Source organism: Paenibacillus castaneae, from assembly GCF_002884445.1.
Classification (GTDB): Bacteria; Bacillota; Bacilli; order Paenibacillales; family Paenibacillaceae; genus Pristimantibacillus; species Pristimantibacillus castaneae.
In genome coordinates this window covers 2,327,003-2,557,688 of record NZ_KZ614144.1, presented here as the reverse complement: position 1 = coordinate 2,557,688, position 230,686 = coordinate 2,327,003, and the positions used below count along the sequence as shown (strand labels likewise).

The window sequence follows — 230,686 nt, the reverse complement described above, 5'->3', positions numbered from 1 at the left end:
GCGACTCTCCGCCAGCTCTTACACCGATTGGCACACTCATTCCCATAAAGGTTTTGTTTTTGACCCAATTAAAGAGCAAATCAACATCTGCTGCCGTCTCTGCATGAAGCATATCCATTAACGTGATCGAGGCAGGGAGCGCGAAATTCACACTAGCATTTCTAATGCGCAGCGGTGCGAGCATTCTTGCCGCTTGATCCAAGTCCTTCAAGTCTGCCTGGTCGGGCGTGAAGGCTATCTTCTCCCCCGATATACGGTCGGCCATTTCTCCGCTTTTTCCCTGCAGATTTATAACCGTTTTGCAGTTCATCGGGAGATAGGCCGGATTTGGCGCTATAAACAGAGTGGACACGCCAAGCTTTGCGCTGCCATTATACAAATATTTACTTATTTGCTCGTTTTCGAGCAAGGATACATCTTCAACAATAAAGAGGTAATGAGGCAGCGCACTCCCGCCAACACTCTTCATTTCTCTTTCCTTTATTGCCGAATATAGCTCTGATAACATTTGATGTGCCATGGCTTTGCCACATAATAAAAACCTGACATGGAATCCATCATCCCATATATGAGGCAAATATTTCAGCCAGCTCCATCTCTCCAGCCCAGCTTCGGACGCCAGCAATATGACTCTTACATCGTCATAGCCATGGTGGGTAACAATCTGCAGCAGCATAAGCCTGATGAGCTCGGATGTTTTTACCGCCTCTCCGGCAATGCCGCATATGTCAGAAGCCATCAAATCAATCGTGATTGGGACTTGAGGAATCTTCTCAAATTCTAAAGCAAGCTTCTGCGGTTCCATCAGCAGCGGATCTGTTTCAAGTACAATAGCTTGCTTGGTGTACTTGATTTTCAATTCAAGCGGAGCACTCCCAACCCCTATCCGCAACGAAAGAAAATCATTATAGGAAGGCGTTTTTTCCCAAAGCTTGTTATCTGTACGCATAATTCGTTGAACACATTCTGCCGGCTCGGGGTTCATCTCGTTCATGGCCTTTACTTGCTGCTCTCTTGCTAGAGTAAGCTCACTTCGTGTATCCGCAATGAATTGGAGATACTTCTCTTCTCGTTCCTTCTTCTTCCGCTTATATTTCCTAATCTGAGTTGTAGCTCCTGTAAGGGAAGCGATGAGGGTCATAATAGTCGTTGCAATGGAAATCAGCATGAACATAGACTGAGAAGTCATTGCGATCAATATCGTAATGACTAGCATGACCGCAGGAGGCAGCAACAGCCCAAACCAAGAAATATCCGGCTTCTCATTGATCATCGGCGGGTTTGGCACTTCAACCTCTCCCCGAGGCATATCAGGAAGAAACCTCGGTTGGCGACTGAATTCATTGTTCATCTATATATCCACCTCATACAAGTATTCTGCTTGCTTCTCCGCCCGATAAGGAGAGCCTATGCCAATCGCGTTTGTTGCAAAAATAAAGTTCGTCATCAGCAACATGCAAATAATCGGCACTCTCTCCGCAAATTCTTATACTGCTGCCTGTCTCTGGATCCATTCTGTAAATGCTATTGCCGTTCAAGCGATTTGCGCAGTATAAATAGCTGCCATCTGTGTTCATGCTGACTGCTTCTATGCGATCATAGACAGCGCTTAGGCCTGTTTTCAAATCAAACAGCGTCAGTTGATTTGAATTGCTTTTGTCAGCGAAAGCAAGCTTGTCGCCTATACGCAATATACTTGTCGCTACCGCATCACATATGGTTTCCTTCTCAGCACCTGTTTCATTGCACATTCTAATTCCTTGAGGAGATGCATAGTAGATGAGTCCATCCTCAATCAAGAAGCAGTCTACATGCTCGTCAATCCATTTCATTTCATGCTTTCCATCCGTCCTGCAGCGATACAATCGTTGATCATCCTCATTTATGTAGTAAATCCATTCATCGCTATATAGCAGCATATAACAAGGCTTATCTAATATCAGCTCTTCGTTCCGACTATCAATCTCCATCCTGCAAAGGGCATGGCCTCGCTTTTGATCACTGTAGTACAGATCATTTCCAACCTTGTTCATAAACCAAAATACGCCTTTTGTTAACGCAGCATGATGATTTGCGAGGTTAGTCTGAATCTCATTCGTACCGCTAAAGCTTTTGACGTCGCTAAGATAGAGCTTTTTGTCTGTTAATAATATCAACCCGCCATTTTGGATATTCGCATTCATTTAATCGCTCCTTCTCAAATGAGGGTGAGCAGCGCACCATGTGCAACGCCTTCTTCTTCCAACGTTTTGCTATTATTTAATATGCGTCCTAACGGCTCGGCTTGCAGTTTAACCTCTCGCCTTCTCGTAAGATTGAGCGCTTCTGAGAGCATCACTAGCAGCTCTTCAATATTCACGAACACCGGTACTCGCAAATCAATATTCTCCTTACTTTCTGTCTGGAAGGTTACCATAATATAGTCCATTTGGTCGTTTCCTTTCATCAATGCTTCACGGAAAGTATGAGCTTTCTTTCGCCAATGATCTGGTAATCCACATCTTTGCTTGCCTTCTCGGCAAGCTTCAAATATTTGGTTTTAAATTTGTATAAGGATTCGGCCTTGACTGCTACTTCAGAAACAAGCTGATTGGATTCAAAGTCCTTTCTCTCGCTGAACGCCAATGTCACTGTAAATGTATTATATTTGCCATCATTGGAAGTAAAGGTCATAGCATTGTCCACGCCTGATTGTCTCGTTACGTTCAATGTATCTTCAAACGCATCAGCAAAATAGTGTTTGAACTTGTCTTCGTCTATTTTCGCATCCAGCCCGCGCAGCATCTCATACTCGAGGCTTCTATCCTTGGCAGCACGGCATGCGTTAAAGAGCGCAGTACTGACAATGATCTTTTCCCTAAATACATTTGCCATTTCCGTCATGGGCTCAATCAGTATCGAAATGAGAATGACAACAAGCAGTCCAATCGCAATATTTTTCACAGTCTTTCCTTTCTTTCAATCCAAATAATAGTCTAGATCCTTATAATGCTTTAATCCGGTTGTGGACATCGAGAAGGATACAGGAACCTCCCGCTCCAGCTTCTTTCCCCATATCGTGATCGTTAACGGGTAAACCGCACTTATTTCTACTTGCAGCGGCTTGCCTCTTTGCCTGTAAGGTTTATCCGAATCCATCCAATTCGTATAAGCAGTATCATCATCTCTTCCGATTGCGTCCCTTGAATCCTCGTTGGTTACCTTTATTTCAATATCATGCGGCTTATCACGAAAAATAGGCCGTTCCTGCATCCTATCGAGTGCATCGTCATAATACGATTCCTTTAAGTAATTATCACTTGCCACAATCTGTGTGACATTATAGGTTTCTGTCACCAGCGTCAAATACCACGGAAAGAAAAAAGCCAAATTGATGAGCATCAAAATGCAAACGGATGAGAGTATTGTAATCAACACTGCTTTTGCTATAGCTTGCATTCCGTTACCCCCGGTTAATTAATCAGGTTGTTAATCATTCCTATCAATAGATCCCATACCTGTTTAATCCATGTTTCAAGAAAAGAACCCTTTAGAGTCGTTACAATAAATCCAATGATGACAATAACAGCTACCGTAACTGCAAGCTGTTTGATTCCAATTTCACCTGATTCATTGGAAATGAATGCTTTTATCTTTTTCATATGATATCCTCCTATTATTTCGTGGAATTACTGAAACATCTTCATTGAACTCAAAATAGTAAATAAGTAGTAGATCGCAATATAAATAATGAGAACAACGATAAGCACCAGCTGGATTCGAGCATTGCTTCGTTCTCTGACTTCCAGTTCATCTTCCAACGCTCTAATTCTGAAGCCGTCCAGCTCGTTTTTGAGATAGGCCATTTGTGATACATTGTCATAGCCCTTAAGCCTTGTTTCCATAATGTCGCAAAATTTAATTACGAAATGCAAAGGTACGCGCTTCTTCAGCTGCTTTAACGCGTATTCCTCTCCGTAATCAATATTATCCAGCATTACTCCAAGCTCCTCGGCTATATCGGTATTAGCGTTTGGAATATAATCCTTGATAACATCTGCAAAGTGGATATTGACCGATTTGGCATACTGGTAATAGACCATGCTATAAAATGCAGGAAAATCTAATGATATATTTTTGTTTTTCTTATCAATCAGCTTTTCTAATTCCACTACGGGATACAGCCAGCCGAGCAAGATGAAAATGGCAGATGTACATCCGAGCAGGATGTTTGCTTTCATTAGAAAGGCCGTTATCAACAATGCAGCAGTTGTATAAATGAGCTGATCGGTTCGGATTTCCTCGGGCATAATGGTGAGATCCAGCCGATCGATCATTTTTTTGAATCGAAGCCTTTCTGAGCTGCCCAGCACATATTTGACATAATTTCTTGCCAAATGCTTTTTCTGATTAGAAAATTTCTGTTTTACCAATGCGTTTTTTCTTTGTTTTATGTACATGCGAGCCCGTTTTTTTTGATTTCTGCTTACTGGCTTAAAGAGAGGGAAAAGGAGAACCTTCACTAAATAAAAGATGGAAAGCATGGCGAATAATTTCGCAAGGAGGATCATGATGTCCCACCTCCCGTACCTAAGTTGCCTTGAAGCACCTGGCACCTAGCAAAGCTTAGGCATATGACACTGATCAACACGGTATTGATCAACTTCCCCATATTGTTATACAACATAAACTCTCTGAAATCCTGAACCGATAAAGCGTAAAGAAAAAACAGAACAATAATGCCCGTCTTGAGCATAAAATCGCGGTTCATTTTCCGGAAAATACGATCTTTTTTATTATTAATTTCGCGAAGCACCGCATTCTCGTCCACGATGTCCAGAAAAATATCAGCCATGCCCTTTCTTTCGTTATATTCAAAAATAATCGCTTTTTTCGTAAAATTATCGAATTTGGGCCCGAGCTGCCTGTTGAGCAGCGTGATCGCTTGTTTGAAGGAATAGCCGTTATTGTCACAGTTGTCGATGAACTGCCGGAAATAAGGACGAATATTCACATGAATGTATTCATCGCTTTCCATTACTTTTTTGATGGCAACTAATACGCCTTCGCGGGCTAGAGGACAAATAATATCTTCAGCATCCATAATGTTATCCAGCCTTTCGGCCTTAATCGTTCTGGATTGCATGACAAAGAAGGTAAGAAGCCCGATAAAAATTGAAATCGTAACCACTACCGAGAGCGTTACATTCTGCATGAAAAAGACGATAAGCATCACCGTAATCGCGAAGCAGATGCATAACAAAGAGGTAAAGCTTTCAAGTGTAAAAGGCATATTGAAGTCTAGGATTAGCCCCTCTACCAACCGATTATACTTGGCATAAATATTTTCCTTCTGTCTCACTATTCGCTCTTTCTTTATTCGATCAACATAACGTTTCGTATTATAACGACCCAAATACTCTGCCAGCGTGTCGGCCATATCTAGAATGACTCTTAATGTGCCCTGAAAAAATTTCACATCGAACATGACATTGAAGAGAATGAAAGCAGCGGCGCCGAGCAGAAGGCTAATGATTAAAGCGGTAGTCATCGAATTCGTACACCTCTATTTCATCCTCTGTAGGATCTTTCGTGAAAAATTCAAAGCGGCTTCTTCTTATGCCTGCCTTTAGCATCATCTGCTGCACCTTCTCCGAAAGCTTCCCTACCCTCTTATGTGCTCCAACGATTTTTATTGTTTTTTTCGATCCATCGTTCTCTTCCAGCACATCCTCGCAGTCAAATCTGTAGATTTGATTAATAAGGGGATTTAAGCCGTCAGTCCCCAAAATTTCACTAATCGAGGTTACTTTCCTTGTTCCATCAGCCAGCTTTTCTTGGAAAATAACAAATTTAACTGCACTGCATATATTTCTAAGAGCTAACTCTGCAGGTTCATTCGATACCATGAGATATGCAGTCAAAAATCGGTATATCGCCTCTTTATCGCCCTCCGCATGCAAGGTAGTGAAGAAATAGTGACCTGTCTGCGCTGCTCGGAGTGCGGTCGCGAATTCACCTGGTGTTCGCAGCTCTCCTGGCCCTATCCAATGCGGAGATTGTCTCATCGCATTAATAAGAAGATTTTCCATTGTAGCAGGGCTAGAATCATCATCATCCGGCACCGATTCATACTGTAGAACGTCATTCATTATTCTACCGTGCTCACTGTCTTCCTCTCTTTGGATGAGTCTCATTTCTGATGGGTTCTCGATCGTAATAATTCTAGACAGCGGACTAATCTCTTTTACTAAAATCTCATTTAACGTCGTCTTTCCGCTTCCAGTCGGCCCTACTGTAATCCAAGATAGATCGGATTTAGGGATTAGGGAAAGCAGCTCATACATATTGGATGAGAAGGACTCATTCTCAATTAGCATTTTTGGGGAAATGCTCTTCTTGCTAAATTTCCGAATAACAAATGCAGGCATATCATAAGGAGAGATTTCCGCATGGGTGGCATTTACCCGAAAGCCCTCAATCGTTCTGGCATTCACCATAGGGATCTTAGGAGTGAGCCGTACCTTGGATACACCTAGAAGCTTGGAAATAATTCTTTCCATATGCTCTCGATCCGTAAAATGCTGGTCCCACTTGATCGATCTTCCGCCGCTTTCCACAAAAATCTGATCTGGACCATTTGCCCTTATTTCATCGATTGCAGGATCTTCCATAGCTTTAGTGATAGGCCCATAATGGGTAATCTCATCAGTAAGCGCGCTCTTAAGCAGAACGAGATCATAATGCCCTTCGACTGATGGCTTCTGCGAATCGACAAACTCATTTATATAGGACTTTGTCATTTCTCGCTTTCTAGCAGGATCGTTTTCTCGTCGATATGCATGTGTCGTAATTTTAGTTATGTATTTCTGGCATAATTCCAGTGCTTCTTCAAAAGTGATTGTCGTATATTTCGTATTCAGGTCCTCCATGCTTTCTTTCTTCTGGACCTGATGCATAACTTTCTGCTGCATGTCGCTAACTTTTCCACGTGTCAGCAATTTATGATCTCCCCTTTACTGGTCGGCCAGATGATCGGCCAGCTTTTGAATCTCTTTCCGAAAATGCTTATTTACAAGGGGATCGTCCTTTATGTAAAGCTTTCCTTCATGCGCGCGGGCCACTGCATCCTTCACGAGTGGCAATGCGGTTACGATATTAAAACCAGTTTCTTTCATCACCTTGTAATCAAACTCCAAGTTTTGCAAATTCATAAGTATGACACTCGTAAATTTCGCTGTGCTGATTCCTACCGACTTGGCATAGTCAAGCAATTTAACCATATTGCTAGCTGCCTCCATACGTTCTGTCGCCGTAAAAAATCCGATATGGGAATATTTCATAGCGCCAAGACAAAACTCAAGTGGCGGATTGTTCGGAATGTCAATGAGCACAATATCAAACATTTGCTTAAGCGTCGTAATGACACGTTCCACATTCTCAAACTCGAAATCGAAATATTCCTCGATCAAATCCTGCGGGCTGGGAGAAAGCAGGTAGAGCCGTTCATACTTTGTCAGTTGCAGTTCATCTCTGAAATCCACCTTATCGCTCTTGAGAACCTTGATTAGGCCATTTCCTTTCTTGTGGGGCAGCACATCTAAATACGAATACAAATTGGGATAGAAAACCTTTAAATCCACTACACATGTATTTAGACCCTTCTGAGATAGAAGATAGCCTAAATTACTAATGAGCATGGCATTATCAACAAAATCACAGGCCGGTATAAATCCCACTACACTATAAACAAGGTTGCTATCCTGCAGCTCTGCACCAACCAGATCTTTCGAGGATATTTTTTGCAATATGCTGTCTAAGCCTAGTCTCCTTTTTTTATCCACGATTCCACCTCTTTTTCCAATGTTGGCAGTTGATCTATAATGACATCGCTGTTTTTCCTGCTCAAAATGGTAATCAGAAATGACTTGCCGTCCAGTCCCTTATACTTCGCATAATTGTTAACCTGCTGACTGGTGCCTTCTAGGAGTAGAGCCCTCGGTTGAATATTTTGCAGAAATTCTCTGCTCTTCATGACCTCTTGCTTCTTATCCTCGTTCAGCTTCTGAACTTCTTTGTACACCTCATATATGGAATGGCTGTTCGAATTAAGCATATCCTTGACGATGATGCTATCAAACAGAACTTCTGTCTTCGTGATCGATGAAGCTGATTGTGAATAAATCGCATTTGGATTACCTCCCGCAGCTCCCGTATCCTCGACATCGAAGGATACCCGAATTCTCACACGGTCTCCAGGCATGAGGATGTCACCGCCCACCTCCAAGAAGTTATATGGAAGAGTCAGCACTTCGTTCTCTTCGTCCACAGAGTATAACCATTCATTTTTTTGCGGTCTTTCATTCACTAATTGATCCTTGTACAGAACGCTGTTTTGTCTGAGATAATATTTGGTCAATTTCTCTAATACTGAAGCCTTATCCTCCGCCAGCACCATATCTTCTGTATATTCCTTTTTAATAATTTTGTATTTCTCAATATTGTTCTCCGTCAATCCAACGAATGCGGGAATGCCGTCCTTCGGCTTTACTCGCAGCACCTCGACCACATCATTCGCATCCTTGCTTGCATTCGTGATGATTATATAAGAGCCGGCTATTACCAAAATACTAAATAATAGTGCTGCAATCCGTTTGAACATATGTCTGTTCGGGGATGCATTCTTCAAGGTGCTTAAATCCATTTAGCCTGCTCCCTCCATCAGTCTTAAGAGAATGTTTCCATAAGCGCGCTCATATTCTGTGCTCGTATGTACTAGCGGTAAATCCGATTCGATTTGCGAGTCAAAATCATGGCTGTAAGGCACATAACCTGCCACCTTCATTTCATAAGATAGGCTGTCAAGCAGTCCGGAAGACATAACCGTGCTCACTCGTTCAGGTGTAAAAATATCGTTTTGAAATCTTGAACGGTCATTGTACTTCGTAACGATAACTCTTGATTTCGCATTTAGGTACGAAATACTTTCATCATCAAGAACAGCCTCCATATTTCTCAAGCTGCTTAACACAGAATACAAATTATTTGGTACACAAAGGCCGAATACGTCTACATGAATCAGCGTCTCTTTGAAAGCTTTTAATAGATCAAAGGGCATATCTAGTACAACTAAATTGAATTTATTTCTTAGCATCGATATTAGACCAACCAGCTTCCCGCTGTTATAGAACTGATCAACGAGCTTGCCGTCAGCAAACTCGTATCCGAGTGCAGTAATCCACATATTCTCCTTCAAATAGAAGGCTGTAGTCATATAATCCTGCGGCCTGGCAAGTGTGCGGATAAGAGAGGCATTCATCGCCTCATCCCGCTTCGTACGTTCATGAAAGCTATTCAGATACATGTTCGTGCTTCTATAATCAATATCCATATCTACGATCATGACACTTAATCCGCGCTTGCTCGCTTCAGTCGCTACATTAATGACCGTGCTAGTCAAACCGCTTCCTCTATGACCAGTAACAGCTACAACACGGCTAATGCCACGGCTTATTTTTTCCAATTCCTTCGACAGACTGTCGGTTGCCGTTAATTCTGGCTGAAGCTTCGGCTTCGGCTTAAATCGATCTAAGAAAGATCCTTTCGTCTCGCCGCTGCTCTTCGTGTTTTTTTCCTTTTCTTTTTTCTGATTACCAGAACCATTTTCTTTCATTTGATCGATTGTCTGTTTGAATAATAGAGCAGGTATTCTTACGTAATCATATGTATTCATTTTGAAATTTCGATAAGTATGAATGAGATCGGCAAGCTCAGCTTCTTTCGATATGTCCTTCGTTACATAGATGACCTGTATTTGTGATCCATGATTGCTTCTCAGCCATTCCAGCAATGCGAGCAGGTCTTTCCTATCCTGCTCCGGCTGCTGGTTAAAGGCTTCATCTGTGATCAATATGCCTTCCAGCTTGGGATCTATGCTCTGGAGAAAATGCTGCGCATCTGCTAAACTAAGTCCGTTTTTATTGACTATGTCTAACTTTCCTAAACGATAATTGGTTATAATATCATGCATACCGTCAGACACTAGGACGATTTTCATTTGAATTGACACACTCTGACACACTCGCTTCATTTGAATAGTTTTATTGTTCTAAAATCTCATTAATTACGGTTTTCACTTTATCATCCACCTTTATCCAATTCAAAAATATCATACAAAAGTAATTACCAAATTACAACACATAAAACTGTAAATTAACATTTTTGATTGCGTAATACAGAATTAACTTTCCTTTTTTCACTAAAATAATTGTAAGTACTACGTATTTCTTAGTTTTTTTCTGATACTTTAGAACTAAATTCATAATTAATTATTACAAAGGAAATACAATTTGATTGATTGGACCTATTTCTACGGAACCACTTTGTCAAAATATGTTTCAATCTATTTGTTACATGATTAATACCCAAATATATGTATCTGAAACAACATATATTAGAAAAAATATATTTTTTCTTTAAGCTAACTATCAATACGAAAAAAAAGACGAGCAACACAAAGTGTATTTATCACTTTGCAATACTCGTCTAATTGAACGTTAGAAACTTGTTTTATATGATATATGGATTAGCTTCAATCGTTTCCGCTTTGGCGACTGCATCTTCTAATGTCATGCCAACAAAATTTTGTGCATGAAGGAAGCGTCCACTTTTCTTATCATCAACAAAGGCACCAACTGCTATTCCAGGAATAACTGTTGCAACATCGCTAGGTGCGTTCGGGCCTCCTAAATCGGTTCTGCACCAGCCTGGATCTGTAATATTAATCATTACGTTGGTTCCTTCCAGCCTTGACGCCAAATCCTTGGTGAATTTATCAAGAGCCGCTTTACTTGCTGCGTAACCGGATTGCTCAGGTTCATTCTTAATGCCGCTAGTCGTATTAATAACACGACCAAAGCCTCTTTCAATCATTTTAGGAATTAAACGATAGCAAATAGTTGCCATTGCAATAAAATTAATACGGAAGCTCATATCATAATCTTCAATCGGTGTTTTCCAATAATCCGTTCTATAAGCAATTTGTACGGCAGCATTATTGAATACGATGTCAACCGTTGTTCCTTTTGCTTCGATTCCATCAAGCATGGCAACTACTTCATCGTTATTGGCAAGCTCCGCTTGCACGCAATAAGCTTCGACACCGAGTGCTTTTACTTCTTCCTCCACTTTCTTCGTATGTTCCATATTTCTGCTGTGCAAGATCAGATTGCAGCCCTGCTTTGCCATAAAAATAGCGGTCTGATAGCCTACACCTCTGCTTGCTCCTGTAATTAGCGCCCATCTTCCTTTTACGTTTACCATTATAATCTCTCCCGAAAAGAATGATTTTTTTAGATCTATAATTTATAGCTGACAAACGCTAATTGACGATTATCAGGCGACCAGGAATTTACGTTGATCGTGCCCTGACCACCAAATAGCTTGACCAATGTCCGATATTCGCCGCCTTTGCTAGCCATTAGACGAATCTCTACGTTCTTATTCGCAGGATGGTCATTTGGTGCCACATCGTCTTTTTGGTAAGTGATATATGCAACGGATTCGCCATCTGGTGATACATGAGGAAACCAGTTATTGCTTTCATCGAAAGTCATTTGCGTCTGTTCACTACCGTCTGTGTTCATCCGCCAAACCTGCATTAAGCCCGTTCTCGTTGAATTGAACCAAATATGCTGGCCGTTCGGGGCATACTCCGGTCCATCGTCCAGACCCTCCGCATCCGTTAACTGTGTTTCCACCCCGCCAGTAACTGGAATCGTATAAATATTATAATTGCCGTTCCGCTCCGCACAATAAGCTAATGTGTCACCATCTGGAGACCACCCGTGTAAATAGCTGGGAGCCATCGCTGTAATGAGGACTGGATGAACGGGTTGTTCGCCTGTAAGTGGAAATACATAGATGCGTGACTGGCCATCCTCCTTCGTGTGATGGCTCACAGCGATGTGCGTATTATCAGGAGACAGCACATGATCGTTATTGCATTGATTCGCATACCCCGAGCTAATGAGAGTGCTTTCATTTGAATCAAGATCAAAAGAAAATAGCTGACCTTTGCTATTGTAAATAAGACGTTTACCGTCTTTCGTCCAGTTTGGAGCTTCGATCAAATAATTAAACTCAGCCAAAACTTTTCTTTCCCCGGTATGTACATCTACTGTTTCAAGAAAACTGGTAATGATATGCTCTTCGATCTTACGAGGTTGTTGTAAAGTTTTCATTTATCCACCATCCTTATTTGTTTTTTTACTTTGAGGTAAGTCTGGAATGGTCCCAATGCGTGAGCTCATTCATGAACACGTGTTTATATTTCTGCAAAAAAACTCACACTCTTTTGCATGAGTTTCGGATAACAAGACTGCAATCAAGCGTGATTTGTCTAATATCATCCGTGGGTTGCTCGATCTTGGCAATGAGTATAGAAGTCAGCTGCTTGAGCATATCGCTGAATTCGACTCGAACCGTTGTTAGAGCTGGATGGTGCTTCTCGCTAAGCGCATGATCATCAAAACCGATAATAGACATATCATCTGGAACCTGCAATCCATTTTCCTTCAAAGCACGAATCGCACCAAATGCTACGCTGTCATTCGCAGCAATAATTGCCGTTGGCCTTTCCACTTCAGTACGGAGAAAAGCATGGATTGACTCATATCCGCTTTGTTCATGAAAGCTGCCCGCCAGCACCCAATCTGGATTAACCTCCAGCCCGCATAACTTCATAGCCTTCAAAAAGCCCTCATATTTCGTCGGACCCGATAAACGGTTCATATCCCCGTTAATTACACCAATCTTCGTATGACCAAGACCGGTAAGATAAGCTACAGCCTGTTTCATACCAGATTCATTGTTGAAATTAGTGACAATGCGATTGGATTGTGTTGCTTCTGGATGCACTTGATCCACAACGCCGACAATGAAGCCTTCGTCAATAAGCTCCTCAATAAATGGTTCATGAGTAGCCGCTCCAATAAAGATTCCTCCATCAATACGACGCTGGAAAAAAATCTCTTTTACGTTTTTGATCGTTTCGGCATCCTTAGCATCTCGTATGATATGTGTAAGCACATAATAGCCATAAGCGGACGCATCTTCAATTACACTTACAATCATCATATTGGTAAGAATATCGCTGGACACATGTCCAGGCGCAACTAGGAATAATCCGATTGTTCGCGCACGTTTGCCAGCAAGCACCTGAGCAGATACATTTGGAAAATAATTATACTGCTTGATGACTTTCATAACCTTGTCACGTGTCTTCTCTGGAACGTTCGTGTAGTTGTTGATGACTCTGCTTACCGTGCTTCTGGATACGCCAGCAAGACGGGCGATCTCCACACTATTCATATCTGCCTTCTTCAATTATCGCTCAGCCTCTTTCGTAAACGCGCGTTTATTCGTTCATCATACACAATGTACAAAATCACTGTCAATCTTTTTTAGAAAATGTGTGAAAAATTTGTTTTAAACTCTAGGCTTTTTTGATTATGGTATCCACTATCCGCTAGAGAAATTCCATTTGCAGGAATTTGATACCTAAAAGGTTTAGCAAAGCTTTTCTTGACTTAAACTAATAAAATGTACAGTATCTAAACCTAATCAACGTTCGTAAGTTTATTAATATTTTACATAATTACGCATAAAGGAGATTGAAAAACCGTGCAAACTGCCAAGGACTTTTTGGTTAAAAAAACATCTATCAGCCCTAGTGTACGACACAATATTATGAATACGGGTATGGTCTTCCTATATTGTGATTATGCTGGTTTCGCTTCTCAAAATAATTATGGTGTTGCTTGCTCCATAGTCTACAACCGTACTATACATGTAACTGCTAAGAAACTAATAATAGAGCATGATGAAGGTTCAAATTACGGGGAATTACTTGCTATCGTGTACAGTCTTGAACAACTCACTACAGTATTGAAGATATATCAAGCGAAAGCCGCTATCATATACACCGATTGTAGTAGTATATCACGGATTTTATCAGAACATTACGTTCGGCATCCGTATTATGAAAATGCACGAGATAAAGTAATAGCTTCTTTAAATCATTTAAACAATATGTTCCCAAATGTGAAAATAAATATTAACTACATTCGAAAACATAAGAACAATAACCCCTTACATCGGATGGCCCATAATGCAGCTAGAAAAGCGGCTCATAATTGAAAACGGTAATGCAAAACGTTTAACAATAATCAAAATACCGTTATTTATTGAGCTTTTAAAAGCCCAATAAATAACGGGTATACGTTCGTTATTTATTTCGGAATAATCGCATTGTTCCGTATGAATGAACAAGCTTGCTTATTCATACTCCAATTATTTCAATAATTGCAATACTGCCTGTGGTTGTTGATTGGCTTGAGCAAGCATCGCTTGCGCTGCTTGGGTTAGAATGTTCGATTTAGTAAATTCCATCATTTCTTTAGCAATATCTGAATCTCTTATTCTGGATTCCGCCGAAGTTAAATTTTCAACTGCGTTTTCAAGATTATTTGCTGTATGCTGTAATCTATTTTGGAAGGCTCCTAATTTTGATCTCTCCGATGATATTTTCCCAATAGCTTTATCTATCTTCGTAATTGCTTCTTCTGCTTTATCTCTTGGGTCAATAACAATACTATCTATTTGTAAGTTTTCAGCAGTATATCCTCCAATTGTTATCATTAAAGTTTGACCTGCATTAGCGCCAATTTGCAGCGTTAAAGTTTCAGCATTGCTTAAAACTTCCTCATTACCATCGCTTTTAGCAAGCATTAATGAAGTAACTGCATTGCCTGAAAAGCCATTAATGGTGCGCAATCCGCTTGTATTATGACATAATATTAATTTCCCGCTTGCTAAGGATGCTGTGACGCCTACTCCTTCAGTTACTAACTTCCCGTTAATTTCAGTTAGCAAATCTGAAGATGAATAAGTACCAGCGGAAAGAATTATTGATTTAGGAACTCCATCAACTTTAAAATTGAATGTGTCATTTTTACCGGAAATGATATCAAGTCCATTTGAAAGGTCTACGCTCCCAAGCACTTTCGTTGGAGTGCCTGGTGTAGGTACACTATGCCAAATGTTGTCCAATAATGTGGTTAGTGCATTCCCACCAAAGTTATTCATCAAATTCACATTAGATGCTGTTAATGTTAAAGTGCTGGTTGGAATCCACGATATACCGCCATAGGTCGCTTTAACAGGTGCCCCCGCTAGTGCAAGCTTATTATTTATATCCATTGCCAATGGTGAAGTAGCAGGATCTGCACCGTATGGAATATTATATGTATTCGCTGCTAGCGTTATAGAATAATTCACACCATCCAAATCAAATGTTAAATTATCATTAACACCAGCAGTAATTGTGATGGAAGGTGTCAAAGGTGCCTCGCCTGATATGGTATAGCGATCAACAGTTCCTGACTGGGAAGAGATTAATAATGAAGTAATCGCATTCCCAGCAAAGTTATCAATGGTATGTATTCCGTTCGAATTATGGCTTAATTCTAGCTTGCCATTTGATAGTGCGGCTGTGACACCCGATCCTGTTAATTGCAAATTAATAGCTGTCAGTAAAGCAGAAGAAGTATATGTTCCAGTAGCGAGTGTCACTGATGTCGCGATCCCATCAACATCAAAATTTAATGTATCATTGCTACCTGCTGTAACAGTCAAACCGCCACTTAGATTTATATCTCCTGAAATTTTTGTTTTAGATCCTTCTATCAGAACAGTTGATTGACCAGAGTAAGTACCATTTATCAATGGTTTAGTATTAAACTCTGTCTTATTCGCAATATCGTTTATCCCTTTTTTAATTTGTTCTATTTCGTCTTGCAGCATTTGTCTGTCTTTGTCCGTTAGAGTATCGTTTGCAGCTTGTACAGCCAGCTCCCTCATTCTTTGTAAATTAGGATTTTGTATTTGTCCCAAAGCATCTTCTGCTGTTTGAATCAGGGAAATCCCATCGTACGCATTACGAACTGATTGATTTAAACCTCGTATTTGTGCTTTCATTTTTTCAGATATGGCTAATCCAGCTGCATCATCAGCAGCCTTATTTATCCGAAGACCAGAAGATAATTTTTCTAATGAATTAGATGTTGCCTTATTATTTTTATTTAGTTTATTGAGTGTATTCAATGCCGAAATATTATGTAATATTCTCACTCGTATTTTCACCCCTATATTTACTATCGGTAATCTCAGAAAGAGAATTTAGTTATAATTACCCATCTACTAAATTCATGAGTAAAACCCTATAAAACCATATTTTTCTTCGTTAAAATACCACTTCTTTATCGTGTATTCGAATACTTTTTAACGCTCTAATTCTTACCTTCAATAAAATAATACTCCACGTAATTAAAGTTGGTAATTCTAAATATAATAATCAATATCAGAACTATTTTTTTCGCTTGTGTTTTCTTTCCTTTGTACTTTTGTTGTAATTATCGATTTACAAAAATAATATAAAGTTAAACTAGCAACAATAATATAACTTAACTTAAACATCAGATTCTCATACCTTAATTTCCAACCAACAAGATTATCATTTTCAGTAAAAAATTCAGCTAATAGGAACGCATATGTATATAAAGCCAAACACCACAACAATATAGTAACTATCATTTTTCTTTTAAAAATATCTTTTATTGTAAAAATAAGTTGGTATAACGATAATAAGATCGCCACTATAGAAATTGTCCTTTCATCAGCAATTCTCTGGTTTTTGTAAAATAATATCAGAATAATAAACGTTATCAACAATGTTATTGCTATTGAGTAAAACACCCTCTTCGAAATAATACCCAATTCTATTGACTTTGTTTCATCATTACTTAATGATAAAAATACTGTTAGCAAATAACTAAATATAATAATATATAAAATGAGTCCAAACCATGAATTCAAAACTATATTAACCTCCTTTAGCTACTGTTAAATGCTTGATGTCAAAAGAACAAAATTTCAAAAATAACTCCAAGGAATTAAGTGTTTTATCACTGCTATTTGATTTACTACATCCTTTCTACAAAGAAAGTACATCTCCTGGTAATGTAAAATGACACTATAAAAATTAGTTTTTCTGTAAACAAAAAAATCCACTCCTTTGATGGGGACGAATACCCAATAAAGCAGTGGATTTATCATTTACTTAGAGGATGTTAGTTGGTTAAACAATTAGTTGTTTGGATATCAAATTGTTCTACCTACATTTCCACGAATTTAACATATCTACTCTCAGCTAACCTTATGCTCAATCCGCAGCTTATCTGCAACCATCGCAATGAATTCGCTATTAGTTGGTTTAGACTTGCTAATATTGATCGTGTAGCCGAACAGATGGCTGATGCTGTCGATATTGCCGCGTGTCCAAGCGACTTCAATCGCGTGGCGGATAGCGCGTTCGACGCGGGATGGTGTTGTTTTGAATTTTTCCGCGATTGCTGGATAAAGCGTTTTAGTAATCGCGCCTAAAATTTCGATGTTATTGTATACAATTGTAATCGCTTCACGCAAGTATTGGTAGCCCTTGATATGAGCCGGCACACCAATTTCATGTATGATGCTTGTAATATTCGCATCCAAATTTTTCCCTTTGGCAATAGGCACAACATTAGATTTGAGTGTCGATGAGCTTGTCGTGAAGCTGCCCGAAGATGAATATGTAGGACTACCCACAAGCTGCCTAATCCGATTTGCAAGAATATCCATATCAAATGGTTTTAGAATATAGTAGGAAGCGCCAAGCTGAACTGCTTTTTGTGTAATATTTTCTTGACCAAATGCAGTTAACATAATGATCTTCGGCATCGGCGACAGGTTCATTTCTTTCAAGCGTTCAAGAACTCCAAGACCATCCAAATGCGGCATAATAATATCAAGGATAAGTACATCTGGTACCTTTCTTGCTTCCTCCAGATGTCTTAGAACCTCTTCCCCGTTATACGCGACTCCACTTACACTCATATCACTTTGTTCGGATATGTATTCCGATAACAGGTTAGTAAATTCTCGGTTGTCATCTGCTAACAATACTTCGATCATATGCAAGTTGTGGTCCTCCTCATATTGATATTCATGATTTCGCTCATTAGTTGTCTGTGTTAAAGTTTTCGACATGGGAACTTGAATTCCTTCTGTCGAAAATTATTTTTCTTTATTTTTTCTCAGCATTTCGTTATAATTAATAATTTGTTACAGATGTTGCTATCGTTCGTTAAGGTTCGACAAAATTCACATGTTCAGCTGTTCCTTCGAACTTATTAATTAGCTTCTTATAAAAAAGGTCTGCCTCGGCATTTTAGGCCAGGGCAGACCTTTTATCATTAAGCTGTTTCACCTAAAGTACCGTTCGTTGACTTCAGAAGCACTCCCGCGTCTTGCAACATCCACTCAATAAAACAACCGTAGCCTGATGAAGGGTCATTAACAAATACATGAGTTACTGCTCCCACCAGTTTCCCATCTTGAATAATGGGGCTTCCGGACATCCCCTGAACAATGCCGCCTGTCTTACTCAATAATTGCTTATCTGTGATCTTTATAACCATTCCCTTTGTTGCAGGTCCTGTTTGTTTAGATACATGCGCGATTTCAATGTTGAAGCGTTCCACCTTCTGTCCGTTTACAACAGTCAATATTTGTGCGGGTCCTTCTTTGACATCCTCGGCAAAGGCTACAGGCAGCGACTGATCACTATAGCTATGAGTAGGAACCTCGTTCATCTTGCCGAAAATGCCAAATGGTGTGTTTCGCTCAACATTCCCTAAAACCTTGCTCTCTTTCACGAAATGGGCTCTTTTTTCTCCCGGTTCCCCGCTTTGGCTTTTATTTATGGAAGTCACGCTAGATTGTAATATTTGGCCCTCACCAACTTCAATGGGCGTTTGTGTATCCATATCTGTGATAACATGGCCTAATGCTCCATAAACGCCCTGATCCGGTGCATAGAAGGTTAATGTACCCACGCCTGCTGCTGAATCACGTATATAGAGACCCAGTCTCCATGCTTTATCCTCTGCGTCAAACACAGGAGTTAATTTCGTTTGACTGAGACGACCATCCCGTTTATAGGTAACATCGAGCGGTTGCTTATTAATGCCTGCTTGCTCACTAAGCTTCGCAATTTTTTGAACTTCATTAATATTTGATCCGTTGATCTTTACAATTAGATCACCAAGCTGCAGGCCAGCAGCTTCACCTGGTGATTTCTTCATTCCATCACTGCCCGTTACTTGATGATGACCAACAACTAAAATGCCTGATGATTTAACTTTTACTCCGATCGTCTGACCGCCTGGAATTACACGCAAATCTGGGACAACGTTAACTTTCACCGTCTTGAATGGAATTTTACCAAATAATTTCACTTTCATTTTCGTATGACCGCTTTGATTCGATTGCAATGACAAAGGCTCATTCAAATTGACCGACAGAGAATTGCTGCTTGATCCGTTAATTTGAAGCATTTGTGGGTCGACCGTTACTTTTGCATGAACTGGCACTCCATAATGCAATCGTTTCAGCTGCCCGGAGAATAAACGAAGTTCATTCGGGATAGAGGCAAAATGTTGAAACGGAGTAGAGGCCCCGATCATGCAAATGAATATAACGAGAACTAGGCCAAACCATCGCTTCCTTTGACTGGAGTTCAATGATTTCACGCTCCCTGTAATTCCATCGCATGACGTTAAAGGTTAAAGCGCCAGTGGCGTACCTTTAAGTTACCCTCACCCGTTTGTTTTATGTCCACAAAATCATTCCCTGAATGGGTTCCATTACGCTCCCTTTTGTCTATGTGCCAAATCAAGCATTTCCTGAGCATGATGTCTTGTTTTTTCCGTTACTTCCACACCGCCAAGCATCCGGGCAAGCTCCTCTATTCGTACGGAATCAATTAATTCAGCTACAGACGTAGACGTACGAGCGCCTATAACCCGCTTGCTTATTTCATAATGGTGATCCGCCATACATGCTACCTGCGGCAAATGTGTAATGGAGAATACTTGGCATTTCTGGGCAAGCTGTGACATCTTCTCAGCGATTGCTTGGGCTGCCCTGCCGCTAACCCCAGTATCTACTTCATCAAAAATTAAGACAGGAACCTGATCAATTTCAGCAAATATACTCTTTAATGCAAGCATAATACGCGACATTTCACCACCGGATGCAATTTTATTAAGCGGCTTTAAAGGCTCGCCTGGATTGGTTGACAGCATAAAAATCGCTTCATCCATTCCATTAGCGTGCAATCGTATATGCTGTTCTTCGCCAGAGCTCGTAACCGTTGTATCCAATTGAACTTTAAACTTAGCTGCTGGCATTAATAATTGGCCAAGCTGCTTCTCAATCGCTTCTGAGAGCCTCGCTGCCGCATGCTCGCGCAGCTGTGACAGCTCCCTCGCTAATTCAAGTGCTTGATTATAAAGCCGCTTCTCTTCGGCGCTAAGCTCTTCAAGCAGCTGATCACGATTCTCGATCTTGCCGTTTTCTATAGTAGTGCGCTCTAAATAAGTCAATATGTCAGGAATGGTCTCTCCATATTTACGCTTCAAGCCATTTATTAAATCGAGTCTGTCCTCCACCTGGGAGAGCTGCTCTGGATCTGATTCTATGCCATCGCGATAATCGCGTAATTGAAAAGCCGCATCCTCTGCTTGATAAAATGCAGATTGAAGCTGTTCTAATAAAGGGCTTAATTTAGCTGCATCATACGTTTGAATATCAATGAGCTTGGCTACAGCTTTGCTCATGGCATCTAATCCTTTGCCGCCGTAAAGCAAAGAATATGCCTCAGATACAGCGTCCATTCTTTTTCCTGCATACATTAGCTTGCGCCGCTGTTCAACAAGTAATTCATCCTCACCCGGCTTAAGCTTCGCATTGGATATTTCTTCGATCTGAAAACGATATAGATCGAGCATTTGCACATTGTGTCTTGCCGAATTCTCAAGCTCGCGCAATGATGCTCGTGCCTGTTGAAGCTGACCAAAAATAGAAAGGTACTGCTGCTTGCGCTCAATTAATAAATCGCCGGCAAATAGATCGAGCCATTCTAAATGCTGCTCCGTGCGAAGCAAAGATTGGTGCTCGTGCTGGCCATGAATATTAACGAGGAACTCGCCAACCTCACGTAGCATAGTCATCGTTACGAGCTGTCCATTGACACGGCTGCTGCTCTTGCCATGTGAGGACAACTCACGCCTAATTACAAGCATCTCTTCCGAGGAGGCTCGTACACCAAGCTTGTTCAATACATTCCACACAGGATGGCTGTGCGGCAGATCAAACATCGCTTCCATCTCTGCCTTGTCGCAGCCGTACCTCACCATGTCTGCGGAGCCACGTCCGCCAACAACTAAGCTCAAGGCGTCAATTAAAATTGACTTTCCCGCTCCTGTTTCCCCTGTCAACACATGAAATCCATTATGAAAAGTAACATTCACTTCTTCAATTACCGCTAAATTCCGTATCGATAGCTCACGCAGCATGGTTTAATAACCCCCCTAATTTAGTAGCTCAAGTAATCGTTCGACAACTTCTCCGCTTTGTGTTTTGGTCCGACAAATGATTAAGATCGTATCATCGCCGCAAATCGTCCCCATCACTTCTGTCCATTCGATATTATCAATTAAAGCTCCGATTGTATTAGCCGTTCCCGGAGAACATTTCATGACTACTAAATTATCTGTGTAATCAATATGCTCGAAATGATCCAACAGCGCTCTCTTCAGCTTATGTATAGGGTTGGGGCGCTGATTATCTTGAGGAATAGAATACTTGTACTTACCTTCAGATGCAGGAACCTTGATTAGCATTAATTCCTTCATATCGCGGGATACGGTCGCTTGTGTAACCTGCATGCCTGACTCGCGCAATGCTTCAACAAGCTCCTCCTGTGTTTCAATCACTTGCTTCGTAATGATTTCCTTTATTCTAAATTGTCTAATCCCTTTCATACAAAAACCTCCATGAGTCATTCTGCGATATCAAACGTTATTTTTCTTATTACTTTATCCTTAGCGTCAACAAACAATATACCCGCACATTCAGGCAAGAGTAAAGCGTATACGAGAAGCCGATCACGTACGCCGCTTGCCGTCCAATCCATTGGCATACGATCTCGAGCTGTCTTCACGATATACATACTATTATCCATTTCCGCAATATAATCAATATATAACCGGCTTCCCTTTCCGAGCGGTACGCCGTCCAGTTCAATATAAATGGGAACTAAATGCTTAGAAGATTTGACCTCATATCCAGCCTGTTCCAGAATGATAATATTCTCGTCATTTGCCATGAGCTCTGCGCCCTTGCCCAGCTTTAAACGATTCACACTAGCCGGCTCATGCAGCCAACGATAAAAGGCTCTTAATAGCCATATAACGAGTATGCCACCTGCAAGAAACATGATAAGCCAATCTCCATAAGCTCCCACGAGCATCCCCCATTCGCGAATGGTATCTTAATATTAATTGTTCGCGAAGATGGAGGCATTTTCCTGTTTCTTTCATAAGCCGAACGTTTGTTTGCTTTTCTACAGTTTAACAAAAAATCTATGTCTCTGTAAAGAAAAAAGATGCCCATGCAGTTAAATTAACTGCTTGGCATCCTTCCTGGTGCACTTTTTTATTTATTCGTCGTAAAAGTCTCACTGGCCTGCTTGACCAGTTCACTTATAGCGTTATCATCTGGAATTAGCAAATTCGGCTCTGCCGTCCATTTCCAATAAGCTAAAAACTCTATATTGCCCTCGCCGCCTGTAATAGGAGAGAACGTTACATCCTGCAATGAATATCCTAATTCTGCTGCAGCAGTCAGAACAGTTCGCAATACATCTCTGTGTACAGCTGAATCACGGACGACCCCTGATTTGCCAACCTTCTCACGCCCAGCTTCAAATTGAGGCTTAATGAGCGCTACGATGCCAGAACCAACGGAAAGCAATGTGGACAAAGCTGGCAATATAAGCTTTAAGGAAATGAAAGAAACATCAATTGAAGCAAAGGTAGGTGGTGGACCGGTTAAATCTCCTGGCTGCGTATAGCGGAAGTTGGTGCGTTCCATAACTTGAACACGCTCATCTTGTCTTAATGACCAGTCCAGCTGATTATAACCAACATCAATCGCATACACATAGGCTGCCCCGTTTTGCAATGCGCAATCCGTAAAGCCGCCCGTCGAAGCACCAATATCCAGCATCACGCGATCCTTCAAATCAATATCAAATTTCCGTATCGCCTTCTCAAGCTTTAATCCGCCGCGGCTAACATAAGGGTGCAGGGCGCCTTTCACCTTAATGTCCGCTGTACGGGGAACCTTCATTCCGCTTTTATCGACGGGCTCATCATTTACGAGCACAAGCCCAGCCATTAAGGCAGCCTTTGCCTTTACCCTGCTATCGTAAAAACCGCGCTCTACGAGGAGCACATCAATTCGTTCTTTAGCTGTCGTTGTCATCTTTCTCCTTCGACTGTTACTGCTGCCCAGTAACTCGTTTGATACGGCGTGGCAGCATGTTCTTAAGCTCTGCAGCTACCCTCTCGGCTGTTAGACCCACTTCTTGCCTTTGCTCCTTGATAGACCCATGCTCGATAAATTGATCAGGAACTCCGATAATGCGAACTGGAACTCCATAAATTCCTCTAAGTGAATAAAATTCAAGTACTGAGCTGCCAAAACCGCCTAGCTCTGAGCCTTCCTCAAGCACGATCATGTTCTTGCCTTCGGAAGCGAGCGTTAAGAGCATCTTCTCGTCCAACGGCTTAATGAACCTTGCGTTGACAATTCTCACATTCATTCCTTCGCGCTTCAGAAGCTCAGCTGCTTCCTCAGCAACTTGAAGCATAGGTCCGATGGCCAAAATAACGCCTGAATCGCCTTCACGAACCGTCTCCCAAGAACCGATTGGAAGAGCTTGCGGATTCACTTCCATTTCAACACCTAATCCCGCGATACGCGGATAGCGAACAGCAATCGGACCATCGTCATAATCAACCGCAGTTTTGAGCATTTGTCTAAGCTCATTCTCATCCTTAGGCATCATAATAACTAAATTCGGTATATGTCTGAGGAATGCTATATCATATACGCCATGATGGGTCTCGCCGTCTGGCCCTACAAAGCCGGCGCGGTCAATTGCAAAAATAACGTTTAAGTTTTGACGGCAAATATCATGTACAACTTGGTCGTATGCACGCTGCAGGAAAGTGGAATAAACAGCAAATACCGGCTTCATGCCTTCAATGGCTAAAGCAGCCGACATCGTGGCAGCATGCTGTTCAGCAATACCAACATCAATCATACGGTCAGGAAACTTATCTGCAAATTTGAGCAATCCAGATCCACCCGGCATTGCTGGCGTAACCGCAATAATTCGTTCATCCTTCTCAGCCAATTCAATTAACATTTCACTGAATACATCAGTATATACGGGAGGCCCAACTGCTTTCAGAACTTGGCCGGACTCAATTTTGTATGGCGTAATGCCATGCCACTTGAAGGAATCCGCTTCAGCAGGAGAGTAGCCTTTCCCTTTGACTGTCAATACATGAACGAGAACAGGGCCCGGCATGGAATCCGCCTGCTTCATGATATCAATTACTTGCTCTACATCATGACCGTCAACGGGACCTAAATACGTAAATCCAAATTGCTCGAACAATATGCCGCTTACGAGCAAATATTTCAAACTGTCCTTGAAACGCTCTGCAGTCTTGGCAAGCTTACCGCCAATCGCAGGTATTTTGTTCAATAATTGCTGCAGCTCGTCTTTAGCTTTATGATAATGACGGTCTGTACGAATCTTGCCTAAATAGTGATGCAAAGCACCAACATTGGGAGCGATCGACATTTCATTGTCATTCAATACGACAATTAGGTTCTTCTTCTCATGTCCAATATGATTAAGTGCCTCTAATGCCATGCCGCCTGTCAACGCACCATCACCGATAACAGCTACCACACGGTTTTTCTGGCCTTTGAGGTCGCGAGCGAGCGCCATACCCATTGCAGCGGACAACGAAGTGCTGCTATGACCGGCTTCCCATACATCATGCTCGCTTTCATTACGCTTAACGAAGCCGCATAAGCCTTTATATTGACGCAATGTATCAAACCGATCCATACGACCGGTTAAAATTTTGTGAACATAGGATTGGTGCCCTACATCAAAAATAAACTTATCATCAGGACTATTAAATAAATAATGCATGGCTAGGGTCAGTTCTACAACTCCCAGGTTGGGAGCAAGGTGACCACCCGTAACGGAAAGCTTCTCAATAAGGAATTGACGAATTTCATCTGCCAGTGCTTCTAGCTGTGTAATTGTCAAAGCTTTCAAATCTTGAGGTCCGTTAATCTGTTCAAGCAGCACGTTACTTTCCTCGCTTTCGTGGACAGCTCATAATTGCTGGCTGGCCCATGGGCATCTACATTTTTCCTATTATAGCATAGCGATGTCTATTTCCCAACAACTAATAAGAAATGATTACGCTCTAATGATCACGTTTGACAAGATAATCAGCAATTTCAAGCAATCGCTCAGGCGCTTGAAATTGTGCTTCAAGCACAGCAGACTTCGCTTCTTGGGTCAGTCTTTCAACCTGTGCTTTGCTTTCTTCAAGCCCGATAAGGAATGGATAGGTAACCTTATTCTGCTCTACATCGCTATTTGTTTTCTTGCCGAGTTTCTGCTCATCTCCGATCAAATCCAATATATCATCTTGAATTTGAAAGGCTAACCCAATATTGCGTCCGTAGCGAGACAGCAGCTCTAGCTGCTTATCAGTCGCTCCACCAATACGGCCGCCTGCGGTAACCGAAAATACGATGAGATCGCTTGTTTTATGAAGATGAATATATTCAAGCTCATCAATGGATGTGATGCCTTGTTCACCTAACATATCGGCGACCTGACCACCGACCATTCCAGGTGCTCCCGCAAGTTTAGCTAAATCTTCAACAATCGCAAGAGCCGTATCCGCAGGAATAGCGCCTTGACGCGCTGCTTGCGGTATTAAATGAAAGGCATGCGTTAGAAGAGCATCTCCAGCCAATATCGCCATGGCTTCACCGAATATTTTGTGATTAGTTGGCTTGCCTCTACGGAAATCATCATTATCCATAGCTGGCAAATCATCATGAATCAAAGAATAGGTGTGAATAAACTCTACAGCGCAAGCAATCGGGATAGCGGAATTTCTTGCTTCTGGTTTTCCGTGAACAGCTTCGGCAGCCGAAAGCACAAGTGCCGGACGAAGCCGTTTGCCGCCTGCTTCAAGTGAATAAAGCATCGCTTCCCTTAGACGCATTGGTACATCCCAAGCGCTTGGCAGCGAAATTCTAAGCGAAGCTTCTATAAGCTTCGCGTTTTCCGATAAATATGCTGATATTGCGGTCCTCTCGCTCAAGCTTATTCCCCTTTATCATCGTTTACAGCCGCAAACGGTTTTTTCTGGAACCCTTGCTCAGTTTCTATAAGTAATTCTATCTTGCGCTCTACTTGCTCCAGCTTGCTTCCGCATAGCTGTGACAGCTTCATTCCTTCTTGGAACAAATCAATTGCCGTCTCCAGAGGAACATCGCCGTTCTCAAGCTTTGTGACGATTTGATCCAATCGTTCCATTGCTTGCTCAAAAGTAAGCTCGCTATTATTCGTTGCTTCCATTGAATTGATCTCCTCTCAATGACCATACGTGACAATCTAGCTGACCGTCCGCTACCTTTACTTTCACAACATCCCCGAGCTGAACTTCACTAATCGATTTAATTAACCGCTGCTCATTCTCGTCATAAATAAGTCCGTAGCCGCGACTCATGACCTTAAGCGGACTAAGTGCATCCAATTGCCTGATCGCACTTTGCAATCTTAATTTCTTTTCCTTGACGGTCGCATACATCGCCTGCTCCAGAAGCTTGGATGAGCCTTTCCAGCGTTTTGCTGCAAAAGCTATTCGTTCTTCCGGATTGTGGCCTGCCAGTAAGGTTTGAAGCCGTGCGAGCTTGGAATAGCCACGCTCGGCAGCACGCTTGGCGCGCTGCTCAAGCTGCTCCTTCAAACGATCGAGCTGCTGCGCTTGATCCAATAAATATTTGCGCGGATATAAGAAAAAAGGTGAGCGCCTTATACGCTGCAGCTGCTCCTTATCATCCTGCACGCGATACCGCACTGCTTGTACCAGCCGCTGCTGCTGGCGTCTCAATTGCTGCTCCAGCTCATTAATATGAGGGACAGCAAGCTCGGCTGCGGCTGTTGGTGAAGGTGCTCTTAAATCCGCTACAAAATCAGAAATAGTAAAGTCAGTCTCATGTCCTACCGCACTTATTATCGGAATAGCAGAACTTGCAATGCTGCGGGCAACCGACTCTTCATTAAATGCCCAAAGCTCTTCCAATGAACCGCCGCCGCGTCCTACAATTAATACGTCGGCCTCGCCAAATCGGTTCATAGCCTCAACTGCTTTAACAATAGCAGGTGCTGCTTGAGAACCTTGTACAAGCACGGGATACACATAAATTGGAATCAATGGATAACGGCGGCTCAAAGTAATAATAATATCACGAACTGCAGCTCCGGTAGGCGATGTGATTACTCCAATCGCACGTGGAAAACGTGGAATGGATCGCTTGCGCGATTCAGCAAATAGTCCCTCGGTATCCAATTTACTTTTTAATTGCTCGAACGCTAAATAGAGGCTTCCAATTCCGTCGGGTTGCATACCATTTACGTAGAACTGATAATTGCCATCTCGTTCATAGACAGATATGCTGCCTCTAGCAATGACCTTTGTGCCTTCTTTCGGAATAAAAGGAAGCCGCTGATTATGTGAGGCAAACATAATGCACTTTAATCGGCTGTCCTTATCCTTCAGCGTAAAGTACATATGGCCGCTGGAATGGTGAGTGAAATTTGATATTTCGCCGCGAAGCCATACATCGCCTAACAGCAAGTCAGATTCCATCTTCATTTTGATATACCGATTTAATTCTTTAATGGAATAAATACGCGGCTGATCCGCCATGCCAAACGTCACTCCTTGATTCCGTTTGCCCGTTTTGCAGCTGTTATCGTATTTTTCATCAGTAATGTGATTGTCATCGGTCCAACTCCGCCAGGCACGGGTGTAATAAAGCCTGCCGTATCTAAACAATCATTAAAATCGACATCGCCAGCAAGCTTCCCATCAGGCAGACGGTTAATACCGACGTCAATGACGATAGCTCCCGGCTTGATGAATCTATGATCAATCGCTTTCGCTTTCCCAATAGCTACAACAAGGATATCCGCTTGCTTCGCCAGCTCTTCCATATTAGCAGTACGCGAATGACAGATCGTAACAGTCGCGTTCTCGCGAAGAAGGAGCATAGCAACCGGCTTGCCGACAATATTGCTTCTGCCAATGACTACAGCATGCTTGCCGGCAATATCAACACCGCTGCGCTTGATAAGCTCTATGACGCCAGCAGGTGTGCACGGCAACAGGCTGTCGTCTCCAATTACCAGATTGCCGACGCTCTCTGGGTGGAAGCCGTCTACATCTTTATCCACTCGAATAGCATCAATGACAGCTTTTTCGTTAATATGCTTCGGAAGAGGCAGCTGTACAAGAATTCCGTTAATTGTCTCTTGATTATTCAATTGGTCAATGACAGCAAGCAGCTGCTCCTCGCTTGTATCAGCTGGCAGGCGATGCACCTCTGAATAGAATCCGAGCTGCAAGCAAGCTTTCTCCTTTGAACCAACATAAACCTTTGAAGCAGGATCCTCACCAACAAGAACAACTGCAAGACCAGGAGTGATCCCTTTTTCTTTCAAAGCAGCAGTTTCCGTAATCATTTCCTCACGAATGAGGTCAGAGATTTTCTTACCTTCAATGATTTGTGCAGACATTACGCAATTCTCCTTTTGCATCGATGTATGAACTCGTTTTCGTATCTCGTTAAGACTTTAGCTCTTCTATTTCTTCCATTAATTTACCTAGAACCCCGTTAACAAACTTCCCGGATTCCTCCGTGCCAAAATGCTTAGCCAGCTCAATAGCTTCATTGATAGCAGCTTTTGGAGGAACATCGTCACGGAAAACCATTTCATAACAAGCTAGACGCAACACTTGACGGTCTACTCGCGACAACCGATCTACCTGCCAGCCCGTCAGAAACTGTTGAAGCATTCCATCAATGGCTTGCTTATGCTCCATCACGCCAAGTACGATCTCGCGCGCGAATTCATCTGTTCCGCCAACCTCTGATGGGTCAGCGCCAATTTCATTTTCTTGACGAAGCTCGTCCATCAGCATATCAACAGCATCTGATGCAGAAACCTCGTTCATTTCCATTTGGTATAGGCTTGATACTGCTATTTCTCTCGCTAATCTTCGTTTCATGTGACCTCCGCGGCAACTTTATAGCCGAATATATTGATATCTTCTTGCTCTATGCTGTATCCAAAAAAACCTATGATCTCCTCCCTGCCCCGAATAAGCGGCTATCCGGCTTCCGGAGTACGGAGGAGACCACAGGATCATTTAAAGGGTCTAAATCTGTCTAACAACGAATACCAGAGCCGCTGCCAAGGAAAAACAGGTTCATTGTGCAATTCTTTTTGTTTGCCGATCCAATAGCCAATAAAAACGAGCAGCCCTACAAAAAGCATGTCCCAAAAGCCGACAAACAAATATAAAAATCCAAAAAACAACCCCGTCGCGGCGCCAACAGCACGCTTGCCATAGATTGCCCAGAACTCCCTCCACATCAACAAACTCACCTCTATTCCACGCGACTCTTGAACGCGCCCGTTTGAATGATGTTTGCAACATAAACAGCAACATTCGTAACAGGAATTCCAGCAATATCCTCAACATGCTCTTTCACAGCTCGTTGAATCTCTTCCGTCAGTACAGGAATGGAGCTTTCCCCATCCACTACCGCACGAATGACGATTTCCAGACCAGCATCAGTAGCTCGAATGCGCACCCGCAAATCTTTGACACCACGCTGGCGTGAAGCAGCCTTGAGAGCCAAGTTCTCGATGGTTTCCAAAGAAATTCGAATATCACCGAAATCTGTTCTTTGATCAATGGAAGGAGCTGACGCTGATCCCCGTTGAAGCGATACAATGAAAAACCGCAAGCTAATAATAAAGAGGATGACACCTACAACTGCAAACGTAATCTGAATGGAATCGAGACGATATAACTCACGCACTACATCGTCCATCATACTTTTATTTATCCAACCAAAGCCGATGCTAAGCATACATACAGATAAACATAAGATTACGATGCTGTACAAAAACAAAAGCAGCTTGTCCACGACCTTAATCAACGTAGCGTCTCCTCCTGTCTAGCCGAATGAAAACCCCCTTGCGCCGAGCGGCATGCCCATTCACGAGGGGGTTGTACGGAATTAAATTAATCATTCATTATCTATTTGACTCTTAGGTTCTGCTCTTCTTCTTCCGGCTTATCTGGCGTCTTGAACTGCACATCGTGAATATGTACGTTCACTTCAACTACGTGGAGTCCCGTCATCATCTCGATAGAGCGTTTCACATTGCGTTGAATTTCCGAAGCGATTTCCGGTATACGGTTTCCGTACTCAACGATAATGGAAACATCAACCGCAGCTTCACGCTGGCCTACTTCAACCTTAACGCCTTTAGATAAGTTTTTGCGTCCAAGAAGCTCAACAATGCCCCCGGCGAATCCGCCGCTCATTCCGGCAACGCCATCCACTTCAATCGTTGCTAATCCAGCAATGACTTCGATAACTTCCGGTGCAATTTGAATCGTACCAATGTCCGTTTTCTCAAACTCCGCAGCGATCGTACTCATGATGGTTGTACACCTCCTTAAAGTTGCGCGTACCTTGGCTTGAAGGCCTAATTATAAACTGCATCTTGTTAATATACTATAACATTCGGCTTGAAATATGACAAACTATACTAGTTGTTCATATCTTTATTGTTCATTCATTCTGGAGAGTTAATATCGTACTCCTCAAGGAACTTGATGTCGAAGTTTCCTTCAACGAACTTGGAGTGGTTCAGAAGCTTTAAATGGAACGGTATGGTTGTCCGAATGCCTTCAATAGAAAACTCAGACAACGCACGCTTCATCCTTGCAATGGCTTCATCACGAGTTGCGCCCCAAACAATAAGCTTCGCGATCATGGAATCATAATGCGGTGAGATTGTATAGCCGGGATAAGCCGCGCTGTCTACGCGCACGCCTGCACCGCCGGGTGGCAAATAAAACTGAATCATTCCCGCAGAAGGCATGAAATTCCGTTCGGAATCCTCAGCATTAATTCGGCACTCAATGGACCATCCGTTTATTTTCAAGTCGCTTTGTGAGAAAGAAAGCGGATTGCCTTCAGCAACTGATATCATTTCCTTGATTAAATCCACATTCGTAATCATCTCAGTCACGGGATGCTCGACTTGAATACGCGTATTCATCTCCATGAAGTAAAAGTTGCCATCCGGTCCTAGCAAGAACTCCAATGTACCTGCTCCTGAATAATTTACAGCCAATGCAGCACGTACAGCAGCTTGACCCATTCGCTCGCGAAGCTCTGGAGTTAAGATTGAACAAGGTGCTTCTTCCACAAGCTTCTGACGACGGCGTTGAACTGAACAATCACGCTCGAAAAGATGAACAGCATTGCCATGCTTGTCCGCAATGATCTGAATTTCAACGTGCTTCATACCCGTCAAATATTTTTCTAAATATACGCCTGCGTTGCCAAATGCTTTCTGAGCTTCCTGCTGTGCAGCCGTAATTTGCTGAACAAGCGTTGTTTCATCTTCAGCAATACGAATGCCTTTGCCGCCGCCGCCTGCCGTGGCCTTAATAATAACAGGGTATCCAATTTCTTGGGCAATGATAATAGCCTCATCCATGCTTTCAACAAGACCGTCTGAACCCGGAATAATCGGTACATCAGCGGATTTCATTGTAAGCTTGGCTATCGCTTTGTCGCCCATTCTATTTATCGCATCCGGAGATGGCCCGATAAACGTTATGTTGCAGGACTCGCAAATTTCTGCAAAGTCAGCATTCTCAGCAAGAAAGCCATAACCGGGATGGATTGCATCACATTCGGTTATTGTAGCAACACTCATTATATTTGTTAAATTCAAATAGCTGTCTTTAGATGCTGTCGGTCCGATGCAATAAGCCTCATCAGCTAACCGAACATGCAAGGAATCGCGATCAGCTTCGGAATAAACAGCAACGCTGCTAATTCCAAGCTCGCGACAAGCGCGGATTATTCTAACCGCGATTTCACCACGATTTGCAATTAGTATTTTGTGAAATTTCACGTAGGAACCCCTTTCAAACGAATGTTTCCCTGTTCGGACGTTCATTCACTTCTTTATTCTGGCTTAACAAGAAACAAAGGCTGTCCATATTCGACGAGCTGTCCGTTTGTAACAAGTATTTCAACAATTTCCCCGTTTACTTCTGCTTCTAGCTCATTCATTAGTTTCATCGCTTCCAGAATGCAAACGACGCTCTTCTCATGAACACGGTCGCCAATTTTCACGAATGAACCAGCTTCTGGTGTCGGCGAGCTGTAGAATGTGCCAACCATCGGAGAAACGATCTGATGCAAATGATCAGTCGAAGGGCGAGCGGTCGGCTCCTGCGCTGCTTGTTGCTGTTCTGCTTGCGCAGAAGGCTGAGCCACCATAGGTGCAGGGGCGTATGTATGCGTAATTGGGGCCGCTTGCACATTCACCACTTCTGTTTTGCCAGGCTTACGTATGAGCAGGCGTGTCCCTTCGTTTTCGATTTCCAGCTCATGAACGGAAGTTTGATCAACCAATTTGATCAACTCTTTGATCTCGCTCAACTTGAACATGAATATTTTCACTCCTTAAATTTGCGATTGCAATATGACTTGCTTGGCATTTAACATTATTTTGTATCGATGCCAACAATCTATCCAAAACCTTCACATAACGTTTAACATTATATCATAAACAAGCGTGAACACGAATCATTTTTTACATATCCATGTATGATCACAAAAAAAGCCCTGCCTCTGACAGCGTTCAGCTGGCAGAGACAGGAACTTTAAAGCAAGCAAGCTTGAGCAGACTATTCGTTAATATAGCGGACGGATACTTGATCCGCGCCCACTTCCATTGTGCTCATCACGAGTTTAATGATTTCAGCAGCCTGTTTCTTCTCCAGCTTCGCGCTAGAGACGACTACCTTGAAGTTATCGCTTTCCTCGTCAACAATCGCAATCTCATATTGCTTCATTAGTTCCGTTTCTAATCCGGTTATTTTCGAGTTTTTCTCCTCCAGCTGATTAAGCTCTGCCGCTGCGGCAACTGAATCCTCCGGCTTATTTTTCACTTCAGCAATCGTCGCCATGATCCGGTTCTCGGCTTCAGCATTTTTCAATTCCCGCTTCGCCAGCAGCTCGCCGAAGTATCCGCCAGTTGTGTGGCCTTGCGCCTCCCATTGCTTTAAGGCTTCCTTATCTGCATCGCTGAGCAATGAGTCATTATCAGCTGGCTGCATTTCATTTATAACGAGTCCATTGCCGCCTGCTGCCGCTTCAGTAGCATTCTGAGCTGCCTTATCTGTTTGAGAATTGTCTGTAAGCACATCTGGTGTGCTCGTATCCTGCGTGAATAAGTAATACGCTGACAGCACCACCATTAAGCTAAGCATTGATACGAGCCATACCGTTTGTCTTTTCGTGTTCATGTGAACACCCTCCCCAACTTTTCATTTTTTATTGTTTGCTTGGTACAACTGAAATGCGGTTTATTGGAACATTTACGCCCTTCTCGACAGCGCTGATTATGAGGCGTCTGACTGTTATATTTTCCGCTCCCTTTGCGACAATCAGAATACCGCGAATATGAGGGCTGATCGTTTTGGTTACAATTGGCTTCTTTTCCCCCGATACCTCATACATGACGACTTGGCCATCTTTTGTAATCGAGGTAATATGTCTGCGGCCTCCGTTACGATCATTTTCATCCGTTATGGATTCTGTTTCCTTCACATCTTGCTTAACAATGATTTCTTCCGTTGAATCAACCGTTACAAGCACATTAACTGTTCCCACGCCTACGATTTTCTCCAAAATCTCCTTTAATCTGGTCTCAAGCGGATGCTCAATTGCTTCAAAGAGAGATCCTGATGATGAGTTTCCACTATTCCAAGCAGCTTGTGTCTGAGGGGGCGGATTAGGATCCTGTACTGACGGTTCAACTTCATTAAAGGTGAGAAAAGAATTCATAATCATCAGCGCCGCGCCAATTCCGCCAACGATCAGCAGAATTCGCAGCGTCCTTATACGCTTCGGGCCGCCGGGTCCGCCGCCAATCGCTGATTCTATGCTATCCAGCCATTTGGCCACCGCGCCGTACCTCCTCTCTAATTAAACATTTCAACGGGAAGTTTTTTGCTCCAAGGGCTGCCGTACTACAATTTGGTTAGCATCCACGCCCCAGCCTTGTACAATTAGACTGCTGATTGCAGCAGTCAACGCTCCATCCGCTCCAGTCCAGTTGCCGTCGAGACGTTCTTCTCGGGAACTGTCCATTTCCGACCCACTAGACTGCTGCATTCCTTCATTACCGCCGATTTGACCCATCTCCACCTCAACGATGACCGGCAGCACATCATCCACCGTTTTTCCCTCTTTGCTTAACTCGCCTTTTTGCTCAGCCGCTTTCAAATTTACCGTCACATTGCCGATGTATGGCGTTTGCTTACCGGACAGCATCACCCACTTTAATCCAACGTCTACCGAATCTACAGTCGCCTTCGTTCGCTCTATCAACTCGCTGCGGATCGAGGCTTCCAATGTTCGTTGCATAAGTTTTGCAGCTTCCAGACTTCGCTTCTCACTCATCTGCTCTGCGTTTTGTTGTATTTCGGCTAGACTGGCCATTCCCGTTTTGCTTGTCATTTGCGACTCGCTCCACTGCTGCATTCCCGCATCCAGCTTAGAGCTGACATCACTTTGAAGCAGCTTCAAAATCGGAGATAATATAGTCAATAGAATGAATAGCCCGACCACCAGACGCGCATAGCGCTGCATCGATTTGTTAGGAAGCAGAAGCTCGACAAGCACCGCGAGCAAGATTACCGCGATGATGTCTCTCAGCCAGTCGCTTAACCAAGCAACCACAGCATCACCCCCTCCTTCATCGCACCATCAGCGAAGCATTTCCCGCTGTCAGAATAATCGTAACCGCAAGGAAGAACATGAGGCTGACAGCAGCGAGCGCTGCAAATACAAAAATCATAGTTTTCCCTATCGTCTGCAGACAAGTTACGATCGGCGATTCACCTAGTGGCTGCATTACCGCAGCAGAAATATTATAAATAAGAGCTAATGTTAATATTTTGATAGCAGGAAATACACTTATGAATAATAAAATGATGACGCCTGCTAGTCCTATTGCATTCTTTGCAAGCATGGAAGCTGAGATTACGGTATCCGCTGCATCAGAAAACATTCGTCCAACGACGGGCACGAAGTTCCCGGTAACAAACTTTGCTGTACGCAGTGTAACCCCATCCGTTACTGCACCTGTAACCCCTTGTACAGAAACAACGCCGAGAAATATCGTAATTAGTCCACCCAGCACATAAACACCTATCGACCGCAGCAGGTTCGCCAGCTGTGTCACTTTGAATTTATCAGATAAAGCACTAGCAATATGAAGAACGGCAGAGAAGAACAAGAGTGGAAAAACGATCGTGTAGACAAGTGTTCCGATTGCATGAATCATGAAAACAATGAGCGGATGCAGTACGGATACCGTTACGACATTTCCCATCGATGCGAGCAGCGTGAGCAGGAGCGGCACCATTGCAAGCATGAATTGAACCATGCCCTCAATCGCCCCTTTGGCATAGTCGATGGCGACATGAAAGCTATTGACTGCAATAATAATCAGCACCATATAGGTAATCGAGTAGGCTACTTTGCTGACCGTATTTCGTTCAAAAGCATTTTGCAGCGTTTCAAGCACCATACTGAAAACTGTCAGCATCACGATTGTAACGAGCAGCTTGCCGTTATACAGCACTTCATGCAAGAAGTATTTGAGCAGCCCCTTCAGCATGTCGGTAAGCTTTAGTCCTTTGCCTCCTGGAATGACCATTTCCATGAAGGTCGGAACACGCTGTTCTGGAAAATATCCGCCGTATTCGCTGCGAAGCTTATTCCAATACGATTCGACTGCATCCGTTTCTAATCCCGTTAGCTGCTCCGTTGTTAGCTCTTTGGAGATTTGCTCACTTTGGAGCTGCTGATCTGCGGCTGGAGCAGCTGCATTCCCAGAAGCAGCTCCCGCGAAGCCGTAGCTCACATTCGGAACAAATGAGAAGAGAATGACAGCAGCAAGGATGAAGAGCATGAGCTTGGCCCGTTCTTTTGCGGAAGTGGGATTTATCATGCTCTCAGCTCCCATTCGGCAATAAACCAATCACCGTCTCGACGATCACGCTAATTATAGGGACGGCCATGACGAGAATGAATATTTTGCCGGCGAATTCTATTTTTGAAGCGATACTCTCTTGTCCAGCATCTCTCACGATTTGCGCTCCGAACTCCGCAATATACGCGATTCCGATGATTTTTAATATGGTTTTTAAATAGATGGACGGGATGCCCGATCGAACCGCCAAATCCTCCAGCACCGTAATGACGATCTCGATTTTTCCAATCAGATACAGGAAGATGAATATGCCTGTAAAAGCAGCGAGTAAGAAAGCGAACATCGGCTTCTGCTCTCGAACGACAAGAATGAGTACAGTTGCCAATAAGCCCAGCCCGACAATTTGAATCATTTCCACTACGCTCACCTGCTTGCCAGCACGTCCTAATGAAGACGGCTACTGGAACAAAAATATCGTTTTGATCTCCTGAAACAGTTCATTGAGAAGCCGAATAACCATAAACAGCACCACAACGAAACCAATTAGTGTAACCCAATGCGCCATATCTTCCTTCCCCATCTGCTTGAGAATCGAGTGTATCATTGCGATTACAATTCCGATTCCAGCAATTTGGAATATGGCGCTCACATCCATGTTCATCTCTGGAGCACCCCATTACACCATCAAAATGACGATCAGCACAGCGATCAAAATCCCGAGACTTTTCCACATTTTCTCGTAACGTCCTTGATCGTCTCTCGCCGCGTCCTCCTCTGCTTTCAGCTGCAGTAATGCTAAACGAATATGCTTCATTTGGTCTTCCTTGTCGCTTATCCCAAGCGTAGAGCCTAATCGTATGAGTGCTGCCTTCTCATTGCCGCGCATAGATGTTGCATCCCAATGCAGATTAATTGCTTGTTCCCAGCTTTCGCGAAAGGTAAAACTTTCCGTCTCTAGAATGCCGCTCGCCGCTTTGCGAAATAAGGAAGCCAGCGGTTCAGGCGTTGCGACGGCTGTTCTTTCCAGCGCCTCCGGCAATGGGGTGTGCCCATAGCCGATTTCCGTGTCCAGCCGCTGCAGTGCATGCGCTAGCTGACGCAATTGACGGGGACGCTCGGCAAACCTTGCCGCCTGCTGGAAACCAATCATCGTGCCCGCGAACAATATGAGTATCGCGCCAAGCAGCTTAATCACGGATCATCAGCTCTAAGCCTTCCAGACAAAGCATGCACGTTATCTGCAGCCGTTCGGCTAGAGGGCTGTACGGCCCGTCCTATTGCATCTGCCGGCACAACCCGATGCATGATTCCCTGATCTGTCCGTTTAAGCTCTACCACATAAGTAAAAGCGCCCTCGTCAAGCAGCTTGCGTAGAACAGGTCTCCCTCTTGCTTCTTGCAAATCAAATGCATGGGCTGTTGCAACTACGCTGATCCCTGCATGGCTTGCTTCTCGAATAGCTTCCCCGTCTTCCGGTCTGCCGATCTCGTCCGCAATCAGTACCTCTGGAGACATCGAACGCAGCAGCATCATCATCCCTTCGGCTTTCGGACAAGCATCCATGACGTCTGTTCGCGGGCCGACATCGAAGGTAGGAATGCCGCGGACGCAGGCTGCAATTTCCGAACGCTCATCGACTATTCCAACCTTCCTGCCCTGCCAATTGCCCGCTTCAGCGCTCGGCCATAGGCCGTAGCTTACAGATCTAGCAATATCGCGTACAAGCGTCGTCTTTCCTTGCTGCGGGGGAGCCAATATGAGCGTAGAGTGTAATGTTTTCCTCTCGCGGTCAATTAGCTTAGGCAGTAAATGCGAACTAGCTCCTATTACCTCTCTAGCAACCCGAATATTGAATGCTCCGATATCGCGAATGCCCCTGACTACACCGCTGTCCAGAATGGTTCTGCCGGCAAGTCCAATCCGATGCCCTCCAGATACGGTAATGAAGCCTCTTCGAAGTTCTTCCTCCATTGCATATAATGAGTAATTTGTAATACGCTCCAGCAGCTTGCGACAAGTATCAGAAGAAGGCTTGTATGCCCCATCCGCAGACTGTCTCAGTGTGCCGTCCTGCATCATAAATCGAGATTGTCCCCGAAATCCGATCTCAAGCGGCCTTCCTTCTCGAATTCGAATTTCCTCTAGCTGTTCTTGCATTTGTTCAGAGAGGCGTTCGAGCAATGTCTTAAGTTCCGAGGGCAATAAATGCACGACACGTGCCAGCATAGTATCCTCACTCCCAGATGTTTGTCCTTCGTAGTTCCTATTTGTATGCATGCGCACCAAAAATATGACTTCATACTCGACTTAGTTACTAGATTGACAGACTATTATTTTTTCAAAATGCCGATCATCAAGCAGATAACACCTGCCCCAACCCACAGAAACTTAGCAGGAGACAGCTTGTCAGATAAACTGACTAATCCAACCGTAGTCGTTGCTATTAAGATGAGCGGACCTACTAACGCCAGAGAAGAATTAACAATTAATGCTTTGTCGATTTGATTCAAACGGAGCATAAGCAGTGCAGCGCAAATTTCAATGGTTCCCGACGTGAGACGGAGCGATGCCATAGTCAATACAACTTTATTAAGCATGTTCGCAAGACCTCCCTTCAGTAAAAGGTTTATGGCTTATTCATATGCGTGCTTGTCTCTATTTCATACCGATTCATACCGGACACCTGCCCAGCAAACGCAGCATATAGTAAAGCACGCAGACGAAGATTAGAAAGGCGGTACCGATTATATGCAAGCTCAGGTTATATCAAGCGTTAATGAAGCAAGCTCGGTTAGGTTTCACCATAAGACGGCCATTATAGTAGATGTGCTGCGCGCAACGAGCACGATCGTAACGGCCATCGCTTCCGGCGCCTCATGCGTCATTCCAGCAGAAACGGTAATGGAAGCTCGAGCTTTGCAGCGTGAGGGAGATTTACTTGGAGGCGAGCGGTTTTGCAAAAAAATTGCCGGCTTTGATCTGGGCAATTCACCTGAAGAATACACAGAGCAAGTCGTAGGCGGCAAGCGTATTATACTAACTACTACAAATGGAACAAGAGCTATTCATAAATCAATGCGAGCGGATCATATATTAATTGCTTCGCTGTTAAATGCGGAGGCTTGTGCAAGATCAGCTATTGAGCTAAGAAGGGATATCGTTATTTTGTGTGCAGGCAGCCATGATGAATTCGCTATTGAGGATGGTTTATGTGCGGGGCTTGTTTTAGACAGGCTTCACGATTTAAGCTCTTTCCCGATAGAAATGGATGATTTCGGCACAGCCATGCTAGCTCTTTATCGCAATCGCGCTCACCAGCTGAAGGATACGATCCAGAGCGGATTAGGCGGAAAACGATTAATTAAGCTTGGCATGAAGCGTGATATCGAGGCTTGCTCCTTCGTAGATATTTATACGGATGCGCCTAGATTAAATGGGGATCAACTAACGCGGGCTTAGGTTTCTTCGATAAAAGGGCTTTAACGTAAAAAAGAAACCTCACCCTTGTTTCAATTGAATGCTTGAGGCATCCATTTAACAAGGGTTGGTTTCTTTTGGTTACATACGACTAGAAGAACTAACGGCGATCTTGCGGGCCGCCTACAAATACTTGCTCAGCCGTATCAAGGCCATATGCGGTATGAAGTGCGCGTACAACGTCATTCAACGGCTCCGCTGCAATGACGCATGAACATTTAATTTCCGATGTGCTTACCATTTTAATGCTTACTCCCAGCGAAGAGATTGCTGCGAACATTCTCGCTGCAACACCTGGATTGCTGACCATGCCAGCGCCTACGATTGATACTTTAACCAAATTTCCTTCAGAAGTCGTTTCACGGAAAGGAACCGCTTGGCGATTACCTTCGATGACTTCAATCGCTTTATCCTTGTCGTTGCCGGACACTGTAAAGGAGAAATCGGCTTTGCCATCCTGTACACCGCTCTGCACGATAATATCAACATCGATTCCGTTGTCCGCTAAAGCGCCAAATACGTTAGCCAGAACACCCGGAACATCCTCAACGCCCATAATACTAATTCGAGCTACATTCTTGTCAAACGCGATACCGCGAACGACCACGCCTTGCTCCATGACCGCTTCCTCCTTCACACTTGTACCTTCATTATGGGTAAAGCTTGAGCGTACTACAAGCTTCACATTATTATGCTTAGCGTATTCTACTGCACGCGGATGAAGTACGGCCGCACCCAGATTAGCTAGCTCCAGCATTTCATCGTAAGAAATTTCACTTAGCTTTCTTGCATTTTTCACTACGCGCGGATCTGTCGAATAAATTCCATCCACATCCGTATAAATTTCACATACATCTGCTTCCATTGCAGCTGCCATTGCCACAGCCGTCGTATCTGAGCCGCCGCGGCCTAGCGTCGTAATTTCGCCATCCTCGGACATACCCTGGAAGCCGGCAATAATCGCTACATTTCCCTGCTCCAATGCTTGAAAAACACGGGTTGGTTCAATATTAGTCATTTTCGCCTTCCCATGCACCGCTTCTGTCCGAATTCCCGCTTGCCAGCCTGTAAATGAAACAGCTTTAGCTCCAAGCTGATGAATGGTCATCGATAGCAAAGCAACCGATATTTGCTCACCTACTGTAAGAAGCATATCCATTTCGCGCGCCGGCGGATTTGGATTAAGCTGCTTCGACTGATCGATTAAATCGTCTGTTGTATCTCCCATTGCAGAAACGACGACAACGATATCATTGCCCTCTTGCTGCCTCTCAATTATACGCTTCGCGACACGCTGCATCCGTTCCGGCGTTCCAACGGAGCTGCCGCCAAACTTCATCACTATCAACGACAAAGCTGATTCACTCCTAACCTGACATATACATACAAGACAATATTATACCACAACAATTAGAATCGTGGATATGTATGCGTACAAAAAAACCGTCCGTTAACAACGGACGGTTTCTGCAATTGGTATACTATGCGCGCGAGATGTATTTGCCTTCGCGTGTGTCAACCAAGAGAACGTCGCCTTCGTTAATGAACAATGGCACTTGAACACTTAGTCCTGTTTCTAGCTTAGCTGATTTTGTAGCACCTTGAGCCGTGTTGCCCTTCACGCCTGGCTCGGTTTCCACTACTTTCAGGTCTACGCTGTTTTGCATTTGAATACCAAGAATTTCGCCTTGGTAGCTTGAAATATTAACGTTCATGTTTTCTTTCAGGAAGTTCAGCTCCCACTCAAGCTGTTTCTTATCCAGATTGAACTGGTCGAAAGTTTCATTATCCATGAATGTGTATTCTGAACCGGAATTGTACAAGTATTGCACTTCACGGTTTTCAATGATGGCACGGCCAATGCTCTCGCCCGCACGGAATGTTTTCTCAGTAACGTTGCCATTGCGAAGATTTTTCAGCTTGGAGCGTACAAAAGCCGCTCCCTTGCCTGGTTTAACATGTTGAAAGTCAAGAACGGTAAAAATGTCATTGTCTACTTGTACGGTTAAGCCTGTCTTAAAATCGTTTACTGAAATCATTGCTGATTCCTCCTGAATGAATAGAGTCCTTATCCCAGAGTGATTAACTCCTTCGGAGATGAGGTTAATATTTTAATTCCGGTTTCCGTAATAACGATGTCATCTTCAATACGCACGCCGCCAAAGCCAGGTACGTATATGCCAGGTTCCACCGTTACAGTCATGCCGGGGGTTAAAATCGTTTCGCTTTGTTTGGACAGCCTAGGCGCTTCATGAATTTCCATTCCAATGCCATGTCCTGTTCCGTGGCCAAATAAGTCGCCATAACCATATTTCGTTATGATATCCCGGGTTAGCGCATCTGCTTCCCGTCCGCTCATGCCTGGCTTAATATGCGCTAGAGCATGCAGCTGAGCCTCAAGCACGATATTATAAATTTCCAGATGTTTGTCTGTCGGCGTTCCGACAATGACTGTCCGTGTAATATCGGAACAGTAGCCCTTGTAATAAGCACCAAAGTCAAGCTTCACGAATTCATTCGTGCCGATAATCCGCTCGCTTGCAACACCATGCGGCAGAGCAGAACGTTCACCGGATGCTACAATCGTTTCGAAGGATGATGAAGCTGCGCCGTTGCTGCGCATATACATCTCCATTTCAAGCGCAATATCCGATTCCCGAACGCCTGTGCGGATAATCTTCAGAATATGAGCGAATGTATGGTCCGCAAGATCGGCAGCCTCCTGTAGAATTTGAATCTCAGCTTCATCTTTAATAATACGAAGATGTTCCACAAGTCCCGAGGATGGCTCCAAAGTAATGCCTGACAATATTTTTGTCCAAGCCGTATATTCACTGAATACGACATGATCCTGTTCGAAAGCCAGCTTCGCCAGATGATCCTGGACAAGAAGCTCCCGTACATTTTCTAACGGACTAGGTCCATGTTCCACGATTTGAAATCCTATCGCTTGCTCAGGCGCTTGTGTGCGATAACGGAAATCTGTTAGCAGATAGGCGGAGGTAAGCGTAATTAGCACCATGCCTGAGGAGCCTGTGAAGCCGCTTAAATAGCGACGGTTATGTTCGCTTCCTATTAAGATTGCTTCAAAACGGTTTTCCTCCATCAATTGACGGAGTCGTTTTACTCTTTCGTTTGGCATAGCCGTCTCACCCTTTCTTACCCATTTTTACGATTTTTGCAAATGGCTCACGAGCGCAGTAAGTCCCAGCTCATAGCTTTGAGAACCAAAGCCGGCAATTTGACCGACAGCAATAGCCGCGATTACAGATACGTGACGAAATGGCTCTCTCTTGTGAATATTGGACATATGAACCTCAATGACAGGTAATCCAACCGTGCTTAGAGCATCTCGCAGCGCATAACTGTAATGCGTCCATGCCCCGGGGTTGATGACGATACCGTCTACTTTTCCATATGCACTATGTATCCGATCAATCATTTCACCCTCATGATTCGATTGAAAAAATTCCACCTCGACACCAAGTGCCTCAGCTTTGTCCTTCAACATCGATTCAATGAATGCAAGTGTTTCTGTTCCGTACACACCCGGCTCACGAATACCTAGCATATTCAGATTAGGGCCGTTCAAAATCATGATTCTGTGCATAAATGCACCTCCCAAGCAACCGAATCCATCTCCGCTTCAAAGATCATTAGCCATTTTACCACAAATGCCCGTTGCTTGAGAAGTAGAACTCATGATGGAACTTTTATCGGTTCTCGAGAAGACTCATCTGTAAACTCAAAAGAGATCGAATAGCCGATAAATACACCCCATAATAGTGATACACATAGCTCCGTAAAAAAGGTATTCCAGCCCACCTGCCAGATCGGTTTCATAATCTTGAGCATAGGCCCTGCAATAATGAATAGTACTGCCCACCACACTAAACCGTAGCAAATACCCGGCCATGGACCACCCAAGCGTCGCAGCAGCATGGTATAGAGAAAGGCGGCTATGATGGATAGCAAAATATAGCTGCCTAAACTAACGAGAATGCCCCACCCACTTTTCAGAAATGAAGCCCGAAAAAAAGGATCGGCCGCAAAACCGGTCATGATGGTTGTGAACTTCATCTGATAGAGCAACCAGCGCACCAATCCCCAAATAACACCTGCGTAAAATCCGATACTGATGGAATAAAGCCAAGGATTAGTATGGTGCCGTCCAACCTCTTCTCCTTGTGTTCGATCCTGCTCCGCCATTGAACTAAGCCTCCATTCTGCTTTCAATCTAATCTGGCTTAGTATGTGAAAAAAAACCGTTCCATAACCGCAGCTTTCCATCAGATTCATATTTTTCTGTGTTAGATTCGGACGTTGGCAATTCGACGATAGATCAAGTACAATAGATTTACAAAGCAATCGTTATATTCATCGCGATTTGACGCGATAACCCATCCAAGGAAGGTGACATGCACTTGCCGCAAGACTCCCGAAGTATATATGGCGGACAAGCGGTTATCGAAGGCGTAATGTTTGCAGGCAAACACGTTAACGTAACAGCTGTTCGGCTCAAAAATGATGAAATTATTTATTACGAGGTTCCCCGTACATCCAAAACCTGGGTGCAGCGCCTCAAGAAAATCCCGCTCGTTCGCGGAGTGGTCGGCATTCTAGAATCAAGCGCCAAAGGCTCTCAGCATTTAAACTTCTCCATGGAAGCTTATGCTGATGATGAAGCGGCTAAAGAACTGGAAGGCAACGTGGAACAACCGGTTGCCCCAGCCAAAGAAGAGAAGAAAAGCGGCTGGAGTCTCAGCATGATTGTCGGCGTCGCAGTTGCTGGCGTCATTTCATTTATTTTCGGAAAGCTCATCTTTACCGCAGCACCTGCGGCTTTAGAAGAATTGATATTCTCAGGAGTATTTGATAATAAAGTCGGTCATAACTTATTAGAGGGACTTATCAAAATTATACTGCTGCTCGGTTATTTGTACTTTATTTCCATGACTCCGCTCATTAAGCGTCTCTTTCAATATCACGGTGCTGAGCATAAGGTGATCAGCGCTTATGAAGCTGGAGAAGATCTAACGATTAAGAATGTACAGAAATACAGCCGCCTTCACTATCGCTGCGGTTCAAGCTTCATCATCTTTACCGTAATTGTTGGCGTTATTGTGTACTCGCTTCCCTTCTTCACATGGGATTCGATCTGGGAGCGCATCTATATTCGTATTCTGCTGTTGCCTTTAGTGCTCGGCTTATCGTATGAAGTATTGCGTTGGACCAATGCCCTAAGAGAAGTACCTGTTCTTCGCTATCTTGGATATCCAGGATTATGGCTACAGCTTCTAACTACTAAAGAACCTCGTGATGAACAAGTCGCTGTATCCATTGCATCATTCAACCGGATGCTTGAGCTTGATAAACAAGTGAAATAACTTTACACATGAAGAAAGGCGGTCTTTCAAATGAGCAGGATGCCGAGCAGGTGGAATGTATGGACAATTGCATTTATGGTATTGCTCGTAATAGGTGTAGTATACAGCATTATTCAAACGCCAATCGCCTATACAATCATTCCAATTGTCGTATTAGGCGGTATTTTCCTGCTGTATAAATATCCGCCTTCTTTTCTTAAAGGCTACGGCTCACAAGGGCGTCCGCAGGTGAAGCAAAGCCGAGCTACCGCTGCTAAGACAAGATCCAAAACAAATAAGCCAAGATCCAAAACAGTTCCTTTCCGTGTCATTGAAGGCGGCAAGGATGACGATGATTTACCTAAATACCATTAGAAAAGATTAGAAAAAGACCAGCAGAGATTCTCTGCTGGTCTTTTTTAATATATAACCATTTATAAATCTGCACTTATAAATATGCTTATATATCCGTGAAACAACTGCTAATGCCGCAGTAAAGGTTGGCAGCCGTTCACGCTTAGTCCAAATAATCGCTATGTATTATTCGCTTTCCATTTCCGAGCGAATGGCACGAAGCTCGTCCAATCGTTGTGAATCACGACGGAAATATTCAACTAAAGTTTCAATACAAGTAATGGAATCCCAGCTTAAATGATGCTCGATGCCTTCCACATCCTGATAAATATTCTCATCTTGTACCCCTATCGTCGTCAAGAACGATTCCAGTAGCTGATGGCGATCAACAAGCCGCTTTCCCATCTTCTTGCCTTTATTGGTCAGGACAAGCCCGCGGTACTTTTCATAGATCAAATAATTATCCTTGTCGAGCTTCTGAATCATCTTCGTTACGGAGGAAGGATGCACCTCAAGCCCTTCTGCAATATCCGAAACGCGTGCATATCCTTTTTCATCGATAAGCTTATAAATTCTTTCCAAGTAGTCTTCCATGCTCGGTGTCGGCACTGAAGAACCCCCTAACCATACTTCTTCACCTTGTTTCCTCGGCGTTACTCTATGTATCATACACTTTTCGTTATGTGCACCGCAACCCGCTGCCTTAATTGCCGATGTTTTTCACCCATAAACTAACCAGTTTGAGCATAAGGCTGCCTCCACACACTATGCTTGTTTCATTTGTTATTACGAAGCTGGAGGAATGACCGATGAGTACAGCAATTATTGATCGTCCGAAAACCGATCGTTCCGCTTTATCCTTTGTCCCCGAACTTGTTTATTTCGAACCGTCGGCTCTTGATTACCCAAAAGGACAACGAATATTCGAATGGGTCAAGCAGGAAGGCATTCCCTACAGAATGACCACCTCCCATAATCGGATCACTGATTTGCCAGGTGATTCCGAGCTGGAGAAATACAGGATTGCAAAACGGACGCTAGTGGTTGGCCTTCGGAAAACGTTGAAATTCGATACATCCAAGCCTTCTGCTGAATATGCCATTCCGATTGCGACAGGCTGTATGGCACACTGTCATTATTGTTACTTACAAACCACGCTAGGAGCCAAGCCATATATTCGTATTTACGTTAATATCGATGAAATACTAGATGCAGCAAAGGGCTATATCGACGAAAGAAAGCCAGAAATTACCCGCTTTGAGGCTGCGTGTACTTCGGATCCTGTTGGTCTTGAGCCGATATCCGGCAGCTTGCGCGAGTTAATCGAGTTTATGGGCAAACAGGAGTACGGCAGGCTGCGTTTTGTTACCAAATTCCATCACGTGGATTCCTTGCTTGACGTGAACCATAATAATCATACACGCATTCGCTTTAGTGTGAATGATAAGTATGTCATCAAAAACTTCGAGCCGGCCACCTCGCGCTTCGAACAGCGTATTGAAGCAGCTGCTAAGGTGGCTAGAGCGGGCTATCCCATCGGCTTCATCATCGCTCCGATTATATGGCATGACGGATGGGAGGAAGGCTATGGCGAGCTGTTAGCCGCGTTAGACGCTGCACTTCCTCAGGATGTCAGAGGAGATCTCACGTTCGAGCTGATCCAGCATCGATTTACGAAAACAGCCAAATCCGTTATCGAGAAACGCTATCCGCGCACGAAGCTTGAGATGGATATCGAGAAAAGGAAATACAAATGGGGCCGCTGGGGACAAGGCAAATATGTATATCCCGATGAACAAGCAAATGCGCTCCGTATGTTTATATCGGAGCGCATTTTCGAGCATTTTCCTGAGGCAAAAATTGAATACTTCACTTAATTATTAGAATGCCAGCCATTCAGGCGTTATGAGATTAAGCCAAATCGTAATTTTGGTCATTTGATCGGTGAAAAGCAGCAAACCCATAAGAATCATGACGGCTCCGCCAATCTTCATGACCGTTGCTGAATATTTCAATATCCACCTAGCTGTTCCCAAGAAGAAAGCAAGGACAAAGAAAGGGATTGCGAAACCGAGCGCATAGGCGGTCGTTAATTGAAACCAAGTGCCTGGCTCTGTCGCAGCGAGCCCTAATATAGCTGTTAGAGCAGGCCCCATGCATGGTGTCCAGCCTGCGGAGAAGCCAATTCCAAATATAAAAGAGCTGACATAGTTCGCTTTCTTCGGAATCAAATTCATCCGGCGCTCCTTCATAAGCAGCTGAGGCTGAAATAAGCCAATGAGAAATAAACCCATCAAAATAATTAGAATGGCGGATAATTGTCTGATAAGATCTCTATATTCGCTGAAAAACTCAGCAAATACGTTCGTGCCATAGCCTAACGCATAATAAACGGTACAGAATCCTAAAATGAAAAACAACGTGTGCGACATCGTTCGCATGCGTTTTTGTTTCGAATTCGAATTTTCTTTCAAATCAGATACTGAAATTCCCGTTATGTAGGATAAATAGGACGGATATAATGGCAAGCAGCACGGAGAAATAAAAGATGCAAAGCCGGCGCCGAACGCCAGCCAAATATTAATGTCTGACAATGGTTACACCCCGATTCAATGTTCAGTTTCCCGTTCGCACTCCCCTGCGGAATGCAAGCAGCACAAGCAATACGGCGATAAGCAAAAGCACAATCGTACCGCCTGGCGCCAAATTCCAAATGCCTGCAATTAGAAGTCCGATTACGACGGCCAGTTCGCCAATGATTACAACGGTTATAACGCTTTGTTTAAAGCTGCGTGCAACAATTAAGCTGCAAGCTGCAGGAATGGTCAACAATGCTGAAACGAGCAATGCGCCGACGATTTTGATCGACACACTTATTACAAGCGCTGTAAGCACGCTAATCATAACATTATAAAATTTAACGGGCAAGCCGCTGACTGCCGCTGCATCCTCGTCAAAAGTAAGCAGAAATAATTCTTTAACCTGCGTTCTTATTGCAATAAGAACGACAACCGTTACTGCACCAATAACATATAAATCCGTACTATTCAGTGTAAATATACTACCGAACAAATAGCTGCTCACATTTATGTTTTTCCCCATCGAGAACAAAAGAGAGGCTAGCGCTACTCCGCCGGACATTATGATCGCAATGGAAAGCTCTGCATATGTTTTGTATGCCTTACGCAGCTTCTCAATGGCGAAGGAGGCAGCTATTGCGAATACTAAGCCCATAGCTACAGGGTACACGCCAATTAAGAAGCCAAGTGCTACGCCTGCAATCGATACATGGGACAAGGTGTCCCCAATCATAGAAAGCCTTCGAAGCACAAGAAATAAGCCCATTAGCGGGGCGGTTACGCCGATGAGCAGCCCGCCGATAAGGGCGCGTTGAAAAAACTCACTAGTTACGATCTCCAATCAAAACAACCTCTTTCCTGCTCTCCATTTGCTCTCTTAACCCTTTCAAGCTGTGTGTCAGATCATTCTCCACACAATCCTGTGTTTCATGCGAATGCTTAATATGAAATTTAAGCTTCCCATTCTGATCAGCTGCCTGCTCGCCTAAGTAAGAACGGATCATATCCAGATCATGCGATACCATCAAAAAAGTAATATTGTGATGCTGATGCATATGCTTAATCATATGAAAGAAGCTTTCCTGCGTCTCCGTGTCAATGCCTTTCGTTGGCTCATCCAAAATGAGAAGCGATGGATTATTGATAAGTGCCCTTGCTAGAAATACCCGCTGCTGCTGTCCGCCAGATAGCTGTCCAATACGCTTATCCTTCAAATCAAATATTCCCATCGCAAGAAGCGCATCATCGCTTTTTTTATAATCGGCTTTCGATATTTTTTTGAATATTTTATTTCGACCATAAAGCCCCGACATGACGACCTCGTGGACAGTAGCCGGAAATAGCGGATTGAAATTGTTCTTCTGCGGTACATAACCGATCCGTTCCCATTGCTTGAACTCGTTGACATTCTCTCCAAACAAACGAATGGTACCGCTTGTTGGCTTCAGCAATCCTACAATCATGCGCAGCAATGTTGTTTTCCCCGCACCGTTAGTTCCTATTAAACCGATGAAGTCTCGTTCCTTCACCGCGAAACTCAAATCCGAAATAACCGCCTGCTGTTGAAAAGAAAAAGAGACGTTCTCAAGCGAGATAACCTCTTGGTGGCAGCTAGTGCTTGATGACGTATTTGAATTTGATTGCCCCATAATATCTCTCCTCACAGCAATACGGAGCTATAATCAGCTCCGTATGTTCGCTTTATTGTTCTATTGTAATGCTTGCACAAGATTTTGCAAGTTTCGTTCCATAAGTGTTAGATAGGTTTCTCCCTCTTTTTCTTGCTCCCGCGTCAGGCCTTCCAGAGGATTAAGTACCATTGTCTTCACTTTGGCTTCACTTGCCAATGTTTTTGCCAGTTGATCGGATACAAGCTCTTCAAAGAAAATATATTTCACATCATTTTCTTTAACAAATTTCGTAATGGCCAGCAGATCTTGAGCACGCGGCTCAGCGTCCGGGTTTAACCCCATAATGGCTACTTGCTTGAGCCCATAATCACGAGCTAAATAGCCGAATGCTTGATGAGAAGTAACAATGTTTTTGTTGGTCGTTTGTGCCAGCTTAGACGTATATTCCTCATCCAGCGCAACCAGCTTTTGCTTAAGAGCCTCATAGTTTTTCTCATAAACGGCTTTATTAGCGGCATCAACCTCGATTAGGCTGTTCTTCACGTTTTCTGCTAGAATAAGAGCCGATTTGGGACTATTCCATGTATGTGGATCCATAACGCCATGATCATGGTCATCATCTTCTTCATGCTCGTGCTCATCTCCCGAGCCCTCAATGAGTGTTACTCCCTTGCTCATTTCTCTCGTTACAACTGTACTGTCTTTCGATAAGCCTTTCAGGAATGCGTCAATCCAGCCCTCTAAGCCAACCCCGTGATACAGAAACAATTGCGCTTTCGAGGCAGCATCCAAATCGCGGCTCTTCGGTGTCCAATCATGCGGTTCAACACCTGCACCTACAAGATTAACGGCATGTACTTGATCTCCGCCAATTTCAGAAGCAAGAAAATATAAAGGATAAAAGCTTGTCACGACATTAATCTTCGTGTTATCCGCTTCCTTTGCGTTATTCGTATTATTCCCGCATGCTGCCATGGTCAGTATTGCTATTAATAATAAGGCCAGTACACTAAAACGAAATGATTTTTGCGATACATTCATTTGGTCAGTCTCCGTTCTTCTTTCTTTTTTTGTTCGTTGTTCGTAATCGTTACTATTACGTTTAGTATTATACGATGCAAGAAATAGGCTGTCAACCACCGATTTTTGTTTAAATCTAATTTTACGGTGATAGAAAAGAAAAGAACAAAAAAAGAGAAGCAGCAGCTATTTCTAGCGCTTACTCCTCTTTCTCCCTGTTTTTCAATTGTTTATACTTGCATTCAAATTCGGTTACTTCACAACAGCGCCGTTAGGCATATCTTCCGGCACAGTAGCAAGCGTAAGCTGATCGCCATGAGATGCGGCCAGAATCATTCCCTGAGACATTTCGCCGCGAAGCTTGACCGGCTTCAAGTTCGTTACACAAATCACTTTACGGCCCACCAGCTGTTCAGGCGTGTAAAACTTGGCAATGCCGGATACCACTTGTCTCTGCTCATAGCCAAGATCAAGCTGCAGCTTCAGCAGCTTGTCGGCCTTCGGAACTGGCTCCGCCGCGATGACTTGCGCTACTCTAAGCTCTACTTTAGCAAATTCGTCTATTGCAATTTCTTCCTTGCCCTCAACTGGAGGCTCAGCAGCTTTGCTGCTGGAGGCTGCTTCGGGCTCAATAGCTGTGCCCTCAGATGGCTGCTCAGACGCAGTACCGCCGCTCATCGCGTTCGCAATATAAGCAGCTTCCTCAGCTGTATCCAATCTAGGGAATAGCGGCGCTCCTTTGCTTACCTTCGTTCCACCCGGCAGCATTCCGAAGCTCTTCGTGCTTTCCCAGGACGTCAGCTCTCCCGACTCAAGCCCGAGTTGTTTCCACATTTCACGCGGAGCATGCGTTAAGAAAGGCTGCAGCAAGATGGACACGATTCGGAGCGATTCTGCTAAATGATGCATAACAGAAGCCAGCTCCCCGTTTCTCGACTCATCCTTCGCAAGTGTCCAAGGCTGTGTCTCATCAATATATTTATTTGTCCTGCTTACAAGCTGCCACAGGGAAGCTAGCGCTACAGAAAATTCCATGTTCTCGAGCGCAGATTCTACCGTCATTATCGTCTCGCCAGCCAGCTTCTCCAATGATTCGTCGAATGCTGTAACTGCGCCTGCGAAAGGCGGTATTGCCCCTTCGAAATATTTGTCGATCATCGCAATGGTTCGGTTTAACAAATTTCCTAAATCATTTGCTAAATCAAAGTTGATCCGCTCGACGAAATTATCAGGCGTGAATGTTCCGTCAGCACCGAATGGCACCTCGCGCAGCAAGTAATAACGAAGTGCATCCAGCCCGTAACGGTCAATAAGCATAACCGGATCAACAACATTGCCCTTCGATTTGGACATTTTGCCGTCCTTCATCAGCAGCCAGCCATGCGCAAATACCTTCTTCGGAAGCGGAAGATCGAGCGCCATCAGCATTATTGGCCAATAAATCGTATGGAAACGGACAATTTCCTTCCCGACCAGGTGAACATCAGCAGGCCAGAAATCACGATACTTCTGATCTCCGCCTTCTTTGCCATAGCCAAGAGCTGTAATGTAATTAGACAAGGCATCAATCCACACATAAATAACATGCTTAGGATCGCCCGGCACCTTAATGCCCCAATCGAAAGTTGTACGCGAGACAGCCAAATCCTCAAGTCCCGGTTTGATAAAATTGTTGATCATTTCATTTTTACGGGATTCCGGCTGGATAAAGTCTGGATGATCTTCATAATACTGCAGCAGGCGGTCTGCATAATTGCTCATGCGGAAGAAATAGCTCTCTTCCTTAACCAGCTCTACTGGACGTCCGCAATCCGGACATTTACCGTCCGTAAGCTGGCGTTCAAGGAAAAAGGATTCACATGGCGTACAATACCAGCCCTCATAGGTTCCTTTATAAATATCGTCCTGCTTCAGCAGCTGAGCGAATATTTTCTCAACAACCTCCTTATGGCGATCCTCCGTCGTACGAATGAAATCATCATTGGAAATTTCTAGCTTTGCCCATAAATCTTTGATGCCAACTACGATATCATCAACAAATTGCTGCGGCGTTTGATCCTTCTCTTTCGCTTTGCGTTCGATCTTCTGTCCGTGCTCATCCGTGCCGGTTAAATACCAAACGTCATAGCCCCGAAGACGCTTGTAGCGTGCCATCGCATCGCCTGCCACCGTTGTGTAAGCATGTCCGATATGAAGCTTATCGCTCGGATAGTAAATAGGGGTTGTAATATAGAACGTTTTTTTGTCAGTCATTCAGGACCCTCCTCAATTGGTTGCATAGAAAAAAACGCAAAAAACTCCCGTCCATCATGGGACGAGAGTTAGAACTCACGCGGTACCACCCAAATTTCAATCACGCGGAAATCGGAATTTGCCGATTGTTGCGTGAAAGCTTCGTGTGCCGCCAGTATGGCGGCTATCGCCGTTAACGCCAGCTTAGCGTCACTTCCTCACTCAGCTTGGTAACAAGCTGAAGCTCAGAAGCGAATCCTCCCGGACCATTTTCCATATGGTGTCCTTTACCGGCTTACACCGCTATGCCCGGCTCTCTGCAAAAGGCAATCCATTGTACTTATCCGTTCCTCGGATATATGGTAACATCTATCGCAAATATACCGAAAATGCACCCTTTCTGTCAAGGTGCATCTATATCCTCGCCCTTCACAGGCGGTACGGGATCATAGCCTCCAGAATGAAACGGGTGGCAGCGCGCAATCCGCTTTACCGCAAGCCATGATCCCTTAGCAGCGCCATGCTTCTCAATAGCTTCAAGCGCATAAACAGAGCAGGTCGGATAGAACCGGCACGATGGCGGCGTCAGAGGTGAAATAACTTTTCGATAAAAAAGAATTGGCGCCTGTGTCACTCGCTGCATCACTCGATTGTTCGCCATTATAGCTTGGTTGCCTCTTCCTGCACACACCCCTTACAATAACCGAACACTTCAAATTTATGCTTTACGACCTGGAAATCCTCAGGAGCAACGGTTTGATCCATTGGACAGAACGTAATGGGATACGTTTTGCCGCATTGCAAGCAGATCATATGGTGATGATGGTCATGCTCTCTGCAATGCAGCTTGAACTTGCCGCCATCCTCGAATATAACCTGCTCCAGAACACCTAACTCCTCCATTACTCGCAAATTTCGATATACGGTATCGAAACTAAGTCCTGTATAGGATCTTCCCATATATTCATAGACTTCCTTCGGAGCCAAATAGCCCTGTGTCTCCGAGAACAGCTTTGCGAGCGTTCTCCTTTGATCCGTAATGCGCAATCCTTGACTGGCCATACGTCGTATAATGTCTTCCATTGTATGCATATGTCGAACCTCCGCACTTAAAGTTTCTATCTCCATAATGACGAAAAAAAAAGCTCTCGTCAATGAGAGCCTCTTAACCGTTTAATCGCATATTAATCATAAAGCTGGCTGCCATCGCTACAAACAGCAATATGCTAAGTCCGCCAACGAGCTTTCGACGTCGGTCTAAGCGTTTAATCAGGTCTGCATCGTTTTTTACATTTTTGGTTTCCGAGTATGATCGCTGCATGAACATAAAAGTAATAACAGAAATGACAAACAGAGCATTAACGAAAAACCAAATTACTGTCCATAGCATGAAAATTCCTCATTTCGTGATTGGCTATAGCATGTCTATAAATACCACTTGTTTAATATGAACATGAAGACGACAAAGCTGATAACCGCTCCAGCGAAGCTAATCCAACCTGTCCGAAACCTTTGCTGAAACATTCGCAATATGCCAAAGCTAAGCAAACCGAATATAAGCATGAGAAAAATGACACCGAGTATGAATAACGAAGCAGACGTACTGCTTAAATCGACTAATGACACCGAACACACTCCCTTTTTTGCTAATATGTACATGTTCCCTAGACATTATAAGGGATAATACATTCTTTAGCCAGCAGCAAGTCCTGTCGATTTCGTGACAAAAAGAGCGTAAAGTGCAGGCGCATACGCTCTCCTTCCTTCTATAGCAGCTGCAATCACCAGCGAATGCTCGCTTCATGATAAGAGCGGTTAACAGGTCTCTTCTGAAGCTTCACTTGAAGCACACCATCCTTTAGCAATGTTTTGCTGATGCGCGGCTTCACTAGCTTTGGCAGCTTGATGATCTCACTTTTACCGCTCGGCAGCCCTTCCAGCCGCAATCGATCCTCTCGAACAAACAAACGAAGCTGCTCTCTTTCGAAATCGCTTGGTAACTTTATTTTCACAATAACGAAATGACGCGTTTCAGAAATGGACGCTGTATGCGATCCAATCATTACTCCAGCTGCTTCAGGCAAAGCCTTTGTCAGCATTTTGCGAACATAGCGCTCTACCCAATCCGGCTCCCGCAGCAGCTCGAATCCCCTAGGCAGCTGCTGCCCTTCCATCCATTGTTCCAGATCATCCCATTTGGATGCCACAAGCAACACCTGCCTTCCAGCACTTCTACCAGCATATGCGCCCACCTCTAACAGGGATACTTCCATAGAAGGAACATCTAGGCGAATGCCGCATAGGATGAAGCAAGATATTACAATACGAGGAGGGATTCTTATGCCAGCTGTCGTCGGTTTTGTCAAAATTATAAGCGTCGGCTCAGGGTCCGTTATCCAATTCGGTGATACGGTTGAAGTCACCCCGAGCAGTACATCTAAGACCTATGCAGGCTCAGGTTCTTTCTTGACAGGCAGCTTGACCAATTCCAATAATGCCGTCAGCGCAACGAATACCTTGGATCCTGACGTACAGGATAGCACTAATAATGAAGTAGCCAGCGGGGTTAACGTCGTATGAGTATAACGATTCATCAGAATATAACCATTAACATGCTCCGCGTAGATAGCGTATCCAACAGCTCTGTCCTTCAGGTCGGAAGCGCAGGATCTATTCGTTCCTTGTCACAGCTTTACAACACAGGTGGATTCACACAGCCCGCTCCACAGCTTGGCGCGGAGAATCCGCTCTCCTTCGTGCCGCTTCCTAATCCAAGATAACTAACACTCCAGCAAAAAAGGAGGTATGTATATGCAGCCGACAAATCAGCTTTCCCCATGGCAAATTTGGTCGCTTGATGTGCAGAATATGCTTGCTTCGCAGCAAGAGCAGCTGGATAAGCTGGAAGCGCAAGTATTGGCTTTATGCGAGCAGATAAAGCAGCTTGATTCGCGCCCTGCTTATCATATCGACAGCATCCAATATCACTTTGATCAGCTTAAGGTAGAGAAGCTTGACGGCACGCTCAATATTGGGATGACCACACCAGGTATGGGCGATAATGAGTTTCCGGGCTCTATTGAACAAATGGCAGTCTCCAAGACACAATCCACTACACAATCCTTTCCTTCAGCAGATTCTGGCATAACTCCACCGTCCGGGCCCTATAACGATATTTACAGAGAGATGAATAGGTATTTGGAAGTTGAGGCTCCTAAGATGCTGCACAATTACGAAACCGATCTTTGTCTCCCGCTTGATCCTTATCATCGTAAAATTATTATTAACGATGTTCGCAAGCAGGTGCCAACTCGAATTCAATACTACCTTCAGCAATTCAGCAAGGATGGTTCAAGCGGGTTAACCGGACAAGATCAGAGTACCATTATCGCAAATGTGCTAGCCAAAACAACAAGAGACGCCGATTCCGCAATGCTCGCCTATATGCAACAGCTGCAGAACGGTTCTCCTGCAACGGGAGGAACAACTTAAATGTTGAAGCTCAAAGTAATCAACCACGTCTTATCAGTAGGTCAGATCGATGTGCTTGGCGTATCCAGTGCATCCATGCTGCAGGTTGGCGATACCGACTTCGTAAATTTATATTCCATGTTCGACACGCCGCCGGAATCAGTTATCGTAGGGCCTCTTGCGCCTTTCCCCTTACCTCAGAATGCCCGTCAATCGCTAGGGGAATCTAAAATTGAGAGTGATGAAGATGATGATTAACCATCCTTTCAATGAAAGCTACCCGATACGAACGGCAAAACTTGGAACATTATACATCATCAGCGCTTCGCAAGCTGCTGCCGTTCAAATCGGTGATCGCGGTTCAACGAATGCCAAGCTGTTCGCATTAGCCGTACAGCGACGCGCGGATCACAAAACCTCAGGCGATGTTTTTTTTGAATCTTACCGCATATTCGACCGTCCGCTTCCTGTTCTTAGCGATCCCGAATACGAGAACGGTGACATGATTCAAATAGAACGTATCCATTGCTCGCCCTATATTACAGTCGGCCGCATCAAGATCATTGCGACTGGTTCCAGTGCCAGCATTCAAATCGGCAATAGCATGCGATATACAGCAGAATCACGTATTAAGCATATTAGACAATATCCTAGGCCGAGGCCAGTTCCTCCGGTTAATTGATAACGTGAACAGACCGCTGCGATGCATGCATCATAGCGGTCTTTTTGTGCGCATATATATGATAAATGACAATTGCAAAGGATGATAGCGTCCAATGGATATGAGCCGAATCCGCGCACGACTAGACGAAATGGCCGAAAGCTTGCTTAAGCAGCAATCCTCTGGCGGCCCTTGGCGCTTGTGCTTTGATTCAGGAACGATGACTGACAGCTACTTTATTCTCTTGCTTATTCTGCTTGAACGGCCTCATGAACCTCTGATTCAGGCATTAGCCGCACGTATTGCATCCAAACAAGAAAAAAACGGTGCTTGGAAGGTTTATCCCGATGAAGTAGAAGGAAATTTAGATGCAACTGCTGAAGCCTATTATGCGCTGCTTTCTGCTAGATTCTATTTGATTACAGATCCGCCAATGATACGCGCAAGGCAGTTTATTATTTCGAAAGGCGGTTTGTCAGATGTAAGAAGCTTGCTGACGCAAGTTATATTGGCTGCTACTGGGCAAGCAGAATGGCCTCGTTTATTGCGTATCCCATTGGAAGCATTGTTCTCCAATCATGGACTTGGGCTTGATCTATTCTCTCTCTCGGGTCACGCTCGCGTCCATTTGGTGCCTATACTCATAATGGCAAACAAACAGTTCAGTCGCCGAGCTCCCTTGATGCCGGACTTATCCGCCCTTTTTCTACATGGTCCTCCTGCATTCAAAAATGATACGACTTGGATTTCGGCGTTAAACAGTCTCCTATCCACCTTGCCTTTCTCCAGCATCCTGCACGCAAGCTCTCCTCATGCCTTAGAGGAGGCAGAAAACTTTATGTTTGAACGCATTGAACCGAACGGCACACTACTAACCTTCTCAACTGCGACTATTATGATGATAATGGCGCTGCTTGCACTTGATTATTCAACTGAATCGCCCATTATTAATCGCCTCGTGCTTGGGATTCATTCTCTACTATGCGAGGATCGTCCCCATCTTCAGGTAGCATCGGCGGAGATATGGGATACAGCTATGCTCAGTTACGCATTGAGAGAAGCGGGTATATCGGCCAGCTCACCTGCACTAGAACGAGCCGGAGCCTATTTGATTACTCGACAACAGACACGCACCGGAGATTGGACGATCCGAAGACCAAACACACTACCTGGGGGCTGGGGCTTTTCTGATGTGAACACCCTGTATCCGGATGTGGATGACAGCGTAGCTGCCCTTAGAGCCATCCGCCCCTACATATCCCAAACGAATGGGCTTTATTCCAATTGGCAGAAAGGATTGAATTGGGTGCTGTCCATGCGCAATGACGATGGCGGTTGGCCCGCTTTCGAAGCACAAGGAAAACAGCTGCCGGCAAGCTTCTTTACCTTTGAAGGCTCGGCAGATATATCGACCGATCCCTCTACGGTTGATTTAACAAGTCGAGTTCTTGATTTTCTGGGCAAAGAGCTCGGGATGACCATCGGTCATCAATGGATTGATAATTCCGTTCAATGGGTGCTGTCGCAGCAATCCAGTGACGGCAGCTGGTATGGCCGCTGGGGAATTGCTTACATCCACGGAACAGGAGCGGCTGTTCAAGGGATGACAGCCATTGGGGTAGCTGCGGACCATCCTGCGATTAAGAAAGCAACCAAATGGCTGCTGGACATCCAGAACGAAGACGGCGGCTGGGGTGAATCTTGTCTCAGCGATAAATTAAAGCATTATGTTCCTTTGCATGCCAGCACGCCTTCTCAGACCGCATGGGCTCTCGACGCGCTTACCGCCGTACACGAAAAGCCTACACCAGCAATTGAAAGAGGGGTAGAAGCACTTCTGCAATCACTGGAACGCAGGGACTGGACCTATACCTATCCGACAGGAGCAGCCCTTCCGGGAAGCGTATATGTTCATTATCCAAGCAACAACTATATTTGGCCAATGCTTACCTTGTCGGCTATATCCAAAAAATATAGTTAAGCTCGATACATGCTGTCTCAAAGGTTGTTGCATCGACTGAAGAGACAGCTATCAGCTTCACGAGTAACGTTTGATTAATTGCTGCTATAAACCTCCCTGATCGTCCCCAGCACCACATCAAAAATCTCATCTGGATCCTGTTCGGCAACGGCCGGGCTTGGTGAATGAAGCGGATATTCCATACCGCAGCTTGCTGCTATAGCTCCTTATCCGTAAAAAGCACTGATTTCGTACTTGTTGTGCCGATATCTACGCCAATAACATATTTAGTGCCCATCTCTATACCCCCAAACTTTCCTATATCAATTTCATTGAATCAAACAAATAGAATGGAACAAAAATGGAGCCTCATGCGCTGCTGCACGAGACTCCGCGTCACCTTTAAACAAGTTAATAATTAATAATTAATTTCTGTCTCTGCTCTCATTCGAAGCAGCTTATACTTCTCCGCATATTTACTAACGGAATGGACAACTGTTGCATGCGACCAAGTGAGCGGGGCAACCGAAAGCGGCGAGCCGTCATAAGGATTCAACTGCTCTGGCAGCAGACCGCTTTGCAGGGCGTGATCAGCTACCCATTGCAGTGTCCTTCGAGGACTTTCCAGCTCTTCGATAGCCTTCGCTGACTCAATCTCGTAATTGGCTACCCACAGCGTACAAATGATCCAAGGATTTCCTGGCACTTTGTCGATTTCTCCGGATTGCTGAAAGTAGTAATCATTCGTATATCTGGCAATACCGCCGATATCCGTCTTTATTCTCAAGCCATCTTTAATTGCCGTCATGGTCTGCATAATGCGGTAATCATCTACGGGAAGTACGCCAAATTCCAGAACACCGGACAAGCTGCTCTCCAGCGTCATATCCTTCACCCAGCGATTATCCTTCTGAATGAGGCCGCGGGCGAAGCGTTCTGTTTCTTCATCCCACAGCTCGGTTAGGATGCCATGCTTAATCCTCTCCGCTGTGTTTTTGTAATGATCACTGCGCTCATAATCACCGAACAGCTCTGTGAAGAAAGAAGCGGCCATCAGGCCCCCATAAACAGATGAGGCCGTATACGTCCATATCCCGTAGCGCTCCTCCCATAGATCATAGCTAGGCTTAGGAAGCGATAACGATTCCTCGATATATGAGCTTAAAAAAGCTGCGGCTTTGCGAATCAAGTTGCTATATAACGATTGAGGGAGCTCAATCACTTGATTGCGTGAGTAATCCTTCCACAGTGCAAACAATACCAACGCCGTTTCATCCTCTTGAATCGGCAATCTTCTGCTGCCTTGAACAATATAAGGATGCCAGCTGGATCCTACTGTTCCGTCTGGATTGTATTTATGATACAGATAGCCCTCAGGCGATAACGCTTGTGCACAGAAATGGAAGAAAGGAGCGATTACGCTCTGGTAGCCAGCCATCGACATCGCTTCTGCGATAAGCGCCCCGTCACGCGGCCACATATAGCTGTAATGGTCTCGATTGTATTGCAATATATCCGTATCATTAGCCGCCAATATAGCGCCGCGCTCGTCAACCTGAGTCCTTACGAGCAATAAGCTTTGCTTGAACATTTTTGCTATATCAGGAGAAAGGTCTCCTAGATCGGTTTCCGCTCGGCCAAGCCAGTGCTTCCAATAAATAACCATTCGGCTAAGAAGCTTCTCGGGATGATTGTCTTGTACATATTCATTGAGTTTTTTCACTTCTTCAAGATTTTGACCGATCGACATCCAGTAATAAATCGTTTTTTCGCCGTTTGGAGGTACAGAGGTACGAAAGCTAATCGTGCTGTCAACGGAGCCTTGAGCAATTGAATTGCCCATTAAGACGCCGTCCTCCGCATCACGCCAAGTACCTTCTGCAGAGTGAAATCTTTTAATTCCGGTCGAATACTGCGTCATGCCGCCTTCGTCCGAGAAGCCGTTGAACATGAAATAATTATTTCGTTTGTAATGATACAGCGTATGGTTCTCAGGGTAATATACAGCCGTATCACCAACCTCTGTACCATCAATCATCAAATCCTGATGGAAGAATAAGCGAACCTCCTTCGCATCACTTGTCCTGTTGCGAATGACGACTCTTTTAATATAAATACATTCCCGTTGATGAATCCCGTCATTCATATAAAGCTCTATACCTAAACGTTCATGCTTCGCGATAATATTCGTAACTAATGAATCCTCAATGTAATCAAGCTCAAATTTCCACTCCTGCTCATCCAGCCAGCTGAAAGCACCTTCTACCCAAACGCCTAAACGGCAGTATTGCCCTCCAACATGGTTTAGTTGTCCAACATATGGATAATAAATATCGCGAATATAGCAGTTCTGATCTAGATTAAGCAGCATCTTTCCGTTACCGATTACTAGATGACGGGCCATGCTTCCCTCTCCTTTCGGTGCGCTAAAAGTTCAGAATACACGGATACATAGGCTTTAGCGGAACGATTCCAGCTGAGATCATCTTTGGCGCCGTTTTCCACAATTTGCTTCCATGCTTCCTCATTATGATAGAAAGTGACTGCTCTGCGGACGGTATTCATATAATCGTGCGCATTGTAATGGGTGAAGCTGAAGCCGTTGCCTTCGCCAGTATATTCGTTGTAGGCGTGTACCGTGTCCTTAAGCCCTCCTGTTTCTCTAACAATTGGGACAGAACGGTAGCGCAGCGCTAGAAGCTGACTGAGACCGCAGGGTTCGAACTGCGAGGGCATCGCGAACATATCCGAGCCCGCATAAATTCGGCGCGCAAGTCCATCATCATAGCCGAGCCATACTGCAACCTTCCCCGGATGACGGTGAGCGGCATCCTGAAGGAAACGCTCATAGCGTTCTTCTCCTGAACCGAGAATGACGAACTGAATATCCTCCTCAAGTAGTTCATCGAAGGTTGCCTCGATTAAATCGAACCCCTTCTGTTCGACGAGCCGGGATACAATTCCAACGAGCGGAACCGTCTCGGACTGGGGCAGCCCCAGCTCCAGCTGAAGCTCTAATTTATTTCTGCGCTTGCGAGCTAGTGAATTGCGGTATGGAGCGATTATGGCTGGGTCATTCATGGGATCAAACAGCTCATCATCAATTCCATTTACAATCCCAATTAAATCGCCCGAGCGATATCTTAGCAGGGAATCAAGTCTCTCCCCGTAATATTCCGTTTGAATTTCTTCCGCGTAGCTGCCGCTTACAGTCGTCAGCTTGTCCCCATAGAGGAGTCCGCCCTTCATGCAGCTGCCCGCACCATGAAATTCTAAGCTGCCCGCTTGAAACATATCGTCGCCTACACCAATCAAATCCTTTAACAGATCAATGGCGAACAATCCTTGATATTTCAAATTGTGAATGGTGAACACAGATTTGGCATATGCCCAAGCCGGGTCAAGTGCATGCTTGGTCTTGAGCAAAAACGGGATCAGGCCGGTTTGCCAGTCATGGCAGTGGACAATGTCTGGGTGAAACTCCATATAGCGGGCAGCTTCCATGACAGCCAAACAGAAGAATACAAAACGCTCTGCATCATCCCCGTAGCCGTAAAGCCCTTTTCTTTTGAAATAAAATTCATTATCAATCAAATAATAAATAACGCCGTCTATTTCTGCCTTCAGCAAACCGCAATATTGCAAGCGCCAGCCCACGCCGACTGTAAACTCGGCGATTCTTTCAAATTGTTCCGTGTATTCAGCCTTAATTTCTGCATACTTAGGCAGCACGACTCTGGCATCTACACCACGCTGTCTTAATGCTTTGGGGAGCGCCCCTGCTACATCGGCGAGCCCCCCTGTTTTCGCTAATGGTACGGCTTCAGATGTGGCGAATAAAATATTCATGAGCTTCTCCTCTCCGTATTACCATGCTCTCTCTAAGCGAGCTCTATATAATTTTCCGTTTACCGGCTAAGAATGGAGCACTATCCGCTCCCCTGATGTCGCGGTCCTCATCGACACGCACATCCTTATCCAGAATACTGTACTGCACGAAGCTGTTCTCGCCGACAATTCCATTTTGCATAATAATGCTGTTGCTTACGACAGCGCCTTTCCCGACATGAACACCCCGGAATAAAATACTGTTCACAACGGTTCCTTCAACGCGGCAGCCATTAGCTATAAGCGAGTTGGTAACTTTAGAATTTCCTAAATATCGCGCGGGCGGCTCATCCTTTACCTTGGTGAAGATCGGGCCCGGCTGATAAAACAGCTCTTTCCAAATATCCGGATCGAGCAAATTCATGCTGTTGCGGTAATAGCTAGACAAGGTGTTCACAACACCTAGATAACCTTCGTACATATAGCCATATACGTTCAATTTATCCAATCTAGAAAAAATGGCATGCCGCACGAGATGATCCTGGCCTTGAGCCAGTGATGTTTCAACAAGCTCCAGCAGCAATTCCTTATGCATGACGTACATTTCCATTGAATTAATATCGCTTGACATTCGACCATAATGATCCTGCATTGCTGTTATACGGCCATCGTCATTCAGCTTTACTTTGCGTGATTTGCCGTGCAAATGATCCTGCTTCTTGCACACGACCGTAATATCGGCCTCACGCTCCAAATGAAATTCGATGACCTTCTCGAAATCGACATTACATACCATATGGCTTCTAGTAATGACAACATAATCTAGAGAAGAGCGATTGAAATAATCCCTATGCTGATAGAAATGATAAAGGTCACCGCGGCTAAGCTCTTGTATATCATCGGTTGCAGGAGGAAGCACGAACAAACCGCTTTGCCGATGCTCCAAATCCCAATGCTTGCCCGAACCTAAATGATCCATCAATGAACGATACTTCGTATGTGCAAACACCGCTACCTTGGAAATACCGGAATTAACCATGCTAGATAAAGCAAAATCAATTAATCGATAACGAGCACCGAATGGTACCGTTGCCAGGCAGCGACCCTGCGTCAAATATTCAAGCTCATCCGTTTCATGAATCAAATTAATGACTCCCATAACTTTATGCTTCATGATTGTTCAACCTCCTGCAGCAGATGATCATTCGTCACATATTGGTCAACAGCAATAACAGTTATGGCATCATCATCGGGGCTTCCTATTGTTACCCCCGCTTGTATAACCGCGCCTTCACCGATAATCGCTCTATAGATGCGAGCACCTTCGCCAATACGTACATTTGGCATAATTACTGACTCCGTTATGACCGTGTCTTTGGCAGCTTTGACGCCGTAGAATAGAACAGAGCGATCTACTACACCCTCCAGCATGCAGCCTTCGGTAATCAAGGAAGCCGAAACCTCCGCAGTTGCCCCAATATATTGCGCCGGCTGGATTGGACTAACCGAATAGATGCGCCATGAGGAATCTGACAGCTCGAGCGATGGTTTATCCGCGAGCAAATCCATGTTAGCCTCCCATAGGCTTTCGATCGTGCCGACATCTTTCCAATAGCCTTTGAACGGATAGGAATAAATTTGCTTGCCATCTCTCATCATCAGAGGAATCAGGTCTTTGCCAAAATCATGACTGGAGCTTTTGCTTGCTTCATCGTAGATCAAATATTTTTGCAGCTCAGACCATGTGAAAATATAAACGCCCATTGAAGCAATATTGCTTGTAGGGTTTTTAGGCTTCTCCTCGAACGACGTAATTCGGTCCTCATCATCAATATGCATGACTCCGAAACGGCTTGCCTCTTTCCAATCCACCTCAATGCCTGCAATCGTTACATCGGCACCTGAACGCTTATGATGCTGCAGCATCAGTTCATAGTCCATTTTATAAATGTGATCTCCCGAGATTACGAGCACATATTCCGGATTATATCGTTCGATAAAGCCCATATTCTGATAAATCGCATTCGCGGTTCCTTTATACCAAACGCCGCCCTTCTGCTTTACATAAGGAGGTAAGATCGTCATGCCGCCATCTCGGCGATCTAGTCCCCAAGGACTTCCGATGCCCAAATAACGGTTTAATTCAAGAGGTTGATATTGTGTCAGCACACCTACCGTATCAATGCCTGAATGAGTGCAATTACTTAGTGTAAAATCAATTATTCTGTATTTGCCGCCGAAATAGACAGCTGGCTTGGCTAAATCCTTCGTTAAAACACCAAGCCTCTTCCCTTCGCCTCCAGCAAGCAGCATTGCGATCATTTCTTTCCGACCCATGGACACCAACTCCCTCTCAACGCGTATTCCCCGTCTCTAAGCTGAAAAATTGAAATGTAAAGGGGGGTAAATGTAAAGAAATGCTCTGATTGTGACCATGCCATGCAGCATCTTCGCTAATATAGCAAAGCTGAGGTTGTATTTCCGTTCCGCCAAACTGCTTATCATTACTATATATGAGAGAGCGGTAGGAACCTGGCTCTGGAACACCGATACGAAAGTGTTGGTAGTCATTTCTAGAAAAATTAGCAATAACGAGCGTAAAATCAAAATTGCCGCGGCGGATAAAGGATATGACCGATTGCTCTGCATTATGAACATCGATCCATTCAAAGCAGTCAGGGGATCGATCACGCTCCCAAAGAGAGGGCTGTTTTATATATATATGATTGAGTGTCTTCACGTAATGACGCATGCTTCGATGCAATTCATATTCCAGCACCATCCAGTCCAGCATGCTGCTGTCCTTCCACTCGTCAAACTGTCCCCATTCATTACCCATAAAGAGCAGTTTCTTACCAGGGTGAGTCATCCAGAAGCCATAAAAAAGCCTTAGCTGAGCGAATCTTTCCTCATAGGAGCCAGACATTTTATTTAGTAAAGAACGTTTGCCGTGAACAACCTCATCATGAGACAGCGGCAGTATATAATTTTCGGAAAAAGCATAAAGGAGTGAGAACGTAATCAGATTGTGGTGGTGAGGACGTTCGGATGAATCCAGCGCCATATAGCGCAGCATATCGTTCATCCAGCCCATATTCCATTTGAAATTAAATCCGAGGCCGCCTTGGTCAGTAGGAGATGTGACTGCGGGCCATGCGGAAGAATCTTCAGCGAGCATAAGCGTGTCGGGGTAATAATGAAACACCGTTTCATTGAGCTTTTTGAGGAACTGAAGCGCATCTAAGTTGTCAGGGCCGCCAAGATGGTTGAAGGTATGCATATGCGGCGGTTTGTCCATATGTAAATGAATCATGCTTGCAACAGCATCAACTCGCAAGCCGTCGATGTGAAACATATCCATCCAAAAAATGGCATTGGAAATTAAGAAGCTTACAACTTCTTTTCTGCTGAAATCAAAGGCCAGCGTACCCCATAGCGGTTTCTCAGCCCGCATCGGATCCGTGCCTTCAAATATTGGCGTTCCGTCAAATAATCGCAAGCCGTGATCGTCTTTGCAGAAATGTCCTGGAACCCAATCCAAAATAACTCCAATCCCCTGCTGATGGCATCTGTCAATAAATTTCATCAGCTGCTTTGGTGAGCCATAACGACTTGTAGCACCATAAAAACCGGTTATTTGATAGCCCCAGGATTGATCGAGTGGATGCTCCGAAATCGGCATGAGCTCTATATGGGTATAGCCCATATCGGCAACATATGAAATCATTTCGTCTGCCAGCTCTTCATAGGTATAAAAGTCTTCTTTCCCTTTTATTTTCCATGATCCGGCGTGCACCTCATAAATAATGAGAGGATTGGTGTAAGCGGGTTTATTCTGCTTTGTCTTAAACCAGTCTTGATCCTGCCACACATAGCCGCTTAATTGTGTCACTATGGAGGCTGTATCTGGACGGCGTTCGGCTAAGAAGGCATAAGGATCGGATTTCCGAATCACGTTCCGACTCGGCGTCACAATCTCATATTTGTATGACTCACCTTCATCGATAGACTCCACAAATAAAGTGAATATGCCTGTAGTGCCTGCCTGCTCCATAACATGCCTGCTGCCATCCCAATTGTTGAAGCTGCCAATAACGCGCACCTCCAAAGCATTTGGCGCCCAAAGCGTGAAGCGAACTCCGTCAAGGCCATCTAGCTGTATAAGATGAGCGCCCATATAACGGTAGCTGTGAAAGGCATTTCCTTCGTTAAATAAAAATAAATCCTTATGCGATAATCCATTAGGTGCTGTATGAACCATTCGTGGTCTCACCCCTTTTGGATAATCATTGAGAAGTCATTAGCAGTCAAGCATGAATGACTTAAACCACATTATACATGGTTTACTGGAAAAAACACAGTATGTTTTCATAGATTTAGTCAGCAATAAAGCTCCAAGTCAAACAGCTTAGCTGATTGACTCGGAGCTTCAAATGATATGCGGAAAAATGTCGAAAACAACAAAATAATAGTTTAAGTAATGAAGGGTGTAAGCTCGTTTGTATACATAAGATGGAGTTCATGCATCGCTCTCGTACAAGCCGTATAGAATAGCTTGCGCTCGCTTTCTAAGCTATAGCATTGTTTAGAAGCATTGCTGATAATAACCGCATCGAATTCGACGCCCTTCGCGAGATAAGTCGGGATTACGATAATGCCTTTCTCAAAGGTTACGGTTTCCTTCTCAACCAGCCGCAGCTTAGGGCTGTTTTTATGCAAAGCGGCATATATGTCCTTGCTCTCTTCCGCCGTTTTGCAAATAACAGCTATGGACTCATAACCCTTTTGCACTAAACGATGAATTTTCTCCTCAATTGCACCGATTAGCTCATGCTCATCCGCAGCCAAGGTTATCGTAGGATCTTCGCCGTCCCGATTGAACGGCTCGATTCTGTCGCCGCCTTCAATCATGCGACTTGTGAAAGCAACGATTTGCTGAGTGGAGCGATAGCTTCTGGTTAATATGATTTTTTCCGTTTCTTCCTCTCTATACAACTGCGACAATGGTTCAAATCCGTCTCCAGCAACGGCATGTGCAAATATGGATTGATTTAGATCGCCCAGCACCGTCATTTTGCAATTTGGAAAAATCCGCTTTAAATAATGATATTGGAAAGGTGAATAATCCTGCGCTTCATCGATAAACAAATGCTTAACTGACGTATTGGTCTGAAAGCCTTCCAGCTTTTCCTTCAAATACAGGTAAGGCGTTGCATCCTCGTAGTAGATTTCTCCACTGTCCAGCTTTGAAGCCGTCTGTCCGCATATTTCCTTCCAGAAAGCAGGCAGCTCCAGCTCTTTCCCCTTCAAGCTCTGAATCAGTTGATGATGATTCTCGAACAGCTGTTTGTACATAGCCGGAACATCTAGAAAGGACAAGCGCTTCACGCGTCTGCGCAGCTTTTTGAATCGCTTCTGAACGACCGTAGCGGCTAAATAATCCTTTTCCGCTTCGAAGTCATCGAATGACTGGCTGCTGAAACGATTTTTCCGCTGCAGCTCATCGAATGCTTGAGCATACGACTCTTGGTCAAGCAGGTCAATCTCTTCCAGCACCCAATCCTGTTCGCGTTCCTCACGGCTTAGCCTCGTCAGCTCCTTGAGCATCCAATCTGCGGTTAAACGCATGCGATTTCCGATTGAGATTGAAGGATCCCCTTTATAAAATTGATTTGCAATTTCTTCTGCCGAAATTAAGGTGCGCTTTCTAAAGGTTACGGGTTTAAACAAAAGCCCGCCTTTACCTAGCTCCACAGCATACCGATCAATCAATTGCATGAACGAAACGCTTGACTTGAAGGTGATTGCAGCTATTCTCGCCTCATAGCCCGGTTCGCCTCTGGCTGCTAATGTATATTCCATTTGCGAGAAGGGATCCTCAAGTGCAAATGCTTGGCCTAGACGATGCTCAAGATATTGTTGATAGGTCGTTTGCTGCATATTTTGTTCGCCAAGCTCCGGCAATACGGTAGCTACATAGCTGTTAAACATCGGATTGGGGGAAAATAAGACGATTTGGTCCGCACTTAGCATTCCCCGATAGCGATAAAGCAAATAGGCAACGCGCTGCAAAGCGGCTGAGGTTTTCCCGCTTCCGGCTGCGCCTTGTACGATAAGCAAGCGGGCACGCTCGTTACGAATAATGCGATTCTGCTCTCTCTGAATGGTAGCAACGATGCTCTTCATCTGTGCATCGGATTGTTTGCCAAGCACCTCCTGCAGCAGCTCATCGCCTATCGTTACGCCCGTGTCAAACATGCTGTTTATTTGACCATTACGAATAATATATTGTCGTTTCATTGTCATTTCGCCGTTTATTGTCCCGCTCGGTGTTTCATACTCAGCCGGTCCAGGACCGTAATCATAATATAAACTTGAGACTGGCGCGCGCCAGTCATAAATCAAATAATCCAAACCGCTCTTATCCAGCAGTGAACCGACTCCTAGATATATGCGATTGGGCTCGCGCTCTCCTTCTTCCAAGAAATCGATACGCCCGAAATAGGGGGATTGCTCTAGCTTTAATAATGTTTTGAGCTGCTCCTCCGCATGGCGGTAGCTGCGCTCCCTCTCCGATAATACCTCAGCCTGCTGCTTTATACTTGCATGCGATTCCGCTGATTCGGCGGCATCCTCAAAGTTGACCGTCACATCATCCCAGAAATTACGGCGAATATCGACAATATCTCCTCTAACACCGCCAACCTGGTTACGAAGCTCTTCTATTCGTTCACGAATTAGAGCAGATATATCATCTACGCGAAGCTGCTCCTGCTCCAGTCCTTCATTTGTATTCGTCATACTGACACTCCTCTATCCATCAAATAAGTTCATTTATGTCTAATCAAGCATTGCTTTAAAATGGCAACATCCATTTTACCATCTTCTGCTCCACAAACAAAACGAAAGCTGGGCTATTGCCGTGCTCATCACAACCGTTTATAATGGCAGAGGCAGAAAAACAGCACAGAGACTTCACCCATGCAAGCAACCCGCGGTTCGAAAAACTCCCGCGTTATCAAAACTAGGAGGCTATTTGCAGTATGTTTAATTTATGGTTCGGCATCATTTTCATGCTTTTGCATTTCACGCTTTTTTTGCTTTCATATCGTTTTTTTGGTCGAATCGGCATTTATGCTTGGATTGGCATGGCAACCGTTCTTGCTAACATTCAAGTAGTCAAAACGATTGACCTACATGCTTTTGGTCTTGTTATCGCCATTACACTTGGAAATACAATGTACGGCACCATTTATTTGGCTTCTGACTTGTTGAATGAGAAATATGGCGAGAAATCGGCGAAGAAGGCGGTTTGGTTTGGCTTCTTCACACTTATTGCCTCGACCATTATTATGCAGATGGCGCTATTATTTAATCCCCATCCATCCGAATTCCCTTTGCAGGTGCAAGGAGCGATGGAAACCTTATTCGGACTTATGCCGCGTATCGCGCTTGCAAGCCTGTGCGCTTATTTTGTAAGTCAGTTTCTTGACGTTAGGATTTATTCCACATTGAAGCGCTTATGTCCTGCTCCGAATCAGCTTTGGATTCGAAACAACGGCAGTACAGCGGCAAGTCAACTTGTGGACACCTTAATCTTCTGTACGATTGCTTTTGCAGGCGCCGAAGGGTATGATCGTAAGCTTTGGCTTTCCATTTTCCTATCGACCTACGTAATCAAATTTATCGTTTCCATTTGTTCGACACCATTCCTCTATGCAGCTAGAAGCTTTTCCTTCAAAGAGGAGTCCTTGTAGTCGATTGAAACAAAATATATGCAATGAAAAAAGCGAGACAGCCTACTGCCAGGCATCTCGCTTTTTTGTGTATTAAGGCATGAATCCAATATCATCAAGCATAACTTTGCCTGGACCATTCACAAATCGAAACGTAATCCGGCTAATTTCGTCAATCGAAAGTTGTGGATCGTCTGGACCAAATTGCTCTATCGGTATGACATAGGTCTGGAATACAGGCTCTGATGATTCCTTATATTTCTCCTCTTTCACTCGGTCTTCGAGCCACGACAAGGACATAAAAGCCGTATAGGCGGGAGGTTGTACCGCCATAATATTAGCAAGCCCAATAATTCTATTCTCGCCGCTGGTCGTCGTGAGCTCAATTTCCACATTCGGCAGGGGCGGCATTTCGGTCTCGATATCAGCTGGAGGTGTCGTCTCCTCTTCTGCCGTTTTCGTTAAATCCCGCTCCAGATTCGCCATAGAGAATACCAGGTTGCCCTCAAGCATTCCTTCCATTCGATCATTTGTTTTGGGTGACAGCTGCAGCTCATACTGCGCTCCAGGCTCGGACCACTCCAGCACAATGCCTTTCGTGCCCTTGTTCTGTCCGTCCCGATCCTCTGCAAAAGCTACCTCCCAGTCCGTCATTCCTTCTGCAACTGCTTTGCCGCCGTCCTTTATTACCGTTTTTTGGCTGGTGTCGTCATAACGCGCGACTGCAGTAAATTCCGAAGCTTCAAAACGATTGGTATACACCGTATTCGGCAGCCAATCAAGTCCTCTTCGGTAATCTTTAAACAATCCGGTGTAATCCTCTTCACCAAGCAATGTCGCTTGAAGGAATGCAGAAACATATACCTTTGAGATTTGGCGCTGCTCCTCAGGCTGCAATAATCCATTTCGATTTAGAAACAGCCCGCCCGGCGGTCGCTCATCCATCCTGCCCCAATCGGAATTAAATTGACTATGATTAGCATCTGCAATATATAGTGCAGCTTTAAATTTACCAGCTTGCTCCTTGAACGTGGTTCGAGCATACTGCCGTTCACCGTAAAAGTTGTTTACGTCAGCATCTCTCGCCCCTTGCAGCGTTAAATAATTTACATTCGTTAATTTCGCCAGCTTGTCATCTACCTGCTTATCGGTTGGAGCAATCGCAATTACTGACTCGATATGCATCTGAGACAGAGAAGCCAGCGTTTTATCCTCTTTAAACCATCGATCCGCGTCAGCGGCCATGGCAACTGCCTGCCCGCCGCGGGAATGGCCAATTAACGCAATTTTGCTGAAATCGACCCGGCCGCTAAATGGATTGTCATTCTCTTCATCCAATTGTTGAATTTGCTGTAGATGCTTGAGCAGAATCCATGCACGCACTTTCATATCATGATTGGGAATACCTGACCAAACCGAATAGTTAAGGAAGTTCTCGTCGACTGATATCGTGATAATTCCTTTGCTGGCAAGAAGCTCGCCTAAATAGCCATATCCGCCGTCTGAGAAGCTTTCCATTAGATGATTGCCATGTACGATAAGTGCAACTGGGAATGGCCCGTCTCCTTCAGGCATCCATACTCGGCCATTCAGCGGCAGCGCATGCTCGTCGAACCCCCAAAAGCGAGTTTTCAGCCATGACCACTCCGTAATGTAGGCAGAAGCATCTACTGCTTCCGTCTTGATATCAACTTCATTGCCAAACAAGCTCCTATGTTTATCCCTTCCACTCCCATAGGTGAAGGTTTGATAGGCTATGCTGCCTTTCTCGCTAGGATTGGCTGCCAGCAGCGGTTCAACGCTTCCGTTTGTCAGCTCATCCTGAACACCCTCTCTTTGCGGCATAGTAGCAGGCCCTGGCCAGTCCGTTGTTTCAAGACCAACAGCAATAATAGATGCTATTACGATCGCTGTTATTGCCTTAAAACGCGGTTTGAGTTTAAGCCTTAAAAGCAGGCCAAGCAGAATACCTGCTAAAGCTCCAAGCAGTGTGAATGCAACAGATATTATGATCGACATCATAATCCCTAGCTCAGCAAAGTATAAGATTAAATAGGTTTCTATGCCTACATATAAACAAGCAGCTATAAATCTGCGTGGCAAAGGCAAATACAATAGATTAAGAATAAAAGAGAGCAATATAACTGAAAGACCCATTGCCACTGCATTTATGGTCAGAAATAAGATAATATCAACAATCGTTCCAAATCCGGTTGGCATGCCGAACACGGCAACGAGCATGGATAGCGAACCGAATAATGCTGTGCTGCCTGTCGATATTCGCCACACATACGAATCAAGGCTGTTGCGCGTTCGGTACTTGCCGGCGATCCATGTCTTCATTCGATGAAATTTACTCTGACCTTGATAAGGCGTCTTCGGTTCTTGTAAAACTAGTTCCATAGTTCCCCCTTCACAGAAAGCCAATTTCTGCCGTCTCGCCGTTCAATATCAACGGCTACACCAAAAAATTCGCCCATCTTAGTTGAGGTCAGCACATCAGAGGTTTGCTCTGCTGCGAATACCTGGCCTTCTTTCAGAAGTAGAGTTCTCGAGAAGCATGGCAAAATTTCTTCAACATGATGGGTCACATATATAATAGTCGGAGCATCCTGCTGCGGTGCAACCGAGGCGATCATTTGCAGCAGCTGTTCCCTTGCGAACACATCAAGCCCCGTACAAGGCTCATCGAGAATAAGCAGCTTTGGTGCAGCCATTAGCGCTCTAGCAATCAGAACACGCTGTCTTTCCCCTTGCGACAGCGTATCATAGGTGCGTTTGATCAAAGCCGCACAGCCCAGCTTCTTCATAAGTGATTCGGCCTTCTCTACATCCTCAGCATCTATATGGTCATATAATCCAATTGTCGCATACTTACCGCTTAATACAATTTTGATTGCTGTCTCGCTTCCATATAGCTTTTGCTGGAGCGAAGTGCTTACCCAGCCAATGCTTTTGCGAAGCTCGCGCAAATCATATTCGCCAAAGGTTCTCCCAAGGACGGACATGCTCCCTACTGTTGGCCATATATATCCGTTTATCATATTCAAGAGCGTTGTTTTGCCAGATCCATTCAAACCAAGCAGGCACCAATGCTCTCCTTCCTGCACAGTCCAATTGATATTTTTCAAAACCTGTTTGCCCTCGCGATCCCATGAAACGTTATGAATATCTATGATCATCAAATAGTCCCTCCGTCTATCGCTTCTCTTAAAAAGCTAATTATTTGACTTCAATTATATTATCGACCATTATAATAATACAACGATTCTCACCCAACTGGAACCGTACCGTTACAAATCGCAAATATACATACTTGTTATATCAGGAGTGGACAACAGATGAAAACAGAACAACTTAAGCAATGGGCTCATTTTTTTCTTACGTATAAATTTGCACTTGATGCCGTGGAAACGAAACTTAACATTTTGAATGAGGAATTTCAATTTATTCATGATTACAATCCGATTGAGCATATGAAGACAAGAATCAAGACGCCAGAGAGCGTCATGCAGAAGCTTAGAAGAAAAGGACTGGACATATCGCTCGAGGATGCCAAAAAACATATTCGGGATATTGCCGGTGTAAGAATCATTTGCTCGTTCTCAACCGATATTTATCAGATTGTTGAGATGATCAGCAAGCAAAGTGATGTGCGTGTCGTCGAAGTTAAGGATTATGTAATCGACCCGAAACCAAATGGTTATCAAAGCATCCATCTTATTATTGAAATACCTGTATTTCTAACGGATCGGAAAGAGAATGTCCTTGTAGAAATCCAAATTCGGACCATTGCGATGGATTTCTGGGCGAGCCTCGAGCATAAAATTTATTATAAATTCAATGAACAGATTCCGCCTCATATCCAGCAGCAGCTAAAAGGCTCTGCTGATATGATCAACTCGCTCGACAAGCAGATGCTTGCACTCAATGTAGAAGTTCAAAAGCATCGTGAGCAGGCCTTGAAATAAAAGGGACAGTATTAAGCAAAACAGCCGATCAGGTATAAAATCCTGATCGGCTGATTTCATTTATTTACTTATTGGAAAAACCAATCAGGTCACCGCATAATAAAAAGGAACAATAATTAAATTTAATGCGAGTGCAATAATTCCGATCGCCATAGACCAAGCACCGAGACCGCCTGAGCCTTGCCGATAAGCAATAAAGCCCAGAACCGCAGCTGTTGCCCCCATCAGTACAGGCCACACGAACCAGGAAGCTACTGCAAACACGAGCGCGACCCATCCCAGCCTATAGCCTGTAGTTTGAGTTGTTTCAACTGGATGTGCACGTTCTACGTGCCGGTCCTCACTCCGCTCCAAATGTCCAACTGGGCTGCTGACTGCGAAATCGGCTCCCATCTCTTCATTGACGTTCAGCAATCTGTCATTTCCTGATGCGAAACGGTTCGCTTCATTTTTCTCATCCACATTATCAACAAAATCCTCTTCAAACTTGTCCACCTTCATCACTCCTTCGGTTTAAAAGTGAGGCAGCACGTTTCTTTGGATTGCTTTGCCTGATCCTGATGGAGCTTGCCCAGCTCTTCTCCGGCGAATTCTTCGTTTACGTTTGCATGCTGATCAATTTCGATAGCGATTTCGCTTGCGCCGCAATTATTTCCTTGCTTCCAGAAGCTGCAGTTAGCTACGCTACAAACCACGCCTTTCGGCATAAAAAAATCACCTCCGTTATCAAGTTTCCCTGACCGAAGGTGATTCATTCTGCCTTATTTTTGTCCTTGCATACGGCGCTGCGTCATATAATCATTCTCGTAATAAGCCAGCTCATCACGCAGCTCCTCATAATTTTTCGAGATGCTAAGTATGATTTCACGCGCCTCACGGATCGGTTTGTAACGGAAGCGAATGGCATCTTGACCGGTATATGCATAACGGCCATCTTCTGAATAGCATTCGTTCTTCGGATAGAAAAACGCGCTTACGCATTGATGATACACTTCATACAGTACGCGTTCCGCATAATCCGTATCGAAATTGGGCCGTCTGAGCAATACTCCCAGTTTTTCAACCGACACCTCAGAGAACACCAATAAATGTCTCAAATCGGACAAGAAACCTTTATAAAATGTTTGAGCATCTTCACCATTATCATTACTGGTCAATTGGACTACCGAATAGTTGTTCAGAAACGGCTCGATTTGGTTTACAGCATCTTTTAGCTTCGTTTGAGTTGTTTCAGTTAGCGTCTTTACGTTAGCAGATGGCATATAGGTAGTTCTCCTTTCATAATCCAAGCACACTGAAAAATTACAATTATCATTATGGTACCACAAATTACATTCAAGTGGTACTGGCGTTTCACTGTTTTGCTCGCATATTTTCCTCGTCGGAATCTAAACCTACAGATTAGACTTAACTTTTATGAGATCGATTAATGGAGGTATCAAGCATGCATAAAAAATGGATCGGCGGCCTTACAATTTTAGCTTTAGCCGCGCTTCTTATACCTACATCATCCCTTTTCGCACCCGATGATGCTAAGAAAGCACCACCAAAGGTCTCAACATTATCTGCAAAGCGTGAACACACACTCAAATTAGCTACTTTACAAGAAGATATGAGAGCTACTGCCATGCTTTGCTCATCCGAATGCACGAAGGACTTTCAGAAGCTTATGAGTTCTGGCATGGAATCAAATTCGAAAGCAGACCAAGAAATTAAAAAGATGATGCATGAGCATTCTCACATGAACTACATTAGCTGGATTTCGGGAGAACGAAGCGTATCCCGCGGCAGCCTGCCCAAAGCCAAAAAAGTCGACGAATATGTAAAGATGGCTAAAGCACAGGTCGCTAAAGGTTCCAAATATGAATCGCCAGCCATTAAAGCAGAGAACGGCAGCCGCTATATGGTGCTCGGCGTACCTGATCCGAAGCACTCCAGCATGGGCGTTGTAAGTGTAATCAAACAAGACATAATCAATTCAGTTGAGAAGCATCAGAAGCGCAATCTGCGCTTAGTCCCTTATCCTGCTGAAGGAAATTATAAAATTGAATCTGTCAAACCCAATTCAACTATTGATACGACCGTCCGAACAGGCGAGGATAATGGAAATGCCAGCCACTATCATGTCAAAGACGTGGTTGTCCATTTCTCTAAGCCTCTAACCGATTCAGAATTGCAGCGTGTTAAAAACGATATTCATGCGGAATCTGTCAAACGAATTGGTCACACCTTTGTATTTCGTTCCAAAAGCATCGAGGCGGATCAGCTTGTTCAATATTTCAAAAAAACTTGGAACACGGAATACACAGAGCCGCATTATTTATATATGACAAATGAGAAGGCAGCTTCATCTTCTGACGTCATTGTACCAAACGATGCGCTTTATTCGGAATACCAATGGAATTTGCCATCTATTGAAACTGAAAAGGGCTGGAACGTTTCCAAAGGGGATGAGCAGGTCACAATAGCGGTGCTCGACACTGGTGTTCAGAGCAACCATCCCGATTTAACTGGTAAAATAACGAACGGAATCAATCTCATTGATGAATCTAAAGCACCCGATGATGATGTTGGTCACGGCACTCATGTTTCCGGTATTATTGGCGCAATAGTCAATAATGGCGAAGGCGTTGCGGGACTTTCCTGGTATAACAAAATAATGCCGGTTAAAGTGCTGGACAGCAGTGGAGCAGGCTCCACCTATTCCGTTGCACAAGGAATTATATGGGCTACGGACCACGGCGCCAAAGTTATTAATATGAGCTTAGGAAACTACGCGCAGGCCGACTTTCTCCATGATGCCATTAAATACGCATATGAACATGATGTCGTGATGATTGCTGCAAGCGGGAATGACAACACGGACCGCCCAGGCTATCCGGCTGCTTATCCGGAAGTATTCGCGGTTGCTGCAACCGACAGCAAGAAGCAGAAGGCTTCCTTCTCCAACTTTGGCGATTACATTGACGTTGCCGCACCTGGCGACAGCATTGCAAGCACCTATCCAGGAAGCCAATATGCTGCTCTGTCAGGCACCTCAATGTCCACTCCCCATGTCGCTGCACTGGCTGGGTTGATCCGTTCGGTTAATCCAGAGCTAACGAACGTTGAGGTAATGGAAATTATGCGCAAGACAGCAAATGACTTAGGCAGTAAAGGTAAAGATATTTATTTCGGCTACGGCGAGATTGATGTAGATAAAGCACTCCTATCCGCTTCTTCCTATGGAGGTGCACTTCAAACTTATCCGGAGCAAGTCAAACGCAGGCTGGAGCGGATTATTTCAAAATATCAAAAATAATCATGTTCATTATTAACGATTGAGCATACTAGAAAAAAGATGCCCTTAGGTAGAATTATCTACTTAAGGGCATCCTCTTTGTTCATATATGTTCAATTCTTATCATTTCATCATCATTTCACTATCACCGCGAAACGAGCTTTTGCCATCAATAGAAGGCTCCAGCCGTTAGCGCTTTGATATTGTCGTGCGGAAAGTTTGCCGTAAGCCGGGTTCTGTGCTTCTGGTGGTCAAAACGGGAACGACCCTCCCACGATGAAGCGACAATCATCTATCTAGGCCGTACATTACTATACGGCTCCAGCAACCAACCCGGACGCGCCTCAGGCTAAGGCTGCAGCTCGGTGGCTGCGGCGTCCTCTCGGTCTTGCTCCAGATGGGGTTTACCAAGAACATAGTCACCTATGCTCCTCGTGGTCTCTTACACCACGGTTCCACCCTTACCTGTACCGGCTAAAAGCCGGCCATCGGCGGTCCATTTCTGTGGCACTATCCTTCAGCTCGCGCTGACTGGACGTTATCCAGCATCCTGCCCTACGGAGCCCGGACTTTCCTCTCGCGGCAACAAGGCCGCCAGCGATTGTCTGTCAAACTTTCCGTGCTCAACAAGTATACAAGCTTTTCGATAAAAGCTCAACCCTCAAAGAAATACAATCTTTTATATAAAAGTAAAAGGCTCCGTATTCAAGGAAGATGCAGCTGCAGTTGTATCATATTTACTGCTGCTCAGCCTCTCGTTAAGCCAATCTGCGACACGCTGCTTCATAACCTTCTCAATGTTATGACCAGCATCGATAATCGTCATTCCGGCAGCTAACGCATCGTGAGCGGTATGATAATCTATATCACCTGTAATAAGCACATCTGCTCCTGCAAAAATAGCATGTCGAACATATCTGGAGCCCGCTCCACCGAGTACAGCTGCTTTGCGTATATTACGGTCAAGAGGACCTACCACTCTTACCGCTGGCACCTCAAATACCTTCTTGGCATGCTCGGCAAGCTCGCCTAACGTAGTTGATTCAGTAAGTTTTCCTACTCGGCCGAGACCAAATGATCTGCCCTTTAGATCAACTGGATAAAGGTCATAAGCAACCTCCTCATATGGATGAGCTTTCAGCATGGCTTGCACGGCTTTGCGATGTACGCTGTATGGAACGATGGTTTCAATCCGAACCTCGTCAGCCTTCTCCAGCTTCCCCACAGTACCTATATACGGATTAGTACCATCACCCGGTATAAAGGTTCCTGTGCCCTTAATATTGAAGCTGCAATGGCTATAGCTGCCAATCTCTCCAGCTCCTGCCCGCCAAATCGCCTCAAGCACTGCCTCATGATGACTCTCTGGCACGAAGACGACAAGCTTATACAGCTTATCTGTATGCACTTCCTCCAAGCATTGACGGTCTTCCGGCATGATCCCAATTTGATTGGCTAGCCAGTCATTAATGCCACCGTCAGCAACATCCAGATTCGTATGCGAAATATACACCGCTATGTCATGCTTGATCAGCTTCTCATATAAACGACCAGCCGCAGTAGAAGTATCCAGCTTAGCAAGGGGACGGTAGATAATGGCGTGGTGAGCAATAATAAGATCCACGCCTTGATGAATCGCTTCGTCTACAACCTCATCCGTTACATCCAGTGCTATCAAAAGTTTTTTTATCGGCTTGTTCAATGTGCCAAGCTGAAGACCAATTTTGTCATTCTCGACCGCATAATGCTTTGGAGCTAGCTGCTCCATAAGTTGTACTACTGTTTGTCCATTGGCAAACATTGCAAAACCTCCTCAAGCACTTTCATTTCTGCCTTGAATTGCTCTCGCTTATGTGAAGATTCAGCTAAATCGGAACCTGCAAGCTGCTGGCAAATGCGTTCAAGCTTGTTTAGCTCATGCCGCCATTTTTTGATTAGAACAGGCTGTGGATGTCGAAGCAAATGCGGCCCCATCTGCTTCAGCACCTTCTCCTTCGTTTCCTGCTGAAGCGGCAACGGCAAGAAGTCGGCGTTATATAAAGCTTGATTTAATGTTTCTGCATCAGCCGATCTAATCGCGTGCATGACCTCATAAATTTTCCCGTCTTCTTCAATAATGCTCTCCGCCTTCAAATACCAGCCGTACTTCAGCAGCCATTCCCGCACGATTTCTTCCCCAACGTTAGGCTGAAGGACTAACTCCTTAACCCCTTCAAGCTTGCCCGCACAATAACCAGATTCAAGTATGTCGCTCATCAAGCTGCCGCCCATACCAGCAATCGTTATCGTATCAGCCTCTCCAGGCTCTAGTACAGCTAATCCATCGCCTTGTCTGACTGTTAATCGATCAGACAAGCCTGCGTCCTCTCCTTGCTTGCGTGCAGCTTCAAATGGGCCTCGATTCAACTCGCCGGCTATTGCCGAACTGCATTTATTGATTTGCAGCAAATAAACGGGCAGCATCGCATGATCTGAACCGATATCTGCTACTCTTGAACCAGTAGTTACGTAATCTGCAATTAATTGCAGACGCTTAGATAGTTTTAACATTATACAACCCACACCATCCATTGTTTTCGCATTGTAAATAACAAACCGCCGCCAATCGCAATTTTTATTATGAGCTGCAGCTGGAGCCAGATTGCTTCTTCCGCAAACATTATCGCATAAAGCTCAGGCATAAAATATACAAGCGCGCTTGTTAAGAATAAAACGGCTGACACTGGTTTGGACCAGCGATGAACAAACCAGCTGCTCCAACCGAAAAGGCAAGCAATCGGCAGCCAATATAGCTGTATTTCATACCATTTAGGATCAATCATGAAATGGGAAAGCAGCCAAGCATAAACTAAAATAGCAGCTAGCCATCCTGAAAAATGTAAAATTGGAATTCGTGCAGTTATGCCATATACAACCCAGAAAAGGGAACATAGCGCCACCAGCCCCGATTTCCAGCCCCACTCATCTAACCCATGATGATTTAGCATGTAAATCCCACCGCCAAGAAGAAGCAGCATTCCCGTGCTTGTTAGTGACAATCCAGCCGCCTCATTGCGGGTGCGAAGCCTTCCCCCGATCCATAATAAAACCGCTGTCCCGCTTGCTACGACTGCCATTTGCAATAACGGATGAAATTCGTTAAAATAAAGCACAACAAAGGAAATTAAGGTAAAAGTTCCAAATGTAAGCAGCCATTGCAAGCCTGTTGCCCGCTGAACAGCGGCAATTGCTTTTCCTACTGTATTATGCTGTTCTTTTAACGTTTCTATAGTGTCGTGATCAGCATATAAATTCAGCAGAAAATCACAATATTGATCAGGAAGCAGCTTGCTGCGACGCCAGTGATCAATTTCTTTAACGATAATTTGCCGACGATCCTGATTCATTCCCGCTATCCTTTCGGTCTCCAAAATGATAAATATCATATGTATGAGGTCAGCTATTTAGAAAAAAGACCTCGCTGCAAGAGCAGAAAGGTCAACATTGTCAATCATACATTTATTCGAGGAAATCTTTCAAACGTTTGCTGCGGCTAGGGTGACGAAGCTTACGAAGTGCTTTGGCTTCAATCTGACGAATACGCTCACGCGTTACGCCAAACACTTTACCCACTTCTTCAAGCGTTCTTGTACGGCCATCATCAAGTCCGAAACGAAGACGCAATACATTTTCTTCTCTTTCGGTCAAGGTGTCAAGCACATCCTCAAGCTGCTCTTTAAGAAGTTCATAGGCTGCGGCATCAGCTGGTGCAAGCGCTTCTTGATCCTCAATGAAATCTCCTAGATGCGAGTCATCTTCTTCCCCGATTGGAGTCTCGAGAGATACAGGCTCTTGCGCGATTTTCATGATCTCGCGTACCTTCTCCGTGCTAAGCTCCATTTCCGCGGCAATCTCTTCCGGTGTCGGTTCACGTCCGAGCTCTTGAAGCAATTGACGGGAAACACGTATAAGTTTATTGATCGTTTCCACCATATGAACCGGTATCCGAATCGTACGCGCTTGGTCTGCAATCGCACGAGTAATAGCTTGACGAATCCACCATGTTGCATACGTACTGAATTTGAAACCCTTCTGATGGTCAAACTTCTCAACCGCTTTAATAAGACCCATATTGCCTTCTTGAATAAGATCAAGGAACAGCATCCCTCTACCTACATAACGCTTGGCAATACTGACAACTAAACGTAAATTTGCTTCTGCAAGTCTGCGCTTCGCCTCTTCGTCGCCATTCTCAATCCGTTGTGCAAGCTCGATTTCATCATCTGCAGAAAGAAGAGGAACGCGGCCAATCTCCTTCAAGTACATTCGTACCGGGTCATTAATCTTAATGCCTGGGGGCAACGCAAGATCATCGTCGAAGTTAAAGTCGTCTGACTCCCGTTCGCGTTCGCGGTCTTCCCCTCCAGCAGCAAGTGGATTTTCTTCGTCGTTTTCGTTCAGTACCTCAATCCCAAAATCGTCAAGCTGTTCAAAAAATTCATCAATTTGCTCTGGTTCTTGATCGAAAGGAGACAGTTTCTCCATAATCTCTTTGTAAGTCAAGGATGATCTTTTCTTGCCTTGCTCGATCAATTGATCCTTCACATGATCCAGTTTTTGTTCGGTATCTAGTTCAGTATGCTGATCATTCGCCATGTTCCGACTCCCTCCCCCCTAGAAACGATCTATGTTTCTTGCTTTCAGCTGTTGGCCTAGGGTTATAATCTCAAGTGCTAATTGTGTTGCTAATGCTGCATTACCGGTACGTTCGGCATGTACCATTTCATCTTCCTTGCGTTGAAGCTCAAGCTTTAGCGGAAACGTAATGATATCTTGAATATCAGCGTTCATAATGGTTTCATCGAACGGGAAATCACTGTCCATCATTAGAATCGATGCCGCTGTTCGTTCTAATCTGTCATCATGAAGCGTCGCAATAAATCGGCTGGCATCCGGATCGTAGCCCTGTGCATAATAAGCGTATAAATAAGCAGCAAGTGCTGCGTGATCCTCTACATTAAACGCATCGCCGAGTCGTTCATGTACCGCTTGAGCGACTTCACTGTCGCGCATCATAACATTCAACAATCTTCGTTCCGCATATGTATAAGCAGGCCGAAGAGTGGGCGGTCCAGACGTACGGGGCTTTTCATTTCTACCATTATTCCACGAAATGTCGTTATTATCCCCTTGAGGTTTCTTTTTTTGCAGCTCCTGTCGCATTTGGTGACAGTCCTGCTTCAAAGAATCAAGCGAGATTTCAAACTCTCGGGACAATTCCTTTAAGTAGACTTCGCGTTCTGTTGAAGAATCAACCTCAGCTACAATTTGTACAGCTTCAAGCAAATAATTTTTTCTACCTTCTTCTTTTAGCAGTATATGGTTTTTCCTTGAATATATAAGCTTAAATTTTGTAACTGAAACAGGCTGATCCATCGTCTCGCGCAAAAAAGCCTCAGGTCCATATTCGCTAATATAATCATCAGGATCCTTCCCTTTCGGAAGCATCGCCACTGCTACTTTCAGTCCCGCTGCTTCCAGCATTGGAATGGATTTGATTGCTGCTGCTTGTCCCGCATCATCACCATCGTAACAGACGATAACCTCTTCGGCTTGTCGCCTAAGAATACTGCAATGCTCATCCGTCAGTGCCGTCCCCATTGTTGCTACACCGTTTTTAATGCCTGCGCTCCACGATTTAATGACATCCATGTAGCCTTCAAACAATACGACTTGCTTACTTTTGCGGATAGCTGGCCGCGCATAGTGCAAGTTGTACAGTGTTCTGCTTTTCGTAAATAGCATCGTTTCCGAGGTATTCAAGTATTTCGGCTGTCCTTCGCCTATTATGCGACCCGCAAACGCGGTAGCTTTGCCGTCTCGATCCCATATCGGAAACATAATGCGATTGCGAAACCGATCCACGTACCCGCTCCCGTCAGACTTCGCCGAAAGCAATCCGCCTTTTTCCATTAGCGCCATATCAAAGCCACGACTCGTTAAAAAGCGGGCTAGCAAATCCCATTCTTCAGGGGCATAGCCGAGCATAAAATGATCGATCAGCTTATCGCTTAGTCCGCGTTCCCGCAAATATTGCTTGGCAGCTTGCCCCTGTTTGGTATTGCTTAGCACATGATGATAAAGCTTAATAGTCAGCTCATGCGCTTCAATAATTTTGGCTCGGTCGGCATCATGAGGTGAAGACTTGCTCCCGTCTGGTAAAGCCCAAGTGACAGGAATGCCTGCATCCTCAGCGAGCACTCGTACAGCTTCGGGAAAAGAATAGCCTTCCATTTCCTCTACAAACCGTATGACATTGCCGCCTTTTCCGCAGCCATAGCAATGGTAAATTTGGAGCTCCGGCGTAACTGTGAACGAGGGCGTCTTCTCCGAGTGGAACGGACATAACCCCTTCATATATTTGCCGTGCTTCGTGAGATGAACATATTTCCCGACCGTCTCTACGATGTCATGATGCTTGCGAACAGCATCAATAATCTCTTCCGGTATTTTATTACCGTATGTCATCGTTCATCACCTTCATCCTAGTAACACGTAAATAATATTCGCTATACGTCATGGTTCTCCTGCTCATTTCGCAAAACTTTTGTCAACTTTTGTTGAAAACGCTCACGATCCTCATTGTTCATCGCTTTTGGACCTTTCGTTTTCCCGCCGGTTCGGCGTCTCTTGGCAAGCTCATGCCTGCGTTCCATCAAATAATCGATGTTCTCATCCGTGTACTGCTCTCCCCGAGGCGATAATACAAGTGCACCTTTGCCAATCGCAATACATGCAAGTCCGAAATCCTGCGTCACGACAATATCGCCACGCACAATATGATTGACAATGTACAAATCGACAGACTGGTTGCTGCGGTCCACTTGGACAATATCTACGCCGGCTTGCGGCTCAAGCCGATGGTCATGAGAAGCCACCATCAGAACCCGCACCGAAAAACGCCTTGCCGTCTCGCCTATTTCAGCTTTTACCGGACATGCATCCGCATCCACTACTATAGTTGGTTGCTCTTGCCGAATAATGATCACCGCTCGATTTCATTTTCTATCCTGTACTATTATATACGGCACAACTATAAAAAATCCTGCCGCCAATCATTACGGCTTTCGCACATATTCCATAATTAAGCTGGCCGTTTCTTCTACAGCCCGATGTGAAACATCAATAATTACGCATTCGAGCTGCTTCATAATGGTATCCGCATAAATAAGCTCTTTTTCAATACGATCCGGTGTCGCATAGGATGCATTATTCGGCAAGCCTAACGCCTTTAATCTTTCCTTGCGTATCGTATTTAAATAAGGCATGCCAATCGTAAGTCCAATGATCTTCCGCTTCGGAATTTTAAACAATTCGGCCGGAGGCTTAAGCTCCGGCACAAGCGGTACGTTTGCGACCTTGAATTTTTGGTGAGCAAGATACATAGATAATGGTGTTTTCGAGGTGCGGGATACGCCCACGAGCACGATGTCTGCCTTCAGCACGCCCGAAGTATCTCTAGCATCATCATATTTAACGGCGAACTCGACTGCCTCTACCTTCCGGAAGTAATCTTCATCCAAAACGTGGTTAAGGCCCGGTTCTTCTCTGGATTTCCTACCCGTCCGCAATTCCAGTGTTTCGATAAATGATCCCAATAGATCTATGGCGACGATATCCGATGACTCAGCCAGCCTCTTCATGCTGTCACGCAGATGCGGAATAACTAACGTATACAACACAATCGCATCGACTGCCTTAGCTTGCAGCGTGATACGCTGCAAGCTAGCTTCGTCCGTTACGAACGGTGCTCGGCGAATCTCCGTATTAATGGGATGAAACTGAGCAATCGCAGCGCGTACGACCAGTTCGCCTGTATCACCAGCAGCATCCGATACGACGTAAACAATTACTTCTGGATTTGCATTTGGCATGCTTCATCATCCTCCTGACGCTTATTTGAAAGAAGACAGGTGAATATCCATCCATCAGATTATTACCAAACTAGCTTCGAGAAATCAGCAATGACAGCAAGATCCTCTGCTATTCCTGCAAGTGTAGCTAGTCGGTTTGCCCGTACTGCCTCATCTGGAGCCATTACCATAACCTTCTCAAAGTAGTTTTGAATAAACGGCTTCAGCGCCGATAAGGTTAACACGGCTTTTGTAACATCTCTGCTTTCGATTTCAGCATTGAAAGCTGGACGCTGCTGCAGCCATTGTTCATACAGCTCGGTTTCCACCTGTTCAGTGAACAAGGCAGGATCAACAGACGTTGACGAAGCTTTAGAGCCCAAATTACTTACACGATTAAACTGCTCTACTGTAAGCTTGAATTCCGCACGTTCCTCGCCTGCCGCAAAAGTTTGAATAACTGATGCACGCTCAATTGTAGAGCTTAGATCAGCAAAGCCTGAAGCCATAACGGCATCTACGACATCATAGCGCACGCCTTGCTCCGACAATACATTTTTTACGCGAAGCGCGAAGAAATCCGCCAAATCCTTGCGAATATCAGCTGCATTGCGCTTCAGGCCGCGGCTCTCATGAACGGACAAGGACGCATCATAAAGATCATTTAATGAAAGCTTCAACCCATGCGCTAGGATGATCTGTACAATTCCCGCTGCTTGTCTGCGCAGGGCATATGGATCCTGCGATCCTGTTGGTATGATGCCAATGGAGAAACAACCAACAATGGTATCGATCTTATCCGCTAAGCTAACGATGGCACCCGTTATTTCCGATGGGGCTAGATCGCCGGAGAAGCGCGGCTGGTAATGTTCATTAATGGCTTTCGCCACTGATTTGCGCTCTCCTGCTTTATTCGCATAATCTTCTCCCATAATGCCTTGCAGCTCAGGGAATTCATAGACCATTTGCGATACAAGATCAAATTTGCAAATATCAGAAGCGCGGCTAATATCTTGAGCGGCTTGTTCATCCAGATTCAGGTGCTTGCTTAGCAAATCTGCTGTTGCGCGAATCCGTCTAACCTTGTCTCCAACGGAGCCAAGCTCTTCGTGATAGACGATATTTTCAAGCTTCGACAACGCATGCTCAATCGTCAGCTTATGATCCTCTTCATAGAAAAATTTAGCATCGGAAAGTCTGGCGCGAAGCACCTTCTCATTGCCTTTGGCAACAAGCTCTATCGATTTGGTATCCCCGTTGCGTACCGTAACAAAGAAAGGCTGAAGCTCCCCTTCGCTGTTAAATACAGGGAAGTACCGCTGATGCTCGCGCATGGAAGTAATAAGCACTTCTTGCGGAATATTCAGGAATGCCGGATCAAATCCGCCAAATAATACATTGGGATACTCAACGAGGAAGAGCACTTCTTCAAGCAAATCTTCTTTAATTGCAATTTCCCAGCTTTTCTCTTCTGCAAGTCCCTTGATCTGGCTAATGATCAGCTCTTCACGCTCTTTAACATCAACGATAACATGCTGCTCGCGCAGGCGCTCCACATATTGTGCGGGTTCTAGAACTGTTGCGTCAGCGCCAAGGAACCGATGTCCGCGTGATACGTTGCCGGTCTTCACACCCGTAATTTCGAACGGAATAATATCTTGCCCGAATAAAGCTATTAACCAACGGATAGGTCTAACGAAACGCAAATCATAGCTGCCCCAGCGCATATTTTTCGGAAAGGACATCGAAGTAATTAACGAAAGCAAGCCATCCGGCAGTATGGATGCTGTTTCCGCGCCTATGCTGCTCTTATTCGCATATACATATTCCACGCCAGCCAGCTCTTGAAAGTAAAGCTGCTCCGGCTCTACGCCTTGGCTTCTTGCAAAGCCAAGAGCCGCTTTGCTCCAATTTCCCTCAGCATCCTGCGCAATTTTGCGTGATGGACCTTTTGCTTCCTCATTCATATCAGACTGCTTCTCAGCCATTTCATGAATCAGAACGGCAATACGTCTAGGTGTCGCATATACTTGAACATCGCCATGCTCAATTCGTGAATCTGAAAGCCATTTTACCATTTTATCTTTCAATTGGTTCATTGCACCGCGCACGAAGCGAGCGGGCACTTCCTCTAGACCGATCTCCAGCAATAAATCTCTAGTCATGCTGCTCCACTCCTTTCTTCAATAACGGGAATCCAAGGCGTTCTCTTTCGGCATAATACGTTGATGCGCATGCACGCGCCAAGTTTCTCACCCGCGTAATATAGCCGGTTCTTTCCGTAACGCTGATTGCACCGCGCGCATCCAGAAGGTTAAACGTATGTGAGCATTTCAATACGTAATCATAAGCCGGGAATACGAGATTGTGCTCCATCGTTTTATTTGCTTCTTCTTCATACATATTAAATAAATTGAACAGCATCGCTGTATCTGATGTCTCAAATGTATATTTCGAATGCTCGAATTCTGGTTGCTTGAACACGTCTCCGTACGTTACGCCCTCAACCCATTCCAAATCAAATACATTTTCTTTTTGTTGAATATAAGAAGCAAGCCGCTCCATGCCATACGTAATTTCGACTGCAACCGGATTGGCATCGATTCCTCCAACTTGTTGGAAGTATGTGAATTGTGTAATTTCCATTCCGTCAAGCCATACTTCCCAGCCTAAGCCCCATGCACCGAGTGTCGGTGATTCCCAGTTGTCCTCAACGAAACGAATATCATGGTCATTGGCATCAATACCAAGCTGCTTCAGGCTTTCTAAATAAAGCTCTTGAATATTGTCAGGCGAAGGCTTCAAAATAACTTGAAATTGGTGATGCTGATACAGACGATTCGGGTTTTCCCCATAACGACCGTCAGCTGGACGGCGGGATGGTTCCACATAAGCCACATTCCATGGCTCTGGACCGATTGATCTTAGAAAAGTCATTGGGTTCATCGTTCCTGCACCCTTTTCCACATCATAAGGCTGGACTAGAATGCAGTTCTGTTCTGCCCAAAATTGCTGCAGCGTCAAAATCATTTTTTGAAAATTCATAACAGACCCTCTCCTTCTTCCTCTGTTTTATGTGCAAATCCAGTAAACAAGGACGCAGACACACAAAAAACTCTCGTCTCTACGCCTGTTCCCAGACGTAGGGACGAGAGTTATTAATCCCGCGGTTCCACCCTACTTGGTTCACTCCTTGCGAGCAAACCCTCTTTGATCGATACGACTCCGGAGTGCCCTTTCATCGTTATCATCCGTCCAGGCTCCCACTATTCCCGGCTCGCTAATACAGTCGATGTAAAACGATTACTTTCTCCATCATAGCCCAATATTCATGATTAATCATTGTATGCTTTTTTATGAAGATTGTCAACTAAGTGTAGAGTGGTCAGACAATCGAAGCAATCCTTTAGTGACCGCGAATTTCTTCTAACGGTGTTTGCTTGCCTTTTTCCTTCTGAATAAGATCCTTCATACCGGCGTTGCCCATGAATAGGACGCAAACTAAAGCTAATCCTGCCGGCACAATCGACCAAAGAAAAGTAATCGAAACCGATTCAGACAGAGCAGCCACAATTTTATCCATCACAGCTTGAGGAATGGCTGCACGCTTCTCAGGAGACAGAAGCTCGCGCGCATTATCCGTCATCATGCCTCCGCCATCGCTACCAGCGAACGCCTCTGACATTCCACTTGCGAAATGATTGCGTTGAATAATTCCGAATATCGTGATTCCGACTGTCATGCCAAGGGAACGCACGAATGACATCGTTGATGTTGCGCTGCCGCGCTGACGCATATCAAAGCCATGAATAGAGGACATCCCAAGTACCGAGAAGGAGAACCCTATCCCAAACCCTGTCAGGAACATGTAGAAGGAAAGCATTGTTCTAGTTGTGTCCGGCGTAATTGTAGATAAAAGAACGATACCGGTAATGAAAATGATGGCTGAAATGGTCATGACATAACGATAAGGCATCTTGTTAGCGAGAAACCCGCCTAATTGTGCGGCAATAACAGACCCAAGCGTCATCGGAAGAAGAGTTAGGCCTGCATTCACTGCCGTACCACCGAACACACCTTGAACGAACATCGGGATGTAAAGTGCCGCCGTTATGAAAGCAGCCCCGTAGAATAGGCCTGCTCCAGTACTGAAGGCAAATAAGCGTTGGCTGAACATTTTGAAGGAAATGATCGGCTCCGAAGCTTTCGTTTCTATGAATAGAAAAGCTGCAAGCAAAACTGCAAACCCGGCAAATAAACCGATAATTTGTGTAGAATCCCATGCATATTCAGATCCGCCCAGCTCTAGTGCAAACATGAGGCAGACAATAGAGCCTACAAGAGTCGTAGCACCCCACCAATCGATTTTCTGCTTGGCATGCGATAACGATTCCTTATAGAAAAGAATAATAAAGGCGAGTGCTACAAGTCCAAACGGAATATTGATATAAAAAATCCAGCGCCAATTTATATATTCTGTAATGTAAGCTCCTGCCAGCGGACCAAACAAGCTGGATGTGCCAAAAACGGCTCCGAACAATCCGCCCATTTTACCACGCTTTTCTGCCGGGAAAATATCAAATACAATAGCGAAAGCAATCGGCATCATCGCGCCGCCGCCAATCCCTTGGATTGCACGGTAAATCGTAAGCTGCGTTATGGATTCAGCAGTTCCGCAAAGAATAGAGCCGAGAAGAAATAATGATATCCCGAGCACAAAAAAACGTTTTCTACCGTACATATCGGATAACTTGCCAAAAATAGGCATGCCCGCCATTTCCGTTACCAGATATGCCGATGTTACCCACACATATTTGTCCAATCCTCCAAGGTCGGATACGATTGTCGCCATCGCAGTTGATACGATGGTATTGTCAATCGATGCGACCAGAATGCCAAGCAACAGGCCCGCTACTACGAACCCCAGTCTGTTTTGCTGCGCAGACATAAGATGAATCCCTCCAATTAGCTTAACTCTCTATAACATCATTTAGCATAATGCAACTGCTCGTTCTATGAAATCCATCGATGGAAGGAACAAAAACTCCGCCTAGAGGCGGAGAAGCTGAATATTTTTTACAAAAGCTTATCAAGCTGATCCAGAAAATGGCGAGATTTGAGCTGTAAGCCCAGATGAGTATCCATAAGTCTCCGCATGCAAAGCTTAAGCTCCAGCTTTGTTTCCGGTTTCACTTGTATGGAGCCTAATCTTCTCATATCCGTTCTGCGAAAAATATTAAGCAGCTTGTAAGCTCCTTCACCAAGCGGAATGGCTCCTGGATCCTTTCCTAAGCATCTAGAGCATAGAATGCCGCCTGAGTGCGCGGATAGGCTGAAAGGGCCAACTCGATTGCCGCAGCTCACGCACTCGTCCAGCTCAGGCGCATAACCTGATAAATCCAAAATTCTCATTTCATACAAATGAATCACAATTTGAGGATCTTTCCCTTCTTTCAACGCGCCTAAACAAGCTTTAAGCTGCTCGAAATGAAAGCTGGTTGCTTCATCATCCTGCAAACTGCGATCCGTTAATTCGACCGCATAGGAAGCATATGCTGCCAAATCAAGCTGCTCACGCAAAATATGGTGAGATTCAATAATCTCACCAGAGTTAAGTGTACCGAGTCCGCTGCTGCGAAAATAGACGAACTCCCCGTATGTAAATGGCTGTGCAAGAGATGAATGCTTGCTTTTTATTTTCTTAGCGCCACGGATTAATACACCAGCTTTGCCATTCGTCTTTGTAAGCAGTGTAACAATTTTATTGCCTTCTCCGTAATCCATGCTTCGAATAACAATGCCCTCGACACGATACAGCATAAAATAACTCTCCCCTAAAAGCAGAAACGGAGCACACCGTCCCATGGCGGTGCAGCATCCGTTTGCACAAAACGACTATTCTGTTATTAGACCTTTTCCAGCTGATTCGATAAGCTAGCTGGACGTTCCATCTAACTCCAGCGTTGCAAACTCCTCATTGACACTATCAATCGTATCAGTGCGTCCTTCCGCTCCAAGCTGTTTCATTTCCTTGTAAAGCATGAAGGATTCGACATCCCCGGTCAACGTAAAATACTTCCACGAAAAATCTCGCATTCGTATCCATCCCTTTCGCTCCCTGAAATGCTGCTCAAGACACTAATAGGATGCGATAAACGGGGCCAAGCTATCCTTAACAAATATCGTTATTTTTGCTTAATCATGTCTATAGCCGAGATCCTTCAACACTCTCTCTTGATTGCGCCAATCCTTCTTAACCTTCACCCACAGCTCCAGAAAAATTCGCGAGCCAAGCAACGCTTCGATATCTTTGCGAGCCTGCTTGCCGACTTCCTTAAGCATATCGCCCTTTTTCCCGATTATGATACCTTTCTGGGAATCACGCTCTACAAAAATAACAGCGCCAATGTACACAACTCCGTTTTCCTTCACGCGCATATCCTCAATAGTTACCGCAATAGAATGAGGAATTTCCTCACGGGTCATATGCAATATCTTCTCGCGGATGAGCTCCGAGCATACAAATTGTTCAGGGTGATCTGTAATCTGATCAGCAGGATAATATTGAGGTCCTTCAGGCAAATAGCGCGACAATTGTTCCATCAACGTCTCGACATTATTTCCTTTAAGTGCCGAGATAGGGATGATTTCTGCAAATTCATGAAGCTCATTATATTGCGTAATCATTGGAAGCAGCTGTTCGGGTTCTACCTTGTCAATTTTGTTCATGACGAGGAATACAGGCGTTTTGACTTTTTTGAGCTGCTCGATGATAAAACGGTCACCTCCGCCAAGTCCCTCAGAGGCATCAATTAGAAACAAGGCTGCTTCAACCTCTCTTAGAGCGCTTTCGGCAGTTTGCATCATATAATTGCCAAGCTTCGATTGCGGCTTATGAATTCCAGGTGTATCAAGAAAAACAATTTGCAGTTCATCCGTCGTATATACACCATGAATTTTGTTTCGTGTTGTTTGCGGCTTATCAGACATAATGGCAATCTTCTGACCAATCAAATGGTTCATAAGAGTTGATTTGCCCACATTCGGTCTGCCAATAATAGCTACAAAACCGGAACGGAATTTTTTGCTGTCACGCTCAGTTGTTGTTGTACGACTCATATAATTATTTAACGCTCCCTATTATCTAATGATGCCGGCGTAAAGGCTCCCGGCAATATGTCCGATACGGTCGATATCGACCATTGACCGTGTAAATTACCCATAATAACAGGCATATCCGGAGCACATAATTCTACTAACACTTGACGGCAGACGCCGCAAGGAGAGATTGGTCCTTCGGTATCACCGATAACCGCTATTGCTTGAAACTGTCCTGCCTTCTTGCCATCCGCTACAGCCCGAAACAATGCCGTGCGCTCTGCGCAATTCGTAGGTCCATAAGCAGCGTTCTCCACATTGCAGCCGAAATGGACATGTCCATCGTTGTCAAGCAAGGCAGCACCTACTTGAAAATTTGAATATGGTACATATGCTCTGGTCATCGCTTCTTTCGCATGGTGCATCAACTTGGTGTATTCTTCCGATAAACCTTCATATTTCATATTCAATTCCTCCGTTTTTAAGTTAAACAAATTTAAATTATAAAAACAATCGCCAAAGCGGCGGTCCGATTATCAATAGTCCTATAATAGCAGAGACCGCAGCCGCAATTAATACCGCTCCTGCCGCTACATCCTTCGCTATTTTGGCTATGGGATGAAACTCCGGACTAGCTAAATTAACAGCCTGCTCAACGGCAGTATTAATCATTTCTGCGCTTATGACAACCGCGATAGCCAGAAGAATAATTGACCACTCCAATGGCTTAAGTGAAACAGTAAACCCTAAGACACAAGCAGTAATTGCTGCGAACATGTGAAAGCGCATATGGCTTTGAGTTCGAAGGGCAAATACGATTCCAGACAACGCAAAACCAAAGCTGCGAAAAAAATGGTTCATTAGCGAGTTAAGCCAGCCTGCTGCAGAATCGCTTCCTGCTTGGCAGTCATTTCTGCTTCAGCAGCGTCCTCCTCATGATCATAACCCATTAAATGCAGAAAACCATGAACAAATAGGAAGCCGATCTCCCGCTCCAATGAATGTCCGTATTCTTTGCTTTGGGCTTCCGCCGTTTCAACCGAAATGATAATATCGCCAAGCATACCGGAGATTGGGTCTGCCTCATCCTCGCTCTCAACCTCAAAGATGATGTCCAGCTCCTCTGTTCCATCTTCCTGCATGGCGAAAGAAAGCACATCAGTCGGACGGTCAATGCCGCGGTACTCTAAATTCAACTGATGAATTTCTTTATCGTCTGTAAATGTGAGTGATACCTCACCTTCTGAAATGCCTTCAGCCTGCGCTGCTAGTTGAAGCAGCTGTTCTAGCTTCGTTATCCAAGCATCAGGAATATCAAGTATCTCTTGTTCATTATTCCAATCCAATCGCAAGCTCATGCTAAACGCTCCTTTGTTTTTACATCATCCGGGTATTCAATCCGCGAATGGAATATACCGATTACGCTTTCCTTGAGCGATTGCGCAATTTTGTCCAATTCCTTCAGTGTCAAATCACATTCATTGAATTGGTTGTCATCAAGTCTGCTCTTAATGATTTTGTGGATCATCGCTTCAACCTGTTCAACTGTAGGATTGTGTAAGCTGCGAACAGCCGCTTCCACACAATCGGAAATTCCGACGACAGCCGCTTCCTTCGATTGCGCTTTCGGACCAGGATATCGGAAATCATCCTCGGTAAATTCCGGCTTGATTCCTTGCTCTTCTGCTTGTTTGACTGCTTTGTAATAGAAAAACTTCAGCGAGGTCGTTCCATGATGCTGTTCGGCAATATCACGGATTGGCTTCGGAATATTATGACCTTTGAGCATGTCCACACCATCTCTTGCATGTGCCACAATAATCGACTTACTAAGCTTGGGATCAATTGTATCATGCGGGTTCTCGATATTCGACTGATTCTCGATAAAGTAATTCGGTCGCTTCGTCTTGCCAATGTCATGATAGAAAGAGCCTACTCGGCATAACAAGCCATCTGCACCAATCGCTTCCGCGGCCGCCTCTGACAAATTTCCAACCATTACGCTGTGATGGTAGGTGCCCGGCGTTTCCGTTAACAGCTTTCGAAGCAGCGGGTGATTGGGGTTGGAAAGCTCTACAAGCTTAAGCGCCGACAAAATACCAAATGTGATTTCAAAAAACGGCATTAAGCCAATAACGAGCACTGCAGTAACCAAGCCGCTTGCGAATGCGAATACAACCGCATAAATAAAAGGGATGCGCTCAAGCTGCTCGGATAGAAGCAGGATAGTAATAACCGATAGGGTGCCGAACAAGCTGACCATAATGCCAGCCTTCAATATCGTTGACCTTTGACTTGCCCGATGAATCGAGAAAATGGCCGCAAAAGATACAACAATAATTACGAAGCCGTATTGAAAATCAAAAATTTGATGCTGTCCGGTGTTTAATATAACACTGCCCATAATCGCGAATAAAATCGAACTGATTATGGCCAAATGCATATCCAATAGAAGCGTTATAAGCATCGTCCCTAATGCGGCAGGCGCTAAATAACCAGCATAAGGAGCCGTATCCGTCTGCGTCAACGTAATAATCTGCATCGTAATAATATTAATTAGGAAAATAAGCCATAGCATGAGCAGTGAAGCATTATTGTATTTCGGCTTGATGCCGTTAATACTGCCAGATTGATGTAAATAAGCGTAAACGACTACAATAAACATGATCGACATAAATAGCAAGCCGAGCTGCGGCCAATAGTTTTTCTTGTCATGCAGCAACGAAGAGTCAACAAGCAGTTTGTAAAGATCAGGCGTTATCATTTGTCCGCGCTTGACGATAAGCTCGCCTTCTTTTATAACAACAGGCGGCGTATTTTGTTTTGCCAATACCTTTGCTTCATCGGTAGCCGCTTTGTCCATAAATTTATTAGGCATAATAGCGAATCTAGCCAGCTCTTGAACAATTTCTCGGCTTGTACGACTGGACAGCGTGCTTGCGTTAACAAGCTCTGCCACCTGCGTTCTTGCCGTTTCAGCCTCACGCAGCTGCTCTCCGCTTAGCTTACGAACAATATCCCTAGCTACACTTCGCATCTCGGTTATTGCTTCAGATGATAATTTAGGCATTTTGTAAAAAGTTTCTTCTGGGATCGTATACTGCTGTTCCTTCGCTATGCTTGCCATCTCATCCAGGAGCGTATCACTATAGGTTCCTTTGCCTTTGTTGATCTTGACAAAGTTGTCTATGTAATCCGAATAGCGTCCTGGAATTTCATTTCGATAAATATCAATTTTATTTTGAACGGTCACTTGATCATCTAAATTCAACTGCTCAATTCGAACTAATATTTGATCGACAAGCGATTCATTGCGGAGTGGAACAATGGAATATATAACATCGATCTTATTAGCGGCATCCTCTTCCGCTTGTCTAGTCGACTTCTCATCCTTTATTTGGAAGGGCGCTTTAATATCCTTCTCGCTTACTGCGCCCTCCTGGATATTATACGTTTCTGGAACGAGATGAGGAGCCAAGCTGAAATAGAACAACAACACAAACATAAACATCAGCACCCAGCGAACGGCTGCACTCTGCTTCCAACTCGCTATCTTAGACGGTCGCAAGTTCCCTTCTTTTCCGGTCTGGTTTTGGTTCATGCAGCGGACATTCCTCTCTAGGCTTTGTTTTCAGCATCCCAGTTATAGGCAACGATAATCTTTTGAACAAGTGAATGACGCACAACGTCCTGCTCAGAGAAAAGGATAATGCCAATTTCCTCAATATCCTTCAAAATGCGCTGCGCTTCGATTAGGCCAGAGTTTTTCCCGCGAGGCAAATCTATTTGGGTAACGTCCCCAGTAATAACCATCTTCGAGCCGAAGCCAAGACGAGTCAAAAACATTTTCATTTGCTCAGGTGTCGTATTTTGCGCTTCATCCAAAATAATAAAAGCATCATCAAGCGTACGCCCGCGCATATAAGCAAGCGGTGCAATTTCAATCATTCCGCGCTCTAAAGCTTTCACCGTTTGATCGGGACCCAGCACATCATGCAGAGCATCGTACAAGGGACGGAGATAGGGATCCACCTTCTCCTGTAAATCGCCCGGCAGAAATCCAAGGTTTTCTCCCGCTTCGACTGCCGGCCTTGTCAACACAATGCGCTTAACCTTGCCTTCTTTCAATGCAGCGACAGCTAATACAACGGCTAAATAGGTTTTTCCTGTTCCTGCAGGACCTATCCCAAAAACAATATCGCGTTTTCGGATGGTCTTTACGTAATGGCGCTGCCCGATCGTCTTCACACGGATGGGCTTTCCTCTAAAGGTTGTTGTAATCTCTTTCTTAAATAAGTCTAGCAGCTCTTCTGCCTGCATGTTTCGCGCCAAATCAAGCGCATAGGCTACATCTCTCTCGGACGGCGTATAGCCCCCGCGAACGAGCTGCAAAAGCACATTATAAAGTTGTTCTAGTGATTCTGTCTCCGCAACGGGACCAGAAATAACAATTTCAGCTTCCCTTGACGTTACTGATCCTTCAATTTGCTCTTGTACAAGACGCAAATAGTTGTCCTGTGGACCGAATACAGCTAATCCTTCTGCAGCGTTACCTAGTGGTATTTTGACTACTTTCGTCTCAATTTGCAACAATCCTCAATCTCCTTGCATCTGGACTAATGGCATTTCCTTAACGATAGATTGCTCGACTTCAAAAAGAACTTTCATATAAACTTTACCATTGTCCGCCTTTTCATGCAAAACAATTTCATCCCGGATGACTGCATCGGTGCCAGCTTTCAATAATACGTTGGCTTTTGCCTGCAGAATCCCGACACTCTTAGCCTCATCCTCCGTCAGCGTCCGTTCTTCCATACGAGTTTCCATAATCGTTTCTTTCATTCGACCGATCGGGAGCGACCAATTCCGCCAAGCTGCCTTCTCTTCATGACGGATCGATTCCGAATTGCTGTACGGGTTGTCTCCATATCCGCTTACTTGCAGCGCCCTAGAGCCTACAACCATGAACCATTTTGTTTTTTTCTCGCCCGTATATACTTTAATTTGCTGCGACATTGGAGAAGCGATCTCGAATTCATACCATACGAGGCCTCTTACTGTTCCTTTTGCTACTATCGTGCGTGAGTATTCCTCCCCGCCAATCGTACCTGAAATCAACGTCTGGCCCTTCTTGACCTTTGTATTTTTTTTCACAACTGGCCGGCCGGCCTCAGCAATGATTTCAGTAACAACCGCATCGCTCGTCGACACCAAATGACGGGGATTTTGCAGAGAGGCTTGATCAGGAACCGTCGATTCTACCACTTGGATTATGACCTTCGTTCCCTTCTTCTCAACTCCGATCCATGCTGAGCCAGGAAGCTTTCTTACAAGCTGCTTCGACAGAACATCAGCATCCGTAAGCCGGAAAGACCATTGCATTGGATAGAGCCCTTCCTCTTTCGCCGCAAGACGTATTTGATCCTCGGTCAGCTTCACATTGCCTTGGACCTCAACGCTCCAAACTAATGAGGACAGCATAAAAATAAGAGCAAAGAACAAAATAATTCCACCTGTAAACAGCTTTCTCCGCTCTGCCTTTACGAGCCAGAACGGAAAACCTTTTCGTTTGGTCACATGAACACGGCAGCCTGTCTCTTTTAAATACGTGCGAAGCCGGAAAAAGTCGCTTACAGACAGCTCAAATTCCAACAAGCCCCCGCTTGTCCAACGAATGGACGACAGCTGCAGCCCTCCAGCAAGCGCACGATTAACCAGCTGCTCTGGTTGTCCTCCGCGTATATGAACAGTAACCATTCCTTTTAACCACTGAGATCCTTGTACGCTCATTCCTGTTCCCCTCCCTACAAATGAGATCGCTAAACCGTGCTTTGAACGTCTATCCTATGGAATCAATTGAATATTTGTGATTTGCCCCTCTATAAATACTTCCTCCGTCCAAATCGTACGAATGACAAGCGAGCTTCCCGTTACCTCAAGCTGGCCCTTGCTCAAAGCCAATCTCAGACGCTCGCTTGAGAAATGTACGACTCCTCGATGATTTTCAATATATAATTGACGGTCGCCTATCATAGTCAAACGCGGCAAATCATAAACGACGTCATGCGGCATATCCAATAGCTCAGCAGTCATTTTACGAAATTTTCTTTTTATACGACGCATGGACGAATCTTGGCCTCCTTAAGGTTTTCGTAGAAAACCTACTTCGTAAGCATTATCTAAGGTTTTCGTTGAAAACCTACTTCGTAAGCATTATCCGAATAATGCGCAGGGCAGTTTTGTTGTACTGTACCAAAATATGCTTAGTGCGCTCTAAATATGAGATTAATGTAGATAAGGAGCAGCAGTATCTCTTGAAATCAAAAAAACCGCCGAAGCGGTGTGCTTCGACGGTTCATTCTATCTTCGATATGGTCTTTTGGAACGGGGCGGGCCTAATACCTCAGCCCATATGACTGCTTTGCGTAAATCATCCGCTTGCAGAGAGGCTGCAAGCGCCCCTCGCTTCGCTGACGGACTCTCTAAGCCATCCGGCGTCTTCGCTTTAACAGCTGCCGCCCTTTGGGCAGGACGTTCAAGAGCGGACGTCTGAGAAGCCGCAGCGTCATTTCGCTCCCGAACAGGAACGGACTCACACTGTTTAACCTTTTGCTCTGGGGCAGCTTGATAAACCGGCTGAGCTTCTGCTCGCTCATGCTGCGGCTGCTCTTGTCTAACTTCTCTGCCGCTATTCTGCGGATTTTGCATCCGAGGCAAGCCGCCGCCGCCGAAATCCGGCATTTGGCTAGGTTTTTTCTTCGAGCCCGCTTTACCGAATAGAGAAGCCAACGCTCCGAAGACAATGACTAGAATAAAAATATTGTTCATCAGAAAATCAATGATTTTCATCATATTGCCTTCACCTCCAAGGCATAGACGCCGCTAAGCTTCTCTAGCCCATTGAACGCTCGCATTAGCGACCGTCTTTATCTGAAGATCCTTCAGACTTGCCAATAGAACCGCGCATTTCCGTATCGGCTTCAATATTTTTCAGGTTCAAATAGTCCATTACACCGATTTTCCCTCTGCTTAGTGCCTCAGCCATCGCTAACGGAACCTGAGACTCGGATTCAACAACGCGAGCTTCCATCTCTACAACCTTCGCTCTCATCTCCTGCTCGTGAGCAACGGCCATTGCACGACGCTCCTCCGCTTTTGCTTGAGCAATTTTCTTGTCAGCTTCCGCTTGCTCCGTTTGCAAATGGGCGCCAATGTTTTTGCCTACATCAACATCCGCAATATCGATGGACAAGATTTCGAAAGCCGTTCCTGCATCAAGTCCTTTGCCAAGAACCGTACGGGAGATCATATCAGGATTCTCGAGTACATCCTTATGCGAATTAGCCGAACCTACTGTTGTAACAATACCTTCACCAACACGCGCAATAATGGTTTCTTCACCGGCGCCGCCGACGAGACGCTCAATGTTAGCACGAACGGTTACACGAGCTTTTACTTTCACTTCAATACCGTCTTTCGCTACAGCTGCAACAGTTGGTGTTTCGATGACACGCGGGTTAACGCTCATTTGTACCGCTTGAAGCACGTCACGACCTGCCAAATCGATAGCTGCCGCACGTTCGAAGATGAGTGGAATATTGGCACGTTGAGCAGCAATAAGTGCATTAACGACACGGTCCACATTACCGCCTGCCAAGAAATGGCTTTCCAGCTGATTAATATTTAAACCAAGGCCAGCTTTTGTCGCTTTAATTAACGGATTGACGATTCGGCTTGGCACGACTCTACGCAGACGCATCGCAACAAGCGTAATAATTCCTATTTTAACACCCGAAGCACGAGCTGAAATCCATAGCATAATAGGGAAGAAGCTAAGGAATACGGACAGTACGATAATGATGATTACGGCTAATATGAGTATTGATATTGTTGGATCCATTTAAACTAACCTCCATGTGATATATTGTCAGAATCTATTTTACTACTTCTTTTACAACTACCCAAGTACCTTCTGCTTTAACAACCTTAACTGTACGATTCACTTCAACAAATTCACCGGATGTAACAACGTCTACTCGGTTGTCACCAATCTGAATTGTACCGGAAGGACGCAGCGGCGTTATAGCAACACCTTCGAGACCAAGCAGAGAAATTTTCATTTCAGCTGAGACGTAGCCTTCCTCCGTTGTCAATTTATCACGAAGAATAAATTTGTTCCAAATACCCTTTGTTTTGTTCGATCTTACGAATATGACAATTATAAATACGGCTACAACAACCGCGACCACGATTGAAATAAATGCGGCCATGGGATCGGAAGCAGCAATAACAACGCCTGCTATTAAAGACGCGCTTCCAAGAATGCCCAGTATACCGAAGCTTGAAACGAATACTTCGATTATGAGCAGCGCAATACCGATCACGAACAGCACAACCGATTCCACCCCTGCAAAGCCTGCCACATAGTGACCGAAGAAATAGAGGCCAAATGCCAAGATGCCAACGATCCCGGGTCCTCCAAAGCCTGGAACAATCATCTCGATAACAACTCCTGCAATACCTAATATCAGCAGGATCGTCATAACGATCGGATTAATGAGCCATCTTGCCACGTTCTCAGCAAGCGATGGAGTTACTTCTACTTGAGTGCGGCCTTCTAAGCCCAGCCACTTCACCACATCATCCACTGAGCTTGCCGTATGCTCCGAATAACCAACCTTCTCGGCCTCGCTCGCCGATAAGGTCAAAATCTCGCCTTTCAGCTTATCTCTGCCGATCTTGCTCTTCAGGTCCAACACGACATTGGGATCAACCATCGCTGCAGCGATTTGATCATCCCGACCGTTCATGTTGGCGGATTCCATCATCTTTTTAACCCAGAATGATACCGTCTTGGGATTGTCAATAAGGTCTCCAGATCCATTTACGACGGCTGCAGCGCCAATCGCGCTTCCTGGCTGCATAACGATATTATTTGCGTTAAGTGCAATATAGGTCCCAGCCGAAACGGCCTTCCCTTCTACGAAAGCAGTTGTGGGAATCTTGCTCTTAACCAGCAGTTCGCCTATTTCTTCCGCATTTACTACTTTCCCTCCGAGCGTATTCACAACGAGAATAATATGCTCAGCGTTTGCATCCTCTGCCTCTTTAAAGGCTCTTTCCAGGAATGATTGAAGACCCGACTCCACGGATTGTTTGACCGGAATAACATATACGGCCGGTCCCATCTCTTTTGCCGCTTTCACTTGCTCAGCCGGTGCAAACAAGCCTGCAAGCGTCACCAGCATTAAAGCTGAGAGCAGTACAAATGGAGCGGTGGACAATCTTCTACGCCAACGGTTCATGTGCAAGAAGCCTCCTCCTTTACTATGTATCTTCCCTAATACGAATAAATTTTAACAATGTTTCATAAATGTTCACATTATTATAGCATCGTTTCTGAATTGCACAAAAAAACACCTCCGTTAAGAGGTGTTTTGTGAGTCCGAATGTTTAGTTAGTTTAGAAGTTGCTGCACGAACTGATTTACTAGTTTACCATCAGCGCGTCCCTTCGTTTTTGGCAAAAGGGCACTCATAACTTTTCCCATATCGGCTTTAGAAGAAGCACCGAGTTCATGGATGGTCTGCGTTACTATCTCTTGAATCTCTTCTTCAGTCAGCTGTTCGGGAAGGTATTGACTAATAATTTCAATTTCGACCACAAGACCCGCTACTAAATCATCACGGCCGGCTTTTTTAAATTCTTGGAGGGAATCTTTACGTTGTTTGATTTCACGACTCAATATGTCAAGCACTTCTTGATCGTCCAAAGGACGCTTGAGATCGATTTCCAAGTTCTTCACAGATGCGCGCATCATACGAATAACGGATAGTTTGAACTTGTCCTGATTCTTCATGGCTTGCTTCATATCGTCGGTCAATCTTTCGCTCAGGTTCATTATGGAAGGATCCTCCTAAAACTTTCTCTTGCGCGCAGCCTCAGACTTCTTCTTGCGCTTCACGCTTGGCTTTTCATAATGCTTACGTTTTTTCACCTCAGCTAGAACTCCATCTTTAGCGATGGAACGTTTAAAGCGGCGAAGCGCAGCATCAATAGTTTCGTTTTTGCGAACTTTAGTTTCAGACACCAGTTTTCCCTCCCTCCGAAACAGACCGTCCAGAGCTATAACACGGTTTATCAAATTTCATTATAAGTCAAACTAAATCCCAGTGTCAACTTTGGATATCACCTAATAATGGAGGAAGCTTTGCTCCCCCTAATAAATGGAGGTGAAGATGGTATACGACTTGTCCTCCATCGGCATTCACATTGTTCACCAGTCTGTAGCCGGATTCCGCAATTCCTTGCTCCTTCGCGATTTGTCGCGCTACTGCGAACATTTCAGCGATAAGCGGCCCATCTTCATCCGTTACATCATTCATTGTTGGAATATGCTTTTTGGGAATAATCAATATATGTACAGGAGCAAGAGGCTGAATGTCGTGAAAAGCCAATATCCGTTCATTCTCAAAAACTTTATTTGATGGAATGGTACCTTCTATTATCTTGGCAAAAATATTGTCCATAAGGTTCACCCCCTTATTCATTACTGCTCTTCTATCATAACGAAAATATGGACGCACGTCCAATTTTCGATTGCCGCCCTTGCAGTCCATCACGCAGGACGGCGTTCGAACCCTGCTCAAAAATAAGGAAGTAGGGATACACCTGCTAGCGCAGCAACTGGGAATACTTGGCGAATGAATCGGCCTCGCGGATAATAAGGATAAGGATAAATAGGATAACCCAGCGGCGGGTATGGCAACAAGGCTCTATTATCCCATTCGTTCGAGCCGCATGGTACGGCTATACTTAATCCATCGTCGTCCATATGTTCGATAAAACCGTCACAGCACCAGCCATCATGTGTATGAGCCAGCACATAACGATGCTTATTCGCTTCACACCATTGCTTCAATTGTTGAAAGTCTACCAGTTTATGTCCCTTTGCATGTTCCATCCTAACAGCCTCCTGTCACCTTATCATATGCGCAGGTAGGCATTTGGCTACTCGAACTTACAGCAAACTGCAATCAAGGGGTTTTCGTCAGCTCCGCTGAATGATTCTTCATCAACAGCTCCACCTTCTCTACCTTCTCAACCCAACCGATTCCGCTTGCCAAGCGGATTAGAGCATTTCGATTATCTTCGATATTTAAATTAATGGTGCTCAAAGTGGCATGCATAGCTTCAAGAGATTGTTTTAGCGTTAACAAATACGTTTGGTCAGCAGCTGTAAGTGGTCCAGCATAGCTGCCGATTGTTTGCAGTGCAGCTTCGACATTTTCTAAGAAATGATCCGTTTGATCTTCAACTGGCTTGTCCAATTGACCGTTAAGCTCTAGCGCTTTTTCTGCCAGCACCTCAAAGGACAATCCCTTCTGCATCGACTTCCCGGCTAAGAACTTCGCATGAAGCCGCTCCTCAACCCCTTGACTTTGAATCAAAGCATCAAGCTGAGGAATCAGCTCCTCGAAATATTGCAATGAATCTAATGCAGCCCCGTAAATTTGTTGCCCGTCATCGAATTTCTCTCCCTGTTTATGCTGCAAATAAAGGGAGTATAGAAATACGTTACCGATCAGGCTGAATACGAGCAAAATAAGAGTAATAGGCAGCGCGATAGAACGCTTGCCTGTTTGTTGCTGTTCCAACATTCCAACCTCCTTCTATGTTTGATCAGCTCTTAGGAGCTGTACCGATTGGCCTCCGTCAAAGAAAAATACATGGCATTGGTCAACTTTGCGTCCCAGAACAGACTCAATGGCTTCCGCATACAGCTCAAGCTGGAAGCGATGCCTCTCCGCTGCTGCTTCCCATTGACCCATATAAATGCGGTCGGTTTTGTAATCCAGCAATACAACGCCTTCCGAATCCTCAAATAAACAATCGATTACTCCTTGAATGAGTATAGGCTCTGCCGATAACGATTCATCTGAATTGGGGTATACACGGCTAGCAGGGAACATGCAGCTAAATGGCACCTCCCGCCGAACCCAAGAGGAATGTAATAAACGCTGTCCTAGATCACTGTTAAAAAACGCTGCGACACCAGGCAATTGAATGGCCTCCGATTGCTTCTTCGTTAACATTCGCCTATCGATCATACTCTCAAGCGTATTTCTCAAAAGTTCTTCATCCACCGCTTCGGTTAGCGGAACATGCTGCATAAGCAAGTGATTGACTGAGCCAATCTCCACTGCAGTCAGTGAAGCCTCCTCCATGAATGCAGGCCTTCTCAAGCGAAAAGTGGAGTTCACAGTCGATTCATTAGACGTTTCTGTTACGGCTGACCTAGTCTCCTGCTGCGGCTCCTGCATGTAGAACGCGTCCTCCATAACCTCCGCATGAAGCCTCTTCATTTCTGTTACGGATGTTTTTGCCGCAAGACCAGCCGCTGCCTGATGCGGATATTGCCATTCCAAACGAGAACGAAGCTGATCCTCAGCTTGTACATCTTCCAGAAGGGAAAGTGTAGTTACCGCCTGCAAACGTTCTTCCATTTCTGTTGCTAGCCCATCCTTTTCTTCCAGCGTAGCCGCAGCCTCTGTGCCAAATAAAGAGGCTGATACTATTCCCGCTTCCCAATTCGGAGCATTTGCAGCATTCGCATCATTGGCAGCATTCTCGTTCTCACCGTTCTTTTGCTCAGCTAGCTGCCTGGCAGCAAGCGGTCCTAACCAATCAATAAAGGAGCGAGCCGCTGCAACTCGAAAGTCCGGCATTCTTCCGTTAGCGTCAATAGAGGATAACCACCTCTTCAGCTTGATTTCCGCATCTGACACAGTAGCTACAAGAAACATTTTCTCCTTCGGCCGAGTCAAAGCTACGTACAAAATGCGCATTTCCTCCGCCAGCATCTCCATGCGCATGGCTCTGCGGATTGCGAGATACGGCAGTGTCGGATAGCTGATGCGCAGTGCCGGATCAACAAAGCGCGGTCCGAAGCCCAGCTGCTTGTGCTTTAAGAAGGCGCTGCGCATATCCTGCTGATTGAATAGCTTGCCTAATCCTGCTACAAATACGACAGGGAACTCAAGACCCTTGCTCTTGTGAATCGACATGATTCTGACTACGTCCTCCTGCTCGCCAAGCGCTCTCGCTGTCCCCAAATCTCCGCCGCTGTCCCGCATACGTTCAATGAATCGCAAAAACCGAAACAATCCGCGAAACGAGGTCGCTTCATATTGCCTTGCCCGGTCGTGCAGGGCACGCAAATTCGCTTGCCTCTGGGTTCCACCGTTCAAGCCGCCCACGAAATCGTAATAGCCGGTTTCACGATAAATCTCCCATAATAAATTAGCAAGCGAGCCTTGTCTGGCTTCTTCACGCCAACGGTCCAGGCTATCCAGAAAGAGTGATAGCTTACGCCGTGACTCATCATCCAAATGTAAATCACCCGCTGCATGAAGCACTGCATCGTAATACGATGCTTTTGGCGATTGTATGCGAATTCTCGCCAACTCATCTGCATCAAGCCCGAATAAGGGAGAACGAAGGGCTGCAGCAAGCGGAATATCCTGATATGGATTATCGATTACGCGAAGCAAGGAAAGCATCGTCTCAACCTCTATCGCATCGAAATAACCGCTGCTCAACTCGGCATATGCAGGTATTCCAGACAATTGCAGCTCCTCAATAATGATGGGAGCCCACTGCTGTGTCGCGCGCAGAAGGATAACCACATCTCTCCATTGCAGAGGCCGCACTTCACGTCGTTTGCCATCAAAAACCTGATACCCGTTATCTATCATCGATCGAAGCTGCTGCGCTATCCAGCGCGCCTCCAGCTGGGCAGTCTTCAGCTCGGAAGGAGATGTTGTATCGCTGCCGTTATCCGTTTCCTCTGCTTCATCCGTAGACTCGGATTGATCCAAACTATTGTCCTCATCGCTCTCGTCCGCATCTGCTTTATTTAATACTGCAAATTCGACTTGAAAGTGAGCAGCCGTTTCAGGCGGCGGATAAGCTGCCCCACATACCAGCTCGGCACGCTCGTCATAATCCATCTCGGCTATGTTCTCACGCATTATAGCGCGGAACACCGCATTTACCCCGTCCACGACCTCTGAGCGGCTGCGGAAGTTTCTAGCGAGATCGATACGCAGTCCAGAAGCATTATCCGCGCCGGAGCGCTTATCGTCATCATGTCGAGAAAGGTATGATTTATACTTTTGCAAAAACAGCTTAGGCTCTGCCAATCGAAACCGGTAAATACTTTGCTTGACATCGCCTACCATAAAGCGATTTCCTCTGCCAGGCTTTGCAATCAACGAGACGATCGCTTCTTGCACCATATTCGTATCTTGATATTCATCAAGCAAAATTTCTTCGAATTGCTGCTGGTATTCTAATGCAGCAATAGATGGCATCACATTGCTTGGCGTAGATACAGGATCTCTCAATATTCTTAAGCAGTAATGCTCCAAATCACCGAAATCAAGCAGCCCTTTCGCCCGTTTTTCCTTCTCGTAGCCCTGTCCGAATTCAATGACTAGCTCCGCAAGGGCGCGCATAAGCGGTGCAAGCTCCTTCAGCTCGTCTGAAAACTGCTCTGCGCTGCGGCCAAACAGCTCATCAGCGAGCGTATTGATCCCTTTCTTGGCGAGGTCACGTAATTCCTTCGCTTGCTCCTGAAGGGATTTATCATATTCATCGCCGCGCAGCGCCTTCAATTTACCGAATTGTATTTCCTGAAATGGACCCATCCATGCTTCCCACGGCGTCGTATGAATCATTTCAGCGAGACTGTTTACTAATGTTAAATCATTATCGAAAGTTTCCCCATATGGAGCAGGCCCTGCAGGCTGGCGCGTAAGCTCAAGCGCTTGGTGCAGAAGTGATGCCGCACCTTCAAGAGCAAGCAGAATGTCGCTATGAAGGCTCTTTACCCATTCACTGTCCTGCAGTTCCTTAACGTCTGCTACATCGAATGCTTCCGCCGTTTGTCTCAGCCATTCCTCCGGCCAAGGATGACTTTGGGCGAAATCGTATAACTGTTGAACCAGCCGATATAGAGGCTCATCGCCTCGCTCACCGCCGTAACGGTCTGCCAGACGTAAAAAAGCTCCGTCATCGCCTGCACCCTCATACTTCTGCTCGAACAGCTGATCCAGCACATCTAGTCTCAATAGCTCGCTTTCCGTTTCGTTTGCAATTCGAAAACCGGGATCAAGACCGATAAGCGGATAATACCGTCTAATTACATCGAGACAGAACGAATGAAGTGTTGTGATAGACGCGCGGTTCATTAAAGCGAGCTGGCGCCGCAAATGCTCAGAATCGGGCTGACGCTCAAGCTCCTTCTCTAAAGCAAGCCGGATTCGATCCTTCATCTCAGCAGCGGCCGCCTTTGTGAACGTAGCAACAAGCAAACGATCAACATCGGTATTCGCTGAGATTTTACGAATGATGCGCTCAACGAGAACGGCCGTTTTGCCAGAGCCCGCTGCCGCCGCAACAAGTATATTGGATCCGCTTGTCACGATAGCATCCCATTGATCATCCGTCCAATTGCTGTTCTCCGGCTTCGGCGTATCCTTTGCAGTATGCATCATCCGTTATTCCTCCTCCAGCTGCTTCCAAATATCTTCTTTGCTTTGTTTGGCCAGCTTTCTATATTCATTTCCTTCGAACAGCGTATCAAACTGGCAGACTGCTTTATAATCACAATACTGACAAGGTGTTTTGGTCCCAGCACGATACGGCTCAATCGACACCTCTCCCGCTAGAATAGCACTGCCGATTTTTCCGATCTTACTTCTAACTGAGCTGCGCAGGACATCCCATTGCTCATTCGATACGACGGAAGAGCTGCTGTAGAAGCTGCCGTCACGCTTTAATGCGACTGGAAGAAGCTCTGAGTAACCCGTATCCAAGTCATCATCCATCAGCTTCACTGTAGCAGCATCTGCCGTGATCAGACCGCGCATCTTGTAACGCTTGAGTAATTTCCCATTAACTTCTGATGGATTCATTCCATTTGAGAGAGCTAGAAGCGGATTATGGACATGGAAATAAAGAACTCCCGCTGGGGAAGCTGGCTGGCCGAGCCACCCTGATGCATGCGTTACGAGAACATCCAAATACGTAAGCATTTGAAGAGAAAGGCCGTAAGCTACCTCCTCTAATCGAAGCTGAGTCGCACTCGATTTGTAATCCAGCACCCGAAGCAATAATCCTTGCTCTGTCTCTGCTGCATCAACCCGATCAATTCTTCCGATAATCTCCATCATCCCGTCGTTTTCGAGCGGAATTTGGAGAGAAGGCAGCGTGCCCTCCGGTCCGAAATCCACCTCTGTTCCAACCGGATGGAAGTGGGCCCTTCTCGCATGCTCACCAAGCATAATAGCTGCTTGTCCTACTATTTCCTTCAGCTTGCGCGCGATATATTGAAATCTGCTGCTGCTGAGCAAAATCTGAGATTGCAGCTTAGGCGCAAGCTCGTCTACGGTTTTAGCTGCTGCTGCCCTTAATTCATCATGCGTTGCCTGGCCCCAGCGCTGTCCGTAGCCGCTTGCTAATTTGCTTAGTGCAGCATGAAAGAGCTGCCCTACATCAGGAGCATCAAGGCGGTACAGCTTTCGTTCCCGCAGCTTCAAGCCGTGAATAGCAAAATGCTGGAATGGACAAGACACAAAACGTTCCATTCGAGATACGCTAACCTGCAAACGCGCTCCATACAATGACCTTGCTGTATCTCTGGACAACGCATATTCTTGATTCACATAATGCAAGGAGCCAGTTAGAAGCTGCAGCTTAGGCTGCCATTCCGGCCGAACGGCAAACCAATTGTACATATCCCACCAAAAAGGTGCTATTGCTGCGCCTTGACGCCAGCTTCGTATAGCTGCAATCAAATAAGAGAGCGTTCGCTGTGGCTGTGATATAAACATCCTTTGCTCGGAAGCAGGCATGCTGGGAGACGGTTCCGCAGCAGCGCTGTATACTGAAATCCCTGGGAAAAGCTGACGAACATGGCGTACAATCTCCGATGGCAGCAAGCTTTTCCCTTCCTCATCCGCTTGAGCCCAGCTCAGCCATAAATGGCAGCTTGGTGTCGTTAATGCGTTATAAATCATAAAGCGTTCGTCCAGCAATCGACGGCGTACGCTTGGCGCCATTTCGAGACCATTCTCAGCCAGCTGTTCGCGCTCAGGCTCTGTAAGAATGCCATCTTCCTTCACCCGCATCGGCATAACGCCATCATTCGCGCCTAGAACATAACATACCTTTACATTTCCTGACCGTGTTCGATCCATGCTCCCAATCAATACCTGATCAAGCGAAGGCGGAACTGCTGCCAGCTTCAAGCTGTCTAGTCCGGCTTCAACCATGCCCGCGAATAGCTCGGGCGTTACCTGCTGTGTTCCCGCAAGCTCCACCAATTGATCCAAAAGCGCCATTATACTGTCCCAAAGCTGACGATGGCTTCTAGCTCGCTGCGTCTTGCCTGCCTCAATATCTTGATTGCTCCAGCGTTCCAATCGGTCCGCCGCATCAGAATGATCGAGCAAGCGATACAAAGCTTCGCACATCGCTTGGACATTGTCTGCTTTCTTCAGCGCGTCGCCAAAGCGGCGAAGCGGAGGCACAATTGCCTCACGTGCAGCAAGCACAATATCGAATTCCCGCTGCGCTTTATCACTAATTTTGGTTTCTATTTCTGAGTCATCGTCATCAAGCGATACTGGCACCAACGGATGCCATGGACGTTTATCCAGCCATTTCCACCCGTCAATTCCTGCTGCCAGCGCATAATTTTCCAGTAAGTCGAACCATTCCCTTAACAAGCTGCCATCCATCGGGAACAGCATCTCCGTTTTGACGCAGCGAAACACCGCATCATACCGCCAACCAAACAATACGGTCTCAAGCGCAGAACGGATAAATTCAACAAGCGGATGATGAACAGCTTTTTCCTTCTGATCGATAAAATAAGGAATGCCGTAATCGGCAAATACGAGCGTCATATAATCTGTATAATCCTCCGCATTGCGAACCATAACCGCTATGTCACGCCAGCGAATGCTTTCATTCTGTGCTCTGCGAATAATATCGCGCGCGACTGCCTCCACCTCGGCCCGCCTGTTTGCTGCCGCATGCAGGGAAACTCCACAGCGTGCATTCTCGTGGTCCAGTATGGATTTGTCTACAATAAGCATCGGAGTGCGTTCACTGTAGTGCTTCTCCAAGTGGGCTAGCATTGGATTTTCCCGGAACCGAGCAGGAGGCTCATTCCCAAGCAATAACGGTGAATGTACGGTTACATCATGCTGAGCTGCCAGCTCCATCAGCTTGTTATACGTTTCTGCCGTCGGATGGAACAGCTCCAGCTCATGCGGCAATTCTCCAGTCTCATATAACCGGTTTAACGTAAGGGTGACGGTAACCTGAGCCGAGGATGCCATCAAGGCACTAAGCGCTTCATACTCTGTAGGAGTGAAGCCGTAGAAGCCGTCGACCCATATTTGAGCTCCCTGCATCGTCGTCGCATGTGAGAAGCCATCCTGCAAATAACGCAAATAATCCTCGGCGTCAATATATAAGCCCGCGAGTTCCTGTTCCATTTGGCTGTAGATAAGCTGCAAATCATGCAGCTTGCGTTTCAATAAAGAAGAGTGGTCCGTACCAGCTTCTGAATTCCGCTTATCCTCCAGCAATTCGGCGTCGATACCATATCTTTTCCATTCCGTAATAAGCTCAGCCAGCCGGTCAATAAATCCCGGCTGTTCCGCGCCGCTTTGAAACAGCTCCAGCTGCTGACCTAATCGATGAACGATTTTGTACAGCAGCATATGTTTTCCTGTATCACCGATGGGAATAAGAGCTGTTCCGCCTGTCTCCTGCATCACACGGAAGGCAAGCCTGCGGAAGCTAAGCGCCTGTGCTCGTATCGTACCGTTCAGCTCTCCGCTTTGAAGCAGTGCATATTCCGTCTGAAACGTCGCCTGCTCTGGAACGAGCATGATTAGCGGCGGTCCGTCCGGTTCGCTTCGGAGCTGTTCTCTGATCTCGTTCAAGCAATAAGACGTTTTGCCGGTTCCCGAACGGCCAATGACAAAGCGAAGCGACATGTGCAACTCTCCCGTCTATGCGATATTAACCGCTTATTTGCTTCTCACTTCGAAAATAGCGAATTTTAAATAATGTCCTTCCGTAACGCCCAGCAGCTGCGGGTGATCTTTGCCAGCTGCGCGCCATTCGACCAAACGAAGCAGTTTTCCTGCGTCAGTTGCCGCTTCTTGTATCGTTTCCAGAAATAAATCAGGCTTCATATGATAAGAACAACTAGCTGTGACTAAATATCCACCCTCATTCACAAGCTTCAATCCTTGCAAATTGATATCCTTATAACCGCGAATCGCTCCCGGTACTGCGCTTTTTGTTTTTGCAAAGGCAGGCGGGTCCAAAATGACGACATCCCATGTACGCCCTGCCTTGCTCTCCAGCTTCTTCGAGGTATCTACTCCGCCTTGTCCTCGCTGCCTCCGCTCATCGAGTCCTTTCACTTGCGCGCGTAAATACTCGAATGCATCTGCAACAACAAATTCAACACGGTCTGTGAAGCCATTACGTTCCACATTGCGTTTGGCTGTTTCAATGGCATGCTCGGAAACATCCAGGCAAGTAACCTTCTTCGCGCCGTGCTTGCACGCATTCAACGTGAAGCTGCCTGTATGAGCAAAGCATTCCAGCACGGAAGCGCCATCCCAATAAGGGAAGGAAACGATTTTCCCATTTGCATTCACAGGAACTTGTCCTGAAGCAGCATCAAGCATCACATTTGCAGCATCCGTCTCCAGTTCATTTCTGTCTACCAATGAAATACCACTGCGTCCGCCCCAGCCCGTCATGAGCGGCGCTATGGCTGCCCGATTCTCACGCTGATCAAAGAAATAGCCTGTTTTCTGCCCTTCCACAATATCCACTTCCAGCTTGAGTCCATTTTCCTCAATCTCAATGATAGGTGGACAATCTCCGTACAGTGTACCGGTTCGCTCCTCCAAGCCTTCCAGCAATCGCACACCTACATCGCTGCGCTCGTAGATGCCTTTTGGCTGAAACACATCGATTAGTGCTTGTATCAAAGCATCGCGTCTAATATCCATTCCAAGCGTCAACAGCTGCAAAACAAGCACATCATTGAAACGATCAACGACAAGACCAGGCAGGAAGTCTGCCTCCCCGTACACAAGCCTGCAGTCCGTATCTGTAACAAAGCGGCGCCGATGCTCTTGACATTGGCGGAGCCGATCACGGAAAAATTCCGTATCCATCTTTTCAATTGGTTGATACGCGACTATACGGACCGTAATTTGCGATTTCGGGTTCCAATAGCCCGTTGCCAAATAACGTCCTTGATGGGTTACGACATCTACCAAATCACCTGGTTTCGCTTCACCCTCTAAACGATCAATTTCCGATGCGTACACCCAAGGCTGACCTTGCTCCAGTCTTTTTTTTCTCGTTTTTTGCAGAAAAATTTTCGAATTGCTCATGTTTATCTACCCCTCGATTAAATAGCTTGTCATGCTAGTTTTATATCCAGCATATGTATACCTACGAAACGAACCTCTTACAAAAGAAAAAGGAGAAGACTCATGATACATTCGATTCTCATTCCCATGCTTCTGGGCTTTTCCGTATTTATGTGCGGAATGAAGCTGATGGAGCTTGCGCTGCATCGACTTGCCGGCCCCTATTTATCCGGTGTTTTGGAGCGCTCTACCGCTACCCCGCTGCATGGACTAGCTATTGGCACCATAACAACTGCCTTTCTTCAAAGCAGCACTGCCGTTACAGTCATCGCAATAGGCATGGTCAACGCAGGGCTTCTTACCTTCCCGCGAACGTTAGGCATTATATTGGGAACGAATATTGGCACTTGTATTACAACCGAGCTGATTGGACTGAATTTAAATAAGCTTGCAGTCCCTCTGCTGGCAGCTTCTATAGGAATATGGCTCATTACGGCTCTACTAGGAGAATTGCGTCTCATTCCTTCTTTGCAGTCAACACGTTGGATTGACCCGTTTCGCTCTTCTGCAGTTGTTCTATGCGGCTTCGCATTGCTTCTGACGGGCATGACGATCATGCAGGGTGTCGGGCCTGCTGTACAGGAGAGCGAAATGTTCGGCTGGTTCCTCGCCAAAGCAGGCGAAAGTCTCTGGTGGGGACTTGCAGCAGGTGCAATTCTAACTGCCGCCGTTCATAGCAGCGCAGCTGTAATAGGCATAATTATGGGCTTTGTTTCGATTGGAGCGATGCCGATTGAACTAGGAGTTGCCGTTGTTCTAGGAGCCAATATCGGAACCTGTGCAACCGCATTGCTAGCTTCTATCGGAGGCTCAAAAGCTGGTCAGTATGTGGCATTCTCGCACGTTGTTCTCAACGCAGGCGGTGCACTGCTTTTTATGCCATTCATAGGAGAGCTCAGCGCCGTATCTGAATGGGTTTCCTCGTCGGCTGCCGGGACCATAGCCCACTCACAGACTATATTCAATATTCTAAGTTCATTAATCGCGCTGCCATTCTGTTATTTAAAACCATTTCGCAAGCTGGACACCGCAGCCTAGCTTTAATCAAACTGCACATTAAGCTGCTGAAGAGCCCCAGCCAATATGCGAAGATTATTCTCATAGCCGGACTGTTTCTGAAGCTTCCAAGCCTCCAGCGGTTCAAACCAGTCAACTCCGCGTATCTCTTCCACCTGCGCTTGCAGGGAGCCGCCGATCGCCTCAACCAAGTAATAATGAACTTCTTTATCTACTTTGCCGAGCTTATCATGCTCATATTGATACTTAATCTGATCAATTGGAGAAATGATTTTACCTTCGAGTCCCGTTTCCTCCCAAATTTCTCTCAAAGCCGTTTCTTCAATCGTTTCACCATTTTCCATCTTTCCTTTTGGCAGTGAAACTTTTCCGTAGCGATCTTGAATGAGCTGAATTTGCAGCTCTCCTTCGATACGGCGGTAGACGACGCCTCCAGCTGAAATTTCCTTCATGATAGGCTCCCTCCTTGCCATGTTTAATGATTAGTATATGCAACAAAGGATTCCTCCATCTTTTCCATAATAGGAATTGATAAGTAAAGGAATCCCTCGCATTCGTTAAAACTTCATTTATGCCTGTATTGCCTCAGGACGTTCGAGTACAAATGTGTGTACTTCCTGCGAAGGATGATCATCAAGAACACGAACTAGTGTCGCGCGACATTCATTGACGCCGGCTTCTGTAATTTTGACACGGCATAATTTGCCAATCAATGATTCTGTACCGTTAAATACAACTTGAATATAGTTGTCGGTATACCCCATGACAAGTCCTGTACCCGGAGCTCCCTTATAATCCCGTTCCGGAATAACATCGAGCACTTGCCCAACATACTGCTTCGCATACTGAAGCTGCATCTTCTCAGACAAATCAATCAGCTTATGGACGCGTTCATTTTTAATTTCCTCATCAACCTGCTCGTCCATCCGCGCTGCCGGTGTTCCTGTTCGTTTGGAGTACGGAAATACATGCATTTCCGCAAATTTCAACTCCTCCATAAAGCGGAAGCCGCTCTCGAACATTTCTTCTGTTTCCCCTGGGAAACCAACGATTACGTCTGTCGTGATTGCTACACCCGGCATCGCTTCATGAAGTCTTTTGATTTTGGCTGCGTACTCTTCCGTTGTATATTTACGACGCATCCGTTTCAATACGGAATCCTCGCCTGCTTGCAGCGGGATATGCAGGTGACGGCACATTTTGCTGGAACGATTCAGCACATCAATCATCGCATCGTCAATTTGACTTGCTTCGATGGAGCTGATCCGAATCCGCTCAAGCCCCTCCACCTTGTCCAAATCCCACAATAAGCTCGTTAAATTGTAGTTTTCCATATCGTCGCCATAGCCGCCTGTATGGATACCGGTCAATACGATTTCCTTATAACCGGAAGCGACCAGCTGCTTGGCCTGCTCCAGCACGCTTTGCGGTGCACGGCTGCGGGAAAGACCGCGTGACCATGGAATAATACAGAATGTGCAGAAGTTGTTGCAGCCTTCTTGGATTTTCAGGAAGGCGCGTGTGCGCTCGGAAAAGTCAGGTACATCAAGCTCTTCGAAATCTCGCGTTTTCATGATGTTGCGAACCGCATTAACCGGCTTGCGATCTTCCTGAATTCCATTTACGAAAGACATAATTTTCTCGCGATCCTGCGTGCCGATAACGAGATCTACACCTTCAATCGCCATAATTTCAGCAGGAGATGTCTGCGCATAACAGCCCGTTACCGCAATGACGGCATCTGGATTACGGCGAACCGCGCGTCTAATAATTTGACGGCTTTTCTTATCTCCCGTATTCGTTACCGTACATGTATTAATCAAATAAACATCCGCAGTCGATTCGAAATCGACCTGCTCGTAGCCTTCGTTTTTGAACAACTGCCATATCGCTTCTGTATCATAGAAGTTAACTTTGCAGCCTAGTGTATAAAATGCGACCGTTGGCATAGTGGTCACGCTCCTCCCATTTCACCGGATTCATATAGTAAGCAGGTCAATCCTACGATCCCTGCTGTTTCCGTTCGTAATATTCGTTTGCCTAAGCCGACCAAAACAGCGCCAGCAGCTTCAGCCTCGCTTGCTTCACGTTCCGTGAAGCCGCCCTCTGATCCGACAATGAGCAGGATACTGGGCGAATCAATTGCTCCAGATTGCAAAGCCCATTCACGCACAGCTGTACGCACACCTTTGCCGTGTGCGGCATCACCCTCGCGTTCATAGCAGAAAAGAGCCAAATCATAAGTATCTACAGATTTCATGAGCTCCCGCCAGCTATGCAGCGCCTGAATGCTCGGGATGCGGCTGCGGTGCGATTGCTCCGCTGCTTCCTTCGCTATTTTGCTCCAGCGTTCCAATCGCTTTGCTTCCTTCTTGCCGTCGTATTGCACAATCATTCGCTCGGACTCGAATGGGACAAATGCATAAGCTCCAATTTCCGTCCCTTTCTGTATAACAAGCTCCATCTTATCGCCTTTCGGCAAGCTCTGTGCAATAGTAACAGACCAATTAGGCTCGCTGTCCATTGGCAGCATCTCGATTATATCTGCTGTTATCCCTTCAGCAGCTGCTTCACGAACAGCAACCAGCGCCGTACGCGCCTGTCCGTCACTGACAATAAACTTATCACCCGGCTTCGTGCGCATAACTCGCAGCGCATGATGCGCATCCTCGCCTAATAAACGGATATCGGAGTCGCCGAACTGCTCCGCCGTTATAAAATATCGTTGCATCGTTGTTGTCCAACCACCCTTAAACAAATTCCATCCTTCATATTACCATGTTTCAAGCTGAAAAATCTATGAAAAACCATTGCCAGCCGTTCTCTGCTTAGCCAAAAAGACTAGCGTCATATCGAAGAAATGTCCAGCTATACTCATAAAAAGAGATTATACGCTGTTAACATCGTATTTTTTGTTAAGACGCCCACCAAGGAGAGGACAGGATCTAAAGTTACCTCGCGAAGAGGCGGAATAAATACGATAAGTAAAAAAATAATCATGCCCCATTGCACATTTTGATCCATCTTGTAACGCACCTTGAGCGGCATAAGATCCGCTATGATACGATACCCATCAAGCGGCGGAAGCGGAATGAGGTTGAAGATAAACAACAAAAAGTTGTACGTGATGAAATAAGTAAAGAATCGTTCCAAGGCTGCTGTAACACCTATAGATCCGGCTTCCAGAAGTCCAGAAACATCCAAGCCTACAAAAATGAATGCGCCTATGATACCCATCAATAGATTGCTTAGAGGCCCAACCGCAGTTACAATAATGCTCATCAGCCTCGGACTGCTGAATTTGCTCGGATTAACGGGTACTGGCTTCGCCCAGCCAAAACCCGCAATGAGAATAAGGAGTGTCCCCAGTATATCTAAATGGACGCGAGGATTAAGAGTAACGCGTCCAGCCTTATATGCTGTATCATCTCCAAATTTATAAGCGCTGTACGCATGGGCAAACTCATGCACAGTGAATGCGATAATCAGAGCCAATACTACGAATGGCAAATCCTCTAAAGGAAATCTGACAAACCTCTGTAAATCCATTAGTCCACCTTCGGCTTTCTCGCTACGAATGCAATCCATTCCTCATCGCGATGCTTCTCGACTAGTTCAAATCCTGCCTGGAGCAATCCTTGCTCTACAACAGACTCTTTATTCTCGTAAACTCCCGAAGCGATATATAAACCATTTGGTTTTAGAGAAGCATATACATCGTCAACGAACAATAATATAACCTCCGCCAAAATATTGGCAACTACGAGATCAACCGGCACTGATACCTTCAAAGCTGCTGCATTGTCTGATACGCCTTCATTGAGCACGCCCAGCAGATCGCTAAGCTTGACCTCAACTTGATCCGACAGTCCGTTAAGCGCAACGTTTTCTGCAGCGCTCGAAACCGCTACAGGATCTAAATCCAGTGCCAATACACTTTTAACGCCTAATAGACAAGCACCTATTGCTAATATGCCTGAGCCTGTTCCTACATCGATCATCTCTTCTCCGCCGGTTACGACAGATTCAAGCGTCCTTAAGCATAAAGCAGTCGTCGGGTGCGTTCCTGTTCCAAAGGCCATCCCAGGGTCAAGCTCGATAATGCGCTCATCCGGTCCGGCTTCGTATTCCTCCCAGGTAGGTTTAATTGTAAGCGTATTGGATACCCGAATAGGCTTAAAATACTGCTTCCATGCGTCAGCCCAATCCTCGTCATCAACGAGTACCGCGGAATATTCCACGTTGCCTGGGTCTATATCAAATTCTCTTAGCTGCTCTACACGCGGCTTCAACGCTTCAATCATCGCATCTGCATCGGTATCGTCTGTAAAATAACCTTTAATAACGGCAGCGCCTTCCGGTATATCATTAAAAGCAATTTCATACCATTGCCCAAACGATGTATCACGCTTTTTATTGGTTGTACCCGATTCTTCAATGGATACGCCTCCGGCTCCCATTTCATGCAGGAAATTCGAAATCATTTCTTGCGCCTCTTCAGTTGTTATGATTGTTAGTTCGTTCCATTTCATATGTATGATCCTCCAATGACAAGCTTTATAGCCGTCGCCGTCATCTGACGGGAAATTTTAAAAAACCTAACCTCTATTGTACACCAGAGTAGCACCTTTACACAAAAAAAAGCACAAATCACTCTTCATGTTTCCAAGACATCAAATTCGCGCGTCTACATGCAGCAAAAAGAGCTTGCAGGCATTTGGCCTGCAAGCTCTTTTGGTTAATCGGATGTCATGCTCGTGTCTCCGCCAACTTGATGTATAAGATGAATCGCACGTTCCGCGATTGCTTCATCTACAGTGGCTGTAAAGGAGCTGCTCTCAGGAAGACCGCTCACCTCAAATGCGCGCAGCGCTTGAAGCTTGCGCCAAGCCTCCTGGGCAGCGTCCTCCCCTTTAAACATCGCTTGTATCTCAACCAAACTCATTTCTGATCCTCCTAAAGCTCTACAAAGCAAAACTAATGGCTATTTCCGCCGCTAGTTCTGCTCGTTTCGCTCATCTGCAGCGGCAGCACGCTGCGCTGCCTTGCGGTCAGCTTCGTCTGCTAGCTCTTCCGAAAATTCAACGTCCTCATTCTTGGCTACAGGAAGCTGTGCAAAATTTGTTTTCTCCAAATTAACTTTATCAGCCATTGTGTTGTCCCCTCCAGTTGTATGGTATGGTATTGGATTGTACCCGAATAGAATGTGTTTGTCCGCTGCAAACTATTCAGTGTGCAAACAAAAAAAAGACGTGCCGGGTTATTCACCACGGAACGCCTTTTTCATTTTGTTGAATATAGATTCATGATGTTCAGTTTCATTCGAAGTCGTAGAATCACCGCGCAATCCGCCAAACTGACGGAGCAGCTCCTTCTGGTCTTCCGTTAAGCTAGTCGGCGTTACGATTGTTACCTTCACATGCTGATCTCCTTGACCATAACCGCGCAGCTTAGGAACACCTTTGCCTTTAAGTCTAAAGTAGGTACCTGTTTGTGTTCCTGACGGCACCTTCAGCTTAATCTTCTCTGTAAGAGTTGGAATCTCAATTTCGTCTCCAAGCGCCGCTTGTACGAACGTTAGCGGAACTTCGCAATAAATATCATCGCCTTCACGCTCAAAGAACTCATGAGATTTCACGCGAATAACAATATACAAATCGCCTGCAGGTCCTCCGCGTAGTCCGCCTTCGCCTTCGCCGGACATACGGATTTGAGCGCCGTCATCCACGCCCGCCGGAATTCGAACGGATATTTTGCGTTGACGCTTCACTTTTCCAGCGCCATGACATGTTCCGCATTTTTCTTTTATGACACGGCCGGTACCGCTGCAGTTCGTACAAGCACGGCGGTTAACCATACGGCCAAATGGCGTATTTTGAACAACCTCCTGCTGCCCGCTTCCCTTACAAACTGTACACGTTTCCGGTTTCGTACCCGGCTTCGCACCATCGCCGTGACAGGTGTCACAGGTTTCTGTGCGTGGAATCGTGATTTCAGTTTCTTTGCCAAATACGGCTTCCTTAAACTCAACGGTCATCGTATATTGTAAGTCATTCCCGCGCTGCGGCGCGTTAGGATCGCGACGACCGCCTCCGCCACCGAAAAACATATCAAAAATATCACCAAAGCCGCCGCCAAAATCTTGACCGCCGCCTCCGCCCATGCCTTGATTGGGATCAACATGACCGAACCGGTCATAGGTTGAGCGTTTGCCGTCATCACTAAGCACGTCATACGCTTCTTTAACTTCCTTAAATTTCGTTTCCGCATCATCCGCTTTGTTTACGTCCGGATGATACTGGCGAGCCAGCTTACGATACGACTTCTTTATATCTTCCGCCGATGCTTCCTTGCTTACTCCAAGCACCTCATAATAATCACGTTTACTTGCCACCTGTTCTCACCTCCGCTATCTATCCTATGATTTCATGCGCATATGCGCGCGAAAGGAGGTCAAAGCCAGGTAGCGCCTGTCTTTGACCTCTCGCCCGCTACACTTTATTTGTTATCGTCAACCACTTCGTAATCGGCATCGACTACGTTGTCTTTACCTTTTGCATTGCCAGCTTCTTGCTCTGCGCCTTCAGCTGATTGCGCTGCTTGCTCATAAAGCTTAACGGAAAGCTGTTGAACGATTTCTGTCAGCTCTTCAGCAGCTTTATTGATTTGCTCCAAATCGTCAGTTGCAAGAGCAGCCACTACTTTCTCTTTCGCTGCATTTGCTTTTTCAATTTCGCCAGCATCTACTTTATCGCCCAAATCTTTAATCGTTTTATCAACCGAATAAACTAATTGGTCTGCGCTATTTTTCGCTTCTACTAGATCACGGCGTTTGCGATCTTCCTCAGCGTTCAGCTCAGCATCTTTCATCATTTGTTCAACTTCTGCATCGCTTAAGCCGCTTGAAGAAGTGATTGTAATTTTTTGGCTCTTGCCTGTTCCTTTATCAAGAGCAGAAACATTAACAATTCCGTTCGCATCGATATCGAAAGTAACCTCGATTTGCGGTACGCCACGCGGTGCAAGAGGAATATCATTCAACGTGAAGCGGCCAAGCGTTTTGTTGCCCGCTGCCATGGAGCGCTCACCTTGCAGAACGTGGATCTCAACGCCTGGTTGGTTATCAGCATAAGTGGAATACACTTGTGATTTGCTCGTAGGAATTGTTGTGTTGCGCTCGATCATTTTTGTAAACACGCCGCCAGCTGTTTCGATACCTAGCGACAATGGCGTTACGTCAAGCAATACAACGTCTTTCACTTCGCCTGTCAATACACCCGCTTGAACAGCAGCTCCTAGAGAAACAACCTCATCCGGGTTAACGCCTTTATGCGGATCTTTGCCGATCAATTTTTTGACAGCTTCTTGAACGGCTGGAATACGAGTTGATCCACCAACAAGAACGACTTTATCAATATCACTCGGTGACATGCCAGCATCGCTAAGCGCTTGACGAGTTGGTCCAAGCGTACGCTCTACAAGACCAGCTGTAAGCTCATCAAATTTAGCGCGAGTAAGGCTAAGCTCCAAATGCTGAGGAACTCCGTCTACCATTGTAATAAATGGAAGGGAAATAGCTGAAGTTAATGTGCCGGAAAGTTCTTTTTTCGCTTTCTCCGCAGCATCCTTCAAACGTTGAACAGCCGATTTATCTTTCGAAAGGTCAACACCTTGCTCTTTCTTGAATTCAGCAACGATGTGATCAATTACGATTTGGTCAAAATCATCGCCGCCGAGTTTGTTGTCACCGCTTGTAGCTTTAACTTCGAAGAAGCCATCGCCAAGCTCAAGAATGGATACGTCAAACGTACCGCCGCCAAGGTCATAAACAAGAATAGTTTGATCTTCTGTTTTCTCCAGGCCGTATGCTAGAGCAGCTGCAGTTGGCTCGTTAACGATACGGAGCACTTCAAGACCAGCGATTTTACCAGCATCTTTAGTTGCTTGGCGTTGGCTGTCATTGAAGTAAGCAGGAACCGTGATAACGGCTTGAGTTACCGTTTGGCCGAGATAAGCTTCTGCATCGGATTTCAGTTTTTGCAAAATAATTGCAGAAATTTCTTCTGGTGTATAATCTTTGCCGTCGATATTTTCTTTATAGTTTGTACCAATATGACGTTTAATGGAGCTGATTGTACGGTCCGGGTTCGTGATCGCTTGACGTTTAGCTGTTTCACCAACTACACGCTCGCCATCTTTTTTAAAGCCTACTACAGAAGGTGTTGTACGGTTGCCTTCCGGGTTTGGGATAACGACGGCTTCGCCGCCCTCCATTACTGCTACGCAAGAGTTTGTTGTACCAAGGTCAATACCAATTACTTTACTCATCGCTTAGTTCCTCCTAATATTTTTTAAGTGTTGCTTTTTCATTCCCATTCAGAAATGTTATTTCAAAAGCTTAGCCGCTTACTTTAACCATTGCCGGGCGCAATACCTTATCTTTCAACATATAGCCCTTCTGAACTTCCTCAACTATGATGCCTTCTTCATACTCGTCGGATTCGACCTGCATAATAGCTTGGTGGAAATCAGGGTTAAACGGTTCGCCTACAACGTTCATAGCTTTAAGGCCTTCTGATTCCAGCGTTCCTTCCAGTTGACGAAAAATCATATCTACGCCTTTAGCGAGCGAATCAAAATCTCCGTTAACGGAAGCTGCGGCAACAGCTCTCTCAAAGTTATCTACCACCGGAAGCAGTTGGTTAATCAATTTCATCGATGCATACTGTCCGAGTTCTTCTTTTTCTTTCATCGTACGTCGGCGGAAATTATCGAAATCCGCTTGTGCACGTAAGTAACGCTGTTCATTTTCTCCAGCCAGCTTCTCGAGCTCCGCATAACGCGTATCTACTTCTATTACTTCGTCTGTCGTTTCTTCTGTAGCCTGCTCTGCTTGTTCAGCAGCAACCACTTCTTCCACAGCTTCCGCTGCTTCATTATGATGCCCCTTCGTACTCATGCACTCACCTCCTCAGCTTGCTATTTATACCAGCGTCCCAGCAGGACTGCCATATCCTTGGACATGAGATCCAATAGACTGATAACTTTTCCGTATTCCATCCTCGTCGGACCTAAAATACCAATTGTCCCAAGTGATCGTCCATCAATTGCATAGGTTGCTGTTATAAGACTGCAATCACTTATTGCTTTATTGTTATTTTCTGTTCCGATACGTACTTGTATACCCGAAGGCAGACCGGTAAACATTTTCATTATTTCTGGCGTCTCGTCAAGCAAATCCAAAATCGTTTTTACTTTGTCAACATCCTTGAACTCAGGCTGTGTCAACATGTTTGTCGTACCGCCAAGGAAGATCCGATGCTCATCTTCGTTTTGCAGTGCGTGATCAAGCACCTGAAGCAGCTGTTCATAATGATCAACATGCCTTTCAAGCTCTTGCCCAACTTCAGCGTAAAGCTTCGAGCGCAGGCGAACTAACGGAACACCGACAAGCTTCGTATTCAGAATATTAACGACCTTCTCCATATCATCCATTTGGACGCCGGCTGGAATCGAGATTGTACGATTCTCAACATGTCCGGTATTCGTCACAATAATGGCTACAGCCGAGGTTTGGTCGAGCGGCACAAGGCCAAAATGCTTAAGCGATGTGCTGAACATTTCCGGTCCAAGCAGAATCGACGTATAATTCGTCAAGTTGGAAAGAATCATGGCCGTTTGCTGAATAACTTGCTCCATATGGTTCATCTTGTCCGTTACGAACGAGCGAACAGTGTCAATGTCGTTCTTGTCCACTTCACTTAGCTTTACTAAATGGTCCACATAATAACGGTACCCTTTAGTCGAAGGTACACGTCCTGCCGACGTGTGCGGTTGTTCTAGAAAGCCTAGCTCCTCTAGATCTGCCATTTCGTTACGAATGGTAGCCGGGCTGAAGCCCACATCGCCGCGCTTCGAAATACTTCGTGAACCGACTGGTTCAGCCGAGCGAATATAATCATCCACTATTGCGTGCAATATCATCCGTTGTCGTTCCGTAAGCATTCGAATTCCTCCTACTATTTTTTGAAATCCCGTTATCTCGTTTGACCATCGTTAGCACTCAACACAATCGAGTGCTAATCATTAATACAAAAATACCAAACCAGCTTGTTGATTGTCAAGTCGGTTTGGCATTTTTAACTCACCTATTTCATTACATTCGCTTGGTTTTTGACAGTTGCCACATTTTTTTCATATTTTAAATTGTATTCCAGGCAAATAAATAAAGGCTCCTGCTGCAAAGTTCACAGCCTAGAAGCCTAGAAGCCTATTGTTTAGTCGAGCATTTTCAGTACGGCTATTTCATCGCAAGCAAGCTGCTTCGGACAATTAACACAATCCTTCCAAACCTTTTCCGGAAAAATCTCTTTGTCTACAACCTTGAAGCCATTTTTCTCGAAGAAGGATACGGCATACGTCAACGCCATAATTTTGGGAATCTTCAGCTGCCGCGCCTGTTCGATCAGCGCATCAACCAGCTTGCTTCCAATCCCAAGCCCTTTATAGCCTTCAGACATACCGAGTGATCTAATTTCAACTAATTCCTTGCCCAGTATGGTAAGAGACCCGCAGCCGACAACCTCTTCTCCAATCTCGGCAACGATAAAAGAATCTATCATATATACGAGCGCTTCCCGAGTGCGAGGCAGCATGACACCCTTCTCGGCATATCCTTTGATTAGCTGGTACAACATCTCAGCATCATCGGCTGTTGCCTTCCTACACTTTACTTCTACGGCCTGCATATGCGTTTTCGCCTCCACTCGGTGCAATTTATTCAATCAATATGAATAAATATACAACAAAACGGATTTTATCTCAATAGTATTTTAGCCGTTATATCCGATAAACGATCCGAATACCTCATTGCCCAGCAGGACGCCTTTATCGGTTAGACGATAGATTGTATCCTGATCCGTTTTACGAGATTCCAGCAGGCCATCCTTCAGTAATTTGGCAATCACATCACCAAATTTATCCTCTAGCTTAGCACCTTCGAATTGATCAGAGAAACGCGAGGCTGGAACACCTTCAAGCAGGCGAAGACCGACCATCATCAAATCCTCCATCGCTTCATCCTTGGACACCTCAAACATCTCTAAGCGAGGCAGTTCTTGAGAAGCTGCATCAATATAGGGCGTAATTCCCTTTAAATTGACATGACGCTGGCGATTGACATAACCATGTGCGCCTGCCCCCAAACCATAATAAGGTTCATTGCGCCAGTACGTTGAATTGTGTCGGCTCTCATAACCAGGCTTCGCGAAATTACTAATTTCATAGTGCGCATAGCCATTATTTTTCAACATATCCATTAGCAGAATGAACATATTGAATTCCTCTTCCTCAGGAGGCAGAGGCAGCTCGTTGCGTTCGTAAAGCTTATGGAAAAGAGTATTTTCTTCAACCTTCAAACTATATATCGAATAATGAGGCAGCCCCAGCTCCATCGCTCGATTAACGCTGTCAGCCAGAAGCTCAACGGTTTGGCCCGGCAAACCAAACATCAAATCAATTGAAAGATTCGTAAAGCCAACTGCTCTTGCATTTTCTATGCTTCGGTACACATCATCTACATTATGAATGCGTCCAATCCGTTCAAGCAAGCCATTATCGAACGATTGCACGCCGAAGCTAATTCGATTCACACCGCCAGCCTTCATTGCAGCCAGCTTATCTATATCCGTTGTGCCCGGATTTGCTTCCATCGTAAATTCAACATGAGGCGCAAGCGGAAAATACTTTTGAACCGAATTTAGAAACCGCTCCATTTGCGGAGGTGTCAGTACGGTTGGCGTACCTCCGCCAACAAATACCGTGTCGATTTGCACAGGCGGCCACTCCTGAACCGTCCGCTGCATCTCCATTTCAAGAGCATCCAAATATTGATCGACTGGCTGCCCCTTGAGTACATAGGAGGTGAAATCGCAATAATGGCACTTGTTTGTGCAGAACGGTATGTGTATATATAAAGCGCGCGGTGATTGCGAAACGCTCATCTTAGTTCCTCCTTAAATAGAAAAAAGGGAGAGCTGCGCCCTCCCTCATCCTCGTACGTTTTAATCCTCGCCGATTTTGAGCACCGCCATGAACGCTTCCTGCGGCACTTCTACACTACCTACCTGCTTCATCCGTTTCTTGCCTTCTTTCTGCTTCTCAAGCAGCTTGCGCTTCCGGCTAATATCGCCGCCGTAGCATTTGGCAAGAACGTTTTTGCGCATTGCTTTAACCGTTTCACGTGAGATGATCTTGTTGCCAATGGAGGCCTGAATTGGCACCTCGAACATTTGGCGCGGAATAAGCTCCTTCAGCTTCTCACAAATCACTTTACCGCGCTGATATGCGCGGTCACGGTGAACAATAACCGATAGGGCATCCACTTGTTCATTGTTCAACATAATATCCATCTTGACCAAATTGGACTTGCGATAGCCGGAAATCTCATAATCGAAGGAAGCATAGCCCTTCGTGCTCGATTTCAGCTGGTCAAAGAAGTCATAGACGATCTCGGAAAGCGGCACCTGATACGTAATCGTAACACGATTCGTGTCCAGATATTCCATATTAACAAATTCACCGCGTTTGTTCTGGCATAGCTCCATAATCGCTCCCACATAATCATTTGGAACAATAATAGCTGCTTTAACAAACGGTTCCTCAACATAATCAAGCTTGCTCGCTTCCGGATAATTCGACGGGTTGTCGATTTCCATCGTTTCGCCATTCGTTAATGTAACTTTATAAATTACACTCGGTGCAGTCGTAATTAGCGGAATATTAAATTCACGCTCAATGCGCTCTTGAATAATTTCCATATGCAGCAGTCCTAGGAAGCCGCAGCGGAAACCGAAGCCCAGTGCAGTTGATGATTCCGGCTCGTAACGAAGCGATGCATCATTAAGCTCCAGCTTCTCAAGCGCTTCACGCAAATCGTTATAATCTTGAGTCTCGATAGGATAAAGTCCGCAGAACACCATCGGATTAATCTGACGGTAGCCAGGCAGACGCTCTGGAGCCGGTCTCTTCGCTTCCGTAACCGTATCACCGACACGCGTATCCTTCACGTTCTTAATACCAGCTACGATAAAGCCTACATCACCAACGGCCAGCTCTTTAACAATGGACATGCGCGGCATGAAAGCACCGACTTCTATAACTTCGAATTCTGCTCCCGTTGCCATAAAGCGAATTTTCTTGCCTGCCTTAATGCTTCCATCCATAACACGAACATAAACGATAACGCCTTTGTACGGATCATAATGGGAATCGAAAATAAGCGCTTTTAGCGGTTGATCAGGATCGCCTGTCGGTGCCGGCATCTTAGAGACGACCTGCTCCAATATTTCCTTTATGCCAATGCCTGCTTTAGCCGAGGCTAGCACAGCATCACTCGCATCAAGTCCGATAACATCTTCGATCTCCTGCTTCACGCGTTCAGGCTCCGCACTCGGCAAATCAATTTTGTTAATGACAGGTACGATTTCAAGATTGTTGTCCAGTGCCAAGTACACGTTAGCGAGCGTCTGTGCTTCGATTCCTTGCGCGGCATCCACTACGAGCAAGGCGCCTTCACAAGCGGCCAAGCTGCGCGAAACCTCGTATGTAAAATCGACGTGTCCCGGTGTATCGATAAGATTGAGTATATACTCGACGCCATCATCTGCCTGGTAGGCTAATCGAACCGCCTGCAGCTTAATGGTAATGCCGCGTTCCCGCTCCAAATCCATTTTGTCAAGAACCTGCTCCTGCATCTCACGAGATGTCAAAGCGCCCGTATATTCTAAGATCCGGTCGGCAAGTGTTGATTTTCCGTGGTCAATATGTGCGATAATGGAAAAATTCCTAATTCTCTTTTGTCGGTCACGTACGTCAGTCATGCCTAACCCCCACAATTTCCAATAATGCTAATCATTCTTCCTATTATATCAGTTTAGGGGTTGCCCAGCAATGTTCATTATCACTTGGTCAATCCATCGAATATGGACACAACCATCTTAATGCCTTCGCTTGACATATTCTGCAGCAATCCCGATGTGGAGTCGGCGATTCGATTTACAGTCGTCTGTTCAGCTTGGACTGGGATGCCGGGCAATCGTTCGTTCACATCGGTTAGATTCCCGTAGGATGAAGCTGCGAGTATCGACTGGCGTTTTAATTCGGCAAGCTCCCGTTCCAGCTGGGCAATCTTTTTCTGCTGTGCAAGAAGATGCTCATTCACCTTGACAGATGGTTCAAGTGTCACCGTGTCTGTATAAGGCTCACTATCTAGCGGCCCATACACACGCTCAATGCCCGATGAAGACATTTCAATACCGTACATGATAATAATAGCGAGTGCTCCTCCAACTACTGTCCATTTGAGCGAATTCCTTCTCATACCCGTATCCTTCCTCTCATCAATAATATCGTTATTTAGCGGTCTTACTTTCCGTTGCCGACACCTTCTCATCCGCCCAATAAATATCCGATATGACCCCTGCAAGCACATCGGCCGTTCGATATGATTCCTCCAGCGTATTGTCAACGCCGCCTACCTCGATAAGCACACTATCGGCTGCAAGCGACTGGTTATATTCCGCATTTCCAGATGCAGCTGTCTTGCCCCAAATGCCGCGCGAAAGACCTGGATATTTTTTCTCTAGGGCGTTGTGAATCTTAGTAGCAAATGCCTCATTCTCTTCCCAGTGCGGATTTTTATGGCCGATTATGAAATAAACCTGCGCGTAGCTTTTACCATTAATATCAACAGTTGTATATTTTCGTTTCTGCGAGTCGCGATGAATATCGAAGAAAAACTTCAAATCCTTGCTGCTCGCAATGGCTTCCTTAACGGTTTTCATCGAATATTTATAAGACAGCTCCCAGCGGTAATCCTTGATTGCCGTTGGATAATCCGTATTAGAGTGCTGAGTGCCAATTCCGTTCTCTTCAAGTTTTTGGGCTAACCGCTTCCCTACAAGCGTAATATTTTTTTTGCTGGAATTCGGATCCTTTGACTGATCCGTCAGCTCAGGATACCAGGATTCCCGATTGTGAGAATGATAGATGAAGGCAACCTTCATTCCGTTCGTGGTAGGCTTATCGGTTCCAGCGTTATTATCATCCTTGCCGGTCTGCACGGAATGGTCTGGCGTTTCCGCAGGCGACAAATCCGTTCCTATATCCGTATGCAGTCCTTCGAGCGGATCATAGGGGATAGGCGCATTATCCTCCGGACCAACTGCCGTATCGGTCCCTATTCCCTCGCGTATGAGGAACGCATCATTCAGTCTCATACCCGGCAATTCACCCGCCAACAAACTCTTCGGATCATGCGGATTAATATCCGTCAGCGCTCTTATAAGCAACGCACTTATTTGCTTGGTATTGAAAGAATCGGTTTCTATGCTGCTCTGAAACGAAGGCATCTCCATCTCTAGCATATCCCCAAAAAACCCGCTGGATACAGCAGCAGCGAAACCTTTCATGGAATTGACTGGCGAAGACGCTGATTGCTGATGTGCCATTCCTGCTATTCCTAGCAGAACAAAAAAAACCATAGAACAAAAAGAGAGCAAAGCGAACGTCCTGCCAGTGACCAACAACTGCCTCAGACGTTTGCTTTCTCTTCCAACATCCAGCAGCATGATTCTTCTTTTCATCCCTTTAGTACCTCCGCTTCTTGTGTGCCTTTGGCTGAGTTACTATTAAAATATGAGAGTAAGAGAGTTCATAGAACCGAATGAACGTGAAAGATTTGTTTTTTTAATAGATTTCAATTGGACGCAGATTTCGCCGCAATCAAATACAACCGTCTCTATTTAAAACAAGAGACGGTTGTTCATGAATGGTTAATGGGTATAAGCAGCCACATTGCTGGAGTCTACAGCATCATGCAGCGAAGCGTTTAGTCCGCTGGCGATAATGTTAGCAATATCTTCAATAAATTCATCAATTTCCTTAGGAGTAACAAGCAAATCATGACCGAGCGGACTAAGAACCTCCTTAACAAGCTGAAGACGTTCGTTTTCCTCCATCTGATTCATTAAACCGAGTATTCCATTCGTGTTTCCTGTTTGTTTATTGAAATGGTTACTCATCATTTCAAACGTGTTATTAACAATTGTTGAGGCATACACTACCGTTGGCACGCCTATTGCGATTACAGGAATACCTAGAATCTCTTTCGTCAGACCTTTGCGCTTGTTGCCTATCCCCGATCCAGGATGGATGCCGGTATCCGCAATTTGTATGGTTGTGTTGACTCGCTCCAAAGCTTTCGAGGCGAGAGCATCAATCGCGATGATCACATCTGGTTTCGTCTTATCAACGATTCCGTGCACAATTTCACTTGATTCAATCCCTGTTATGCCAAGTACTCCCGGCGCAACTGCACTGACCGGACGATAGCCTGGCGCCACCTGATCAGGCATTAGTTCGAAATAATGACGTGTGACCATTACATTCTCCACAACGAGAGGACCAAGCGCGTCAGGTGTCACATTCCAATTTCCTAACCCTACGATTAATACACGTGCCGTTTTATTAATAGATAATCGCTCAAGGAAAGCTTCGAAATGTTTTGCAAACTGAGTGGCTACTCGATCCTGAAGCCCTGTATCTCCATTGCGCAAGCCAGGCACCTCGATCGTAACGTAGTGTCCCTGCATTTTGCCTATCGCTTGCGAGCCTTGCTCATTCTGAACATGAAGCTGAGTTATCGTGATACCATTATCTTCAGTCGTTTCGGATTGTATGCCGGGAATCGGGCCGCCTCTAGGGGCTTCAGCCAATTCCTTCGCTTCTAGGGCCAAGTCCGTTCTCACATTGTATTGCTGTAAATCGAGCTCTTCCTGCACTGGTCATTCTCCCTTCACAATTGTTCTGAAGTTATTGTTTGCATACATATCAATTTCATACTCACAAATGTTCGTCATAACCGAAGGTATGCTATCGGATTCTAGCGTAAGGCGCTATTGCTTTTTGGGCAGGGGCATGATAATATATTTTAAGTTGTGTTATCTAGATATATTACGTATGTGTACCGTTGTAACAGTTTAGGAGGTGAATTCCATGCCAAACATTAAATCCGCGATTAAACGCGTTAAAACAAATGAAAAGCGTCGTGCTTTGAATGCATCACAAAAATCCGCACTTCGTTCGGCCGTTAAATCTGCTGACCAAGCTATTGCTGGCACTGATGTAGATGCTGCTAAAGCATCTCTAATCGCTGCAACAAAATCTTTGGACAAAGCAGTAACTAAAGGCCTGATTCATAAAAATGCGGCTTCCCGCAAAAAATCACGTCTTGCTAAAAAGCTAAATGCCCTTTCGGCACAGGCTTAAGCCTACAAAAAAGCTTCACTTCCCCTAACGGGGCAGTGAAGCTTTTTTTATTTCACATATACAACAAACTAAGGAGCAGGTTAAGCTCCCTTATCCATGCCAAGGGAAAGCAAATACAACTCAAGGCCAAGTGATTTCTCAATCGCCCCTGTTTTCATTTGGTAATCAAGATCAGCAAGCGATGCTAATAGCTTGCCAAGCCTTGCAACCTGAAACTTCCTGCTCTTCTCTGCTGCCAGCTTGACCGCATAAGGATGAAGCCCTAGCTGTCCCGCCATTTGCTGTGGAGAATACCGATGCTGCTCCAGCTCTTTAATTTGAAGCATAATCCGAAGCTGCCTTGCAATTAGCGCCGCTATCTTAATCGGCTCCTCTCGCCTTATAAGCAGTTCTCTATACAACCGAATAGCCCGATCTATTTGCAGCTCAGCAATAGCATCTACCAGAGCAAACACATCCTCTTCAACCGTTGCCGAGGTAAGCATAGCCGTAGTCTCCACATCAATCGTGCCGCCTGCTCCTGCATGAAGACAAAGCTTGTCCACCTCTTGAGCCAGCTGCTGCATATTGGCTCCTGTCCGCGTAAGCAGCAGTTCAGCAGCCTCTCCTGTCAATGCGCGGCTTTGCTCGGCAGCCCGCTTGATGATCCAGTGCTTCAGCTGCGCTGCGTCAAGCTCAGGGAAAGCTACTAATGAATGGCGCTCCTTCAGCGCTTTAACCAGCTTTCTGCGTTCATCCAGCTTCTCAGCATGGACTGCAAACACAATGATTGAGGTTTCCGATGGATTCTCCATGTATTGCAGCAGCTTATCTGGGCGATGCTCAATCTTCCCGCCCTCTTTGCCGCCTGCAGCAAATACGGTCGCATCTCTAACTAAAATAAGCTTGCGCTCACCGAAGAATGGCAAAGTCTCTGCTTCCAGCACAGCTTCATCTATGGATGTCTCGGCTGTATCGAATTTCACAATGCCAAGCTCACGTTCATCAGCCGTAAATAAAGCATCACTCAGTGATTGAATGAAATGCTGCACACGGTAACGGTCTTTTCCATAAAGTACATATATTGAACGATATCTGCCGCCTTTAATTTCCTTTAAGGCTTCCTTAGCATCCATTTCTTCACCTCATTTCTTCAACATACTAGTGTACGGCAACAAAGGGATGAGCCGTATAGGTTCATCCCTCTGCCGAACATCTATATAAACATTCACAAGCAGGTCCATGGTACCACACTGTGAATGGTCATACGACGTTAAAGCTTATCGCAGACATTCTTAATTGCTAATACAATACGCAATTGCGGATGAATGTGTGCAGATCCTTTGAAATTAATAGGCAGCCTTTGTATCTTCGCCGCTCAATACGTCGAAAACATATTTTTCAATGGCACCTTTTTCGACCTGAACCTCATAAGTGAGCTGCTCACTATCCTCCGACCAGCTTAGATTAGCCGGTTTGCCATTTTTACGTGTCGTTTCGAATTTTAAAGATTGATCCGCTGCAGCGTAAATTTTAATGGTATAGCCTTCCGCTCGCGCATAGTATTGGCCGTTGAGCGAATAAACCGAAGAATCAGATGCAGCTAAACCTTTTCCAGAAACCGATTGATTGAGCTCAGCAGCTGGATCCTCAACTAAGCCTTGTTTTCCCGAGCCCTCAGACGCATTTGAGCTGTTGTCTGAAGAAGCTTTGTCAATCGGTTTGGTTGCTGGCAATCCTTTGTTCGGATTTCCAGGGGCAGAAGAGTCCATTCCCAGTTTGGATGAATATTCATCCAAGTCATTCATCGCATCAGCCTTGGAATCATTATTATTTCTCATCATTGATTCCGTCCTTACTTCCGAGGTCGACGCGGAACTATAGGTATCTTGTGCACTTGTGCTCGCTATTTTATCTGCCTTTGCATCGGATTCACTGCTTGAGAACAATTTCAAACCACCGAGATCAGGAGATGAACTTGGCGGATACGTTACGAGGAACAGTCCTGCGACAATTCCAGCTGCAATGACTCCGCCCATTATTCGCATAGAAGGAAAACGACGGCTGCGCTTCGTGCGGCGTGACAGAATCTCAGGCGCATCCTCTTTCGCGCTAGAGTCCGGTTCCGCAGCCGCCTCATACTGTCCATGCAGTTCGATTCGCTCCAGCTGCGGCATAATTGCATCTACTAAACTGTAGCTCGGCATTACTTTCGGCAAACTGGTAAGCTCGGCGGATAACAGCTTTAACCGCTCGAACATAGCTGCACAGTCCGGACACTGTCTCGTATGGCTCATCAAGACTTCTCTCTCGTTTTCATCGAGATCGTTGTCTAGCTGTCTTTGCATTAATTCCATCACCTCTTGACAATTCATCCCCGGACACCACCTTTCTGATAATCATGGAGTAACGTTTGCAGCTGTTGCCTAGCTCTGAATAAATAAGATTTCACGGTGTTAAGCGGTAAATCAAGCGAATCAGCAATTTCGTTGTACGAGAAATCTTGTAAGTACCGAAGGACGACTACTGCGCGATGATGCTCCGGAAGCTTGTCGATCGCGGAACGAATATCTTGAACAGCATAAGCTGACATCACTTCGTCCTCCACGTTTTGTTTCTCATGGAAAACCATGTCGTGCTCATCTATCGAGACAGTCGGTTTATTTCTCCGAAATTTGTCAATGCAAATATTAGTTACAATCCGTTGAATCCATGTCTTAAATTGTGCTTTTTCCTCGTACGAGCCTATTTTGGTATAGATGCGGATGAGCGCTTCCTGAGCGGCATCAAGTGCATCTTGTTCATTATTTAATATATAGTAGGCTGTCCGATAAACATGCGTTTCAATCTCTCGCAATAGAGTGATTAAAGCATCGCGATCTCCCGATTGGGCGAGTCTAATAAGGCCCGGCTCCACCACGAAGGATCCCCCTCTCTTGCAACCATTCTGACGAACTGGTTACGATAAATGTTGCAGATAAATGTTAAAAACAGCTTTAATATTTTTTGGAAAAAATAAATTCAACTTCTTAGCCTCACACATGAGGCATGCACAAAGAGAATCTTTATACTATATAAGAGATTAAAAGTTTATATCAGTGAGAGAAATAACATTTATTTGTATGGAAAAGCCGGTAATTATTTGTATCCGCCACATAAAACCGTTCATCCAAAAACAGCGGGATACGCTCCACATTAAAGAATACCAAATTTATTGCACCTCGTATATAGAGATCATTCCCATATCGAAGATGGAATGGAATCGACGTGAATAGCAGTTAAACGCCTCTTTAAAACAACTTGCAGCATAAAGGATTAAACAGCTTTCTCCGGCAGCTACGGCAATTGCATCCGTTTCTTGGACATATACTTATTTGTATAGCAAAAAAGACATCTACATTCTCTTCCATCGTTGTAGACTGTCTTTTCGTTTGCCCATGTAATAAATTCATGCTCTTCTCTTCGAAAGAAACATTCCTTGCTCCGTCACTTTGAAACGAACCTCTCCGTCTTGGTCTGTCCGCCAAAGCTTTGTTTTCACTTTCATTAGTCGCGCCAGCACATCCGGATGAGGATGCCCGTAGCTGTTGCTTGCTCCAACGGATGCTACCGCGTTTTGTGGATTCCAATATTCCAACCACTCTTCGCCGCTTGAGAATCTGCTGCCATGATGCGCAACTTTCATAACAGCAATGGCATCAGCAGGTACGGAACTGTCTTCAGCACCTCTTATATTTCGAATGATAGAGCTTTCCGTTGTGGAATTAATATCACCCGAGAAAAGAAAGGTCGATTCATACATTCGAATGTTCATGACTACGCTGCTTTCATTCTGGTCCTCCAGTAAGCTGACTCCATTGGCAGATGCAGTCTGAGGCAAAGGCCAAAGCACCTTAAGCTCCGTCCTCCCATCGAGCCGATTCTCCATACCTTCGCTTACCGCATATAAAGGAATTTTAAGCTTAACCGCCTCTGCCAACAGCTTTTGTGCATCCTTAGCCTCCTTGACCGTGCCATTCCACCATATGCTGCGAATCGGGATCGTCTCGACAACAGCTTGCAGCCCACGAATATGATCACTATCCAAATGCGAGATCACAAGCAGATCAATTTCTCGCACGCCTCTCTTCATAAGTAAAGGGACCAGCACTTTTTTCCCCACTTCAAAAGGATCACTGCGCTCCTTCCACTCCTCGCCCGGTTTACGATAAGTGAGCGTGCCGCCGCCGTCTATTAAAATATGCTTCCCGCCGGGCGTTCTTATATAAATAGAATCTCCTTGGCCTACATCAATGAAGCTGACGCTTGCTGTTCTATCAAGTAGATCAGGCTGATATGCATAACACAACATAAACACACCTAATGAAATTAGGGCGAAAAAACGATAGCCCTGCTTCTTACTGTTACTGCTGAAAGACATCAGTTCCGTTTGAAGTTCTGATTCAACACGTAAAGGTACGGTTTCCTCTGAGATGGCATCCGCTTCTGCCCGCAGCGCGCTCTTTTGCTCTGACCAAGAACGCAGGGCGTGAAATATAGCACCAAGCAGCGCTAGCCAAGCCGCTACCCACCATAGCGGCGGGGTTGCCCAGATCGTTCGAAGCGCATCCGCTTGAGCAAGCCATTCCACGCAAGCAAATGTCCAATCATTCGCATAATGCGAGACAATGGCAAGAAGCATGCCTCCTTGCTCCCATGGAATCGCAATAACTAACGCAGCGGCACCTATAGGAAGCACTAAAAAGCTGATAAATGGAACGAGCACAAAATTAGCGATCAACGATAAAGCATGAAATTGATTAAAATAATAAATCGTTAATGGAAAAGATACTGCCTGCGCGACGATGGTTACGGCAGCCAAATCAAGCAGCGCCTTGCCTCTGCGCCACCGCGGCATAGCTTTGCGAACGGGCGATACGCCTACGATCAACCCGATTGTGACGATGAATGACAATTGAAAGCTTACATTCTCCAAATAGAAAGGATCGACCATCAGCATCAGCACAGCAGCGGCAGCCAGCAGATGCAGCCCGTCCTTCAACTTGCCCATGCGAGCAGCCAGCAGCCCAAGTACAGCCATAAGTCCAGCGCGAATAACAGAAGGCGAAGCGCCGGACAGCAGGACGTACATAGGAACGGCCAGCATCAGGGTCAGCAGTATTCGTTCGCGGGTCATGCGTACGAATCGCAGCAGGCCGCTAAGCACGTACATGAATACGGCGACATGCAAGCCCGAAATAGCCAATATATGCGTTAAGCCAAGCCGCGAAAATTGCTGGAACTGTTCGGGTTGGAGATCCTCGCTCATGCCGAGGATAAGACCTTTCATGTACCCGGACTGTTCGGACGGGTACAGTTGATCCAGACGCGCGCCAAGCCACCCGCGCGTCTGGTCCACACGGCCGAGCAAAGCGGCCGCGGTCCATTGCGGGCCCGGCGCCTGGAACACGGCGGCGGTGCCCTTCACTTTGAGCAGCCAGTGGATTCTCTGGCTGCTGAGATAGCGGCGGTAATCGAAGCCACCGCTATTGGATGCGCTGGTCGGCCGCGTCAGCTCGCCGGTCAAGCGCACTTGGTCGCCGCGCTGCCACGCTGCGGCGATAGCCTGCTCCGGCTGCTCCACTAGCCGGACATGCACAATAAAGCGCTCGCGCACCTCCCGCATCGCGCCATCTGCTTCCACTCGAACGCTGCTCGCCGCTACGCGAAAAATAGCGCGGTCGCCGTCCACTTTGACCGGCGACACAATCGTGCCGACCGCCTCTGCTGCATACGCCGCCCGCGGTCCATCCGCCTCAGCGGCGGCGAGCAGAGCCGGCAGCTCGGTTACGTTGCGGGCATCCGCCCACATCCGTTCCCCAGCGGCAAGACCTACCGCCAGCACACAGGCTGCCGCCAGCTGCCAAGAAGTCCGCCTGCACAGCACGGCGGCCAGAGCCAGCAGCATAGCTCCGCCAGCAGCAAGCATCGCGCCGCGGCTGCTCAGACCAGCTGCCGCAGCGCTTCCAAAAACCCAGCAAACAGCAAACCAAATCAAGGGCCGCCTGTTCATTATCCATCCCTCCCAAGCATACGCTGCACTTTTCTGCTATCCGAACACAAAAAAGAACCTCTGAGCAGCATCAAGCGATGCAGTCAGAGGTTCCTCCTCTACTTGTATTTCCTATTATTCCATAAACGATCTTCCATTATGAAGTCACAACCATATGTGCTTGAGCGGGTGGTTCGAAATGATTCAAACAGCGAAAAATAATGCCCTTCTGTACCATCAGATTTACGACCTTATCGCTGTCCTTCGGATAACTGCGATGGTATACGATTTCGATAACACCGCTGTTTGCCAGCATATTGGCACACGTCCAGCAAGGTTGATCAGTTACATATACGGTAGATCCCTCGCGATCGGTCCGGTCGGTGAACAGCAATAAATTTTGCTCGGCATGTATCGTTCGAATACAGCGCTGCTTCTTTATAGGCTGCTCCTTCCCGTCGATCAGTTTCATCTCAATTTCCTCAGCAATCATACAGCCTGCTTCCAGACAGTCCTGAACGCCTGTCGGCGCTCCGTTATAGGCTGTTCCGAGCAGCTTCTTGCCTTGGACAAGAACAGCACCCACATGTCTGCGGGGGCAACGCGAGCGCGTTGAAACCATATAAGCGATATCCATGAAATACGTATCCCAGTCTTTGCGAACGGCATCTATCGTTTCGATGTTCATCTATTCAACTTCCTCTCTCATGCTGCATCTGTTGTTCTAGTTGTGTTTGTGAGAAATAAATTAAATGGCTTGACTCGCTGCAATAGCTTGCCCTAAATCTGCCAAAATATCTTCGATTCCCTCTGTTCCGATAGACAGACGAATCATGCCAGGCGACACGCCAGCACCTGTCTGCTGCTCAGCAGACAACTGCAAATGAGTCGTGCTTGCTGGATGAATGATAAGCGACTTCGAATCGCCGACATTAGCCAAATGCGAGAACAGCTCTACTGAGTTGATTACTTTCTTGCCCGCTTCAACGCCGCCCTTGATACCGAATGTCAAGATTGCGCCTTTGCCTTTCGGCAAATATTTCTGAGCAAGCTCGTAAGAAGGATGGCTTGGCAAGCCTGGATAGTTAACCCACTCAACTGCATCGTGGCTCTCCAAAAATTCAGCTACCTTCTGTGCATTAGAGCTGTGGCGTTCCATCCGAAGATGAAGCGTCTCAAGTCCTTGAAGCAGCAGGAAGGAGTTGAATGGAGACAAAGCAGCGCCCATATCGCGAAGCAATTGCACACGAGCTTTAATAATGTACGCAACTGGACCAACTGCATCGGTATAAACAACGCCGTTATAGCTTGGATCCGGCTCAGTTAGGCCAGGGAATTTGCCGCTAGCCTTCCAGTCGAACTTACCGCCGTCTACGATTACGCCGCCGATAGATGTACCATGGCCGCCAATAAATTTCGTAGCAGAATGTACAACTATATCTGCGCCATGCTCAAGCGGACGGCATAGATAAGGACTTGGGAACGTATTGTCAACGATAAACGGAAGACCGTGCTCGTGAGCAATCGCAGCAACAGCCTCTAGATCAATTACATCGCCCTTTGGATTGCCGATCGTTTCCGCATATACAGCTTTCGTACGCTCGTTAATCGCAGCACGGAAATTTTCTGGATTCGATGGATCGACGAATTTCACTGTAATGCCCAGCTTTGGCAGCGTAGTTGAGAAGAGATTATATGTGCCTCCATATAAACTGGTTGCGGATACAATTTCATCTCCAGTGCCAGCAATATTGAGAATCGAGTATGTAATAGCTGATTGTCCGGATGCAACTGCCAATGCAGCAGGAGCTCCCTCAAGTTCAGCTACACGCTTCTCAAAAACATCCGATGTCGGGTTCATGATTCTCGAATAAATATTGCCGAACTCTTGCAGGGAGAATAAGTTCGCTGCATGATCTGTATCTTTGAATCCGTAAGATGTCGTTTGGTAAATAGGCACCGCGCGTGACATCGTAGTCGGATCGATTTGTTGACCTCCGTGGACGGATAGTGTGTCAAGAGAAAGCTTGCGTTGTTCTGACATGGTCTCGACTCCTTCAAATAATTTAATTTGAAATCTAGCATTGTAAGCGGATTCTATTAAAACAGCCCACTTCCTTCCATTCTCTCACAATTATGGTCTTGCGACAATGCTATCTTTAATACTAGACAATGTTTTTTTGCCAATCCCCTTGACTCTTAGCAAATCATCTATTGATTTAAACTTGCCATTATCCTCTCGTTCCTTAATGATAGCTTGCGCCTTAGCCGGACCAATCCCTTTCAGTGTAACAAGCTCCGCAGCCGAAGCGCGGTTAACATCGATCCTGCCATCATCCTGCGGTATAGCAGCTGGCACTTCAGCAAGCGGAGCAGTTTCTACTATTTGATCAGGTACAATAACAGATTCACTGGCCTCGGTAGGCTGATGCGGCTCCGCATCCATTAATTCAGAAGCCGCTGATGAGGTATTAGTGCTATTCTGATTAGGCTTTTCATTCAAAAATATGTTCTCATTTTGTTTATCCAACTTTATCAATGCCTCTTCTACCGCCTCATTCAACGGAATCCACTCCTCCGCTGTTGCCCGCTTCGGCTCGAAAAGTGCTGCTGTCAGCAGGATAACTGCTCCTATTATACAGATCAAAGCGAGTCCTAATTGTTTATTAGACAATCCAAATGACTTCCTCATGGCATAACCAACTCCTATTCATCTAACAATTTAATTGGTAATGAGTGGCATATAGAACATCCCTTGCTGAATAAGGTAAGAGAGCACACGAATTGCGCACTGATCCTTTGCCATGCTATTTAAAGGCGCTTGCTAGAAGGATATGGCGTTGAAAATGGTTTTGCATCAGCGAAACCTATAGGAGGGTTCAGCATGAATGTCGGATTTATCGGGACGGGCACAATGGGAAGCCTGCTCATTGAAGCTTTTATTGCGTCAGGCGCACTTTCACCAACAGAAGTTGCCATCAGCAACCGAACTTTTGCCAAAGCGCAAGCTCTAGCCAACCGCTATTCCGGCATGAGAGCAGAATTCACGAATGCTGGAGCCGCTGCTGGCTGTGATATCATCTTTCTATGCGTAAAACCATTGGAATTCAAAAGCGCCGTTGATGATATAAAATCGGTAATTAAGCCGCAGCAAATTGTCGTTTCAATTACAAGCCCGGTACTTATCTCCCATTTAGAGGGCGAGTTAAATTGCAAGGTTGCGAAGGTTATTCCTAGTATTACGAACTATGTATGGAGCGGAGCTTCACTTTGCATATACGGCCAGTCCATTCAGGAGGAAGATAAAGAACAGCTGGAAGCATTGCTGTCCCATATAAGCGAGCCCCTCAGAATCGATGAGAGCTACACGCGCATCGTATCTGATCTATCGAGCTGCGGTCCTGCCTTTATTTCTTTTTTGCTGGAGCAATTTGTTGATGCTGCGGTTGAGGAAACAGGCATTGGACGAGATGAAGCGCTGCGCGTTGCAAGTGCCATGCTGCTCGGAACAGGCATGCTGCTTACCGAAGGCGGGCTAACACCAGCACAAATACAGGAGCGTGTTGCTGTCCCTGGCGGTATAACCGCGAAAGCATTAAATCTTCTCCGCAGTGAAACAGAGGGAGTGTTTGCTGAGCTGATTCGCACAACCCATGCCAAATTCAATGAAGACTTAGCAAAGGTTTCCATCGCATTTACAGGCGAAGAGGTGAACGGACAATAGCTGTTCTTCAGCTAATGCCCGCTCACCTCTTCAATTTGCACTAATTGGCTACTATATTGACAAGCTTGCCTGGGATGGCAATTACTTTACGAATTGTTTTACCTGCGATCAACTCTTGCACTTTCTCCAGCTCTTTCGCAAGGCTTTCCATTTCAGCTGCATCCATGCCGGCTGCGATGGATACGCGATCTGCGATTTTACCATTAACCTGCACAACGATCTCGACTTCCTGATCGACTGTCCAAGCTTCATCATACGAAGGGAATGCAGAATACGTTAGTGAATCGCTGCGGCCTAATCTTTCCCAAAGCTCTTCGGCGATATGCGGTGCAATCGGAGACAATAATTGTACAAATTGCTCCATCGCCGCTTGCGGCAATACATCCGTTTTGTAAGCCTCATTTACGAAAATCATAAGCTGGCTGATTACGGTGTTGAAGCGCAATCCTTCATAGTCCTCCGTAACCTTCTTGATCGAACGGTGCCATGTGCGCTTGAATGCATCACTCGTATCGCCTGCTCCGATTTTAGCGTTCATGCTGCCGTCTTCATTGACGAACAAACGCCATACACGGTTCAGGAAGCGGTACGTTCCTTCTACGCCGTTCGTGTTCCAAGGCTTCGTAGCTTCAAGCGGACCCATAAACATTTCATACATCCGAAGAGTATCAGCACCGAATTCATTAACGATATCATCCGGGTTAATGACGTTGCCGCGTGACTTCGACATCTTCTCGTTGTTATTGCCAAGAATCATGCCTTGGTTGACGAGCTTATAGAACGGTTCTTTTGTATCTACTACACCGATATCATAAAGCACCTTATGCCAGAAGCGGGCATACAGCAAATGAAGCACGGCATGCTCGGCGCCGCCGATATATAAGTCAACAGGAAGCCATTGCTTTTGTTTCTCTGGCGAGCATAATTGTTTATCATTTTTCGGATCGATGAAACGCAAGTAGTACCAGCAGCTTCCTGCCCATTGCGGCATCGTATTCGTTTCACGGCGCGCTTTCATGCCGGTTTCCGGATCGATTGTATTGACCCATTCGGTCACATTAGCAAGCGGAGATTCGCCTGTTCCTGATGGCGTAATGGCATCGACATCCGGCAGCAGTAATGGAAGCTGATCCTCAGGCACCGTCTTCATTGTGCCGTCCTCCAAGTGAAGAATAGGAATCGGCTCTCCCCAATAGCGTTGACGGCTGAACAGCCAATCGCGCAGGCGGTAAGTGATCTTCCCTTTGCCTTTGCCCGAAGCGTCCAGATGCTCGATCATCTTCGCAATTGCATCCTCATTGTTCAATCCATTCAAGAAATCAGAGTTTACATGCGGTCCATCGCCTGCATAAGCTTCTTTCGAAATATCTCCGCCTTGCACAACCTCCACAATAGGAAGGTCGAATTGTTTAGCAAATTCCCAGTCACGCGCGTCGTGGCCTGGTACAGCCATGATTGCTCCAGTTCCATAACCGGCTAATACATAATCAGCAATCCAAATCGGTGTTTTCTCACCGTTTACAGGATTAATCGCATAAGCACCTGTAAATACGCCGGATTTATCTTTAGCCAAGTCTGTACGTTCCAGGTCGCTCTTGCGGGCCGCTGCTTCTTGATATGCCTCGACAGCCGATTTTTGCTCCGCTGTTACAATTTTCGCAACAAGCTCATGCTCAGGCGCCAATACACAGTATGTCGCACCAAACAGAGTATCAGGGCGAGTTGTAAAAACGACAAGCGCTGCATCATGACCATCAATCTCGAAAGTTACTTCAGCACCCTTCGATTTTCCGATCCAGTTGCGCTGCATATCCTTGATACTCTCCGACCAGTCCAGCTCTTCTAAATCTTCCAGCAAGCGCTCCGCATACTCAGTAATTCTTAGTATCCATTGGCGCATTGGCTTGCGGACAACAGGGTGGTTCCCGCGCTCGCTTAGACCATTAATAACTTCTTCATTGGCAAGCACCGTTCCAAGCGCTGGGCACCAGTTCACAGACACTTCAGCTACGTATGCAAGTCCTCTATTATACAATTGGATAAAAATCCATTGCGTCCATTTGTAGTATTCCGGATCTGTCGTACTTATTTCACGATCCCAGTCATACGAGAAGCCCAGCGATTTAATTTGTCTGCGGAAATTATCGATGTTTTTAAACGTAATATCACGCGGATGCTGTCCCGTATCAAGCGCGTGCTGCTCCGCCGGCAAGCCGAAAGCATCCCAGCCCATTGGATGAAGCACATTATAGCCCTTCATGCGTTTGTAACGAGAAACAATATCCGTAGCCGTATAGCCTTCTGGATGTCCTACGTGCAGACCCGCTCCCGAAGGATATGGAAACATATCTAACGCATAAAATTTAGGTTTATCCGCGTCCTCTGTTGTTTGAAACGTTTTGTTCTTATCCCAATATTGCTGCCACTTCGGCTCGACAACAAGCGGATTATAGCCATGAAATTGCTGTTCTTGACTCATCTGTGAATGTCCTCCTCATAATTCTTCCCTAAAAAAACATAAAACCTCTCGTCCCTAGCGGTTATCGCTAGGGACGAGAGGTTGTTCTCCCGTGGTACCACCCTAGTTAGCGGCAGGCATGCTTTGCCCATCACTCACTTGTCGCCATTATCGCAGGCCAAACGGTGCGTTTTCGTACCAATGTCCAGCATCGATACATTGTCGCACAGCTCCAAGGCGAGCTTCATTCCGCTGCAGGTCCGGCTTGCACCATTAATCGCCGGCTCTCTAGGCCTCACACACGAAATTACTGTTCCTCTTCTACGCTTCATATGTAAAAAATCATTACTTCGATTATAAAGACCGCACGGTCCAGTGTCAAGTAAACCATTATTATTGATACAAGCACAAAGCCTTTCCACTACGCGCTTAAAAGTCTATTCTGACTGTGAATTTGCGACCATAATCAGAAATACATTCGCGCTAGTAACAAATAGTGAAACTAGTCACTTTAGGTTTAGACTAAATGATTCGGAATATGGTTGGGTTGCTGGGCTCTATACCAATATTCGTACTGCAGTTCGTAGCCTATTTTTTCGTAGAGCCGATTGGCGGGGGCATTATTTTTTACAACCTGTAAATAGCCATACTTCGCTCCCCTGCTTTTACCCCATTGCAAAATATGCAAAATAAGCTGTTCACCGTAGCCGCGATTCCGCTTCTCGGAGTCAGTAACAATGTCATAAAGTCCAATCCATCCATCCTCGATTACAGCAAGTCCACTAGCAACAGGTATACCGTTATCATGCAATATAGCAAAGCATTTCTCTAAAGGCGAATACTCCAGCATTTTTTGAGTTACCAGACTTTGCTCCTCCGTTAGTCTATTGAATACCCTATTAGTATCCAGCCATGCCTCAGAGATTTCGTTGTCCATCCAAATATCAGCTTGATTAGGTAACTTGACATGGTCAAGATGCAGCGTTTTGACAAGTGTAGGATCAAGCAGCTCATAGCCGCGCAAAGCCAGCTCCTCGTCCAGAGAGGCGGGCTGAATGAATGGTGTCATTTTAAAAACAGTTCGAGTTCCCTCCCGCTGATAAAGCCGCTCACACGATCTTATCTTATGCTCAAGCTCTAACGTGTTTCCGTATATAGCTTGAATGGAATTGGAACGCTTCGTATAGCCCTCAGCAAAGCGGAGCAGCCAGCCATCATACAAGACCGTCTGCAACGCCGGCCAGCCATTAAAGCTCATTTCCTCAATCCGAAAATGAATGCGATGCTTCATCTGCTCAATATGATGCTGATCATGCCAAAAAAAATCCTTCAAATATTTGTCGATTATAAAAGGAAGACCGTCCGCATCCTGATAAGCTGCTTTATACTGCTCCTCTTGCAGACTAGCTATCGTATCTATTATCCGCTTCCTGCTGCGTACAGCTTGCCTACTCAGTTCTTTAAGATCTATTGTTTTCGCATATTTTTTTGCCTCTTCATTAAATTCATCAAAATTCAAGAGCTTAAGAGTAAGAGGCAAGCCCGCTTCTATTTTTGCAATGGCTGCTTCAAAGAAATAATCATCCCAGCGCAAAATATGAGCCGTAATCTCGCGAAGGGTCCATTTCCCTACATCAACATGCTGATCCCATATCGTCTCGTCGTATTTCCCTAAATCCGTAACAAATGATATCCATATGCCAAATTCCCGCAGAAGCTGCTCTTTTTCTGCACTCATAGCTAGTACCCCTCCCCTGTTTTGTTTGATTGAATTTGAAATTATTTCTATCATATAGGATTTGCTATTTATTATCGAGATCACTTTGAATGCAAACAAAAAAAGCCGCTCAATGAGCAGCCTTTCAATACATATATGATTACAGAAGCCCAAACCGCTCAAGCTGTTCCAGTTGTTTCGCTTGCAGAAGCACCTTTCGCTGCATAGGACCAAGCAGATCAAAGTGCGGATACTCTGATCGAGCATGGATATAACGAGGATTGAGACCATTCTCACGGCACCAATGGGACAGCTTCTCCATGTCGGCACATCCAACCTTTGTCACCGTCCTCATATCCGGAAATCGCGAGTCAAGCCAATAATGAGTTAAGAAGGCGATCTCTCCTCGCGCGACCGCTTCCTTCCACCTCTCCATCTCTTCCCTCTTGATACCGAAAGCCATAACAACGCTCCTTCAAGTTTTGTGTAACAAAACTAGCTTCGTAAGCATTTCCTTAACCAATGATGTTTTTAACGCGTCCTACCTGCCCATCGGCCAACCTAACTTTTATGCCATGCGGATGCTTCGGGGAATTGGTCAAAATATCTTTCACGACACCACGTGTCAGCTTGCCTGTACGTTGATCTTGCTTTAATACAATATCTACCTCTAGCCCTGATTTAATCGCTGAGCGCTCTGTACCATTCATTATTTATCATTCCTCTGCTGCTCTAATGTTGTTTTTTAGCATAGCATATGTAAAGTAAAGATGCACATTATAAGGACAACCTGTTATACTTAACATCAAACGATGTAAACGAAATGAGGAAATATATTAATGTCTAACGCATTTAACGCTCTGGGGATATCGCCCAAGTTAAGCGAATTGCTTCAACAAGATGGAATTACAGAGCCGACTCCGGTTCAAAAGCAAGCCATTCCGCTGCTTCTTAATGGGCAGGATGTCATTGCTCAAGCACAAACAGGTACAGGCAAAACGATTGCGTTTGCGCTGCCTATTTTGCAAAGAATTAATGTTGAAAAAGAGCAGGTGCAAGCTCTCATCTTAACACCGACAAGGGAGCTAGCCATTCAAATAACGAGTGAACTTAAGAAGCTGGTGTCTGGTGTAGGCGCTACTGTTCTGGCAGCATACGGCGGCCAAGACGTAGATGCGCAAATTCGCAAGCTGCAGCGCGCGCCTCATATTGTCGTAGCTACACCAGGGCGACTTATCGATCATATGAAACGTGAAACCGTTAACCTTGGCAAGCTGCAAATGCTTGTTCTCGATGAGGCCGACCAAATGCTTCACATGGGCTTCTTGCCTGATGTTGAAAGTATTATCACGCAAACGCCTAAAGCGCGTCAAACGATGCTTTTCTCTGCTACTATGCCGGATGCAATCCGTAAATTAGCAGCAGAATATATGAAAACACCTGCCGATATTCGTGTACGCAGCACGAACGTAACGCTCGACAGCATCACGCAAATCGTTTATGAGACAACAGATAGAAGCAAGCAGCAAACGCTTGTACAATTGCTTCAGCGCCACCAACCTTATCTGGCTGTTATTTTTTGCCGCACGAAGGTGCGTGCGAAGAAGTTGAACAAAGAGCTGCAGGAGCTTGGCATTGAATCCGATGAGCTGCATGGTGATTTGACACAAGCGAAGCGGGAACAGGTTATGAAGCGGTTTAGAGATGCGCGATTGCAAGTACTTGTCGCAACCGATGTAGCCGCACGCGGTCTTGATGTCGAAGGTGTAACACATGTTTACAACTACGATGTGCCGCAGGATGGCGAGCTTTATATCCACCGTATCGGAAGAACGGGCCGCGCTGGACAAGAAGGCGCAGCAATCACGCTTGCTACTCCTTATGATAAGAATCATCTAATTCTGATTGAGCAAAGCATTAACGCTAAGCTCACACGCCGTTCGATCGACAGTGAAGGCGTTGAAACATCCGTCCGTTCACAGTCAGGTGAACGTGCTGAGAGAGGCCGCAGCGCTTCCGGCAAAAACAGCACTCGCAGCGGCAATGGGAAACCACAATCCGGCGGACGCCGCGGCGGTCGCGACCAATCCGGTACGCAGGATCGGTTTGCCAAGCCGGGTGGCCGCAGAGGCCAACGCGAGACTGTACGTCCTGCTTCTTCTGGAAGACGGAACGAAAGAAATACAGAGTCGATTGCACAAGCATCCGAAAATAGTGGCGAAAGTGCAGGCTGGAACGCACGTCGCGGCGAACGCTTTGAAAACAGCAATAGCTCCGGTCGCAGCAGTGAACGTACTAATAATCGCGGTGGTGCTGGTCGCTCCGATAACCGCAGCAGTTCAGGTCGCGGTGGTGAACGCACCGATAACCGTGGCAGCGCTGGTCGCGGCGGCGAACGCAGCACGGGACGCGCTGGTTTCGGCAGCCCGCGTGGCGATGAGCACGTTGCAGGACGTGGAGCAGATGCTGTGGACAGCCCTTGGACAGCGGCGCGCGGCAAAGCTAATATTGCTGGACGCGTTGAGTCACGCGGAGCCGTTCGCGGCAATGCCCAAGCTGGTGGACGCGGTGGACAACGCGGTAATTCATCCGCAGGCGGACGGAGTAATTCGCAAGCTGGCGGACACAAAAACTCAAGCGGCGGCAGCTCAGCAGGCAAGCCACGCGGAGGACGCAACCGTTAATAACCAAATGAAAGGCATATGCGCAAGCGCATATGCCTTTTTTCTTGTTTCTTTCTGTATTACATTTACGGCTCGTCTGCCACTCCGCACTCCATCTGCTGCACTTCTGCAGCACATTAGCCTCTCAACCGCAGCTCCGCGCTCCATGTCATGCATTTCTGCAGCACATTCACCTTTCAACTGCCACTCCGTGCTCCATGTAATGCACTTCTGCAGTACATTAGCTACTTAACTGCCACTCTGCGCTCCATCTACTGCACTTCTGCAGCACATTCACTGCTCGACTGCCGCTACGAGCTCCATGTGAATGCATTTCTGCAGTACATTAGCTACACAACTGCCGCTACGAGCACCATGTGATGTACTTCTGCAGCACATTCACTTTCAACTGCCGCTACGAGCTCCATCTACTGCACTTCTGCAGCATATTAGCCGCTTAACCACAGCTTCGCGCCCCATGCGATGCATTTCTGCAGTACATTAGCTACTCAACTGCCGCTACGAGCTCCATTTCATGCATTTCTGCAGCACATTCACCGCTCAACTGCCGCAACGAGCTCCAAGTGATGCACTTCTGCAGCACATTAGCTACTCAACCGCAGCTCCGCGCTCCATGTAATGCACTTCTGCAGCACAATAGCTACTCAACTGCCGCCCCGTGCTCAATGTAATGCACTTCTGCAGCACATTAGTCTCTCAACCGCCGCCCCTTGCTCCATGTGATGCACTTCTGCAGCACATTCACCACTCAACTGCCACTCCACGCTCCATGTAATGCACTTCCGCAGTACATTAGCTACTCATCCGCAGCTCCGCGCTCCATGTGATGCACTTCTGCAGCACATTAGCCTCACCAATGCCGCTCCGCACTCCATCTGCTGCACTTCTACAGCACATTAGACGCTTAACCGCAGCTTCGCGCCCCATGTGATGTACTTCTGCAGCACATTCACCTCTCCAATGCCGCTCCGCACTTCATCTGCTGCACTTCTGCAGCACATTAGCTTATTGCATGTTAGATTCACCCTCTGCACGCCGCCAACTGTAATTAAAACAAGAAAACCGCCGAAGCTTTACTCGAGCCCCGACGGTTTTTCCTTTTAAGCCCATGCATACTCACGAAGCGCATAAGCTACGCCATCCTCGCTGTTTGAGCGAGCAACAGCATTAGCCGCCAGCTTGACCGCGTCAGGTGAATTGCCCATGGCAATGCCCATACCGGCAAATTCCAGCATTGTAACATCATTATAATAATTGCCTATCGCAAGAATTCGGCTGGAGTCGATCTCGCGAATTTTCGCCAGCTGCTGCAATGCTTTCCCTTTGTTCGCCTCAGCATGGTGAACATCAATAAAGAAATCACCGCTGCGAATCGACTTGAGAGTCATCGGCCAGCCTTCCCATTCCGCTTGTACGGAATCCATTTCCTCTTTGCTCCCAAATACCGTAAATTTGACTAAGCCCTCAGGCAAGCCGAGGCGAAAGTCTTGAACAGCAGGATTCGCTTGGAAACGATGATACATCGCTTCTGCTTCCGAAGACATGCTCTCGACCATCATCTCAAATGCGGTATTCACATCAAAATGAATGCTTTTCTCACGGCAATAGTCGATAAAAGCCAACAATTGCTCAGGCATCATATCGAACTGGTGTAATACCGACCGATTATCCGCATTAATTGTAGCCGCTCCGTTATGTGTAATAACGGTACCGCCTAATCCAAGCTCCTCTAGAATAGGGATTGCTCCTGACGGGCCTCTCCCTGTACATAAAACGATTTGTGCGCCGTAATCGGCTGCCTCTCGCACAGTATCGCGAATTTCTTTCGTCAGCACATGATCATCGGTCAATAAGGTGCCGTCTACATCTAATGCAATAAGATCATATTTCAGACTCATGTTACATCTCTCCTATCCCTTGCCCTTTATCTCTATTTTTGTTTAGTTCCGCAAGTCTACTATTAAAAACCTTATTCCGCAGCCCGTCTGTGCAGACGAAGCTGCTCTACCTCATCCTCAGTCAGCTCACGATAAGAACCCTCAGGCAATGTCTCATCCAGCTTAAGCGGCCCCATCGACACTCTTTTCAAGTATACGACCTTCTTCCCCACTGCTTCAAACATTCTTTTCACTTGGTGAAACTTGCCTTCTGTAATCGTAAGTGAGATCAAGGAGAACATTTCATTGTCCCGCTGCTCTCGATCGATAATTTGCAGGTCGGCTGGCAGCGTTACATACCCATCATCAAGCGTGACACCTAACTTGAATTGATCGATGTCCTCTTCCCCTACATTACCTTGGACAGTTGCCTCATAGGTTTTCGCCACATGCTTGCGCGGTGATAGCAGTTCATGTGCAAGCTGCCCATCATTCGTAAGCAGCAGCAAGCCAACAGTATCTTTATCCAGCCTTCCAACAGGGAATGGCTCCCTTAGCCGATCATCCGCATGAAGCAAGTCAATAACGGTCCGCTCACGGCCATCCTCTGTCGCAGAGATGACACCCTGCGGCTTATTGAGCATGAAATAAACGGTATCGCGATAAACAACGGGCACTCCCTCAAAAGATACAATTGCATGATCAGGGTCTACTATGATTCCGCTGTCTTTAATTATTTTACCTTCTACGGTCACTTTTCCAAGCTTAACCGCTCTCTTAATCTCACTGCGGGTACCGCAGCCCATATGTGCAAGCAGCTTGTCTACTCGTATTCGTTTGCCCATCTTACATCCATCTCCATCCTGCCGGCAGCTCATTTTTGATCATGCCTCCAGCATATTTGCCCCATCCTATCGGGAACCCGTCCGCGCACACGAGTACATAGCCTTTAAGAGGCATGCCTTCACACAGCGTTATGTCTGAATCCGACGCGAAGACCGTCTCCCCTTTAAGGAAACGGAGCGTCTGCGGATCATCAGAGGACCAATTGACCGAACGAACGGCCTCCTCGCGCGTGAGTCCCATAGCCAGTGGGTGCGAAGGCTCGATTCTGCCCCGTTTAGCCTCCCCAACATACCAGCCTGCCCGAACTACGCGCAAACCATCAAGCGAAGGCAGCTCATCCGGTTGAATATATATCCGCGAGCCGTAAGCAACAGCTCGTCCCGGCCAAGCTGCCGCATTAATAGCAAATTGCTCCGACTGCTCACGCCATAAATCGATCGGGTTAGCTTCCTCCTCGGATCGAGTACGTTCAATGGCATCTCGTTTAGCCAAAGGTTTAGCTACGCCAGCGTTCAGCCATTCTTTTTTGGTCTGACGCTTCGCTTCACGCCGCTCTTCTCTATGATCCTGCCGCTTATCTCCCTGTTTTCCAGCATTTCGCGACGATTCGCGCTTCAGACTTCCGCCATTGGCAGTGACTGCTTTGCCAAGCGGTACATTACGGCTGCTCATTTGTAAACTTTCTGATGCCGCATGGGCAGCTGCTTCAAATGGCGGACGTTCACCTTCACGTCGCAGCACGGCAACATAATGGCCTTCTCCTTCAATATGATGCGGCCACAGCCTTACGGTTCCTTCAATGCTTTGCAGACGATCTGCCTCAAGCTGGACCGTCACAGGCACCAAATCCGGTCTTCCCGGCTGCCAGCCAAAGCGATTAGGCACCTTTAGAACTTGGAAATCCGGATTATCTGCCAAAAATGTTGCAATCTGCTGCTCATTCTCCTCCGGCGAGAATGTACATGTGGAATAGACTAGAAGGCCGCCTGGCGCCAGCATGGAGCCCGCAATTCGCAATATATCGCGCTGCATGGTGGAACAGCGCTGAACGGAATGCTTCTCCCATTCCGCAATCATGGATTCATCTTTGCGAAACATCCCTTCTCCAGAGCAAGGCGCATCCACCAGAATACGGTCAAAATATTCCTTGAATACAGGAGCCAGTGCAGCCGGCTCTTCGTTCAGAACAACCGCATTTCGAACACCTGCAAGCTCGATATTTTTGGCCAATGCTTTCGTGCGCTCTTTTGCGTTGTCATTCGTCACCAGCAAGCCTTTGCCTTGCAGCTTCCCTGCGATCTGTGTTGATTTCCCGCCTGGAGCAGCGCATAAATCGAGTACGCGATGACCAGGCTGTACGTCAAGAAGCTCAACCGGCGCCATTGCGCTAGGCTCCTGTATATAGTAAAGGCCAGCATGATAATGTGGATGCTTGCCTGGCCGTTCGCCTTCCTTGTAATAAAGCCCATCCTCTGCCCATGGAATGGAACGAACATCGCCGCCCATCGGAGATAGCTGCTTCCAAGCTTGAACATCCAATTTAAGTCGGTTGATTCTTAGCCCATAAACTCGCGGTGCATCATAAGATGACATGAAATTGTCATATTCATGACCAAGAATTTTTTCCATTTTTTCAGTGAAATGTTGTGGCAAATAGCCGTTCATGCTGACTTCCTCCTGCCAATTATTAATGCTTCTGCTGCTCTTTCATACTTATTCAGCTTTGTTATATAATATAGAAAAGTAAGGACATGCCGTTCAGTATTTGCAGGTCCACCTAAAACACGTTTCGGAGGTAGTCATACGAATGAAAAAGAAAAGCAAGATCAAAATGATTTATGTGTACATCGGTATCATTATTATTCTGTTCGGCGCAATTTTTGTAATTAATAACAACGGTAAGGTAAATGCTTTATATGACAAGCCTGTATCCCAACTAAATCCGGAAACACGCAAGCTGCTGGATAACCCTAATTATCAGAATATCATATTACCGGCGGAATTGGACAAGAAGGTTGCTGACAAGGAAGATTTCTTCGTTTATATGTTTGCTTCCGATTGCAGCCATTGCATGCATACGACGCCGCAATTAATGCCTTTAGTTAAGGAGCTTGGCATTGATCTGCCTCAGTTCAATTTACGGGAGTTCCCAAGCTATTTCAACAAATACAACGTTGAGTACACACCTACGCTTGCCTATTTCAAAGACGGAGTAGAAGTAGCTCGATTAGAAGGCGGCCTTGCTGAAGGCGCACCAGGATCAGGCTATTCATTGGATGATTTCAGAGAGTTCTTCAACAAATATTCAGGAGCTGTGGCCAATTGATAAATGATGAGCGCATAACGGTGGAACATACTGGTGAAGAGCAATCCGGCTCGCATATTCGGAGCCTTGTATATGCATTACTGCTCGTATTTGCGTTCTTTACCGTGCTTACAGCATGCAGCCTTTCGAAGGACGACAAAGCTGGCGCTCAACATATGCATGGCTCCGAAACTTGGGAAACAACCGCTTCCTTCGACAAGCTGCCGACTTTTCTTTCCGATTACACTCCTCATACATCCGATCTGTACAAGCAGGTTCATGATCATATGGATCTAATGAGCGGCATTAACTGCTACTGCGGCTGTATGGACGGATTAGCTGTTGAAACACCGCATGACTCACTCCTTCGCTGCTATTTGGCGGAGCATTCAGCGGATGATGGCAGCGTAACCTGGACAAATCACAGCACAAGCTGCGGCATATGCAAAAAAGAGATGGAGGATGTCCTTGCGCTAAATAAGCAAGGCAAGTCCCCCGATGAGATTCGTGACGCAATAGACGCTTCCTACAAGCCAAAGAAATCCAGAAACTAGTCACAACAGCAAAAAGGGTATCCCCACGATTATAACTAAGGGGATACCCTTTTATTATGCATTAAGACTCCTATCGAGCCTTCATTAATTTTGATTGCCTTTTTTGGCTTTGCCGATAGCTGTTTGAATATCAAGCGATAATTGATTCAGCCCATGATAATCCTCTTTCTCGAACCTCTCGTTGAATCTCATTTGAAATTGCGCCGCCTCGCGAACGCGATGATAGAAATACAAATCCTGAATGCCCTTCAGCACCTTAGAAACGACGTTGGATTGCTCCTCAAACTCGGTTTGCGCATCCAATATTTCCTGCCTAATGCTGGTCATTTCCGTATCGAGCTGGGATGCCGCTTCTGCTGCTTTTTTCAAGCGCTCACGCACGTCCTCCGGCAGGCTTTCTTTAAATTTATAATTCAAGGAATGCTCAATCGTAGCCCAGAAATTCATTGCCAATGTGCGGATTTGTATTTCGGCAAGCACAATTTTGTACCCGAGAGCCGTCTGAACAGGGTATTCCACAATCATATGATAGCTGCGGTAGCCGCTGTCTTTGAAGTGTGTAATGTAATCCTTCTCGTATACGAGCGTCAAATCTCTGCGACTGCGAATCAAGCTTGCTACCCTGTGGATATCATCTACAAACTGACACATAATCCGAATGCCCGCAATATCTTCTATACCGGTGTCCAACTGATGCGATGGAACATTCAGACGCTTGGCCTTCTCCAATATACTAGAAATCCGCTTTACTCTGCCGGTAACAAATTCAATCGGCGCATAAGCTTCTCTTATCTTCAATTCCACTCGCATCGTCTTAAATTTCACTTTAAGCTCTTCAACCGCTTGTTCATAAGGCTGTAAAAATAGATTCCAGTCTCTACCGTCCATCCGGCCTCCTCCTGTTCTTAACGATGATCTGCCCCTACTGCTTCTGCAATATTGCGGTAACCATCCCTATGTAAACATTCCTTTAGTCCATTCGTCAGCTCACGAAGCACCCCGGGCCCTTTGTAAATAAGCGCCGTATAAATTTCAACCAATGATGCTCCAGCGCGGATTTTATCGTATGCATCCTGTGCCGTGAAGATGCCTCCCGAGCCGATTATTGGCAGCTGCCCACCTGTCTGGCGGTATACAGAGCGAATAACTTCAGTCGAGCGGTCTTTCAGCGGCTTGCCACTAAGACCTCCTGCTTCTCTTGCATTCGCATGCCCAAGTCCTTCTCGCGATAAAGTTGTATTCGTCGCAATAATTCCTGATACTCCGCTTTCCATTATCGTATCAACGGTAAGCGCTAGCTGCTCATCCGTCATATCCGGCGCAATTTTAACAAGAACCGGCTTTGCTTTCTTTCCTGATTTGGACGCTTGCGTAATTATCTCCTGATTAACGGAGCTTAGCAGTCTTCTCAGCTCATCACCATGCTGTAAATCACGTAAATCAGGGGTGTTCGGAGAGCTGATATTGACTACAAAAAAATCACCGTAAGCATATAAATCTCTAATACAAGTCTGGTAGTCCTCATGTGCGAGCTCGTTAGGCGTCGTTTTGTTTTTGCCGATATTTACAGCGACAGGAATGCGGCTGATTTTGCGGCGGGCCAGACGCTTAGCCATAGCCGCCGTTCCGTCATTATTAAAGCCCATCCTATTAATTAGCGCTTCATCAGAAGGTAGACGGAATAATCGCGGCTGATCATTGCCTAGTTGTCCCTTTGGAGTTACGGTTCCCACTTCAGCAAATCCGAAACCAACGCTGGAGAAGCCGTCTGCTGCCTTGCCGTTTTTGTCCAAGCCAGCAGCAAGTCCTACAGGATGAGGAAAGTGCAAACCGAACAGCTCCGTTGCAAGCTCAGGCGACTTCGCTACGCCGTACATTGCATTCATTATACCATTCAGTCCTGGCACTTTGCCTCCTGCCGCCAGACCGTCTATAACGAGGTGATGCGCCTTTTCAGGGTCCATCCGAAAAAAAATAGGCTTCAAAATTGAAGAATAAAGCAACTTGCTCACTCCGTTCTGGGATGTAGGTACTATTCTGTCATTTTAACTTTTTTGAATCAAAAAGAAAAGAGCTTGCACCCAAGGTACAAGCCTCCCTTATATTGCGGCTTCTATAGAAAACGATTACAATGAGAGCATACTATATTTGACTATGTGATAGAGAGGTTGATTGTCCATGAGTTCAGCAAAAAGAAAACCGGCAACGATGAAAGTGAAGCCGAAGGAAGAAGTAAACAAGAAAGCGTTGATCTGGGTCGGCGCCATTGTTGGCGTTGTCGTTATCGCAGTCGCTGTGCTTCTGATCGTCTCCTCGTAATTCATTTACGAAAGCCATTTATACGTTTTGACGGGATTGGTTTCGTTCTGCCGCGGTTCCAGCTTGAATCTTTCGGCTGAAGGCTGCGCGCTGGATGGAAGCGTCCCGTTTTTTATTTTAACAACCGTTCCTAGCGGTACGATATCAAACAGCTCTTCCACATCGTCTTTTTTCATGCGAACGCAGCCAAGCGATTCGTCCTTGCCTATACTGCGGGGATCATCGGTTCCATGAATGGCATACAGTGTATTAGACAGCGTCATCCCTCTGCTGCCAAATATGCCGTCATCACGCCCGTTCGGATTTTTCACCTTCTCACTGATATAGAAGCTGCCCTCGGGTGTTTCATCACCTCCGAGCCCCACCTTGAAGCTTCGAACAATAATATTGCCTTGAACGACTGCTAGACTATAGGTTGCTTTATCCACGACAATCTCAAGAGGCTGACTCCACTGTTTATCCAGCATTCCGTTCGTACCAACAATCAATGTCGCAGACTTCGTCTTCAGGATATCCCGATCACTCTGCTGTTGATCCATAGACTCTAAGTCATCAGGGTCAGCTAATCCATTCTTAAGCGCCTGCGAATATTTCAGCTTCTTTACAACACCAGCGAACATCTCTCTCATTCCTTCACGCTCACCAGCTAACACATTATTAGGATAGGGTCGAATGAGGTCATCCAGCTTCTCAGGCCATTTCTTATTTCTGCGCTCATAGTGATAGATTGCGCTTGCAAGCGTCCAATGCGTCTCTTGCTGCTTACTCCATTGCTTGTATTTATCTGCAATGGCGGAGGCATCAGCAGGCTCGCAGGAGCAGGTTTCTCGGTCCAGCATGCTTACCTGCAGCGCTTCTCTATTCATCCCTCTCTCAACACTCATCAAAAGCTTCGTTTTACCCGTCCATTTCCGCCAGCCTGTATCTTCTTCCAATTTTGCCGCAATTGTCAGCAGGGGCAACTCAGTGCCAGCTGACATCATATTGTTCCAGGCATGCCCAATGGGATATAGCTCTTTCTTCGGCACGTATACAACTCCAACTTGTGGTACATCGGCTTGTGTGCTCGTTATTGGTTGCTGCGCTTGTTCATTATGTACGGTCCCGTTAGCGGGTATAAGCATGGCAAGAAGCAAGAGCGAACCAGCTAACAACATCGTACGTCTTGTAAGCTTCTTCTTGTTTTGCTGCTTTTCCCACTGCTTTAGCAATTGTAGCTGATTTTCTGATAACGGATGGCTTTCATGCTCGAATGCATCATATACCTCACCCGCCTGTATGAAGCAGTAATTAGCTTTCCCTTCTTTGCCCGCCAGCATATATTGCTTGCCGAGCAAATACCAGCCCATTCGGTTATCAGGATGCTTCTTCACAAATTGCTTCAAATAAAACATATCCTCTGGAGAGTCCATCCCTTATCCTCCCTGCTTGCATGATGTATAGTCACTATATCGGCAGGAAAGGACTTTCATTGCAATTCTGTGATCATTCCCTGCCCTGATAACAGAAAAAAGCTCCTGCTCGCAGCTGAAACTTGCGAGTAGGAGCTCATGATTGCTATGGAAGATTAATAATTGAATGGTTCGTCAGCTATTTTGATTGAATCAGTTGGACAGCCATCCGCTGCGTCCTGCAAATCATCAAATAAATCTTCAGGAATCTCAGTGTTGCCTGTATTTCCGTCAGCCTTATAAATAACTTCAGCCAGACCCTCATCATCATAATCATAAATGTCAGGAGCAGTAGCTCCGCAAGCTCCACAAGCGATGCAAGTATCTTTCTCAACCCAGGTAAATTTACCCATGGAAATTCCCTCCTAAATAAAAATACGGAATAATCTCGTCTCTATACAGTCAAGCTTCACTCATCAATATATAACAAACTATCATCCTTTTGCAAGGATGTACCGCGAATTCGTTTATTCCTTATTAAGGTTGAAGGATCATCGCCAAGCATTCCAGCCGTTAACACTGCGTCCTCGCCAAAACGATCTCTTAGCTTATCCATCGCTTTCGTTAATGCTTCCTTGCGAGGCTGCTGTTCATAGTTGAACAAATCAAGCTGCAGCGCAGACTCCTCCAAGAGAGATAAATTTTGCAGCGTAACGCCGAGCAATCGAATGCCACCACCGCTCTTCCAATGCTTATCATAAAGCTGACATGCTTCTCTATAAATATCGTCAGTTGATTGTGTTGGCGCATCCAGCGTATGCGAACGGGTAATCGTCGTCATATCTGGCTTTCTGATCGTTATTTGGACGGTTGTCGCAACCAGCTTCTGTCTTCTCAGCCTTCTTCCAGTTTGATCGGATAAGTTAAGCAGAACGCGGAATACATCCTCGCGAGCTGTAATGTCATTAGGAAGCGTTGTCGTATGGCCAATGGACTTATTTCGTTCCCGGTTTGGATTAACTTCCGAATGATCAATGCCGAAAGCAGCAGATTTCATCCATGATCCCATTACGCCAAAATGCTTATTGAGAACCATTTCGTCAGTGTCCGCCAGCTGTCCGATCGTCCGTATATTCAGCTTCTCCAGCTTTTCGGCCGTCTTCCTACCGATGCCAAACAGTGTATCGCAAGGTTTATCCCATAATACATGCTTAACATCCCGAATGCGAAGCACCGTGAGACCGTTCGGCTTCTTCATGTCGGATGCCATCTTAGCGAGCAGTTTGTTCGGAGCTAAGCCAATGGAGCAAGGCAAGGACCATTCCTTTTGAATTCGATTTTGTAGAGAAGCTGCGATCTCAAGCGGTGAACCGAACATTTTGGAGCCTGTAATATCCATATAGCACTCATCAATTGAAACAGCCTCAACCATCGGAGTGTATTGCCTGGCTACGGACATAAATCCATGTGAGTATTTGCGATACAAATTAAAATCAGGCTTAATTAAAATGAGCTCGGGACAGAGCTTAAGCGCTTGTCTTACTGTCATTCCCGTCTTAATTCCTTTGCGTCTAGCCGGATAAGAGCATGTAACCAAAATGCCCTTGCGCTGTTCCACGCTGCCCGATACTGCGGTCGGCCTCCCCTTATATTTCTCAGGTTCCTCTGCTTCATGCACGGAGCAATAGAAGGCATTCATATCTAAATGAATAATAACTCGGCCCTTCGCCGGATAATGCTTATCCACATTTGTCATCATTGTATGCTGCACCGCCTATTCTAGAACAATAAGCTTTCTTATCATTAATCACCATCAGCATACAATTCCAATAAGGGCAAGTCAACGAACAGATAAATTGGATGACAAAAATTGTTTCTCCCTCTCTACTTTCACAACAACAAGTGTTATAATATTAAATTATGATTTGAATTGGCTAAGAGTGAAGGAGGCGTCCCCATTATGACAAAAATTATTTCGATCTTCGATACGACGCTGCGTGACGGTACACAAGGCGAAGGGATTAGCCTGTCGGCGGATGATAAATTAAAAATTGCCCAGAAGCTCGACGCGTTGGGCGTTCATTATATTGAAGGCGGAAATCCCGGAAGCAACAGTAAGGATATTGAGTTTTTCCAAAGGATTAAAGCATTCAATCTTAACGCAAAAATAACCGCATTCGGAAGCACGCGCCGTAAAAACAGCTTGGCTGAGCAGGATGCAAGCCTCGTACGCATCGCCGAATCAGGCGTTCCTGCCGCGACACTTGTGGGAAAATCATGGGATTTCCATGTACATACCGCCCTGCAAACGACTTTAGATGAGAATCTTTCCATGATTTATGATTCCGTTGCATTCTTAAAACAGAACGGCATGGAAGCTTTGTTTGATGCTGAGCATTTTTTCGACGGCTACAAAAACAACCCGGAATACGCATTGTCCGTTTTAAGAAAAGCACAGGATGCTGGAGCTAATTGGCTCGTTCTATGCGATACGAATGGCGGCACGCTGCCAGGTGAAATTCACGATATCGTAACGCGAGTGACACAGGAATTATCGACACCGATCGGAATCCATACTCATAATGACTGTGAGCTTGCAGTAGCCAATGCGCTTGCTGCCGTCGGTGCGGGCGCTCGCCAAGTGCAGGGAACGATCAATGGATATGGCGAACGCTGCGGCAATGCCAATCTTTGTTCCATTATCCCGAACCTTCAGATCAAGATGAACTATGACGTGCTTCCGGAAGAAAAGATTCGTTCCTTAACCGGAACAGCGCGTTACGTAAGTGAAATCGCCAATGTTCATATGCCAGTCGGTCAAGCCTTTGTCGGCAATGCCGCATTCGCGCATAAGGGCGGGATTCATGTATCTGCCATTATGAAGGATTCGAAGACCTATGAGCATATTCAGCCTGAGCTTGTTGGCAATAAGCAGCGTATTCTTGTGTCTGAGCTTGCAGGGCAAAGCAATATTATATCCAAAGCTCAAGAGCTTGGTCTTGATGTTAATGCGAATAACGAAAAAACAAAGCTGATCATGGATCAGATTAAAGAGCTTGAGCATCAGGGTTATCAGTTTGAAGGCGCTGACGCTTCTTTAGAGCTCTTATTGCGAGAGGCATTTGGCGGAGAGACTACGGAAGTATTCCAGGTTGAATCCTTCAAAATGCATGTCGAGAAAAAGAATGGCCATATGGCTTCAGAAGCCATCGTAAAAATAAATGTAGGCGGACAGCAGGTTTACACCGCCGCCGAAGGCAACGGACCGGTTAATGCGCTCGATAACGCGCTGCGCAAAGCTCTCGTTCAGTTTTATCCCAACATCGAACGAATCCATCTATCCGATTATAAAGTTCGTGTCATTGACGAGAAGGATGCTACAGCAGGTAAAGTGCGAGTTCTTATTGAATCAACCGGGCTGGACAATACATGGAGCACGGTCGGCGTCTCCAGCAATGTAATCGAAGCGAGCTGGGAAGCGCTGGTAGACAGCATACGTTACGCTCTCCTCGGCATGGATAAGGTTGACAGCATCCAAGTAGATCCATTGGACCGAATCGGTCTCATTAATCAATAGGCCAAAGAAGGGCCGCATCGCGATATTTCGTCGCGAATGCGGCCCTTTCTTTCTTACATCCACTTCTTCAGCAAACGTTCCCATTCTTCATAAGGTATAACACCATTAATCCGTTCTCTTATAACGCCCTCGCTATCAATGAGAAACGTTGTTGGAAAGGTGTCAACTTTATAATGCTTCGTAACATCGCCTACTCGATCCATCAATATAGGGAATGTAAATTCATACTCATCAACAAATTCACGTGCAGAGCGTTCTTTGTCATATTTCGTCGCATTAACGCCATACATCTGTATTTTATCCCCATATTGTTCGCTCAAACGCTGTAAATCCGGCGCTTCCAGCTCGCAAGGGCCGCACCACGATGCCCAAAAGTTAACAAAGCTAAGCTTAGGCTGTTTACCGCCAATCTGATAGGTTTGCTCATTTAGCGCAGGAAGCTTAAAGATCGTCGCTTCGAAGCCGGCTTTAGGCTTAAAATCCGCAGCAGGAGCAGCAATGCTTAACGCATCAGGTGTGTTTTTTGTATATTGAAACACAGCCAATCCAGCAAACACAAAAGCAATAATAAAAAGTGTTATGATCCGTTTCATCGCTTTCCTTCCTTCTCATGCTTTATTTCCCTCATGTCTTAAAGCTTATGGTATCACGCACCGTATTCAAGCTCAATACACAGGACACTTTAGCCATAAAAACGTCACCTAATACTGTATTCTTGGTCTTAAAAGGTACGTTCATACCCATTATCGGATATAGAGTTAGCACCTGTGACGACGTTCCGTTATACTTGACTTTATAAATCAATCCTATTGGGAGGCGTTTCAATGTTTGCTCAGGAGCCGAAAGGTTATATGACGAAAGCAGTCTACGATCAGCTTATTCAAATTTGCAGAGAAGCAGCCCCGAGCGAGGCTTGCGGCATTGCAGCCAGCAGCTTCGCATACCCTGATCAGTCAGAAACAAACGGCATTATTCACTTTCCAATTATTGATACGATCATTCCGATTACAAACACACACATTAATCCTTCCCATGCTTTTTCTTTCGATCCAATCGAATGGACTGCGGCTTATTTCGAAATGCAAAAAAACCGACAATCGCTTGTCGGCTTGTTCCACTCTCACCCTACAACACCTGCTATTCCATCCTCCTCCGATACCGAAGGATTCTTGCCTGCTTCAGAGCTTTCCTATTGGATAGTCTCCCTTGAAGACGCTGAAGCACCACAGGTTATGCCTTACCGCCGCGTACAAGGAGCTTTCGTCCCCATGCAGCTAGTGCTTGCTTAAATAAGCATATAAATCTCCTAGCGTTGTAATGTTCCGTTCCAATATGCGCGCCATATAATTTTGCCACAGCCTAGCTGTCATAAGTGAATCCTGCAGAGCATGGTGCCGCTCCTTAATGGGTATGCCGCAGCTTATCAGCAAATCATCCAGGCTGTAGCTCTCGCGCTTAGGCTCCAGCCATTTGGCGACCATCATCATGTCTAGCACACGATGGTTCAAATTTATTTTTGAAGTTCGCCAAAGAGCAGCATTCAGAAATTGCTTATCATGTCCAGCTCCATGTGCGATAAGCAAGCGTCTCCCCACAAAATCCATAAAATCGTGAAGCACCTGCATCAGTTCCGGTGCGTCCTGCACCATATCATTCGTAATGCCCGTTAGCTCGACAATCGCTCGTGAAATCTTCCGCTTCGGATTAACGAGACTGTAAAAGGATTGGCTTTCTTCGAGCTCACCGCCGCGCATTAATACAGCGCCGAATGAAATGATTTCGTCACCGTTCATCGGATTGAAGCCTGTCGTCTCCAGATCAAATACGACTATTTCAAGCTCGGTTATTGGCATATCCAGCATTGACTGCTTACGCTGCTCTTTATTAATGTTACGAATAAATGCCATCTGCTGCGCATTTGTCGAGCCTAGCATAGAAGCGATGGCAGGCGTAAATCCCCCCATTTTATATAAATTCCACATGCGGCCAACGCCTTTTGGCTCCTTCATTTCTATATCACCGCCTAAGTAAGCCTGCCCATTGTTTGCTTGAAAACCGCACGCTGCAGCTTCTTGCCTAGACGCAGACTGCTCTTCAATTCATCGGTAATTTCCTTTGTCAATTTGCTGCTGGACAATTTACCGCTGCTTGAATATAATCCATTCACCCTAATCTCAGTCGACATAAGCCGCAGTCTTACGAATAATCGAAATGCACCCTCGTATAATGTCCCATCAACCTCAGAGAGCTTACCCGCTTCCATAAGCCTTTTCATTCTCGCCAATGTAGAAGTTTCACGAATTCCATGTTGAATGGACAATAGCCTGATGGAATTAACCATCGGAATGTAAGCACCATATTTGATGTCTAAGCTGCCTGCATCCTGACCATACGGTTCCTTCAACAGCTGTCCAAAAATGCCAATAAGCACTTTATGCCGCAGCGTATTTTCAAGCATTCTTCTCACGATAACGGAATGATTCAGCATATCGATAAAAAACAAGTCCTTTAGCTCATCCACAAGCCAGGCCTCCCCATAAACACAGCGGGAATCCGCCATAATGAGCAAGTAACGAACTGCTTCCCATGTCGGCTCTTCAAACCACCCATTCAGCTTAGCTGCCCAAGCAGATTGTGACATGCACCACTCCGGGTTGCTGCTCAGCACATTTCCTTCACAGGGCGGATAACCTGCCTCTTGAAGATGGCAGACAATGATGTTGCTTAACTCCTTGAAATATTGCTGTATGATCTCTAGATCAGACACAGGATCCTCGTAGACAACTCCGCTGTCTTGGTCGCTAGACAATGTTTGCTCTCTCCGACCTCCGCTGCCGAACAATATATACGCATAAGGCACGGGAGGAGAACCCTTCCCCGCCCGTGCCATTTCCGCTTCTGCGAGGATGATGGAACGCTGAATAACAGCGTCATGTACCTCATTCAATTGCTCATTATACGGTTCAATCGGACATTTATAGAGAAGAGTCTCCATTTGATCGTGTACTTGATCCCGCAAGCTCCGCAGCTCATCCATGCAATCGGCAGAGCCGATGCCCTTCAGCAGTTGCAACTGCATTGGATCATTCATGCGACGCCCTCTCCTCTCGGCCAGTCCTTCATGCTTGCTATCATTATCCTTGAATGCTTGAATCTGCTTTTTTCATGTGCTCAGGATAACCATAAGCGCCGTGCTCGCTCAGGTCAAGTCCGATAATTTCTTGCTCTTCCGTTACGCGGAAGCCCATAATCATTTTCATTACTCCAAGAACCAGGAAGGATGCGACTAGTACGAATGCACCTACTACGAAGACGGATTCAAATTGTACCCACAGCTGCTTCCAACTGCCTGTATCGATTAAACCGCCTGTACCTACGCCAACCTTGTCAGCTAGAGCCTGCGTTGCAAAAATACCATTAGCAATTGTTCCCCAGACACCTGCAGCGCCGTGAACCGACAGCGCATAAATCGGATCGTCAACCTTTATTTTCTCGAAAAATTTCACGCTATAGAATACGAGCACACCAGCTGCAAGACCAATAACAACTGCAGCCCAAGGATCAACGAAGGCACAGGATGCCGTTATGGCAACGAGACCTGCAAGTGTACCGTTGAGCATAGCCGTTATATCTGCTTTGCCGGTAACTGCCCAAGAAATTAAAAGCGCTGCTACACCGCCCGCACCTGCTCCAAGCATCGTGTTAAAAGCTACAAATCCGAAAAACCCATCGCCAATCGCTACCGTGCTTCCTGCATTGAAGCCGAACCAGCCTACCCACAGCAGCAAAACCGAAAGCGCAGTAAAAACTTGGTTATGACCCAAAATTTCATTCGCAGAGCCGTCTTTGTTAAACTTGCCAATCCGTGGTTTAAGTAATACAGTAGCTGCAAATGCGGCAAGCGCACCTGTTAAATGAACAACAGTTGAACCTGCGAAGTCTTGCGCTCCATCTTCAGCAAGCCAGCCGCCGCCCCAAATCCAGTGAGCAACCGTGGGGTAAATAATAGCTACAAAAAATAATGTAAAAATGATATAAGAGGAGAGCTTAGCTCTTTCTGCAAATCCGCCCCATGCGATCGACAGAGATACAGCAGCAAAAGCTAGTTGAAATAAGAAGAATACCGTGCTTGGGTAACTATCGCCTTGAACTGCTGTAATGGAGGGATTGAAGAAGAAGTCGCCCCAGCCGAACATGGCATTGAATGAACTGTCGCCGCCAAACGCCATGCCATATCCGAATGCCCAATATATGAGTGCTGCCAAGCCTGTTGTGAATATTGTTTTTCCAGCTACGTGGCCAGCGTTTTTCATACGAGTTGATCCTGCTTCAAGCAGAATAAAACCGCCTTGCATAAGTAGGACGAGAATAAAGGCAAGCATAACCCATAGTGAGTTTAGTCCCATATCTAACGTTGCTGTAGATGGATCTTCAGCATACGCCATCAACGGAAAAAGTACGGTGAAAACACCTAAAGCTAACATCGTTTTCTTAATCATTACAAACCACTCCCTAAGTGTTATGTTTACTTACATGAAAGGAAAGACATATTGTCATTATAGTCAGATGAACTCTTTTTGACAATAAGTTTTCGTGTATTTTTTAAAAAAAATCTAACGATTGGGAGTAAACCTAACACGAATGTTAAGGATTTAAGTCATTCAAACCAAAAACTCACCTTAATAAGGTTTGATCTTTCGCATTTTCAAGTAATGGGGTATATTTCTAGAACTAGTTACATAGTCATGTAACACGTTTGACTGTATGGTTACTTTCCTATTATCATATGTGGTATAGAAGTAAGCGAAATAATAAAACAACGTTTGTAAATTCTCCTTCTATAGAAGAAAATGAAAACGAAAAGAATGGAGGGTCCTAGAAATGTACCGAATCGGGGAGCTGTCCAAGCTTGCACAAATCAGTGCACGGACAATTGATTACTATACTTCAATTGGTTTAATTGAACCCGCGGAGCGCTCAGCCAAAAATTACCGTCTTTATTCTCCTGAAACCTTGCAGCGGCTCGAACGTATTGAAGAGATGAAAAAAGATAAATATACGTTAGATGAGATCAAGGCCGCGATTAATAGCTGGAGCAAAGTTACTCCAGAGGAGCAGGTATCCCGCAAGCTAAATGATTTGCAGCTTCATTTGACTCAGCTCGAACGAGAAGTGAAAGAGCTGGAGCCTGTAATTAATAAGCTGAAGCCGCGGCAAGCGAATCACCTTTACACGCGTCTTATGCCGCAGACAGCCGCTTGCATTGAAGCCATTATGCTCCTTATTAACAAGAGCTCACTCATGTAACTATAAATACACTTCATAATATTGGGGGAATAAGTATTATGTATATTTACATTCTAATCATACTCGCTTTCATTCTAACCATCTGGGCACAATTCCGAGTGAAAGGCACCTTCAAGAAATGGTCTCAAGTACAAGCGAGCACCGGCATCACCGGTTACGAGGCCGCTCGCCGCATGCTGGATTCCAACGGCCTGCATAATATTGCTATAGAACCTGTTCCCGGCGCATTGACTGACCATTACGATCCGATTCACCGTGTTGTCCGCTTGTCAGAGCCTGTTTATTACGAGAGCACAATATCCGCAGTCTCAGTTGCCTGTCACGAGGTCGGACACGCCATACAGCACGCTGAGCACTATCCGATGCTTGTTCTGCGTCATCGCATCTTCCCAGTCGTAAATTTCGCTTCTGGAGTCGCACCATTCTTATTCATAGCAGGTATTTTATTCTCTTATTTAAATTTAATCGGACTTGGAATCATTTTCTTCTCGGTTGCCGTAGCATTCCAGGTTATTACGCTGCCCGTGGAATTTAACGCCAGCAACCGAGCAAGAGACATTATGGTAGCTGAAGGCTTTATCACAAATAATGAAGAACGCGGTGTAGCGAAGGTGCTTAATGCCGCAGCTTTAACTTATGTAGCAGCCGCCCTTCTCTCCTTGCTGGAACTGGTTAGATACATTATGATCTTTGTTGGCGGAAGCAGACAGGATTAATGAACAGCAACAACTGAATAATGAAAGAGGAGCAGTTCCAATGGTCATAAGACCATACAGAACTGCTCCTCTTTCTTTACTTTTGTATGCGGTCATGGAAATAACGAAGCAGAAAACCATGAAACACCTTCGCCACAAGCGGCAGCTTCTCGTTAGAACGTCTAATAAGTCCAATTGTACGCGTGACATGGGGCTTCGTCACTCTCATCTTCGTAGGCTGCAGAGGCCCAGTATAATGCAAAGCCATCTCCGGAAGCAGACTTACGCCCATACCCGCTGCAACTAGGCCGCGGATAGTATCTGTCTCTTGGCCTTCAAAACCGATTTTAGGGGTAAATCCGGCCTCCTGACAGGCCTCCCATACGATCGGCCGAAGTGAATAGCCTTCACTGAATAGAACAAATGTCTCTTCCTCCAGCTCTCGAAGCTCGATTGACTCCTTATCTGATAATGGATGGCCTGGCGGCAAGATCGCATACAGCTCTTCGGTAAGCAGCACTTCGCCGCACACAAATTCATGCTCATCCGGGAAAGGAGAAATAAACGCCAAATCTATTTCACCTTTGCTCAAATCCCGAAGCAACGACGGGTACATCCCCTGTTTAAATCTAAATTGGACATTAGGATGGTGCTTTCGAAACGCAGCTACTACTTGAGGAATCAATGATGTTCCCAAGCTATGCGGAAAGCCCAGCCTAATCTCCCCCTTCTCGGGATCTAGAAATTCATGTATTTCAATAACCGCTCGCTCCAGATCAGCCAATATGATTTCAGCACGCTTCAGAAAAAGCTGGCCAACCGGAGTCAACTGCAAGTTCCGGCCCTTCTGAACGAATAGTTTCACTCCAAGCTCTTCTTCCAGCTGGTGAATCTGACGGCTAACAGCCGATTGAGCAACATGCAGCTCCTCCGCAGCCTGCGTCACATGCTCTTTTCTTGCAACTTTCACAAAGTAATGAAGCTGACGAAGTTCCATACTGATTTATCGATCTCCTGTATACATATATTTTCAGGTCTGGTGTCGGTGTTTCCATGCGCTTGCACGATCAAATAGCTTATAAAGCAGGAACCCTGCAAGTGCTCCTCCTACATGAGCCCACAAATCGATTTTCGGCACAATCACGGAATAAATAACTCCAAAAATCAAAATGGTATATACGGTTTTCCGAGAGCTGTCATCGAGCATTGATTTGCGGAATAAAGAGATGAAAAGAAAAGCCCCATATATCCCATATATCGCTCCAGAAGCTCCTACTCCGACATGAGCATAAGGATCATTTGTGATTTGATTCGCCAATGCACTCATTGCATTTCCCGCTATGCCGCACACGATATAAAAAAACACATATCGTAGAGAGCCTAGAAGCCGTTCTAAAGGCGGTGCGAATACGAGTAGTGCAAACATATTGAAGAGCAGGTGCTCAAGCCCAGAATGCATGAAGATGGACGTTACATAACGCCATGGCTCCAACATACCATACGGATCCTTTCCCGGGTAAGTAACAAAAGCACCATAATCAACTGCATGATAGCTATTATTGGGATCGCCGCTCAAAGCAACGATAATAAAATAAACAATATTCAAAGTTATTAAAGAAGCTGTAACAGGGTAAAGCCGCAAATAAGAGCGAAAACTTTCATATCGCAAGAAGATCATTTAAATAACATCCCCTTATTCTCTCCAACAATTGGACAAGGCCGTTTCATTACGATTATAATAAAGCTGGTATTGAACATCCAATTTAAAGGAGGAAATTACACATGTCTCAAGAACGCACTGGGGCTGCTACATTCAAAGGCAACCCGATAACATTAGTTGGACCTGAAATTAAAGTAGGAGACAAAGCTCCTGATTTCACATTGAACAAATCTCTTGTTGAAACGGTTTCCCTTAAGGATTACGCTGGCAAAATCAAATTAATTAGCGTGGTGCCTTCCATCGATACCGGAGTATGCGATGCGCAAACACGTCGCTTCAACGAAGCTGCCGGCTCACTCGGTGACCATGTTGTTATTCTAACCGTAAGTGTTGATCTTCCATTCGCACAAGCTCGTTGGTGCGGAGCAGCAGGCATCGATAAAGTTGTAATGCTATCCGATTATAAAGAACATAGCTTCGGCGAATCATATGGCGTATACATCAAAGAATTTGGCCTAAATCAACGGTCAATCTTTGTTATCGATGCTGACGACAACGTTCAATACGTACAATATTTGTCAGAAATGACTGAACACCCGAACTACGAGCAAGCAATCAACGCTGCACAATCGCTCGTATAATTCATAACCCCAATCATCATAGACTGCAAACAAAGCGAGTGAAGGACGATCCTTCCTCGCTTTGTCTATGAGTTCTTTATGAAACTTTGAATGCAGCAAGCTTCTTATCAAGTGTACGGTACAAATCCAGAATGACTCGGTAATTAGAACCAAGGTCACCCAACGAGCCGCGTGATGCTGAATAAATATCAACCGCCGATTGCATAGGATTCACGCCAATGACGGAAATCGTAATGTCCATCGTCCTCCCTAATGCTGTGCGCTTCTCCAATACAATCTCACCTACGGATTGCACCTCATGCAGCACCTTATACCCTTGCATCTTCTTCAGAGTCGATATCACTTCGTCCCAAGCCTTATCTTTCGCTAACTTGTAGAAATGAGATTTGAGCTTTGGATCCTTGGCTCTGTCTCCAGTCTGTTCATGACTGCGCAGCAACCCGATCAAGGTCCGCTTCAACAACAACGATCTCCCCCTCCGGCATCTATGTACATTACTCTATATGATACCATGATTTGTCCCATGAAAAAAGAGCTATCACTGGATTTCACCAGTAAATGCTCTTGATTTAGAAATTAGAACCCGCAATTGCCGTCCGACTCACATGTTTCTGAACCCGCTTACGCAGGTGGGTGACCGCAGAATCGTTTTTGAGATCCCCTTTCGGGGGCATGTCAGCTACGCTTCGATTTAGGTCTCCCGTGAAACAGCCATTGGTTCAAAACAGCGTAAAGCCGTAACGAGCATCGCAGGAGGTATTGCTATTATAGACCTAACGAAAGAAAAAGTAAATGTTAAGGAAATGTTATTTGCTGGCTCCGCTCGAATCATCTTTCACTAAATCAATACGATCAAGCTCAGCTGCCTTCTCCGCGTCTTCTTCCTCTGCCAGCCTTGCTTTCTCTGCTTGATCCTGGAGCTTCTGATAAATCAGATAAAAGTTCCAGAATGAAAGATAAGCAATGATACTGCCCATAAAGAACGGAATGAGAAACGTGAATTTAGTACTGAAATAAACAACAGCCCCACTCATCAAGGCAGTCGACAATGACCGAAAAGGTTTGCCGATTGTAATAAGCACAGCGTTTTTCAGCAATTGAAACGTTTTCATATGGTAATGGACCAACATGGAGAAATAATTAAACAAAGATACTACAAGCAGAAAGAGAAACGCAATGAAAATGTACGAAAGCAAATTCATTTGTTCGCGATATACGATGAAGTCAACGATCATAATAACTAACAGCAGCGTATAAATGATGCCGCCCAGCATACTTTGTTTATAGTTTTCCTTGTATCCGCGGAAAAACGTTTTGAACAGCGCTACGTCGCTTTCTCCCATTACCCATTTGCGGGCAACGGAAAACATAGCTGCAGTAGCAGGAAAGAACGTGAAGGGAGCGACAACCGCCATAGCAATCAGCATAGAATACATTTGACTAACATCGGTTGAAATGAGAATTCCCCACGCAAAGAAAAGAAACGGAATTGAACAGATTAACCATAAAATATTAATAACCGATAACCGCATAATCCACTCGGAAATTCGGTAAAATCCACCCATCAGCCCTCTTGGTTCCATCTGATCTGCCTCCAGAAAAGTAAGATTACTCTCACCAAACTAACGTTCACCACATATGAAGTTTATAAAGTGATTGCTGAATGAGCAATGCAGTCACGGTTTATGTAACTATACAGGTTTTTTATTATAATACAACCGGTATTAAAATAAAAACCGAGAAAGATCGGATGCCCGTAAGGCATCACGGACTTCCTCGGTTGTTAGTGCATTAGTTATTTACGTAGCCATCAGAGCTGCTCTTTGGACGACGGTTTTCAGGACGTCCTTCAGTGCTTCTCTTACCGCCGTAACCACCAGTGCTGCTTCCGCCACGGCTTTCATAGCCGCCGCGCGAGCTGCTGCTCGAGCTGCTTCCGCTGCTGCGTCTGTCATCGCGTCCGCGATAACCTCCGCCGCCGCTTCCGCCTGTACTGCTGCGGTTGCCACCGTATGAGGATGAGCCGCCGCTGCGGTTGAATGGACGACCGCTTGAACGAATGTCAGGCTTACGTTTCTTAGCGCGAAGCGGATCTTCCGGTGTCAATTCGATTTCAACGTTTTTCTTCTCGCCTGTCAAGAGCTTAATCGCTGCTGCCAGCAAGTGAACGGAATCGTATTGCTCCAGCAATTGAATGGAAATTGCTTTGTATTCCGAGAACTCATCATTTTGTACAACCTCGAGTAAACGCTCAGCTGTTACGCGTTGTTTGCCTTCGATCGCTTCAGCAATGCTAGGAAGCGGCTTGCGGCTCATCTTCTGGCGCGTAATTTTCTCGATGAAGTGCAGGTGATCTGTTTCACGAGGCGTTACGAATGACCAAGCTGTACCTTCTTTACCTGCACGGCCTGTACGACCAATACGGTGTACATAGCTTTCAGGATCTTGCGGAAGGTCAAAGTTGATTACATGCGTTACTCCGGAAACGTCAAGTCCACGAGCAGCAACGTCAGTCGCTACTAGCACATCGATGCTGCCGTCACGGAATTTGCGCATAACGCTGTCCCGCTGGTTCTGCGACAAGTCGCCATGCAAACCATCAGCTGTGTAGCCACGCTTCTGAAGCGCTTCGCTAAGCTCGTCAACCCGGCGCTTTGTACGACCGAAAATAATTGCAAGCTCAGGTGATTCCATGTCCAGCAATCTGCTAAGTGCTTCAAACTTCTGGCGCTCGTGCACTTCAATATAAGATTGCTCGATTAGAGGAGCTGTAATTTGTTTCGGGATAACCGATACATGCTCAGGATTTTTCAGAAATTGTTGTGCAAGCTTCTGAATATTTGCCGGCATAGTTGCGGAGAACAGCATAGTGTGGCGCTCATCCGGTACCTGCTTCAGAATAGATTGGATGTCTTCCATGAAGCCCATGTCGAGCATTTCATCTGCTTCATCCAAAATAACAGTTTGTACATCTTCAAGACGGATCGTTTTGCGGTTAATGTGATCCAGCAAACGTCCTGGTGTACCGATAATAATTTGCGGCTTCTTCTTCAATGCACGGATTTGACGGCCAATTTCTTGTCCACCGTAAATCGGCAGCGAGCGAAGACCTTTGTATCGAGTCAACTTCCCGATCTCGTCAGCCACTTGAATAGCGAGTTCACGGGTTGGCGTCATTATTAATGCGACAATGCGATCCTCGCTTGTCGGAATTTTGTTAATGAGCGGAATTCCGAATGCCGCTGTCTTTCCTGTACCCGTTTGTGCTTGGCCAATAAGGTCTGTGCCTGCCATAGCAATTGGGATTGCTTTGTCTTGAATCGGGGTTGATTCCTCGAATCCAAGTTCAGTGATTGCTTGTAACACTTTTGGTTCTAAGCCAAATTCAGCAAATGTTTTCAAACTTTTCTCAAACTCCTTTTATCTGCAGCCTACTTAAGAATATCTAAATCATTATAGCACATATTCATTCATGAATACCAGCAAAGCTATTATAGCCATACTAAGCCAATGAAATCACAGCAAAAATTACCTATGTCAGCAAAGGAGCAACTACATTGATTATTCACACGATGCGTATCCTTTACACGGTGCCGATCATGACCGCAGGCGCCTTTCTCATAGCGTTGGGATTCAATTTATTCCTTATCCCCCATCAGCTGTTAAGCGGCGGCTTGTCGGGCATTTCGATGATGATTGGATATATTACTGGGGGCAATATCGCTTGGCTGTATTTTATTTTAAATTTGCCTGTATTGATTTGGGGCTGGTTTATATTAGGGCATCGTTTCGTGTACTGGAGCCTTTATGTCGTAATTGCCTCCACTCTCTTCTTAGAGTTTATCCCAGTCGTCAAAATTGCGGATGATATTATGCTTGGTGCTGTTTTCGGGGGAATTATTATCGGTTTCGGCACTGGCTTGACCCTTCGGTATGGTGGATCATCCGGCGGTTTCGACATCATCGCCTCCATCGTAACAAGAAAACACGATTTGCCGGTTGGCATGATTATTTTTATGCTGAATGGCCTCGTCATAGCTGTTTTAGTTATTTTCACAAAAAATTGGGATTCAGCTCTATATTCCTTAGTTTCCATATTCTCAGCTGGCAAGGTAGTCGATCTCATTCATGTGAAGCATATTAAATTAACAGCATTCATTGTAACAACTAAAACGGATGAATTGCTGGCTAAACTGCTCACTCACCCGCGAGGAATTACAATTATAAAAACACGCGGCGCATATTCTTCTGCAGAACGCGATATGCTTATGACTGTAAGAACTAAATACGAATTAACGGAGCTAAGCAAAACCATTACCTCCATCGACCCGCATGCTTTCATTAATATCGTAGAAACGGTGGGTGTAATCGGAGATTTCCACAAGTCTAAAGAGTAAGTCATCTACGCATATATGGATTTTAAGCGGTATCCCTATGTTTTTGAATTTGATCCTGCTATACTATTTGTATCCCGTAGCTTTGGTTTCTTCCCATATGATTTCCCCTGAACATTAGATATGAAAGGGTGATGCTCAATGGATATGGAAACGGTCAAATTGTCTCGAATTGTAGAGAAGCTTGCCCCTGAGCTTAGTTCCTTTCTTACTGAACGCGAACTTGATATCAGCATTGTGCTGCGTGACGGACTTGCTTTGCTGGAGCCCGCCGACGCAATGGAGATTGTGCAGCACAGTATTTGCAATCAGCAGAGAGATGCTTTGTTACAATGACATTGCGGGACACATCGATTATTTATACGCCAGTCGAGTACAACTCGGCTGGTTTTTTGTTTTATTTGCAAAAAATATGATGACCTAGACTTCCTTCTGCTTTATAATCTGAACAGACATAGCAAACGGGGAGAGAGCATAATGGACATCATTTTTACAGCCTTACTGCTGCTTTACAGCTTGCTTACTGGAGATGGCGATGACAGTGCAGCCGCCAGGCAGCTCGCTGCTGCATATGTGAATTCCGCAGCAGGCCAAACCATTATACAGCCGGATTCCGCTATAGCTGGGGGCATTGACACCGGCAAGCATAGCGATTCTGATGTTAAGAAAGATCCTCAGCCAGACACTCCTGAAATTAAAGGCATATATGTGACGGCACACAGCGCTGGCGGAGCGCGAATGGAATCTTTATTAAAGCTGCTTGATGATACGGAGCTTAACAGCATGGTCATTGATATTAAAGATGACAATGGGTACATTACATATCCGACAACGACGCCTGAGCTATTGGAGGTAGGTGCTTCTAAGAAATATATTAACGATATTGGCGCACTAATGACTACTCTCAAAAATCACAACATTTATCCCATTGCTCGTATAGTCGTATTCAAGGATACTGTGCTTGCACGCAAGCAGCCTGAACTGTCCTTTCTCCATCAAGATGGTACGATATGGAAAAATGGACGAGGTGAAAGCTTCGTCAACCCTTATCGCAAGGAAGTATGGGATTACAACATCGCCGTCGCAAAGGAAGCAGCAAAAATCGGGTTCAAAGAAATTCAATTTGATTATGTCCGCTTCCCTGAAGGCTTCGATACGAAAGCCGCATCCTTAACCTTTAACAAAACGGAACAAGCCCGCGTCGATGTGGTGAGCGGCTTCGTCAAATATGCGAGAGAGCAGCTTGAGCCTCTTGGTGTAAGGGTTTCTGTTGATATATTTGGGTATGCAGCATCCGTCCCAACAGCAGAAGGGATTGGCCAGGATTTCGTGAAAATTTCAAATGATGTGCATGTCATATCCCCAATGGTTTATCCGAGTCACTACAGCACAGGCTGGTTTAAGCAGAAAGACCCGGATCTAAGTCCTTATGAAACCATTAAAGGCGCAATGATTGATACTCATAAGAAGCTGGATGGGACTGGCGAACTAAAGCCGATCATTCGTCCATGGATCCAGGATTTCACCGCAAGCTGGCTGGGCAAAGGTCATTATATGAAATATGGCAAGGCTGAGGTTGAAGCGCAAATTAAAGCTTTAAAAGAAATGAACATTAAAGAGTTCCTGCTCTGGAATGCAGGGAATAAGTATACGCCGGATGTGGCATATAAATAACGGATACGGGAAAGAGGTCAACGAACGCAGTCGCGTTGGTTGGCCTCTTTTCTTACTTGTATGGGTATCATATTTTGGAATGCGTAAACAAAAAAACCTTATCCAGGTCTGCGCTAATGCAGCTCTCTGGATAAGGCTTTATCATTGAAACTATTGAGACAAACGAAGCGCAAGATCGTACATATTCATATCGAACGGTTTCTTCGTGTTTACTACAACATCAATATCCGTTGTAACAAGCTCGCCGCGAATAACGCCGCACGCTTTGCCGGAATCGCCTTCCATCAGCTTCCGGACTGCGAAATCGCCAAGACGGCTTGCTAATATACGATCTATCGCAGTCGGCGTTCCGCCCCGCTGAATATGGCCCAGTACAGTTACGCGAGGTTCAATTCCGCAATGTGACGTAATTTGCTGGGCAACCTCTTCGCCTTTGCCAGCTCCTTCTGCCACAATAATAATACTATGACGCTTGCCTTTAGCAAAATTCGTTTTCATACGTTCAGCGACTTCATTAAGTTCGAAAGGAACCTCAGGAACGAGAATTGTTTCCGCACCGCTGGCAAGACCTGCATGCAGCGCAATATCGCCGCAGTGACGTCCCATAACCTCAACGATCGATGAACGTTCATGCGATGACATCGTATCGCGAATTTTGTTAATAGCATCTACAACGATGCTAACAGCTGTATCGAAACCAATTGTTATATCCGTGAACGGAATATCATTATCAATCGTGCCGGGAAGTGTCATCGTCTTAATACCCAGCTTGCTAAGCTTGTTTGCGCCATGATAGGAGCCGTCGCCGCCAATAACGACTAAACCGTCAATGCCTCTAGCACGAAGCACTTCCGCACCGCGCTGCTGGCCTTCGGCCGTAACAAACTCCTTGCATCTTGCAGTTTGCAGAATTGTACCGCCGCGTTGAATGATATCGCCTACACTCCGTAAATCCATTTGACGCAAATCGTCATTAAGAAGTCCTTGGTAACCGCGTTGTACGCCATAAACATCCAAACCATAAAATAAAGCACTTCTTACAACAGCCCGTACGGCTGCGTTCATTCCTTGCGAATCTCCTCCGCTTGTCATTACTGCGATTGATTTGACTGCAGACATGGTCCATTCCTCCACATTGTTTGTTTTTATAGTTAAGCTTGTTGTTTCCGAATCCAGATGCTATTTAGGAGAAAAAACAGGCGTGTAAGCGGACTGTTCTTCATTAGCTTTCTCGAAACATCTTTTACCTCCGCCTGGTGACGGACTTTGGGGTCTGACAAATAGAGAGCAAGCAGCCCTTCAATGATCAAACGGTGGAAGCGCGAAGCCGGCAACTGCTTCACATCCTCCCGTGCACAGTTCACAATCATGTCCAGGCGTTCAACAAGCAGACTTTCATTCTCATAATAGTTGCAGAAATTTAAGTCTCCGCCAGCGCGATCCTCTTCTTGGTCAATTAAATAATCAAGTAAAATATGGAGGCCGCAAACATGCGGAAAATAAATATTTTTCACTTCTGCTGCATCCTGTTCCGAAAGATTATCTTCGCTCGCCGCTAGAAAAAGCATAAACATGCCCAGTGTAGAGCCAGTAGCTGCAGCAAATTCATTCCATTGTAATCTCGGATAAGCAGTGCGGTGCGTTTCCCACCAAGACAGAAGCTCAGATTCGCGTAAATCTTTGTGAATATGCTTGTACACCTGTAAATCCCCATAAAGGGCTACCAGCTCTGTCACATGCGGCTGTACGCTTCTATATGAAGGAAGCTGCACAATTTGGAGCTGACAAATGCGAACGAGATGATGCAAGTATCCGCCATCGGCCTTCTCTGCGCGCAATGCGTAATAATCCTGAAGCTCCGCTTCGGGATTAACGGCATCGAGCATAGATTGATGCAATAATCGAAAATCATCCGGGTCTAACGAGCTGCTGCGATCGCATAAATTGTCTAAGTAATCACTAATCGTCTGAAGGGCTACAATAAGCGGAATAAGTACATGTTTTTGTTCCAAATTAGCTGTTGCATATACAGCGCCGCCTTGACAATGAAATTTTTTGGTATCCATACTGTGAAGCGCCTGCGTTCGCAGCTCAGCATCAGGAATCCGCTGAGCTAAGGATCGAAGCTGATTCAGCTCTCGCTCAACCTCAGGTAGAACATATTTATATACACGATGCATGAGCTTTAGTGGGCCTTGGGGTACTCGCTTGCTTGATAAAGTCGTTAATTTCACGACTTGCCCCTCCTCCAATCATGTTCATGAATGTCCGCGTAATTCCAATTGCTGATCGATGCGATACCAAATGTGCAAATCATTAATCCTGCTGGCATAATCGGCAATATCATAGTTTAATATACAGGATTGCTCAAAGTTATCTTCTTCAAACAGCTGAGCCTGAAGCCGATTGATGATTTGTTCAAACTCCATGATGCGGTCAGGTATCGTACCGCGTATAAGTTCCCATTCCTCTACGATCGCAAGCTGCTCGAATGATTCTAACTGCCCCCATTCCGATTCCAGCACGGGAATACGGATCCGAAGCCGTTCATTCCAATCAAAACGATACAATCTCATATAAACCTCCACCATTAAATGTACCATTTCGAAACGCAATAATCCAGCTTCAAATCTCATTGGAGCCTAATCTGTTCCATGCTATACTGATAACCATATGTTTATTGACAGAGATGGAGTGACCTTTCAACTATGGATACATCAGACACGAACACAATTGAACGTTCCTTGACGGCAAGACAAGAGACGAGGTCACTGCGGATTTACAGCTTTTCGTCATATTCCACAGCCGCAATGGTCGTCTCCTTTATACCGCTTTATTTTTTGGATCGCGGGTTTTCCGAGCAGCAAATCGGTATCATTTATTCGACCGGCCCATTCATATCTATATTCGCGAACATCATATTGGGATTGGCCAGCGATAAATTCAGAACGATCAAAAAATTGTTAATGCTGCTGCTATTCGGCCAGCTTGTTATGATTTCTCTATTAATACCGACACAAAATTTCGCTCTTGTTTGCCTTGTTATGATGGGCTTTTATTTTTTCCAAACTCCAATCAATCCCTTAAGCGACAGCTTGTTTTTATTATCTACGCCATATACTGGCACTCCCTATGCACTCATTCGAATATTTGGATCACTGGGCTTTGCAGTAACAGCTTATGGCTTCGGTCTCCTCTTAAAGCAGCTCAGCTCACAATGGACTCTTCCACTAGTGTTATGTACGATAGCCGTCACTCTATGCTTAGCAACTCGTGTTAGAGATTATCAAGGCAGCGCAAGAAAAATAGACTTTTCCGGCTTCTTTAAGCTTATTCGCCAGCGTGATGTGCTTTTATTCTTTTTCATAATTTTATTAATTTCTATCCCGCACCGAATGTACGAAGGTTTCCTTGCCGTTACGATGCGTCATATGGGTGCCAGTGACTCGCTTGTTGGTCTTGCGTGGCTTATTTCAGCCTTGAGTGAGATACCTATTCTGTACCTCCTTGGGAAATACGGCCATAAATTCAAAGAACTGCCGATGCTGATGATCGCTTCAATTATGTACGCTCTCAGACTTTGGCTGCTCAGTGATATTCAGAATCCGTATTGGGTCCTTGCGACACAGGCGATGCATAGCATTTCATTCGGTATATATTTCTCAACCGCGCTGCGTTACTTGTCGCATCTCATTCCCGATGAATATCGCGCATCCGGTCAGGCGGTTTATGCTGTCGTCTGGACAGGATTAGCCGGAGTCATCAGCGGGTTGTGCGGCGGCTTCATCTACGGGCATTTCGGAAGAGAAACCTTCTATAAGCTTGGGGCAATGCTTGCTATTCTGGCTGCAGCCGGCTTCCTATCCAGACATTTGCTTAGCCGCATCGACAGAACCTAATATTGATCATAAATAGGGCCGCTTCGTTTACGTGTAGGGTACAAATACACGCTCGAAACAGCCCTATTTACATCATGTCTATTTATATTATTCGTTAATTTCAAAGTTAGAGTATACGTCCTGAACATCGTCATTGTCCTCGAAAGCATCCATCATTTTAAGCAGCTTTTCCGCATTTTCACCATCAACTTTGACAATCGTTTGCGGCAGCCAACGAACGCCGGCATTAACGAAGGTATAGCCTTCCGTCTCCAGCGCGTTCTTCACTTGCTCGAACTCATGCGGATGTGTCAATATTTCAAAGCTGTCATCATTAACAACAACATCCTCTGCACCAGCCTCCAGAGCAGTCATCATCATCGTATCCTCATCCGCCTCGTGAACTTCACGATCGACGACAAGCAACCCTTTGTGATCAAACATATAGCTTACGCATCCGCTCTCGCCCATATTGCCGCCTCGTTTGTTAAAAGCGGATCGAACATCAGCAGCTGTACGGTTACGGTTGTCAGTCAAGCACTTGACCATAATGGCAACGCCGCCCGGGCCATAGCCTTCATACATAATATCATCGTACTCAACGCCATCTCCAGCGCCTGCAGCCTTCTTAATGGCCCGCTCAATATTATCGTTCGGCATTTGCTCTGCTCTCGCATTCGCAATTGCAGTCTTTAAACCGAAGTTTGCATCCGGGTTAGGTCCGCCTCTGCGGGCTTGTACATAAATTTCGCGTCCAAGCTTAACGAACTTGTTATTTTTAGCCTGATCGGCCTTCCCTTTACGGTCTTTGAACAATTTAAATTTCATTATGCTCGCTCCCCTAACAAAGTTTCCATGCAACAGTTTATCATCGGAAACGGGTCACGGTCAATAAAACCAAACTTATTTAACTTGTACGGACTCTCTTAGATGCTGTATGGATTACAACCATTTGTGCATGCCTAACAAAAAGAAGACCACCTGCTGCCAGGTGATCTTCTAGATTTACTTGTTATTCGCGCGTGGTCCTATAGTTTATTGACGTTGGCCGCTTGAGCTCCGCGGTTACCCTCAGTAATATCAAATTCGACCGCTTGCCCTTCATCAAGTGATTTAAACCCTTCGCTTTGGATCGCCGAGAAATGAACAAATACGTCTTCTCCACCCTCTGTTTGGATAAAGCCGTAGCCTTTCTCTGCGTTAAACCATTTAACTGTTCCTTTCAAATGAACAACCTCCTAAATATGTCCGCCGCTCTTGAACGGCGAGTAGGATTATTATAGCGAAGCGAAAATAAAAAAGCAATTATAGCAAAATCCTCAAATATTGCTCAGATCCAGGAATAAATGGAAGGTTGGATGAGAGCAATTCAGGTGTTCCCCCATTCGCCGTAATCGTTTCCATTAGATGCTCAAGCTCCGAATATGGCTCCCAGCTTAAAGATATAAGCGGATAAATGCGAATCTGGCCGCCTGGTCTACATATCCGCATCATTTCTAATACGGAATTTATATGAAATTCATGTCCGAATTGGTTAGCGTACAAAAACATAAAATGACTGCATAATACAAGTGAAAACTGATCGTCTTGAAATGGTAGGTCCGGCAAACGCCCATCCACATAGCGGCTTGTTCCGACACTCTCATTAATATGTGCCGAGAAACGTTCAAGTGAAGCTCTGCGCCCATTGCGATGATTGTCCAGTGAGCCGTAATAGCTCCAGTCAAAGTGTTCCTCCAGCTTCGCAAGCTTGGCAGTCGATGTCTCAATCTCCTCCGCAGCTTCCTGCACCCAAGCCTGAATACCTGATCCATACCGTGGATCGACAGCTATTGCCTCGTAACCTCTCCCAATCGCATCTGCTGTGAAAGATGACCCTCCGGCGGCAATGTCAAGCACCATACCACGTGATAGATCCGATTCCTGCAAATCGAACATCTGGATATATTCCTCGTAGCTTCTGCATGTCATAGCGACACCAATCTGTTCATACCTTTGTTTACTCATCCTTGCACTCTCCTCATCTCAGCTCATCTGCACTCGTCTCAACTCAACTAGTCTTGCTTTTAGGCCATCGTATTGATTACAGCCACCATAATGGCTATGATAATAAAGATACCATAATAATTTAACTTGCAAAAGGTGGAAAAAAATCTATGTTTAAGAAACATCAAATTTACAAAACCGACAAATATAATATGCTGACGGTCGAAGTACAAGGCAAGACGCTTATCGCTAGAGAGATCACCGATCAATGGGGTGAGGATACTCACACGTTCATCAGTCGTCCAGAGTTGATGCATTGGGCGAAAAACCGTTTCCGTGAATCCGACTTTGTTGGCCGTGAGGAAGAGCTAGAAGCGATCATGAACGCTTTAAAGGAAGTATAGAAGCGATAGAGCAGGAAAATGCGGCCTGTTCAGCGAACATAATCGTTATGCATTATTTTTAGGAGGCTTTGCCCGCAGATGGATTCTACAGCAACTATTATTTTTATTATTGCAGCCTTTGCGCTGGGAGCGCTCGTTATATTGAAACGGGATACCATGCCGCCCCGCTTGCGACGCTTTTTCGCAATATCGGCCATTGCTTTTATTGCGTTTTCGTTTTTTCTTATTGTTTATGCATTTTTTACAATGGGTGCTGAATAGCATTTCACATGCTGCATATTCAATAGAGCCTCTGGACATAGTAACCAAAAACTGTGTCTTGAGGTGATAAACGGATGAAATGGCTAGCCTTGCTGCTTGTATTTAGCTTGGTGCCGGGATCTGCCGCATCCATGGATACGGCAGATAATGCCCCGCATGCTTTACAAACCTTATCCATACCAAGGAGGAATTCGATGAATCACGTACCTAAACGTTCAGAATCCGCACCGGAGAGCCACTGGAAGCTTGAGGATTTATTTGAAAGCCAAGCTGCATGGGACAAGGAATTTAAGGAAGCCAAGTCATTAATTAAGAAAGCCGCTGAATACGAGGGCAAGCTTGCTGATATTAAACAGCTGAAGGCTTGCTTCGAGCTGGAGGATGAGCTATCACTGCATGTGGAACGTCTATATGTGTATGCGAACATGAAGCATCATGAGGATACGGCTGAGCCGGCTTTTCAAGCTCTATCCGATAAATCCAAGAAGCTAAGCGTAGAAACAGGTGAAGCATTATCCTTTATTACACCAGAAGTACTCAGCCTCACTGACGAAGCTCTGGATGCAATCATCGCTGATGAATCCTTGGCCAAATACCGCCATACACTGGAAGAAATGCGCCGCGAGAAGGCTCATATTTTATCCAAAAACGAAGAAGCATTGCTCGCTCAAGTCGGCAATATCAGTTCAGCTCCTAGTACAATATTCAATATGCTGAACAATGCGGATCTTAAATTCCCTAAAGTGAAAAACGAAAACGGCGAAGAGGTTGAGCTTTCGCATGGCCGTTACATACAATTTCTAGAGAGCAAAAATCGGGATGTGCGCCGCGAAGCGTTCCAAGCGATGTACGATACGTACGGCAAGCTGAAAAATACACTTGCTTCAACGTTCAATGCGAACGTGACCAAAAATATGTTTTATTCAAAAGCCCGCAAATTCGATTCTGCTTTGGAAATGTCGTTATATAGCGATAACATCCCTAAAGAGGTTTATACAAACCTCGTTGGTACCATCCACAAATATTTACCTCTTATGCATAGATACATGGAGCTGCGCAAAAAGATGCTTGGTCTTGAGGAGCTTCATATGTACGACCTGTTCGCTCCGCTCGTCGATGAGTTCAAGATGGACATTACTTATGAGGAAGCGAAGAAAACGATCAACGAAAGTCTTAAGCCGCTTGGCGACGATTATTTGAAAGTTCTGAATGAAGGGTTTGAAAACGGCTGGATCGACGTTTACGAGAATGAAGGGAAACGCAGCGGAGCTTACAGCTGGGGAGCTTTCGGCACGCATCCTTATGTCCTGCTTAACCATAAGGACAATTTGAACAGCATGTTCACGTTGGCGCATGAGATGGGCCACGCGCTTCACTCCTACTATTCAGATACAAACCAAAATTATCGCGACGCGCAGTACACGATATTCCTTGCTGAGGTTGCTTCGACGTTAAATGAGGCGCTGTTGATGGATTATTTGCTAGATAAAACAACAGATCCGAAAGAAAAAATGTATTTGTTAACTTACTACGCCGATCAGTTCCGGACGACGGTGTTCCGTCAGACGATGTTCGCTGAATTCGAGAAAATCGTACATGAGCGCTCTGAGCAAGGTGATTCGCTGACTCCTCAGGAGCTAAGCAAAATTTATTATGACCTGAACGTTCAATACTACGGACCGGGCATGGTCATTGACAAAGATATTGAAATGGAATGGGCTCGTATCCCCCATTTCTATAACAGCTTCTACGTCTATAAATATGCTACTGGATTTTCGGCAGCAACAAGCTTCTCCAAGCAGATTTTGGAGGAGGGCCAGCCTGCAGTCGAACGTTATCTTGGCTTCCTGAAGAGCGGCGGCAGCGACTTCTCAATTAATATTTTGAAGAAAGCCGGCGTTGATATGTCCACGCCTGAGCCGATCGAGCAAGCCATGAGCGTGTTTGAAGAGCTGATTGGACAAATGGAGCAGCTAACGAAGTAATTTACCTTTTAATCGGGGTATCGTAAGGAAATTAGGCCGTCAAGGAAACTTGACGGTCTTTGTCTGTGTGTCATTAAAGAAGACCGTCCCACCACGCCTTTTGCTCATAAACGTAAAGCCCCTCATGCTCACCTAGAATTTGCATATCTTTTTTTTCTTCTTCCGGAAGACGGTTCACATACCAAGCTGACTCCACGCAGTATGTCTTACCCGTTAGGTTAGATACAAAAGCACTGTAGTCATCGCCACCTTCCGTTTCCTTCAGCAGTGCTTCTGGAATTCCCGTAACCGCGACAACTGCAAGTAATGCTTGATTTCCGATCATAAAAAATTTCTCCTTCGTAATTCTGGATGAGTTGCGTGTTATAGAACAAATGGATAACGAGACATCCAACTGGAATTAATGCAGTCCCTCAAGCCTGACTCGTTAAATGGATTTACTGCAGTTAATTCGGTAGATTCCTAAAACTAGAAACATTTAATGGATTTGCTGCAGCTAATTCGCAGATTCCTCAAGCTTGATACATTAAATGGATTTACTACAGCTAATTCGCTTATTTGCTCCGACTTGTCCCACTTAGCTGCATTTGTTGCAGCTAATTCGGAAGATTCCTCTGTATTAAGTCACTTTAGGCTATTTTAACTGCAGTTTTTACAGCTAGATGATCTCGTAATGGTGATTCCGTTCATATTAACTGGAGCTTTTACAGTTAATTCTCCCCTTTCCAAGCTAGGCGACTAATAAAGAGCCGCGCCAATGGCGATGGCGAGCGCGCCAGCAAAGAGCGACGACAGGAGATTCACCCTGTCGTTGTTCAGCCACGCGAAGCCGCGCACTCGCTCCGCTGCGCTGCCGCAATGCGTGGCGCGCTCGATCTCGCTGCCGCATACCCGGCAGCGATACATGGCCTGGCCGGTTGCGCCGAGCAAAGAGTCGGCGAAGGCACCGGCCAGGCCGGCGGCGGCCGCGGCGGCGATGTATGCCGCCGCTGCGGCTCCGCCGTCAGGCGTACCCGCAGCAGCATCACCATGCTGTGGGGCCGCCAGCAGCAGCGCGGCAACGGCGCCGATGAACACGGCGCCTGCGAGCGCTGCTGCGCTGCCGAGCGGCGTGATACCGCCGCTCGTTCCTGCAGGCACCCGCTTGCCGCTCGTTACCGATCGCGGCGCGGTCCTGCTCAAAGCCCCGATCTCCGTGGCCCACGTATCCGCGTTCACGGATGCCATAACGCCGATGTACGCGAATAGCCAGACGTCATCGGGCCACAGAGCATGGGCGGCGCACAGCAGCAAGCCTGCGCCCCCATTGGCCCAGACTTGACCGGCGTCGCGCCGCCCGGTCTTCTCATATTTGGCTTCGGCCTCAGCCTTTGCACGGTGCTTTCGCTTCCACTTGGACAGCAAGCTGGATGATACAAAAAAAGCGATGAGCAAGCCGAACCAAACCGGCTCGCCAAGCGTAACAAAACCTGTTCCCATCACAACCGCGGACCATGCCCCAGACACGGATAAGGATCGCAGCTTAAAAGCTGCTGCGGCAATAAGGCCGCTCCCGAATAACCCGGCAAGCAGCCTTATCCACCATTCATCAAAAATTGCTACCATACAAACGGGCAACCTCCTGCGAATGAACCATATAACGTTCATTCCATGCTACATGTTACCTATTTCCATAATGCCTTATACTTATCCGCTCGAATAACCTGCTTATCTAGCGTGCCATTCTTTGGTGAATCGCTTCATGCCAACGATCGGGATAGTTTGTGCAGATCAATATGTCAGGGTCCATTGCAGCGACCTTGAGAATGGTTTTCGTATCATTGATCGTCCATGCCATTACCTGAATGCCCGCGTTTTTCAGCAAAGCTATCCGTTCCCTATTCAAGCGAGAATAGCCAATGGAGAGAAAATTCGAGCCAAGCTCAGCAAGCTCCTTCGGCAGTGAATTTCTCCAGCTGTCGATAATAAGGCCTGTTCGAATCTCACTGGAAAGCTTCCGCATGCGATGCAGTGTGCCCTCATGAAAAGAAGTAATTACTACCTCCCCAACTGCATCATGTGCTTGCAAGCATTGCAGCACCTTTTCCTCAATCATCGGATAACGAACGCCGTCATTTTTCAGCTCGATATTAAGCTTGCAATGGCCGACCGCCTCGCTTAGCACCTGATCAAGCGTTGGAATAGCTTCTCCCTGATATTTCTGAGAAAACCAATTTCCCGCATCCAGTGAAGTCAGCTCTTCTGCTGTCTTATCCTTTACTTCGCCTTTCCCATTGGTCGTCCTCCGCAGGGTAAAGTCATGTATTACGACAGGCACATGATCCTTCGACAGCTGAACATCCAGTTCAATCCACTCTATATCAGGATCAGCAATCGCCAGCCGAATAGCCGCCATCGTATTTTCAGGCGCACGGCTTGACCAGCCTCTATGTGCAACGCACGGATTTAACATTCTGCTATCATCCTCTCTAGAAGACTATCATTTCACAGGGATAAGTTTGCCATCGTTCCCTAGCTTCACGCCAAACGATATAGCTGTCAAGCGGTCTAACAGAGCTTTTGCTTCCTCCGCCTCTAAAGGCGTTGGCTGGGCGTTGACCGTGAACATAGGGTGAAACGTCAATTCGCAATCGCCGCTCTTCGTGCAAACCGCGTCAAGCACACCCGTATCACCCGCCGTTCCCTTCGGAAACGCGCTAAAAATAAAGTTTCCTAAGCTGTACGCAATCCACTTTCCTTTGTACGTTTCGAACCCTTGCAGAACATGCGGGTGGCTTCCGATGACCAGATCTGCGCCAGCATCAATGTATTCTTTACCATAATCCTTCTGGTATTGCAGCGGCTGGTCGACTCCCATATTGCCCCAATGCACCATTACGACGACTATATCAGCCTGCTCCTTCGCCTTCGCAATTGCAGCGACCGCACGGCGAGTATCATAAGTCTCAGCTACTCCCGCCACATTTTTGTCCGCTTTCCACGCTAATGTCGGAATAACTCTACTAAGTCCGATGTATGCAACCTTTATACCTCGAACCTCTTTAATAACCGGCGCGAACGCTTCCGTATCGTTATTTCCTGCGCCCATATGAGAGATTCCTGCTTCATCGAGGTACTTCATCGTATCCTGCAAGCCCTCTATGCCTTGATCCAGCGTATGATTGTTGGCTAAATTTACAATGTCGAAGCCAGCATCGCGCAGCGCTGGAAGCGCATCAGGTGATCCTTTATACACATATTCCTTGCCTTCAGCTGGAATGCCGCGATTAGTCACCGGATATTCCAAATTACCAGCCGTAAGATCAGGCTCGCTTAAGTACAGCAGGGCATTTTTATACAGAAAATCATAGCCTTCCTGCTGCATGACCGCATTCACATACTCACCGATTAATAAATCGCCAACAAAAGAGAGTGAGACTTTATCGGCGTCGTCGTTGTCTGCGAGCGGCGGCACACCAGCTGTATCCTCATCGTCCGGAAGAGCATTGTCCCCAATGCCGACTGTACCATCATCCTCGGTCATCTCTGTTCCGTTCCCCGATTGCGAATGGCCTTTGCCAGCATCCGAATTGGGCTGCTGAGCTTCTACTTGCTCCTTCTTGCCAAAATCGCCTAAGTTCAGCATTTGTTGAAGCTTGTCTGAATTCGCCGCAGCAAGCCATGCTCCTAATAAAACTATAATTACGCCAAGCAGCGTAAAATTAATAATAACAAGCCTTCTAAATCTTTTTTTACGCTTTAGCTTGTCCTTTAGATGAGTCTCAGACCTTGAAACTTGCATGGAAGATGGCTCCTCTTTGATATAATAAAGACTCTTCCATTATATCAATGTTCTGACTATCTAGGGGGAAAAAATTACAATCCTTTATTTTAAAATGGCTTGAGCAGCTTCTTTGCCTTGCCGAATACAATCCGGCAGCCCTACACCGTCAAATGCCGCGCCTGTAATCCATATACCGGGAAGCTCCTGCTCCAGCCTTGCGCGCAGACGCTTTACATTCTCAATATGGCCTACTGGATATTGCGGCATCGAATGATTTAATCTCGTAATCTCGGTAAAGATCGGCTCCACTCGGATGCCCATCGTTTCTTCGATGTCTCTGCGAACCGCTTTAATAAGATCGGCATCGGACAGCTTAACGCTTTCCTCATCGCCAGCTCGTCCGACATAGCAGCGCAGCAGCACTTTATCGTCTGGACTCGTATGCAGCCATTTGCTGGACGTCCACGTGCAAGCCGTAATATGCAGACCCTCCGAACGCGGCACAAGAAAACCTGAGCCATCGAAATCCAGCCCAAAGGTTGCCTTATCGAATGCCATTACCACATTAGCTACCGATACGTAATTAATCGCTCTAAGCTCTCGGCAATCCGTTAGCGGTTCAAGCAGATCAGCCGCGTTATAGGCAGGAGCGGTCATCACTATACGATCTGCTGGCAGCCGTTCACCGTTCGCAAGCACAACCTCGTACTGTGCTGATGAATGTTCAATTGCATCTGGTGAACGCTCTGCTTCTCCTTCTATGACTCCCGCTTTCCGAATTTCCGCAACTTTCACCTCAAGCCGTCTCTGAACATCACTCAGCGCCTCATCAAGCGCATGAACAAGCGTAGACAACCCGCCCTTAAACGTCAGGAAAACGCCGCCTTTAGCAACAGCTGGCAGCGCTGCTGCGGCAGCACTTGCCTTGCGGTTATGCTGCATTCCGCGTATCAGACTGCCATGCTTGCGTTCCGATGCCGCAAACTGTGGAAATGTGGCTTGCAAGCTTAGCTTCTTCAAATCTCCCGCATAAATGCCCGCAAGCAGCGGCTCAGCTATCCGTCTCATTACCTGATTGCCTACGCGCCGCTCAAGAAACCCGCCGAGTGATTCATCGCCCTGCTCTTTGCGAGCAGGTATAGTCAAATCAAGCAAAGCTCTCAGCTTTCCGCCCCATGTCAGCAAGCCTGTCTTCAAGAAAGGTCCAATCTCGGTTGGAACACCCAGAACCAAGCCCGGAGGCATAGGGAACAGCTTGCGCTTATGCAAAATATACGTTTTCTTAGCTCCAGGATTCGTAGTTGTCAGTTCATTCTCCAGTCCAAGCTCCGTCGCCAAATCAATAATGGCCAGCTTGCGCGCCAAAAAAGAATCAGGACCTTTCTCAATGACGAACCCGTCACGCTGCAGCGTATTAATTTTTCCGCCAAAGGCAGGAGCACCGTCAACGATGGTGATTTCAATCTCCTTGCCTAACCGCTCCGCTTCCCGCTGCAAATAAAAAGCGGAGCTCAGTCCGCTGATCCCTCCGCCAATAATGACAATTCGATCAGGGTTTCCGATTCTCCGCATCTCATTCATTCCTTTCTATTATCCAAGGCCTCAATAACCGATTCAGCCAACGTTTCCATATATAATGGATCGCGATTCAACATCGCAATTCTTTCCAAGGTCATATCAAGCTCTTTCGATGCAGCCTGTGCTTCAATATCGAGGTCGTATAGCACCTCCAAATGATCGGACACAAAGCCGACAGGAGCGACAAGCACTGCCTTTACGCCCTCTTCAGCAAGCACGGGCAGCGTTTCAAGAATATCCGGGCCAAGCCATGGATCTCTTGTTCTTCCTGCGCTTTGCCAAGTAAACTGCCAATCCTTCACATTAGCCGCTTCCGCAATCGCAGCGGACGTTTCTAACAGCTGCTGCTCATAAGGATCGCCTACCTCACGGATTTTCACCGGCAGGCTGTGCGCGCTGAACAGCACCTTCACACGTTCTTCACCGCCAGACGAATCCGACAATCGGCGCAAGCCATCCTCCACTCGCTCAGTCAGAGCCTTAAGCAGCTTCGGATGCAGATGATACTGCTTCACAAAGGTCATCTCAATCCCTTGCTCAGCTGCCTTATCCTGCGCGCGCTTGATGTAACTGCCTACGCTCATCGTTGAGAAATGCGGCGCAAGCACAATTCCAACCGCTTGTTTAATTCCGGCCTTCGCCATTTGCTCTACGCCGTCTTCAATGTAAGGCTTCGCATGCTTCAAGCCCTGATAACAAACAAATTGACCTGGTGCAAGCTGCTCCAGCTTGTCTTGTAAGCCTGCTACTTGTCCGTTTGTATTTTCCCGCAGTGGGAATACTCCGCCTACGATTGCCTCATAACGTCCCTTCAGCTCTGCAAGCAATTCCGGGGTCGGTGCGTTGCCGCGACGAATATGCGTATAGTAAGCCTCGACATCATCCATCGATTCTGGCGTTCCGTAAGACATGACAAGAACACCGATTTGCTTCGCTTTATGCTCAGACATGGCTTGCCTCCTTCTTGCTTTTCGCTGCAATAGCTTTCTCCGAATAAGAATGAACGAAAGCCGTCAGCTGTGCCAGCTTCTCTAAAGAAGCTTCAGGGAACAAGCCATGTCCAAGGTTGAATATAAAGCCATTCTCTTCAATGCCGCTATCTATAATTTCTTTTGCATAGGATTCAATTACGCTAATTGGCGCAGTCAGAATAGTCGGGTCAAGATTGCCCTGTACTGCAAAGCCGTGATCCAGTCTCCGTCTTCCCTCTGCAATGGATACGCGCCAATCCAGTCCAATCACATTGGTTTTGATATTATGCAGCTCTGGCAGCAGCTCTCCTGAGCTTACGCCTGGGAAATAAATTTTTGGCTGCGTCAAATCGGATAGCTCCTCAAAAATACGCTCAATTGTTGGCAGCACAAATTTCCGGAAATCGGCTGGCGCTAATGCGCCTACCCAGCTGTCAAACAGCTGAAACGCTTTGCCTCCTGCAGCAATATGCGCACGCACATAAGTAATGATCATATCACCGAGCTTACGCATCAGCTCATGCCATAGCTCAGGCTCGCTGTACATCATTTCTTTCGTCCGCAAATAGTTTTTGGACGGTCTTCCTTCAATTAAATAGCTCGCAATCGTAAATGGCGCGCCTGCAAACGTAATAAGAGGCACTTCAAGCTCGCGATCCAGAATTCGAATTGTTTCAATAACATGTCCCAAATCGCCTTCTACATCAATCGGCTTCAAACGCTCGATGTCTGCCGCCGAACGAATAGGATTTGCGATAACAGGACCAATATTGGCGACAATATCGAAATCAATTCCAATCGAAGCGACTGGATTCATAATATCCGAATAAAGAATAGCCGCATCTACGCCAAGCTTATGTACTGGCATCATTGTCACTTCAGCCGCTAGCTCCGGCTGCTTGCATATTTCAAGTAATGAATACTTTTCCTTTATTTTACGATAATCAGGATCATATCTTCCTGCTTGCCGCATGTACCATACAGGTACCCGATCTACATGTTCCTTCTGGCATGCCCGTATGAAACGGTCGTTATAAGACATTCCCGTTCCCCATTTCTATGTATTTTTCTATGCTTCCATTATGCCCTTTTTCCTCCTTCCTAACAACCAGCGCCGATCGCTTTCCTATGACAATAGTATGACAAATCAGGTGTTTGTTTGATGAAATGAACTGTTAAATAACAAAAGCACGAAATACCTTCGCTTCTAACAGCTGAGTATCATCGTGCTTACATCTCGTTATTATCTTATTGTGCTTTCTTATGGTTCAATCGCTACCGGATTTACCGGATTTTCTAGTAAATAACCGTATGACGGATCAAAATAACTAGTAAAAGCAATTTCTGCAGACGTTAACCCGCCAACAGGAATCGAATATCTTACGGAATCTATCACAATAAGCCGCTCCTGCTTCTGCATTTGAACGATCCAGCTACGAATTCCATCATAGCTGCCTTCTACAACAGCTTGAACCTTGACTTCCTTAACGTTAGGATAGACCGGGCTCTCGCTTCCTATAATCGTATGAATGCCATTATTGTCTGTTACATTAAACGAAACGGTAGTTAGCTTTGTTTCCGTTTTTTGACCAATATCCTTTAAGCTGACTACTAATTGTTCCGTGTTATCCCAAAGCGGCAAAGCTGCTTGAACCTCTTGTTCGGGTAAATTTCCTTTTTCCTTTTTATTGTCCAACGCTTTCTGCAGTAATCCAGACTGAAATTTCAATCGGTCAAGCTCTTCATTTTGACTGCTAATCTTCTTATAAGTAGGCTGCAGCAGCATGGAAAAAACGACTAAAAGGATGAGAAACATCATGATTACGCCAAGGATTACAATCGAATGGCTCTTGTTTTTATCCATTTGATTTTTCTCCTCCTTCCTGCGTGCCTTCTCCATCCGCATTCTGAAGCAGACCCTTCCACTTCATCTCAAGTCGAGCAGTCATTTGTGTTTCTGTGCTTGTAAAGCCTTGAAGAATCGCGCCGCCAGAGTATGGCAATGTCCTCATTTTATATAAATAATCAGCAATTTGCTTCATATCTGAAAATTTCACGATTAGTGAAACGGATCCTGGTTTACTATATTCGATCGTTTGTAAAATAGCGCCGATAGGCAGCATATCATGCAGATCATCGAGAACAATGACAGCATCTTGACGGTTATCCTGTATGCTCTTAATAACTGCAAGCGGATCGGCATCAAGCTGGCTTTTTTTATTTAAATTTGCTAGCTCCTGCTCCAGCAGAGCATTGCTTCGAATCAATGATGCGGTCTCTGCTTCTTTTCTGCTTAAATTCGATTGGTTGCCCGTATAAAGAACAACAATCGTAATTAGACATACCAGCCAAATCAGACTTACAACGAGCAGCTGCGCCGGAAACAGCTTCTTGTTAATAATTCTATCCGGTACAAGATTAATCCCTTTGGCATTGCCGTCTCTTATCGCTAAACCAAAAGGAATTCGGAAATCTTCCTCTACATCATTCTTTTCCTTCGATAAAACACTTCCAAAATCAACAATCTCTACCTTCATCTCCGGCTGTAATTGACTAAACTCGGATACGAGCTTCTCTCTGCCCTTTATATAACCAGATACTAGTGTATCCGTTATTTTGGATTGTCCTTCATGAATGCTATATTGATAAAAGTTTAATAGTCTTGATATTTCCGCATTCATACTCGCAATTAATTCCGGTGCTAAACCTTCTTCTTTGATCGCGACCTCTTCATACTCATTCATAACTCGCATAAAAACAGGATTTCCGTCATGGAACATATAGATTTCAATATTCGGTTTATCTAAATTGATAAGCATCGCGCTTGTTAGCGGGACAGCCTTTTTCTCTTTGATGGCACGAGCGAGCGCAGTCGATGCAAGCTCGCAATATCGAATTCGCAATCCTGCACTTTCTAATAAAGAGACGCATTGCTGAATCCATTTCAAAGGCGACACATAAACAAGCACTTCGCTTGAACCATTTGCAGAAGCGGTGACGATGTAATCATACACAGGATTCTCAAAAGGAAGATGAAGTGCGGTCTCAATTTCAAGCTCAATAAGCTGCTTTAGTTCTTTTTTATTGGATGACTCAATCGTGAGCTTACGGATAATAACCTGTGAGGTCGGAATGGATAAAGTAACGGATGCACCTGTAAGCTTCTCGCTTTTTACCCAATGCTTCAGCTTGTCACGAAGAATCTCGATTGCTGTGAACTGATCCTCAACAATGAGACCCGATTCAAATGGCAGATAGCCGCAGCTTTCTATTTCCCGGGCTTTCTTTTTCTTGGCCTTTACGTAACGAACACCCATCTGATCTATCGTTAGACCAATTCGATTACTGCTTTCAAACATCCTCATCACATCCCGCTATTTCAATATTGATAAATAAAAGTCGATCCAATCTGATCCATAGGCGAAAGCAAGCAATGTGCCTAACGCAAGAAACGGACCAAAAGGAATGGGCTGTTTTCTCTGCACAATTCGAAATAGTAGAAGTCCCCCTCCAACTATAGTGCCTGCCAGACAGGCAAGGATGAAAGCGGGAATCAGATTCGGAAACCCTATAATCCATCCAAGCAGCATAAATAATTTCACATCGCCCATCCCCATACCGCCTTTGGTAACGATAGCGACAAGCAGCAAAAAGCCGCCGCCGATTAGCGCCCCCCATAAATGCTGCCATATGGATTCGATCGGGAAAATGCAGCGCAGTATAATAAATAACGGTGCGAATGCTAATAAAATGCGATTCGGAATAAGCATATATTTTAAATCAGATACGGTAATGATTACGGTCATGCTAATGAGCAGTAATCCAATCAACGTCTCCCAAGTGATTCCAAAGGTTAGGTACATCCATAGAAACAATAAGCCAGTAGCCAGTTCACCAAGCGGATATACAGGAGAAACAGCGGTGCTGCAATGTCTGCATTTCGCTCTCGACAATAGCCAGCTTACAACCGGTATAAGATCTCTTGCTTTCAAACGAGTTCCGCAATGCGGGCATTGCGAAGGCGGGTTCACGATCGATTGCTTCATCGGCACCCTTAATCCTACTACGTTAAAAAATGATCCGAATATAAGTCCGAGAATGAAGATGTAGAGGGAGATTAGTAGGTTCATGGTTGGTGGTCGCTTTCGTCTACAAAATATTTGCACCAATAAAAACTATTTTAATAGTTTTTATTGGTGCTTCTTCTTAAATGACTAACTTAAATTAATCTTTGTTATTATTAATTTACTGTTTATGGGGTTGGTGCAACACTTGACATAATCTCAGCTTTTGAATACTGTGCCGCAATAGTTGTTGATGAATCATTGGTATAAATTATTAAAAATGTTTTGTCATTTGCATTTGCTTTAAATACCGAATTACTTCCATCTATCTCTTTTTTCGTACTTGGTAAATAAATTGGGTCTTCTAAATACTTAGCATCTTGTATCTGCTTAATTGTAAAATCCCCAAACACACCATTTTTATCTGCAGTAGCATACAGTCTAGCAGCATCATAAATTTGACGAGCAGTTGCGATATTTGCATCTGTTTTAGTCTTATTAATAATATTACCAATCAAAGGAACAGCAATTACCGCGATAACAGCCAAAATAACGATTACCGCCAAGAGCTCGATCAGAGTAAAACCTTTTTCTTCTTTTTTCAAACGCTTCAAAATCATCTGCATTTGTAATTCCTCCTAGAAATATATTTATTTATGAATAGCAACAGATTGATGAGTAAACTCAAAACATCCTGTGCTTACCCAACGGTAGAATAGAGACTAAACATCGGCAGCATAATCGCCATAACGATCAAGCCTACAACGCCAGCCAAAAACACAATCAACAATGGTTCGATGAGCGACTTGAGACGATCAACTGTATTGTCGACGTCCATTTCGTAGAAATCCGCAACCTTCGAAAGCATTTGATCCAATGCTCCAGTCTCTTCACCAACGGCGATCATTTGGGTAACTAACGGCGGAAATACCCATGAACGCTTCAATGGCTCGGACAACGGACTCCCTCTTCTTAGCGATTCACTGGATTCGCGAATCACCTCGCCTATTTCCTTATTACCCACCACCTCCTCAACAATTGCTAGAGACTGCAAGACCGGTACAGAGCTTGCATACAAGGATGATAGTGTTCGAGTCATCTGGGCAATAGCGCCCTTCTGAAGAAGCTTGCCGAAGATTGGGATTTTCAGCTTGGCATAATCGATTACATAACTGCCCTTCTCTGAGCGCTTAACGAGCTGAAAAGCAACAATGAGGGCAATGATGGCGAGCAGCCATATATACCATTGATGAGATATACTATTGCTTAAAGACAGCACAACTTGCGTAATAAGCGGCAGCTCCGCATCAAAAGATGCAAACATCGTTACGAATTGCGGAACAACGCCCTGCAGCAAATAAATAACGGCAGCTATAGACATAATGCCGACTACAATTGGATAAGTCATAGCTGACTTAATCTTCTCTTTCGTCGTATGCGCTTTTTCGAAGAAAACGGCCAGCCTATCCAACGTTCCTTCCAAATCACCTGTTTCCTCACCTGCACGAACCATGCTAATGAACATAGGAGGAAAGATTTTCTTATGCTCCTGCGCTGCTTGCGAGAATGGAATACCGCGCAGCAGTGAGGAGTTAACCTCAACCAAAGCTTTCTTCAAAGGCTTGCTCTCAGTTTGTTCGGATAATATGGCAGTTGATTCTACAAGCGTCACGCCTGCCCGAATTAAGGTTGAAAACTGCCTGCAAAATATAATAAAATGTATACCTTTGACGGGATTGCCGATATAAATTTCTGTCGACAGCACTGTGTTTCGATTTTCTTGAACAGACAATACGGTTAAGCCTCGTTTACGCAGCTCTTCCACCGCTGAGGACTTGTCCATGCTGGAGAGCTTGCCTTTAACTAAGCGGCCTCCGATTCCCTTTACCTGATAGTTGTACTGCGGCATTAAAGACCACCCTCCACCAGATAGGACCTCGCCAAAGCAGGATCAATAATCCCCTTCTGCATAAGCTCCTTAATTGATGCATCCAAGGTGTGCATCCCTTGTGCGCGACCGGTCTGCATCACGCTTTTAATTTGATGCACCTTCTCCGTACGAATCAAATTGGCAACTGCTGGCGTATTAAGCAATATTTCAGTTGCGGCAATTCTTCCCGAGCCGTTTGCCTTCGGAAACAGTCTTTGGGAAATGACCGTGACGAGTACCGAAGCAAGCTGTGACCTGATTTGGCCTTGCTGATGGCTAGGAAATGCATCAATGATGCGATCAATCGTCTGCGGTGCATCTGTCGTATGCAGCGTTGCCAGAACGAGGTGACCTGTCTCCGCAGCGGTAACCGCAGCAGAGATTGTATCTAAATCTCGCATCTCGCCAACAAGAATAACGTCCGGATCTTGCCTTAGCGCTGCTCTCAGCCCTTTGGCAAAGCTTCTCGTATCACTGCCAACCTCGCGCTGGTCAATAATGGAAGATTCGCTCTTATGCACATACTCAATCGGATCCTCCAACGTAATGATATGCTTCTTCTGGGTCCGGTTAATATAACTGATAAAGGCTGCAAGCGTTGATGATTTGCCGCTGCCAGTCGGTCCAGTTACCAGAATTAATCCTTGCGGCTTATTAGAAAGCGGCGCAATCATCGACGGAAGCTGAAGCAGCTCCAGACTCGGAACTTGCGAAGGAATCATTCTTGCAGCAATACTTACTTTTCCTTGTTGGCGATAAATATTGATGCGGTATCTTGAATACTCGGGTATATCAAAGGAAAAATCGACCTCTCCCGCTTCCTTGAATTGCTCCATCTGTTCAGATCTTAATATAGAAGCTGCCATCTCATCTGCTTCGATATCCAGAATTGCTTGGTGCACGGTTGGAATGAGGCTGCCATTGATTCGAAGCGTAGGTGGCGATCCGACTGAAATGTGAAGATCGGATGCTTTCTGTTCATGAGCTAATTTGAGCAAATCTTTTAATTTATTATTTTCGGACATATTACCAACCTCCGCTTAATGTGCCACCGTCTCGCGCAGCACTTCCTGCAGCGTCGTAATTCCGCGGGTCACTTTCTCCAAACCATCATCCATAAGCCCAATCATTCCCTGCTTAGATGCTGAATCTCGCAGCTGCTGGACGGATGCGCCGTTTGTAATAAGCTCACGCATTTCATCATCAACATTCAACACTTCATGTATGGCTACCCTGCCGCGATACCCTGTATTGCTGCAGCTTCCACAGCCTTTGCCGCGATACAGCTTGTCCACCTCAACAAAACGGTTTTTCAGAAAAATGCGTTCTTGATCCGTTACATTGTATTCGACTTTGCATTCTGTACAAATCCGCCGTACAAGCCGCTGGGCAACTACGCCTACTAGAGAAGAGGAAATCAGATAAGGTTCTACTCCCATATCACGGAATCTCGTGATCGTGCTTACAGAATCATTCGTATGAAGCGTCGACAATACAAGATGTCCGGTTAAGGATGCGCGGATCGCTATTTCAGCCGTTTCACTGTCCCGTATTTCTCCTACCATCACCACATTCGGATCCTGACGCAGTATTGACCGAAGACCAGCAGCGAAAGTAAGACCTATATTCGGAGTTACATGTACCTGATTGATGCCTTCCAGCTGATACTCAACTGGATCTTCAATGGTAATGATATTCGTATCTTCCCGATTGAGATGCTGAAGTCCTGAATAAAGCGTTGTTGTCTTACCACTACCGGTAGGCCCCGTTATGAGTAAAATACCATACGGCCGATCTATCATATCTCTAAACAGCTGCATATTATGCGGATTAAAACCAAGCTGGTCGATCGCTTTGACGCCTGTGCTTAAATCCAATACCCGGAGAACGATTTTTTCCCCATGAATAGTTGGCAATGAGGATACGCGTATGTCTACGGCTTTGAAATCCACCTTCATTTTTATGCGCCCATCCTGAGGAAGCCTGCGTTCCGCAATATTGAGCTTAGCCATAATTTTCAGCCTAGCCGTAATAAAGCCTTGCATTTGTTTAGGGACCGTTCTTTCGGTTCGCAGCACTCCGTCAATTCGATAGCGAATCGATACATGCAGTTCACTCGGATCAACATGTATGTCAGAAGCTCTAAGCTGCACAGCCTGCTGAATCATTTGGTTGACAAGCCTAACAACTGGCGAATCTTCATCGGTTATTTCCGTTTCGCTGATCTCATCCGAGTTAGAGAGATCCACCATCATCTGATTCATCGAATCCTGCAAGCCATAATGACGAGCAATTGCACGCTGCAGCTCGTCTCTGCTGGAGATGGCCGGCTCTATTCTAAAACCTGTACTCATCCGTAATTCTTCAATTGCAAAATAGTCAAGCGGATCAGCCATCGCCACCATTAATCTTCCGCCATCCTTCTGCAGAGGAATGGCTTGATAGCGTCTTGCCATGCTTTCAGGAATGATTTGAGTTATCGACGGATCAATTTGATATTTAAACAGGCTTACGTGAGGTATGCCTAACTGAAATTCCAAAACCTCTATTAATTGCTGTTCCGTTATATATCCGTGCGTAATGAGCAAATCTCCCAGCTTTTGCTTTGTCTTGCTTTGCTCCCGCAGTGCCTCTTGAAGCTGTTCTTCTGAGATTAGCAAACTATCAACAAGTAAATCGCCCAATCTTTTCTTAATGGTTGCCATCGGCTCAACTCCAATCCCAGTATGCAAATATAGGCATTTGATTATATTCCATAGCCCCAATTGCATATATGGGGGATAAATCGGAAATTGTTGATTTTTATACTTATTTTTACAATAATTTCGCTTGTTTTTCTTGCATCATTTACCAATGTCACTTAAACTGATTATAGCGCAATTACCGCAAAATACAACAGCATTCGAGCATTATTTAGGTACTTGGAATCATATAAAAACACAATTTAGGAGGAATGTATGATGAGAGTTTCATTTCTCAAAAAAAGAGTTGCAGTCCTATTATCAGTCACCTTATTAGCAATGATTTTCACATATATCGGAACGAAACCGGATCAGGTAAAAGCTGCCGTAAATAATAGTGCAGTAACACTGAGCGTTGATTCAAAATATGTCTCTGACAGTGCAGGTACAGTTAGCGCTAATAGCAGCGACTTTTTTTTCAATGAGCTGTTTGAATTAGAAGACCACAAAAATGAAATCTATTCGATCAAGTCCAAGCTCACAGGCAGGTATCTGTCTTACAAGTCAGGAAATCTAATAAAACTATCTTCAGTCGATAAGGCTTCTCCTGATAACACTGAGAAATTCAAAATGACAAAAAATAATGATGGAACGGTATCTTTTTCTACTATTTCATCCAACCCGACTTATTTGGGCGTGTGGTCGAACTCTTTATATACCATCTTCACTAACATCAATTCGAGCCAAAAATTCACTCTCACTACAAGAGCGCTCCGTCCTACCGTAAACGTTCTTGAAATTACGGAGTCTGGCAAGTCAGATTTAACGAATATTATTGGCGGCACATCCCTTATTACCATTAAAACCTTAAGCATGAAACAATTTGTCGCCTCACGTGAACAATTAGATGGCAAATACGATGCCGTTTATATCGGGAAGGGTAATTATAAAATCAATCTACCCGCCCAGAGCTCTACGCCTGCGGATCACAAAACCGCCGACATCCAAAACGACATTACTCAATTAAAAGCAACAGAAATTATAAAAAACTTTGTGGACAAGGGTCTTCCAGTGATCCTTTATAGCGACTCGGGTAATACAATAAAGGGTATTGAGTCCCAAGCAGATGTTGGGGGTCGAAAGGGAATTTTAAAGAGTAACTTTGCTCTTTATAATGTTACGGGCTCAAAAAGAGATAACGTTATATTTGTCAATAACACCCAGATTTCTACTACAGACGCATTCGTCGCAAAAATTAACTTACTCGAAAAAGGCAACCTAAGACCATTGCTTACCGTGAATGAGTTCCCTACCGCTTATACCGCAACGTCTACAAAAAAATATGTGCCTGGCGACACTATCACATTTAAATATGCCGTTGATAATCTAGGTGATGTCAGTAAAAAAACAGTTGATATTAACTTATATATAGGGAATGACCCTGCCCTCCCTTTCACTGCTGAACATTTAGTGTCTACACAAAGAGTAACTGATAATACGGGAACGCTAACCTACAAGCTTCCTCAAGGCTACTCCGGTCTTCAATATTGGAGACTCGAGCTGTCCGATTTCAACAGTCCGCTTAAAGACATTAAATCAGGAGTATATCGTTTTGAAGACCAGCGGATCGATATTAAAGTGCTGCAAGTATTGCCTAACAACAACTCAAACAGCAATCTTAATAATACAAATAATTTAAAATCTCAATATTTGAATCCTACAACAGGCGATAAACTTAATGCCTATAGCATTAAAGTCGATACCATGTCGATAACGGACTTTAATTCAACGGGATACCAGACGCTAAACGGAAAGTACGATATGCTGATTTTTGGTTTTACAGATGAGTACAACAACTATGCTCCAATCAATGATGCAGCAACAGCCGCAGTTCAGAAATTTATAAGTACAGGCCAAAGCGTTATGTTTACTCATGACACCATCTATAAAAATTCGAACAGCCAAAGCCAAAACTGGTTAAACAAATTTCAAGCGATAACAGGACAAATCGCTCCTTATACGAATATGGGCTATGGTGCTCCAATCACTACCACTAAAACAGAAAAAGTAAATGATGGTCTTCTAACACATTTTCCATTCCTGTTAAAAGATGATACACAAGTAGCTACAACACATAACCAGTACTTCACGCTTGATTTAGAGGACCCGACGGTCATTCCTTGGTATAACATGACGGATGCTACTTATCGAACTCCAGGGGACAGCTGGAATCATTATTACACCTACTCTAAAGGAAACGTGACCTATTCCGGATCAGGGCATACCAATACCAATTTCCCTGATTGGGAGCAGCAGTTATTCGTCAATACGATGTATAGAGCATTTATGGGCTCCAATCATGCACCTCAATTAACCGTTTATAGCCCGATTGAATACAGCCAAGCATCGAATAATTTTATACCGTCATACTTAGACCTGCTTATTAACTATAAAGTTGATGATTTCGATTTGAATGATCGAGAGCTTAAAACATCCATTAATCTCATTTACGATGGGAAAACCGTTCCGATCCTTACAAACGAAAAAGTGATGACAGGCTCTACTATTAATAAATCTGTAGCCAATCCCCTTCCAGAAGGCGGAATGATGCAGGTTCAAATTACGGCCAAAGACTCACAAGGCGCAGAAGTAATCAAAGTCATTAACGTAAAAGTAGTCAAAGTGACGTCTAATTTAGAATTAAATCGTACGGTATCCAGCAATGTAGTTGATGGTACGATTGAAACGAAAAAGGCCGCAACGTTTACTTATACGCTAACGCCAAAGCCTATTCAAAAAACTGATGCATTGGCCGATGACAGAATGATCATTACCAGTCTGAAATTCACTGAAAAATTCCCAGCTAATCTGGAAATAGGTACCCTTCCTTCTGATTTCAGCAAGAGCGGCACTTTATCTTCCGGATATACGGTAACGGGTACGTTAAAGGATATCAAATATACGTTGACGGGGAATGCGTACACCGCCAATCCAGTAAGCTTCGCGATACCGGTGACGCCAGACAAGGACGATTCCTATTCCTTATTAAATGCTTCATTAGATTATAAAGATGTTGGTGAGCAAGCTTCGAGAAAGCTGCAGTTTCCATCTTACATTTTGAAGTCCATCACTAAAATCACATCTGTCAAAATCAATAACAAAACGATTTTAGTTGGTGATACACAACTAATGCTACCTACATTCACACCAGCAGAAGCGACAAATAAGCAGCTCATTTGGCAGTCTAATCGCCCTGACATTGTTTCGGTCAACAGCAGTACTGGCATTATTACAGGTGTAGTACCAGGCACAGCAACCATTACAGCTGAAACAACGGATGGAAGTAAACTAACCACTAGCGCTGTAGTAACTGTTATCAGGCCTGGATTGAACATCATAGGTTCCGACCGTGTTGCTGTTAACGAATCCATTAACCTAACTTCAAGATTGATTACAGCCGATTATGAGCAAATCCAGACTTACAGCTGGAACATTACACCGAGTAACGGAATCGCAAGCCTGAGCACAGCAACAAGCAACGCGACAAACGTTCAAGGTATTGCATCAGGAGTAGCAACAATAACGCTTAAAGTCACTACCAATCAATTGGATTCTACAAACAAATATAGAGAATATACCGTATCGAAACAGATTACAGTATATAAGAAAGTGTCTTTACTTGATTTGGAAGGCACTACCCTTTTATTAAATGAGAGCAAGCAGCTTAAACACACTATTGAACCATCAGACGCAACTGATAAACGAGTGACATGGAAGTCAAGTGATGCCAATATTGTATCTGTTGATTCCAACGGTGTAGTTACTGGAAAAAATATCGGTCAAGCAACTATTACGGTTGCCACTACTGATGGCAGCGGACTGACCAAGGATGCAGTCGTTACCGTCAGCATGCCATCGCCTGTAATTTCTGGACCAAGCAGTGTTGAATTAGGCACACAGATCGATTTATCGGCGTATACGCCTGCATCAGGCAATGATCCGATTGAGTCCGTCATTTGGAGCATTGTAGAAGGAGATACAAATGGTAAGCTCATTACGCCTTCTCGTACTTCAGCCAAGTTGAAGGGTATCAAAGCTGGTACGGTGAAAGTTATGCTTACCATCAAAACGAAGAGTAATCGGACATATACCTCTAACACATTAGACATAACGGTTAATTCGGTTACGCTTAAACTGCAACAGTCTAAAAAGATTGACCCTGGAACAAGCGCCAATCTATGGAATGAACTAACCTCCTTGCCTACGATAGGCAAAACGAACATCAAAGACTCTCTCAAATGGACGAGCAGCGATCCTTCCATTGTAAGTGTTAATGAAACGACGGGAGAAATAAAAGGCATAAAACCGGGGTCGGCGGAAATTACGGTATACTATGAACATGATAATAGAGTGCGAGATGTTATCACGATTATCGTCAACCGTCCCTTAGATCCCGTCACACCAGGCACAGGCAACAGCGGTAAAGGCAAATACTAATCCTCCCAACCTCCGAGTGCACAAGATGCGCTCGGAGGTTTTTTTATTAATAAAAAAACCCCCTCTGAGCAGCCATACATCGCTCAAAGGAGATTTCATAAGCTTTATTTTTCTAGTTTTCTGTTCCCAATCATTACGCTAATTTGTTTCACCCGCGGAAGTCCGGAATATTGGTCCTCAAAAAAGTCATCATTATAGTCGATTATAAATCGTGAATTTAATTTGCTTACGTTGGTTTGTAATGTATTAAAGTTTATTTTTCCGCCAGCTATATCTTCCGTTACATTTCCTAGAACGGCATTAATAGTTAGTTTGCCTTTAGCGAAAAATCCACCGTTTAACCATAAGGTAGAACCAACCCCATACAATTCTGCTTCACCATCTGTATAGAAGAACGCATCAAGCCTATTTTGAATTATATTGCCACCTGCATATTCACCAAAGTTCGTAAAAGCATCAAAGCGATTCAACAATATGTCCGCTTTCGAAATAAGTACTAGCTGCTTGGTCTTCCCATTTTCCTTTATTCCTTTTATTTCAGCATCCTGAACAATGGTAGCTGGTGTTGACGAGCCTATCCCCAGACAAAATATGGTGCTGTCTACTTTAATTTTTTTTCCTCTTATATTCACGTTACCCGTAACCAATATATTAGCCTTAATATTCAACTCATCAGTCGATAGATTATCGATAATCAAATCTCCGTTTACGATAAACCATTTATCAGAAGCCTTTGCCTCATTTCCATAAAGCAATTGTTTATAAATAACTCCATCAAGAGTCAAATTACCATCAAATATGATCGATTCTGAATTTTTCGAATTAAATATGCTTATATATTTATTGTATAGATCTAATTCGGTATTATATTTATTTACTTCCGTCTCATTATCCCAATCCGGAAGTGCAGGCTCACTTCGAGGAGCTACTCTTTTTACACCATATTTAGAAGACAATTGATTTATAAATGGCTCCACATTATGAACATTAAATACAGCTTTAAGGCTATCACGGGTCCCGATTCCGTTTCCAGCTGCTATAGCAGCCTTGTCTAAGAAGGATTCTTCAACATTAATCGAGATGAACTTGCTGGAATCTTTAATATTAATATTTTCATATGTGATGCCAAGCAAATTTTGAAGCTCATTTTGATCATTCATTGAAATTGACTCGTAGTCAGCCAGCACTTCATCGTAATATTTTATTGCTCTTGCTGAACTAACAAAAACACCGCCGTCTATTTTAGGATATTGAGTCGATTGCTCCAGATTTTTTGAATTATACATATATTTCGCCTTATTATCGAGCAACAGCTCATGACCAGCATATATATTCCCTAATCCATAGGCAGCGCCATTAATAATGACATCCTGCTCAGATCCAAAAGCATATTGTAAAAATTCGGGATAGGAATCGATCAATACATTTTGAACAAGCTTTCTCTTCACACCATTGACAGTTGCTTCAGAGGTTAAGGTCAATGTATAGCGCTGCTCATTACTGCCTTTAACGATTGTGATATCTTTCAATGCAGCATTAGCACCACTAAGCTCTGTACTCGTATTTTTGCCGGTCAAGGGATTGGCGTTATTTTTCAATTCGTTCATATAATCACTTAGTTCCTCAAGGCTTATATCGTCTTTTCCATCATATTTCATAACTATATTCGTTACGGCTTCATTTAATGTTTTCTCTGCTAAATGAAGACTTTGAACATCGTTTTCCCTTGTCTCCGTACGCGCAGCACCGCCAAGACTAGCGCCTAGTATGGCAACGCCAAGTAAAACAAATAGCATCATCATGAATATAACGAGAAGTAGCGCATAGCCGCGTTCATTTCGGATCATGACGTCTCTCCTAAAAACCAAATTTACTTTCTAATTTTAACTGATGCAATTTTCCGCTATAGGTTTGGTTTAATACAAGCATTATTTCAATGAGACCGCTTCTGCAGCCGGCGCCGGGTGTTTCACATACTAATTTTATCGAGGATTCATCCGAAACTTTCGACTTAATAGCGATTACACCCTGCTGTACATGCATACTTCCATTTTCAAAATAGATTTTCTCTGCACTAGCAGACTCTTTTTCATTCTCTATTAATTGAATACCGTTAGTGCCTAGAGAACGTACCATCTGGGGAGCAATCGTATATAAATCATTAATAACGGATGACATAAGCAAATCTGCTTCATCCCGAAGAGAATTTTCAACCTCAATTTTGTTGTAGGTGTTTAATCCGAATGTAATAACCGAATAAATAAGTCCGCCAAAAATGGCGATCAAGGCCATTGCGGCAATAAGCTCGATTAAGGAGATGCCTTCCTCGCCCCCAAGCTTCTTAACGTATCTTCTCATTCGTTATATATCCCTCCACCATTGTGACTTCGCGCTTATTTCGACCGCCTTCGACAGGCTCTACTTGAACGTTAATGGGGAGCAAATAATTAGACATTTTTTCACCGAGATCTTCCTTTAAATTTTCCTGATACTCGATTTCTATTTTGTAAGTAATGCCATTCACAACAGGGTTAAGAATCGCGAATAATTGATCCCCGTTTGATACTAGTTTTTGCAATTCAAGAGAGCAGCTTGTGGCATCGCAGGATATTTTTTTGTTCTCGGGATTGTCAAAATAAGCTTTAATAGTTTCAAAATTTTGTTTTTCCATGTAAAAAAGCGTGTTGCGCGCTAGATTGATCATAACCGTCTTATTCTGGTTGCCTTTGGCATAGGAAAGCGCATTGGTAAAAAAAGAAGTCATTGCAAGCGCTACAACCGATAGGATCACAAAAGCGGCCAATACCTCTATTAACGTAAAGCCAGCTTCATTCGCTGCTCTCTTTTTCATTGTCATATCGCTGTCACCTGCTTTTCTTTAACCAATAAATCGGTATGATTTTCCTTTTTCTATCCTTTCATTTTACTATAGAAGAAATTATTAATCTATCATAAAAGAACAGCATTCGACTTCATACGCCAAGCAATAAGCCAAACGGTTCATTTTTTTCCTCCCATCATCTTGTGCTATACTTTGGATATGGAACAGTGGAAAAAAAATCTTATTGTGTTGTGGTTCGGGCAGTTTCTAGTCATGGCTGGAATGACAATGATCATTCCTTTCTTAACGCTTTATTTGCAGTTTGATTTAGGGCTTAGCGACTCACATGAGATTAGCATTTGGGCAGGCCTTATTTTTGCCGGAAATTTCGTTACCTCATTTATTTTCCAACCGCTATGGGGTAAGCTGGCAGACCGTTATGGTCGAAAAATGATGCTGCTGCGCTCCGGCTTCGGAATGTCGATCGTTATGGTACTGATGGGCTTTGCTACAAATCCGTGGCATTTGCTGCTGCTTCGTATGCTGAATGGTACGATCTCCGGATTTAATCCCGCATCGATCGCACTGATTTCAGCGACAACACCCAAGAAGAACATGGGCTTCGCTATGGGCACGATTCAGTCTGGCGGTATTGCCGGCACGATTCTTGGACCGCTTATTGGAGGCTTGCTTGCTGATTCGATCGGTTTTCGTCCCATTTTCTATTTAACTGGCGGTTTCATCTTTGCTGCATCACTGCTAGCTCTATTTGTCGTAAAAGAACCCTTTGACCGAATGAAAGCAGCTGCGCGTGAATCGATATCGGTCATCGCCGGCTTCCGGCAGCTCAGTCATATCCCGGAACTCTTGTCATTGTTCGCGGTCACCTTCCTCATCCAATTCGCGATGATGAGTCCGATGACACTAATTCCGCTTTATGTTCAGGAGCTGCACGGCACGACCGCAAATCTAGCTTTCTTCGCCGGCTTTGTCGGCTCGGTAACCGGTATCTCCAATCTTGTCGCATCACCTCTGCTTGGCAAGCTAAGTGATCGTATCGGCGCTGAACGTGTGCTTGGCGTCTCCTTAATTGGCGCTGCGCTTGCCTTCATCCCTCAGGCACTTGCTGGAACGGTATGGCAACTGCTAATCGCTCGCTTCGTGCTCGGCATCTTCCTCGGCGGCCTCATTCCTGCGGTGAACGCCTTGATTCGTCGGTATACGCCAGATGGGATGGAAAGCCGCGCATACAGCTTCAACACCAGCACGCTCAGCCTTGGCAATATGATCGGGCCGATAACTGGCGGCGCCTTATCAGCCTGGATCGGCCTCCAGGGCCTGTTCATCTTATCTGCCGTTATGCTTAGCGCCAATGCAGTATGGGTATGGCAAACGCTGCTGCGCAAGCGGCCAGGCAAACCAAAAAAACGTGCTGGAGATTAATAATCTCCAGCACGTTTTTTATGAATTCGGACTGGTTGCTGCCTCTACTTTCTGCTCAGCAAGAACCGATGGTAAAGATTGAGTAGTATATCGTTATCCCTAGAAACTGTCAATCCCCCAAAATAATACTTCAGATACCGTCTTTCCATCTATTGGAGCATTAATATTTTTAAACATGTCCACCAATTCTTCTGTGCTCTGTATTACTGTTTCTCCCAATGTAATAGGATTGATAAGCATATACATATTGCTTCCATTGCTCTCATAACTTTCGACTTTCATTCTTGAGCGAATTAAGCTTTCGAACTTCACATCCGCATCTTCCTTGTTCATCATGGAACAAAGTTTGCTAACCGCCTGGTCGAAGATGTCTTCATAAGCTAGAAGCACACAAAATTCATCTACAAGAATACAACCGTCATGATATTGGAAACATAAGTATCCTATAATTTCATCACGCTCATTCTCAATTACCCACAAGTTTCGTCCTTCCATCTTCACCCAGAATCTCCAATAATAATCGTCACCCCTGACAAATGGGCCGTTTAATCTTTCAGAATATTCCTTGTATATGGCTTTTAAATAGGGAATTTCATGATCATAGTCTACGGGCCTTAAGCGATGTACCAGTTCATCCCGCCCCGCTGCCTTAGAAACTTGTCTATAGGTTGTTGTTTTCATCCAGCCCAATCTGCTGTAAATTCCAGCCGTTCCGCGCAGCATCGAGATATGAATGCCGCGCTCTTTCATTTGCTTTATGGCCTCTTCGAGCAGGCGATTTGCCAGTCCTTTACCTCTATGTTCCAGTATCGTGCTGACCTCGCCAATTCCACCGACCTTCATTTCTTTTCCGAAAAAATATGCCTTCCTGTAGAAGATCCTTACCGTACTTAATATGCAATTATTCTCAACAGCTACAAGAATGCCTTCCAAATCCCGATTTGGGTCCATATAGAAGTGGTTGATAAATACCCCTTTCAGAACAGGATTGTCAATTCCGTCGCTAAAAACATGAACGCAGTGTTCAAACCAAGCATCCAATTCTTCATACCTCAACGATCGAAACTCAATCAATTGTATACCCCCTAATCATTCAAAATTGATAAATCCGGATTCCATTCCGGATTCCTTATTCCAAGCCACTCGTGAATGGCGAGCACAATTAGATTCCAGCCGAATATGCGGTGCTGAGCGGAATCTCCTCGATCTCCCGAAAGTGAAAGATATTCTCTGCTAAGCGGATTTTCAGAATCAAAATGAAGCTCGGCATCCAACCTTTTTTTCATGAGTTCGTCCGCTTTGCTCCACCCATGGTATTTTCCTACTGCAAGTGCGACATACTGCTTACGCAGCCAGCTTCCACCGTTAGCATAGGTGCCGGGTTTCCAGTAAAGATCGTCGTTGAAAGGATTTACTTCTTTGCTGAAGAAAGTTCCGTCAACCTTGCATATGTTAGGCATTAATCCCTCAGGGGATACCGGGTATTTTTCCAATGTATTGATGACCATTTCATCATCAAGCATCGAACGTTCGAATATATAAGTACTTAGAAATTCCGGTTCAAGATCGATGTTTGCGACTATTCCTATTGCGTCTCCATTTTCACCAAGCGTATTATCAGGAAAGCTGTGAATGAACTTACCTTCTGAACCATACTCCGCATAATAGCCCCTATACGCATCAACAGCTGCTTGTACGTATTCCTCGGAAATGTCTGCACCAAGCTCTTTGGCAGCCATTAAAGCTACAGCATAATACCCCTGACTTGAAGCAAATCTACAAGGACGTCCCTGCAGCATCACATCCATCGCCGATTGCGGGTTGTTAGTCTTGATAACACCATCTCCGTCGGGATCAAACTTTTGTCTGATGTGTGTTGCGATCTCGTGTACTTTCTTCATATCCGGCTTACTGCCGAATCGTTTTCGGTTAAGATAGCTCCATAAAAGATAGAGGTAAGGAAGTTCATTATCTGAATGCTCAATACTTCCGTGATATGCGGTAATAATGTTGTCAACGGATCCCTGTTCATTCATCGTCTCTCCAATGCGTCTCAAAATATTTTCATTGAGGAACGCATCCTGAGTACCATTAAGAATCCAAAATACATCACGGAAATACATCTCGAAATATAAAGTGCTCGGTACCACCATTGGTTCATCTATACCGGGCTCCGTTACCCAAGTTAGCATTTTGAAGTCAGCATAAAGAATCTTTTCCAATTCGCTTCCCTTGAAGCCCAGACCTTCCGCAAGGTTTACCTGACTTTTCAGTTTAACATTTCGTGCTGTAGCCTCACTGTCTTCGGCAAAAATCAATACAGTGCGAACGAGTTCCTTTCCCTGACGAAGTTCATGCCATGGGAGGGGTATTGGGGAAGCCTCGAAAATCCGGATATTTCTTGTTTCGATCTCATTGGATTCTTCGAAAAAAAGCGTATAATATCCATCTTCCGGAAGTTCGTTTGAACGGCCGACAAACGACAGCCATTCCTGTGTCACAACGGAATATACATTATCATCATTGATCTTATCTATACGATTTCCTTTTGAATCAATGAGGTTAACCGGTCCCCCTCTTTTTTTGCCCCGGCATTCCATGGCTAATGTATATCGGTATCCACGCCGACCAAAGAAAGTACATCGACGGTCGGATTGTTCCTTGATTTCGAACGGAATTCCGACATTGCCGTACAATTCACCCAGAGTGAGTGTTACATGATGCTTGCCTTCACTGCGTTCTTCTTGCGTCGCAGTCCGCAGGAGCGCCGGATCCGTTATTTGTATGGTTGCAGTGTTCCCATGGCTCGTACGGCGCCAAGCAAGGCGGCTCCACTTGTTCTTCCATCCCGAATCGGTAAGTAGGCCGACCATTATGCCGCTTTCATCGACAAATCCTGCTGCTGGAAATACATCATCTGTAAGAACACCGTATGCTGGTCCACCGGTATGGTCCTTTTGGTCGAACGACCAGTAAGAACGGGGGGCAGCGCTTGGTTCGAGTGAGTTTTTCAGCGAGATATAGAGGCGCGGAATATCATTCTGAAACAGACGAATTGTTTTTTTTATGACCCGATCCGTTACCTGTTCATAAGTGACTTCAATGTCAAGATCAGTCGTATAGAGAGGTAGTCGTGATTTCCCGCGCAAGATCAGCTTCCCCTCTTTTTCAATCGCCTCTTCTGCTTTCCAGGATGCTATTTCAAATCGATCTGCCCGATCTCCGTTCTCAAGGAGAAGATTTAATTCACCGCCGCAATTATGCCTTGCAAGTAACGTTTCGCCATATAAAAGCTCGGTTGAAAACCCTTTATTAATATCACCATTCAAACGAAATGAAAATAATTTTTGCATACTGTTTCTACCTTTCACGAAAAATCATTTATGAATTGAATTGCTTTGGAGTCCATCGTTTCCACTCTCAATTCTGTTAATCAATTCGTAAGCACTTACATGAAATATTTTAGTTCGCTTATTAATTGAAGTCAATTAAAATTAACAATAATATTTTTCTCTTTATCCCAAATTATTTGGTAATTTATATGAATTAATTTAATAACTAAAATTTATTGACTTGTTACTTAAAGTTTTATTATATTTATAGAAAGTAACTACTTCTTTGTCAGGAGATTCTTATGAAAAAACAAAAGGTAACGTTGGAAACCATAGCAAATAAACTCGGTGTTACAAAGGTTTCTGTTTTTAAAGCACTTAAAAACCAACCTGGTGTTAGTGATGCATTGAGAGAAAGAATAGTTCGTGCAGCACAGGAATTGGGTTATATGAATAAAAGCGAGAATGAAAAACTGACTATCACAAAACTCGGCTTTCTCGTTACTAAACGATTTTTCCTCGACACGGATAATTTCTATACGCTTATTTATTATTTTCTAGAAAGAGAATGCGCTCAAAACAATATCAACATATCTTTATATATTCTCAACTCTGAAGAGGAAGAAATGGGAGTCCTACCATTCAATTTCCAACAAGAGCAACAATCCTTAAACGGTCTGTTTATTGCCGGAGAAATATCTAAAAACTACATTAAAGAAACCATTCTAAAAACAAAAATTGCTACTGTAGCGATAGATTTTCATGATACAGATTTGCCGATCGACTCGATTGTCACCGATAATTATTTATCAGGCTACACAATAACTCAGTACTTAATTAACATGGGCCATCGGGATATTGGGTTTGTAGGTGACCCACACTATACGGCAAGCGTCATGGACCGATTCTGCGGCTACTATAAGGCACTTATTCAACATCATTTGGAATATCACAAGGAATGGCACTTGATCAATAACGACATAAACAGTACCTACGAAATGGATTACACGATTCCTCAGTCACTCCCTACCGCATTCGTGTGTCATTGCGATATGGCCGCCTATAAGCTGATGATTAAGCTTCAATCAAACGGTATTTCCGTTCCGAATCAAGTTTCGATCATCAGCTTTGATAATACGGATCTAAGTCAGAATATAAGTCCAAAACTTACAACAATGGACATCAACAAGAAGGACATGTCGTCAAAAGCACTGAATTGCATGCTCCACCGTTTAAAAAATCCTGACCTAGACCCTCAAAAAGTTATCGTTAATAATCAACTTGTAATACGTGATTCAGTAGCAGAATATCCGTACGGATGATCACGGTACTGCCTTACTCACTTGACTCATTGGCACTGTGCCATTCACAAAAACACCCTTAGAGCCTAGCCGACATCAATGTCGGCCAAGTCTAAGGGTGTTTGAGAGTTGACGTATTATTTAACGATTGCGATAGCTAGTCCGTCATAGCCAGGCAGCACCGTGCTTTGCAAACGGTCATCCGAGGCGATCGTTTCATTAAAAGAACGAACGGCTCGAACGGATGGTCCCGCTTTGGCTGGATCTGTTGTTCTGCCGCGAAGCAAAATATTATCGCCTACGATTATTGCACCAGGCTCTGCTAGCTCAATTGCATAATCCAAATATACGGGATAGCCTTCTTTATCGGCATCAATAAAGAAAAAATCAAAAGTTTGCCCTGCGCTTTTGAGCTGAGCCATGCTTTGCTTCGCATCCCCGACCATATACTGTACCTTGTCGCCAAGTCCGGCCGCTTCCATATGCACCTGAGCGAGGTCCGCATACTTCTGCAGCAGCTCAAGCGAGAGCAAGCTGCCACCTGCTTGCAGTCCGCGTGCCAAGCAAATGCCGCTGTATCCGCCGAGCGCACCGATTTCCATTATCTTCTTCGCGCCGGACATCGCCACAAGCATCGTGAGCAGTCTGCCATAGCCGTCCGCAACCGAAATATCCGGCATGCCGTTGGCTGCTATCCCCTCTTTTGTACGTTCCAAATCGGCATCTTTGCCGTATAGCGAGTCCACATATTGTTCATCCGTTAGCATAATTCTTCTCTCTCCAATTTTACAGTTTGTAAAAACAACCTAGTTTGTCCTATACTTGATTGTATGTTTTTGTTCGCAATGATACAAGAGACTGCTTCTAAAGCAGATTTTTGCTATCGTAAAGTATAAATGAAAAGAGAGTGTACAATGGAAAAATTACAGCTAATCGCAACTGCTCCGATGGGGCTTGAGGCGGTTGTCGCACGCGAGCTGAAGGATTTGGGTTATACGGATTTGCAGGTGGAAAACGGACGTGTCAATTTCACGGGTGGTCCTATCGATATTTGCCGTACCAATCTGTGGCTGCGGACAGCGGGAAGAGTTCTTATCAAAATGGGTGAGTTCCCTGCGACAACGTTTGAAGAACTCTTCGAAGGTACAAAGGCGCTGGACTGGCCGACATGGATTCCAAATGACGGAGAATTTCCGGTCAATGGCCGTTCGCAGAAATCGCAATTAACGAGTGTTCCTGCCTGCCAAAGCATCGTAAAAAAAGCTGTCGTCGACAAAATGACAGACCGTTACGGCACGGAATGGTTTCCGGAGAACGGAGGACGTTACGTTATTGAAGTGACGCTTATGAACGACCATGCTATGCTTACGCTTGATACGACTGGAGACGGCTTGCATAAACGGGGCTATCGCAAAGTAGCCACCGAAGCCCCAATTCGGGAAACGATGGCAGCAGCGCTTATACAACTCAGCCGTTGGCGCCCGGAAAGGCCGTTATATGATCCTTTCTGCGGGTCAGGAACGATATTAATTGAAGCTGCCATGATTGCATGGAATATTGCACCAGGACTTCGGCGAAGCTTTAATAGCGAAGGATGGCCGCTTATTCCTAACGAGCTCTGGGATGAGGCTCGCGATGAAGCGTTCGATCTGGTTAAAGATGATATTCCGCTTCAAATCGCAGGCTCGGATATTGATCCTGGCGCTATTGAAATTGCAGAAGCTGCGATCAAGAAAGCTGGCTTCGGCAAAGAAATCAAGCTTTCTGTTCAGCCTGTTGCGAAAGTTAAGCTGCAGGGTGATTACGGGGTTATCATTACCAATCCGCCATATGGGGAACGGCTAGGTGATGATGTGCAAGCGGAAGCTGCGCTGCGTCAATTCGGCTTGACCGCCCTGCATTATCCGACTTGGTCATATTTCGCAATTAGTCCAACAACAACGATTGAGACTTATTTCGGCAGACCAGCCGATAAGAAGCGCAAGCTTTTTAATGGACGCATTGAATGTAACTACTTCCAATTTTTTGGCCCGCTTCCCCCTCGTGGAAATCGGACTTAAGTTAGAAAGAAGGCCTGTTTAATTATGTTATTCAATCAACATACATGGATACGTCGCGGCATGAGTACTCTCCTTCTATGGCTGGAGCGGATTAAAGGAGTCGACTTGCTTCTGTTTGTCCTTGTCATGCTGATGAAGCTGTATCTATTTTCTAAATTTCTTGCCGTTGCCAATATGCCCATGAATCGCATTGATGCGCTTATAGAAGTGGGTTCTCTCCTGCTCGTCAGCTTTTGGACGATCTGGCTGCCTGCGCGCGGGCGAATCATTGCGCTTATTGCTTTAAATATGATCATATCCTTTGTACTGTTTGCCGATCTGGTTTATTATCGCTACTTTCAGGATTTGATTTCTGTACCCGTACTGCTTCAATTAAATCAGGTTGAATCGTTAGGCGAAAGCATCGAAACGTTGCTGCGCTGGAAGGACATTTCCTTTTTCATCGATTGGCTGTTTATGATTCCTTTTGCCGTTTATACGATTTGGCGCGGCCGCGGAGACCTGAGATATGCTAATCAGTATCGCCGCATTCCACCGGTCTGGAGAAAAGCGGTCGCTCGGATTGTACTGAGTGCTGTCCTTTTCTCTATTGGCGCATCGCTAGTGTTCACGAATGTAAATCAAGCCAATCGCACTTGGGCACAGGGTGTATTCGTTGGAAACTGGTGGAATTTATCCATTTATAATGTTACGGGTGAACTCGGCTTCCACGGCTATGACGTATATCGCTATGTGAAGCAGCACTGGCTTGATGCGGAAATGGTTACAGCCGAGCAGAAATCGGATGCCAAGGAATGGATCGAATCGCGCGGCAGTCTTCGAAAGGCGATGGAGCAGGATCCGCTGTACGGCGCTTATTCGGGCAGCAATGTGTTGATGATCCAGCTCGAGGCTTTCCAAAACTTTGTCATTCATCAATCTATTGGCGGTCAAGAAATTACGCCCAATATGAATAAGCTTATTGAGCAAAGCGCCTATTTCAGCAATTTCTCTCACCAGACGGCTCAGGGCAGAACATCGGATGCGGATTTCACTGCAAATTGCTCCCTCCAGCCTGTTGCGAATGGCTCTGTTTTTGTTCAATATGCGCCGAACGAGTTCGACTGTTTACCGCAAACATTAAAAAATAATGATTACTTCACATCCGTATTCCATGCCTATGAGGGCGGCTTTTGGAATCGAAATACGATGTATCGAAACATGAAGTATGATCAATTTTATAGTTTGAAGCATTTTACTTTAGATGATAAGCTCGGCTGGGCGCTTAGCGACAAATCATTTTTCAAACAATCGCTTGATCTGATTTCTGAACAGAAGCAGCCCTTCTACTCGTTCCTAATAACTTTATCCAGCCATTATCCTTTTACAATGCCGGAAGCCGAGCAGACACTTAACCTTGGCGAGTTGGATGGTACGATTATGGGGGACTATCTTCAAGCCATTCATTATGTCGACGCTGCTTTGGGTGAGCTTGTTGACAGAATGAAGGCTGAGGGGTTATGGAATAACACCATACTTGTTGCCTATGGCGATCATGACAATTCAATTAAGGATTGGACGCTGTTCGAGAAGCTTTTCGACAAACCATTAAATGATCTTGAACGGGCCACTATTTTGAAGCAGGTGCCTTTCATCGTTCATTTGCCGAATGACGAGCATTCAGGCACCTATACAAATGTTGGCGGACAGCTTGATGTGACGCCAACGATTATGCATTTGCTTGGCATTTCCACTGCCGACAAGTATTTGATCGGGACTCCCTTGTTGACCGAGAAAAAACAGGACGGCAAAATGGTTGTGTTTAGAAATGGTGCTTGGACAGACGGAACGGTCTATTATATGCCATCAGGCGATAATATAATCGAGAACGGAAAGTGCTGGAATATTGCAGAAAATGCGCTTGGAGATATGAACGCTTGCAGTCATGCTGTTGAAGCCGCGCGCACTGAGCTTAATATGTCCGATCAAATCGTGATGAATGATTTAATTGATGCGTTTAAGGTGCAAAATGCAACCGAAGCGCGTGGCGGCGAATCAGAAGGCGATAATGTAGAAGCTGCAAGCGCAATGCAGTGAGCGAATACCAGAAGCAAGTAAATCCACTGCTAGGGAAAACTAATTTTAAAGCTTTATTCATAGAACAGCCGATCAGGTTTTTTACACCTGTTCGGCTGTTTTGCTTGCTGCCTGCTCCCAGCGAAATCAGGATTTCAAACTATTTACACGCTGCTTTTCAGGCAGTGCGTTGCCGAACCGGAGTAATAGTAGTTGACGTTTCCCTTAAATTTAATTATATTTATAATAAATGAACGATTCATTCATTATATTGGAGGGGTATGAAAATGACTACGAAGTGGACAGTGAAAGGAAAATATGTCATCATTACCGGAGTCACCAGCGGCATCGGTTTGGCCGCCGCGAAGGAGCTTGCGATCCGGGGAGCAAACCTGGGAATCGTAGCGCGTAATCAATCAAAAGCTAATGAGGTAGCGGCTCAACTCAAGGCCATAGCTGGGCACAACATTACGGTAGACATTTTTGTTGCGGATATGTCTTCTCAGCAGTCCATTCGCCTAGCAGCTGCGGACATTTTGGGAAGATGGCCTAAAATCGACATTCTGATCAACAATGCCGGAGCTATGTTTGTAACGCGGGAGTTAACTGTCGATGACATCGAAAACACTTGGGCGGTTAATCACCTGGCTCCTTTCCTGCTTACTAAGCTGCTCCTTGAACGATTAATGGAAAATGAACATGCACGCATAATTACGACCGCTTCTCATGGCCACAAAATGGCCAAAAAAGGAATTCGCTTTGACGACCTCAGTGCCGAGGGGTTCTATAATTTCCCGCAAAGCCTGATGGGAGGCGCTAATTTCCGCTACGGCGAAACCAAGCTCGCCAACATCATGTTTACTGCCGAATTAGGCAGGCGGCTAGAAGGAACCGGAATTACGGCTTCCTGTTTCGATCCCGGATTGGTGGCAACGAACTTTAACCAAGACAACGGATGGTTGGCCCGTTTAACTATGGCGGTGATGAAATGGTTCTCCCGAACTCCTGAGAAAGGCGCCGAAACCTTGGTCTGGTTAGCTGATTGTGACGAAATGGCTGTTTCCAATGGGAGCTACTATAAGGATATGCAAAGTATATCCCCATCCGAGGCTGCCCAGAATAAAGACAGCGCCAGACGTCTATGGGAGGTAAGTGAGGCACAGATACGAAGAAAGCAATCTCAAACAATCGGATGATGGAGAGTGAATGCATTTGAAGCAACAAAATGAATCTAGTATTGAACCTTCCTCCGATGATCGCAGAGAACAAATAAAGAATGCAGCGCTTAAAGTGTTTGCTCGACGAGGAATCGACAGAACGAAAATGAGCATGATAGCAGTTGAAGCTGGTATCAGTCAAGGTTTGTCATACCGTTATTTCAGTTCAAAAGAAGAGATCTTCACTATCCTTGTGCAGGAAGCGATAGATGAAGCGCAGGCTGCGATTAGAAATGTTCGGCACTTACCAGGTTCACCTAAGGAACAACTGAAAATATTTACCCTAAATATGATGGATGAAAGTCACAAATACTATTTTTTGTTGCTTCAACACGCGCAAACTTCGGATGAGGCACCAGTAATGGCAAAGCAAATCATCGAACAATATTCTTCGGGTGAAACTATCGAGCAGCTTGTTCCCCTGTTCATTAAGGGACAGCAAATGAGTGAATTCCGCGAAGGCGATCCTCACAAACTTTTATTCCTCTACTTCTCCGTCATAATCGGCCTTATGCTGCAGAACATTCCACTCTCCCAAGACTATTTGCAGCAAGAGATAGATAGTTTATTGAAAATTATATTGAAATAATGCTCAGGAAACTGTGGAGCTACGGGAGTTAGACGTACATGTAATATATATAAAAAATACACCCTCTAAAGTATCAGCGGTTTCCCTAATGGGTTTCTCCAATGTCTACTTTAAGGGGTGTACTTTTATTGGTATAGCTCTCTTTAGGATAAAACCTGACGTTTCCTAAATGGCTAATGCTGCGCTAGCCAGTCAAGCACCTCATCTATCGTGTTTACCGGCACGATATTCAGATCAGGGGCCGCGCTTCGGGCGGCTTGTTCTAATTGCGCCGGTACGAAGAAGACGTCGGCATCGGTGCGGCTGATTGCATATGCCTTCTGCTTAATGCCCCCAATAAGTCCAATTGAGCCGTCAGCTTCAATCGTTCCTGTGCCAGCGATCTTCAAGCCGTGAGTAACACCGCCAGGTGTCAGCTGATCGATGAAAGCCAGCGTCAACATGGCTCCATGCGAAGGTCCACCAATGTGAGCCATATAATAGTTGTAAGAAATACTGCGCGGAATGTCCAAATGAACTTTCGTTTCGACCGAAATTCCGAATACAGGACGCTCAGGGGTGTCAGCAGCGGCAACTGTCTGGATGTCCACCTGGAGATCGGCATCGCTGCGCTTGAGTGCAACCTTAACCGATTGTCCAGGCTTTACCGCTTTAGCCATATAGGCTGTCATTTCATTAATGGATTGGACAGCGTGATCGTCAAGCTTGTATATAATGTCTCCTGCCTCTAATACAGAATCTGCTGGACTATCCTTCACTACAGCAATTACTCTTACACCTTCCGCGGTTATTCCGCCTCCGACCCCCGCCTTCTGCATGGCCAATGCAGCAGCGACGCTATTCGCATCCGTCTTCATCTGGACGACCTGCGTATATGTTTCTGTAAGAGGCGGCTCGTCCTCTGGTGTTTTCTCAAATATATAGAAAGGAAACATCTTCGCATACAGCCAATCGGCTGCTACTGCAGGTCTGTCAAACACTAGCACACCGTTCACCGTTCCCCCGCTTTGGCCCCCCTCGACATGAGCGTAGCGATTCAAATTCAACGTCATTCCGGGATAAGTCACCTGATAGCCCGTAGGGCAGAGTAGCGCCAGTAGCAATACCACCGAAACAAGAAGAACCGCTCCGCTTCGCCACGGCATGCTCAGCAGCCGTCTGCGCCCTCGTCTACTGCGTCCTTCTGCCGTGCCTAGCTTTCCTTTATTCCTCTCATCCGCACGCTCTAGCGCTTCGCTGAGGAGCATATCGACGAAGAGAAGCGGAATAGCCGAAACGATTAGTATCAACAACAGCAGCAGCTTCTGTGGAGCGAATAGAATAAATCCGGCTCCAGACAATCCAATCACGACTATTATGAGTCGAATTAACTGCAGCAGCAGCTGAAGCATACCCGCCCTGCCCCATTGCTTTATTAGTCCAGTTAAGCCGCCAACAGCAAAGCTTAACGGAACAATCGCCATCGCATAAAATATACGGTCGATCATCTCAATCCACTGCATGCCTCCAGCGGTGCGCAGCGGTGACGGCAGCCAGATAAGCTCCGCCGCTACGATGGCAAACAGCACTAGGGCTAGTCCAGTTATATAATACCGCGTTGGCTTCAACATCTATTCTCCCTCCTATACTTCTTTGCCTGAATTCACCTGGTCCATATGCAGAACAAAAGAAAGACCCTACGATCATATCGCTGGGCCTTCATTTCATTTGGAAATATTGTCCTTGCTCCGATTCAATTCCTCTATCTCTAAGCTCTCCCCATTCAATATCTTGAATTCGCTCCAGCCATTTCGCAGGAGGTTGATTCATGCGGCTAGCATGATCCAGAAGCTGCGCGTAATGCCCGCAATTATCATACCCGCCCAGCTTGCGAACGACTTCGATATATTGAATGACGAGCTGCCTTGCATCCCCTTCATCATAACCGTAATCCGCGACCAGCGCTTCTACGATTCCTCGCTCATATAAGCTTAGTCTGACCTGCCTCTTCACTTTCATGATACATCCACCTGCTTCCTGAATATATATGGTAGCCAACAAGCCTAACATGCGATTCCCACCGCTCCGAGCAGAAAACAACCTGATTGCCTAGCCGAAGCGAGTCCAGCTTCCTGCCTTTGCGTGAGACGGTGATCTGTTCATAAAACCAATGCTCATCTTTATTTAATTGTACTGCTTTATGTACGATTTTTCCAGTGTCATTGTCCGCCATGGGGCCGATAATGATATCTGGATGAGACTCACACGGATCTATTCCTTTAGTTGCTGCCTTGCGATGCGCATAAATAAAGGAGGCCCATGCCGGGGAATCCGAAAGGAACAGCAAAGGCTCCACGTGCTCTGGAACCGATGACAGCTCTACTACAAGAACACAAGGACGGCCTCCATCCCAACACTCCTTCGCGGCCTTATGCGACCATTTGCGCGCTTGTGCAATTGATATCGTCGTATAGAAGCCTTCGCCGAAATCTTTGCCCGGCCGCCAATAAGACGAATGAAGCAGCTTTTGCTTAAACGATTGTACGGTATCGCTAGTCGTACCATGATAAAGCAGCTGCGGCGTCGTAATATCCAATCGATCCGTCCCTCTTTTCCTGCACAAAAACCCAACGATCAGAATAGCCGTTGGGTCTTGTTGTGAGTTATCGTATACAAATGTATTATTTCTTTATGAAAGGAAGCACCTTTTCAATTGCCTCATCCTCTGATGACGCCTTTATATATCGACCATTAATAAATATAAATGCATAGCGGGCACAAGGCCCGCAATATGATTTGCAGCCGACCTTAATCTCTGTGTCAGGCACAAGCTTCTGCAGCTTGGGAACAATCGTCTTCATCTTCATATGCTTGCATTTCTCGCAAACCCGTATATCGTTAGCCATTATTCATCGTCCTATTCCAGTTAGCTCATTCAGCTTAGTGATCGCCGTGGTTGCCTTTTGTTGGATTCGTTACAGCAAAACCTTCCTCAGGCACATAGAAATAATCGACGCGTACGCCATCAAGAAGCTCATTGTCCTTCTCTAGAATGACATCGATTCCCTTGTCTGTTGACACAACAACATCTTTGTCAGATGGCTCATCGATTGCCATTCCGTAATGAGCATGGTCGCCATGTGAATGAGTAATGTAAATACGCAATAATTTGCCTTCGTTTTCCGGCTTGTCCAGCTCAACTTGCAGCATTTTCGCAGCATTCTTTGAAATTTTGCAGTTCATGAATGATCCAGCTCCTCTTATTCGTATGCAATAGGCAGTTCTCATTATTTTATATTATACTTGGTCTCCATTCTACGGGCAAACCATTGTGCAAGCAGCAGCGTTATCCCAATATCATCAAGCGGGAAAAACGGGATTGGCACCAGCACATCCGGCAAAACCCAGTAAAGCAGAACTGGTATCAAAAAAAGCAGCTTGTCAGGCAGTGAAACCTTGTTTGAACGAAGCAGTATAAAAACACGGGCAAACGTCTGTCGCCAGTGGCGCAGCGATAACCATTTTCGCATCAGAAATTCCACCTTTACTGACCTTTACCCATTATTATATCACAACCATATCTGGTTTACTTGCTGCTCATTCGCAGCGCAGGCACTATAGCTTCAGCGCCTCAAGCAGCAGTGGTTGAAGCTCTACATAAATTCGATCAAATTGCGCCATCGGCAGCGGATTCTCGCCATAGCCTGCCTCAACCGTAAAGCCCGGTCTGCGAAAATGCTGAATAAACCAATCCTTATAACCCGCATCGCTGCCTGTCAGCTTCACCGGCTGATAGCCGCTCGCCTGTCCCAGCCTCCGTGCCATTCCCTCTGCTTCTGCCGGCTCATAATCCCGATAATTCCAATAGATTTCCCGTCCCTGTGTATGAAGCGCTATAACTGCAGCGAAAGGGAGTGCCTCTGTAAAACGGGCCATTGTAAGCGCTTCCGGCTCGCTGAGCGGATAAGGTCCTGGATAGTCGCGCGGCCCTGGGCTTGTAATTCCCCGACGTTTGCACTCCTCTTCCCAATGGGCCGGAAATTGGTCATTCAAGTCAACGCCCCTTATATTCCCTTTCCAGCCGCTGAACTGATCCGAGCCGCCATTCCATTCCAGCAGTTGGGGATACCAAGGGTGAGATTGCGGCACTCCACGCTGTGAGAGCTCTACGCCATCCGGATTTACCATCGGCACAGCCCAAAGCGTTACCTCGCTGCAGAGCTGATCCACATGCTGACCGCATAGCTTTTCTCCACTGTAATAAGCGGCTGACAAATCCCCGACGAAGCGCATGAGCAATGCTGATGTTATCCATTCGTTTGCATGAATAGAACCGTTCATATGAATGAGACGTGGGCCAGTTCCGCAGCGGAGCGCTATTATAGGCTTCTCCATTACGCTCTGCCCGATCACATGCGCCGACAGGAATGGATATTTGCCCCCAAGCTGCCTTACGCCCTCCACCAAATCGAGATAGCCGTATGTTTGAACAGAATACATCATGATCGCCCCCAGCTATACGCATTTATTCCTATCATGTTATGCCGGCACAGCCATGTCCTATGTAGCAATCAGTCAAAAAAGCCAAGTCCTCAAAGGACCTGGCTTCCGTTTATCCCGCGACAGTCTTCAGCTAATACATGGCACAAGCCATACAACAGGCGTCAGCTTAATTTGTTCACCCAGCCACTGCTGCGCGATTGTCTTGAATATTTCCGGGTCACCGCTGCAAAAAAAATGATGAAACGGTATGTTCTCGTTCTCGTTGCTTGCAAGCTTTCTACTCGACTGCAGAATCGTACTGATTTCACGTGCTGTTTCGTCAGCAGAGCTGATTAGTGTTACGTTCGGTCCCATAATCTCGGATATCGTATCCGTTAGAAACGGATAATGCGTGCAACCAAGTATCAACGTATCTATCGGATAGCTTCTTAAATGCCCAATGGAATCAAGTACGGTATCATAGGTTTGCTGCGAAGAGAAGTTGCCTTTCTCCACAAGCGGGACGAATTTAGGGCACGCTTCACTGACTACCTGCACATGAGGAGTCAACTCTCTTAAAGCCTGCTCGTATGCGCCGCTCTTAATTGTTCCTTCCGTGCCTATAACACCAACGCAGCCAGTTACCGTCCGCCCTATAGCAGCCCTTGCGCCGGGATTAATAACTCCAACTACAGGCACAGACACTCTGGAGCGAATATCAGTAAGCGCTACCGCGGTTGCAGTATTACATGCTATAACAATCATTTTCGGACTATACTGAATTAAATAATCTACAATTTCTCTCGTAAAATTCAAAATCTCGTCGGATGATCGCGGGCCATAGGGGGTTCTTGCCGTATCTCCGAAATAAATCACTCTCTCGCGGGGTAGTTGGCGCATAATCTCCTTGGCAACGGTTAGGCCGCCTACGCCGGAATCTAGTATCGCAATCGGTTGCTGCACAAACACACCGCTTTCCTAAACAAAGTGTAATAAACGAAGATAGTATAGCATATGAATTCAACCGTAAAAACGTACCTTCATCTTAACGCATAGTCGGACAGGGTTCAATCCTGAATAGGCTATGGTTTTTTCCATTTTCTTCGTTATTTATATGAAACGATCATGATTGCCGTGTACCCACATGTTTAATACCCGCGAGATAGGGTAAATAGAAATTAATCTTAACTTCAACACATGTATACTATGCATTGGAATCGTAGAAATCGGTCAATAAAGAAAAGGAGTGGAGCTGTGTGTTCAAGGAGTGCTTGTACCATTCAGCAGATCAGAAATGGGCTTATGCTTATGATCGCAATCATTTTCATTTAAGGCTCCGCACGAAAAAAAATGATATTGAAGAAGCGGTAGCTGTTACAGGAGACAAATACGATTGGGAACGTTATCAGCTTGATGCCCGTATGGAGAAAATCGCAGCAGATGATTTATTCGATTACTGGGAAGCAGTTATCCAGCCGGAGCAAAAAAGGTTCGCTTACGGATTTCGTGTCAAAAGCGGCGATGAAACATTATGGCTTATCGAAGACGGCATTTTTGAGGAACAGCCTCAGCCAGCCGGAGGCTATTTCGAAGTGCCTTATATTCATGAGATCGATTTATTTGAAGCTCCTGCGTGGGCGAAGAATGCGATCTTCTATCAAATCATGCCTGACCGCTTTGCCAATGGCGATTCGAGCAATGATCCTGAGCATGTATCGGCATGGGGGGATCAGCCAAGCGGAGACTCGCATTTCGGCGGCGATTTGCAAGGCATTATCGACCACTTGGATTACTTAACGGAGCTGGGTATTAATGCGATCTATATGACTCCGATCTTCACTGCTCCTTCCAATCACAAATACGATACAATTGATTACAACCAGATTGATCCACAGTTTGGGGACACCGAGCTGCTCAAAAAGCTGGTCAAGGTATGCCATGACCGTGAAATTCGCGTCGTACTAGATGCGGTATTTAATCATACGAGCGAGCAATTCCCCCCTTTCCAGGATGTATTGAAGCATGGGGAGAATTCTAAATACAGAGACTGGTTTCATCTAAACGGCTTTCCCGTTGAGGTCAAAGAAGGAATCGCAAATTACGCCACCTTCGGATTCTACGGGAATATGCCAAAGCTGAACACAGCAAATGCTGATGTTAAGCAATATTTGCTGGACATCGCGGTTTATTGGATAAAGGAAGCAGATATAGATGGATGGCGGCTTGATGTAGCTAATGAAATCGATCACCACTTCTGGCGTGAATTCCGCGCAGCGGTCAAAGCAGAGAAGCCTGATGCCTATATCATTGGAGAAGTGTGGGGCAATGCACTTAACTGGCTGCAAGGAGATGAATTCGATTCTTCCATGAATTATCCGTTTACGAATCGCGTACTCGATTTCTTCTCATCCTCGGATAGAAAAGGTTCCGATTTCGCCAATGAGATTAATAAATTGCTTATGAGATATCCGCAGCAAGTGAATGAGGCGTTATTCAATTTATTGTCTAGTCATGATGTGCCTCGGGCATTAACGCGCATAGGCAGCAATAAGCAGCGCTTGAAGCAAGCTGTCGTCTTCATGATGTCCTCGATGGGCGTCCCTTGTATTTACTACGGAGACGAGATCGGGTTAGAAGGCGATAGCGATCCTGACTGCCGCAAATGTATGGAATGGGATGCCGATAAACAAGACCGGGAATTATTCGATTTCTATCAACTATTAATAGCGCTGCGCAAGGAGCATGTTGCGCTTCGTGATGGCCGATTCCGCTTCCTTCATGCGGATAGCGAAAACGGCACATTGCTTTTTGAACGATTAAATGAAAAACAGCATTTTACGATTTGGATGAATAATACGGAGGATAAGGTCACGCTCTCGCATCCCATGAAGGCCGGCGGCTGGCAAGATGCTCTAACCAATGAGGACGTGCCTACGTTTGAGGAAAAACTAAGCATCGAGCTTGAACCGCTTGGATTCCGCATATTATACAGAGATATTTGAAAACAACAAGGGCTCTTCCCTCATCGATGATGGAGAAAGAGCCCTTGTTCATGCAAATCTATTACCTGTCATTGGTAATCGTACAATTAAAGCCCTCTATAAAGCTCTTCATACTGCTGCGCCGATTGCCCCCAGCTGTAATCTCCCTTAAGTGCCTTCTCGACCAATCGATTCCGATGAATAGGATCGGACCAAATGCGAAGAGCACGCCGCACAGTGTACAGCATATCGTGGCTGTTGAACGATGCGAATGAGAATCCATTTCCTTCTCCTGTCATCTCGTTGTAGCTATGTACGGTGTCCTTTAAGCCGCCAACCTCTCGAACAATCGGAATGCTGCCATAACGCAGTGCGAGAAGCTGGCTAATGCCGCAGGGCTCGAATAAGGAAGGCATCAGGAATAAATCGGAAGCTGCGTAAATACGGCGGGCCAAGCCCTCGTCAAAGCCGATCCAGCTAATAAGCTTGTTCCTGAAACGCCCTTCTGCTTCGCGGAAAGCATGCTCCAAGTGCGGATCACCCGACCCTAGCAGCACCACCTGCACATTGTCCGTCAGCAGCAGTTCATCCAATTTCTCAAGCACCAGCTGCAGCCCTTTCTGCTCCACCATCCGGCCAATCATACCGATTAACGGTATACTCGCATCTACTGGAAGCCCAAGCTCTTCTTGAAGTGCGGTTTTGTTCTGCTCCTTCTTCTCCATGCTCGTTTTGTAACGGACGGCAAGGTGCGAATCCGATTCTGGATTGTAGGAGTGAGCGTCGATTCCATTGACAATGCCGATAAGTCGGTCTCCCTTATTACGCAGAGCTCCGTCCAAAGCGTAACCAAACTCCGGAGTGCGGATTTCATCCGCATAGGATGGACTTACGGTCGTCACCCGATCCGCTAATTGAATGCCTGCCTTCATAAAGCTTACTTGACCATAAAATTCAACGCCATCTGGAGTAAACAACCATTCAGGTAAACCGAATAAATCACCTAAAACCTCGTAGGGATAATTGCCTTGATATTGCAAATTGTGAATCGTATAAACGGTTTTGATTCGCGAATAATTTTCTTGATTCCAATAATGATGCTTTAGAAGCGCTGGTATCATGCCTGTATGCCAGTCATGACAGTGAAGGATTTCCGGGTAGAACGAAACAGCTGACAGAGCCTCTAATACAGCTCGGCACAAAAAAGCAAACCGCTCTCCATCATCCTCGTAGCCGTATGCTGCGCTTCTACTGAAATACTGTTCATTATCAACAAAATAATAGGTAATGCCATCAAGCTTCAATTCCTTCACTCCGCAGTATGCGTTTCTCCAGCCAACAGGTACGCTTATTTCTGCGACTAATTTCATCTTTTCCTTATATAACTGAGGAATGGCTGAATAATTCGGCATAATGACCCGGACGTCCAGCCCTTTGTCGGATAGTGCTCTAGGCAATGAACCAACTACATCCGCAAGTCCTCCCGTTTTGAGGAAGGGTACGGATTCCGCGGCTGCGAACAGTACTTTCATCATGTCCACTCCTTATTTCTTCTTCAATCGGGATTTCTTCTCACGCTTCAAAATCATGACAGACAATGGCGGAAGCGCAAGCTCAATGCTATGTCGTTTGCCATGCCACGGCTTGCGCTCGGAATCTATTGCACTGCCTTCCTCCAACCGGCTCGCTTCATACCCAAATCCGCCGAATTGCGGATCATCGCTATTGAGCAGTATTCGGTAGCTGCCCTCGCTAGGCACTCCAATCCGATAAGCGCGGTGTGCATGCTCATGGAAATTGCATATAACAATCAACGCGTCCGTGCTTGCTTTCGCTTTCCGGCGGTAGACAATGACGCTTTGACGGGTGTCAGCGTGATCCACCCACTCAAAGCCGGTATGCACATGATCAAGCTGCCACAGCGCTTTTTCATTCAGATAGAGATGATTGAGCTTCTTCGTATATTGCTGCATGTCACGATGCTTCTCGTAGCCAAGCACCATCCAATCGAGCTGCTCCAGGTCCTTCCACTCATCGAATTGACCGAATTCTCCTCCCATAAACAGCAGCTTCTTGCCGGGATGAGTGATCATATAGCCGTACAGCAGCCTAAGCCCTGCAAATTTCTGCTCGTAGCTGCCCGGCATTTTATTCAGAAGCGACTTCTTCCCGTGCACGACCTCATCATGGGAAAGGGGCAGCAGATGGTTCTCTTGAAAGGCATACCAGATCGGGAAGGTAAGTAGATTATGATGGTGCTTCCTCTCATTAAACGGACGTTCCACATAGGCTAGCGTGTCGTTCATCCAGCCCATATTCCATTTATAATTAAAGCCAAGTCCGCCCAGGTCCGCTGGCGCAGTAACACCTGGAAATGCATGAGACTCTTCTGCCATCATAAGCGCATGCGGATAATGCAGAAATACTGTTTTGTTGAGCTCTCTTAGGAAATCGATTGCCTCCAGGTTTTCTCTGCCGCCATAACGATTAGGACGCCATGCGCCTGCCGGCTTGTCGAAATCATGATAAAGCATGCTCGATACCGCATCCACTCGCAAACCGTCAATATGATATTTGTCCATCCAGAATAGTGCACTGGAAATAAGGAAGCTGCGCACCTCCGGCTTGCTGTAATCGAATGCAAGCGTGCCCCATATTGGCTTCTCGGCGATAAGCGGATCCTCATGCTCGAACACAGCCGAGCCGTCGAATCTCCTCAAACCATGGGCATCCTTAGTGAAATGACCGGGCACCCAGTCCAAGATCACTCCAATTCCTCTCTGGTGGCAGCGGTCAACGAACAGCATAAACTGCTCTGGCGTGCCATATCGGCTCGTTGCGGCGAAGTAGCCGGTAGCTTGATAGCCCCATGAGCGGTCATAAGGATGCTCAGTAATAGGCAGCAATTCAATATGCGTATAGCCCATCTCGGATACATAATCAACGAGATCCTCGGATAATTGCTCATACGTGGCAAGCTCTCCGTCCGGTCTATTTTTCCATGTGCCTAAATGGACCTCATATATATTCATAGGACGGCTATAGGGCTCGTGCCTTTTCCGCATCCATTCCGCATCATTCCAGCTATAGCCATCGAGTGATTTCACAATCGAAGCCGTTTGCGGTCTAACCTCAGAATAGAATCCGTAAGGATCCGCCTTCAACAATTTTTCTCCATTTCGTGAAATAATCTCATATTTATACAAATCGCCCTCTTGCAGATCATCTACTATACCTGTCCACAAGTCAGTTTGTTCTATTCTATGTAAAGCGTGACGCTCTCCGTTCCATCCATTCCTGTCAGAGGCTATGCGTACCTCTAATGCATGAGGCGCCCATACTGTAAACCGAACACCGACTGCATATCCATCCCGTACAACATGCGCTCCCATCTTACGATAGCTGTAAGGCCAGCTTCCTTCTTTAAATTGTCTGATCTCTTGTGAACTGAGTTCGAGTGCATCCAATGCCAATATAATCCCTCGCTTCAAGCTGCAAATTGATGAAATTTAATGAAATGCCCAAAGTATCTATTAACCATAAAATAGAGATTTGACACATCGTTTCAAACTTCAGTTTCAAGGTTAATGAACATGTACAAAGAACATGACACAATAATCCGCATATGGCGGATAGGAGGCGTATTTATTTTGAAAAACAATAATACTGAATGTGTTGCGATGCTGCTTGCTGGTGGTGAAGGGCGTCGATTGTCTCCGCTCACAGGCCAAATGGCTAAACCCGTCGTACCTTTTGGAGACCAATACCGCATGATCGATTTCCCTTTAAATAACTGTGTAAATTCTAACATAAATAAAATTGGCGTACTTACACAATATTGCGCGGACAGCATTCATAGCTACATTAATGAGGATCAGCCTTCGCTGCTCAAATCAAGTACGACATGCGATATTACGATGCTCCCCTCTTCCAATAAATGCAAAGATGGATATGCAGGAACAGCAGATGCCATTTATCAAAATATGGATTATATCGATCGGCATGCCCCCGAGCATGTGCTCATATTATCGGGGGACCATATTTATCAAATGGACTATCGTCCGATGCTGAAATTCCATCAAGAAAGCGGCGCATCGGCGACAATTGCCGTTAAAAAAGTAGCATGGCGCGAAGCCAGCCGTTTCGGCATTCTGAATACGGACGATCAATACAGAGTAAGCTCTTTCGTGGAGAAGCCAGCAAAACCACAAAGCAATTTAGCTTCTATGGGTATCTACTTATTCCGCTGGAAGGAACTCAAAAAATATTTGATAGCAGATGCCGCCAACCCGAGTTCTACCCATGACTTTGGCAAGGATATCATCCCTGCCATTCTTTCGTCCAAAGCCAATATGGCTGCTTATCCATACGAAGGCTACTGGCGCGATGTCGGTACGATTGATAGCTTATGGGAAGCGAATATGGATCTGCTAGATGGCGAGTTTAAGTTGAAAGTAAGTGAAGGAAGCAAAGATGCAGTGAAAAGAACTGCATTGAATCATTATGAGAGTCCATATACTGACATTGTCGAATCCATTCTTCATTCTGCAAGCAGCGTGGAGGCGCAGGTCGTACGCTCCATTGTGTGCTCGGGTGTAACCGTTGGCAGAAACAGTGAGATTCTCGAGAGTGTTATTATGCCTGGTGCTCGTATTGGCCGAAATGTTACCATTCATCGCGCCATTATCGGTGAAGGTGCTGTTATTGGGGATGGAGCG

General features: G+C 45.4%; 225 protein-coding genes, 2 other RNA genes, 1 pseudogene and 1 other annotated feature (2 of these 229 cut by a window edge). Of the genes and pseudogenes, 42 read left to right on the top strand and 186 right to left on the bottom strand.

Features of this window, described 5'->3' with window-relative positions:
* From essC to CEF13_RS10950, 15 genes are all read right to left on the bottom strand, one after another.
* Positions 1–1,351, bottom strand: the start of a protein-coding gene (essC, locus tag CEF13_RS11020) for a type VII secretion protein EssC (protein WP_102710721.1). It extends 2,501 nt beyond the left edge of the window; the window shows 1,351 of its 3,852 coding nt (coding positions 1–1,351); the start codon lies at positions 1,349–1,351; the stop codon falls past the left edge of the window.
* A gap of 13 nt (positions 1,352–1,364) precedes the next feature.
* On the bottom strand, positions 1,365–2,183 hold the full coding sequence (locus tag CEF13_RS11015; RefSeq protein WP_102710720.1) for a DUF5050 domain-containing protein: 819 nt from the start codon (positions 2,181–2,183) through the stop codon (positions 1,365–1,367).
* A gap of 14 nt (positions 2,184–2,197) precedes the next feature.
* Positions 2,198–2,428, bottom strand: coding sequence for an EsaB/YukD family protein (locus CEF13_RS11010; protein ID WP_166742828.1), 231 nt, complete (start codon positions 2,426–2,428; stop codon positions 2,198–2,200).
* 17 nt (positions 2,429–2,445) lie between these two features.
* Positions 2,446–2,943, bottom strand: coding sequence for a hypothetical protein (locus CEF13_RS11005; protein ID WP_102710718.1), 498 nt, complete (start codon positions 2,941–2,943; stop codon positions 2,446–2,448).
* Positions 2,944–2,958: 15 nt separating this feature from the next.
* Positions 2,959–3,438 (bottom strand): hypothetical protein, encoded by a 480-nt coding sequence (locus tag CEF13_RS11000; protein ID WP_102710717.1) that lies wholly within the window; start codon positions 3,436–3,438, stop codon positions 2,959–2,961.
* A 14-nt stretch (positions 3,439–3,452) separates the two neighbouring features.
* Complete coding sequence (locus CEF13_RS10995) at positions 3,453–3,641, bottom strand: hypothetical protein (RefSeq protein ID WP_102710716.1); 189 nt, start codon at positions 3,639–3,641, stop codon at positions 3,453–3,455.
* A gap of 27 nt (positions 3,642–3,668) precedes the next feature.
* Positions 3,669–4,550, bottom strand: coding sequence for a hypothetical protein (locus CEF13_RS10990; protein WP_102710715.1), 882 nt, complete (start codon positions 4,548–4,550; stop codon positions 3,669–3,671).
* Positions 4,547–5,530 carry a hypothetical protein gene (locus CEF13_RS10985; RefSeq protein WP_102710714.1) on the bottom strand — a complete coding sequence of 328 codons (984 nt, stop codon included), beginning with the start codon at positions 5,528–5,530 and terminating at the stop codon, positions 4,547–4,549. The genes CEF13_RS10990 and CEF13_RS10985 overlap by 4 nt, the downstream gene beginning before the upstream one ends.
* Positions 5,508–6,980 (bottom strand): TadA family conjugal transfer-associated ATPase, encoded by a 1,473-nt coding sequence (locus tag CEF13_RS10980; protein WP_102710713.1) that lies wholly within the window; start codon positions 6,978–6,980, stop codon positions 5,508–5,510. The genes CEF13_RS10985 and CEF13_RS10980 overlap by 23 nt, the downstream gene beginning before the upstream one ends.
* Positions 6,981–6,995: 15 nt before the next feature.
* Positions 6,996–7,823, bottom strand: coding sequence for a CpaE/TadZ family protein (locus CEF13_RS10975; RefSeq protein WP_102710712.1), 828 nt, complete (start codon positions 7,821–7,823; stop codon positions 6,996–6,998).
* Entirely contained in the window at positions 7,802–8,683 is an 882-nt protein-coding gene (locus tag CEF13_RS10970; RefSeq protein ID WP_102710711.1) for a flagellar biosynthesis protein FlgA, read from the bottom strand. The genes CEF13_RS10975 and CEF13_RS10970 overlap by 22 nt, the downstream gene beginning before the upstream one ends.
* Positions 8,684–10,036, bottom strand: coding sequence for a nucleotide-binding protein (locus tag CEF13_RS10965; RefSeq protein ID WP_166742827.1), 1,353 nt, complete (start codon positions 10,034–10,036; stop codon positions 8,684–8,686).
* Between the two features lie 512 nt (positions 10,037–10,548).
* Positions 10,549–11,301, bottom strand: coding sequence for an SDR family NAD(P)-dependent oxidoreductase (locus CEF13_RS10960; RefSeq protein ID WP_102710709.1), 753 nt, complete (start codon positions 11,299–11,301; stop codon positions 10,549–10,551).
* Between the two features lie 35 nt (positions 11,302–11,336).
* Positions 11,337–12,221, bottom strand: a complete 885-nt coding sequence (locus CEF13_RS10955; RefSeq protein WP_102710708.1) for a TolB family protein — start codon at positions 12,219–12,221, stop codon at positions 11,337–11,339.
* Positions 12,222–12,324: 103 nt separating this feature from the next.
* Positions 12,325–13,365 (bottom strand): LacI family DNA-binding transcriptional regulator, encoded by a 1,041-nt coding sequence (locus CEF13_RS10950; protein ID WP_102710707.1) that lies wholly within the window; start codon positions 13,363–13,365, stop codon positions 12,325–12,327.
* Positions 13,366–13,662: 297 nt separating this feature from the next.
* On the opposite strand from CEF13_RS10950, the gene CEF13_RS10945 reads away from it, so the two are divergent.
* The gene (locus CEF13_RS10945; RefSeq protein WP_244917070.1) at positions 13,663–14,178 is read left to right on the top strand and encodes an RNase H family protein; all 516 of its coding nucleotides are present in this window, start codon (positions 13,663–13,665) and stop codon (positions 14,176–14,178) included.
* 153 nt (positions 14,179–14,331) lie between these two features.
* On the opposite strand, the gene CEF13_RS29445 is transcribed toward CEF13_RS10945, so the two are convergent.
* From CEF13_RS29445 to CEF13_RS10805, 27 genes are all read right to left on the bottom strand, one after another.
* Positions 14,332–16,170 (bottom strand): flagellin N-terminal helical domain-containing protein, encoded by a 1,839-nt coding sequence (locus tag CEF13_RS29445; protein WP_146022698.1) that lies wholly within the window; start codon positions 16,168–16,170, stop codon positions 14,332–14,334.
* A gap of 1,074 nt (positions 16,171–17,244) precedes the next feature.
* Entirely contained in the window at positions 17,245–18,057 is an 813-nt protein-coding gene (gene spo0A, locus CEF13_RS10930) for a sporulation transcription factor Spo0A (RefSeq protein ID WP_102710704.1), read from the bottom strand.
* A gap of 275 nt (positions 18,058–18,332) precedes the next feature.
* Entirely contained in the window at positions 18,333–19,661 is a 1,329-nt protein-coding gene (gene spoIVB / locus CEF13_RS10925) for a SpoIVB peptidase (RefSeq protein WP_102710703.1), read from the bottom strand.
* Positions 19,662–19,784: 123 nt separating this feature from the next.
* Positions 19,785–21,497 (bottom strand): DNA repair protein RecN, encoded by a 1,713-nt coding sequence (gene recN, locus CEF13_RS10920; RefSeq protein ID WP_102710702.1) that lies wholly within the window; start codon positions 21,495–21,497, stop codon positions 19,785–19,787.
* A gap of 15 nt (positions 21,498–21,512) precedes the next feature.
* Positions 21,513–21,965, bottom strand: coding sequence for a transcriptional regulator AhrC/ArgR (gene ahrC, locus CEF13_RS10915; RefSeq protein ID WP_102710701.1), 453 nt, complete (start codon positions 21,963–21,965; stop codon positions 21,513–21,515).
* Positions 21,966–21,982: 17 nt separating this feature from the next.
* Positions 21,983–22,453: a hypothetical protein gene (locus CEF13_RS10910; RefSeq protein ID WP_208414539.1), complete on the bottom strand. Its 471-nt coding sequence runs from the start codon at positions 22,451–22,453 to the stop codon at positions 21,983–21,985.
* Positions 22,454–22,638: 185 nt separating this feature from the next.
* Positions 22,639–23,469 (bottom strand): TlyA family RNA methyltransferase, encoded by an 831-nt coding sequence (locus tag CEF13_RS10905; protein WP_102710699.1) that lies wholly within the window; start codon positions 23,467–23,469, stop codon positions 22,639–22,641.
* Between the two features lie 16 nt (positions 23,470–23,485).
* Positions 23,486–25,384, bottom strand: a complete 1,899-nt coding sequence (gene dxs, locus CEF13_RS10900; RefSeq protein ID WP_102710698.1) for a 1-deoxy-D-xylulose-5-phosphate synthase — start codon at positions 25,382–25,384, stop codon at positions 23,486–23,488.
* A gap of 121 nt (positions 25,385–25,505) precedes the next feature.
* Entirely contained in the window at positions 25,506–26,420 is a 915-nt protein-coding gene (locus CEF13_RS10895) for a polyprenyl synthetase family protein (RefSeq protein WP_243864587.1), read from the bottom strand.
* A gap of 2 nt (positions 26,421–26,422) precedes the next feature.
* The gene (gene xseB / locus CEF13_RS10890) at positions 26,423–26,677 is read right to left on the bottom strand and encodes an exodeoxyribonuclease VII small subunit (protein WP_102710697.1); all 255 of its coding nucleotides are present in this window, start codon (positions 26,675–26,677) and stop codon (positions 26,423–26,425) included.
* Positions 26,661–28,031, bottom strand: coding sequence for an exodeoxyribonuclease VII large subunit (xseA, locus tag CEF13_RS10885; protein WP_102710696.1), 1,371 nt, complete (start codon positions 28,029–28,031; stop codon positions 26,661–26,663). The genes xseB and xseA overlap by 17 nt, the downstream gene beginning before the upstream one ends.
* 8 nt (positions 28,032–28,039) lie before the next feature.
* Positions 28,040–28,900 carry a bifunctional methylenetetrahydrofolate dehydrogenase/methenyltetrahydrofolate cyclohydrolase FolD gene (folD, locus tag CEF13_RS10880; RefSeq protein ID WP_102710695.1) on the bottom strand — a complete coding sequence of 287 codons (861 nt, stop codon included), beginning with the start codon at positions 28,898–28,900 and terminating at the stop codon, positions 28,040–28,042.
* A gap of 49 nt (positions 28,901–28,949) precedes the next feature.
* Positions 28,950–29,393, bottom strand: a complete 444-nt coding sequence (gene nusB / locus CEF13_RS10875; protein ID WP_102710694.1) for a transcription antitermination factor NusB — start codon at positions 29,391–29,393, stop codon at positions 28,950–28,952.
* Between the two features lie 137 nt (positions 29,394–29,530).
* Positions 29,531–29,761, bottom strand: a complete 231-nt coding sequence (locus CEF13_RS10870) for a DUF2273 domain-containing protein (protein WP_102710693.1) — start codon at positions 29,759–29,761, stop codon at positions 29,531–29,533.
* 14 nt (positions 29,762–29,775) lie between these two features.
* Positions 29,776–30,333, bottom strand: coding sequence for an alkaline shock response membrane anchor protein AmaP (gene amaP / locus CEF13_RS10865; RefSeq protein WP_102710692.1), 558 nt, complete (start codon positions 30,331–30,333; stop codon positions 29,776–29,778).
* Positions 30,334–30,434: 101 nt separating this feature from the next.
* Complete coding sequence (locus CEF13_RS10860; protein WP_102710691.1) at positions 30,435–30,842, bottom strand: Asp23/Gls24 family envelope stress response protein; 408 nt, start codon at positions 30,840–30,842, stop codon at positions 30,435–30,437.
* Between the two features lie 137 nt (positions 30,843–30,979).
* Positions 30,980–32,335: an acetyl-CoA carboxylase biotin carboxylase subunit gene (gene accC, locus CEF13_RS10855; RefSeq protein WP_102710690.1), complete on the bottom strand. Its 1,356-nt coding sequence runs from the start codon at positions 32,333–32,335 to the stop codon at positions 30,980–30,982.
* 53 nt (positions 32,336–32,388) lie between these two features.
* Entirely contained in the window at positions 32,389–32,877 is a 489-nt protein-coding gene (accB, locus tag CEF13_RS10850) for an acetyl-CoA carboxylase biotin carboxyl carrier protein (protein ID WP_102710689.1), read from the bottom strand.
* 239 nt (positions 32,878–33,116) lie between these two features.
* Positions 33,117–33,737 carry a SpoIIIAH-like family protein gene (locus CEF13_RS10845; RefSeq protein ID WP_102710688.1) on the bottom strand — a complete coding sequence of 207 codons (621 nt, stop codon included), beginning with the start codon at positions 33,735–33,737 and terminating at the stop codon, positions 33,117–33,119.
* Between the two features lie 28 nt (positions 33,738–33,765).
* A complete protein-coding gene (gene spoIIIAG, locus CEF13_RS10840; RefSeq protein WP_102710687.1) occupies positions 33,766–34,398 on the bottom strand; it encodes a stage III sporulation protein AG in 633 nt (210 codons plus the stop codon).
* Positions 34,399–34,428: 30 nt separating this feature from the next.
* On the bottom strand, positions 34,429–35,175 hold the full coding sequence (gene spoIIIAF, locus CEF13_RS10835; protein WP_102710686.1) for a stage III sporulation protein AF: 747 nt from the start codon (positions 35,173–35,175) through the stop codon (positions 34,429–34,431).
* A 16-nt stretch (positions 35,176–35,191) separates the two neighbouring features.
* A complete protein-coding gene (spoIIIAE, locus tag CEF13_RS10830) occupies positions 35,192–36,451 on the bottom strand; it encodes a stage III sporulation protein AE (protein ID WP_243864585.1) in 1,260 nt (419 codons plus the stop codon).
* Between the two features lie 4 nt (positions 36,452–36,455).
* On the bottom strand, positions 36,456–36,851 hold the full coding sequence (gene spoIIIAD / locus CEF13_RS10825; RefSeq protein WP_102710685.1) for a stage III sporulation protein AD: 396 nt from the start codon (positions 36,849–36,851) through the stop codon (positions 36,456–36,458).
* Positions 36,852–36,890: 39 nt separating this feature from the next.
* A complete protein-coding gene (gene spoIIIAC, locus CEF13_RS10820; protein ID WP_102710684.1) occupies positions 36,891–37,094 on the bottom strand; it encodes a stage III sporulation protein AC in 204 nt (67 codons plus the stop codon).
* Positions 37,095–37,109: 15 nt separating this feature from the next.
* Complete coding sequence (gene spoIIIAB / locus CEF13_RS10815; protein ID WP_102710683.1) at positions 37,110–37,628, bottom strand: stage III sporulation protein SpoIIIAB; 519 nt, start codon at positions 37,626–37,628, stop codon at positions 37,110–37,112.
* Complete coding sequence (spoIIIAA, locus tag CEF13_RS10810) at positions 37,625–38,659, bottom strand: stage III sporulation protein AA (protein WP_102710682.1); 1,035 nt, start codon at positions 38,657–38,659, stop codon at positions 37,625–37,627. Before spoIIIAA ends, spoIIIAB begins: the two co-directional genes overlap by 4 nt.
* Before the next feature lie 104 nt (positions 38,660–38,763).
* Complete coding sequence (locus CEF13_RS10805; protein ID WP_102710681.1) at positions 38,764–39,030, bottom strand: YqhV family protein; 267 nt, start codon at positions 39,028–39,030, stop codon at positions 38,764–38,766.
* A gap of 151 nt (positions 39,031–39,181) precedes the next feature.
* On the opposite strand from CEF13_RS10805, the gene CEF13_RS10800 reads away from it, so the two are divergent.
* Positions 39,182–39,892, top strand: a complete 711-nt coding sequence (locus CEF13_RS10800) for a 2-phosphosulfolactate phosphatase (RefSeq protein ID WP_102710680.1) — start codon at positions 39,182–39,184, stop codon at positions 39,890–39,892.
* A gap of 118 nt (positions 39,893–40,010) precedes the next feature.
* On the opposite strand, the gene CEF13_RS10795 is transcribed toward CEF13_RS10800, so the two are convergent.
* The 5 genes from CEF13_RS10795 to CEF13_RS10775 all read right to left on the bottom strand — a co-directional run bounded on the left by CEF13_RS10795 (position 40,011) and on the right by CEF13_RS10775 (position 44,119).
* Positions 40,011–41,264, bottom strand: a complete 1,254-nt coding sequence (locus CEF13_RS10795) for an aspartate kinase (protein WP_102710679.1) — start codon at positions 41,262–41,264, stop codon at positions 40,011–40,013.
* Between the two features lie 127 nt (positions 41,265–41,391).
* Positions 41,392–41,949 (bottom strand): elongation factor P, encoded by a 558-nt coding sequence (gene efp, locus CEF13_RS10790; RefSeq protein WP_102710678.1) that lies wholly within the window; start codon positions 41,947–41,949, stop codon positions 41,392–41,394.
* 29 nt (positions 41,950–41,978) lie between these two features.
* Positions 41,979–43,052, bottom strand: a complete 1,074-nt coding sequence (locus CEF13_RS10785) for a M24 family metallopeptidase (RefSeq protein WP_102710677.1) — start codon at positions 43,050–43,052, stop codon at positions 41,979–41,981.
* 27 nt (positions 43,053–43,079) lie between these two features.
* Positions 43,080–43,520 carry a type II 3-dehydroquinate dehydratase gene (gene aroQ, locus CEF13_RS10780; protein ID WP_102710676.1) on the bottom strand — a complete coding sequence of 147 codons (441 nt, stop codon included), beginning with the start codon at positions 43,518–43,520 and terminating at the stop codon, positions 43,080–43,082.
* Between the two features lie 89 nt (positions 43,521–43,609).
* Positions 43,610–44,119: a YqhR family membrane protein gene (locus tag CEF13_RS10775; protein ID WP_102710675.1), complete on the bottom strand. Its 510-nt coding sequence runs from the start codon at positions 44,117–44,119 to the stop codon at positions 43,610–43,612.
* A gap of 209 nt (positions 44,120–44,328) precedes the next feature.
* On the opposite strand from CEF13_RS10775, the gene CEF13_RS10770 reads away from it, so the two are divergent.
* Entirely contained in the window at positions 44,329–45,297 is a 969-nt protein-coding gene (locus CEF13_RS10770; protein ID WP_424991968.1) for a DUF1385 domain-containing protein, read from the top strand.
* Between the two features lie 30 nt (positions 45,298–45,327).
* Positions 45,328–45,651 carry a hypothetical protein gene (locus CEF13_RS10765; protein ID WP_243864584.1) on the top strand — a complete coding sequence of 108 codons (324 nt, stop codon included), beginning with the start codon at positions 45,328–45,330 and terminating at the stop codon, positions 45,649–45,651.
* A gap of 165 nt (positions 45,652–45,816) precedes the next feature.
* On the opposite strand, the gene mntR is transcribed toward CEF13_RS10765, so the two are convergent.
* Positions 45,817–46,239 (bottom strand): transcriptional regulator MntR, encoded by a 423-nt coding sequence (mntR, locus tag CEF13_RS10760; RefSeq protein WP_102710674.1) that lies wholly within the window; start codon positions 46,237–46,239, stop codon positions 45,817–45,819.
* A 200-nt stretch (positions 46,240–46,439) separates the two neighbouring features.
* On the opposite strand from mntR, the gene splB reads away from it, so the two are divergent.
* Positions 46,440–47,507, top strand: a complete 1,068-nt coding sequence (gene splB / locus CEF13_RS10755) for a spore photoproduct lyase (protein ID WP_102710673.1) — start codon at positions 46,440–46,442, stop codon at positions 47,505–47,507.
* Positions 47,508–47,510: 3 nt separating this feature from the next.
* On the opposite strand, the gene CEF13_RS10750 is transcribed toward splB, so the two are convergent.
* The 10 genes from CEF13_RS10750 to CEF13_RS10705 all read right to left on the bottom strand — a co-directional run bounded on the left by CEF13_RS10750 (position 47,511) and on the right by CEF13_RS10705 (position 55,365).
* The gene (locus tag CEF13_RS10750) at positions 47,511–48,224 is read right to left on the bottom strand and encodes a cytochrome c biogenesis CcdA family protein (RefSeq protein WP_102710672.1); all 714 of its coding nucleotides are present in this window, start codon (positions 48,222–48,224) and stop codon (positions 47,511–47,513) included.
* Positions 48,225–48,246: 22 nt separating this feature from the next.
* A complete protein-coding gene (locus tag CEF13_RS10745; protein ID WP_102710671.1) occupies positions 48,247–49,050 on the bottom strand; it encodes a metal ABC transporter permease in 804 nt (267 codons plus the stop codon).
* Positions 49,034–49,858 (bottom strand): metal ABC transporter ATP-binding protein, encoded by an 825-nt coding sequence (locus tag CEF13_RS10740; RefSeq protein WP_102710670.1) that lies wholly within the window; start codon positions 49,856–49,858, stop codon positions 49,034–49,036. The genes CEF13_RS10745 and CEF13_RS10740 overlap by 17 nt, the downstream gene beginning before the upstream one ends.
* A 60-nt stretch (positions 49,859–49,918) precedes the next feature.
* Entirely contained in the window at positions 49,919–50,881 is a 963-nt protein-coding gene (locus tag CEF13_RS10735) for a metal ABC transporter solute-binding protein, Zn/Mn family (protein ID WP_102710669.1), read from the bottom strand.
* 231 nt (positions 50,882–51,112) lie between these two features.
* Positions 51,113–53,113 (bottom strand): methionine--tRNA ligase, encoded by a 2,001-nt coding sequence (metG, locus tag CEF13_RS10730; RefSeq protein WP_102710668.1) that lies wholly within the window; start codon positions 53,111–53,113, stop codon positions 51,113–51,115.
* Positions 53,114–53,495: 382 nt separating this feature from the next.
* The gene (gene yidD, locus CEF13_RS10725; protein ID WP_102710667.1) at positions 53,496–53,753 is read right to left on the bottom strand and encodes a membrane protein insertion efficiency factor YidD; all 258 of its coding nucleotides are present in this window, start codon (positions 53,751–53,753) and stop codon (positions 53,496–53,498) included.
* Positions 53,753–54,184 (bottom strand): Fur family transcriptional regulator, encoded by a 432-nt coding sequence (locus CEF13_RS10720; protein ID WP_102716335.1) that lies wholly within the window; start codon positions 54,182–54,184, stop codon positions 53,753–53,755. The genes yidD and CEF13_RS10720 overlap by 1 nt, the downstream gene beginning before the upstream one ends.
* 73 nt (positions 54,185–54,257) lie before the next feature.
* The gene (locus CEF13_RS10715) at positions 54,258–54,482 is read right to left on the bottom strand and encodes a hypothetical protein (protein WP_102710666.1); all 225 of its coding nucleotides are present in this window, start codon (positions 54,480–54,482) and stop codon (positions 54,258–54,260) included.
* A 35-nt stretch (positions 54,483–54,517) separates the two neighbouring features.
* Complete coding sequence (locus CEF13_RS10710) at positions 54,518–54,718, bottom strand: hypothetical protein (protein ID WP_102710665.1); 201 nt, start codon at positions 54,716–54,718, stop codon at positions 54,518–54,520.
* Between the two features lie 155 nt (positions 54,719–54,873).
* A complete protein-coding gene (locus CEF13_RS10705) occupies positions 54,874–55,365 on the bottom strand; it encodes an Hsp20/alpha crystallin family protein (RefSeq protein ID WP_243864583.1) in 492 nt (163 codons plus the stop codon).
* A 67-nt stretch (positions 55,366–55,432) separates the two neighbouring features.
* On the opposite strand from CEF13_RS10705, the gene CEF13_RS10700 reads away from it, so the two are divergent.
* The 6 genes from CEF13_RS10700 (at position 55,433) to CEF13_RS10675 (ending at position 59,205) form a co-directional block, all read left to right on the top strand.
* A complete protein-coding gene (locus CEF13_RS10700; RefSeq protein ID WP_102710664.1) occupies positions 55,433–55,672 on the top strand; it encodes a spore germination protein in 240 nt (79 codons plus the stop codon).
* Positions 55,669–55,872, top strand: coding sequence for a spore germination protein GerPB (locus CEF13_RS10695; RefSeq protein WP_102710663.1), 204 nt, complete (start codon positions 55,669–55,671; stop codon positions 55,870–55,872). The genes CEF13_RS10700 and CEF13_RS10695 overlap by 4 nt, the downstream gene beginning before the upstream one ends.
* Before the next feature lie 31 nt (positions 55,873–55,903).
* The gene (gene gerPC / locus CEF13_RS10690; RefSeq protein ID WP_166742826.1) at positions 55,904–56,584 is read left to right on the top strand and encodes a spore germination protein GerPC; all 681 of its coding nucleotides are present in this window, start codon (positions 55,904–55,906) and stop codon (positions 56,582–56,584) included.
* The gene (locus CEF13_RS10685; RefSeq protein ID WP_102710661.1) at positions 56,585–56,821 is read left to right on the top strand and encodes a hypothetical protein; all 237 of its coding nucleotides are present in this window, start codon (positions 56,585–56,587) and stop codon (positions 56,819–56,821) included.
* The gene (locus tag CEF13_RS10680) at positions 56,805–57,245 is read left to right on the top strand and encodes a spore germination protein GerPE (protein ID WP_243864599.1); all 441 of its coding nucleotides are present in this window, start codon (positions 56,805–56,807) and stop codon (positions 57,243–57,245) included. The genes CEF13_RS10685 and CEF13_RS10680 overlap by 17 nt, the downstream gene beginning before the upstream one ends.
* Before the next feature lie 94 nt (positions 57,246–57,339).
* Positions 57,340–59,205: a prenyltransferase/squalene oxidase repeat-containing protein gene (locus CEF13_RS10675; RefSeq protein WP_243864582.1), complete on the top strand. Its 1,866-nt coding sequence runs from the start codon at positions 57,340–57,342 to the stop codon at positions 59,203–59,205.
* Positions 59,206–59,282: 77 nt separating this feature from the next.
* On the opposite strand, the pseudogene CEF13_RS29170 reads toward CEF13_RS10675, so the two are convergent.
* The 7 genes and pseudogenes from CEF13_RS29170 to helD form a co-directional block, all read right to left on the bottom strand.
* Positions 59,283–59,482, bottom strand: a pseudogene (locus CEF13_RS29170) (FGGY family carbohydrate kinase); the annotation flags it as partial.
* Positions 59,483–59,602: 120 nt separating this feature from the next.
* Positions 59,603–61,588, bottom strand: a complete 1,986-nt coding sequence (locus tag CEF13_RS10665; protein WP_102710659.1) for a glycoside hydrolase family 15 protein — start codon at positions 61,586–61,588, stop codon at positions 59,603–59,605.
* Entirely contained in the window at positions 61,573–63,033 is a 1,461-nt protein-coding gene (glgA, locus tag CEF13_RS10660) for a glycogen synthase GlgA (protein ID WP_102710658.1), read from the bottom strand. The genes CEF13_RS10665 and glgA (CEF13_RS10660) overlap by 16 nt, the downstream gene beginning before the upstream one ends.
* A gap of 43 nt (positions 63,034–63,076) precedes the next feature.
* Complete coding sequence (gene glgD / locus CEF13_RS10655) at positions 63,077–64,186, bottom strand: glucose-1-phosphate adenylyltransferase subunit GlgD (protein ID WP_102710657.1); 1,110 nt, start codon at positions 64,184–64,186, stop codon at positions 63,077–63,079.
* A complete protein-coding gene (locus CEF13_RS10650; protein WP_102710656.1) occupies positions 64,183–65,349 on the bottom strand; it encodes a glucose-1-phosphate adenylyltransferase in 1,167 nt (388 codons plus the stop codon). The genes glgD and CEF13_RS10650 overlap by 4 nt, the downstream gene beginning before the upstream one ends.
* A gap of 16 nt (positions 65,350–65,365) precedes the next feature.
* The gene (gene glgB, locus CEF13_RS10645; protein WP_102710655.1) at positions 65,366–67,273 is read right to left on the bottom strand and encodes a 1,4-alpha-glucan branching protein GlgB; all 1,908 of its coding nucleotides are present in this window, start codon (positions 67,271–67,273) and stop codon (positions 65,366–65,368) included.
* Between the two features lie 212 nt (positions 67,274–67,485).
* Positions 67,486–69,813, bottom strand: a complete 2,328-nt coding sequence (gene helD, locus CEF13_RS10640) for an RNA polymerase recycling motor HelD (protein ID WP_102710654.1) — start codon at positions 69,811–69,813, stop codon at positions 67,486–67,488.
* A gap of 242 nt (positions 69,814–70,055) precedes the next feature.
* On the opposite strand from helD, the gene CEF13_RS10635 reads away from it, so the two are divergent.
* Positions 70,056–70,769: a queuosine precursor transporter gene (locus CEF13_RS10635; RefSeq protein ID WP_102710653.1), complete on the top strand. Its 714-nt coding sequence runs from the start codon at positions 70,056–70,058 to the stop codon at positions 70,767–70,769.
* 72 nt (positions 70,770–70,841) lie between these two features.
* Here the strand turns inward: CEF13_RS10635 and CEF13_RS10630 are convergent, their stop codons facing one another.
* Entirely contained in the window at positions 70,842–73,151 is a 2,310-nt protein-coding gene (locus CEF13_RS10630; RefSeq protein WP_102710652.1) for an alpha/beta hydrolase family protein, read from the bottom strand.
* Positions 73,142–73,930 (bottom strand): ABC transporter ATP-binding protein, encoded by a 789-nt coding sequence (locus CEF13_RS10625; protein WP_208414534.1) that lies wholly within the window; start codon positions 73,928–73,930, stop codon positions 73,142–73,144. Before CEF13_RS10625 ends, CEF13_RS10630 begins: the two co-directional genes overlap by 10 nt.
* Positions 73,931–74,089: 159 nt before the next feature.
* On the opposite strand from CEF13_RS10625, the gene CEF13_RS10620 reads away from it, so the two are divergent.
* The gene (locus CEF13_RS10620; protein ID WP_102710651.1) at positions 74,090–74,719 is read left to right on the top strand and encodes a GTP pyrophosphokinase; all 630 of its coding nucleotides are present in this window, start codon (positions 74,090–74,092) and stop codon (positions 74,717–74,719) included.
* Positions 74,720–74,803: 84 nt separating this feature from the next.
* Here CEF13_RS10620 and CEF13_RS10615 read toward each other — a convergent pair whose 3' ends face one another.
* The 3 genes from CEF13_RS10615 to CEF13_RS10605 are packed head-to-tail and all read right to left on the bottom strand — an operon-like array spanning position 74,804 to position 75,981.
* Positions 74,804–75,214, bottom strand: a complete 411-nt coding sequence (locus CEF13_RS10615; protein ID WP_146022696.1) for a hypothetical protein — start codon at positions 75,212–75,214, stop codon at positions 74,804–74,806.
* Between the two features lie 5 nt (positions 75,215–75,219).
* Positions 75,220–75,426 (bottom strand): DUF1540 domain-containing protein, encoded by a 207-nt coding sequence (locus CEF13_RS10610; RefSeq protein WP_102710649.1) that lies wholly within the window; start codon positions 75,424–75,426, stop codon positions 75,220–75,222.
* A 54-nt stretch (positions 75,427–75,480) separates the two neighbouring features.
* Complete coding sequence (locus CEF13_RS10605; RefSeq protein ID WP_102710648.1) at positions 75,481–75,981, bottom strand: YpuI family protein; 501 nt, start codon at positions 75,979–75,981, stop codon at positions 75,481–75,483.
* A 182-nt stretch (positions 75,982–76,163) separates the two neighbouring features.
* Between CEF13_RS10605 and CEF13_RS10600 the strand changes: the two genes are divergently transcribed.
* Positions 76,164–78,020: a S8 family peptidase gene (locus CEF13_RS10600; protein ID WP_102710647.1), complete on the top strand. Its 1,857-nt coding sequence runs from the start codon at positions 76,164–76,166 to the stop codon at positions 78,018–78,020.
* A gap of 189 nt (positions 78,021–78,209) precedes the next feature.
* Here CEF13_RS10600 and rnpB read toward each other — a convergent pair.
* From rnpB to CEF13_RS10440, 32 genes are all read right to left on the bottom strand, one after another.
* An RNA gene (gene rnpB, locus CEF13_RS10595) (RNase P RNA component class A) lies at positions 78,210–78,616 on the bottom strand.
* A 62-nt stretch (positions 78,617–78,678) separates the two neighbouring features.
* Entirely contained in the window at positions 78,679–79,800 is a 1,122-nt protein-coding gene (locus CEF13_RS10590; RefSeq protein ID WP_102710646.1) for a Nif3-like dinuclear metal center hexameric protein, read from the bottom strand.
* Positions 79,776–80,549, bottom strand: coding sequence for a tRNA (adenine(22)-N(1))-methyltransferase (locus CEF13_RS10585; protein ID WP_102710645.1), 774 nt, complete (start codon positions 80,547–80,549; stop codon positions 79,776–79,778). The genes CEF13_RS10590 and CEF13_RS10585 overlap by 25 nt, the downstream gene beginning before the upstream one ends.
* The gene (locus CEF13_RS10580) at positions 80,549–81,385 is read right to left on the bottom strand and encodes a hypothetical protein (protein ID WP_102710644.1); all 837 of its coding nucleotides are present in this window, start codon (positions 81,383–81,385) and stop codon (positions 80,549–80,551) included. Before CEF13_RS10580 ends, CEF13_RS10585 begins: the two co-directional genes overlap by 1 nt.
* 112 nt (positions 81,386–81,497) lie before the next feature.
* Positions 81,498–82,634: an RNA polymerase sigma factor RpoD gene (rpoD, locus tag CEF13_RS10575; RefSeq protein WP_102710643.1), complete on the bottom strand. Its 1,137-nt coding sequence runs from the start codon at positions 82,632–82,634 to the stop codon at positions 81,498–81,500.
* 18 nt (positions 82,635–82,652) lie between these two features.
* Positions 82,653–84,506, bottom strand: a complete 1,854-nt coding sequence (dnaG, locus tag CEF13_RS10570; RefSeq protein WP_102710642.1) for a DNA primase — start codon at positions 84,504–84,506, stop codon at positions 82,653–82,655.
* A 41-nt stretch (positions 84,507–84,547) separates the two neighbouring features.
* On the bottom strand, positions 84,548–85,018 hold the full coding sequence (locus CEF13_RS10565; protein WP_211297057.1) for a YaiI/YqxD family protein: 471 nt from the start codon (positions 85,016–85,018) through the stop codon (positions 84,548–84,550).
* Between the two features lie 78 nt (positions 85,019–85,096).
* Positions 85,097–85,912, bottom strand: coding sequence for a pyruvate, water dikinase regulatory protein (locus tag CEF13_RS10560; RefSeq protein ID WP_102710641.1), 816 nt, complete (start codon positions 85,910–85,912; stop codon positions 85,097–85,099).
* A 62-nt stretch (positions 85,913–85,974) separates the two neighbouring features.
* Positions 85,975–88,056, bottom strand: a complete 2,082-nt coding sequence (gene glyS, locus CEF13_RS10555; RefSeq protein WP_102710640.1) for a glycine--tRNA ligase subunit beta — start codon at positions 88,054–88,056, stop codon at positions 85,975–85,977.
* A complete protein-coding gene (gene glyQ / locus CEF13_RS10550; protein ID WP_102710639.1) occupies positions 88,049–88,936 on the bottom strand; it encodes a glycine--tRNA ligase subunit alpha in 888 nt (295 codons plus the stop codon). Before glyQ ends, glyS begins: the two co-directional genes overlap by 8 nt.
* 361 nt (positions 88,937–89,297) lie before the next feature.
* A complete protein-coding gene (locus tag CEF13_RS10545; protein ID WP_102710638.1) occupies positions 89,298–90,839 on the bottom strand; it encodes an MDR family MFS transporter in 1,542 nt (513 codons plus the stop codon).
* Between the two features lie 128 nt (positions 90,840–90,967).
* Positions 90,968–91,711, bottom strand: coding sequence for a DNA repair protein RecO (gene recO, locus CEF13_RS10540; protein ID WP_102710637.1), 744 nt, complete (start codon positions 91,709–91,711; stop codon positions 90,968–90,970).
* 114 nt (positions 91,712–91,825) lie between these two features.
* Complete coding sequence (locus CEF13_RS10535) at positions 91,826–91,987, bottom strand: YqzL family protein (protein WP_102710636.1); 162 nt, start codon at positions 91,985–91,987, stop codon at positions 91,826–91,828.
* A 99-nt stretch (positions 91,988–92,086) separates the two neighbouring features.
* Positions 92,087–93,010: a GTPase Era gene (era, locus tag CEF13_RS10530; protein ID WP_102710635.1), complete on the bottom strand. Its 924-nt coding sequence runs from the start codon at positions 93,008–93,010 to the stop codon at positions 92,087–92,089.
* Between the two features lie 8 nt (positions 93,011–93,018).
* Positions 93,019–93,453, bottom strand: coding sequence for a cytidine deaminase (cdd, locus tag CEF13_RS10525; protein ID WP_102710634.1), 435 nt, complete (start codon positions 93,451–93,453; stop codon positions 93,019–93,021).
* Between the two features lie 37 nt (positions 93,454–93,490).
* The gene (locus CEF13_RS10520) at positions 93,491–93,850 is read right to left on the bottom strand and encodes a diacylglycerol kinase family protein (protein ID WP_102710633.1); all 360 of its coding nucleotides are present in this window, start codon (positions 93,848–93,850) and stop codon (positions 93,491–93,493) included.
* A complete protein-coding gene (gene ybeY / locus CEF13_RS10515; protein WP_102710632.1) occupies positions 93,850–94,347 on the bottom strand; it encodes an rRNA maturation RNase YbeY in 498 nt (165 codons plus the stop codon). The genes CEF13_RS10520 and ybeY overlap by 1 nt, the downstream gene beginning before the upstream one ends.
* On the bottom strand, positions 94,344–96,590 hold the full coding sequence (locus CEF13_RS10510) for an HD family phosphohydrolase (protein ID WP_102710631.1): 2,247 nt from the start codon (positions 96,588–96,590) through the stop codon (positions 94,344–94,346). The genes ybeY and CEF13_RS10510 overlap by 4 nt, the downstream gene beginning before the upstream one ends.
* 17 nt (positions 96,591–96,607) lie before the next feature.
* Positions 96,608–97,579, bottom strand: coding sequence for a PhoH family protein (locus CEF13_RS10505; protein ID WP_102716330.1), 972 nt, complete (start codon positions 97,577–97,579; stop codon positions 96,608–96,610).
* 6 nt (positions 97,580–97,585) lie between these two features.
* Complete coding sequence (gene yqfD / locus CEF13_RS10500) at positions 97,586–98,779, bottom strand: sporulation protein YqfD (RefSeq protein WP_102710630.1); 1,194 nt, start codon at positions 98,777–98,779, stop codon at positions 97,586–97,588.
* Between the two features lie 54 nt (positions 98,780–98,833).
* Positions 98,834–99,112, bottom strand: coding sequence for a sporulation protein YqfC (yqfC, locus tag CEF13_RS10495; protein ID WP_102710629.1), 279 nt, complete (start codon positions 99,110–99,112; stop codon positions 98,834–98,836).
* Positions 99,113–99,349: 237 nt separating this feature from the next.
* Positions 99,350–99,841 carry a hypothetical protein gene (locus CEF13_RS10490; RefSeq protein WP_102710628.1) on the bottom strand — a complete coding sequence of 164 codons (492 nt, stop codon included), beginning with the start codon at positions 99,839–99,841 and terminating at the stop codon, positions 99,350–99,352.
* A 61-nt stretch (positions 99,842–99,902) separates the two neighbouring features.
* Positions 99,903–100,889 carry a flotillin-like protein FloA gene (gene floA, locus CEF13_RS10485; RefSeq protein ID WP_102710627.1) on the bottom strand — a complete coding sequence of 329 codons (987 nt, stop codon included), beginning with the start codon at positions 100,887–100,889 and terminating at the stop codon, positions 99,903–99,905.
* A gap of 34 nt (positions 100,890–100,923) precedes the next feature.
* Positions 100,924–102,294 carry an NfeD family protein gene (locus tag CEF13_RS10480; RefSeq protein WP_102710626.1) on the bottom strand — a complete coding sequence of 457 codons (1,371 nt, stop codon included), beginning with the start codon at positions 102,292–102,294 and terminating at the stop codon, positions 100,924–100,926.
* A 152-nt stretch (positions 102,295–102,446) separates the two neighbouring features.
* Positions 102,447–102,890 (bottom strand): GatB/YqeY domain-containing protein, encoded by a 444-nt coding sequence (locus tag CEF13_RS10475; protein ID WP_102710625.1) that lies wholly within the window; start codon positions 102,888–102,890, stop codon positions 102,447–102,449.
* A gap of 15 nt (positions 102,891–102,905) precedes the next feature.
* Entirely contained in the window at positions 102,906–103,079 is a 174-nt protein-coding gene (rpsU, locus tag CEF13_RS10470) for a 30S ribosomal protein S21 (RefSeq protein ID WP_005547957.1), read from the bottom strand.
* Between the two features lie 85 nt (positions 103,080–103,164).
* Positions 103,165–103,518 carry a histidine triad nucleotide-binding protein gene (locus CEF13_RS10465; RefSeq protein WP_102710624.1) on the bottom strand — a complete coding sequence of 118 codons (354 nt, stop codon included), beginning with the start codon at positions 103,516–103,518 and terminating at the stop codon, positions 103,165–103,167.
* Between the two features lie 116 nt (positions 103,519–103,634).
* Complete coding sequence (locus CEF13_RS10460; RefSeq protein ID WP_102710623.1) at positions 103,635–103,952, bottom strand: hypothetical protein; 318 nt, start codon at positions 103,950–103,952, stop codon at positions 103,635–103,637.
* 73 nt (positions 103,953–104,025) lie between these two features.
* Positions 104,026–104,649, bottom strand: a complete 624-nt coding sequence (locus tag CEF13_RS10455) for a hypothetical protein (protein WP_102710622.1) — start codon at positions 104,647–104,649, stop codon at positions 104,026–104,028.
* 12 nt (positions 104,650–104,661) lie between these two features.
* Positions 104,662–108,549 (bottom strand): helicase-exonuclease AddAB subunit AddA, encoded by a 3,888-nt coding sequence (gene addA, locus CEF13_RS10450; RefSeq protein WP_243864580.1) that lies wholly within the window; start codon positions 108,547–108,549, stop codon positions 104,662–104,664.
* A 3-nt stretch (positions 108,550–108,552) separates the two neighbouring features.
* The gene (addB, locus tag CEF13_RS10445; RefSeq protein ID WP_102710621.1) at positions 108,553–112,068 is read right to left on the bottom strand and encodes a helicase-exonuclease AddAB subunit AddB; all 3,516 of its coding nucleotides are present in this window, start codon (positions 112,066–112,068) and stop codon (positions 108,553–108,555) included.
* 33 nt (positions 112,069–112,101) lie between these two features.
* Positions 112,102–113,493 (bottom strand): class I SAM-dependent rRNA methyltransferase, encoded by a 1,392-nt coding sequence (locus CEF13_RS10440; protein WP_102710620.1) that lies wholly within the window; start codon positions 113,491–113,493, stop codon positions 112,102–112,104.
* A gap of 102 nt (positions 113,494–113,595) precedes the next feature.
* On the opposite strand from CEF13_RS10440, the gene CEF13_RS10435 reads away from it, so the two are divergent.
* Positions 113,596–114,570, top strand: coding sequence for a Na/Pi cotransporter family protein (locus CEF13_RS10435; protein WP_102710619.1), 975 nt, complete (start codon positions 113,596–113,598; stop codon positions 114,568–114,570).
* A gap of 2 nt (positions 114,571–114,572) precedes the next feature.
* Here CEF13_RS10435 and CEF13_RS10430 read toward each other — a convergent pair whose 3' ends face one another.
* The 17 genes from CEF13_RS10430 to gpr form a co-directional block, all read right to left on the bottom strand.
* Complete coding sequence (locus tag CEF13_RS10430; RefSeq protein WP_102710618.1) at positions 114,573–115,001, bottom strand: NUDIX hydrolase; 429 nt, start codon at positions 114,999–115,001, stop codon at positions 114,573–114,575.
* A 117-nt stretch (positions 115,002–115,118) separates the two neighbouring features.
* Complete coding sequence (mtaB, locus tag CEF13_RS10425; protein ID WP_102710617.1) at positions 115,119–116,498, bottom strand: tRNA (N(6)-L-threonylcarbamoyladenosine(37)-C(2))-methylthiotransferase MtaB; 1,380 nt, start codon at positions 116,496–116,498, stop codon at positions 115,119–115,121.
* Positions 116,499–116,503: 5 nt separating this feature from the next.
* Complete coding sequence (locus CEF13_RS10420; protein ID WP_102716328.1) at positions 116,504–117,280, bottom strand: RsmE family RNA methyltransferase; 777 nt, start codon at positions 117,278–117,280, stop codon at positions 116,504–116,506.
* Between the two features lie 143 nt (positions 117,281–117,423).
* Positions 117,424–118,098: a site-2 protease family protein gene (locus CEF13_RS10415; RefSeq protein WP_102710616.1), complete on the bottom strand. Its 675-nt coding sequence runs from the start codon at positions 118,096–118,098 to the stop codon at positions 117,424–117,426.
* Positions 118,098–119,081, bottom strand: coding sequence for a 50S ribosomal protein L11 methyltransferase (gene prmA, locus CEF13_RS10410; RefSeq protein WP_102710615.1), 984 nt, complete (start codon positions 119,079–119,081; stop codon positions 118,098–118,100). The genes CEF13_RS10415 and prmA overlap by 1 nt, the downstream gene beginning before the upstream one ends.
* 206 nt (positions 119,082–119,287) lie before the next feature.
* The gene (locus tag CEF13_RS10405; RefSeq protein ID WP_102710614.1) at positions 119,288–119,494 is read right to left on the bottom strand and encodes a hypothetical protein; all 207 of its coding nucleotides are present in this window, start codon (positions 119,492–119,494) and stop codon (positions 119,288–119,290) included.
* 51 nt (positions 119,495–119,545) lie between these two features.
* Entirely contained in the window at positions 119,546–119,701 is a 156-nt protein-coding gene (locus tag CEF13_RS10400; protein ID WP_102710613.1) for a YfhD family protein, read from the bottom strand.
* Between the two features lie 108 nt (positions 119,702–119,809).
* On the bottom strand, positions 119,810–120,943 hold the full coding sequence (gene dnaJ / locus CEF13_RS10395) for a molecular chaperone DnaJ (RefSeq protein ID WP_102710612.1): 1,134 nt from the start codon (positions 120,941–120,943) through the stop codon (positions 119,810–119,812).
* Positions 120,944–121,047: 104 nt separating this feature from the next.
* Positions 121,048–122,877 (bottom strand): molecular chaperone DnaK, encoded by a 1,830-nt coding sequence (dnaK, locus tag CEF13_RS10390; RefSeq protein WP_102710611.1) that lies wholly within the window; start codon positions 122,875–122,877, stop codon positions 121,048–121,050.
* Between the two features lie 70 nt (positions 122,878–122,947).
* Positions 122,948–123,508 carry a nucleotide exchange factor GrpE gene (grpE, locus tag CEF13_RS10385; RefSeq protein WP_102710610.1) on the bottom strand — a complete coding sequence of 187 codons (561 nt, stop codon included), beginning with the start codon at positions 123,506–123,508 and terminating at the stop codon, positions 122,948–122,950.
* 20 nt (positions 123,509–123,528) lie between these two features.
* On the bottom strand, positions 123,529–124,554 hold the full coding sequence (gene hrcA / locus CEF13_RS10380) for a heat-inducible transcriptional repressor HrcA (RefSeq protein ID WP_102710609.1): 1,026 nt from the start codon (positions 124,552–124,554) through the stop codon (positions 123,529–123,531).
* 272 nt (positions 124,555–124,826) lie between these two features.
* Positions 124,827–125,297: an N-acetyltransferase gene (locus tag CEF13_RS10375; protein WP_102710608.1), complete on the bottom strand. Its 471-nt coding sequence runs from the start codon at positions 125,295–125,297 to the stop codon at positions 124,827–124,829.
* Between the two features lie 84 nt (positions 125,298–125,381).
* Positions 125,382–126,551 carry a radical SAM family heme chaperone HemW gene (gene hemW, locus CEF13_RS10370; RefSeq protein ID WP_102710607.1) on the bottom strand — a complete coding sequence of 390 codons (1,170 nt, stop codon included), beginning with the start codon at positions 126,549–126,551 and terminating at the stop codon, positions 125,382–125,384.
* Between the two features lie 60 nt (positions 126,552–126,611).
* Positions 126,612–128,429, bottom strand: a complete 1,818-nt coding sequence (gene lepA, locus CEF13_RS10365; protein ID WP_102710606.1) for a translation elongation factor 4 — start codon at positions 128,427–128,429, stop codon at positions 126,612–126,614.
* An 80-nt stretch (positions 128,430–128,509) separates the two neighbouring features.
* A complete protein-coding gene (locus tag CEF13_RS10360; protein WP_102710605.1) occupies positions 128,510–128,929 on the bottom strand; it encodes a hypothetical protein in 420 nt (139 codons plus the stop codon).
* A gap of 31 nt (positions 128,930–128,960) precedes the next feature.
* The gene (gene spoIIP / locus CEF13_RS10355) at positions 128,961–130,193 is read right to left on the bottom strand and encodes a stage II sporulation protein P (protein WP_102710604.1); all 1,233 of its coding nucleotides are present in this window, start codon (positions 130,191–130,193) and stop codon (positions 128,961–128,963) included.
* A 189-nt stretch (positions 130,194–130,382) separates the two neighbouring features.
* Positions 130,383–131,390: a GPR endopeptidase gene (gpr, locus tag CEF13_RS10350; RefSeq protein WP_102710603.1), complete on the bottom strand. Its 1,008-nt coding sequence runs from the start codon at positions 131,388–131,390 to the stop codon at positions 130,383–130,385.
* 214 nt (positions 131,391–131,604) lie between these two features.
* Between gpr and rpsT the strand changes: the two genes are divergently transcribed.
* Positions 131,605–131,877, top strand: a complete 273-nt coding sequence (gene rpsT / locus CEF13_RS10345) for a 30S ribosomal protein S20 (protein ID WP_102710602.1) — start codon at positions 131,605–131,607, stop codon at positions 131,875–131,877.
* An 80-nt stretch (positions 131,878–131,957) separates the two neighbouring features.
* Here rpsT and holA read toward each other — a convergent pair whose 3' ends face one another.
* The 7 genes from holA to CEF13_RS10310 form a co-directional block, all read right to left on the bottom strand.
* Positions 131,958–132,992: a DNA polymerase III subunit delta gene (holA, locus tag CEF13_RS10340; RefSeq protein WP_102710601.1), complete on the bottom strand. Its 1,035-nt coding sequence runs from the start codon at positions 132,990–132,992 to the stop codon at positions 131,958–131,960.
* Between the two features lie 213 nt (positions 132,993–133,205).
* A complete protein-coding gene (locus tag CEF13_RS10335) occupies positions 133,206–134,231 on the bottom strand; it encodes an anti-sigma factor family protein (RefSeq protein ID WP_102710600.1) in 1,026 nt (341 codons plus the stop codon).
* Positions 134,228–134,776: an RNA polymerase sigma factor gene (locus CEF13_RS10330; protein ID WP_102710599.1), complete on the bottom strand. Its 549-nt coding sequence runs from the start codon at positions 134,774–134,776 to the stop codon at positions 134,228–134,230. Before CEF13_RS10330 ends, CEF13_RS10335 begins: the two co-directional genes overlap by 4 nt.
* 528 nt (positions 134,777–135,304) lie before the next feature.
* Entirely contained in the window at positions 135,305–137,908 is a 2,604-nt protein-coding gene (locus CEF13_RS10325) for a DNA internalization-related competence protein ComEC/Rec2 (protein ID WP_102710598.1), read from the bottom strand.
* A 136-nt stretch (positions 137,909–138,044) separates the two neighbouring features.
* A complete protein-coding gene (locus CEF13_RS10320; RefSeq protein WP_102710597.1) occupies positions 138,045–138,575 on the bottom strand; it encodes a deoxycytidylate deaminase in 531 nt (176 codons plus the stop codon).
* Between the two features lie 60 nt (positions 138,576–138,635).
* Entirely contained in the window at positions 138,636–139,931 is a 1,296-nt protein-coding gene (locus CEF13_RS10315) for a homocysteine synthase (protein WP_102710596.1), read from the bottom strand.
* A gap of 90 nt (positions 139,932–140,021) precedes the next feature.
* On the bottom strand, positions 140,022–140,579 hold the full coding sequence (locus tag CEF13_RS10310) for a ComEA family DNA-binding protein (protein ID WP_102710595.1): 558 nt from the start codon (positions 140,577–140,579) through the stop codon (positions 140,022–140,024).
* Between the two features lie 192 nt (positions 140,580–140,771).
* Between CEF13_RS10310 and comER the strand changes: the two genes are divergently transcribed.
* Positions 140,772–141,611, top strand: a complete 840-nt coding sequence (comER, locus tag CEF13_RS10305) for a late competence protein ComER (protein ID WP_102710594.1) — start codon at positions 140,772–140,774, stop codon at positions 141,609–141,611.
* Between the two features lie 40 nt (positions 141,612–141,651).
* On the opposite strand, the gene leuS is transcribed toward comER, so the two are convergent.
* From leuS to CEF13_RS10285, 4 genes are all read right to left on the bottom strand, one after another.
* Entirely contained in the window at positions 141,652–144,090 is a 2,439-nt protein-coding gene (leuS, locus tag CEF13_RS10300; protein WP_102710593.1) for a leucine--tRNA ligase, read from the bottom strand.
* Between the two features lie 66 nt (positions 144,091–144,156).
* Positions 144,157–144,402: a binding site (T-box leader), on the bottom strand.
* 184 nt (positions 144,403–144,586) lie between these two features.
* Positions 144,587–145,807 (bottom strand): GNAT family N-acetyltransferase, encoded by a 1,221-nt coding sequence (locus CEF13_RS10295; protein WP_166742825.1) that lies wholly within the window; start codon positions 145,805–145,807, stop codon positions 144,587–144,589.
* A gap of 139 nt (positions 145,808–145,946) precedes the next feature.
* Complete coding sequence (locus tag CEF13_RS10290) at positions 145,947–146,249, bottom strand: hypothetical protein (protein WP_102710591.1); 303 nt, start codon at positions 146,247–146,249, stop codon at positions 145,947–145,949.
* Between the two features lie 52 nt (positions 146,250–146,301).
* A complete protein-coding gene (locus CEF13_RS10285) occupies positions 146,302–146,496 on the bottom strand; it encodes a YwbE family protein (RefSeq protein WP_102710590.1) in 195 nt (64 codons plus the stop codon).
* A 129-nt stretch (positions 146,497–146,625) separates the two neighbouring features.
* Between CEF13_RS10285 and CEF13_RS10280 the strand changes: the two genes are divergently transcribed.
* Positions 146,626–148,470 carry a DEAD/DEAH box helicase gene (locus tag CEF13_RS10280; RefSeq protein ID WP_102710589.1) on the top strand — a complete coding sequence of 615 codons (1,845 nt, stop codon included), beginning with the start codon at positions 146,626–146,628 and terminating at the stop codon, positions 148,468–148,470.
* Between the two features lie 792 nt (positions 148,471–149,262).
* On the opposite strand, the gene CEF13_RS29440 is transcribed toward CEF13_RS10280, so the two are convergent.
* From CEF13_RS29440 to CEF13_RS10265, 5 genes are all read right to left on the bottom strand, one after another.
* Positions 149,263–149,397 (bottom strand): hypothetical protein, encoded by a 135-nt coding sequence (locus CEF13_RS29440; RefSeq protein ID WP_279588883.1) that lies wholly within the window; start codon positions 149,395–149,397, stop codon positions 149,263–149,265.
* Positions 149,367–149,495, bottom strand: a complete 129-nt coding sequence (locus CEF13_RS29435; RefSeq protein WP_280531298.1) for a hypothetical protein — start codon at positions 149,493–149,495, stop codon at positions 149,367–149,369. Before CEF13_RS29435 ends, CEF13_RS29440 begins: the two co-directional genes overlap by 31 nt.
* A 75-nt stretch (positions 149,496–149,570) precedes the next feature.
* Positions 149,571–150,368: a Cof-type HAD-IIB family hydrolase gene (locus tag CEF13_RS10275; protein ID WP_208414532.1), complete on the bottom strand. Its 798-nt coding sequence runs from the start codon at positions 150,366–150,368 to the stop codon at positions 149,571–149,573.
* A 71-nt stretch (positions 150,369–150,439) separates the two neighbouring features.
* Complete coding sequence (locus CEF13_RS10270) at positions 150,440–151,192, bottom strand: pseudouridine synthase (RefSeq protein WP_102710588.1); 753 nt, start codon at positions 151,190–151,192, stop codon at positions 150,440–150,442.
* A 1-nt stretch (position 151,193) separates the two neighbouring features.
* Entirely contained in the window at positions 151,194–152,858 is a 1,665-nt protein-coding gene (locus CEF13_RS10265; protein WP_102710587.1) for an RsmB/NOP family class I SAM-dependent RNA methyltransferase, read from the bottom strand.
* 142 nt (positions 152,859–153,000) lie between these two features.
* Here CEF13_RS10265 and CEF13_RS10260 point away from each other — a divergent pair, with 142 nt between their 5' ends.
* Entirely contained in the window at positions 153,001–153,519 is a 519-nt protein-coding gene (locus CEF13_RS10260; protein ID WP_102710586.1) for a thioredoxin family protein, read from the top strand.
* On the top strand, positions 153,516–154,052 hold the full coding sequence (locus CEF13_RS10255) for a PCYCGC motif-containing (lipo)protein (RefSeq protein ID WP_166742824.1): 537 nt from the start codon (positions 153,516–153,518) through the stop codon (positions 154,050–154,052). Before CEF13_RS10260 ends, CEF13_RS10255 begins: the two co-directional genes overlap by 4 nt.
* An 84-nt stretch (positions 154,053–154,136) precedes the next feature.
* On the opposite strand, the gene yjbM is transcribed toward CEF13_RS10255, so the two are convergent.
* Entirely contained in the window at positions 154,137–154,940 is an 804-nt protein-coding gene (gene yjbM, locus CEF13_RS10250) for a GTP diphosphokinase (RefSeq protein WP_102710584.1), read from the bottom strand.
* A gap of 17 nt (positions 154,941–154,957) precedes the next feature.
* Positions 154,958–156,055: a quinone-dependent dihydroorotate dehydrogenase gene (locus tag CEF13_RS10245; RefSeq protein ID WP_102710583.1), complete on the bottom strand. Its 1,098-nt coding sequence runs from the start codon at positions 156,053–156,055 to the stop codon at positions 154,958–154,960.
* Positions 156,056–156,230: 175 nt separating this feature from the next.
* Here CEF13_RS10245 and CEF13_RS28745 point away from each other — a divergent pair, with 175 nt between their 5' ends.
* Positions 156,231–156,371 (top strand): hypothetical protein, encoded by a 141-nt coding sequence (locus CEF13_RS28745; protein WP_166742818.1) that lies wholly within the window; start codon positions 156,231–156,233, stop codon positions 156,369–156,371.
* A 5-nt stretch (positions 156,372–156,376) separates the two neighbouring features.
* Here the strand turns inward: CEF13_RS28745 and CEF13_RS10240 are convergent, their stop codons facing one another.
* From CEF13_RS10240 to CEF13_RS10230, 3 genes are all read right to left on the bottom strand, one after another.
* Positions 156,377–157,783, bottom strand: a complete 1,407-nt coding sequence (locus CEF13_RS10240; RefSeq protein ID WP_102710582.1) for a L,D-transpeptidase — start codon at positions 157,781–157,783, stop codon at positions 156,377–156,379.
* Positions 157,784–157,938: 155 nt separating this feature from the next.
* A complete protein-coding gene (locus tag CEF13_RS10235; protein WP_102710581.1) occupies positions 157,939–158,175 on the bottom strand; it encodes a ferredoxin in 237 nt (78 codons plus the stop codon).
* Between the two features lie 56 nt (positions 158,176–158,231).
* Positions 158,232–159,518 carry a DNA polymerase IV gene (locus CEF13_RS10230; protein WP_102716326.1) on the bottom strand — a complete coding sequence of 429 codons (1,287 nt, stop codon included), beginning with the start codon at positions 159,516–159,518 and terminating at the stop codon, positions 158,232–158,234.
* Between the two features lie 204 nt (positions 159,519–159,722).
* Between CEF13_RS10230 and cimA the strand changes: the two genes are divergently transcribed.
* Positions 159,723–161,339: a citramalate synthase gene (gene cimA, locus CEF13_RS10225; protein ID WP_102710580.1), complete on the top strand. Its 1,617-nt coding sequence runs from the start codon at positions 159,723–159,725 to the stop codon at positions 161,337–161,339.
* Between the two features lie 53 nt (positions 161,340–161,392).
* Here the strand turns inward: cimA and CEF13_RS10220 are convergent, their stop codons facing one another.
* Complete coding sequence (locus CEF13_RS10220; protein WP_102710579.1) at positions 161,393–161,932, bottom strand: TlpA family protein disulfide reductase; 540 nt, start codon at positions 161,930–161,932, stop codon at positions 161,393–161,395.
* 231 nt (positions 161,933–162,163) lie between these two features.
* Here CEF13_RS10220 and CEF13_RS10215 point away from each other — a divergent pair, with 231 nt between their 5' ends.
* Entirely contained in the window at positions 162,164–162,628 is a 465-nt protein-coding gene (locus CEF13_RS10215) for a M67 family metallopeptidase (RefSeq protein ID WP_102710578.1), read from the top strand.
* On the opposite strand, the gene CEF13_RS10210 is transcribed toward CEF13_RS10215, so the two are convergent.
* From CEF13_RS10210 to CEF13_RS10200, 3 genes are read right to left on the bottom strand one after another with little or no spacing between them, the layout of a single operon-like run.
* Positions 162,614–163,348: a 3'-5' exonuclease gene (locus tag CEF13_RS10210; protein WP_102710577.1), complete on the bottom strand. Its 735-nt coding sequence runs from the start codon at positions 163,346–163,348 to the stop codon at positions 162,614–162,616. The genes CEF13_RS10215 and CEF13_RS10210 overlap by 15 nt on opposite strands.
* A 14-nt stretch (positions 163,349–163,362) precedes the next feature.
* A complete protein-coding gene (locus CEF13_RS10205; protein WP_102710576.1) occupies positions 163,363–164,430 on the bottom strand; it encodes a DUF294 nucleotidyltransferase-like domain-containing protein in 1,068 nt (355 codons plus the stop codon).
* 43 nt (positions 164,431–164,473) lie between these two features.
* Complete coding sequence (locus CEF13_RS10200) at positions 164,474–165,838, bottom strand: ammonium transporter (protein ID WP_102710575.1); 1,365 nt, start codon at positions 165,836–165,838, stop codon at positions 164,474–164,476.
* Between the two features lie 382 nt (positions 165,839–166,220).
* On the opposite strand from CEF13_RS10200, the gene CEF13_RS10195 reads away from it, so the two are divergent.
* Both CEF13_RS10195 and CEF13_RS10190 read left to right on the top strand, forming a co-directional pair.
* Positions 166,221–166,646: a MerR family transcriptional regulator gene (locus CEF13_RS10195; protein ID WP_102710574.1), complete on the top strand. Its 426-nt coding sequence runs from the start codon at positions 166,221–166,223 to the stop codon at positions 166,644–166,646.
* Positions 166,647–166,681: 35 nt separating this feature from the next.
* The gene (locus tag CEF13_RS10190) at positions 166,682–167,362 is read left to right on the top strand and encodes a zinc metallopeptidase (protein WP_244917151.1); all 681 of its coding nucleotides are present in this window, start codon (positions 166,682–166,684) and stop codon (positions 167,360–167,362) included.
* 76 nt (positions 167,363–167,438) lie between these two features.
* On the opposite strand, the gene gltC is transcribed toward CEF13_RS10190, so the two are convergent.
* Both gltC and CEF13_RS10180 read right to left on the bottom strand, forming a co-directional pair.
* Positions 167,439–168,338 carry a glutamate biosynthesis transcriptional regulator GltC gene (gltC, locus tag CEF13_RS10185; protein WP_102710572.1) on the bottom strand — a complete coding sequence of 300 codons (900 nt, stop codon included), beginning with the start codon at positions 168,336–168,338 and terminating at the stop codon, positions 167,439–167,441.
* Between the two features lie 33 nt (positions 168,339–168,371).
* A complete protein-coding gene (locus tag CEF13_RS10180) occupies positions 168,372–169,019 on the bottom strand; it encodes a rhomboid family intramembrane serine protease (protein ID WP_102710571.1) in 648 nt (215 codons plus the stop codon).
* A 104-nt stretch (positions 169,020–169,123) separates the two neighbouring features.
* Between CEF13_RS10180 and tpx the strand changes: the two genes are divergently transcribed.
* Positions 169,124–169,642 (top strand): thiol peroxidase, encoded by a 519-nt coding sequence (gene tpx / locus CEF13_RS10175; RefSeq protein WP_102710570.1) that lies wholly within the window; start codon positions 169,124–169,126, stop codon positions 169,640–169,642.
* Between the two features lie 76 nt (positions 169,643–169,718).
* Here the strand turns inward: tpx and CEF13_RS10170 are convergent, their stop codons facing one another.
* From CEF13_RS10170 to cshA, 4 genes are all read right to left on the bottom strand, one after another.
* Positions 169,719–170,105, bottom strand: coding sequence for a DUF1499 domain-containing protein (locus CEF13_RS10170; protein ID WP_102710569.1), 387 nt, complete (start codon positions 170,103–170,105; stop codon positions 169,719–169,721).
* A 113-nt stretch (positions 170,106–170,218) separates the two neighbouring features.
* Positions 170,219–170,401, bottom strand: a non-coding RNA gene (ssrS, locus tag CEF13_RS10165) — 6S RNA.
* A gap of 47 nt (positions 170,402–170,448) precedes the next feature.
* The gene (locus tag CEF13_RS10160) at positions 170,449–171,225 is read right to left on the bottom strand and encodes a YesL family protein (protein ID WP_102710568.1); all 777 of its coding nucleotides are present in this window, start codon (positions 171,223–171,225) and stop codon (positions 170,449–170,451) included.
* A gap of 208 nt (positions 171,226–171,433) precedes the next feature.
* Positions 171,434–173,044 (bottom strand): degradosome RNA helicase CshA, encoded by a 1,611-nt coding sequence (gene cshA, locus CEF13_RS10155; protein WP_102710567.1) that lies wholly within the window; start codon positions 173,042–173,044, stop codon positions 171,434–171,436.
* Between the two features lie 170 nt (positions 173,045–173,214).
* Here cshA and CEF13_RS10150 point away from each other — a divergent pair, with 170 nt between their 5' ends.
* The 3 genes from CEF13_RS10150 (at position 173,215) to CEF13_RS10140 (ending at position 175,710) form a co-directional block, all read left to right on the top strand.
* Positions 173,215–174,039, top strand: a complete 825-nt coding sequence (locus CEF13_RS10150) for a YitT family protein (RefSeq protein ID WP_102716325.1) — start codon at positions 173,215–173,217, stop codon at positions 174,037–174,039.
* Between the two features lie 138 nt (positions 174,040–174,177).
* A complete protein-coding gene (locus CEF13_RS10145) occupies positions 174,178–174,372 on the top strand; it encodes a hypothetical protein (RefSeq protein ID WP_102710566.1) in 195 nt (64 codons plus the stop codon).
* A 141-nt stretch (positions 174,373–174,513) separates the two neighbouring features.
* Complete coding sequence (locus CEF13_RS10140; protein WP_102710565.1) at positions 174,514–175,710, top strand: putative glycoside hydrolase; 1,197 nt, start codon at positions 174,514–174,516, stop codon at positions 175,708–175,710.
* Positions 175,711–175,860: 150 nt separating this feature from the next.
* Here the strand turns inward: CEF13_RS10140 and pfkA are convergent, their stop codons facing one another.
* From pfkA to CEF13_RS10125, 3 genes are all read right to left on the bottom strand, one after another.
* Positions 175,861–176,829 (bottom strand): 6-phosphofructokinase, encoded by a 969-nt coding sequence (gene pfkA, locus CEF13_RS10135; protein ID WP_102710564.1) that lies wholly within the window; start codon positions 176,827–176,829, stop codon positions 175,861–175,863.
* Positions 176,830–176,861: 32 nt separating this feature from the next.
* Positions 176,862–177,890, bottom strand: coding sequence for a tetraprenyl-beta-curcumene synthase family protein (locus tag CEF13_RS10130; protein WP_102716324.1), 1,029 nt, complete (start codon positions 177,888–177,890; stop codon positions 176,862–176,864).
* Between the two features lie 78 nt (positions 177,891–177,968).
* Positions 177,969–178,286, bottom strand: a complete 318-nt coding sequence (locus tag CEF13_RS10125) for a hypothetical protein (protein ID WP_102710563.1) — start codon at positions 178,284–178,286, stop codon at positions 177,969–177,971.
* 132 nt (positions 178,287–178,418) lie between these two features.
* On the opposite strand from CEF13_RS10125, the gene CEF13_RS10120 reads away from it, so the two are divergent.
* The gene (locus CEF13_RS10120) at positions 178,419–179,609 is read left to right on the top strand and encodes an MFS transporter (protein ID WP_102710562.1); all 1,191 of its coding nucleotides are present in this window, start codon (positions 178,419–178,421) and stop codon (positions 179,607–179,609) included.
* A gap of 87 nt (positions 179,610–179,696) precedes the next feature.
* On the opposite strand, the gene CEF13_RS10115 is transcribed toward CEF13_RS10120, so the two are convergent.
* The 3 genes from CEF13_RS10115 to CEF13_RS10105 all read right to left on the bottom strand — a co-directional run bounded on the left by CEF13_RS10115 (position 179,697) and on the right by CEF13_RS10105 (position 181,595).
* On the bottom strand, positions 179,697–180,416 hold the full coding sequence (locus CEF13_RS10115) for a YebC/PmpR family DNA-binding transcriptional regulator (RefSeq protein WP_208414531.1): 720 nt from the start codon (positions 180,414–180,416) through the stop codon (positions 179,697–179,699).
* Between the two features lie 200 nt (positions 180,417–180,616).
* On the bottom strand, positions 180,617–180,814 hold the full coding sequence (locus tag CEF13_RS10110) for a cold shock domain-containing protein (protein WP_102710561.1): 198 nt from the start codon (positions 180,812–180,814) through the stop codon (positions 180,617–180,619).
* Positions 180,815–180,893: 79 nt separating this feature from the next.
* Entirely contained in the window at positions 180,894–181,595 is a 702-nt protein-coding gene (locus CEF13_RS10105; RefSeq protein ID WP_102710560.1) for a class I SAM-dependent methyltransferase, read from the bottom strand.
* A gap of 149 nt (positions 181,596–181,744) precedes the next feature.
* On the opposite strand from CEF13_RS10105, the gene CEF13_RS10100 reads away from it, so the two are divergent.
* The 3 genes from CEF13_RS10100 to pepF all read left to right on the top strand — a co-directional run bounded on the left by CEF13_RS10100 (position 181,745) and on the right by pepF (position 184,224).
* On the top strand, positions 181,745–181,978 hold the full coding sequence (locus CEF13_RS10100; RefSeq protein WP_102710559.1) for a hypothetical protein: 234 nt from the start codon (positions 181,745–181,747) through the stop codon (positions 181,976–181,978).
* A 78-nt stretch (positions 181,979–182,056) separates the two neighbouring features.
* A complete protein-coding gene (locus CEF13_RS10095) occupies positions 182,057–182,239 on the top strand; it encodes a hypothetical protein (protein ID WP_102710558.1) in 183 nt (60 codons plus the stop codon).
* Between the two features lie 194 nt (positions 182,240–182,433).
* The gene (gene pepF, locus CEF13_RS10090) at positions 182,434–184,224 is read left to right on the top strand and encodes an oligoendopeptidase F (protein ID WP_208414548.1); all 1,791 of its coding nucleotides are present in this window, start codon (positions 182,434–182,436) and stop codon (positions 184,222–184,224) included.
* A 73-nt stretch (positions 184,225–184,297) separates the two neighbouring features.
* On the opposite strand, the gene CEF13_RS10085 is transcribed toward pepF, so the two are convergent.
* The 14 genes from CEF13_RS10085 to CEF13_RS10020 form a co-directional block, all read right to left on the bottom strand.
* Positions 184,298–184,549: a hypothetical protein gene (locus CEF13_RS10085; RefSeq protein ID WP_102710556.1), complete on the bottom strand. Its 252-nt coding sequence runs from the start codon at positions 184,547–184,549 to the stop codon at positions 184,298–184,300.
* Positions 184,550–184,962: 413 nt separating this feature from the next.
* A complete protein-coding gene (locus CEF13_RS10080; RefSeq protein ID WP_102710555.1) occupies positions 184,963–185,829 on the bottom strand; it encodes a DUF92 domain-containing protein in 867 nt (288 codons plus the stop codon).
* A 106-nt stretch (positions 185,830–185,935) separates the two neighbouring features.
* Positions 185,936–186,676 carry a glycerophosphodiester phosphodiesterase gene (locus CEF13_RS10075; RefSeq protein ID WP_102710554.1) on the bottom strand — a complete coding sequence of 247 codons (741 nt, stop codon included), beginning with the start codon at positions 186,674–186,676 and terminating at the stop codon, positions 185,936–185,938.
* Positions 186,677–186,703: 27 nt separating this feature from the next.
* Positions 186,704–188,005: a CapA family protein gene (locus CEF13_RS10070; RefSeq protein ID WP_102710553.1), complete on the bottom strand. Its 1,302-nt coding sequence runs from the start codon at positions 188,003–188,005 to the stop codon at positions 186,704–186,706.
* Between the two features lie 84 nt (positions 188,006–188,089).
* Positions 188,090–189,559 carry a protoporphyrinogen oxidase gene (hemG, locus tag CEF13_RS10065; protein ID WP_102716322.1) on the bottom strand — a complete coding sequence of 490 codons (1,470 nt, stop codon included), beginning with the start codon at positions 189,557–189,559 and terminating at the stop codon, positions 188,090–188,092.
* A 5-nt stretch (positions 189,560–189,564) separates the two neighbouring features.
* Complete coding sequence (gene hemH / locus CEF13_RS10060; RefSeq protein WP_102710552.1) at positions 189,565–190,515, bottom strand: ferrochelatase; 951 nt, start codon at positions 190,513–190,515, stop codon at positions 189,565–189,567.
* Complete coding sequence (hemE, locus tag CEF13_RS10055) at positions 190,508–191,578, bottom strand: uroporphyrinogen decarboxylase (protein ID WP_102710551.1); 1,071 nt, start codon at positions 191,576–191,578, stop codon at positions 190,508–190,510. The genes hemH and hemE overlap by 8 nt, the downstream gene beginning before the upstream one ends.
* 219 nt (positions 191,579–191,797) lie before the next feature.
* A complete protein-coding gene (locus CEF13_RS10050) occupies positions 191,798–192,400 on the bottom strand; it encodes a hypothetical protein (protein WP_102710550.1) in 603 nt (200 codons plus the stop codon).
* On the bottom strand, positions 192,393–193,895 hold the full coding sequence (gene pilM / locus CEF13_RS10045; protein WP_166742823.1) for a pilus assembly protein PilM: 1,503 nt from the start codon (positions 193,893–193,895) through the stop codon (positions 192,393–192,395). The genes CEF13_RS10050 and pilM overlap by 8 nt, the downstream gene beginning before the upstream one ends.
* Before the next feature lie 15 nt (positions 193,896–193,910).
* Positions 193,911–194,666 (bottom strand): prepilin peptidase, encoded by a 756-nt coding sequence (locus CEF13_RS10040; protein ID WP_102710548.1) that lies wholly within the window; start codon positions 194,664–194,666, stop codon positions 193,911–193,913.
* 122 nt (positions 194,667–194,788) lie between these two features.
* A complete protein-coding gene (locus tag CEF13_RS10035) occupies positions 194,789–195,226 on the bottom strand; it encodes a type II secretion system protein (RefSeq protein ID WP_208414530.1) in 438 nt (145 codons plus the stop codon).
* 74 nt (positions 195,227–195,300) lie between these two features.
* Complete coding sequence (locus CEF13_RS10030; protein ID WP_102710547.1) at positions 195,301–196,509, bottom strand: type II secretion system F family protein; 1,209 nt, start codon at positions 196,507–196,509, stop codon at positions 195,301–195,303.
* Positions 196,509–197,555: a type IV pilus twitching motility protein PilT gene (locus tag CEF13_RS10025; protein ID WP_102710546.1), complete on the bottom strand. Its 1,047-nt coding sequence runs from the start codon at positions 197,553–197,555 to the stop codon at positions 196,509–196,511. The genes CEF13_RS10030 and CEF13_RS10025 overlap by 1 nt, the downstream gene beginning before the upstream one ends.
* Positions 197,556–197,570: 15 nt before the next feature.
* Positions 197,571–199,235 carry a GspE/PulE family protein gene (locus CEF13_RS10020; protein WP_102710545.1) on the bottom strand — a complete coding sequence of 555 codons (1,665 nt, stop codon included), beginning with the start codon at positions 199,233–199,235 and terminating at the stop codon, positions 197,571–197,573.
* A 255-nt stretch (positions 199,236–199,490) separates the two neighbouring features.
* Here CEF13_RS10020 and CEF13_RS10015 point away from each other — a divergent pair, with 255 nt between their 5' ends.
* The gene (locus tag CEF13_RS10015) at positions 199,491–203,708 is read left to right on the top strand and encodes a DUF5057 domain-containing protein (RefSeq protein ID WP_166742822.1); all 4,218 of its coding nucleotides are present in this window, start codon (positions 199,491–199,493) and stop codon (positions 203,706–203,708) included.
* Between the two features lie 104 nt (positions 203,709–203,812).
* On the opposite strand, the gene CEF13_RS10010 is transcribed toward CEF13_RS10015, so the two are convergent.
* From CEF13_RS10010 to CEF13_RS10000, 3 genes are read right to left on the bottom strand one after another with little or no spacing between them, the layout of a single operon-like run.
* Entirely contained in the window at positions 203,813–205,555 is a 1,743-nt protein-coding gene (locus tag CEF13_RS10010) for a hypothetical protein (RefSeq protein ID WP_102710543.1), read from the bottom strand.
* Between the two features lie 10 nt (positions 205,556–205,565).
* The gene (locus CEF13_RS10005) at positions 205,566–206,066 is read right to left on the bottom strand and encodes a PulJ/GspJ family protein (protein WP_102710542.1); all 501 of its coding nucleotides are present in this window, start codon (positions 206,064–206,066) and stop codon (positions 205,566–205,568) included.
* Positions 206,050–206,565 (bottom strand): type IV pilus modification PilV family protein, encoded by a 516-nt coding sequence (locus CEF13_RS10000; RefSeq protein WP_102710541.1) that lies wholly within the window; start codon positions 206,563–206,565, stop codon positions 206,050–206,052. The genes CEF13_RS10005 and CEF13_RS10000 overlap by 17 nt, the downstream gene beginning before the upstream one ends.
* 183 nt (positions 206,566–206,748) lie before the next feature.
* Between CEF13_RS10000 and CEF13_RS09995 the strand changes: the two genes are divergently transcribed.
* A complete protein-coding gene (locus CEF13_RS09995; protein ID WP_102716320.1) occupies positions 206,749–207,972 on the top strand; it encodes an MFS transporter in 1,224 nt (407 codons plus the stop codon).
* A gap of 99 nt (positions 207,973–208,071) precedes the next feature.
* On the opposite strand, the gene CEF13_RS09990 is transcribed toward CEF13_RS09995, so the two are convergent.
* Together CEF13_RS09990 and CEF13_RS09985 are read right to left on the bottom strand one after the other, a co-directional pair.
* Positions 208,072–209,046 (bottom strand): GNAT family N-acetyltransferase, encoded by a 975-nt coding sequence (locus tag CEF13_RS09990; RefSeq protein ID WP_166742821.1) that lies wholly within the window; start codon positions 209,044–209,046, stop codon positions 208,072–208,074.
* A gap of 11 nt (positions 209,047–209,057) precedes the next feature.
* On the bottom strand, positions 209,058–211,325 hold the full coding sequence (locus CEF13_RS09985; protein ID WP_102710539.1) for a hypothetical protein: 2,268 nt from the start codon (positions 211,323–211,325) through the stop codon (positions 209,058–209,060).
* Between the two features lie 281 nt (positions 211,326–211,606).
* On the opposite strand from CEF13_RS09985, the gene CEF13_RS09980 reads away from it, so the two are divergent.
* On the top strand, positions 211,607–212,626 hold the full coding sequence (locus CEF13_RS09980) for a LacI family DNA-binding transcriptional regulator (protein ID WP_102710538.1): 1,020 nt from the start codon (positions 211,607–211,609) through the stop codon (positions 212,624–212,626).
* 116 nt (positions 212,627–212,742) lie between these two features.
* On the opposite strand, the gene CEF13_RS09975 is transcribed toward CEF13_RS09980, so the two are convergent.
* Positions 212,743–213,372: an O-methyltransferase gene (locus CEF13_RS09975; protein ID WP_208414528.1), complete on the bottom strand. Its 630-nt coding sequence runs from the start codon at positions 213,370–213,372 to the stop codon at positions 212,743–212,745.
* 147 nt (positions 213,373–213,519) lie between these two features.
* Here CEF13_RS09975 and CEF13_RS09970 point away from each other — a divergent pair, with 147 nt between their 5' ends.
* The 4 genes from CEF13_RS09970 (at position 213,520) to CEF13_RS09955 (ending at position 218,526) form a co-directional block, all read left to right on the top strand.
* Positions 213,520–214,665 (top strand): THUMP domain-containing class I SAM-dependent RNA methyltransferase, encoded by a 1,146-nt coding sequence (locus CEF13_RS09970; RefSeq protein WP_102710536.1) that lies wholly within the window; start codon positions 213,520–213,522, stop codon positions 214,663–214,665.
* 24 nt (positions 214,666–214,689) lie between these two features.
* A complete protein-coding gene (locus CEF13_RS09965) occupies positions 214,690–216,741 on the top strand; it encodes an LTA synthase family protein (RefSeq protein WP_102710535.1) in 2,052 nt (683 codons plus the stop codon).
* 260 nt (positions 216,742–217,001) lie between these two features.
* Positions 217,002–217,916 (top strand): SDR family NAD(P)-dependent oxidoreductase, encoded by a 915-nt coding sequence (locus CEF13_RS09960; protein WP_102710534.1) that lies wholly within the window; start codon positions 217,002–217,004, stop codon positions 217,914–217,916.
* 10 nt (positions 217,917–217,926) lie between these two features.
* Positions 217,927–218,526: a TetR/AcrR family transcriptional regulator gene (locus CEF13_RS09955; protein WP_102710533.1), complete on the top strand. Its 600-nt coding sequence runs from the start codon at positions 217,927–217,929 to the stop codon at positions 218,524–218,526.
* Positions 218,527–218,699: 173 nt separating this feature from the next.
* On the opposite strand, the gene CEF13_RS09950 is transcribed toward CEF13_RS09955, so the two are convergent.
* From CEF13_RS09950 to racE, 8 genes are all read right to left on the bottom strand, one after another.
* The gene (locus CEF13_RS09950; protein ID WP_102710532.1) at positions 218,700–220,136 is read right to left on the bottom strand and encodes a PDZ domain-containing protein; all 1,437 of its coding nucleotides are present in this window, start codon (positions 220,134–220,136) and stop codon (positions 218,700–218,702) included.
* A gap of 88 nt (positions 220,137–220,224) precedes the next feature.
* Positions 220,225–220,524 (bottom strand): hypothetical protein, encoded by a 300-nt coding sequence (locus tag CEF13_RS09945; protein ID WP_102710531.1) that lies wholly within the window; start codon positions 220,522–220,524, stop codon positions 220,225–220,227.
* The gene (locus CEF13_RS09940) at positions 220,487–221,101 is read right to left on the bottom strand and encodes a DUF3990 domain-containing protein (protein WP_166742820.1); all 615 of its coding nucleotides are present in this window, start codon (positions 221,099–221,101) and stop codon (positions 220,487–220,489) included. Before CEF13_RS09940 ends, CEF13_RS09945 begins: the two co-directional genes overlap by 38 nt.
* A gap of 85 nt (positions 221,102–221,186) precedes the next feature.
* A complete protein-coding gene (locus tag CEF13_RS09935) occupies positions 221,187–221,411 on the bottom strand; it encodes a YuzB family protein (protein WP_102710529.1) in 225 nt (74 codons plus the stop codon).
* A 34-nt stretch (positions 221,412–221,445) separates the two neighbouring features.
* Positions 221,446–221,748, bottom strand: coding sequence for a heme biosynthesis protein HemY (locus CEF13_RS09930; protein ID WP_102710528.1), 303 nt, complete (start codon positions 221,746–221,748; stop codon positions 221,446–221,448).
* A gap of 44 nt (positions 221,749–221,792) precedes the next feature.
* On the bottom strand, positions 221,793–222,035 hold the full coding sequence (locus tag CEF13_RS09925; protein ID WP_102710527.1) for a hypothetical protein: 243 nt from the start codon (positions 222,033–222,035) through the stop codon (positions 221,793–221,795).
* An 85-nt stretch (positions 222,036–222,120) separates the two neighbouring features.
* Complete coding sequence (locus CEF13_RS09920; RefSeq protein WP_102710526.1) at positions 222,121–223,008, bottom strand: M14 family metallopeptidase; 888 nt, start codon at positions 223,006–223,008, stop codon at positions 222,121–222,123.
* A 126-nt stretch (positions 223,009–223,134) separates the two neighbouring features.
* Positions 223,135–223,950, bottom strand: coding sequence for a glutamate racemase (gene racE, locus CEF13_RS09915; RefSeq protein ID WP_102716319.1), 816 nt, complete (start codon positions 223,948–223,950; stop codon positions 223,135–223,137).
* 293 nt (positions 223,951–224,243) lie between these two features.
* On the opposite strand from racE, the gene CEF13_RS09910 reads away from it, so the two are divergent.
* Entirely contained in the window at positions 224,244–225,989 is a 1,746-nt protein-coding gene (locus tag CEF13_RS09910) for an alpha-glycosidase (protein ID WP_102710525.1), read from the top strand.
* 86 nt (positions 225,990–226,075) lie between these two features.
* Here CEF13_RS09910 and glgA (CEF13_RS09905) read toward each other — a convergent pair whose 3' ends face one another.
* Together glgA (CEF13_RS09905) and glgB (CEF13_RS09900) are read right to left on the bottom strand one after the other, a co-directional pair.
* Entirely contained in the window at positions 226,076–227,500 is a 1,425-nt protein-coding gene (gene glgA / locus CEF13_RS09905; protein ID WP_102710524.1) for a glycogen synthase GlgA, read from the bottom strand.
* A 12-nt stretch (positions 227,501–227,512) separates the two neighbouring features.
* Positions 227,513–229,435, bottom strand: coding sequence for a 1,4-alpha-glucan branching protein GlgB (gene glgB, locus CEF13_RS09900; protein WP_244917150.1), 1,923 nt, complete (start codon positions 229,433–229,435; stop codon positions 227,513–227,515).
* 183 nt (positions 229,436–229,618) lie between these two features.
* Between glgB (CEF13_RS09900) and CEF13_RS09895 the strand changes: the two genes are divergently transcribed.
* A protein-coding gene (locus CEF13_RS09895) for a sugar phosphate nucleotidyltransferase (RefSeq protein WP_243864570.1) crosses the window boundary here: on the top strand, positions 229,619–230,686 show its 5' portion. The gene runs 156 nt beyond the window's last position; 1,068 of the gene's 1,224 nt are visible here — the first part of the coding sequence; it begins with the start codon at positions 229,619–229,621; the stop codon falls past the right edge of the window.

Excerpts from the sequence above, each read along its gene's own strand:
- CEF13_RS09950 (WP_102710532.1), bottom strand. The coding sequence starts at position 220,136 with ATGTTGAAGCCAACGCGGTATTATATAACTGGACTAGCCCTAGTGCTG.
- CEF13_RS10545 (WP_102710638.1), bottom strand. The coding sequence starts at position 90,839 with ATGTCTGCGCAGCAAAACAGACTGGGGTTCGTAGTAGCGGGCCTGTTG.
- CEF13_RS10665 (WP_102710659.1), bottom strand. The coding sequence starts at position 61,588 with ATGGCCCGTCATCTAGTAATCGGTAACGGAAAGATGCTGCTTAATCTA.
- CEF13_RS10240 (WP_102710582.1), bottom strand. The coding sequence starts at position 157,783 with ATGGACTCTCCAGAGGATATGTTTTATTTGAAGCAATTTGTGAAGAAG.
- CEF13_RS10375 (WP_102710608.1), bottom strand. The coding sequence starts at position 125,297 with ATGCAGGCCGTAGAAGTAAAGTGTAGGAAGGCAACAGCCGATGATGCT.
- CEF13_RS11010 (WP_166742828.1), bottom strand. The coding sequence starts at position 2,428 with ATGGACTATATTATGGTAACCTTCCAGACAGAAAGTAAGGAGAATATT.
- cdd (WP_102710634.1), bottom strand. The coding sequence starts at position 93,453 with ATGAAATATGAAGGTTTATCGGAAGAATACACCAAGTTGATGCACCAT.
- CEF13_RS10970 (WP_102710711.1), bottom strand. The coding sequence starts at position 8,683 with ATGGATTTAAGCACCTTGAAGAATGCATCCCCGAACAGACATATGTTC.
- CEF13_RS10605 (WP_102710648.1), bottom strand. The coding sequence starts at position 75,981 with ATGCCATCTGCTAACGTAAAGACGCTAACTGAAACAACTCAAACGAAG.
- CEF13_RS10220 (WP_102710579.1), bottom strand. The coding sequence starts at position 161,932 with ATGAAACGGATCATAACACTTTTTATTATTGCTTTTGTGTTTGCTGGA.
- CEF13_RS10580 (WP_102710644.1), bottom strand. The coding sequence starts at position 81,385 with ATGAATCAGGATCGTCGGCAAATTATCGTTAAAGAAATTGATCACTGG.
- spoIIIAE (WP_243864585.1), bottom strand. The coding sequence starts at position 36,451 with ATGATAAATCCCACTTCCGCAAAAGAACGGGCCAAGCTCATGCTCTTC.
- CEF13_RS10020 (WP_102710545.1), bottom strand. The coding sequence starts at position 199,235 with ATGGCAACCATTAAGAAAAGATTGGGCGATTTACTTGTTGATAGTTTG.
- CEF13_RS10965 (WP_166742827.1), bottom strand. The coding sequence starts at position 10,036 with ATGAAAATCGTCCTAGTGTCTGACGGTATGCATGATATTATAACCAAT.
- dnaG (WP_102710642.1), bottom strand. The coding sequence starts at position 84,506 with ATGACATACGGTAATAAAATACCGGAAGAGATTATTGATGCTGTTCGC.
- CEF13_RS10735 (WP_102710669.1), bottom strand. The coding sequence starts at position 50,881 with ATGAATGTATCGCAAAAATCATTTCGTTTTAGTGTACTGGCCTTATTA.
- CEF13_RS10080 (WP_102710555.1), bottom strand. The coding sequence starts at position 185,829 with ATGGTAGCAATTTTTGATGAATGGTGGATAAGGCTGCTTGCCGGGTTA.
- CEF13_RS10195 (WP_102710574.1), top strand. The coding sequence starts at position 166,221 with ATGTACCGAATCGGGGAGCTGTCCAAGCTTGCACAAATCAGTGCACGG.
- CEF13_RS10150 (WP_102716325.1), top strand. The coding sequence starts at position 173,215 with ATGCGTATCCTTTACACGGTGCCGATCATGACCGCAGGCGCCTTTCTC.
- CEF13_RS09965 (WP_102710535.1), top strand. The coding sequence starts at position 214,690 with ATGTTATTCAATCAACATACATGGATACGTCGCGGCATGAGTACTCTC.
- addB (WP_102710621.1), bottom strand. The coding sequence starts at position 112,068 with ATGTCGCTTCGCTTTGTCATTGGCCGTTCGGGAACCGGCAAAACGTCT.
- CEF13_RS10290 (WP_102710591.1), bottom strand. The coding sequence starts at position 146,249 with ATGGCTTTCGGTATCAAGAGGGAAGAGATGGAGAGGTGGAAGGAAGCG.
- aroQ (WP_102710676.1), bottom strand. The coding sequence starts at position 43,520 with ATGCACAGAATCATGATTTTGAACGGCCCTAATCTGAATATGCTAGGT.
- CEF13_RS10985 (WP_102710714.1), bottom strand. The coding sequence starts at position 5,530 with ATGACTACCGCTTTAATCATTAGCCTTCTGCTCGGCGCCGCTGCTTTC.
- spoIIIAC (WP_102710684.1), bottom strand. The coding sequence starts at position 37,094 with ATGAACATGGATGTGAGCGCCATATTCCAAATTGCTGGAATCGGAATT.
- CEF13_RS10510 (WP_102710631.1), bottom strand. The coding sequence starts at position 96,590 with ATGAACCAAAACCAGACCGGAAAAGAAGGGAACTTGCGACCGTCTAAG.
- CEF13_RS10680 (WP_243864599.1), top strand. The coding sequence starts at position 56,805 with ATGAAGATGATGATTAACCATCCTTTCAATGAAAGCTACCCGATACGA.
- CEF13_RS10440 (WP_102710620.1), bottom strand. The coding sequence starts at position 113,493 with ATGAGCAATTCGAAAATTTTTCTGCAAAAAACGAGAAAAAAAAGACTG.
- CEF13_RS29440 (WP_279588883.1), bottom strand. The coding sequence starts at position 149,397 with ATGGGGCGCGAAGCTGCGGTTAAGCGTCTAATGTGCTGTAGAAGTGCA.
- pepF (WP_208414548.1), top strand. The coding sequence starts at position 182,434 with ATGAATCACGTACCTAAACGTTCAGAATCCGCACCGGAGAGCCACTGG.
- glyS (WP_102710640.1), bottom strand. The coding sequence starts at position 88,056 with ATGACTAGAGATTTATTGCTGGAGATCGGTCTAGAGGAAGTGCCCGCT.
- CEF13_RS10610 (WP_102710649.1), bottom strand. The coding sequence starts at position 75,426 with ATGCCGAAAGGCGTGGTTTGTAGCGTAGCTAACTGCAGCTTCTGGAAG.
- xseA (WP_102710696.1), bottom strand. The coding sequence starts at position 28,031 with ATGGCGGATCAGCCGCGTATTTATTCCATTAAAGAATTAAATCGGTAT.
- CEF13_RS10870 (WP_102710693.1), bottom strand. The coding sequence starts at position 29,761 with ATGTGGAGGGAGTTCTGGGCAATCTATGGCAAGCGTGCTGTTGGCGCC.
- CEF13_RS10910 (WP_208414539.1), bottom strand. The coding sequence starts at position 22,453 with ATGCTCGTGGGAGCTTATGGAGATTGGCTTATCATGTTTCTTGCAGGT.
- CEF13_RS10010 (WP_102710543.1), bottom strand. The coding sequence starts at position 205,555 with ATGATCCGAAATGAACGCGGCTATGCGCTACTTCTCGTTATATTCATG.
- CEF13_RS10585 (WP_102710645.1), bottom strand. The coding sequence starts at position 80,549 with ATGTTAAAACTATCTAAGCGTCTGCAATTAATTGCAGATTACGTAACT.
- CEF13_RS11000 (WP_102710717.1), bottom strand. The coding sequence starts at position 3,438 with ATGCAAGCTATAGCAAAAGCAGTGTTGATTACAATACTCTCATCCGTT.
- CEF13_RS10720 (WP_102716335.1), bottom strand. The coding sequence starts at position 54,184 with ATGCATACAATGGAAGACATTATACGACGTATGGCCAGTCAAGGATTG.
- CEF13_RS10905 (WP_102710699.1), bottom strand. The coding sequence starts at position 23,469 with ATGACAACGACAGCTAAAGAACGAATTGATGTGCTCCTCGTAGAGCGC.
- CEF13_RS10590 (WP_102710646.1), bottom strand. The coding sequence starts at position 79,800 with ATGTTTGCCAATGGACAAACAGTAGTACAACTTATGGAGCAGCTAGCT.
- CEF13_RS10770 (WP_424991968.1), top strand. The coding sequence starts at position 44,329 with ATGCACTTGCCGCAAGACTCCCGAAGTATATATGGCGGACAAGCGGTT.
- CEF13_RS10075 (WP_102710554.1), bottom strand. The coding sequence starts at position 186,676 with ATGTTAAATCCGTGCGTTGCACATAGAGGCTGGTCAAGCCGTGCGCCT.
- hemG (WP_102716322.1), bottom strand. The coding sequence starts at position 189,559 with ATGCGGAGAATCGGAAACCCTGATCGAATTGTCATTATTGGCGGAGGG.
- CEF13_RS10455 (WP_102710622.1), bottom strand. The coding sequence starts at position 104,649 with ATGTTGGAACAGCAACAAACAGGCAAGCGTTCTATCGCGCTGCCTATT.
- CEF13_RS09935 (WP_102710529.1), bottom strand. The coding sequence starts at position 221,411 with ATGGCTAACGATATACGGGTTTGCGAGAAATGCAAGCATATGAAGATG.
- CEF13_RS10265 (WP_102710587.1), bottom strand. The coding sequence starts at position 152,858 with ATGAACGGCTATTTGCCACAACATTTCACTGAAAAAATGGAAAAAATT.
- CEF13_RS10715 (WP_102710666.1), bottom strand. The coding sequence starts at position 54,482 with ATGCTATGGACAGTAATTTGGTTTTTCGTTAATGCTCTGTTTGTCATT.
- hemE (WP_102710551.1), bottom strand. The coding sequence starts at position 191,578 with ATGTCTTATAACGACCGTTTCATACGGGCATGCCAGAAGGAACATGTA.
- CEF13_RS10095 (WP_102710558.1), top strand. The coding sequence starts at position 182,057 with ATGGATTCTACAGCAACTATTATTTTTATTATTGCAGCCTTTGCGCTG.
- CEF13_RS09980 (WP_102710538.1), top strand. The coding sequence starts at position 211,607 with ATGAAAAAACAAAAGGTAACGTTGGAAACCATAGCAAATAAACTCGGT.
- ybeY (WP_102710632.1), bottom strand. The coding sequence starts at position 94,347 with ATGAGCTTGCGATTGGATTGGAATAATGAACAAGAGATACTTGATATT.
- CEF13_RS10860 (WP_102710691.1), bottom strand. The coding sequence starts at position 30,842 with ATGAGTACGATCGCTGCGGAGTTTGAGAAAACGGACATTGGTACGATT.
- CEF13_RS10070 (WP_102710553.1), bottom strand. The coding sequence starts at position 188,005 with ATGCAAGTTTCAAGGTCTGAGACTCATCTAAAGGACAAGCTAAAGCGT.
- CEF13_RS10520 (WP_102710633.1), bottom strand. The coding sequence starts at position 93,850 with ATGAACCATTTTTTTCGCAGCTTTGGTTTTGCGTTGTCTGGAATCGTA.
- CEF13_RS09995 (WP_102716320.1), top strand. The coding sequence starts at position 206,749 with ATGGAACAGTGGAAAAAAAATCTTATTGTGTTGTGGTTCGGGCAGTTT.
- CEF13_RS10560 (WP_102710641.1), bottom strand. The coding sequence starts at position 85,912 with ATGCCAAATGCAAATCCAGAAGTAATTGTTTACGTCGTATCGGATGCT.
- CEF13_RS10650 (WP_102710656.1), bottom strand. The coding sequence starts at position 65,349 with ATGGGTCGGAAAGAAATGATCGCAATGCTGCTTGCTGGAGGCGAAGGG.
- CEF13_RS10705 (WP_243864583.1), bottom strand. The coding sequence starts at position 55,365 with ATGGAAGTATCCCTGTTAGAGGTGGGCGCATATGCTGGTAGAAGTGCT.
- CEF13_RS10400 (WP_102710613.1), bottom strand. The coding sequence starts at position 119,701 with ATGGCTGATAAAGTTAATTTGGAGAAAACAAATTTTGCACAGCTTCCT.
- comER (WP_102710594.1), top strand. The coding sequence starts at position 140,772 with ATGAATGTCGGATTTATCGGGACGGGCACAATGGGAAGCCTGCTCATT.
- CEF13_RS10360 (WP_102710605.1), bottom strand. The coding sequence starts at position 128,929 with ATGAGAAGGAATTCGCTCAAATGGACAGTAGTTGGAGGAGCACTCGCT.
- yidD (WP_102710667.1), bottom strand. The coding sequence starts at position 53,753 with ATGGCGAACAATCGAGTGATGCAGCGAGTGACACAGGCGCCAATTCTT.
- CEF13_RS10130 (WP_102716324.1), bottom strand. The coding sequence starts at position 177,890 with ATGCATCGTGTATATAAATATGTTCTACCTGAGGTTGAGCGAGAGCTG.
- glgB (WP_102710655.1), bottom strand. The coding sequence starts at position 67,273 with ATGGTTCATACAGCACCTAATGGATTATCGCATAAGGATTTATTTTTA.
- CEF13_RS10805 (WP_102710681.1), bottom strand. The coding sequence starts at position 39,030 with ATGCTTAATAAAGTTGTATTGACTATGGCATCGCTCCGTCTCACGTCG.
- CEF13_RS10955 (WP_102710708.1), bottom strand. The coding sequence starts at position 12,221 with ATGAAAACTTTACAACAACCTCGTAAGATCGAAGAGCATATCATTACC.
- CEF13_RS10210 (WP_102710577.1), bottom strand. The coding sequence starts at position 163,348 with ATGAAGGAGCCAAAAGGCGTTGGCCGCATGTGGAATTTATATAAAATG.
- folD (WP_102710695.1), bottom strand. The coding sequence starts at position 28,900 with ATGTCTGCACAAATCATTGAAGGTAAGAAAATCTCTGACCTCATTCGT.
- CEF13_RS10420 (WP_102716328.1), bottom strand. The coding sequence starts at position 117,280 with ATGCAACGATATTTTATAACGGCGGAGCAGTTCGGCGACTCCGATATC.
- CEF13_RS10630 (WP_102710652.1), bottom strand. The coding sequence starts at position 73,151 with ATGGAACTAGTTTTACAAGAACCGAAGACGCCTTATCAAGGTCAGAGT.
- CEF13_RS10535 (WP_102710636.1), bottom strand. The coding sequence starts at position 91,987 with ATGCGAGATTTTTCGTGGAAGTATTTTACGTTGACCGGGGATGTCGAA.
- rpsT (WP_102710602.1), top strand. The coding sequence starts at position 131,605 with ATGCCAAACATTAAATCCGCGATTAAACGCGTTAAAACAAATGAAAAG.
- ahrC (WP_102710701.1), bottom strand. The coding sequence starts at position 21,965 with ATGAAAGGGATTAGACAATTTAGAATAAAGGAAATCATTACGAAGCAA.
- CEF13_RS10480 (WP_102710626.1), bottom strand. The coding sequence starts at position 102,294 with ATGAACCGTTGGCGTAGAAGATTGTCCACCGCTCCATTTGTACTGCTC.
- CEF13_RS10085 (WP_102710556.1), bottom strand. The coding sequence starts at position 184,549 with ATGATCGGAAATCAAGCATTACTTGCAGTTGTCGCGGTTACGGGAATT.
- metG (WP_102710668.1), bottom strand. The coding sequence starts at position 53,113 with ATGACTGACAAAAAAACGTTCTATATTACAACCCCTATTTACTATCCG.
- CEF13_RS10005 (WP_102710542.1), bottom strand. The coding sequence starts at position 206,066 with ATGAGAAGATACGTTAAGAAGCTTGGGGGCGAGGAAGGCATCTCCTTA.
- CEF13_RS10415 (WP_102710616.1), bottom strand. The coding sequence starts at position 118,098 with ATGGATTTACAGAGGTTTGTCAGATTTCCTTTAGAGGATTTGCCATTC.
- CEF13_RS10600 (WP_102710647.1), top strand. The coding sequence starts at position 76,164 with ATGCATAAAAAATGGATCGGCGGCCTTACAATTTTAGCTTTAGCCGCG.
- CEF13_RS11015 (WP_102710720.1), bottom strand. The coding sequence starts at position 2,183 with ATGAATGCGAATATCCAAAATGGCGGGTTGATATTATTAACAGACAAA.
- glgA (WP_102710658.1), bottom strand. The coding sequence starts at position 63,033 with ATGAATATTTTATTCGCCACATCTGAAGCCGTACCATTAGCGAAAACA.
- CEF13_RS10100 (WP_102710559.1), top strand. The coding sequence starts at position 181,745 with ATGTTTAAGAAACATCAAATTTACAAAACCGACAAATATAATATGCTG.
- CEF13_RS10000 (WP_102710541.1), bottom strand. The coding sequence starts at position 206,565 with ATGACAATGAAAAAGAGAGCAGCGAATGAAGCTGGCTTTACGTTAATA.
- CEF13_RS10145 (WP_102710566.1), top strand. The coding sequence starts at position 174,178 with ATGGATATGGAAACGGTCAAATTGTCTCGAATTGTAGAGAAGCTTGCC.
- grpE (WP_102710610.1), bottom strand. The coding sequence starts at position 123,508 with ATGAGTACGAAGGGGCATCATAATGAAGCAGCGGAAGCTGTGGAAGAA.
- spoIIIAA (WP_102710682.1), bottom strand. The coding sequence starts at position 38,659 with ATGCTGGCACGTGTCGTGCATTTATTGCCCTCGGAACTTAAGACATTG.
- CEF13_RS10695 (WP_102710663.1), top strand. The coding sequence starts at position 55,669 with ATGAGTATAACGATTCATCAGAATATAACCATTAACATGCTCCGCGTA.
- CEF13_RS10785 (WP_102710677.1), bottom strand. The coding sequence starts at position 43,052 with ATGCCAAACGAAAGAGTAAAACGACTCCGTCAATTGATGGAGGAAAAC.
- CEF13_RS09960 (WP_102710534.1), top strand. The coding sequence starts at position 217,002 with ATGAAAATGACTACGAAGTGGACAGTGAAAGGAAAATATGTCATCATT.
- CEF13_RS10960 (WP_102710709.1), bottom strand. The coding sequence starts at position 11,301 with ATGGTAAACGTAAAAGGAAGATGGGCGCTAATTACAGGAGCAAGCAGA.
- recO (WP_102710637.1), bottom strand. The coding sequence starts at position 91,711 with ATGCTGTATCGTGTCGAGGGCATTGTTATTCGAAGCATGGATTACGGA.
- CEF13_RS10140 (WP_102710565.1), top strand. The coding sequence starts at position 174,514 with ATGGACATCATTTTTACAGCCTTACTGCTGCTTTACAGCTTGCTTACT.
- glgD (WP_102710657.1), bottom strand. The coding sequence starts at position 64,186 with ATGAAGCATAAAGTTATGGGAGTCATTAATTTGATTCATGAAACGGAT.
- CEF13_RS10050 (WP_102710550.1), bottom strand. The coding sequence starts at position 192,400 with ATGGATAAAAACAAGAGCCATTCGATTGTAATCCTTGGCGTAATCATG.
- hrcA (WP_102710609.1), bottom strand. The coding sequence starts at position 124,554 with ATGCTTACGGAACGACAACGGATGATATTGCACGCAATAGTGGATGAT.
- efp (WP_102710678.1), bottom strand. The coding sequence starts at position 41,949 with ATGATTTCAGTAAACGATTTTAAGACAGGCTTAACCGTACAAGTAGAC.
- gerPC (WP_166742826.1), top strand. The coding sequence starts at position 55,904 with ATGCAGCCGACAAATCAGCTTTCCCCATGGCAAATTTGGTCGCTTGAT.
- CEF13_RS09985 (WP_102710539.1), bottom strand. The coding sequence starts at position 211,325 with ATGCAAAAATTATTTTCATTTCGTTTGAATGGTGATATTAATAAAGGG.
- CEF13_RS10335 (WP_102710600.1), bottom strand. The coding sequence starts at position 134,231 with ATGAATTGTCAAGAGGTGATGGAATTAATGCAAAGACAGCTAGACAAC.
- cimA (WP_102710580.1), top strand. The coding sequence starts at position 159,723 with ATGACAAAAATTATTTCGATCTTCGATACGACGCTGCGTGACGGTACA.
- CEF13_RS10115 (WP_208414531.1), bottom strand. The coding sequence starts at position 180,416 with ATGAAATTTAAATTGTTCAAAGACCGTAAAGGGAAGGCCGATCAGGCT.
- CEF13_RS10035 (WP_208414530.1), bottom strand. The coding sequence starts at position 195,226 with ATGCAGATGATTTTGAAGCGTTTGAAAAAAGAAGAAAAAGGTTTTACT.
- hemH (WP_102710552.1), bottom strand. The coding sequence starts at position 190,515 with ATGTCTGAGCATAAAGCGAAGCAAATCGGTGTTCTTGTCATGTCTTAC.
- CEF13_RS09975 (WP_208414528.1), bottom strand. The coding sequence starts at position 213,372 with ATGCTAACGGATGAACAATATGTGGACTCGCTATACGGCAAAGATGCC.
- CEF13_RS10205 (WP_102710576.1), bottom strand. The coding sequence starts at position 164,430 with ATGAATGATCCAATGCAGTTGCAACTGCTGAAGGGCATCGGCTCTGCC.
- CEF13_RS10120 (WP_102710562.1), top strand. The coding sequence starts at position 178,419 with ATGGATACATCAGACACGAACACAATTGAACGTTCCTTGACGGCAAGA.
- CEF13_RS10235 (WP_102710581.1), bottom strand. The coding sequence starts at position 158,175 with ATGGGTAAATTTACCTGGGTTGAGAAAGATACTTGCATCGCTTGTGGA.
- rpoD (WP_102710643.1), bottom strand. The coding sequence starts at position 82,634 with ATGGCGAATGATCAGCATACTGAACTAGATACCGAACAAAAACTGGAT.
- CEF13_RS10025 (WP_102710546.1), bottom strand. The coding sequence starts at position 197,555 with ATGTCCGAAAATAATAAATTAAAAGATTTGCTCAAATTAGCTCATGAA.
- CEF13_RS10270 (WP_102710588.1), bottom strand. The coding sequence starts at position 151,192 with ATGGGCAAACGAATACGAGTAGACAAGCTGCTTGCACATATGGGCTGC.
- CEF13_RS10015 (WP_166742822.1), top strand. The coding sequence starts at position 199,491 with ATGAGAGTTTCATTTCTCAAAAAAAGAGTTGCAGTCCTATTATCAGTC.
- nusB (WP_102710694.1), bottom strand. The coding sequence starts at position 29,393 with ATGAAACGAAGATTAGCGAGAGAAATAGCAGTATCAAGCCTATACCAA.
- CEF13_RS10320 (WP_102710597.1), bottom strand. The coding sequence starts at position 138,575 with ATGAACATCGAAACGATAGATGCCGTTCGCAAAGACTGGGATACGTAT.
- CEF13_RS10405 (WP_102710614.1), bottom strand. The coding sequence starts at position 119,494 with ATGAGTTTGGTTGAGATACAAGCGATGTTTAAAGGGGAGGACGCTGCC.
- holA (WP_102710601.1), bottom strand. The coding sequence starts at position 132,992 with ATGGATGCTAAGGAAGCCTTAAAGGAAATTAAAGGCGGCAGATATCGT.
- yqfC (WP_102710629.1), bottom strand. The coding sequence starts at position 99,112 with ATGCGTCGTATAAAAAGAAAATTTCGTAAAATGACTGCTGAGCTATTG.
- CEF13_RS10685 (WP_102710661.1), top strand. The coding sequence starts at position 56,585 with ATGTTGAAGCTCAAAGTAATCAACCACGTCTTATCAGTAGGTCAGATC.
- CEF13_RS10285 (WP_102710590.1), bottom strand. The coding sequence starts at position 146,496 with ATGAATGGTACAGAGCGCTCAGCGATTAAATCAGGGCTAGAGGTAGAT.
- CEF13_RS10105 (WP_102710560.1), bottom strand. The coding sequence starts at position 181,595 with ATGAGTAAACAAAGGTATGAACAGATTGGTGTCGCTATGACATGCAGA.
- CEF13_RS10475 (WP_102710625.1), bottom strand. The coding sequence starts at position 102,890 with ATGAACCTGAGCGAAAGATTGACCGACGATATGAAGCAAGCCATGAAG.
- CEF13_RS10230 (WP_102716326.1), bottom strand. The coding sequence starts at position 159,518 with ATGACAAATGTGGATAAGCATTATCCGGCGAAGGGCCGAGTTATTATT.
- pilM (WP_166742823.1), bottom strand. The coding sequence starts at position 193,895 with ATGTTTGAAAGCAGTAATCGAATTGGTCTAACGATAGATCAGATGGGT.
- CEF13_RS09930 (WP_102710528.1), bottom strand. The coding sequence starts at position 221,748 with ATGAACTGCAAAATTTCAAAGAATGCTGCGAAAATGCTGCAAGTTGAG.
- CEF13_RS10460 (WP_102710623.1), bottom strand. The coding sequence starts at position 103,952 with ATGGAACATGCAAAGGGACATAAACTGGTAGACTTTCAACAATTGAAG.
- CEF13_RS10430 (WP_102710618.1), bottom strand. The coding sequence starts at position 115,001 with ATGAAGGAAATTTCAGCTGGAGGCGTCGTCTACCGCCGTATCGAAGGA.
- CEF13_RS10635 (WP_102710653.1), top strand. The coding sequence starts at position 70,056 with ATGTTTAATTTATGGTTCGGCATCATTTTCATGCTTTTGCATTTCACG.
- CEF13_RS10990 (WP_102710715.1), bottom strand. The coding sequence starts at position 4,550 with ATGATCCTCCTTGCGAAATTATTCGCCATGCTTTCCATCTTTTATTTA.
- CEF13_RS10125 (WP_102710563.1), bottom strand. The coding sequence starts at position 178,286 with ATGAGATTGTATCGTTTTGATTGGAATGAACGGCTTCGGATCCGTATT.
- spoIIP (WP_102710604.1), bottom strand. The coding sequence starts at position 130,193 with ATGAAAAGAAGAATCATGCTGCTGGATGTTGGAAGAGAAAGCAAACGT.
- yjbM (WP_102710584.1), bottom strand. The coding sequence starts at position 154,940 with ATGGACGGTAGAGACTGGAATCTATTTTTACAGCCTTATGAACAAGCG.
- CEF13_RS28745 (WP_166742818.1), top strand. The coding sequence starts at position 156,231 with ATGAGTTCAGCAAAAAGAAAACCGGCAACGATGAAAGTGAAGCCGAAG.
- CEF13_RS10310 (WP_102710595.1), bottom strand. The coding sequence starts at position 140,579 with ATGAGGAAGTCATTTGGATTGTCTAATAAACAATTAGGACTCGCTTTG.
- CEF13_RS10435 (WP_102710619.1), top strand. The coding sequence starts at position 113,596 with ATGATACATTCGATTCTCATTCCCATGCTTCTGGGCTTTTCCGTATTT.
- CEF13_RS10200 (WP_102710575.1), bottom strand. The coding sequence starts at position 165,838 with ATGATTAAGAAAACGATGTTAGCTTTAGGTGTTTTCACCGTACTTTTT.
- gltC (WP_102710572.1), bottom strand. The coding sequence starts at position 168,338 with ATGGAACTTCGTCAGCTTCATTACTTTGTGAAAGTTGCAAGAAAAGAG.
- CEF13_RS10040 (WP_102710548.1), bottom strand. The coding sequence starts at position 194,666 with ATGAACCTACTAATCTCCCTCTACATCTTCATTCTCGGACTTATATTC.
- CEF13_RS10775 (WP_102710675.1), bottom strand. The coding sequence starts at position 44,119 with ATGGCGGAGCAGGATCGAACACAAGGAGAAGAGGTTGGACGGCACCAT.
- CEF13_RS10490 (WP_102710628.1), bottom strand. The coding sequence starts at position 99,841 with ATGATGAAAATCATTGATTTTCTGATGAACAATATTTTTATTCTAGTC.
- CEF13_RS09970 (WP_102710536.1), top strand. The coding sequence starts at position 213,520 with ATGGAAAAATTACAGCTAATCGCAACTGCTCCGATGGGGCTTGAGGCG.
- CEF13_RS09955 (WP_102710533.1), top strand. The coding sequence starts at position 217,927 with ATGCATTTGAAGCAACAAAATGAATCTAGTATTGAACCTTCCTCCGAT.
- CEF13_RS10295 (WP_166742825.1), bottom strand. The coding sequence starts at position 145,807 with ATGAGTGCAGAAAAAGAGCAGCTTCTGCGGGAATTTGGCATATGGATA.
- CEF13_RS10845 (WP_102710688.1), bottom strand. The coding sequence starts at position 33,737 with ATGAACACGAAAAGACAAACGGTATGGCTCGTATCAATGCTTAGCTTA.
- CEF13_RS10315 (WP_102710596.1), bottom strand. The coding sequence starts at position 139,931 with ATGTCAGAACAACGCAAGCTTTCTCTTGACACACTATCCGTCCACGGA.
- CEF13_RS10215 (WP_102710578.1), top strand. The coding sequence starts at position 162,164 with ATGTTTGCTCAGGAGCCGAAAGGTTATATGACGAAAGCAGTCTACGAT.
- xseB (WP_102710697.1), bottom strand. The coding sequence starts at position 26,677 with ATGGAAGCAACGAATAATAGCGAGCTTACTTTTGAGCAAGCAATGGAA.
- lepA (WP_102710606.1), bottom strand. The coding sequence starts at position 128,429 with ATGACTGACGTACGTGACCGACAAAAGAGAATTAGGAATTTTTCCATT.
- CEF13_RS10995 (WP_102710716.1), bottom strand. The coding sequence starts at position 3,641 with ATGAAAAAGATAAAAGCATTCATTTCCAATGAATCAGGTGAAATTGGA.
- CEF13_RS10625 (WP_208414534.1), bottom strand. The coding sequence starts at position 73,930 with ATGATCATAGATATTCATAACGTTTCATGGGATCGCGAGGGCAAACAG.
- addA (WP_243864580.1), bottom strand. The coding sequence starts at position 108,549 with ATGATGCATACTGCAAAGGATACGCCGAAGCCGGAGAACAGCAATTGG.
- CEF13_RS09925 (WP_102710527.1), bottom strand. The coding sequence starts at position 222,035 with ATGCGAAAATGGTTATCGCTGCGCCACTGGCGACAGACGTTTGCCCGT.
- prmA (WP_102710615.1), bottom strand. The coding sequence starts at position 119,081 with ATGAAATGGAACGAACTAACAATCATAACAACTGAAGAGGCGCAAGAA.
- CEF13_RS10620 (WP_102710651.1), top strand. The coding sequence starts at position 74,090 with ATGAAAACAGAACAACTTAAGCAATGGGCTCATTTTTTTCTTACGTAT.
- era (WP_102710635.1), bottom strand. The coding sequence starts at position 93,010 with ATGAGTCGTACAACAACAACTGAGCGTGACAGCAAAAAATTCCGTTCC.
- pfkA (WP_102710564.1), bottom strand. The coding sequence starts at position 176,829 with ATGTCTGCAGTCAAATCAATCGCAGTAATGACAAGCGGAGGAGATTCG.
- yqfD (WP_102710630.1), bottom strand. The coding sequence starts at position 98,779 with ATGAGCGTACAAGGATCTCAGTGGTTAAAAGGAATGGTTACTGTTCAT.
- CEF13_RS09920 (WP_102710526.1), bottom strand. The coding sequence starts at position 223,008 with ATGATGTATTCTGTTCAAACATACGGCTATCTCGATTTGGTGGAGGGC.
- CEF13_RS10465 (WP_102710624.1), bottom strand. The coding sequence starts at position 103,518 with ATGGACAATATTTTTGCCAAGATAATAGAAGGTACCATTCCATCAAAT.
- glgA (WP_102710524.1), bottom strand. The coding sequence starts at position 227,500 with ATGAAAGTACTGTTCGCAGCCGCGGAATCCGTACCCTTCCTCAAAACG.
- tpx (WP_102710570.1), top strand. The coding sequence starts at position 169,124 with ATGTCTCAAGAACGCACTGGGGCTGCTACATTCAAAGGCAACCCGATA.
- helD (WP_102710654.1), bottom strand. The coding sequence starts at position 69,813 with ATGACGAATACAAATGAAGGACTGGAGCAGGAGCAGCTTCGCGTAGAT.
- CEF13_RS10675 (WP_243864582.1), top strand. The coding sequence starts at position 57,340 with ATGGATATGAGCCGAATCCGCGCACGACTAGACGAAATGGCCGAAAGC.
- CEF13_RS10260 (WP_102710586.1), top strand. The coding sequence starts at position 153,001 with ATGAAAAAGAAAAGCAAGATCAAAATGATTTATGTGTACATCGGTATC.
- CEF13_RS10765 (WP_243864584.1), top strand. The coding sequence starts at position 45,328 with ATGAGCAGGATGCCGAGCAGGTGGAATGTATGGACAATTGCATTTATG.
- CEF13_RS10280 (WP_102710589.1), top strand. The coding sequence starts at position 146,626 with ATGTCTAACGCATTTAACGCTCTGGGGATATCGCCCAAGTTAAGCGAA.
- CEF13_RS10275 (WP_208414532.1), bottom strand. The coding sequence starts at position 150,368 with ATGAGTCTGAAATATGATCTTATTGCATTAGATGTAGACGGCACCTTA.
- CEF13_RS10740 (WP_102710670.1), bottom strand. The coding sequence starts at position 49,858 with ATGGGGCAATCAAATTCAAATACGTCATCAAGCACTAGCTGCCACCAA.
- splB (WP_102710673.1), top strand. The coding sequence starts at position 46,440 with ATGAGTACAGCAATTATTGATCGTCCGAAAACCGATCGTTCCGCTTTA.
- accB (WP_102710689.1), bottom strand. The coding sequence starts at position 32,877 with ATGTTCAAGTTGAGCGAGATCAAAGAGTTGATCAAATTGGTTGATCAA.
- glyQ (WP_102710639.1), bottom strand. The coding sequence starts at position 88,936 with ATGAATTTTCAAAAAATGATTTTGACGCTGCAGCAATTTTGGGCAGAA.
- CEF13_RS10325 (WP_102710598.1), bottom strand. The coding sequence starts at position 137,908 with ATGAACAGGCGGCCCTTGATTTGGTTTGCTGTTTGCTGGGTTTTTGGA.
- CEF13_RS10160 (WP_102710568.1), bottom strand. The coding sequence starts at position 171,225 with ATGGAACCAAGAGGGCTGATGGGTGGATTTTACCGAATTTCCGAGTGG.
- dnaK (WP_102710611.1), bottom strand. The coding sequence starts at position 122,877 with ATGAGTAAAGTAATTGGTATTGACCTTGGTACAACAAACTCTTGCGTA.
- leuS (WP_102710593.1), bottom strand. The coding sequence starts at position 144,090 with ATGAGTCAAGAACAGCAATTTCATGGCTATAATCCGCTTGTTGTCGAG.
- CEF13_RS10700 (WP_102710664.1), top strand. The coding sequence starts at position 55,433 with ATGCCAGCTGTCGTCGGTTTTGTCAAAATTATAAGCGTCGGCTCAGGG.
- CEF13_RS10180 (WP_102710571.1), bottom strand. The coding sequence starts at position 169,019 with ATGATCTTCTTGCGATATGAAAGTTTTCGCTCTTATTTGCGGCTTTAC.
- recN (WP_102710702.1), bottom strand. The coding sequence starts at position 21,497 with ATGCTGCGTGAGCTATCGATACGGAATTTAGCGGTAATTGAAGAAGTG.
- CEF13_RS09945 (WP_102710531.1), bottom strand. The coding sequence starts at position 220,524 with ATGAAAGTGAAGAGGCAGGTCAGACTAAGCTTATATGAGCGAGGAATC.
- mtaB (WP_102710617.1), bottom strand. The coding sequence starts at position 116,498 with ATGCCAACGGTCGCATTTTATACACTAGGCTGCAAAGTTAACTTCTAT.
- CEF13_RS10800 (WP_102710680.1), top strand. The coding sequence starts at position 39,182 with ATGCAAGCTCAGGTTATATCAAGCGTTAATGAAGCAAGCTCGGTTAGG.
- hemW (WP_102710607.1), bottom strand. The coding sequence starts at position 126,551 with ATGAGCGTTTCGCAATCACCGCGCGCTTTATATATACACATACCGTTC.
- CEF13_RS10030 (WP_102710547.1), bottom strand. The coding sequence starts at position 196,509 with ATGCCGCAGTACAACTATCAGGTAAAGGGAATCGGAGGCCGCTTAGTT.
- floA (WP_102710627.1), bottom strand. The coding sequence starts at position 100,889 with ATGGATCCAACAATATCAATACTCATATTAGCCGTAATCATCATTATC.